Source organism: Acidovorax sp. 62, assembly GCF_002754495.1.
GTDB lineage: Bacteria > Pseudomonadota > Gammaproteobacteria > Burkholderiales > Burkholderiaceae_C > Acidovorax.
The window spans coordinates 4,723,331-4,954,016 of record NZ_PEFJ01000001.1; the positions used below are offsets into that span (position 1 = coordinate 4,723,331).

Annotated in this window: 190 protein-coding genes, 1 tRNA gene, 1 other RNA gene, 1 pseudogene and 1 riboswitch (1 of these 194 only partly in view); of the genes and pseudogenes, 126 read left to right on the forward strand and 67 right to left on the reverse strand. The window is 62.9% G+C overall.

From position 1 onward, the window contains the following. The first annotated feature begins 1 nt into the window (after window position 1). The 10 genes from CLU86_RS21250 (at window position 2) to CLU86_RS21295 (ending at window position 11,051) form a co-directional block, all read left to right on the forward strand. Window positions 2-1,798 carry an acyl-CoA dehydrogenase C-terminal domain-containing protein gene (locus CLU86_RS21250; RefSeq protein WP_099743015.1) on the forward strand — a complete coding sequence of 599 codons (1,797 nt, stop codon included), beginning with the start codon at window positions 2-4 and terminating at the stop codon, window positions 1,796-1,798. Between the two features lie 53 nt (window positions 1,799-1,851). Then, window positions 1,852-2,289, forward strand: coding sequence for a DUF2147 domain-containing protein (locus CLU86_RS21255; RefSeq protein ID WP_099743016.1), 438 nt, complete (start codon window positions 1,852-1,854; stop codon window positions 2,287-2,289). A 127-nt stretch (window positions 2,290-2,416) separates the two neighbouring features. After that, window positions 2,417-4,840 (forward strand): 3-hydroxyacyl-CoA dehydrogenase/enoyl-CoA hydratase family protein, encoded by a 2,424-nt coding sequence (locus tag CLU86_RS21260; protein ID WP_099743017.1) that lies wholly within the window; start codon window positions 2,417-2,419, stop codon window positions 4,838-4,840. A gap of 11 nt (window positions 4,841-4,851) precedes the next feature. Then, window positions 4,852-5,361 carry a DUF4442 domain-containing protein gene (locus tag CLU86_RS21265; RefSeq protein WP_099743751.1) on the forward strand — a complete coding sequence of 170 codons (510 nt, stop codon included), beginning with the start codon at window positions 4,852-4,854 and terminating at the stop codon, window positions 5,359-5,361. A gap of 12 nt (window positions 5,362-5,373) precedes the next feature. Continuing rightward, on the forward strand, window positions 5,374-6,573 hold the full coding sequence (locus tag CLU86_RS21270) for an acetyl-CoA C-acyltransferase (protein WP_099743018.1): 1,200 nt from the start codon (window positions 5,374-5,376) through the stop codon (window positions 6,571-6,573). A 309-nt stretch (window positions 6,574-6,882) separates the two neighbouring features. Further along, complete coding sequence (locus CLU86_RS21275; RefSeq protein ID WP_099743019.1) at window positions 6,883-7,773, forward strand: alpha/beta fold hydrolase; 891 nt, start codon at window positions 6,883-6,885, stop codon at window positions 7,771-7,773. Window positions 7,774-7,808: 35 nt separating this feature from the next. Next, on the forward strand, window positions 7,809-8,642 hold the full coding sequence (locus CLU86_RS21280) for an acyl-CoA thioesterase II (RefSeq protein ID WP_099743752.1): 834 nt from the start codon (window positions 7,809-7,811) through the stop codon (window positions 8,640-8,642). 89 nt (window positions 8,643-8,731) lie between these two features. Next, a complete protein-coding gene (locus CLU86_RS21285) occupies window positions 8,732-9,508 on the forward strand; it encodes an enoyl-CoA hydratase (RefSeq protein ID WP_099657850.1) in 777 nt (258 codons plus the stop codon). 323 nt (window positions 9,509-9,831) lie between these two features. Next, entirely contained in the window at window positions 9,832-10,326 is a 495-nt protein-coding gene (locus CLU86_RS21290) for a thioesterase family protein (RefSeq protein WP_369803859.1), read from the forward strand. A gap of 149 nt (window positions 10,327-10,475) precedes the next feature. Further along, entirely contained in the window at window positions 10,476-11,051 is a 576-nt protein-coding gene (locus tag CLU86_RS21295; RefSeq protein ID WP_099657851.1) for a polymer-forming cytoskeletal protein, read from the forward strand. Window positions 11,052-11,111: 60 nt separating this feature from the next. Here the strand turns inward: CLU86_RS21295 and CLU86_RS21300 are convergent, their stop codons facing one another. After that, on the reverse strand, window positions 11,112-11,540 hold the full coding sequence (locus CLU86_RS21300; RefSeq protein WP_099658997.1) for an acyl-CoA thioesterase: 429 nt from the start codon (window positions 11,538-11,540) through the stop codon (window positions 11,112-11,114). Between the two features lie 40 nt (window positions 11,541-11,580). On the opposite strand from CLU86_RS21300, the gene CLU86_RS21305 reads away from it, so the two are divergent. The 3 genes from CLU86_RS21305 (at window position 11,581) to CLU86_RS21315 (ending at window position 14,981) form a co-directional block, all read left to right on the forward strand. Then, the gene (locus CLU86_RS21305; RefSeq protein WP_099743020.1) at window positions 11,581-13,452 is read left to right on the forward strand and encodes an ABC transporter ATP-binding protein/permease; all 1,872 of its coding nucleotides are present in this window, start codon (window positions 11,581-11,583) and stop codon (window positions 13,450-13,452) included. Between the two features lie 151 nt (window positions 13,453-13,603). Next, entirely contained in the window at window positions 13,604-14,536 is a 933-nt protein-coding gene (locus CLU86_RS21310) for a 2-hydroxyacid dehydrogenase (protein ID WP_099743021.1), read from the forward strand. A 100-nt stretch (window positions 14,537-14,636) separates the two neighbouring features. Next, complete coding sequence (locus CLU86_RS21315) at window positions 14,637-14,981, forward strand: nucleotide pyrophosphohydrolase (protein WP_369803860.1); 345 nt, start codon at window positions 14,637-14,639, stop codon at window positions 14,979-14,981. A 270-nt stretch (window positions 14,982-15,251) separates the two neighbouring features. On the opposite strand, the gene dld is transcribed toward CLU86_RS21315, so the two are convergent. From dld to CLU86_RS21350, 7 genes are all read right to left on the reverse strand, one after another. After that, window positions 15,252-17,027, reverse strand: a complete 1,776-nt coding sequence (dld, locus tag CLU86_RS21320; protein WP_099743022.1) for a D-lactate dehydrogenase — start codon at window positions 17,025-17,027, stop codon at window positions 15,252-15,254. After that, a complete protein-coding gene (gene lldD, locus CLU86_RS21325; protein ID WP_099743023.1) occupies window positions 17,024-18,163 on the reverse strand; it encodes an FMN-dependent L-lactate dehydrogenase LldD in 1,140 nt (379 codons plus the stop codon). The genes dld and lldD overlap by 4 nt, the downstream gene beginning before the upstream one ends. Next, the gene (gene lldR / locus CLU86_RS21330) at window positions 18,160-18,945 is read right to left on the reverse strand and encodes a transcriptional regulator LldR (protein ID WP_099743024.1); all 786 of its coding nucleotides are present in this window, start codon (window positions 18,943-18,945) and stop codon (window positions 18,160-18,162) included. The genes lldD and lldR overlap by 4 nt, the downstream gene beginning before the upstream one ends. A 22-nt stretch (window positions 18,946-18,967) precedes the next feature. Further along, a complete protein-coding gene (lldP, locus tag CLU86_RS21335; RefSeq protein WP_099743025.1) occupies window positions 18,968-20,644 on the reverse strand; it encodes an L-lactate permease in 1,677 nt (558 codons plus the stop codon). Window positions 20,645-21,149: 505 nt separating this feature from the next. Beyond that, complete coding sequence (locus CLU86_RS21340; RefSeq protein ID WP_099743026.1) at window positions 21,150-22,184, reverse strand: DctP family TRAP transporter solute-binding subunit; 1,035 nt, start codon at window positions 22,182-22,184, stop codon at window positions 21,150-21,152. A gap of 73 nt (window positions 22,185-22,257) precedes the next feature. Further along, entirely contained in the window at window positions 22,258-23,556 is a 1,299-nt protein-coding gene (locus CLU86_RS21345) for a TRAP transporter large permease (RefSeq protein WP_099743027.1), read from the reverse strand. Further along, window positions 23,553-24,092 carry a TRAP transporter small permease gene (locus CLU86_RS21350; protein ID WP_099743028.1) on the reverse strand — a complete coding sequence of 180 codons (540 nt, stop codon included), beginning with the start codon at window positions 24,090-24,092 and terminating at the stop codon, window positions 23,553-23,555. The genes CLU86_RS21345 and CLU86_RS21350 overlap by 4 nt, the downstream gene beginning before the upstream one ends. A gap of 291 nt (window positions 24,093-24,383) precedes the next feature. Between CLU86_RS21350 and CLU86_RS21355 the strand changes: the two genes are divergently transcribed. The 7 genes from CLU86_RS21355 (at window position 24,384) to CLU86_RS21385 (ending at window position 30,852) form a co-directional block, all read left to right on the forward strand. Continuing rightward, complete coding sequence (locus CLU86_RS21355) at window positions 24,384-25,316, forward strand: LysR family transcriptional regulator (RefSeq protein WP_099743029.1); 933 nt, start codon at window positions 24,384-24,386, stop codon at window positions 25,314-25,316. 179 nt (window positions 25,317-25,495) lie between these two features. Next, complete coding sequence (locus CLU86_RS21360; RefSeq protein ID WP_099657863.1) at window positions 25,496-26,389, forward strand: amino acid ABC transporter substrate-binding protein; 894 nt, start codon at window positions 25,496-25,498, stop codon at window positions 26,387-26,389. A gap of 111 nt (window positions 26,390-26,500) precedes the next feature. Beyond that, on the forward strand, window positions 26,501-27,400 hold the full coding sequence (locus tag CLU86_RS21365) for an amino acid ABC transporter substrate-binding protein (RefSeq protein ID WP_099743030.1): 900 nt from the start codon (window positions 26,501-26,503) through the stop codon (window positions 27,398-27,400). Between the two features lie 109 nt (window positions 27,401-27,509). Further along, window positions 27,510-28,268, forward strand: a complete 759-nt coding sequence (locus CLU86_RS21370; RefSeq protein ID WP_099657865.1) for an amino acid ABC transporter permease — start codon at window positions 27,510-27,512, stop codon at window positions 28,266-28,268. Window position 28,269: 1 nt separating this feature from the next. Further along, window positions 28,270-28,935, forward strand: a complete 666-nt coding sequence (locus CLU86_RS21375; protein ID WP_099657866.1) for an amino acid ABC transporter permease — start codon at window positions 28,270-28,272, stop codon at window positions 28,933-28,935. Window positions 28,936-28,958: 23 nt separating this feature from the next. Further along, entirely contained in the window at window positions 28,959-29,696 is a 738-nt protein-coding gene (locus CLU86_RS21380; RefSeq protein ID WP_099657867.1) for an amino acid ABC transporter ATP-binding protein, read from the forward strand. 130 nt (window positions 29,697-29,826) lie between these two features. Beyond that, on the forward strand, window positions 29,827-30,852 hold the full coding sequence (locus CLU86_RS21385) for a hypothetical protein (RefSeq protein WP_143226762.1): 1,026 nt from the start codon (window positions 29,827-29,829) through the stop codon (window positions 30,850-30,852). A gap of 135 nt (window positions 30,853-30,987) precedes the next feature. On the opposite strand, the gene CLU86_RS21390 is transcribed toward CLU86_RS21385, so the two are convergent. Next, the gene (locus CLU86_RS21390; RefSeq protein WP_099743032.1) at window positions 30,988-31,908 is read right to left on the reverse strand and encodes a MurR/RpiR family transcriptional regulator; all 921 of its coding nucleotides are present in this window, start codon (window positions 31,906-31,908) and stop codon (window positions 30,988-30,990) included. 109 nt (window positions 31,909-32,017) lie between these two features. On the opposite strand from CLU86_RS21390, the gene CLU86_RS21395 reads away from it, so the two are divergent. The 8 genes from CLU86_RS21395 (at window position 32,018) to htpX (ending at window position 40,208) form a co-directional block, all read left to right on the forward strand. Continuing rightward, window positions 32,018-33,205 carry a M20 family metallopeptidase gene (locus CLU86_RS21395; RefSeq protein WP_099743033.1) on the forward strand — a complete coding sequence of 396 codons (1,188 nt, stop codon included), beginning with the start codon at window positions 32,018-32,020 and terminating at the stop codon, window positions 33,203-33,205. Window positions 33,206-33,262: 57 nt separating this feature from the next. Further along, on the forward strand, window positions 33,263-34,255 hold the full coding sequence (locus CLU86_RS21400) for a tripartite tricarboxylate transporter substrate binding protein (protein ID WP_099743034.1): 993 nt from the start codon (window positions 33,263-33,265) through the stop codon (window positions 34,253-34,255). 158 nt (window positions 34,256-34,413) lie between these two features. After that, a complete protein-coding gene (gene pyrC / locus CLU86_RS21405; RefSeq protein WP_099743035.1) occupies window positions 34,414-35,454 on the forward strand; it encodes a dihydroorotase in 1,041 nt (346 codons plus the stop codon). Next, complete coding sequence (locus tag CLU86_RS21410; RefSeq protein ID WP_233195158.1) at window positions 35,439-36,239, forward strand: DUF3025 domain-containing protein; 801 nt, start codon at window positions 35,439-35,441, stop codon at window positions 36,237-36,239. The genes pyrC and CLU86_RS21410 overlap by 16 nt, the downstream gene beginning before the upstream one ends. 69 nt (window positions 36,240-36,308) lie before the next feature. Then, window positions 36,309-37,286, forward strand: a complete 978-nt coding sequence (locus CLU86_RS21415) for an aliphatic sulfonate ABC transporter substrate-binding protein (RefSeq protein ID WP_099743756.1) — start codon at window positions 36,309-36,311, stop codon at window positions 37,284-37,286. Window positions 37,287-37,465: 179 nt separating this feature from the next. Further along, window positions 37,466-38,269 (forward strand): ABC transporter permease, encoded by an 804-nt coding sequence (locus CLU86_RS21420; RefSeq protein WP_099743757.1) that lies wholly within the window; start codon window positions 37,466-37,468, stop codon window positions 38,267-38,269. A 2-nt stretch (window positions 38,270-38,271) separates the two neighbouring features. Next, entirely contained in the window at window positions 38,272-39,039 is a 768-nt protein-coding gene (locus tag CLU86_RS21425) for an ABC transporter ATP-binding protein (RefSeq protein ID WP_099743036.1), read from the forward strand. 290 nt (window positions 39,040-39,329) lie between these two features. Further along, window positions 39,330-40,208, forward strand: a complete 879-nt coding sequence (gene htpX, locus CLU86_RS21430; RefSeq protein WP_099743037.1) for a protease HtpX — start codon at window positions 39,330-39,332, stop codon at window positions 40,206-40,208. A 160-nt stretch (window positions 40,209-40,368) separates the two neighbouring features. Here the strand turns inward: htpX and CLU86_RS21435 are convergent, their stop codons facing one another. The 3 genes from CLU86_RS21435 to CLU86_RS21445 form a co-directional block, all read right to left on the reverse strand. Beyond that, window positions 40,369-43,326 carry a DUF4132 domain-containing protein gene (locus tag CLU86_RS21435; RefSeq protein WP_099743038.1) on the reverse strand — a complete coding sequence of 986 codons (2,958 nt, stop codon included), beginning with the start codon at window positions 43,324-43,326 and terminating at the stop codon, window positions 40,369-40,371. A gap of 9 nt (window positions 43,327-43,335) precedes the next feature. Then, entirely contained in the window at window positions 43,336-43,791 is a 456-nt protein-coding gene (locus tag CLU86_RS21440) for a hypothetical protein (RefSeq protein WP_099743039.1), read from the reverse strand. A 177-nt stretch (window positions 43,792-43,968) separates the two neighbouring features. After that, complete coding sequence (locus CLU86_RS21445) at window positions 43,969-44,946, reverse strand: LysR family transcriptional regulator (RefSeq protein ID WP_099743040.1); 978 nt, start codon at window positions 44,944-44,946, stop codon at window positions 43,969-43,971. Window positions 44,947-45,127: 181 nt separating this feature from the next. Between CLU86_RS21445 and CLU86_RS21450 the strand changes: the two genes are divergently transcribed. The 10 genes from CLU86_RS21450 (at window position 45,128) to CLU86_RS21495 (ending at window position 58,305) form a co-directional block, all read left to right on the forward strand. Beyond that, the gene (locus CLU86_RS21450; RefSeq protein ID WP_099743041.1) at window positions 45,128-47,245 is read left to right on the forward strand and encodes a 3-hydroxyacyl-CoA dehydrogenase NAD-binding domain-containing protein; all 2,118 of its coding nucleotides are present in this window, start codon (window positions 45,128-45,130) and stop codon (window positions 47,243-47,245) included. Between the two features lie 202 nt (window positions 47,246-47,447). After that, entirely contained in the window at window positions 47,448-48,623 is a 1,176-nt protein-coding gene (locus CLU86_RS21455; protein ID WP_099743758.1) for an acetyl-CoA C-acyltransferase, read from the forward strand. A gap of 177 nt (window positions 48,624-48,800) precedes the next feature. Beyond that, window positions 48,801-49,997: an acyl-CoA dehydrogenase family protein gene (locus CLU86_RS21460; RefSeq protein WP_099743042.1), complete on the forward strand. Its 1,197-nt coding sequence runs from the start codon at window positions 48,801-48,803 to the stop codon at window positions 49,995-49,997. 10 nt (window positions 49,998-50,007) lie between these two features. Beyond that, window positions 50,008-51,144 carry an acyl-CoA dehydrogenase family protein gene (locus CLU86_RS21465; RefSeq protein ID WP_099743043.1) on the forward strand — a complete coding sequence of 379 codons (1,137 nt, stop codon included), beginning with the start codon at window positions 50,008-50,010 and terminating at the stop codon, window positions 51,142-51,144. 65 nt (window positions 51,145-51,209) lie between these two features. After that, window positions 51,210-52,445: a CaiB/BaiF CoA-transferase family protein gene (locus tag CLU86_RS21470; protein WP_099743044.1), complete on the forward strand. Its 1,236-nt coding sequence runs from the start codon at window positions 51,210-51,212 to the stop codon at window positions 52,443-52,445. A 97-nt stretch (window positions 52,446-52,542) separates the two neighbouring features. Continuing rightward, on the forward strand, window positions 52,543-53,292 hold the full coding sequence (locus CLU86_RS21475) for an electron transfer flavoprotein subunit beta/FixA family protein (RefSeq protein ID WP_099743045.1): 750 nt from the start codon (window positions 52,543-52,545) through the stop codon (window positions 53,290-53,292). Between the two features lie 152 nt (window positions 53,293-53,444). Next, entirely contained in the window at window positions 53,445-54,377 is a 933-nt protein-coding gene (locus CLU86_RS21480) for an electron transfer flavoprotein subunit alpha/FixB family protein (protein WP_099743046.1), read from the forward strand. Window positions 54,378-54,456: 79 nt separating this feature from the next. Continuing rightward, window positions 54,457-55,398: a tripartite tricarboxylate transporter substrate binding protein gene (locus CLU86_RS21485; RefSeq protein ID WP_233195339.1), complete on the forward strand. Its 942-nt coding sequence runs from the start codon at window positions 54,457-54,459 to the stop codon at window positions 55,396-55,398. Window positions 55,399-55,511: 113 nt separating this feature from the next. After that, window positions 55,512-56,501 (forward strand): tripartite tricarboxylate transporter substrate binding protein, encoded by a 990-nt coding sequence (locus CLU86_RS21490; RefSeq protein ID WP_099743048.1) that lies wholly within the window; start codon window positions 55,512-55,514, stop codon window positions 56,499-56,501. Between the two features lie 223 nt (window positions 56,502-56,724). Beyond that, window positions 56,725-58,305: a methyl-accepting chemotaxis protein gene (locus CLU86_RS21495; protein ID WP_099743049.1), complete on the forward strand. Its 1,581-nt coding sequence runs from the start codon at window positions 56,725-56,727 to the stop codon at window positions 58,303-58,305. A gap of 34 nt (window positions 58,306-58,339) precedes the next feature. On the opposite strand, the gene CLU86_RS21500 is transcribed toward CLU86_RS21495, so the two are convergent. From CLU86_RS21500 to CLU86_RS21535, 8 genes are all read right to left on the reverse strand, one after another. Next, a complete protein-coding gene (locus CLU86_RS21500; RefSeq protein WP_099743050.1) occupies window positions 58,340-60,058 on the reverse strand; it encodes an NAD(P)/FAD-dependent oxidoreductase in 1,719 nt (572 codons plus the stop codon). A gap of 211 nt (window positions 60,059-60,269) precedes the next feature. Further along, window positions 60,270-61,187, reverse strand: a complete 918-nt coding sequence (gene cysK, locus CLU86_RS21505; RefSeq protein WP_099743051.1) for a cysteine synthase A — start codon at window positions 61,185-61,187, stop codon at window positions 60,270-60,272. 113 nt (window positions 61,188-61,300) lie between these two features. Further along, window positions 61,301-62,374: an RNA 3'-terminal phosphate cyclase gene (gene rtcA, locus CLU86_RS21510; RefSeq protein WP_099743052.1), complete on the reverse strand. Its 1,074-nt coding sequence runs from the start codon at window positions 62,372-62,374 to the stop codon at window positions 61,301-61,303. Then, window positions 62,371-63,231 (reverse strand): nucleotidyltransferase domain-containing protein, encoded by an 861-nt coding sequence (locus CLU86_RS21515; RefSeq protein WP_099743053.1) that lies wholly within the window; start codon window positions 63,229-63,231, stop codon window positions 62,371-62,373. The genes rtcA and CLU86_RS21515 overlap by 4 nt, the downstream gene beginning before the upstream one ends. Window positions 63,232-63,416: 185 nt before the next feature. After that, on the reverse strand, window positions 63,417-64,634 hold the full coding sequence (locus CLU86_RS21520; RefSeq protein ID WP_199175161.1) for an RtcB family protein: 1,218 nt from the start codon (window positions 64,632-64,634) through the stop codon (window positions 63,417-63,419). A 31-nt stretch (window positions 64,635-64,665) separates the two neighbouring features. Next, on the reverse strand, window positions 64,666-65,166 hold the full coding sequence (locus tag CLU86_RS21525; RefSeq protein ID WP_099743055.1) for a hypothetical protein: 501 nt from the start codon (window positions 65,164-65,166) through the stop codon (window positions 64,666-64,668). A 46-nt stretch (window positions 65,167-65,212) separates the two neighbouring features. Beyond that, the gene (locus CLU86_RS21530; protein WP_099743056.1) at window positions 65,213-66,352 is read right to left on the reverse strand and encodes a slipin family protein; all 1,140 of its coding nucleotides are present in this window, start codon (window positions 66,350-66,352) and stop codon (window positions 65,213-65,215) included. A 304-nt stretch (window positions 66,353-66,656) separates the two neighbouring features. Then, a tRNA-OTHER gene (locus tag CLU86_RS21535) sits at window positions 66,657-66,720 on the reverse strand. 350 nt (window positions 66,721-67,070) lie between these two features. Here CLU86_RS21535 and rtcR point away from each other — a divergent pair. The 4 genes from rtcR (at window position 67,071) to rnpB (ending at window position 71,664) form a co-directional block, all read left to right on the forward strand. Then, window positions 67,071-68,699, forward strand: a complete 1,629-nt coding sequence (gene rtcR, locus CLU86_RS21540) for an RNA repair transcriptional activator RtcR (RefSeq protein WP_099743057.1) — start codon at window positions 67,071-67,073, stop codon at window positions 68,697-68,699. A 486-nt stretch (window positions 68,700-69,185) separates the two neighbouring features. Then, entirely contained in the window at window positions 69,186-70,145 is a 960-nt protein-coding gene (locus CLU86_RS21545) for an RNA ligase family protein (protein ID WP_099743058.1), read from the forward strand. Further along, window positions 70,133-71,314 carry an AAA family ATPase gene (locus CLU86_RS21550; protein ID WP_233195159.1) on the forward strand — a complete coding sequence of 394 codons (1,182 nt, stop codon included), beginning with the start codon at window positions 70,133-70,135 and terminating at the stop codon, window positions 71,312-71,314. The genes CLU86_RS21545 and CLU86_RS21550 overlap by 13 nt, the downstream gene beginning before the upstream one ends. Window positions 71,315-71,324: 10 nt before the next feature. Continuing rightward, window positions 71,325-71,664: RNase P RNA component class A (gene rnpB / locus CLU86_RS21555), an RNA gene on the forward strand. A gap of 494 nt (window positions 71,665-72,158) precedes the next feature. On the opposite strand, the gene CLU86_RS21560 is transcribed toward rnpB, so the two are convergent. The 5 genes from CLU86_RS21560 to CLU86_RS21580 all read right to left on the reverse strand — a co-directional run bounded on the left by CLU86_RS21560 (window position 72,159) and on the right by CLU86_RS21580 (window position 78,395). Further along, entirely contained in the window at window positions 72,159-72,824 is a 666-nt protein-coding gene (locus CLU86_RS21560) for a peptidoglycan recognition family protein (RefSeq protein ID WP_099743059.1), read from the reverse strand. A 331-nt stretch (window positions 72,825-73,155) separates the two neighbouring features. Next, the gene (locus CLU86_RS21565; protein ID WP_099743060.1) at window positions 73,156-74,406 is read right to left on the reverse strand and encodes a M48 family metallopeptidase; all 1,251 of its coding nucleotides are present in this window, start codon (window positions 74,404-74,406) and stop codon (window positions 73,156-73,158) included. Between the two features lies 1 nt (window position 74,407). Further along, a complete protein-coding gene (locus CLU86_RS21570; protein ID WP_099743061.1) occupies window positions 74,408-75,676 on the reverse strand; it encodes a YjgN family protein in 1,269 nt (422 codons plus the stop codon). Between the two features lie 193 nt (window positions 75,677-75,869). Further along, window positions 75,870-76,673, reverse strand: a complete 804-nt coding sequence (locus tag CLU86_RS21575; protein WP_099743062.1) for an rRNA pseudouridine synthase — start codon at window positions 76,671-76,673, stop codon at window positions 75,870-75,872. 42 nt (window positions 76,674-76,715) lie between these two features. After that, a complete protein-coding gene (locus CLU86_RS21580) occupies window positions 76,716-78,395 on the reverse strand; it encodes an MBL fold metallo-hydrolase (RefSeq protein WP_099743063.1) in 1,680 nt (559 codons plus the stop codon). A gap of 367 nt (window positions 78,396-78,762) precedes the next feature. Here CLU86_RS21580 and CLU86_RS21585 point away from each other — a divergent pair, with 367 nt between their 5' ends. The 12 genes from CLU86_RS21585 (at window position 78,763) to CLU86_RS21640 (ending at window position 90,977) form a co-directional block, all read left to right on the forward strand. Beyond that, window positions 78,763-79,086, forward strand: a complete 324-nt coding sequence (locus CLU86_RS21585; protein ID WP_369803861.1) for a pilus assembly protein — start codon at window positions 78,763-78,765, stop codon at window positions 79,084-79,086. 193 nt (window positions 79,087-79,279) lie between these two features. Then, a complete protein-coding gene (locus tag CLU86_RS21590; protein WP_099743064.1) occupies window positions 79,280-81,082 on the forward strand; it encodes a hypothetical protein in 1,803 nt (600 codons plus the stop codon). Between the two features lie 171 nt (window positions 81,083-81,253). Then, window positions 81,254-82,321, forward strand: a complete 1,068-nt coding sequence (locus tag CLU86_RS21595; protein ID WP_099743065.1) for a hypothetical protein — start codon at window positions 81,254-81,256, stop codon at window positions 82,319-82,321. 206 nt (window positions 82,322-82,527) lie between these two features. Continuing rightward, window positions 82,528-83,085 carry a hypothetical protein gene (locus tag CLU86_RS21600; protein ID WP_143226763.1) on the forward strand — a complete coding sequence of 186 codons (558 nt, stop codon included), beginning with the start codon at window positions 82,528-82,530 and terminating at the stop codon, window positions 83,083-83,085. Window positions 83,086-83,097: 12 nt separating this feature from the next. Continuing rightward, a complete protein-coding gene (locus tag CLU86_RS21605) occupies window positions 83,098-83,295 on the forward strand; it encodes a hypothetical protein (RefSeq protein ID WP_233195160.1) in 198 nt (65 codons plus the stop codon). Further along, a complete protein-coding gene (gene cpaB, locus CLU86_RS21610) occupies window positions 83,289-84,266 on the forward strand; it encodes a Flp pilus assembly protein CpaB (protein ID WP_099743068.1) in 978 nt (325 codons plus the stop codon). Before CLU86_RS21605 ends, cpaB begins: the two co-directional genes overlap by 7 nt. A 156-nt stretch (window positions 84,267-84,422) precedes the next feature. Next, window positions 84,423-86,006: a type II and III secretion system protein family protein gene (locus tag CLU86_RS21615; RefSeq protein ID WP_233195161.1), complete on the forward strand. Its 1,584-nt coding sequence runs from the start codon at window positions 84,423-84,425 to the stop codon at window positions 86,004-86,006. A 37-nt stretch (window positions 86,007-86,043) separates the two neighbouring features. Continuing rightward, entirely contained in the window at window positions 86,044-87,708 is a 1,665-nt protein-coding gene (locus CLU86_RS21620; RefSeq protein WP_099743069.1) for an ATPase, T2SS/T4P/T4SS family, read from the forward strand. Beyond that, on the forward strand, window positions 87,705-88,562 hold the full coding sequence (locus CLU86_RS21625; protein ID WP_099743070.1) for a type II secretion system F family protein: 858 nt from the start codon (window positions 87,705-87,707) through the stop codon (window positions 88,560-88,562). Before CLU86_RS21620 ends, CLU86_RS21625 begins: the two co-directional genes overlap by 4 nt. 3 nt (window positions 88,563-88,565) lie before the next feature. Beyond that, window positions 88,566-89,453, forward strand: a complete 888-nt coding sequence (locus tag CLU86_RS21630) for a type II secretion system F family protein (RefSeq protein ID WP_099743071.1) — start codon at window positions 88,566-88,568, stop codon at window positions 89,451-89,453. Then, a complete protein-coding gene (locus tag CLU86_RS21635) occupies window positions 89,450-89,773 on the forward strand; it encodes a DUF192 domain-containing protein (protein WP_099743072.1) in 324 nt (107 codons plus the stop codon). The genes CLU86_RS21630 and CLU86_RS21635 overlap by 4 nt, the downstream gene beginning before the upstream one ends. Beyond that, window positions 89,739-90,977 carry a TadE/TadG family type IV pilus assembly protein gene (locus tag CLU86_RS21640; RefSeq protein ID WP_233195162.1) on the forward strand — a complete coding sequence of 413 codons (1,239 nt, stop codon included), beginning with the start codon at window positions 89,739-89,741 and terminating at the stop codon, window positions 90,975-90,977. The genes CLU86_RS21635 and CLU86_RS21640 overlap by 35 nt, the downstream gene beginning before the upstream one ends. 620 nt (window positions 90,978-91,597) lie before the next feature. Here the strand turns inward: CLU86_RS21640 and CLU86_RS22740 are convergent. Together CLU86_RS22740 and CLU86_RS21650 are read right to left on the reverse strand one after the other, a co-directional pair. Next, complete coding sequence (locus CLU86_RS22740) at window positions 91,598-91,795, reverse strand: hypothetical protein (protein ID WP_143226764.1); 198 nt, start codon at window positions 91,793-91,795, stop codon at window positions 91,598-91,600. A gap of 126 nt (window positions 91,796-91,921) precedes the next feature. Further along, entirely contained in the window at window positions 91,922-92,638 is a 717-nt protein-coding gene (locus CLU86_RS21650; protein ID WP_099743075.1) for a glutathione S-transferase N-terminal domain-containing protein, read from the reverse strand. Between the two features lie 131 nt (window positions 92,639-92,769). On the opposite strand from CLU86_RS21650, the gene dapF reads away from it, so the two are divergent. The 4 genes from dapF (at window position 92,770) to lepB (ending at window position 96,401) form a co-directional block, all read left to right on the forward strand. Then, window positions 92,770-93,648, forward strand: coding sequence for a diaminopimelate epimerase (dapF, locus tag CLU86_RS21655; RefSeq protein WP_099743762.1), 879 nt, complete (start codon window positions 92,770-92,772; stop codon window positions 93,646-93,648). Then, entirely contained in the window at window positions 93,645-94,340 is a 696-nt protein-coding gene (locus tag CLU86_RS21660; protein ID WP_099657902.1) for a DUF484 family protein, read from the forward strand. Before dapF ends, CLU86_RS21660 begins: the two co-directional genes overlap by 4 nt. A 173-nt stretch (window positions 94,341-94,513) precedes the next feature. After that, a complete protein-coding gene (locus tag CLU86_RS21665; RefSeq protein ID WP_099743076.1) occupies window positions 94,514-95,488 on the forward strand; it encodes a tyrosine recombinase XerC in 975 nt (324 codons plus the stop codon). 244 nt (window positions 95,489-95,732) lie between these two features. Next, the gene (lepB, locus tag CLU86_RS21670; RefSeq protein ID WP_199175162.1) at window positions 95,733-96,401 is read left to right on the forward strand and encodes a signal peptidase I; all 669 of its coding nucleotides are present in this window, start codon (window positions 95,733-95,735) and stop codon (window positions 96,399-96,401) included. 18 nt (window positions 96,402-96,419) lie between these two features. Here lepB and CLU86_RS21675 read toward each other — a convergent pair whose 3' ends face one another. Beyond that, window positions 96,420-96,986, reverse strand: coding sequence for a DUF2799 domain-containing protein (locus CLU86_RS21675; RefSeq protein WP_158236363.1), 567 nt, complete (start codon window positions 96,984-96,986; stop codon window positions 96,420-96,422). Window positions 96,987-97,076: 90 nt separating this feature from the next. Further along, the gene (locus CLU86_RS21680; RefSeq protein WP_099743078.1) at window positions 97,077-97,598 is read right to left on the reverse strand and encodes a chemotaxis protein CheW; all 522 of its coding nucleotides are present in this window, start codon (window positions 97,596-97,598) and stop codon (window positions 97,077-97,079) included. Window positions 97,599-97,748: 150 nt separating this feature from the next. On the opposite strand from CLU86_RS21680, the gene CLU86_RS21685 reads away from it, so the two are divergent. The 21 genes from CLU86_RS21685 to ftsZ all read left to right on the forward strand — a co-directional run bounded on the left by CLU86_RS21685 (window position 97,749) and on the right by ftsZ (window position 123,636). Further along, window positions 97,749-98,984 carry a class I SAM-dependent rRNA methyltransferase gene (locus CLU86_RS21685; RefSeq protein ID WP_099743079.1) on the forward strand — a complete coding sequence of 412 codons (1,236 nt, stop codon included), beginning with the start codon at window positions 97,749-97,751 and terminating at the stop codon, window positions 98,982-98,984. A gap of 151 nt (window positions 98,985-99,135) precedes the next feature. Continuing rightward, window positions 99,136-100,218, forward strand: coding sequence for a GTP-binding protein (locus tag CLU86_RS21690; protein WP_099659003.1), 1,083 nt, complete (start codon window positions 99,136-99,138; stop codon window positions 100,216-100,218). 191 nt (window positions 100,219-100,409) lie between these two features. Continuing rightward, a complete protein-coding gene (gene dksA / locus CLU86_RS21695; protein WP_099743080.1) occupies window positions 100,410-101,186 on the forward strand; it encodes an RNA polymerase-binding protein DksA in 777 nt (258 codons plus the stop codon). 109 nt (window positions 101,187-101,295) lie between these two features. Beyond that, complete coding sequence (locus CLU86_RS21700; RefSeq protein WP_099743081.1) at window positions 101,296-103,053, forward strand: hypothetical protein; 1,758 nt, start codon at window positions 101,296-101,298, stop codon at window positions 103,051-103,053. Between the two features lie 48 nt (window positions 103,054-103,101). Then, entirely contained in the window at window positions 103,102-103,665 is a 564-nt protein-coding gene (gene hslV, locus CLU86_RS21705) for an ATP-dependent protease subunit HslV (RefSeq protein ID WP_099657909.1), read from the forward strand. A gap of 94 nt (window positions 103,666-103,759) precedes the next feature. Next, window positions 103,760-105,097 (forward strand): ATP-dependent protease ATPase subunit HslU, encoded by a 1,338-nt coding sequence (gene hslU, locus CLU86_RS21710; RefSeq protein ID WP_099743082.1) that lies wholly within the window; start codon window positions 103,760-103,762, stop codon window positions 105,095-105,097. 369 nt (window positions 105,098-105,466) lie between these two features. Next, window positions 105,467-105,895: a division/cell wall cluster transcriptional repressor MraZ gene (gene mraZ / locus CLU86_RS21715; protein WP_099657911.1), complete on the forward strand. Its 429-nt coding sequence runs from the start codon at window positions 105,467-105,469 to the stop codon at window positions 105,893-105,895. Further along, on the forward strand, window positions 105,870-106,826 hold the full coding sequence (rsmH, locus tag CLU86_RS21720; protein ID WP_099743083.1) for a 16S rRNA (cytosine(1402)-N(4))-methyltransferase RsmH: 957 nt from the start codon (window positions 105,870-105,872) through the stop codon (window positions 106,824-106,826). The genes mraZ and rsmH overlap by 26 nt, the downstream gene beginning before the upstream one ends. Before the next feature lie 85 nt (window positions 106,827-106,911). Beyond that, the gene (ftsL, locus tag CLU86_RS21725) at window positions 106,912-107,241 is read left to right on the forward strand and encodes a cell division protein FtsL (protein WP_099743084.1); all 330 of its coding nucleotides are present in this window, start codon (window positions 106,912-106,914) and stop codon (window positions 107,239-107,241) included. Further along, entirely contained in the window at window positions 107,238-108,983 is a 1,746-nt protein-coding gene (locus CLU86_RS21730; RefSeq protein ID WP_099657914.1) for a penicillin-binding protein 2, read from the forward strand. Before ftsL ends, CLU86_RS21730 begins: the two co-directional genes overlap by 4 nt. Further along, window positions 108,983-110,533: a UDP-N-acetylmuramoyl-L-alanyl-D-glutamate--2,6-diaminopimelate ligase gene (locus CLU86_RS21735; RefSeq protein WP_099743085.1), complete on the forward strand. Its 1,551-nt coding sequence runs from the start codon at window positions 108,983-108,985 to the stop codon at window positions 110,531-110,533. Before CLU86_RS21730 ends, CLU86_RS21735 begins: the two co-directional genes overlap by 1 nt. Then, entirely contained in the window at window positions 110,524-111,951 is a 1,428-nt protein-coding gene (gene murF, locus CLU86_RS21740) for a UDP-N-acetylmuramoyl-tripeptide--D-alanyl-D-alanine ligase (protein WP_099743086.1), read from the forward strand. Before CLU86_RS21735 ends, murF begins: the two co-directional genes overlap by 10 nt. A gap of 43 nt (window positions 111,952-111,994) precedes the next feature. Beyond that, on the forward strand, window positions 111,995-113,173 hold the full coding sequence (mraY, locus tag CLU86_RS21745; protein WP_099743087.1) for a phospho-N-acetylmuramoyl-pentapeptide-transferase: 1,179 nt from the start codon (window positions 111,995-111,997) through the stop codon (window positions 113,171-113,173). 608 nt (window positions 113,174-113,781) lie between these two features. Continuing rightward, complete coding sequence (murD, locus tag CLU86_RS21750; protein WP_233195344.1) at window positions 113,782-115,299, forward strand: UDP-N-acetylmuramoyl-L-alanine--D-glutamate ligase; 1,518 nt, start codon at window positions 113,782-113,784, stop codon at window positions 115,297-115,299. Next, window positions 115,299-116,585, forward strand: coding sequence for a putative lipid II flippase FtsW (gene ftsW / locus CLU86_RS21755; protein ID WP_099743088.1), 1,287 nt, complete (start codon window positions 115,299-115,301; stop codon window positions 116,583-116,585). The genes murD and ftsW overlap by 1 nt, the downstream gene beginning before the upstream one ends. A gap of 79 nt (window positions 116,586-116,664) precedes the next feature. Then, complete coding sequence (gene murG / locus CLU86_RS21760) at window positions 116,665-117,729, forward strand: undecaprenyldiphospho-muramoylpentapeptide beta-N-acetylglucosaminyltransferase (RefSeq protein WP_099743089.1); 1,065 nt, start codon at window positions 116,665-116,667, stop codon at window positions 117,727-117,729. Continuing rightward, window positions 117,726-119,159 (forward strand): UDP-N-acetylmuramate--L-alanine ligase, encoded by a 1,434-nt coding sequence (murC, locus tag CLU86_RS21765; RefSeq protein ID WP_099657920.1) that lies wholly within the window; start codon window positions 117,726-117,728, stop codon window positions 119,157-119,159. The genes murG and murC overlap by 4 nt, the downstream gene beginning before the upstream one ends. Beyond that, on the forward strand, window positions 119,156-120,160 hold the full coding sequence (locus tag CLU86_RS21770; RefSeq protein WP_099743090.1) for a D-alanine--D-alanine ligase: 1,005 nt from the start codon (window positions 119,156-119,158) through the stop codon (window positions 120,158-120,160). Before murC ends, CLU86_RS21770 begins: the two co-directional genes overlap by 4 nt. Beyond that, entirely contained in the window at window positions 120,157-120,954 is a 798-nt protein-coding gene (locus CLU86_RS21775; protein WP_099657922.1) for a cell division protein FtsQ/DivIB, read from the forward strand. Before CLU86_RS21770 ends, CLU86_RS21775 begins: the two co-directional genes overlap by 4 nt. Before the next feature lie 50 nt (window positions 120,955-121,004). Beyond that, window positions 121,005-122,234: a cell division protein FtsA gene (ftsA, locus tag CLU86_RS21780; protein ID WP_099657923.1), complete on the forward strand. Its 1,230-nt coding sequence runs from the start codon at window positions 121,005-121,007 to the stop codon at window positions 122,232-122,234. Window positions 122,235-122,391: 157 nt separating this feature from the next. Further along, window positions 122,392-123,636 carry a cell division protein FtsZ gene (gene ftsZ / locus CLU86_RS21785; RefSeq protein WP_099657924.1) on the forward strand — a complete coding sequence of 415 codons (1,245 nt, stop codon included), beginning with the start codon at window positions 122,392-122,394 and terminating at the stop codon, window positions 123,634-123,636. Window positions 123,637-123,919: 283 nt separating this feature from the next. On the opposite strand, the gene CLU86_RS21790 is transcribed toward ftsZ, so the two are convergent. Beyond that, window positions 123,920-125,692 (reverse strand): methyl-accepting chemotaxis protein, encoded by a 1,773-nt coding sequence (locus tag CLU86_RS21790; protein WP_099657925.1) that lies wholly within the window; start codon window positions 125,690-125,692, stop codon window positions 123,920-123,922. Between the two features lie 205 nt (window positions 125,693-125,897). On the opposite strand from CLU86_RS21790, the gene lpxC reads away from it, so the two are divergent. The 4 genes and pseudogenes from lpxC to CLU86_RS21810 all read left to right on the forward strand — a co-directional run bounded on the left by lpxC (window position 125,898) and on the right by CLU86_RS21810 (window position 131,366). Beyond that, entirely contained in the window at window positions 125,898-126,821 is a 924-nt protein-coding gene (gene lpxC / locus CLU86_RS21795) for a UDP-3-O-acyl-N-acetylglucosamine deacetylase (protein ID WP_099657926.1), read from the forward strand. A gap of 57 nt (window positions 126,822-126,878) precedes the next feature. Beyond that, a riboswitch (TPP riboswitch) is annotated at window positions 126,879-127,002 on the forward strand. A gap of 122 nt (window positions 127,003-127,124) precedes the next feature. Beyond that, window positions 127,125-129,029 (forward strand): phosphomethylpyrimidine synthase ThiC, encoded by a 1,905-nt coding sequence (gene thiC / locus CLU86_RS21800; RefSeq protein ID WP_369803864.1) that lies wholly within the window; start codon window positions 127,125-127,127, stop codon window positions 129,027-129,029. 204 nt (window positions 129,030-129,233) lie between these two features. After that, window positions 129,234-130,882 (forward strand): annotated as a pseudogene (locus tag CLU86_RS21805) (methyl-accepting chemotaxis protein). A 115-nt stretch (window positions 130,883-130,997) separates the two neighbouring features. Beyond that, a complete protein-coding gene (locus tag CLU86_RS21810) occupies window positions 130,998-131,366 on the forward strand; it encodes a DUF2845 domain-containing protein (protein WP_158236364.1) in 369 nt (122 codons plus the stop codon). 53 nt (window positions 131,367-131,419) lie between these two features. Here the strand turns inward: CLU86_RS21810 and CLU86_RS21815 are convergent, their stop codons facing one another. From CLU86_RS21815 to gspG, 10 genes are all read right to left on the reverse strand, one after another. Next, window positions 131,420-132,808: a GspE/PulE family protein gene (locus tag CLU86_RS21815; protein ID WP_099657929.1), complete on the reverse strand. Its 1,389-nt coding sequence runs from the start codon at window positions 132,806-132,808 to the stop codon at window positions 131,420-131,422. Between the two features lie 210 nt (window positions 132,809-133,018). Further along, window positions 133,019-135,625: a type II secretion system secretin GspD gene (gspD, locus tag CLU86_RS21820; RefSeq protein ID WP_158236365.1), complete on the reverse strand. Its 2,607-nt coding sequence runs from the start codon at window positions 135,623-135,625 to the stop codon at window positions 133,019-133,021. Window positions 135,626-135,629: 4 nt separating this feature from the next. After that, a complete protein-coding gene (gene gspN, locus CLU86_RS21825) occupies window positions 135,630-136,373 on the reverse strand; it encodes a type II secretion system protein N (protein WP_158235632.1) in 744 nt (247 codons plus the stop codon). Between the two features lie 152 nt (window positions 136,374-136,525). Then, a complete protein-coding gene (gene gspM, locus CLU86_RS21835) occupies window positions 136,526-137,065 on the reverse strand; it encodes a type II secretion system protein GspM (protein ID WP_099743092.1) in 540 nt (179 codons plus the stop codon). Beyond that, on the reverse strand, window positions 137,062-138,321 hold the full coding sequence (gene gspL, locus CLU86_RS21840) for a type II secretion system protein GspL (protein WP_099743093.1): 1,260 nt from the start codon (window positions 138,319-138,321) through the stop codon (window positions 137,062-137,064). The genes gspM and gspL overlap by 4 nt, the downstream gene beginning before the upstream one ends. A 62-nt stretch (window positions 138,322-138,383) precedes the next feature. Continuing rightward, complete coding sequence (gene gspK / locus CLU86_RS21845; protein WP_158236366.1) at window positions 138,384-139,397, reverse strand: type II secretion system minor pseudopilin GspK; 1,014 nt, start codon at window positions 139,395-139,397, stop codon at window positions 138,384-138,386. Continuing rightward, window positions 139,394-140,086 (reverse strand): type II secretion system protein J, encoded by a 693-nt coding sequence (locus tag CLU86_RS21850; protein WP_099743094.1) that lies wholly within the window; start codon window positions 140,084-140,086, stop codon window positions 139,394-139,396. Before CLU86_RS21850 ends, gspK begins: the two co-directional genes overlap by 4 nt. After that, window positions 140,087-140,488, reverse strand: a complete 402-nt coding sequence (gspI, locus tag CLU86_RS21855; RefSeq protein WP_099743095.1) for a type II secretion system minor pseudopilin GspI — start codon at window positions 140,486-140,488, stop codon at window positions 140,087-140,089. Then, entirely contained in the window at window positions 140,485-140,925 is a 441-nt protein-coding gene (locus CLU86_RS21860) for a prepilin-type N-terminal cleavage/methylation domain-containing protein (RefSeq protein WP_199175163.1), read from the reverse strand. Before CLU86_RS21860 ends, gspI begins: the two co-directional genes overlap by 4 nt. A gap of 98 nt (window positions 140,926-141,023) precedes the next feature. Continuing rightward, on the reverse strand, window positions 141,024-141,476 hold the full coding sequence (gspG, locus tag CLU86_RS21865; protein WP_304528981.1) for a type II secretion system major pseudopilin GspG: 453 nt from the start codon (window positions 141,474-141,476) through the stop codon (window positions 141,024-141,026). Between the two features lie 48 nt (window positions 141,477-141,524). Here gspG and CLU86_RS21870 point away from each other — a divergent pair, with 48 nt between their 5' ends. Continuing rightward, complete coding sequence (locus tag CLU86_RS21870) at window positions 141,525-141,974, forward strand: type II secretion system protein N (protein WP_099657935.1); 450 nt, start codon at window positions 141,525-141,527, stop codon at window positions 141,972-141,974. Between the two features lie 63 nt (window positions 141,975-142,037). Here the strand turns inward: CLU86_RS21870 and CLU86_RS21875 are convergent, their stop codons facing one another. The 3 genes from CLU86_RS21875 to ilvA all read right to left on the reverse strand — a co-directional run bounded on the left by CLU86_RS21875 (window position 142,038) and on the right by ilvA (window position 145,102). Next, on the reverse strand, window positions 142,038-142,658 hold the full coding sequence (locus tag CLU86_RS21875; RefSeq protein ID WP_099743098.1) for a histidine phosphatase family protein: 621 nt from the start codon (window positions 142,656-142,658) through the stop codon (window positions 142,038-142,040). Continuing rightward, the gene (gene cobS, locus CLU86_RS21880) at window positions 142,655-143,464 is read right to left on the reverse strand and encodes an adenosylcobinamide-GDP ribazoletransferase (RefSeq protein ID WP_099743099.1); all 810 of its coding nucleotides are present in this window, start codon (window positions 143,462-143,464) and stop codon (window positions 142,655-142,657) included. Before cobS ends, CLU86_RS21875 begins: the two co-directional genes overlap by 4 nt. A gap of 75 nt (window positions 143,465-143,539) precedes the next feature. After that, window positions 143,540-145,102 (reverse strand): threonine ammonia-lyase, biosynthetic, encoded by a 1,563-nt coding sequence (gene ilvA / locus CLU86_RS21885; protein WP_099657938.1) that lies wholly within the window; start codon window positions 145,100-145,102, stop codon window positions 143,540-143,542. A 377-nt stretch (window positions 145,103-145,479) separates the two neighbouring features. Between ilvA and CLU86_RS21890 the strand changes: the two genes are divergently transcribed. After that, entirely contained in the window at window positions 145,480-145,929 is a 450-nt protein-coding gene (locus CLU86_RS21890) for an OsmC family protein (protein ID WP_099657939.1), read from the forward strand. Between the two features lie 17 nt (window positions 145,930-145,946). Here the strand turns inward: CLU86_RS21890 and coq7 are convergent, their stop codons facing one another. Next, window positions 145,947-146,564 (reverse strand): 2-polyprenyl-3-methyl-6-methoxy-1,4-benzoquinone monooxygenase, encoded by a 618-nt coding sequence (coq7, locus tag CLU86_RS21895; RefSeq protein ID WP_099743768.1) that lies wholly within the window; start codon window positions 146,562-146,564, stop codon window positions 145,947-145,949. Window positions 146,565-146,867: 303 nt separating this feature from the next. On the opposite strand from coq7, the gene CLU86_RS21900 reads away from it, so the two are divergent. From CLU86_RS21900 to CLU86_RS21950, 10 genes are all read left to right on the forward strand, one after another. Then, window positions 146,868-147,908 carry a porin gene (locus tag CLU86_RS21900; RefSeq protein WP_099743100.1) on the forward strand — a complete coding sequence of 347 codons (1,041 nt, stop codon included), beginning with the start codon at window positions 146,868-146,870 and terminating at the stop codon, window positions 147,906-147,908. 328 nt (window positions 147,909-148,236) lie between these two features. Next, a complete protein-coding gene (locus CLU86_RS21905) occupies window positions 148,237-149,385 on the forward strand; it encodes a porin (protein WP_099743101.1) in 1,149 nt (382 codons plus the stop codon). A gap of 328 nt (window positions 149,386-149,713) precedes the next feature. Beyond that, window positions 149,714-151,288, forward strand: coding sequence for an ABC transporter substrate-binding protein (locus CLU86_RS21910; protein WP_099743102.1), 1,575 nt, complete (start codon window positions 149,714-149,716; stop codon window positions 151,286-151,288). Between the two features lie 260 nt (window positions 151,289-151,548). Beyond that, window positions 151,549-152,529: an ABC transporter permease gene (locus CLU86_RS21915; RefSeq protein WP_099743103.1), complete on the forward strand. Its 981-nt coding sequence runs from the start codon at window positions 151,549-151,551 to the stop codon at window positions 152,527-152,529. Window positions 152,530-152,724: 195 nt separating this feature from the next. Continuing rightward, entirely contained in the window at window positions 152,725-153,942 is a 1,218-nt protein-coding gene (locus CLU86_RS21920; protein ID WP_099743104.1) for a M20 aminoacylase family protein, read from the forward strand. 59 nt (window positions 153,943-154,001) lie between these two features. Beyond that, window positions 154,002-155,579 carry an ABC transporter substrate-binding protein gene (locus CLU86_RS21925; RefSeq protein ID WP_099743105.1) on the forward strand — a complete coding sequence of 526 codons (1,578 nt, stop codon included), beginning with the start codon at window positions 154,002-154,004 and terminating at the stop codon, window positions 155,577-155,579. Between the two features lie 131 nt (window positions 155,580-155,710). Beyond that, entirely contained in the window at window positions 155,711-156,622 is a 912-nt protein-coding gene (locus tag CLU86_RS21930) for an ABC transporter permease (RefSeq protein WP_099743106.1), read from the forward strand. Between the two features lie 21 nt (window positions 156,623-156,643). Next, window positions 156,644-157,624 carry an ABC transporter ATP-binding protein gene (locus tag CLU86_RS21935; RefSeq protein WP_099743107.1) on the forward strand — a complete coding sequence of 327 codons (981 nt, stop codon included), beginning with the start codon at window positions 156,644-156,646 and terminating at the stop codon, window positions 157,622-157,624. Then, entirely contained in the window at window positions 157,621-158,649 is a 1,029-nt protein-coding gene (locus CLU86_RS21940; protein ID WP_099743108.1) for an ABC transporter ATP-binding protein, read from the forward strand. The genes CLU86_RS21935 and CLU86_RS21940 overlap by 4 nt, the downstream gene beginning before the upstream one ends. Before the next feature lie 458 nt (window positions 158,650-159,107). Further along, entirely contained in the window at window positions 159,108-161,024 is a 1,917-nt protein-coding gene (locus CLU86_RS21950; RefSeq protein WP_099743109.1) for a bifunctional UDP-sugar hydrolase/5'-nucleotidase, read from the forward strand. Between the two features lie 90 nt (window positions 161,025-161,114). Here CLU86_RS21950 and CLU86_RS21955 read toward each other — a convergent pair whose 3' ends face one another. Further along, entirely contained in the window at window positions 161,115-161,549 is a 435-nt protein-coding gene (locus CLU86_RS21955) for a DoxX family protein (protein ID WP_099743110.1), read from the reverse strand. Between the two features lie 1,027 nt (window positions 161,550-162,576). Beyond that, window positions 162,577-163,254: a TetR/AcrR family transcriptional regulator gene (locus tag CLU86_RS21960; protein WP_099743111.1), complete on the reverse strand. Its 678-nt coding sequence runs from the start codon at window positions 163,252-163,254 to the stop codon at window positions 162,577-162,579. Window positions 163,255-163,364: 110 nt separating this feature from the next. On the opposite strand from CLU86_RS21960, the gene fabF reads away from it, so the two are divergent. Both fabF and CLU86_RS21970 read left to right on the forward strand, forming a co-directional pair. After that, window positions 163,365-164,651 (forward strand): beta-ketoacyl-ACP synthase II, encoded by a 1,287-nt coding sequence (fabF, locus tag CLU86_RS21965; RefSeq protein ID WP_099743112.1) that lies wholly within the window; start codon window positions 163,365-163,367, stop codon window positions 164,649-164,651. A gap of 427 nt (window positions 164,652-165,078) precedes the next feature. Continuing rightward, window positions 165,079-166,815 (forward strand): hypothetical protein, encoded by a 1,737-nt coding sequence (locus tag CLU86_RS21970; RefSeq protein ID WP_158236367.1) that lies wholly within the window; start codon window positions 165,079-165,081, stop codon window positions 166,813-166,815. A 57-nt stretch (window positions 166,816-166,872) separates the two neighbouring features. Here the strand turns inward: CLU86_RS21970 and CLU86_RS21975 are convergent, their stop codons facing one another. Beyond that, window positions 166,873-167,718: a MurR/RpiR family transcriptional regulator gene (locus CLU86_RS21975; RefSeq protein WP_099743114.1), complete on the reverse strand. Its 846-nt coding sequence runs from the start codon at window positions 167,716-167,718 to the stop codon at window positions 166,873-166,875. 170 nt (window positions 167,719-167,888) lie between these two features. Between CLU86_RS21975 and tal the strand changes: the two genes are divergently transcribed. Next, complete coding sequence (gene tal / locus CLU86_RS21980; RefSeq protein WP_099743115.1) at window positions 167,889-168,836, forward strand: transaldolase; 948 nt, start codon at window positions 167,889-167,891, stop codon at window positions 168,834-168,836. Between the two features lie 170 nt (window positions 168,837-169,006). Here tal and CLU86_RS21985 read toward each other — a convergent pair whose 3' ends face one another. The 4 genes from CLU86_RS21985 to CLU86_RS22000 are packed head-to-tail and all read right to left on the reverse strand — an operon-like array spanning window position 169,007 to window position 176,002. Next, the gene (locus tag CLU86_RS21985; protein WP_099743116.1) at window positions 169,007-170,305 is read right to left on the reverse strand and encodes an NAD(P)/FAD-dependent oxidoreductase; all 1,299 of its coding nucleotides are present in this window, start codon (window positions 170,303-170,305) and stop codon (window positions 169,007-169,009) included. Next, window positions 170,302-171,828 (reverse strand): TolC family protein, encoded by a 1,527-nt coding sequence (locus CLU86_RS21990; protein ID WP_099743117.1) that lies wholly within the window; start codon window positions 171,826-171,828, stop codon window positions 170,302-170,304. The genes CLU86_RS21985 and CLU86_RS21990 overlap by 4 nt, the downstream gene beginning before the upstream one ends. Before the next feature lie 11 nt (window positions 171,829-171,839). Beyond that, window positions 171,840-174,893: an efflux RND transporter permease subunit gene (locus CLU86_RS21995; RefSeq protein ID WP_099743118.1), complete on the reverse strand. Its 3,054-nt coding sequence runs from the start codon at window positions 174,891-174,893 to the stop codon at window positions 171,840-171,842. Then, window positions 174,890-176,002 carry an efflux RND transporter periplasmic adaptor subunit gene (locus CLU86_RS22000; protein ID WP_158236368.1) on the reverse strand — a complete coding sequence of 371 codons (1,113 nt, stop codon included), beginning with the start codon at window positions 176,000-176,002 and terminating at the stop codon, window positions 174,890-174,892. Before CLU86_RS22000 ends, CLU86_RS21995 begins: the two co-directional genes overlap by 4 nt. A 420-nt stretch (window positions 176,003-176,422) precedes the next feature. On the opposite strand from CLU86_RS22000, the gene CLU86_RS22005 reads away from it, so the two are divergent. Then, window positions 176,423-177,499: an AraC family transcriptional regulator gene (locus CLU86_RS22005; RefSeq protein ID WP_099743120.1), complete on the forward strand. Its 1,077-nt coding sequence runs from the start codon at window positions 176,423-176,425 to the stop codon at window positions 177,497-177,499. Between the two features lie 13 nt (window positions 177,500-177,512). Here the strand turns inward: CLU86_RS22005 and CLU86_RS22010 are convergent, their stop codons facing one another. Together CLU86_RS22010 and CLU86_RS22015 are read right to left on the reverse strand one after the other, a co-directional pair. After that, window positions 177,513-178,931 (reverse strand): sensor histidine kinase, encoded by a 1,419-nt coding sequence (locus CLU86_RS22010; protein WP_099743121.1) that lies wholly within the window; start codon window positions 178,929-178,931, stop codon window positions 177,513-177,515. Window positions 178,932-179,240: 309 nt separating this feature from the next. Then, window positions 179,241-179,957: a response regulator transcription factor gene (locus CLU86_RS22015; RefSeq protein ID WP_099743769.1), complete on the reverse strand. Its 717-nt coding sequence runs from the start codon at window positions 179,955-179,957 to the stop codon at window positions 179,241-179,243. Window positions 179,958-180,125: 168 nt separating this feature from the next. Between CLU86_RS22015 and CLU86_RS22020 the strand changes: the two genes are divergently transcribed. The 7 genes from CLU86_RS22020 (at window position 180,126) to CLU86_RS22050 (ending at window position 187,181) form a co-directional block, all read left to right on the forward strand. After that, the gene (locus CLU86_RS22020) at window positions 180,126-181,376 is read left to right on the forward strand and encodes an ABC transporter substrate-binding protein (RefSeq protein ID WP_099657956.1); all 1,251 of its coding nucleotides are present in this window, start codon (window positions 180,126-180,128) and stop codon (window positions 181,374-181,376) included. Between the two features lie 81 nt (window positions 181,377-181,457). Beyond that, window positions 181,458-182,576, forward strand: coding sequence for a carbohydrate porin (locus tag CLU86_RS22025; protein WP_099657957.1), 1,119 nt, complete (start codon window positions 181,458-181,460; stop codon window positions 182,574-182,576). 260 nt (window positions 182,577-182,836) lie between these two features. After that, window positions 182,837-183,715 (forward strand): carbohydrate ABC transporter permease, encoded by an 879-nt coding sequence (locus CLU86_RS22030; RefSeq protein WP_099657958.1) that lies wholly within the window; start codon window positions 182,837-182,839, stop codon window positions 183,713-183,715. Further along, the gene (locus tag CLU86_RS22035; RefSeq protein WP_099743122.1) at window positions 183,705-184,586 is read left to right on the forward strand and encodes a carbohydrate ABC transporter permease; all 882 of its coding nucleotides are present in this window, start codon (window positions 183,705-183,707) and stop codon (window positions 184,584-184,586) included. Before CLU86_RS22030 ends, CLU86_RS22035 begins: the two co-directional genes overlap by 11 nt. A 14-nt stretch (window positions 184,587-184,600) precedes the next feature. Continuing rightward, window positions 184,601-185,665 carry an ABC transporter ATP-binding protein gene (locus tag CLU86_RS22040; protein ID WP_099743123.1) on the forward strand — a complete coding sequence of 355 codons (1,065 nt, stop codon included), beginning with the start codon at window positions 184,601-184,603 and terminating at the stop codon, window positions 185,663-185,665. A gap of 125 nt (window positions 185,666-185,790) precedes the next feature. Further along, the gene (locus tag CLU86_RS22045; protein ID WP_099743124.1) at window positions 185,791-186,765 is read left to right on the forward strand and encodes a glucokinase; all 975 of its coding nucleotides are present in this window, start codon (window positions 185,791-185,793) and stop codon (window positions 186,763-186,765) included. A 5-nt stretch (window positions 186,766-186,770) separates the two neighbouring features. After that, window positions 186,771-187,181, forward strand: coding sequence for a VOC family protein (locus CLU86_RS22050; RefSeq protein WP_233195167.1), 411 nt, complete (start codon window positions 186,771-186,773; stop codon window positions 187,179-187,181). 48 nt (window positions 187,182-187,229) lie between these two features. On the opposite strand, the gene CLU86_RS22055 is transcribed toward CLU86_RS22050, so the two are convergent. Continuing rightward, window positions 187,230-187,679 carry a hypothetical protein gene (locus CLU86_RS22055; protein ID WP_143226766.1) on the reverse strand — a complete coding sequence of 150 codons (450 nt, stop codon included), beginning with the start codon at window positions 187,677-187,679 and terminating at the stop codon, window positions 187,230-187,232. Between the two features lie 59 nt (window positions 187,680-187,738). Next, window positions 187,739-189,193 (reverse strand): glucose-6-phosphate dehydrogenase, encoded by a 1,455-nt coding sequence (zwf, locus tag CLU86_RS22060; RefSeq protein ID WP_099743127.1) that lies wholly within the window; start codon window positions 189,191-189,193, stop codon window positions 187,739-187,741. Between the two features lie 182 nt (window positions 189,194-189,375). Between zwf and pgi the strand changes: the two genes are divergently transcribed. Then, on the forward strand, window positions 189,376-190,938 hold the full coding sequence (gene pgi / locus CLU86_RS22065) for a glucose-6-phosphate isomerase (RefSeq protein ID WP_099743770.1): 1,563 nt from the start codon (window positions 189,376-189,378) through the stop codon (window positions 190,936-190,938). Window positions 190,939-191,053: 115 nt separating this feature from the next. Further along, window positions 191,054-192,313 carry an AGE family epimerase/isomerase gene (locus CLU86_RS22070; protein ID WP_099743771.1) on the forward strand — a complete coding sequence of 420 codons (1,260 nt, stop codon included), beginning with the start codon at window positions 191,054-191,056 and terminating at the stop codon, window positions 192,311-192,313. A 28-nt stretch (window positions 192,314-192,341) separates the two neighbouring features. Here CLU86_RS22070 and CLU86_RS23195 read toward each other — a convergent pair whose 3' ends face one another. Further along, the gene (locus CLU86_RS23195) at window positions 192,342-192,767 is read right to left on the reverse strand and encodes a DUF6228 family protein (RefSeq protein WP_233195168.1); all 426 of its coding nucleotides are present in this window, start codon (window positions 192,765-192,767) and stop codon (window positions 192,342-192,344) included. A gap of 42 nt (window positions 192,768-192,809) precedes the next feature. Further along, window positions 192,810-193,739 (reverse strand): SMP-30/gluconolactonase/LRE family protein, encoded by a 930-nt coding sequence (locus tag CLU86_RS22075; RefSeq protein ID WP_099743128.1) that lies wholly within the window; start codon window positions 193,737-193,739, stop codon window positions 192,810-192,812. A 99-nt stretch (window positions 193,740-193,838) separates the two neighbouring features. Between CLU86_RS22075 and edd the strand changes: the two genes are divergently transcribed. Then, entirely contained in the window at window positions 193,839-195,608 is a 1,770-nt protein-coding gene (edd, locus tag CLU86_RS22080; RefSeq protein WP_099743129.1) for a phosphogluconate dehydratase, read from the forward strand. A gap of 118 nt (window positions 195,609-195,726) precedes the next feature. Then, on the forward strand, window positions 195,727-196,356 hold the full coding sequence (gene eda / locus CLU86_RS22085) for a bifunctional 4-hydroxy-2-oxoglutarate aldolase/2-dehydro-3-deoxy-phosphogluconate aldolase (RefSeq protein ID WP_099743130.1): 630 nt from the start codon (window positions 195,727-195,729) through the stop codon (window positions 196,354-196,356). A 55-nt stretch (window positions 196,357-196,411) separates the two neighbouring features. On the opposite strand, the gene CLU86_RS22090 is transcribed toward eda, so the two are convergent. The 5 genes from CLU86_RS22090 to CLU86_RS22110 are packed head-to-tail and all read right to left on the reverse strand — an operon-like array spanning window position 196,412 to window position 200,197. Further along, window positions 196,412-197,791, reverse strand: coding sequence for an ATP-binding protein (locus tag CLU86_RS22090; protein WP_099743131.1), 1,380 nt, complete (start codon window positions 197,789-197,791; stop codon window positions 196,412-196,414). Then, on the reverse strand, window positions 197,788-198,453 hold the full coding sequence (locus CLU86_RS22095) for a response regulator transcription factor (RefSeq protein ID WP_099743132.1): 666 nt from the start codon (window positions 198,451-198,453) through the stop codon (window positions 197,788-197,790). Before CLU86_RS22095 ends, CLU86_RS22090 begins: the two co-directional genes overlap by 4 nt. A 15-nt stretch (window positions 198,454-198,468) precedes the next feature. Further along, window positions 198,469-199,230 (reverse strand): cytochrome b/b6 domain-containing protein, encoded by a 762-nt coding sequence (locus tag CLU86_RS22100; RefSeq protein WP_099743772.1) that lies wholly within the window; start codon window positions 199,228-199,230, stop codon window positions 198,469-198,471. Between the two features lie 8 nt (window positions 199,231-199,238). Then, complete coding sequence (locus CLU86_RS22105) at window positions 199,239-199,751, reverse strand: diheme cytochrome c (protein WP_199175164.1); 513 nt, start codon at window positions 199,749-199,751, stop codon at window positions 199,239-199,241. Then, window positions 199,748-200,197 carry a DUF1924 domain-containing protein gene (locus CLU86_RS22110; protein ID WP_099743774.1) on the reverse strand — a complete coding sequence of 150 codons (450 nt, stop codon included), beginning with the start codon at window positions 200,195-200,197 and terminating at the stop codon, window positions 199,748-199,750. The genes CLU86_RS22105 and CLU86_RS22110 overlap by 4 nt, the downstream gene beginning before the upstream one ends. 240 nt (window positions 200,198-200,437) lie before the next feature. Between CLU86_RS22110 and CLU86_RS22115 the strand changes: the two genes are divergently transcribed. Beyond that, window positions 200,438-201,553: an ISAs1 family transposase gene (locus tag CLU86_RS22115; protein WP_099743133.1), complete on the forward strand. Its 1,116-nt coding sequence runs from the start codon at window positions 200,438-200,440 to the stop codon at window positions 201,551-201,553. Between the two features lie 133 nt (window positions 201,554-201,686). Here CLU86_RS22115 and CLU86_RS22120 read toward each other — a convergent pair whose 3' ends face one another. From CLU86_RS22120 to groES, 3 genes are all read right to left on the reverse strand, one after another. Next, window positions 201,687-202,049, reverse strand: coding sequence for a hypothetical protein (locus CLU86_RS22120; protein WP_099659017.1), 363 nt, complete (start codon window positions 202,047-202,049; stop codon window positions 201,687-201,689). 919 nt (window positions 202,050-202,968) lie between these two features. Next, complete coding sequence (gene groL / locus CLU86_RS22125) at window positions 202,969-204,621, reverse strand: chaperonin GroEL (RefSeq protein ID WP_099657970.1); 1,653 nt, start codon at window positions 204,619-204,621, stop codon at window positions 202,969-202,971. Window positions 204,622-204,717: 96 nt separating this feature from the next. Next, complete coding sequence (groES, locus tag CLU86_RS22130; protein ID WP_099657971.1) at window positions 204,718-205,008, reverse strand: co-chaperone GroES; 291 nt, start codon at window positions 205,006-205,008, stop codon at window positions 204,718-204,720. Window positions 205,009-205,349: 341 nt separating this feature from the next. Here groES and CLU86_RS22135 point away from each other — a divergent pair, with 341 nt between their 5' ends. From CLU86_RS22135 to CLU86_RS22200, 15 genes are all read left to right on the forward strand, one after another. Further along, window positions 205,350-205,727, forward strand: a complete 378-nt coding sequence (locus CLU86_RS22135; protein ID WP_099743134.1) for a DUF2304 domain-containing protein — start codon at window positions 205,350-205,352, stop codon at window positions 205,725-205,727. An 11-nt stretch (window positions 205,728-205,738) separates the two neighbouring features. After that, a complete protein-coding gene (locus CLU86_RS22140; RefSeq protein WP_099743775.1) occupies window positions 205,739-207,217 on the forward strand; it encodes a mannose-1-phosphate guanylyltransferase/mannose-6-phosphate isomerase in 1,479 nt (492 codons plus the stop codon). Window positions 207,218-207,236: 19 nt separating this feature from the next. Beyond that, on the forward strand, window positions 207,237-208,025 hold the full coding sequence (locus tag CLU86_RS22145; protein WP_199175165.1) for an ABC transporter permease: 789 nt from the start codon (window positions 207,237-207,239) through the stop codon (window positions 208,023-208,025). Beyond that, on the forward strand, window positions 208,025-209,329 hold the full coding sequence (locus CLU86_RS22150; RefSeq protein ID WP_099743136.1) for an ABC transporter ATP-binding protein: 1,305 nt from the start codon (window positions 208,025-208,027) through the stop codon (window positions 209,327-209,329). Before CLU86_RS22145 ends, CLU86_RS22150 begins: the two co-directional genes overlap by 1 nt. Beyond that, entirely contained in the window at window positions 209,326-211,449 is a 2,124-nt protein-coding gene (locus CLU86_RS22155; protein WP_099743137.1) for a methyltransferase domain-containing protein, read from the forward strand. The genes CLU86_RS22150 and CLU86_RS22155 overlap by 4 nt, the downstream gene beginning before the upstream one ends. Next, entirely contained in the window at window positions 211,449-215,264 is a 3,816-nt protein-coding gene (locus tag CLU86_RS22160) for a glycosyltransferase (RefSeq protein WP_099743138.1), read from the forward strand. The genes CLU86_RS22155 and CLU86_RS22160 overlap by 1 nt, the downstream gene beginning before the upstream one ends. 204 nt (window positions 215,265-215,468) lie before the next feature. Next, entirely contained in the window at window positions 215,469-216,911 is a 1,443-nt protein-coding gene (locus CLU86_RS22750; RefSeq protein ID WP_143226770.1) for a hypothetical protein, read from the forward strand. 631 nt (window positions 216,912-217,542) lie between these two features. Next, window positions 217,543-218,685, forward strand: a complete 1,143-nt coding sequence (locus CLU86_RS22165; protein ID WP_233195170.1) for a DegT/DnrJ/EryC1/StrS aminotransferase family protein — start codon at window positions 217,543-217,545, stop codon at window positions 218,683-218,685. After that, on the forward strand, window positions 218,682-219,614 hold the full coding sequence (locus CLU86_RS22170; protein WP_099743139.1) for a glycosyltransferase family 2 protein: 933 nt from the start codon (window positions 218,682-218,684) through the stop codon (window positions 219,612-219,614). Before CLU86_RS22165 ends, CLU86_RS22170 begins: the two co-directional genes overlap by 4 nt. Continuing rightward, on the forward strand, window positions 219,611-220,564 hold the full coding sequence (locus tag CLU86_RS22175) for a WxcM-like domain-containing protein (RefSeq protein WP_099743140.1): 954 nt from the start codon (window positions 219,611-219,613) through the stop codon (window positions 220,562-220,564). Before CLU86_RS22170 ends, CLU86_RS22175 begins: the two co-directional genes overlap by 4 nt. Then, window positions 220,555-220,968: a GtrA family protein gene (locus CLU86_RS22180; RefSeq protein WP_233195171.1), complete on the forward strand. Its 414-nt coding sequence runs from the start codon at window positions 220,555-220,557 to the stop codon at window positions 220,966-220,968. Before CLU86_RS22175 ends, CLU86_RS22180 begins: the two co-directional genes overlap by 10 nt. 19 nt (window positions 220,969-220,987) lie before the next feature. After that, entirely contained in the window at window positions 220,988-223,261 is a 2,274-nt protein-coding gene (locus CLU86_RS22185) for a sugar translocase (protein ID WP_199175166.1), read from the forward strand. Window positions 223,262-223,549: 288 nt separating this feature from the next. Next, complete coding sequence (gene gmd, locus CLU86_RS22190) at window positions 223,550-224,584, forward strand: GDP-mannose 4,6-dehydratase (protein ID WP_099743142.1); 1,035 nt, start codon at window positions 223,550-223,552, stop codon at window positions 224,582-224,584. Next, entirely contained in the window at window positions 224,581-225,471 is an 891-nt protein-coding gene (locus CLU86_RS22195) for a GDP-mannose 4,6-dehydratase (RefSeq protein WP_099743143.1), read from the forward strand. Before gmd ends, CLU86_RS22195 begins: the two co-directional genes overlap by 4 nt. Window positions 225,472-225,483: 12 nt before the next feature. After that, window positions 225,484-226,659, forward strand: a complete 1,176-nt coding sequence (locus tag CLU86_RS22200; protein ID WP_233195172.1) for a glycosyltransferase family 1 protein — start codon at window positions 225,484-225,486, stop codon at window positions 226,657-226,659. Between the two features lie 135 nt (window positions 226,660-226,794). Here CLU86_RS22200 and CLU86_RS22205 read toward each other — a convergent pair whose 3' ends face one another. Continuing rightward, on the reverse strand, window positions 226,795-228,660 hold the full coding sequence (locus CLU86_RS22205; protein WP_099743144.1) for a glycosyltransferase: 1,866 nt from the start codon (window positions 228,658-228,660) through the stop codon (window positions 226,795-226,797). Between the two features lie 20 nt (window positions 228,661-228,680). Further along, a protein-coding gene (locus tag CLU86_RS22210) for a tetratricopeptide repeat protein (RefSeq protein WP_099743145.1) crosses the window boundary here: on the reverse strand, window positions 228,681-230,686 show its 3' portion. It continues 4 nt past the right edge of the window; only the last 2,006 of its 2,010 coding nucleotides appear in the window; the start codon falls outside the window, past its right edge — the gene reads right to left on this strand; its stop codon occupies window positions 228,681-228,683.

Genomic DNA, 230,686 nt, shown 5'->3' on the forward strand with positions numbered 1-230,686 from the left:
GATGCCTACCTACACGCCGCCCCTGCGCGACATGCAATTCGTCATGCACGAAGTCTTCAAGGTCACCGACGAGTTCAAGGCCATGCCCCAGCATGCCGAGGTGGATGTGGACACGATCAACGCCGTCATCGAAGAGGCGGGCAAGTTCGCGTCGGAGGTGATCTTCCCGCTGAACATCAGCGGCGACACCGAAGGCTGTGTGCTCGACAAAGCCACGCACGAGGTCAAGACCCCCACCGGCTTCAAGGAGGCCTACGACAAGTACGTGGAAGGCGGCTGGGCGGCGCTGAGCTGCGACCCCGCCTACAGCGGCCAGGGCCTGCCCTTCGTGCTGAACCAGTGCTTGTACGAGATGATGAACTCGGCCAACCAGGCCTGGACCATGTACCCCGGCCTGAGCCATGGCGCGTATGAAGCCCTGCATGCGCACGGCACCGACGAGCAAAAAGCCCTGTACCTGCCCAAGCTCACCAGCGGCGAGTGGACCGGCACCATGTGCCTGACCGAACCCCATTGCGGCACCGACCTGGGCCTGCTGCGCACCAAGGCCGAACCCCAGGGCGACGGCACCTACAAGATCACCGGCAACAAGATTTTCATCAGCGCTGGCGAGCACGGTATGGCCGCCAACATCGTGCACCTGGTGCTGGCCCGCTTGCCCGATGCGCCCAAGGGCAGCAAAGGCATCAGCCTGTTCGTCGTGCCCAAGTTCAACGTCAAGGCCGACGGCAGTCTGGGTGACCGCAACCCCATCTACTGCACGGGCCTGGAGCACAAGATGGGCATCCACGGCAACGCCACGGCGCAGATCGCCATCGACGGCGCCATCGGCACCCTGGTGGGCCAGCCGCACAAGGGCCTGGCTGCGATGTTCGTGATGATGAACGCAGCCCGTCTGGGCGTGGGCAACCAGTCGCTGGGCCTGACCGAAGTGGCTTACCAAAACGCGCTGGCCTATGCCAAGGACCGCATCCAGATGCGCTCATTGAGCGGCACCAAGGCCAAGGACAAGGACGCCGACCCCATCATCGTGCACCCCGATGTGCGCAAGATGCTGCTCACCGCCAAGGCCTACGCCGAAGGCGCCCGCGCGCTGCAGATTTACTGCACGCTGCTGCTGGACAAGGTGCACAGCCACCCCGACGAGAAGGTGCGCGCCGAGTCTGAAGAACTCGTGGCCCTGCTCACGCCCATCGTCAAGGCCTTCATCACCGACAACGGGCACACCGCCACCAACGCCTGCATGCAGGTCTTCGGCGGTCATGGCTTCATCAAGGAATGGGGCATGGAGCAGTATGTGCGCGACAACCGCATCAACATGATCTACGAAGGCACGAACACCGTGCAGTCGCTGGACCTGTTGGGGCGCAAGATCCTGGGCAACAACGGCGCCACGCTCAAGAAGCTGGGCAAGCTGATTGGCAAGCTGGTGGAAGAAGAAGGCGTCAACGAGAAGATGGCCGAGTTCATCAACCCCGTGGCCTACCTGGGCGACCAGATGACCAAGTTCACCACCGAGATCGGCTTCAAGGGTTTGCAAAACCCTGACGAAGTGGGCGCCGCTGCGGTGGACTACCTGCGCGTGGCAGGCCACTTGGTGTTTGGCTACCTGTTTGCCCGCATGGCCCAGGTGGCCCTGCGCGAAATCGCTGCAGGCAACACCGACCCGTTCTATGGTGCCAAGCTGCAAACCGCCCGCTTCTACTTCGCCAAGCTGTTCCCTGAGACCGCGACGCTGATGCGCACGGCCCGTGCCGGCAGCAAGGTGCTGATGGACACGGACCTGGCCCTGGCCTGATTCGCAACTCGCCATGCACGGTGCATTTCAAGCTTTTTTGCCCTGGAGCGCTTATGTTTAAAGCGGTAGCAGCTATTGTTTTGGTAGCAATCGGTGCCCCGGCCTGGGCGCAGATGACCCCCGAGGGCCTGTGGCGCAACCTGGATGACAAGACGGGCGAGGCCAAGGCCGAAATCCGCATCCGCGACACGGGTGCGGGTGGGCTGCTGGGGGTGCTGGAAAAGCGCCTGTCCAAGGACGCCAAGCCGGACGACGTGTGCAAGGAATGCTCCGACGACCGCAAGGACAAACCCGTGCTGGGACTGGAAATCATCCGTGGCGCCAAGAAGGCCGAGGACAAAGACGTGTGGGAGGGCGGCAAGATTCTCGATCCCGAGAACGGCCGCAACTACACCCTGCGCCTCACCCCCATCGACGGCGGCAAGAAGCTGGAAGTGCGTGGCTCCATTGGCCCCTTTGGCCGCACGCAAACGTGGATCCGCCTGCAGTAAGCCACGCAGTCCACTGCGCCCGGCCACTGCGGCAGCGCACCCCTAACCGCCGCGCAACCCACCCCGGTTGCGCCTGCCATTCAACAGGTCTGCCCCCGGGCAGACCTTCTTCCCGGAGGAAGAACCCATGTCTCGATTCCAAGTGAAAAAAGTCGCCGTGCTCGGTGCAGGCGTGATGGGCGCGCAGATCGCCGCCCACCTCGTCAATGTGAAAGTGCCGGTGGTGCTGTTTGACCTGCCCGCCAAGGAAGGCCCCAAGAACGGCATCGTCACCAAGGCCATCGAAGGCCTGAAAAAGCTCAAGCCCGCCCCTCTGGGCGTGGCCGACGATGCAGCGCTGATCCAGCAAGCCAACTACGAAGAGCACATGCACCTGCTCAAGGAGTGCGACCTCATCATCGAGGCCATTGCCGAGCGCATGGACTGGAAGCTGGACCTGTACACGAAGATCGCGCCCCATGTGGCCAAGCACGCCATCGTGGCGTCCAACACCTCGGGCCTGTCGATCACCAAGCTCAGCGAAGCGCTGCCCGAGAGCATCAAGCCGCGTTTTTGCGGCATTCACTTCTTCAATCCCCCGCGCTACATGACGCTGGTGGAGCTGATCAACACCCCCACCACCGCCCCCGAGGTGCTCGACCAGCTCGAAGCCTTCGTCACCAGCGGCCTGGGCAAGGGCGTGGTGCGCGCGCACGACACGCCCAACTTCGTCGCCAACCGCGTGGGTATCGCAGGCATGCTGTCCACGATGAAGGAGGTCGAGAACTTTGGCCTGACCTTTGATGTGGTGGACGACCTCACGGGCAAGAAGCTGGGCCGTGCATCGAGCGGCACCTTCCGCACCGCCGACGTGGTGGGCCTGGACACCATGGCCCACGTCATCAAGACGCTGCAGGACAACCTCGACGAGAAGAGCGACCCGTTCTACGCCAGCTTCGAGACGCCCGCCGTGCTCAAGAAGCTGCTGGAGCTCGGCAACCTCGGCCAGAAGGCCAAGGCCGGCTTCTACAAGAAGGTCGGCCGTGATGTGCTGCGCTTTGACCTGGAGGCCGAAGAGTACGTGCCCGGCGGCCAGAAGGCCGACGAGGTGTATGGCCGCATGCTCAAGAAGCCTGCCGCACAGCGCCTGAAGCTGCTGCGCAACGCCGAAGGTGCGCAGGGCCAGTTCCTGTGGGCCATTTTGCGCAACAGCTTCCACTACGCTGCGGTGCACCTTTCAACCATAGCCGACAACGCCCGCGACGTGGACCAGGCCATGCGCTGGGGCTTCGGCATGAAGCAAGGCCCCTTTGAGCTGTGGCAAGAAGCAGGCTGGCTGGAAGTGGCACAGATGATCCAGGAGGACATCGACGCCGGCAAGGCATTGAGCCGCGCGCCGCTGCCCGAGTGGGTGTTCAAAGGCCCCGTGGCCGAAGCCGGTGGCGTGCACACCGCGCAAGGTTCGTGGAGTGCCTCTGCTCAGAAATTTGTAGCGCGCCGCGCTCTGCCCGTCTACGCAAAGCAGCATTTTCCTGAAAAGCTGCTGGGCGAATCGTTGCCCGACTACCAGACGGCTGGCAAGACGCTGCACGAGGACGACAGCATTCGCCTGTGGACGCTGGATGACAGCGAAGATCGCCCCTCCGGTAGTGGGATCGTGATTGCCAGCATCAAGACCAAGATGCACGCCATCAGCCCCGATGTGGCCGAAGGCCTGGCCCTGGCGGTGGACCTTGCCGAGAAAGACTACGCCGGTGTCGTGATCTGGTCGGGCGACGAGCCCTTCAGCGCGGGTGCCGACCTGCAGGCCATGCTGCCTGCCTTCATGGTGGCCGGCGTCAGCGCCATCGAGGGGGCCGAGCAAGAGCTGCAGAACACCATGCTGCGCATCCGCTACGCCAACGTGCCCGTGGTCTCGGCCGTGCGCGGCCTGGCGCTGGGCGGTGGGTGTGAGCTGGCCGTGCACTCGGCCCGCCGCGTGGTGCATATGGAAAGCTACATCGGCCTTGTCGAAGTGGGCGTGGGCCTGGTGCCCGGCGCCGGTGGCCTGACCTACATCGCCCGCCGTGCGGCCGAGAACGCCGCCACCTCCACAGGCAAGGACATCCTGCCCTTCCTGACCGAAGGCTTCACAGCCGCCGCCATGGCCAAGGTGGGCACCAGCGCGCTCGAATCGCGCAAGCTGGGCTACCTGCTGGAGTCCGACGTCATCGTGCCCCACAAGGACGAGCTGCTGTACGTGGCCATCAACGAAGCCAAGGCCATGGCCAACGGTGGCTGGCGTGCCCCGCACAAGCGCCTGTTCCCCGTGGCAGGCCGCAGCGGCATCGCCACCATCAAGGGCTCTCTGGTCAATATGAAAGACGGCGGCTTCATCAGCCAGCACGACTTCCACATCGCCAGCCTGATTGCCGAAGTGGTGTGCGGTGGCGACGTGGACGCTGGCACGCTGGTGAGCGAGGAGTACCTGATGACGCTGGAGCGCAAGGCGTTCTGTGCGCTCATCGAGCACCCCAAGACGCAGGAGCGCATCCTGGGCATGCTGTCGACCGGCAAGCCTGTGCGCAACTGATGACTGCTGCCATGACGGATCGCGCCCCCAACAAACTGCAGCGCTCGTTGATGCGCCTGGACGAGGCCCCCGCCTTCATGCGGGGCTTTGTGCAGAACATCATCTTGCGCCGTGCGGTGCCCTTCACCGGTACGGCCGGGGTCCGGTTTGTGTCGCTGACGCCCGAGCGGGTCGAAGTGCACCTGGCCAATGAACACCGCGTGCAGAACCACATTGGCGGCGTCCACGCCTCTGCCATGAACCTGTTGGCCGAAACGGCCACCGGCATGGTCGTGGGCATGAACGTGCGCGACGACTGCACCCCGCTGGCCAAAGAGCTGAGCATGGCGTTCAAGAAGCGCGCCACGGGCGGCCTCAAGGCCGTGGCCACGCTCACGCCAGAGCAGTGCGCGGCCATGCAGGCCAGCGACAAGGGCGAGGTTCAGGTCACCGTCACCGTGACCGACGAAGCCGGCGTGGAGCCGGTCGAATGTGTATTTACGTGGGCCTGGGTTCCAGCCAGCCGCCCCGCCAAGAATTGAAGGAGTTATCCCATGGCCAAACAAGTCCAGGAAGCCTACATCGTTGCCGCCACGCGCACGCCCATCGGGCGCTCGCACCGCGGGTTCTTTCGCAACATGCGCCCTGACGACCTGCTGGCGACCACGCTGAAGGCCGCGCTGGCCGCAGCGCCCGGGCTCGACCCCGCCGCCATCGAAGACATCATCTGCGGCTGCGCGATCCCCGAGGCGCAGCAGGGCCTGAACGTGGCGCGCATTGGCGCCGTGCTGGCGGGCCTGCCCACCAGCGTGGGCGGCATCACAGTCAACCGCTTTTGTGCATCGGGCCTGTCGGCCGTGCAGATGGCGGCCGACCGCATCCGTGTGGGCGAGGCCGAAGTGATGATCGCTGCCGGTGTGGAAAGCATGAGCATGGTGCCCATGATGGGCAACAGCCCCAGCCTGTCGCCAAGCATCTTTGAGCGTGACGGCGACGTGGGTATTGCCTACGGTATGGGCCTCACGGCCGAGAAGGTCGCCCAGCAGTGGAAGGTGGGCCGCGATGCACAGGATGCGTTTGCCCTGGCCTCGCACCAGAAGGCCCTGGCCGCTCAGCAAGCAGGCTACTTTGCCGACGAGATCACGCCCATCGAAGTGACCGACCGCACGGCCAACCTGGAAACGGGCGAAGCCATTGTCAAGACCCGCACCGTGAGCATGGACGAAGGCGCACGCCCCGACACCAGCCTGGAAGGTCTGGCCAAGCTCAAGACGGTGTTCGCGGCGCGCGGCAGCGTGACGGCGGGCAACAGCTCGCAGACCAGCGACGGTGCAGGCGCGCTGATCCTGGCCAGCGAGTCGGCCGTGAAGCGCTTTGGCCTCACGCCCCTGGCGCGTTTCGTGAGCTACGCCTCCAAAGGCGTGCCGCCGCACATCATGGGCATCGGCCCCATCGAGGCGATTCCGGCGGCACTGCGCTACGCGGGCCTGAACCAGCAAGACATCGACTGGTTTGAGCTGAACGAAGCGTTTGCGGCGCAGTCGCTGGCGGTGATGAATACGCTGGGCATGGACCCGAGCAAGGTCAACCCGATGGGGGGCGCGATAGCGCTGGGGCACCCGCTGGGGGCCACGGGGGCGATTCGCTCGGCCACGGTGGTGCATGCACTGCGGCGCAACAAGCTCAAGTACGGGATGGTCACCATGTGTGTAGGCATGGGACAAGGCGCCGCCGGCATCTTCGAAGCGGTTTGATGGTTGGCTGGCTACCGAGCGATCTGCGTCGTTGGGCGGTGCTCGGAATCCTCACGTACAGGAAGTACGTTCCGGTTCCTGCGCTCCGTCCGCCTAGCAGCTCATCCCGCTCGCTACGCCCTTGAGGGCGGAGTGGGAAGACCGGGGGCGAGTGATGAGTTCTTTCTCCGCCCGTTCGGGCTGAGCCTGTCGAAGCCTGGGCACTTTCCTGCGACCCAGGCTGGGCCTGCCAAAACCGGGTGACCCGCCAGGGGGCGCATCGTTTTCTTTTCAAACCGGCGCAGATCGGTGTGAACCAAGGAGGCCGACATGAACAAGCAAACCTTGCAGGTCCACGGCGGCGATGGCGCGGTAGCGCTGGCGCTGCGCGTTTACGAGCCCGAGGGCGTGGCGCGTGCCAGCGTGGTGATTGGCGGGGCCATGGGGGGGCGGCAGTCGTTTTATGAGGCCTTTGCGCTGTGGTTGGCGCAGCAGGGGTTTCGGGTCACCACGTTTGACTACCGGGGGCATGGCGATTCGCTGCAGGGTGCGATGCGCGATGTGAAGGCCGATTTGTTTGACTGGGCGCAGGACTACGAGGCGGTCATCACGGCGGCCAAGGCGGCGTTGCCAGCGCAGCCCTTGTACCTGCTGGGGCACAGCCTGGGCGCGCAGCTGCCCGGCCTGCTCACGCGGCCTGAGCAGGTCGATGGTCTGCTCAGCGTGGCGGCGGGCAGCGGTTACTGGCGCGACAACGCTCCCAAGCTCAAACGCATCGTTCCCTACTTCTGGTGGGTGCTGGTGCCGCTGGCCACGCGGCTGTGCGGGTACTTTCCGGGGCGTGCGCTCAAGAAGGTGGGCGACCTGCCTGCGGGCGTGATCTTGCAGTGGCGCCGCTGGTGCCTGCACCCGGCCTACAGCGTTGGCGCCGAAGGGCCTGCGGTGGCGCAAAGCTATGGCGCGGTGCGCTTTCCGGTGCTGGCGCTGTCGATGGCCGACGATGAGCTGATGACGCTGCGTGGCACGCACAACCTCGTCAACCTGTACACCCACACAGAGCGCCGCGTGGAGCGCATCACGCCTGCTGAACTGCAGGTGCGGCGCATTGGGCACTTCGGGTTCTTTCGCGACCAGTTTCGCCAAAGCCTGTGGCCGCGCGCGGCCGCCGCACTGGCGGGCCTGGGGGCAGCGCGCCCAAGCGTGCGCCAGTCGCCGGCATGACGCTTGCCCCCTTCAATCCACGGCACACTTACGGCATGACTTCCTCCTTGCATCCCTTGGACGAGGCGCTTGCGCTGACGTCTTCTTCGCCCGGTGCGTACACGGGCCAGACCCATCCCGGCTACTGGAACATGGTGGGGCCGTTTGGCGGCGTGACGGCGGCCACGCTGCTGCAGGCCGTCATGCAGCACCCCGACCGGCTGGGCGATCCGCTGTCGCTCACCGTCAACTACGCGGGGGCTTTGACGGCGGGACCGTTCACCGTGCAGGCCACGCCGGTGCGCACCAACCGCTCCACCCAGCACTGGACGCTGTCCATCCTTCAGGCCGATGTCGACGGTGCCCCGGTGGTGACCACGACCGCCACGGCCGTCACCGCCGTGCGCCGCGACACCTGGAGCGCGGGCGATGTGCCGATGCCCACGGTGCCTGCCCCGGCAGACTGCGCCATCAGGCCTTTGGAAGCAGGGGCCATGGCGTGGCTGTCACGCTACGAGATGCGCCCCATCTCGGGTGGGCTGCCTGCGCAGTGGAACGGCCAGTTGGGCGACCACAGCCTGTCGCAGCTGTGGATGCGTGACGCGCCCGCTCGGCCGCTGGACTTCTGCGCGCTGGCGGCGCTGGCCGATTTGTTCTTCCCCCGCGTGTGGCTGCGCCGGGCGCACCTGGTGCCTGCGGGCACGGTGTCGATCACGGTGTACTTCCATGCCAGCAGCGAGCAACTGGCGCAGACCGGCACGGGCTACCTGCTGGGCCAGGCCCGTGGGCAAGAGTTTCGCCACGGGTTTTTTGACCAGACCGTGCAGCTGTGGAACGAAGCCGGCACCATGCTGGCCACGAGCCACCAGATCGTTTACTACAAAGAGTAGGCGCGCCACACGGCGCTACCCAGCGCTACCCAGCGCCAACGCGGCCCAGTACGCGCCATCACTTCACCTCTTCATACCCCCTTACCACCATGACCGACACCACCAAAGACATCCTCGTGCACACCGAAGCGGGTGTGACCAGCATCACCTTCAACCGGGTGGACAAGAAGAACTCCATCACCACCACCATGTACGCGGCCATGGCCGACGCGCTGGCCGCGGCCGAGCAAGACGCGAGCGTGCGCGTGGTGGTGTTCCAGGGCGATGTGGCCATCTTCAGCGCAGGCAATGACATTGGCGATTTTCTGCAGCAGCCGCCCGCTACGCAGGACTCGCCCGTGTTCCGCTTCCTGCACCGCCTGGCAGCATTCCCCAAGCCCGTGATCGCCTCGGTGTGCGGCCCGGCCGTGGGCATTGGCACCACCATGCTGTTCCACTGCGACCTGGTCTATGCGGGCGACAACGCGGCGTTCTCCATGCCCTTCGTCAACTTGGGCCTGTGCCCCGAAGCGGCATCCAGCCTGCTCGTGCCGCAAATGCTGGGCTACCACCGCGCCGCAGAAGCCCTGCTGCTGGGCGAACCCTTTCTGGCCGAAGCCGCCCTGGAAGTAGGCTTGGTCAACCGCGTGGTGCCCCCCACCGAATGCAACGGCGTGGCCCAGGCCCAAGCCAAAAAGCTGGCGGCCAAGCCCTTGTCTTCGCTGATCGAAACCAAGCGCCTGATGAAGAAGCACCAGCTGCCCCAGATCGCCGCCGTGATGGCCGAAGAGGGTGCCAGCTTCGGCCGCATGCTGCGCGAGCCCGCCGCCCGCGAAGCGTTTGGCGCGTTTATGGAAAAGAGACACCCAGACTTCAGCAAAGTCTGAAGTCTGGAGCTGGCGCAGCCAGCGCGCACAGCGAAGCGGTGCGGCAGTGTTTCGCCAAAAGACATCCTGATTTCAGCAAGGTCTGACTTCCATGAATTTGGCGTGAGTCACTCGAGCCGTTCACGCTGAGCCTGTCGAAGCGCCGCGCAAGGCGCAGGCAGGCTTAGCCCGAACGGATGTGTGAAGTTCAAAGATACGTTCCCCGTAACGTCAAAGACGCTACGGGTGATTTTGATGAAATAGGCCACTAGCGCTTGATTGATAAGCGCTGGCAGCTATCAAAGTAATAGTGTTCTGGCGGATGGCCCGCCGCAGCTCCAAGGATGTCCATGTCCGCTCCGTCTGCCCCTTCCACTGCCATCGCGTTCGAGCCCGAGTTCCTCGCGGGGCTCACCGCCATCTTTGAAGAGAAGATCGTCTTCAACCAGCTGCTGGGGCTCAAGGTGGTCAGCATCGCCCCGCAGCGGGCGGTGGCGCGCATCGACATGCGGCCCGAGCTGGTGGGACACTATGCCTACAACCGCATCCACGGCGGCGTGATCAGTGCGGGGCTCGATGCGATGGGCGGGCTGGCGGTGATGGCCGCGATCGGTGCCAAGCACATGGACGAGCCGCCCGAGCAGCGCCTGCACCGCTTTGCCAAGCTGGGCACCATCGACCTGCGCATCGACTACCTGCGCCCCGGCATTGGCAGCCACTTTGAGCTGCGCGCCGAGGTGCTGCGCCTGGGCTCGCGCGTGGCCACCACGCGCATGGAGTTTTTGGGCCCCGATGGCCAGCTCATGTCGGCCGGGGCGGCGGCTTACATCGTTTCGTAAGTTGTGCTGCGGCCAGCGCGCAGGGCGTGTGCTGCTGCAAGCCTTGCAAGTGCATGCTACGGTCGAACCTTTTGGTTACCGTTCTTGCGTAACGATGGCATCTTTTGACAGCATGAAAACCTAGGATGCATCCTTTTCAAGGAGATCCGATGGCCGTGCAAAACCCCTTCTTTGGCAAGCGTGAACCCGATTCGTTCCAGCGCAATGCCGCCACCAACCCCTCCGTCAATGGCTTGAACAGCCTGAACTCAGGTGCCGCGTCATCGGTGGGTCCATCGGGTGGGGGCCTCACGGGCAACAAGCCCGTGGCGGCCTCGGGCAGCGACAGCTCGGGCAGCAAGCTCACCGTGGGCCCCAACATCAAGCTCAAAGGCGTGGAGATCACCGATTGCGACACGCTGGTGGTCGAAGGCACGGTGGAAGCCACGATGGACTCGCGCGTGATCCAGATCTCCGAGAACGGGGCCTTCAAGGGCTCGGCAGAAATTGACATTGCCGAGATCCATGGCGAATTCAATGGCACCCTCACCGTGCGCCAGAAGCTCGTCATCTACAGCACGGGCAAGGTGAACGGCAAGATCCGCTACGGCAAGCTGGTGGTGGAAGAGGGCGGGCAACTGGCCGGTGAAATCGAGGCCGGTTTCAACAGCGCCAGCGCGGCCACGCGCCCCGCCATTGCGGCGCCTGCGGTGGTGCGCGCAGAGCCTGCCATTCTGGCAGCCTGAGGGAATCGCTTGTTCTGACAGTCTGTGGGCGATCTCCCTTATGAGATCGTCCACGGGTTCTTAGCCTTGGGCAGGCGCCTGCGGCTTGGGCAGCGGCCGTGGGCGGCCGTTGGCATCGATCGCCACATAGGTCAGCGTGGCCTCGGTCACCTTCACATAGCGGCCCTGGTCTGAAAAGCGTTCGGCATACACCTCGACCTGCACGGTCACCGAGGTGTTGCCCACGCGGTTGATGTGCGAGAAGAACGACAGGATGTCGCCCACGCGCACCGGTTGCTTGAACACAAACTCATTGACGGCCACGGTGGCCATGCGGCCCTGCACGTAGCGCGCGGGCAGCACCGATCCGGCCAAGTCCACTTGCGCCATCACCCAGCCCCCAAAAATATCGCCATTGGCATTGCAGTCGCCCGGCATGGGGATGACTTTGAGCACCAGTTCGTGGTCGCAGGGCAATGCAGCGGGTGGTGGGCTGAAGGAAGCAGACATGGGCACAATCACTAGATAACAACAATCAGGATTGTCCCCCATGCGCCAACGCGGCGACTCCGCCCCCCCACATTCCCCTCCAAACCCCTCTGCGGCTGCAGCGGCTGCTCCGGCCACCGCACCGCACCAGCCCACAGACTGGGTCACCATCCGGCGCCTGCTGCCCTACCTGTGGCAGTACAAGTGGCGCGTGGTGGCCGCCATCGTGTTCATGGTGGGCGCCAAGCTGGCCAACGTCGGCGTGCCCGTGCTGCTCAAAACGCTGGTGGACGCCATGGACATCTCCGCCAGCAGCCCCACCGCGCTGCTGGTGGTGCCCGTGGGGCTGCTGCTGGCTTATGGGGCGCTGCGGCTGTCCACCTCGCTGTTCTCAGAGTTGCGCGAACTGGTGTTTGCCAAGGCCACACAGGGCGCCGCGCGGGCCATTGCGCTGCAGACCTTTGAGCACCTGCACCAGCTGAGCTTGCGCTTTCACCTGGAGCGGCAGACGGGCGGCATGACGCGCGACATCGAGCGCGGCGTGCGGGGCATCGAGTCGCTCATCTCCTACACCCTGTTCAACGTGGTGGCCACGCTGATCGAAGTGGCGCTGGTGCTCACGGTGCTGGCGCTCAAGTTCGACGTGTGGTTTGCCTGGATCACCATCACCGCGCTGGTGGTCTACATCGCCTTCACGGTGTGGGTGACGGAGTGGCGCACGCGCTTTCGCCGCGAAGCCAACGAGTTCGATTCGGCCGCACACACCAAGGCGGTGGATTCGCTGCTGAACTACGAGACCGTCAAGTACTTCAACAACGAGGCCTTTGAAGCCCGCCGCTACGACGAGAGCCTGGAGCGCCTGCGGCTGGCGCGGCTCAAGAGCCAGACCACGCTGTCCATGCTCAATGCGGGCCAGCAGTTCATCATTGCCATCGGGCTGGTGGCCATGCTGTGGCGCGCCACCCAGGGCGTGGTCGATGGGCGCATGACGCTGGGCGACTTGGTCATGGTCAACGCGTTCATGATCCAGCTCTACATCCCGCTCAACTTCCTGGGCGTGATCTACCGCGAGATCAAGCAGAGCCTCACGGATCTGGACAAGATGTTCGTGCTGATGGACAAGGAGCGTGAGGTGGCCGATGCGCCCGGTGCGCAGCCGCTGCAAGGGCTGGCACAGCCCACGGTGCGGTTTGAGGACGTGCACTTTGCCTACGACCCTGCACGGCCTATTTTGCAAGGCGTGAGCTTTGAGATCCCCGCAGGCAAAACGGTGGCGGTGGTCGGGCCCTCGGGCTCGGGCAAGTCCACGCTGGCGCGGCTGCTGTTTCGGTTCTACGACATCCAGCAAGGTCGCATCACCATCGCCGGGCAAGAGATTCGCAGCGTGACGCAGGCCAGCGTGCGCAAGGCGATTGGCATCGTGCCGCAGGACACGGTGCTCTTTAACGACACCGTGGCCTACAACATTGCCTACGGCCGCACGGGCGCCACGCAGCAAGAGGTGGAGGCCGCAGCCAGCGCGGCGCGCATCCACGGCTTCATCGCCAGCACGCCCAAGGGCTACGCAACACAAGTGGGCGAGCGGGGGCTCAAGCTCTCGGGTGGTGAAAAGCAGCGCGTGGCCATTGCCCGCACGCTGCTCAAGAATCCGCCCATCCTCATCTTTGATGAAGCCACCAGCGCGCTGGACTCGGCCAACGAGCGCGCCATCCAGGCCGAGCTGCAAAGCGCCGCGCAGAACAAGACCACGCTGCTCATTGCCCACCGCCTCTCCACCGTGGTGGACGCGCACGAGATTCTGGTCATGGATGCGGGCCGCATCATTGAGCGCGGCACCCATGCGCAACTGCTCGCCCTCAATGGCCGCTACGCCAGCATGTGGGCATTGCAGAAGGAAAGCCCCCCTGAGTTGCCTTCGGCACCTTCCCCCTGAGGGGGACGACGCCCTCGCTGCGGGGCGGCCCTTGCTCGGCGTCTCTCGCCTCGCGTGCGCCAGTTTCATGCGCTGTGCCCTGGAGAATAGGGCGCAAGCCCGTAACCTCATCCAGCCATCAGCGCTGGTTTTTGATGAATTGTTTGGATATATGAAGCCTGTCCTGCTTGCCCTCACTTTCCTGTCGGAAGAACACCGCGCCCAGATGGCCGAGGTGTTTGAAGTCCTCTACGCAGCCGATGCCGCATCGGCTGCGGCGGCCATTGCCGAGCATGGCCCCCGCGTGCGGGTGGCGCTCACCATCGGCGCCATCGGCTTGTCGCCCGCGCAGATCGATGCGCTCCCCGCCCTCACGCTGATTTGCGTGCTGGGCGCGGGCTACGAGAACGTGGCCGTAGACCATGCCAAGGCCCGTGGCATTGTGGTGGCCACGGGTGCGGGCACCAACGATGACTGCGTGGCCGACCACACCTGGGGCCTGCTGATTGCGGCGCAGCGCCGCATCCTGCCGCTGGACAAGGCCACGCGGGCCGGCGTGTGGCGCACGGCGCTGCCGCTACCGCCCAACGTGTCGCACAAGCGCCTGGGCATCATCGGTTTGGGCACCATCGGCAAGAAGATTGCGCAGCGCGCGCTGGGCTTTGAGATTGAGGTGGGTTACCACAACCGCAGCGCCCGCACCGATGTGCCTTACCGCTACTTTGCCGATGTGGCGGCGCTGGCCGAGTGGGCGGACTTTCTCGTCATCGCCACGCCCGGCGGCGCTGCTACTCGGCACCTGGTCAACGCCGCCGTGCTGAACGCCTTGGGCCCGCGCGGTGTGGTGGTCAACATCGCACGCGGCAGCGTGATCGACACCACCGCCTTGGCCGCTGCGCTGCGCGAGGGCCGCATTGCCGCAGCGGGCCTGGACGTGTACGAGAGCGAACCTGCGCCCCCGACCGAGTTGCTGGACCTGGACAACGTCGTGCTCACGCCCCATGTGGCGGGCTGGTCGCCCGAAGCGGTGCAGAACTCGGTGGACCGCTTCATGGAAAACGCCCGCCGCCACCTCGCAGGCGAAGCGCCTGTGACGCCGTTATGAGCATCAAAATGGCCGCTAGCGATTATGGAATAAGCGCTAAAAGCTATCAAATGTGTAGCAATTGCAGCAGGCGTGGCTTGGGCTGCGCCAGGGGCGTGGCATGACGCTGGACCTGGCCGACCTTCAGCAACGCCTGCGCGCTTTTGCCGCTGCCCGCCAATGGCAGCCGTACCACACGCCCAAGAACCTGGCCATGGCGCTGATGGTGGAGGCGGCCGAGCTGCAGGAGCTGTTCCAGTGGCTCACGCCCGAGGAATCGCAACAGCTCACCGCCGACCCGGCGCGCAAAGAGCGCGTGGGCGAGGAGATGGCCGATGTGCTGCTCTACCTGCTGCAGCTGGCCGACCACACGGGTGTGGACCTGCGTGAGGCTGTGGAGCGCAAGCTGGTGAAGAACGCGATCAAGCATCCGGTGCCGCCCGTTGGTGCGGCTTCAGTGGATTGACCCCGGAGGCCGCTCCTCCCATCCGTTCACGCTGAGCTTGTTGAAGTGCTGCACGCAGTGATGAATCTGGTGTGAATTCACTGATTCCCTCCACCCGTTCACGCTGAGCTTGTCGAAGCGCCGCGCAAGGCTTCGACAAGCTCAGCCCGAACGGTTTGTTCAAGTTCAAAGAAGGCCTGCTCCGTCGTGCCGTGGCTTCGACAAGCTCAGCCCGAACGGTTTGGGGTGGGACAGGACTGGACGATACGAGACGAGGGAAGCCGACCCGCGTCACGCGCCCTCTGAATACCCCTTGGGCCAGCCGCCGCTGGCATGGTTGCACTCCTGCCAGTCGCGCCCGCGCGGGGTGTGGCCGATGCCGGGGTTGAAGGTGTTGGTCGGGTCCAGCGACTGGTAGAAGCCCGCCAGCGCGGGCTTGGCCACGTAGAGGTGGCCCACGTTGTGCTCGGCGGGGTACTCGGCGCGGCGCTCGTCCAGCAGCTCCCACATGCGGTGTTCCATGGCCAGCGGGTCCACGCCCTTCTTCACGATGTAGTCCTGGTGGAACACATGGCAGAAGAAGTGGCCGTAGTACAGCTTGTGCACCACATCGCGCTCCACGTCCTGCGGCAGTTGCTCCACCCATTCGCGGTCGTTGCGGCGCAGGGCAATGTCCAGGGCCACGATGTCTTCGACTTCGCTGCGGTGCACCTCGCGGTAGCGGATGGCGGCGCCTGCAATCGCAAAGCGGTGCAAGAAGGCCTTGCGCCCTTCGTCGGCATCGCACTCAAACCAGCCGCCCGCAGTGTGCGCGGGCGCAAAGTGCTCGGCCAGGAAGGCGCGCGTGGCCTCCACCTGGTCGTTCGAGACGCGCACCAGCAGGTGGTGTTCGTACAGGTCACGCCATTGGCGCACGCGCCGGGGCAGGTGGCTGGGCAGCAGGCGGGTCACGGCCTGGATGGCGTGGTCCACAAAACCGCGCATCCCGAGGCGTTCAAAGAAACCGTCCCACTTGCTCTTGAGCGCAAAGGCTGCAGGCACCCGGGCCGTGCCAAAGCGGTCGATGAGCAGGAAGGTGTCCTTGCCGTACTTCTCGCCAATGTCGAACGCGGTGCGGTGGATGTATTCACCGGCAATGGGCGGGCGCGGCAGTGCGGTGAGCAGGTGGCGGCGCACGGCGGTGAGGTCTTCGGGCGCGTTGCTGCCGATGTAGAACACCGTGCTGGGCTCTTTGGGAAAGGTGTCGAGCCGCACGGCAAACAGACACACCTTGCCTGCGGAGCCCGAGGCCTCGAACAGGCGGGACGGGTCGGCATTGAAGCGGGCGGGGCTGTCGGCGTCCACGGCGCGCACGTCCTGCGCATAGCGGGCGTCCGATGCGGCGCGCTCAGGCGCGTGGCGCACGTCGGCTTCGGTGTAGCTGCCGCTTTGCAGGCGGGTCAGGATGTCTTCGGGCGTCTGGCCCAGCTCGATGCCCAGGTGGTTCACCAGCTCCAGCGTGCCGTCACCCTTCACGCGGGCGTACAGCGCCAGCTCGGTGTAGGCGGGGCCCCGGCGCACCAGCGCGCCGCCCGAGTTGTTGCAGATGCCGCCCAGCACCGAGGCGCCGATGCACGACGAGCCAATGACCGAGTGCGGTTCGCGGTTGAAGGGGATCAGCGTCTGCTCCAGCCGGTCGAGTGTGGCGCCGGGCAGGCACACCACCTGTTCACCACCGCGCACCACCTGCACACCGGTGATGCGCAGCGTGTTCATGAGGATGATCTCGCGGTCGTACTGGTTGCCGTCGGGGGTGGAGCCTCCGGTGAGCCCGGTGTTGGCCGCCTGCATGATGACGATGCGGTCCGCCGCTACGGCGGCCTGCAGCACCTTCCATTGCTCCAGCAGGGTGGCGGGCCGCACCACGGCCAACACCGGGCCTTCGCCCGTGCGGTGGCCTTTGCGAAAGCGGCGGGTGGCCTGGTCGTCGGTCAGGACGTGGGCGGCGCCCACGGCCTCACGCAGTTGGGCCAGCAGGGCCTCACGGGAAACGGGGGAGGCAGGAGAGATGGGGGCGGCGGCGTTCATGCTTCGCGCACCAGCAAGTCAGCGGAGATGTCGGCCACCTTGGCCACGCTGGTCAGCGTCATGGCCACGCGCATTTCTTTCTCCAGCAGCTCCAGCAGGTGCTTCACACCGGCCTCGCCGCCTGCGGCCAGCGCGTAGATGTAGGCGCGGCCAATCATGGCGCAGTCGGCGCCCAAGGCCAGTGCGCGCACCACGTCCAGCCCGTTGCGGATGCCCGAGTCGGCCAGGATCTTGATCTGGCCCTTCACCGCGTCGGCAATGGCGGGCAGCGCGCGGGCCGACGACAGCACGCCATCCAACTGGCGGCCGCCGTGGTTGGAGACGATGATGCCGTCCGCGCCAAAACGCACGGCGTCCTTGGCGTCTTCGGGGTCGAGGATGCCCTTGATGACCATCGGGCCCTTCCAGAAGGCGCGAATCCACTCCAGGTCTTTCCAGGAGATGGACGGGTCGAAGTTGGCGCTGAGGTAGCCCATGTAGTCCGCCAGGCCCGTGGGGCTGCCGCGGTAGGCGGAGATGTTGCCCAGGTCGTGCGGGCGGCCCAGCAGGCCCACGTCTACAGCCCAGTGGGGGTGCGTCATGGCCTGCCAGTAGCGGCGCAGCGGGGCGTTGGGGCCGCTCATGCCTGAATGCGCGTCGCGGTAGCGGGCGCCGGGCACGGGCATGTCCACCGTGAACACCAGCGTGGTGCAGCCTGCGGCCTGTGCGCGCTCCAGCGCGTTCTGCATAAAGCCCCGGTCTTTCAGCACATACAGCTGGAACCACATGGGGCGTTTGATTTTTGGCGCCACTTCCTCGATCGGGCAGACCGACACGCTGGACATGGTGAAAGGAATGCCATGCGCATCGGCTGCGCGGGCGGCCTGCACTTCGCCGCGGCGGCGGTACATGCCGGTCAGGCCTACGGGTGAGAGGGCCACGGGGATGCTGAGCTTTTCCCCAAACAACTCGGTGCTGGTGTCCAACTGGCTCATGTCCTTGAGCACGCGCTGGCGCAGTGCCACGGCGGCAAAGTCGTCCACATTGCGGCGCAGTGTCTGCTCGGCATACGAGCCACCGTCGATGTAGTGGAACAGGAAGGGCGGGAGAAACTTTTGCGCCACCGTGCGGTAGTCGGCGCTGGAGGAGATGATCATGGTGGTGGCTGTCTCAGGTCTTGGGGGGCTAGATCCAGGGGCAGGCGCATGGAACGTTCGCGCCGTGCGCGGTCTTCGTCCATGCGCTGGATGGTGGTGCGCACATGCTCCAGGTGCTCGCCGATGCATGCGCGCGCGCGCTGCGGGTCTCCGTCCAGAATGGCCTGCATCAGCGCCTGGTGCTGCGCCGTGAGCGCTTGCAGCGTGACGGGGGCACTCAGGCGGAACATGTCGTGGCGGTTGCGCTCCACGGTGGAGAGCACCACGGTGAACAGGCTGTGCATCACCTGCACGAGCACCAGGTTGTGCGAGGCTTCGGCAATGGCCAGGTGGAACTGCGCGTCGGCGCGCGCTGCCAGCTCGGCGTGGCCGCCTTGCTGGTGCTGCAGCATCACTTCAAAGCAGCGCTGGATGTGCGCCTTGTCCTGTGCGGTGGCGCGCTGCGCGGCCAGCCAGGCGGTGCTGGTCTCCAGCGCGTGGCGCGTTTCCAGCACGTCGTAGCGGTAGTGGGGGTCGGATTCGATCAGGCCCGCCAGCGGCACCATGGCTTCTTGCAGCCATTCGGCAGGTTTGTTGGTCTGCTGCACGTAGGTGCCGTCGCCACGCCGGGCCGAGAGCACGCCCTGGCTGGTGAGCTTCTGGATGGCTTCGCGCACCGAGGTGCGCGACACCCCCAGCACCTCGGCCAGTTGCCGTTCTGCGGGCAGCTTTTGTCCGGGCTGCAGTCCGCGTTCTTGCACCAGGGCAAGCAGTTTTTCGACAACGTGATCGGCTAGGCGCATGGGGGCTCTCAGATTCAGGGTTTCAATGACCCGGAATCATCCACGTAAACACATAGGCCTGCAGCGTGCAGATGATGCCGATGATGGCGGCGAACACCAGGCTGTGCTTGACGGTGAAGCGGAACAGGTCCGATTCCTTGCCCGCCAGGCCCACGGCCGCGCAGGCAATGGCAATGGACTGGGGCGAAATCATCTTGCCGGTGACGCCGCCGGTGGTGTTGGCCGCCACGGTGAGCACGGGTGACAGGCCCAGCTGGTTGGCCGTGGTGGCTTGCAGCGCACCAAACAAGGCGTTGGCCGAGGTGTCCGAGCCCGTGAGGAACACGCCAATCCAGCCCAGGAAGGGCGAGAAGAACGTGAACGCCTTGCCCGTGTGGGCCAGCGCCAGGGCCAGCGTGGCGGACAGGCCGGAGTAGTTGGCCACGAAGGCAAAGGCCAGCACCATGCCGATGGAGTAGATCGGGATGACCAGCTCGCGTACCGTTTCGCCCAGCGTGGCCACGGCCTTGGCGGGGGAGAAGCGGGCGAAGGCGATGGTCAGGATGGCCGCAATCAGGATGGCGGTGCCGGTGGCGGCCAGCCAGTTGAAGGTGTACACCGCGCCATACGGCGTGGCCTGTGCGACCACGGGCGGCATCTTGGCGACCAGCTTGTCCAGCATGGGCACGGGGATGTTGATGATGGTGGATGCCAGCGGGCCGCCTGCGGCGAACAGCGCCTTGAAGGGCTTGATGCTCCAGATCGTGACCATGCCGGTCAGGATGATGAAGGGCGACCAGGCCTTGATGATGGCGCCTGCGGTGAGGGGCGCAGTGCTCGCGGCCACTGGCTTGGCAGCGGACGTTGCCGTGCTGTCGCTGGTGTCAAAGCGGAAGATGCGCTTGGGCTGCCACACCTTGAGGAAGGCCGTGAGGGCAATTAGCGAGACGATGGCCGAGGTGATGTCGGGCAGCTCGGGGCCGATGTAGTTGGCGGTGAGGAACTGCACCACGGCGAACGAGCCGCCACCCACCAGCACGGCAGGCCAGGTCTCCTTCACGCCGCGCCAGCCGTCCATGATCGCCATGATCCAGAACAGCACCAGGATGGTCATGAAGGGCAACTGGCGCCCGGCCATCTGGCCGATGAGGAAGGGGTCGATGCCGGACACCTGACCCGCCACGATGACCGGAATGCCCATCGCGCCAAAGGCCACGGGGGCGGTGTTGGCGATCAGGCACAGGCCGGCGGCGTACAGCGGCTTGAAACCCAGGCCCACCAGCAGCGCAGCGGTGATGGCCACGGGGGCGCCAAAGCCGGCCGCACCTTCCAAAAATGCACCAAAGCAGAAACCCACCAGGATGAGCTGCAGGCGCTGGTCGTGGGTGACGGACAGGATGGAGCTGCGGATCACATCAAACTGTCCGGTCTTGACCGACAGCTTGTACAGAAACACGGCGGCCACAATGATCCAGGCGATGGGCCATAGGCCGTAGAAGAAGCCATACACGGCCGAGGCCAGCGCAGCGCTCACGGGCATCTTGTAGAACAGCAGTGCCACGCCCAGGGCCAGCAGCACCGTCACGGTGCCCGCCTGGTAGCCCTTGAGCCGCAGCTTGGTCAGGGCCAGAAAGAAAAAGACGATGGGGATGAGGGCTACGAGCGCGGAGAGCCAGATGTTCCCGGCCGGGTCATAGTTTTGTTGCCAGAGGGTTTGCATAACGGTAAGTGAGGCATTGAAACGCAGACAAAGGCCAGGGGCCCATGGCTTTCTTCACCGCAGTGGATGCGCCGCCTTGGGGGGCAGCGTTGTCTCCGGCCACTGGCCCCGCAGGCCGGGGGCCTGAGGGGTGGCTGGCATGAAGGCAGGCTGTGCGCTTGTCCCTCATTGGCAGACATTGAGTCAAATTGGTATGACCAAAAATAACCAATCCGTGCGAATTGGTCGTATTTTGGGCGGTGTGATGGGGTGGTATTTATAGGGTAAATACCGAGTTGTGGTCATTCGCCTGGATTTTGGTTTATTGGTCATACCAATATGATGTAACTAACCAGACCGCCTGAGTGTGGTTACGCGGTGTGGTTTTGGGCGGTTCCAGTGCGGGATGGGTGGGCCATCGGCAGGCACCGCCCGCTGTGCATGCTGGGCCGTTTTGGGCATAAAAAAAGCTTCTAGCGCTTGTTGATAAAGCGCTAGAAGCTATGGTTTTAGGAGCGTTTGGGGCTTACTTGCCTGCCGCAATCGCCTTTTCAGCGGCGGTCACCAGGTCGGCGCCGATCTGGCCTTTCCACTTGTCGTACACGGGGCGCGTGGCCTTCACAAAGGCGTCGCGCTCGGCAGCGGTCAGTTGGGTCACCGTCACGCCGTTGGCGGCGATTTCCTTGAGCAAGGGCTTGTCGGCCTCCACCATGCCTTTGCGGGCGATGGCGATTTCTTCCTTGCCAGCGTCGATGGCGGCCTGCTTGACGATTTCGCGGTCGGCGGGCGTCCAGCTGTTCCAGATGTCCTTGTTCACCACAAACACCAGCGGGTCGTTCACGTAGCCCCACATGGTGATGTGCTTTTGGGCCACGGTGTGCAGCTTGGCGGCCTGATAGACGGCAATCGGGTTCTCTTGCCCATCCACGGCGCCGCTGGCAAACGCGGGCTGCGCATCGGCCCAGCTCATTTGCGTGGGGTTGGCGCCCAGGGCAGTGAAGGTGTCGAGGAACAGAGGCGAGCCCACCACGCGGATCTTCAGGCCCTTGAGGTCGGCAGGGCTCTTGATGGCCAGCTTGGAGTTAGAGATTTCGCGGTAGCCGTTCTCGCCCCAGGCCAGGGGCATCACGCCTGCCTTGTCCAACGTGGCGAAGATCTGCTTGCCCACGTCGCCTCGCGTGACGGCATCAACGGCCTTGTAGTCGGGGAACAGGAAGGGCAGCGAGAACAGGTTGAGCGCCTTGACCTGCGGCGACCAGTTGATGGTGGAGCCCACGGCCATGTCGATCACGCCCTGGCGCAGCGCGCTGAACTCGCGGGTCTGGTCGCCCTGGATCAGCGAGACGCCGGGATAGAGCTTGATGTTGATGCGGCCCTGGGTGCGCTCACGGACCTTGTTGGCCCACAGCTCGCCGCCCTTGCCCCAGGGGAAGGCGGTGCCCAGCACCAGCGACATGCGGTACTCGCTCTTGTACGCGGTCTGTGCGATGGCAGCGGGGGCGGTGAAGGCCAGCGCGGCCGCAGCGGCCACGGCAGAGGTCAGGAAGGTACGCAGTTTCATAAAGTCTCCTTGCTATAAAAAACGTAGCTTTCTGCGCTTTATAGATAAGCGCTAGAAGGCATTTTTGTCACATTCAATAACCCATCTGGGCGGGCAGCCACAGGGCGAGTTGCGGGAAGGCGATCACCAGCACCATCACGAGGAACATGGCGAACAGCATCCAGCCCACCCAGCGCACGGTCGATTCCATGCGCACACCAGCAATGCGGCAAGACACCATCAGGTTCACGGCCAGCGGGGGGGTGAATTGGCCCAGGGCCACCTTCAGGGTCAGGATCACGCCGAACCAGACGGGGTCCCATTTGTAGTGCTGCATGATGGGCAAGAGCAGCGGTACGAAGATCAGGAAGATCGAGATACCGTCAAGGAACATGCCCACCGTGATCAGCAGCACGATGAGCAGCGCCAGCACGCCGTACTCGCCCAGGCCCGAGTTCACGATGGCGTTGGCCACCGGGTCAATCACGCCCAGTGTGGACAGCGAGTAGGCAAAGATGCCCGCGAGCGAGACCACGATGAGGATCACCGCCGACAGCTCGCCCGATTCACGCAGGATGGGGAACAGGTCGCGCACCTTGATCGTGCGGTGGATCACCATGCCCACGAACAGGCCGTAGAACACCGCCACCACGGCGGCCTCGGTGGGAGTGAACCAGCCCGCGCGCATGCCGCCCAAAATCAGCACCGGCGCGGCCAGGCCCCAGGTGGCCTCGCGCAGGCTCTTCCAGAACGGGGGGCGGGGCATGGTGGCTTCAAGCGCGCCCATCTTGTGCTTGCGCGCCATCCACACGGCGGGCACGATGAGCGCCACGCCCGCCAGGATGCCGGGGATCATGCCGGCCGCAAACAGCGCGGGCACCGAGGCGCCGGGCACCAGCACCGAGTAGATGATGAACGCGACCGAGGGCGGGATCAGGATGTCGGTGGCGGCGGCTGCCCCCACCACGCTGGCCGAGAACGAAGGCGGGTAGCCCGCGCGCGACATGGCTGCGATCATCACGCCCCCCACAGCGGCGGCGTTGGCCGGACCCGAGCCAGAGATGCCGCCCAGGAACATGGCCACGGCAATCGCCACCAGCGGCAGCATGCCAGGGCCGCGCCCGACGATGGCCACGGCAAAGTTGACGAGGCGCAGCGCCACGCCCGAGCGGTCGAAGATGGAGCCGACCAGCACGAACATCGGGATGGCCAGCAGCGGGTATTTGCCCAGCCCGGCGTAGAAGTTCTGCGGCACGGCCAAGAGGCCAAACCACTGGCTGTCGGCATTGGCCAGCGCGATGGCGGTAGCACCCGCCAGGCCCAGCGCGGCACCAATCGGCACGCCCACAAACATCAGGCCCAGGAAGGCCACAAACAGCAGCGTGGCGATCATGCTTGGGGCTCCCGCGGGTGGGCTTCAGCACCATCGGCGCTACTGCGGCTGCGGCGGATGAACAGGCCCACGGCGCGCGCCGTGATGAGCGCCGAGAACACGGGCAGCCAGACCGAATACCACCACTGCGGCACGCCGATGCCTGGTGAGGTTTCGCCAAAGCGGTAGTCGTCCCACACCACGCGCACGCTCAGCACCGCAATCACGCCAAACAGCAGGGCCACGGTGGCCGCGCCCAGCATCGACAGGCGTTTGCTGCGCAATGCGGAGCCGCCCTCGGCAAAGTATTCGATGCGGATGTGCTGGTCGCGCGCCACGGCGGCAGAGCCTGCGATGAGGGCCAGCGCGATCATCAGGAACACGGAGATTTCTTCGGTCCAGGCGAACGAGGAGTTGGTGAAGTAGCGCACCAGCACGTTGGCAAAGGTGATGAGCGCGAGGGCCGCCATGACGATGACGGTGAGCCAGTCTTCAAGGCGCAAAGAGCGGGGCTCGGCCTCTGGCTCAGACGGGCTGGGGGTGGGATTGGAGGACATGGGAAAGCTGGTGCGAAAAACGGTAAGACTTGCGCAAATCGGGTTGCCGCCGCCTTTGCCGTGAGGCGGGCTGCTTGCCTGAGCCCTGTTTTGCACAAGCCATGAACAGAAGGGGTCTGAAAAGTCGCTGCCCCGTGGATGTTGTGCAACCCGGAACAGGACGCGGGCGCGCGATGAAAGCCCCCGTTACATTATGCGACGCATCGATAAGCACCCATAGCATTCGGATGGGGTGTAAACCCTCACCCGCGCCGCACGCCACAGCGTGGGCAGGCGCGGATAATGCGGCCGATGGAAACCAAGTGGTTAGAAGATTTCGTCAGCCTCGCGGAAACGCGCAGCTTCAGCCGATCGGCCCAATTGCGGCATGTGACCCAGCCCGCCTTCTCGCGGCGCATCCAGGCCTTGGAAGCCTGGGCGGGCACCGATCTGGTGGACCGCAGCTCGTACCCCACGCGCCTCACGCCAGCGGGCAAGACGCTGTACGACCAAGCCCTGGAGATGCTGCAGGCCCTGCAAAACACCCGCGCCATGCTGCGCGCGCACACCAGTGCGGGCAAAGACATGATCGAGTTCGCGGTGCCGCACACGCTGGCGTTCACGTTCTTTCCGGCCTGGGTGTCGAGCCTGCATGACAAGTTCGGCCCCTTCAAAAGCCGCCTGATTGCGCTGAATGTGCACGACGCCGTGATGCGGCTGGTGGAAGGGGGTTGTGACCTGCTCATTGCTTACCACCACTCCTCGCAACCCTTTCAGCTGGATGCAGACCGCTACGAGATGGTGAGCCTGGGCCAGGAGGTGCTTTCGCCTTACAGCAAGCCCGATGCGGATGGCGAGCCGCTGTTCCGGCTGCCCGGCCGTGCGGGGCAACCGCTGCCTTACCTGGGCTATGCGCCAGGGGCTTACCTGGGGCGGGTGACGGAGCTGATCCTCAAAGAGTCCGCCACGCCCATCCACCTGGAGCGGGTGTACGAGACCGACATGGCCGAGGGCCTCAAGGCCATGGCGCTGGAGGGGCATGGCGTGGCCTTTCTTCCGCACAGCGCGGTCAAGAAAGAACTGCGTGCCAAGCGGCTGGTCGGCGCCGCCCCATCGGACACGGATGGGCTGCAAATGCTCATGGATGTGCGCGCTTATCGCGAGAAGCCCGCGGGCAAAGAGGCCCCCAAGGGCACTGCCCAGGCCCTGTGGGCCTACCTGCAAACGCAAGCCAACCCATGCTAAGGGTAAATACCGACATAAATATTTTGCATAGTTGGGCGCGCAAACGGCATTGGAATTTCACAGGGGCGACACGTAAAGTTCGCGCCGTGCGCTTCGGGGCTCCGCCATACGCCGCAGTGGCTGCGTGATGGCACGAAGATTGCAAACACCTGTTTTCAGTTTATTCACCGAGAGGCCGCATGAAACATCAGCATTGGGGGTTGGCATGGTGCCTTGCGGCCCTGTGTTGCACATCTGCCGCCTCGGCCGCCACCGTGCTGGAGCGGATCAGCGCGGGCGGCAAGCTGGTGATTGCCCACCGCGAGTCGGCCGTGCCGTTCTCGTATGTCGATGCCGCCTCGGGCAAGCCCATAGGCTATGCGATGGATTTGTGCCTGCGTCTGGCCGAGGTGGTGCGCAAGAAGGCGGGCGCCAAAAACATGGACGTAGAGTTCGTGATGGTGTCGCCCTCCAACCGCATGGAAATGATCGAGCAGGGCAAGGCCGACCTGGAGTGCGGCTCCACCACCAACAATGCCGAGCGGCGCCAGAAGGTGGCCTTCACGGTGCCGCATTTCATCACCGGTGCGCGCCTGTTGGTCAAGGCCGCCAGCCCCATCGACCGCCTGGAAGACTTGCAGGGCAAAACCCTGGCGTCCACCAAGGGCACTACGCCGCTCAAAGCCGTGGTGCAGGCCAACCGTGAGCGTCTGATGGGCATTCAGATCGTGGAAGCCCCTGACCATGCCCGGGGCGTGGAGATGGTGGAAAAGGGCGAGGCCGATGCCTTTTTGATGGACGATGTGCTGCTGTACGGCCTGGCGGCCTCGCGCCCCGACCCCAAGGCACTGAAGGTGGTGGGGCGGTTTGTGACCACCGAGCCGCTGGCCATCATGCTGCCCAAGAACGACCCGGACTTCAAAAAACTGGTGGACGATGAAATGCGCCGCCTAGTCACCAGCCGCGAGATTTATCCCATCTACGACAAGTGGTTTGCCCAACCCATTCCGCCCCACAACAAGCCGCTGAACATCCCGGTCAGCTACCTGTTGAGGGACTTTTGGAAGTACCCTACCGACCAGGTTCCGTTCTGAATAAGATCGCTGGTGGCGTAGTTTCATCTGGAAGCATTTGCTTGGCTTGCAAGACAGGCCGGGCAGCGCGCTCAACCCCTCCCTTTTCGATAACCCCCTAAGGAGATACTCATGAAAAAACATTTGCTGGCAATTGCCGTGACCGCTCTGGCCGCAGGCAGTGCGTTTGCCCAAGCCACCGACACCCTGGCCAAGATCAAGGCCTCCGGCAGCGTGACTCTGGGGGTGCGTGAGTCCTCTGGCCTGTCCTACACATTGGGCAATGGCAAGTACGTGGGCTTCCATACCGAAATGGGTGAAATCGTTCTGCACGATATCCAAAAGCAACTGGGTTTGGCCAAGCTGGACATCAAATACCAGCCCGTGACATCGCAAAACCGCGTGCCTTTGGTCACCAACGGTACGGTGGACCTGGAGTGCGGCTCCACCACCAACAACGCTACGCGCCAAAAGGATGTGGCGTTCGCTGTGACCACCTACGTGGAAGAAGTGCGCATGGTGGTGAAGGCTAACTCCAACATCACCTCCATCAAGGACCTGAACGGCAAGAGCGTGGCGACCACCACAGGCACCACTTCGGTGCAAACTCTGCGCAAGCATGAGCGCGCTGGCGGTATCGACTTCAAGGAAGTGTTCGGCAAGGACCACGCCGACAGCTTCCTGATGCTGGAAACCGGCCGTGCCGACGCCTTTGTGATGGACGGCTCCATCCTGGCTGCCAACATCTCCAAGTCCAAGAACCCTGCCGACTACAAGATCGTGGGCGAAGTGTTGAGCGTGGAACCCATCGCCTGCATGCTGCCCAAAGACGACGCTGGCTTCAAGAAGGCCGTGGACGACTCCATCAAGCGCCAGATCAAGGACGGTTCGCTGGCCAAGCTGTACGACAAGTGGTTCATGCAACCCGTGCCACCGACCAACACCAAGATTGGCCTGCCCATGTCTGAAGCCACCAAGGCTGCTTGGGCCAACCCCAACGACAAGCCTGCAGAAGACTACGCCAAGAAATAATTCTTGAACGACTGCCGCCCCTTCGAACAGCGGGTTTGAAGGGGCTTTTTTGTTGGGCCGGCACAAGGTTGTGCCCAATGCAATATCAAGACATTAAAGGGGTGATCCTATGAGTTGGGATTGGCAGGTGTTCTGCCAGGACACCATGGAGCGGGAGGTGGTGCAGGGCTGCTTTGGCAAAGGCGGCGACATCACGTACCTGGACTGGATGCTGTCAGCCTGGGGCTGGACGGTTTCTGTTTCGCTGCTCGCGTTGTTGCTGGCCTTGGTGATTGGCGCGGTGATTGGCACCTTGCGCACGTTGCCCAACAGTCCGATGGTGGTGCGCCTAGGCAATGCGTGGGTGGAGCTGTTTCGCAACATACCTTTGCTGGTGCAGATTTTCTTGTGGTACCACGTGCTGCCCACCCTGATTCCGGCCATGAAGAGTGTGCCGGGCTTTGTGCTGGTGGTGTTTGCGCTGGGCTTTTTCACTTCGGCCCGGATTGCCGAGCAAGTGCGCTCGGGCATTCAGACCTTGCCACGCGGCCAGCGTTATGCTGGTTTGGCTGTGGGTTTCACCACGTTCCAGACCTATCGCTATGTGCTGCTGCCCATGGCGTTTCGCATCATCATCCCGCCGCTGACCAGCGAGACGATGAACATCTTCAAGAACTCGTCGGTGGCGTTTGCCGTGTCGGTGGCCGAACTCACGATGTTCGCCATGCAGGCGCAGGAAGAGACCTCGCGCGGCATTGAGGTGTACCTCGGGGTGACGGGGCTTTACATCATCTCGGCCTTTGCCATCAACCGCATCATGGCGTTCATCGAAAAGCGTGTGCGAATTCCTGGCGTGGTGATTGCCGGTGCCTCGGGCGGAGGCCATTGATATGAATCTCGACTTTTCGTTTTACAACTGGGACCTGATCTCCAACTTCGTGCTCAAGGGGCTGTATTTCAGCCTGATGCTCACGGTGGTTGCCACGATTGGCGGCGTGGTGTTTGGCACGCTGCTGGCGCTCATGCGCCTGTCGGGCCGCAAGTGGCTGGATGTGCCGGCCACCATCTATGTCAACGGCATGCGCTCCATTCCGCTGGTGATGGTGATTCTGTGGTTCTTCCTGCTCATGCCCGCCATCATTGGCCGCCCCATCGGGGCGGAAGTGTCGGCGGTGGTGACGTTCATCGCTTTCGAGGCGGCGTACTTCAGTGAGATCATGCGCGCGGGCATCCAGTCCATTCCCCGTGGCCAGGTGTACGCAGGTCAGGCCCTGGGCATGACCTACGGCCAGAACATGAAGCTCGTGGTGCTGCCCCAGGCGTTTCGCAACATGCTGCCGGTGCTGCTCACGCAGACCATCATCTTGTTCCAGGATACGTCGCTGGTGTACGCCATCGGTGCGTATGACATGCTCAAGGGCTTTGAAGTCGCTGGCAAGAACTTTGGTCGCCCGATTGAGGCCTACCTGGCCGCAGCGGCGCTGTATTTTGTGATGTGCTATGCCTTGTCCTGGATGGTCAAGCGCTTGCACCAGAAGATCGCCATCATCCGGTGATCCGAGAGATTGAGGAATAAACAATGATCGAACTCAAGAACGTATCCAAGTGGTATGGGCCCGTGCAGGTGCTCAACGAGTGCTCGGCCACCATTCAAAAAGGCGAAGTGGTGGTGGTGTGCGGCCCTTCAGGCTCCGGCAAGTCCACGCTGATCAAGACCATCAATGCGCTGGAGCCCTTTCAAAAGGGTGAAATCTCGGTGGATGGTGTGAAGCTGCACGACCCCAGCACCAACTTGCCCAAGCTGCGCAGCCGCGTGGGCATGGTGTTCCAGCACTTCGAGCTGTTCCCTCACCTGTCGGTGACGGACAACCTGACGATCGCGCAGATCAAGGTGCTGGGCCGCAGCGCGGACGACGCCAAGAAGCGCGGCCTGAAGATGCTGGAGCGCGTGGGCCTGATCGCCCACAAGGACAAGTTCCCCGGCCAGCTCTCGGGTGGCCAGCAGCAGCGTGTGGCCATTGCCCGTGCGCTGAGCATGGACCCCATCGTGATGCTGTTCGACGAACCCACTTCGGCGCTTGACCCCGAAATGGTCGGCGAAGTGCTGGATGTGATGGTGGGCCTAGCCAACGAAGGCATGACCATGATGTGCGTGACCCACGAAATGGGCTTTGCCCGCAAGGTGAGCAACCGCGTGATCTTCATGGACGTGGGTGGCAAGATCCTGGAGGACTGCTCCAAGGACGACTTCTTCAACAACCCCGATGCACGCCAGCCGCGCACCAAGGATTTCCTCAACAAGATCCTGCAGCACTGAACTGTTCTCACGGTTTGCGAAAAAAGGCACCTTCGGGTGCCTTTTTGTTGGCCGTTGCGCTGGTGAACGTGCCGCGGTGGGGCGCTTTGTACCCTTTAATCGGACACCCTCCTTTCCACGCCAACCGCCCATGACTGCCATCCTCCGATTTCTGCTGCGCGCGAAGTGCCTGCCCCGCAACACCAGCTTGGCTCCAGCGGCAAGGCTTATGGGCGCTACCCTGCTGTGCTGCCTGCCTTTGCTGGCATCGGCCAATCCACAGTCTCCTCAGGCGCAGGCCTGTGCATTGCTCAAAGCCGTGGCCCAGACCGCGCAACTGGCGGGCGAGGGGCTTGCCACGGGGCGCTATGGTTGCCAGTCGCCGCACGAAACCGCCGATGGCTGGGTGTTTGCGCTGCAATACCTGGAGCCGTCGAAATCCTCGGGAGAACCCCGGCGGCTGGGGCATTTTCTGGTGGATTTGGACGCTGAGACCGTTACCCCTTGGGCCCCGCCATCGCGCACGCTGTCTTCTACAGAGGCACGCCCCAGCGGTGCTGCGGAGGGGGCCGTGTCTGTGCGGGCTTGCGGTGTGGCGTTTGATCTGCCTTCCCAGTACCGCATCACCCGGCCTGTCCGGTCTGTCTCGCGGCAAGGGGTGCGCATGTGTGCATTCGATGTGGTGCCCGCGCAGCCCACGCCCAAGCAGCTGGAGTGCAAGGATGAGGCGGAAGGTGGGAGCCCTCCCTACCCATTGTGTGACTGGGATATCAGTGCCGGCCTAGATTGGCCCACGGTGCAGGTGGCCCGCACGCGATTGGATGCAGACCACTTGCCCCTGGACCCCTTCAACTTTGAGCGGGGGGCTTGGCGCACGCCCAATGCCCATGCGCCAGCGCAGCCCTCCACCAAGGTGTCTTTCTTCGGTCGACAGGCCCGGTATGGCGAAGTGCTCATGCGCGCTTCATGGCGCCGCACCAAGGCCCAGCCTGCCGTGAGCATGCATGCCGGCACCAGCAGTGCGGATGCCTATCTGTTGCAGCTCACGCCACAACTGGCGGTGGTGCTGGTATCGCCCCCCTTGGACTCCGCTGCGCACAAGAGTGAGGGGGTAGGTGGGTGCCACACTTTTTGCCGTAGCCTGCGCGCAGCTGGTCGGCCCAGTGAAGAGCCCTGATGCAAAGTGCTGCCGACGCAGCGGGCGTTCATAAAGGGCGGTGCAGTGCAGTGGCTGCGCAGCCGCTCTTCAGAAGACAAAAGCGCTTTGGGGCGTGTTGCTTGCGCGGCGCTTCTTCTGCACCCGCTCGAGCGGCTAGCGCTTGCCCCGCCGTCCCGCAGGGGCGTGGCTGTCCACGATGAGCTGTGCCTCCATATCCTTCCAAAGGTCATCGCGGCGCTGGAGGGTTTCGGGCACCGCTGCATGCCGCAACTGGGCCACGGCCGACACCAGGGCGTTGCACAGGAAGAAGGCGGCGGTGTACGAGTCGAACGGTGAAGCATTGGACGTGCGCACCAGCACGCGTTGGTGGGCCAGGGCCGCCAAGGGCGCGGCACTGCTGTCGGTGATGCTGAAGACCTGCGCGCCAGCATCCCGAAACCGCTGCGCCACCTTCACCGGGCCACTGGCGTAGCGGCGGATGCTGAAGGCCAGCAGCACATCCTCGGGCTGCACCCACAGCAATTGATCGGTGGTGTCTATGGCCCCGGCGCCCAGCTCTTGCACGCCGGGGCGGCACATGTTCAGGTGCAGGGCCAGCCAGGCGGCCACGGGGGCGCTGTTGATCTGCGCCAGCACATACACCCGGCCGGTGCCCTCGGCCAGGCGGGTGGTGATGGCCTCAAAGGCCGCCATGTCCAGCCCGTCGCGGGTGGCGTTCAGGTTGTGCTGGTCGTGCAGCAGGGCGTCGTCCACGCACTGCTGCAGGCTGCGCTCGGTGCCGATGGTGACGGGCGCGCGCTGCCCCGCCGTCTGCAGCAGCGCCGTGACTTCGGCACGGGCCTCGCGCTGGGCTTCGGCATAGCTGGCGTAGCCCAGTTTGGCAAACAGCCGTACCACGGTCGAGGCACTGGTGCCGTGGCGCGTTGCCAGGGCGGTGGCCGATTCCAGCAGCGCATGGGGGTAGTCACGCTCCAGGCCTTCGGCCAAGGCGCGCTCGCTGCTGGTGAGTGTGGCGCTTTGGCGGGCCAGGCGTTCGGTCAGCAAGGCGATGGGCGTTTGCAATGTAGATTTCATTGAATGGTGTTAATGAAAAAAGTATTGCAAACACCGGCAGCGCATGCAACACTTATCTGCAGATTTTGACCCCGCTGACGGGGCGCTACCCCATCGACGCAAGGAAACCATGCAAGACACTGCCGCAGCCCTCTCCACCGCCCTGACCATTGAGCCCGCCGTGCGCACCCAGGTGCTGGACTGGCTGGCCAGCCAGCAGCAAGCCATGCAGGACCTGCTGCAAAAAGTGGTCAACATCGACAGCGGCAGCCGCGACGAAGCGGGCGTGACGGCCGTGGCCCATGCCCTGGCCGAACGTTTGCTGGCTGCGGGCGTGCCTGTGCAGTTCGAGCCCGTGCCTGGCTATGGCGTGTTGCTGCATGCGCAGGTCAACGCTGCAGGGGCCGGGGCACCCATCATCCTCATGGGGCACATGGACACGGTGTACCCCGCAGGCACGGTGGCCAAGCGCCCCTACCGCGAAGAAGCGGGCCGGGCCTACGGCCCCGGCGTGGCCGACATGAAGTCGGGCCTGGTGCTCAACGTGTTTGTGGCCGAGGCATTTGCGCGCTGCGGCGGCCTGCAGGCACCGCTGCACCTGTTCTTTTCGTGCGATGAAGAGATTGGCTCGCCCGCCACGCGCGACCTCATCACTGCCCGCGCGCGCGGGGCACGGGCGGTGCTCAATGCCGAGCCCGGCCGCGTCAGCGGTAACCTGGTCACCAGCCGCAAGGGCTCGATGGTGGTGGAGTTTGAGGTGCAAGGCGTGGCCGCCCACGCAGGCATCAACCACGCCGCAGGCGCCAGCGCCATCGACGCGCTGGCCCGCAAGACGCTGGCGCTGCACGCGCTGACCGACCCCGCCACCGGCATCACCGCCAACGTGGGCGTGGTGCAAGGCGGCATCGTGCCCAACATGGTGGCGCCCCACGCCAAGGCCGAGGTGGACCTGCGCTTTACCGCCGACACCGACCCCGATGCCTTGCTGGAGCGCGTGCGCGCCATCGTCGAAGAAGAATCCGTGCCCCGCACCCAGGGCCGCATCACCGTGGCCCGCCGCACCATGCCGATGAAGACCACGCCCGAGTACCTGCTGGCGCTGTACCAGCAGGGCGCACGGTCGCTGGGCTTTGAGGTGCAGGGCGAATTCACGGGCGGCGCGGCCGATAGCGGCCTCACCGCCTCGGTGGGCGTGCCCACGCTGTGCGCCACGGGCCCCGTGGGCGGCCACCCGCACACCGAGCGCGAATACTGCGAACTGACCACCTTTGTGCCACGCGCACAGGCCGTGGCGCTGGCCGTGCTGGGCCATCCTTGATCTGCCTTGCCTTGCCTTGCCTTGTTGAAACCTTCTCCTGATTTTTTGAGCTTACCGATGGCCATGAACACACCTTCCCGCCGCAGCCTTCTCTCCACTGGCCTGGGCCTTGCAGGCCTTGCCGCGCTGCCCGCCCTGGCACAAGACAAATTCCCTGCGCGCCCCATCACGCTGGTGGTACCGTTCCCGCCCGGCGGGTCGGTGGACATCATGGCGCGCCAGTATTCCGAGCCACTGTCGCGCGCTTTGGGCGTGCCCGTCATTGTCGAAAACCGCGCAGGGGCCGGTGGCTCGGTCGGTGCCTTGTATGTGGCGCGCGCCAAGCCCGATGGCTACACGCTCGTGGTCTCGTCCCAAAGCAGCCACCTGGCCAACCCGCTCACGCAGCCCAAGGTGGGCTACGACGCGGTCAAAGACTTCGAAAACATCGCCATCCTGGGCCGTCAGCCCAACGCCCTGGTGGTGCACAGCAGCTTGCCGTTCAAGACCTTCAAGGAATTCATCGACTACGCCAAGAAGAACCCCGGAAAGCTCAACTACGGCAGCGGCGGCGTGGGCAGCATGGGCCAGCTCAATGTGGAAATGCTCAAAGTCTCCACGGGCGTGTTCACCACGCACATCCCTTACCGGGGCGGCACACCGCTCATCACCGGCGTGCTGGCCAACGAGGTGCAGTTCATCCTCGACAACCTGGTCATCATGCTGCCCCACATCCAGGCAGGCAAAGTGCGCGCCCTGGCCGTGGCGGCCGACCAGCGCCTGCCCCAGCTGCCCGATGTGCCCACCCTGGCCGAAGTGGGCTACCCCGAGCTGAACCTCACCTCCTGGACCGGCCTGGCCGCCCCCGCCGGGACGCCCGAGGCCGTGGTGCAGACCCTGTACAAGGCCGTGCGCCAAGTGGCCACATCGCCCGCCATGATTGCCAACCTCAAGGACCGGGGCGTGATCCCGCCCGAAGAAATGGCCCCGGCCGCCTTTGAAAAGATGATGGCCGATCGCCTGGTGAAGTTTGGCGCCGTGGTCAAGCGCGCAGGCATCACGGCCGAGTGATCGAGGTTTGAAGTCATTTAGCGGCCTGGCGCTTGATGAATAAGCGCTGGCAGCTATTGATTTTGTAGCGATATGCAGGCTGCCGCCGGGCGCTGTGCCCCCGTGTCGGGCGTGCCTGGCGCCCGGTGCCGCGAGGGTTGGTGGGACAATATCGCCCCATGACTGCAGCACTCCAAACCCTCACCATCACCCGCCCCGACGACTGGCACCTGCATGTGCGCGACGGCGAGCCCCTGCACACCGTCGTGCCCCACACCGCCGCCCAGTTTGGCCGCGCGATCATCATGCCCAACCTGCGTCCACCGGTCACCACGGCCGAGCAGGCCCTGGCCTACAAACAGCGCATCCTGGCCGCCGTGCCCGCAGGCGTGAGCTTTGAGCCGCTGATGACGCTGTACCTCACCGACAACCTGCCGCCCGAAGAGATCGCCCGCGCTAATGCGGCTGGTGTGGTCGCCTGCAAGCTCTACCCCGCTGGCGCCACCACCAACAGCGACGCAGGCGTGACCGACCTGCGCAAGACCTACAAGACGCTCGAAGCCATGCAGAAGGCAGGCATGCTGCTGCTGGTGCACGGCGAAGTGACCAGCAGCGACATCGACCTGTTCGACCGCGAGGCCGTGTTCATCGAGCAGCAGCTCATCCCGCTGCGCCGTGACTTCCCGGAATTGAAGATCGTCTTCGAGCACATCACCACCAAGGACGCCGCCGACTACGTGATGCAGGTCGATGGCTTCACGGCCGCCACCATCACCGCGCACCACCTGCTGTACAACCGCAACGCCATCTTTGTGGGCGGCGTGCGTCCCCACTACTACTGCCTGCCCGTGCTCAAGCGCGAAACGCACCGCTTGGCCCTGGTGCAAGCCGCCACCAGCGGCAGCAGCAAGTTCTTTCTGGGCACCGACAGCGCCCCCCACCCCGCACACCTCAAAGAGCACGCCAGTGGTTGCGCAGGCTGCTACACGGCCCATGCGGCCATGGAGATGTATGCCGAGGCGTTCGACAACGCCGGTGCGCTGGACCAGCTCGAAGGCTTTGCCAGCTTCCACGGCCCCGACTTCTACAACCTGCCGCGCAACACCGGCACCATCACCCTGCGCCGCGAATCGTGGACGCCGCCCGAGAGCTTCGTCTTTGGCGAAGCCAACCTCAAGCCCCTGCGCGCCGGTGAAGCGTTGCCGTGGCGCCTGGTGTAGACCGTATTGACTGGGCGGCCCCCTGGCTGCAGCCCTGGCGCGCGGTGGGTGAGCCGCTGGCGGCGCGCATAGTGGCCGCCACGGCAGACATGGCTGCGGCGCCAGCCGATGAAGCAGAGCCGGGCCTGCCCGTGCATGCCGCCTTGTCTGCTGCATCGGGCGCCCCCCTGCGCTTTGTGCCCCAGTCAGATTTGCCCGAAGGCACCGCCTACGAGCAGCACATCTTTGACACCCGCTGCGTGCCCACGCGCGACAACCTGCACGACTTCTTCAACGGCCTGGTGTGGCTGCACTGGCCGCAGGCCAAGCGCCGCATGAACCAGCTGCAGGCCCAGGCCATTGCCGCCCAGGGCGTGGGCGCGGTGCGCGGGCCCTTGCGCGATGCGCTCACGGTGTTCGACGAAAACGGCGCCCTGCTGCAGGCGCCCGAACCCCTGTGGGCCGCACTGCATGCACGCGACTGGCAGCGCCTGTTTGTTGACCTGCGCCCGCTGTGGGGGCAAGCCCGCTTGCTGCTGCTGGGCCATGCGCTGATGGAAAAGCTGGTGACACCCAGAAAACCCATGGTGGCGCACGTCTACAAAGCGCCAATAGCTATTGAATCCATAGCAAATCTGGACGCCTGGCTGGCCCAGGCTCTGCAGCCCGAACCCTGGGCGACCAAGCCCTTTGCACCGCTGCCGGTGCTGGGCGTGCCCGGCTGGTGGCCGGCCAACCAAAGCGCATCGTTTTACGACGACGCTCAGGTGTTCAGGCCCGCGCCTTTTTTGCATAAGCAAAGCTGAAACCCTTCGTTGAAGGGGGCAGGGTGGCCATGCACCATGGCGGGCTCCATCACCTGCTTTCACATCGCCATGAAACGTCGTACCTTGCTGTCTGCGGGCGCTGCCGCCCTTGCTGTGCCCGCTTTGGGCCAAGCGGCCGAGCCGCTCAAGGAGTTGCGGCTGGACTATGCCTACTACTCGCCATCCAGCCTGGTGTTACGGCGCTTTGGCTGGTTGGAAGAGGATTTTCGCAAGGACGGCGTGAACATCAAATGGGTGTTCAGCGCAGGCAGCAACCGGGCGCTGGAACACCTCAATGCCAGCAGCATTGACATCGGATCGTCGGCCGGACTGGCGGCCTTGCTGTCCAGGGCCAATGGCAATCCCATCAAGGCGCCCTACATCTTCTCGAGGCCAGAATGGACGGCGCTCGTCGTCACGCGCGACAGCCCGATCCAGTCGATCAAAGACCTCAAGGGCAAAAAGGTGGCGGCCACCAAAGGCACTGATCCCTTCCTTTTCCTGCTGCGCGCACTGCCCACAGCGGGGCTCAAGCGCTCGGATGTGGAGATCGTGGCGCTGCAGCACGCCGATGGCCGCACGGCACTGGAGCAAGGCCGCGTGGACGCCTGGGCGGGTTTGGACCCGATCATGGCCGCCAGCGAACTGGACTCCGGCTCGCGCCTCATCTACCGCAACGTGGCCTTCAACACCTATGGCTTCTTGAATGTGCGCGAAGAGTTCCTGGCGCAGCAGCCCGCCGCCACGCGCCGCGTGATTGCGCAGTACGAGCGTGCCCGCCAATGGATACAGGCCAACACCACCGAGGCCGCCAAAATCCTTGCCGAAGAGGCCAAGGTCAGCCTGCAGGTCGCCCTGCTGCAGCTCAAGCTGCGCACCGATCTGAGCCACCCCCTGCCATCGCAAGAGCATGTGGCTGCGCTGCAAGCGGCTGCGCCCATCCTCCTGTCTGAAGGCCTGGTCAAACCCGGCACACCGCTGTCCAAGGTCGTGACCGACCTCGTGGACACCCGCTTTGCGCATTCTGTCGTTCGCCCTGCCGTCTGACCTTTGATATGGCCCTGCCCTGGGTGCTGCGCCTGGGGCTGTGGTCCTTCACTTGGATACCTGCCGTGGCCGCAAACCCCCAACCCATTGACGCATCCCTCCTTTCTGCCCCCTCGGCACATCGAGCCTGGGCGGCTTCGCCGCGCTGGGACGACGCCAGTGGCTTGCCTGTGTCGGCGATGGCGGGCCCAGCGCGTGCTGGCTTGGTGTCACGGTGGGCAAGCCTTTTGATGGGTTGGTGGCTGCCTTTGCTCACCTTGGTGGCGTGGGAGTCGGCGGTGCAGTGGGGCTGGGTGCGTGCCCATGTGCTGCCAGCCCCCAGCGAGGTGGCCCAGACCCTGTGGTCTTTTGGTGTGCAGGGTTTGGCCGCACACCTGCTGGCCAGCACTGGTCGCGTGCTGGCTGGCTATGCGGCCGGGGCTGCCTTGGGTGTGGGATTGGGGGCGCTGGTGGGCCTGTCGCGCCGCAGCCAAGCGGTGTTGGACCCCAGTTTCCAGGCGCTGCGCGCCATACCATCCCTGGCCTGGGTGCCCCTGTTGCTGCTGTGGCTGGGCATCGATGAGGCGCCCAAGATCGTGCTGATCGCCATCGGCGCCTTTTTTCCCGTGTACCTGGGGGTGGCCTCAGGCTTTCGCGATGTGGACCGCAAACTGGTCGAGGTGGCGCGCATGTACCGCCTGCCCCGTCTGGCCCTGGTGCAGCGGGTGTTGCTGCCTGCGGCCTTGCCCTCCGTGTTCACGGGCTTGCGCAACGGCCTGAGCTTGGCGTGGATGTTCATGGTGGCGGCCGAACTGATCGCGGCGACCAAAGGCCTGGGCTATTTGCTGACCGATGGGCGCGAAACCGGACGTGCCGACATTGTGCTGGCCGCGATCGTGCTGCTGGCGGTGCTGGGCAAAATCACCGACACGGCCATGCAGTGGCTGGAGCGGCGACTGCTGGCCTGGCGTGACACCTACGACAACACCGGGGGGCGGGGCTGAGCATGGTCCATCCCGCCTCTGAATTGGGTGCAGCAGCGGCCCCATTGCTCGATGTGACCGTGCACCGCAAAGCCTTTGACCAGCGGCCCGTGCTGCAGAACCTGCGACTGAGCTTGCGGCCGGGCGAGGTGGTGAGCCTGGTGGGCGCCAGCGGCTGCGGCAAGAGCACATTGCTGCGCATCATTGCGGGGCTGGACACTGATTACCAGGGCCAGGTGCTGCTGGCGGGCCAGGTGCAGACCGACATCACCCGCGATGTGGGTTTCATCTTTCAGGAGCCGCGCCTGTTCCCTTGGCTCACTGTGGCAGAGAACGTGGCCTTTGATCTGGGGCGGGGCGGTCGCCACCACCCCCAAGTGCCACTGCTGCTGGACGAAGTGGGCCTGGCTGGGCTGGGTGAGCGCTTGCCCAAACAACTTTCGGGCGGACAGGCGCAGCGCGTGGCCATTGCACGCGGCCTGTTCACCCGGCCGCGCCTGCTGTTGCTGGACGAGCCCTTTTCTGCCGTGGACGCCTTCACCCGCATCAAGCTGCAAGAGATGCTGGCGGGCCTGGCCCTTCGCCACGGTGTGGCCGTGCTGTTGGTCACCCACGACGTGGACGAAGCGCTGGTGCTGAGTGATCGCATCGTGGTGCTGGAGGCAGGCGGCGCCCAGCCTCCGCTTGAAATCGCCGTGCCCCTGCACCGGCCCCGGTTGCGCGAAGGCGCGGCGCTGGCGACGCTGCGAAGCCAGGTGCTCCAAGCGCTGCGCCACGCCCACGCTATTTGAGGCTCTGCTCCCCATCCTTGGGCGCTTGCACAAGCGCTTTCCCATCAAGGGGCCAGGAGCCTCTGTTCCTCGTTTGCGTGGCGGCCAACGCGTTCGCGCAGCGGTTCTGAAGGGGGTTAATTCCCGTTGCAGCCTGGGGATTCGTGCCGTTTTGGGGTTTCGCCCTAACATCGGGCCATTCAAACGGGCAGATGGGGCGTGCCGTGGGTTGCTGCCAGCGATGGTCTTGATTCACGGCAGTCATCCCCCACTTAAATGCCCTGTGTCCTTGTTTCACCCACGGAGAAGCCATGAAACGGATCTTGTTATTTGTATTGACCAACCTGGCCGTCGTGCTAGTGCTGGGCGTAGTGGCCAGCCTGCTGGGCGTGAACCGCTACCTCACCGCCAACGGCCTGAACTTGGGCGCCTTGCTGGGTTTCGCGCTCATCATGGGTTTTGGCGGCGCGATCATTTCGCTGCTCATCAGCAAGCCGGTGGCCAAGTGGTCGTCTGGCGTGCGTGTGATTGACGGCAGCGGCTCGGCCGACGAGCGCTGGATTGTCGAGACCGTGCGCAAGTTTGCCAACGAAGCCAAGATCGGCATGCCTGAAGTTGGTATTTTTGAAGGCGACCCCAATGCGTTTGCCACAGGCGCGTTCAAAAACTCGGCGCTGGTGGCCGTGTCCACCGGTCTGCTGCAAGGCATGACGCGCGAAGAAGTCGAGGCCGTGATTGGCCACGAAGTCGCCCACATCGCCAACGGCGACATGGTGACCATGACGCTGATTCAGGGCGTGATGAACACGTTCGTGGTGTTCCTGTCGCGCGTCATCGGCTACGCGGTGGACAGCTTCCTGCGCAAGAACGACGAGGAAAGCTCGGGCCCCGGCATCGGCTACTACGTGACCACCATCGTGCTCGACATCGTGCTGGGCTTTGTGGCCGCGATGATCGTGGCCTGGTTCAGCCGCCAGCGCGAGTTCCGTGCCGACGCAGGTGCTGCCCAGCTCATGGGTCGCCGCCAGCCCATGATCAACGCCCTGGCCCGCCTGGGTGGCATGCACCCCGGCGAGCTGCCAAAGAGCGTGGCCGCCATGGGCATTGCCGGTGGCATTGGCAAGCTGTTCAGCACCCATCCGCCGATCGAAGAGCGCATTGCTGCCCTGCAAAACGCGCAGCAGCAATAACTGCCCCAGGGTTGGGCAGGTTGGGGGGCTGCCTCCCACTGCAGTCCGTTCGTCCAAACAAAAACGCCACAGGGTTTGCGCCCTGTGGCGTTTTTTTGTGGGGCTCACGTCACCTGGGAATAAGTGTGCCAGCGGCCGCTGAAAGTGGCCGCGCTGACGTTCAGTCCTGGGCCTGAGCCTCGGCTTGCCGGCCCTCGATCTGCGCCAGGATGCTTGGGTCTTTGATTTTGTCGTCGGCGCTGAGCAGCAACAGCTTGGACAACACCTCGCTGGTACGCTGGTCGTCATCGACAAAGGGCAAGGCCACGGATTTCTGAGACGCCTTGTCGGCCGGCACGATGCACAGGTACCCGGCCGGTATGACGTGGATCACTGCCGTGCCCAGGTGCAGGCGGTAGCTCGCGCGCTTGCCTTGGACGATGGCGTGGTGCCCCTCCAGGCGAACGTTCTTCAAACCCAGGCTGGGGAGCAGGGCGCCGACCAGTGCCACCCGCGCTTGCTGCACCTCGGCAGAATGTTCATCGCTGTCGGCCGCGCCTGCGGTGATCACCAGGTCCAGGTCGCGCATGGCCTCGGAGAAACCGATGGCCGGGGCCTCTTCAAGGGGCACGCGGTTCCCTTGGCGGATGAGCCAGATCTCGCCCAGCACCGTGGCCTCTTCCTCGGTCAAAAAGTGGTGGACATCGGGCAGCGCGACTTCCACCGTCAGGTCGGGTGCCAGGCGCTTGTGGGCCGTGCAATCGCCTTCACTGCCATCGACCCGCCACCCCCGGGCCGACAGGATCGCGCCCAGCACCGAAGTCTTGACGCGGCGCCCCTCGAAGCGGCGTGACAGGTCGTGCGCTTCGCGCTCGGCGGGTGTGAGCACATAGCACTCACGAAACGCCTGCTTGAACGGTTGCACCTGGGCCGATTCCACGGTGTGCCGCTGGCACGCGATCAAGCGGCCTGACGCCAGCAACGAATGGACATGCGCGATGGTCAGGGGCTGCTCCACGGGTTGGGGCACATCTGCCAGGCGGCCCTCCGCGTCCAGCAGTCGCAGCTGGGTCAGGCTGTCGTCCAGCAGGCCCAGCTCACCGCCCGGTGTTTGCAGGTAAAGCGCGGTCAGCAAATGCCGAGCCATGGGCAGGTTGGCGAGTTCTTTCAGTTGCTCCGGTGCCAGCGCACGGCCACTGACCATGAGGTTTTCCAGGGCGGTGCGGTAGCGCTTGCTCTGGTCCTTGAGCAGGTCGAGCTGCGCCAGCAGCGGTGCCAGGCCGGGGTCTTTCTTCAGCGCAGGCGGCAGGCTTTTCAATGCCTTGCCAGCCTTCACAACCTTCAGCTGTGGCTGGAACCGTTCCAGGCTCAGCTCCACGGCGTACTCATCGTGCTGCCAGCTCCAGTCCTGTGCGGTGTATGCGCTGGCGTCGAGTGACCATTCCATCTCGGTCACGTCTCCAAACCCCGCGTTGTGCGCCAACTGCACCAGCGCGGCGGCGGCGGCATCGCGCACATTGGCCGTGCGCTCCGAGCCATACATCTTCGATGCCTGCTTGCCCGCGCCTTTGAAAAACTGAAAACGCTCGCGCAGGTCGGCATCATCCCGAATCGGCACCATGCCCCAGACGCGAATGTGCTCTTGGGAGAGCTTGCCCAGCATGCCCGCCAGCCTTTTGTCTTCCACGCCTTGCACCGCTTCGATACGGTGCATGGTGACTTTCAGGTGCTTGTACTTCTTGTGCCATGCCAGCAGCAGCTCGCCCGACTTGCCTGCGCGCTGCAGGTGTTCCTTCAACAACGCCACATCGAAATACGCGTTGGCGTTGGCCTGCTCGCACTCGCGCATGAAGCGGTACAGCGGCGCCGCGCTGCCCCAGCCCAGGGCCTCCAGCACTTCGTCGGCCTGTGCGCGGCAGTGGCGCAGCAACTGCAGCAACACCTCGGGGGTGAACTGGCGCAGCTCGGCCAACAGCTCGGCGGATTCGGCCGCAGTCAGGGGGCGCACATTGCAGACCAGTTTCAAGGCCCGGGCAGCGGGGCGATCCGCATAGTCTTGCACCAGCCCGAGGAGGGGTGGCGGCGACGGCATCTGCGCCAACAGGCGCGCGCCCGCTACGACGAAGCGGACTCCGCTCAGGCTGCGTTCGGTATGGTGGTCGTAGTCCACGCTCCAATGGTCTGCGAGCTGGCCCAGCGCGCTGATGGCTTCCTCCAGTGGCTTGGTGCAGTGGGCGTACACCCAGTCCAGCGCCTCGGGCTGGAAGCCTTTCAAGACGTCTTCATCCTGCCGCACGCAAGCGCCCACCACCTGCGCGCCGCGCGGCCACTCTGCATCGAACAGGCGCTGCACCCAGGCAGAGTCCAGCGGGCCGAAGCGCGCACGGGCCTGCGCCAGATCATCTGCATAGTCGGCCAGTCCGAAAAACGCAGAGGTGCGCATGCGGCTCTCGCACTTGCCGTCTTCCACCTGCGGTGGCGGTTGGAACTGCTCGTCCACCCAGGTGTCGCACGAGTGCGCCATCAAATCCAGCAACGCGTCCAGCTGGGTGCGCGAGGATGGCAATGCGCACAGCAGTCGGCCCAGCGTGCCAGGGGCGGGCTCCAGAAATGGATGGACGCTGCGGGTCAAGGCTTTGTTGAGATCCTCAAGCCGGTAGTCTCGGTACTGTGCTTCAATCTGCGCGTGAATCTGTTCGCGCGCGGCGTCCATCCAGCGCGGGGCGGTGCATTCGGTGGGGTCGGCAGGATGGCTCAACTGGTGGCGCAAGCGCTGCAAGGCCAGATGGGCGGTGTATTCGCGCCCCCACTTCGTGACGGCCTCCGTCAGCAGATCGCTCACATCGCGTGCGAAGCTCCACACGCTGTCTGCGCGCGCACGCATGTTGGGGATGCTTTCATGCAGCACCGGAAACATGAAAAAGTCCGCGAGGTGCTGTTCGGCCTCGTCGCCAAACGCCTTTTGAAGCGCTTCGCAAAACGGCGATTCCTCGCCTTCATTGCGAATGGCTCGCTCATCGTCATCCAGGCTCCGGCCTGCGTCCTTGGCCGCTTGCACATAGGCCAGCAACCAGGCTTCAAAACGCTGGACTCTGGCGTGCTGCGCGGCGCTCGCCGTCCACTGCTGCATCTCACTCATGGGTTCCTTTCATCCGCCAACCAGCGGGCGCAATCTCAAAAAAACGGCGTGCGAGCTGTCTGTCAGATCCAGCTGCGCATGCGACCGGTACAGCGTGCCATCGACCACCATCTGGAACTCACCCGCTTCGAACGCGACAAGGGCCCGATGGATCTCGGTCTGCTCGTGCACCGCCAGCTCCGGTTCGCTGGCAGGCTCTGGTGGCCTGGGCAAGGCCACGCGCCCCTGCGCCAAGCCTTCATCAATCAAGGCCTGTGTCAGCGTGGGTGTGGGGGGCGCAGCCTGTGCCGGTGCGGCCGCACTGGCGCGAGCAATGCGCTGCAAGGCCAGGTGGGACCGCACGCTCAGGGCAATCAGCTCACGGGTCGAGATCGACGGGCTGTCCATCTGAAACGCCACCTGGCCCTGGTGCAGGCCGGGGCTTTGGCGTTCCGCAATCTCGCAGTTCAACAACAAGTGGGGCATGGTGGTGGGGTGTGTCTGCAGATGCGCAGGTTGTGCCCGGATTCTAGAAGTGGGGAGCCGCGCAGGGCTGGACAACTTGTCAACCGTCGGGTGCGTCGGTGCGGGGGGGAGGGCAGGGGCACAAGGCTTGGTCGCCCCAAATCTGGATATGGCAGGGCTGCGTTGCTGCAGCGCCAGCTAAGCCCCACCTCCTGGCGCGGAGGGCTTTTTGGGAGTGGCTGTTTTTTCAACGGCCTCCTGCAGCGCGGGCGCATCCGCGCCGCTGGTTTCGGGTGGCCGGGTCTTGGCCAGGATGAAGTCGATGCAAGTGCGTACAGCCCGCGTCTGGTGGCGGTTTGGCAGGTACAGCAGGTACATCTGCGTGCCGAAGATGCTCAGCCGGTATTCGTCCAGTGTGGTGACAAGCTCGCCGCTGTCCAGCTTGTCCTGCACCACGTAGTCGGGCACCAGGCCCACGCCCAGCCCCGCCACGATGCCCTGGCGCAAGAATGGAAAGTGCTCTGAAATCATCGTGGGCTCCAGCAGCACCTCGTACCGCTCGGCGCCCTGGTAGGCGGCCAGGCGCAGGTGCCGCCCCGTCACGCCCGCGGTGATGACCGGGCTGTTGCGCAGCTCGTGCAGGGTGCGGGGCAGCCCGTGCTGCTGGGCGTATTCGCGTGATGCGCAGGCCAGGTAGCGCACATTGCCTAGGCTGCGGGCCACCATGGACAGCGGGGGCTCGGGCACCACGCGCACGGCAATGTCCACCTCGTCGCGCAGGATGTCGGCGCGGTTTTCAAACAGCACATCCAGCACGATGCCTGGGTACAGGCGCTTGAACTCGATCAGCCAGTCGCTCATCACGATCTGCCCGTAGCCGCTGGGCACGCTGATGCCCACCCGCCCCTGCAGGCCCCGGCCCAGCGAGGTCACCGCCTCGCGCGCTGCCAGGATTTCGTTGTGGATGGCGCGGCCATGCTGGTACAGCCGCATGCCGATCTCGGTGGGCTCCACCCGCCGGGTGGAGCGCTGCACCAGTTGCACCCCTACGTCTTTTTCGAGCTTGGTGAGGTGGTAGCTCACATTGGCACGTGTCATCTTGAGCTTGCGGGCCGCCTGGCTAAGGTTGCCGCTGTCAATGATTTCAACCAGCAGGTTCAGGGCTTGGGAGTCCATGGGGGCTTCAGCGGGGGTTAAAAGGGTTCGATTGGATAAATTTATTTGACAGTATGTCAATGAATGATGAGATTGTCATAAACCATTGTCGCCATAAGAATGAGGACAAGCCCATCGGGCTGGCTCGGCGCTAGATCGAGCCCAGCCTGTCTGGAACAAGAACAAGCAAGGAGACAAGTGCATGGCCCATGACGCCACAGCGTCCGTCGTTCAATGGCGGGTGCAGGACGAGGTGCAGATCGTCACCATCGACAACCCCCCGGTCAACGCACTGGGCGCAGCCGTTCGGCAAGGCTTGGTTGCGGCCATGGACCAAGCCGCGCAGCAGCCCGGCGTCAAGGCAGTGCTGCTGGTGGGTGCCGGCAAGGCCTTCATCGCGGGCGCTGACATCCGCGAATTTGGCAAGCCACCCGCCTCTCCCATCCTGCCCGAGGTGTGCCGTGCCATAGAAAACCTGAACAAGCCCGTGGTCGCCATGCTGCACGGTGCAGCCTTGGGCGGCGGGCTGGAGGTGGCGCTGTCGGCCCACTACCGCCTTGCATTGCCTTCCGCTACGCTGGGCCTGCCCGAGGTGAACCTGGGCCTGCTGCCCGGCTCGGGCGGCACCCAGCGCGCCCCGCGCCTGATGGGCGTGCAGGCTGCGACCACCCTCATGCTCAGTGGTCAACCCCTCAAGGCACAGGCCGCGCTGCAAGCCGGGCTGGTGGACAAGCTGGTGGAAGGCCCCGACCCGCAGGCCGCAGGCCTGGCCTATGTGCGCGAGCTGCTGGCTGCCAACGCCCCCGTGCGCCGCACGCGTGACCTGGCCATTGCCGAGCCGCAGGCTGCGCTGGACTGGCTGGAGGTGCAGAAGGCCGAGACCGCCCAAAAGTCGCGCGGCCTGTTCTCCCCCCTCAAGATCATCGAATGCGTGCAGGCCGCGCTGCAACTCCCGTTTGACGAAGGCATGGCCCGCGAACGTGCGCTGTTCATGGAATGCATCGACAGCCCGCAGCGCGCTGGGCTCATCCATGCCTTTTTTGCCGAGCGCGAAGTGGCCAAGGTGCCCGAGGCCCAGGCCGCACAGCCGCGCCCCGTGGCCAGCATTGCCGTCATCGGCGGCGGCACCATGGGCGCGGGCATTGCCGTGGCGGCGCTGGATGCGGGCCTGCCCGTGACCATGATCGAGCGCGATGCCGAGTCCATTGCCCGGGGCCGCGCCAATGTCGAAAAGGTCTACAACGGCCTGGTGGCCAAGGGCCGCATGACCGATGCCGCCCAGGCCGCCGTGATGGCGCGTTACACCGGTAGCATCAGCTATGCCGACATCGCCAATGTGGATCTGGTGATCGAGGCCGTGTTTGAAGACATCGAAGTCAAGAAGGCCGTGTTCCGCGAGCTGGACCGCGTGTGCAAGCCCGGCGCCGTGCTGGCCACCAACACGTCCTACCTCGACATCGACGCCATTGCCGCCGCCACCCGCCGCCCGCAGGACGTGATCGGCCTGCACTTCTTCAGCCCCGCCAACATCATGAAGCTGCTGGAAATCGTGGTGCCCGCCCAGGTGGCCCCCGACGTGGTGGCCACGGCGTTTGAGCTGGCCAAGAAGCTCAAAAAGGTGCCCGTGCGCGCCGGTGTGTGCGACGGCTTCATCGGCAACCGCATCCTGGCCGTGTACAAGCAGGCGGCCGACCACCTGCTCGAAGACGGTGCCAGCCCGTATGAGATCGACGCAGCCGTGCGCGGCTTTGGTTTTGCCATGGGTCCGTTCCAGGTCACGGACCTGGCCGGTGGCGACATTGGCTGGGCCACGCGCAAGCGCCGCGCTGCCACGCGCGACCCCAAGGCCCGGTACGTGGAGATTGCCGACCGCATCTGCGAGCGCGGCTGGTTCGGGCAAAAGACGGGGCGCGGTTTCTACCTCTACCCCGAAGGCGCCCGCGTGGGCCAGCCCGACCCCGAGGTGCTGGCCATTGTGGATGCCGAGCGCGCCAAGAAAGGCGTCACGCCCCGCAGCTTCAGCGCCGACGAGATCATGCGCCGCTACATGGCCGCCATGGTCAACGAAGGGGCGAATGTGGTGCACGAAGGCATTGCCCTGCGCCCGCTGGATGTGGATGTGACCTTTGTCGCGGGCTACGGATTTCCGCGCCACCGGGGCGGCCCCATGAAGTGGGCCGACATGACGGGCCTGCCCCAGCTGCTGGCCGACATCGAGGCCTTTGCCCAGGAAGACCCGCTGTTCTCGAAGCCCTCGCCCTTGCTGGTGCAACTGGTGCGGGAGGGGCGCAACTTTGACAGCCTGAACCAGTCCCCATGACCCCGCCCGTTCACGCTGAGCCTGTCGAAGCGCGGTACCAGGCTTCGACAGGCTCAGCCCGAACGGGTGGGGGCGTCAGTGGGGGCGCTGAACCGATTTTTTCCCGGTGTCGCTCCATCCCATAGGTACCATTTTTTTGAATCATTTTGGCCTCTAGCGCTTTATGAATAAGCGCAAGCAGCTATCAAATCAGGAGCAAATCATGCGCGAAGCCGTCATCGTTTCCACCGCCCGCACCCCATTGACCAAGTCGCACCGGGGCGAATTCAATGCCACACCCGGCCCGCAGCTGGCGGCCTTTTCCGTCAAGGCAGCGGTCGAGCGCTCGGGCATCGACCCCGAGCTGATCGAAGACCTGGTGATGGGCTGCGGCTACCCCGAGGGCATCACCGGCAAGAACATTGGCCGCCAGACGGCTCTGCGTGCGGGCCTGCCCCTTTCGGTGGCGGGCATGGTGGCCAGCCGGTTTTGCGCATCGGGTCTGCAGTCGGTGGCGATTGCGGCAGGCCGCATCGTGGCCGAAGGCGTGCCTGCCATGGTGGCGGGCGGGGTGGAGAGCATCTCGGCCATCCGCCCAGGCCTGCCGGGTGACGTGGACCCCTGGCTGCAAGAGCACAAGCCTGCGCTGTACATGGCCATGATCGACACGGCCGACATCGTGGCCCACCGCTACGGCATCAGCCGCGAAGACCAGGATGCGTTCTCGTTGCAAAGCCAGCAGCGCACCGCTGCTGCGCAGCAAGCGGGCGTGTTCGCCGACGAGATCGTGCCCTGCACCACGCGCATGATGGAAAAGAACAAGGAGACCGGCGAGGTTACCTACCGCGAAGTGACCGCCACGCACGACAACTGCAACCGCGCCAGCACCACGCTCGAAGGCCTGGCCAAGCTGGAGCCGGTGAAGGGCCCGGGCCAGTTCATCACGGCAGGCAATGCCTCGCAGCTGTCGGACGGATCGAGCGCCTGCGTGCTGATGGAAGCCAAGGAGGCCGAGCGCCGGGGCCTGCAGCCGCTGGGCGCCTTCCGTGGCTTTGCGGTGGCCGGTTGCGAGCCCGACGAAATGGGCATTGGCCCCGTGTTTGCCGTGCCCAAGCTGCTGGCGCGCCACGGCCTCACGGTGCAGGACATTGACCTGTGGGAGATGAACGAAGCCTTTGCCTCGCAGGCCCTGTACTGCCAGCGCCGCCTGGGCATTCCGTCCGAGCGGCTGAACGTGAACGGCGGGGCGATTGCCATTGGCCACCCCTTCGGCATGACCGGCGCACGCCTGGTGGGCCACCTGCTGCTCGAAGGCCGCCGCCGCAAGGCCAAGTACGGCGTGGTGACGATGTGCATCGCAGGCGGCATGGGGGCCGCAGGCCTCTTCGAAATTTATTGAAACACCCCCTGAGCGGCTGGCGCCGCTTCCCCCTCTCCTGCGGGAGGGGGACGACGCCCTCGCTGCGGGGCGGCGCGGCCAGCAAAGGCCCTGGCTTGCCGTCCCCCGCGTGGGGCGCGCCGGTGCGAAGGCCGTAGACAGGCGCATAGCGCCATGGATGACTGAGGAAAACCGTCAATGGACCTGAATTTCACCCCTGAAGAAGAAGCCTTCCGCGCCGAGGTGCAGGCTTTCTTGAAAGCCAAACTGCCCGAACGCATCGCCACCAAGGTCAAGGCCGGGCAGCGCCTGACCCGTGCCGACCAGGACGATTGGCACGCCATCCTGAACGAGCGCGGCTGGCTGGCCAACCACTGGCCCGAAGCCTATGGCGGCCCCGGCTGGGGCGCGGTGGCAAAGTTCATCTTTGACACCGAGTGCGCCTTGGCCGGTGGCCCGCGCATCGTGCCCTTTGGTGTGAGCATGCTGGGCCCGGTGCTCATCAAGTTTGGCAACGAAGCGCAAAAGACCTACTGGCTGCCGCGCATCCTGAGCGGGCAGGACTGGTGGTGCCAGGGCTACTCTGAACCCGGTGCGGGCTCGGACCTGGCCTCTGTGAAAACTACTGCGGTACGACAGGGTGACCACTACATCGTCAACGGCCAGAAAACCTGGACCACCCAGGGCCAGCACGCCAACATGATCTTCTGCCTGGTGCGCACCGACCGCGAAGCCAAGGCGCAGTCGGGCATCAGCTTCTTGCTGGTGGACATGCAATCGCCCGGCGTGGAGCTGCGCCCCATCCGCACGCTCGATGGGGACAAGGAAGTCAACGAAGTGTTCTTCACCGATTTGAAGGTGCCGGTAGAAAACCTGGTGGGCGAGGAGAACAAGGGCTGGACCTACGCCAAGTACCTGCTGACCTACGAGCGCACCGGCATCGCGGGTGTGGGCTTTTGCATTGCCGCACTGGCCAAGCTCCAGGTGATTGCCGCCAAGGTCATCAAAAACGGCAAGCCGCTGGACCAGGACCCGCTGTTTGCCGCCCGCATGGCCCAGGTCGAGATTGATCTGGAGAACATGAAGACCACCAACCTGCGCGTGATTGCCGCCGTGGCCGGTGGCGGTGTGCCGGGGGCCGAAAGCTCCATGCTCAAGATCCGCGGCACCGAGATCCGCCAGGAGATCCTGTCGCTCATCCGTCGCGCCGTTGGGCCTTACGCGCTGCCCTTCATCGAAGAAGCGCAGTACGAAGGCTATGCCGAAGAACCCGTGGGACCCAAGGAGGCAGCGACGGCAGCTGCGAATTACTTCAACTACCGCAAGCTGTCGATCTTTGGCGGCTCCAATGAAATTCAGAAGAACATCATCTCCAAGATGATTCTCGGCCTGTGAGGTTGCCGCGATGAACTTTGAACATACCGAAGACCGCCGCATGCTGGCGGACACCCTGAACCGCTTCGTGGCCGAGCAGTACGGGATTGAGACGCGCAACCATATTGCCTACGGCGACAACGGCATGGACGCGGAGCTGTGGGCCCGCTTTGCCGAGCTGGGCGCGATTGGCGCACTCTTCCCAGAAGCCGATGGCGGCTTCGGCGGCGCGGGCTTTGACGTGGCCGTGGTGTTTGAAGCCCTGAGCGGCGGTCTGGTGGTGGAGCCCTTTGTCGGCGCGCTGGTGGTGGGTCGGGCGCTGGGTCTGGCGGGCAGCGCAGCGCAAAAGGAACACATCGCCAGCCTCATCGACGGCAGCACTGTGGCTGCGCTGGCGCATGAAGAGCCCGGCGCACACTACGCACTCAATCGCGTCACTACCCGTGCCGTGCGCAATGGCGATGGCTGGCAACTCACCGGCCACAAGGCCGTGGTGCTGCATGGCGACCAGACGCAGCTGCTGCTGGTCAGTGCCCGCACCTCGGGCGCTGTGGATGATGAAGACGGCATCTCGCTGTTCCTGGTTCCCGCCGATGCCGCAGGCCTGAGCCGCCGTGGCATGGGCCGCATCGATGGTGGCCGTGTGGCCGAAGTCACCTTGCAGAACGTGCAGGTGGGCGCGGGCGCCTTGCTGGGCGCCGAAGGGCAGGGCTTTACCACGCTGGAGCATGCCGTGGGCTGGGGCATTCTGGCCGTGTGCGCCGAGGCGCTGGGCGCCATGGATGTGGCCAAAAAGCACACGCTGGAATACCTGCAAACGCGCAAGCAGTTTGGTGTGCCCATTGGCAGCTTCCAGGCCCTGCAGCACCGCATGGCCGACCTGCTTTTGGAAGTGGAGCAGGCGCGCTCTGCCGTCATCAACGCAGCGGCCGCGATGGACAGTACCGACCGCACCGAGCGCGAGCGTGCACTGTCCGCCGCCAAGGTCACCATGGGCCGCATTGGCGCGCTGGTGGCTGAGGAAAGCATCCAGCTGCACGGCGGCATTGGCATGACATGGGAGCTTCCCTTGTCGCACTACGCCAAGCGCCTCGTCATGGTGGATCACCAGTTTGGCGATGAAGATCACCACCTGGCACGCTTCATCGCGCTGGGGCGGCAGCGCTGAGCTGCGTGCCCCGATGCGCCTGAGCACCCGAAGTGCAGGCGCATCCATCCAAGGAGACAAAGACTGTGAACGAACAAGAAGTATCTGGCGACCTCGATCTCCCTCTGCAAGGGGTGCGCGTGCTCGACCTGTCGCGCGTGTTTGCCGGGCCGCTGTGCGCGCAGGTGCTGGCCGATTTTGGGGCCGAGGTCATCAAGGTCGAGCACCCGGGCCGGGGCGATGACACCCGCGACTGGGGCATGCGCATTGGCAAGACAGAGACCACCTACTACAACAGCATGAACCGCAACAAGCGGTCCATCACGCTCGACCTTCAAACCGCCGAAGGCCTGAAGATCGTTCACGATCTGCTGCCCCAGTTCGACGTGGTGGTTCACAACTTCAAGACCGGTGGCGCAGAGAAGCTGGGCCTGGGCTACGCGCAACTCAAGGCCATCAAGCCTGACCTGATCTACTGCGCCGTGGCGGGCTATGACAGCAGCGGCCCCGAGGCCAAGCGCCCGGGGTATGACCTGGTCATCCAGGGCGAAGCGGGGTTGATGGCCTTGAATGGAGAGGCCTCGCAGCCGCCGCTGAAGTTTGGCGTCGCAGTGGTGGACCTGATGACCGGCATGTACGCGGCGCAAGCGGTGCTGGCGGCGATGTTCCGGCGCGAGCGCACAGGCAAAGGGCGGCTCATTGAGATGGCGCTGTACGACTGCGGCATCATGGTCACCGGCTACTACGGCCTGGACGCCATGCTGCTGGGGCGCGACCCTGAGCGCTATGGCAATGCGCATCCCTCCATCGTGCCCTACGGCATGTACGACGCAGCCGATGGCCCGCTCATCATCGCGGTGGGCAACAACGGGCAGTTCGACAAGTTCTGCAGACAGGTGCTGCAGCGGCCCGACATCGTGGAAGACCCCCGCTTTGCCACCAACGTCAACCGTACCCAGCATCGCCTGGAGCTGGCACCGCTGCTCAAGAATTTGATTCGCACCCATCCCCGTGACCTGCTGATCGAGCGCATGCAGGCCGTGGGCATTCCGTGCGGCAAGGTGGCGGGCCTGCACGAGGCGCTGACCAGCGAGCGCACCCAGCGCTCTGGCTTGTTGCGCGACATGCCGCACCCCGTGGCAGGCACCACGGCAGTGTTTGCGCCGCCGTATCGCCTGGATGGGCTGCGCCTGCCTTTGCGCAACGCACCGCCCACGCTGGGTGAGGGCACGCGCGAAGTGCTGCAACGCCTTTTGTCCATGAGTGATGAGCAGCTTCAGCAATTGCAACAGCAGGGCGTGCTGACCTTGCCTTCTGCCTGACCCCTGTCGTTTGCCTCTGGTGGTTGCCGAGCCGCTCAGGTACTGATTTTCTGGCGTGTCATTCGCCTGTGTTTTTCTCTCAAGAAAGTGTGTGGTTATGAAAGTTCTGGTCCCTGTCAAGCGCGTGGTGGACTACAACGTGAAGGTCCGAGTGAAGTCGGACAACACGGGTGTGGACATCGCCAACGTGAAGATGAGCATGAACCCCTTTGACGAAATCGCCGTTGAAGAGGCCGTGCGCCTGAAAGAAAAAGGCCTGGTGACCGAAGTCATCGCAGTCTCCTGCGGCGTAGCCCAGTGCCAGGAAACCCTGCGCACGGCCATGGCGATTGGCGCTGACCGCGCCATCCTGGTCGAGACCGATGTCGAACTGCAACCCCTGGCCGTGGCCAAGCTGCTCAAGGCCCTGGTGGACAAAGAGCAACCTGCGCTCATCATCCTGGGCAAACAAGCCATCGACGACGACGCCAACCAGACCGGCCAGATGCTCGCAGCCCTGGCGGACCTGCCCCAGGCCACCAACGCCAGCAAGGTCGAATTGGCTGCCGACAAGGTTCACGTGACCCGCGAAATCGACGGCGGCCTGGAAACCCTGGCCCTGAGCTTGCCCGCCGTCATCACCACCGACCTGCGCCTGAACGAACCCCGCTACGTCACCTTGCCCAACATCATGAAGGCCAAGAAAAAGCAGCTGGACACCGTCAAGCCCGAAGACCTCGGCGTGGACGTGCCCCCCCGCCTGAAGACCCTCAAAGTCACAGAGCCCGCCAAGCGCGGCGCTGGCGTGAAGGTGGCCGACGTGGCCGCCCTGGTCGAGAAACTCAAGAACGAAGCGAAAGTCATTTGACCCCCCTGAGCCGCTTCGCGCCTTCCCCCCAGGGGGACGACACCCTCGGTGCGGGGCGGCCCTTCCTCGGTGTCCCGCGCACCCACCGCACTGCACCGGGCAGTCGCAGGCGATAGCGGCACCTTCCAAGATTCAAGAGAAAGACGACCGACATGACCTCTCTCGTTATTGCTGAACACGACAACGCCAGCATCAAAGGCGCCACCCTGAACACCGTCACGGCCGCTGTGGCCTGCGGTGGCGACGTGCACGTCCTCGTTGCCGGCCACAACGCCGGTGCAGCCGCCCAAGCAGCAGCCCAGATCGCTGGTGTGGGCAAGGTCATCCATGCTGATGCCGCAAGCCTGGCCCACGGCTTGGCAGAAAACGTGGCCGCGCAAGTCCTGGCCATTGCTGCCAACTACAGCCACATCCTGTTCCCCGCCACCGCAGGTGGCAAGAACGTGGCCCCCCGCGTTGCTGCCAAGCTCGACGTGGCTCAGATCAGCGACATCACCAAGGTGGTGAGCCAAGACACCTTCGAGCGCCCCATCTACGCAGGCAACGCCATTGCCACCGTGCAAAGCGCCGACAGCGTCAAGGTCATCACCGTGCGCACCACCGGCTTTGATGCCGCAGCTGCCACGGGTGGCGCAGCCGCTGTCGAAACCGCAGCAGCGACGGCCGATGCAGGCAAGAGCAGCTACGTGGGCAGCGAAATCGCCAAGAACGACCGCCCCGAACTCACCGCTGCCAAGATCATCGTCTCCGGTGGCCGTGCGCTGGGCAGCGCAGAAAAGTTCAACGAAGTCATCACCCCGCTGGCCGACAAGCTGGGCGCCGCCATCGGCGCCAGCCGCGCTGCGGTGGATGCGGGCTACGCCCCCAACGACCTGCAAGTGGGCCAGACCGGCAAGATCGTGGCGCCCCAGCTGTACATCGCGGCCGGCATCTCGGGTGCCATCCAGCACTTGGCGGGCATGAAGGATTCCAAGGTGATCGTGGCGATCAACAAGGACCCTGAGGCGCCGATCTTCAGCGTGGCCGACTATGGGCTGGAGGCTGATCTGTTCACGGCTGTGCCTGAATTGGTCAAGGCGCTCTGAGGCCAGTGGCTGTCATATCCATTCATAACTACAGGAGACAAACATGACCCACTTCTCAAGCCGCCGCAGCCTGCTATCGATGGGGCTGGCAATGCTGGCCGGTGCCTGCATGGGCAGTGCACAGGCGCAGGAGTTCCCCACCAAGCCCATCACCCTGATCGTGCCTTTCCCGGCAGGTGGCCCAACCGACCGCCACATGCGCACCCTGGCCGATCTGGCGGGCAAGCAGCTAGGGCAGTCCATCATCGTGGAGAACAAGCCGGGTGCTGGCGGCACCCTGGGCCCCGGTGTCATGGCCCGCACCGCCAAGCCCGATGGCTACACCATCACGCAATTCCCCATGTCCATGCTGCGCATGGCGCACATGCAAAAAACGGCCTGGAATCCGCTGACTGATTTCACCTACATCATCGGTCTGTCGGGCTACACCTTCGGCTTTACCGTGCGCTCGGATTCGCCCTACAAGACGTTCCACGAGTACATCGCCGCAGCGCGTAAGAGTCCCGGCAAGGTCGAATACGGTTCAACAGGCATTGGTTCGTCCCCCCATCTGCTGGTGGAAGAGCTGGCCATCAACGCCAAGGTCACGCTCAACCATGTGCCGTTCAAAGGCAATGCGGATTTGCAGCAAGCCCTGCTCGGCGGCCATGTGACGGCCTCCAGCGATGCCTCGGGCTGGGACACCTATGTGGAGGCAGGCCAGATGCGCTTGTTGCTGACCTTCGGCGAAAAGCGCTCTGCCCGCTGGCCTGACGTGCCCACGGCCAAGGAGCTGGGCTATGGGGTGGTATCCACTTCGCCCTACGGCCTGGTGGGTCCCAAGGGCATGGACCCTGCCATCACGGCCAAGCTGCACAACGCCTTCAAGAAGGCCATGGACGATCCTCGCCACGCAGAGGTGCTCAAGCAGCTCAATCAGGAGTCCTGGTACCGCTCGGGGGCGGACTATGCCCAGTGGGCCAAGGACACCTTTGCCAAGGACAAGGTGTTGATTGATCGCCTGGGCCTGGCAGCGCAGTGACATCGACTGTGACAGTGCGGATGCCCTGGCGTCGTTGAGCATGGCTCGGAGGCCCCTGGGCATTGGCAAAGGCTCGTAAACAGACTCTTCGCTCTTATCCCCAGGAGACTCCCATGCCATTGAATACCCGCCGTGCTTTCATCCGCCGCGGCACAGGCCTTGCCGCTGGTGCCGTGCTATCCCCTGCGTCCTGGGCGCAAAGTGCGTGGCCCAGCAAGCCCATCCGTATCGTCGTGCCCTACACGGCCGGTGGCTTTACCGACCAGATGGCGCGCCTGCTGCAGGTGGGTTTGCAGCAGCGTCTGGGGCAGCCTGTGGTGGTGGACAACAAGCCAGGGGCCAACAGCATCATCGGGGTGGACGCCGTGGCCAAGGCAGCCCCTGACGGGCATACCTTTGCGGTGGTCATTGCGGCCTACGCGGCCAACACCACGCTCTACCCCAAACTGCCCTACGACCCCCGCAAAGATCTGGTAGGGGTATCGCTCATGGGCGTATCGCCACTGGTGGCTGCGGTGGCCGCCAACGCGCCTTTCAAGACCACGGCGGAGCTGGTGGCCTACGCGCGGGCCAATCCGGGCAAGCTGAGCTTCGCCTCTTCGGGCAGTGGATCGGCCGCGCACCTGACGTCCGAGCTGATGCGACTGGTCACCAAGACCGATATGGTGCACGTGCCGTACAAAGGTGCTGCACCGGCACTGACCGATCTGCTGGGCGGGCAGATTCCCCTGTTTCTGGACCCTCCACCCAATCTGATCCAGCCGGCCAAGGCGGGCAGGATTCGCCTCATTGGCGTCGCCAGCGACAAACGTTTGCCTGCCTTGCCCGACGTCCCGACCTTTGCAGAGCAGGGCTATCCCGATCTGGTGGGCAGTACCTGGGCCGCCATGCTCGCGCCTGCCGGGGTGCCCCGTGAGATCGTGCAGCGCATGTCTGAAGAGGTCGCTCGCATCATTCGAAGCCCCGCCGTCACCCAGCGGCTGGAGACCGAGATGGGCACCTTTGCCGAGGGCTCCAGTCCGCAGGAATGCGATGCATTCATCCAGGCAGAAACTGCCAAATGGGCCCGGGTCATTCAGGCTGCCGGGGTCAAGCTCGACTGAGGTGACTCCTGGCTCGCAGGGTGGGCACTGTGAAAAGATCGTTAACCGGACCGAAGTCCGGGGTCGGTGGCTGTGGTGAGATTCTTACGCGGGCATGGGCGTGTGAAATCCCTCTTACAAATTGACAAACTGTGTCGATACACTGAGAGAGCATCGGCCTTGCGCCGGTGTGACTCCAGTTCGTTTCAGAGCGTTTTCCACCCCTTCGATTGAGGGACTTCTCATGTCCATTTCCCATCTGCGCGTTGCTGTTCGCCTGGCGCTGGCCTTCGGTATTGTTTGCCTGGTCACATCGTTGTCTGCGGCGGTAGGCATCTGGCGATTGTCTGGTTTGCAGCAAATTGCCGATGAGCTGGGCGGCCCCGCCTCAGAGCGCGCCGTGCTCGCGCGTGAGCTGCATTCCATTGTGGTGCTCAGCTCGGTGCGCGCCGAGACTCTGCTGGAGATCGACAACCCCGCCTACGCTGCCCGCATTGATGCCGACCGCAAGGCGACATCGGCCCGCTCGGCCGAAGTGCGCAAGCGCCTGGACGTGCTGGCCGACGATGCCAAATCGCAGGCGCTGTTCGATGCGATCGACAAGGCGGGCAACACCTTCCGTTCGGTGCGTGACGATCTGGTCAAGCGCCGCAAAGCGGGTGAGGCGCTGGCTGCCGATGCGGTGGGCAAGCAGCTGCGCCCTGCGGCGGATGCCTATGCCGATGCCGTCGACAAGCTCGCAGCGTTTCAACAGCAACTGGTGGCGGAGGACCGCGAAGCTGCGGCCCGCAGTGCCAGCCAGGGCATCTTTTTGCTGGCGGCTGGATCGGTGCTGGGGCTGGTGCTGAGTCTGGTGTGCGCCTGGGTGCTGTCGCGCTCCATCTTGCGCCCCCTGGCCCATGCGGCCGAGGTGACCGACCGCATTGCCGAGGGCGATCTGACTTCCGCTGTGCCAGCCTCTGCCCCGGGCAGCCGCGATGAGCTGCAGGCCTTGCTCTCGCGCTTGGGCGGCATGCAAACCCGGCTGGGCGAGCTGGTGGTGGGTATGCGGCAGGCCAGTACTTCCGTGGCAGGTGCCAGCAGCGAGATTGCGGCCGGCAACAGCGACTTGTCTGCCCGCACTGAGCAGACCGCCTCCAACCTGGAAGAAATTGCCGCCAGCATGGAAGAGCTGCTGGCCACCGTGCGCCACAGCGCCGATGCCGCCGCGCAGGCCAGCCAGCTGGCTGGTGGCGCCAGCGACGTGGCCCGGCGCGGGCGCGAGGCGGTGGACCGCGTGGTGGGCACGATGGATGGCATTTCCCAATCCTCGCGCCGCATTGCCGACATCACCAGCGTGATCGATGGCATCGCCTTCCAGACCAATATCCTGGCGCTGAACGCTGCGGTGGAAGCCGCCCGTGCAGGCGAGCAAGGCCGGGGCTTTGCTGTGGTGGCCAGCGAGGTCCGCAGCCTGGCACAGCGCTCGGCCACGGCCGCCAAAGAGATTGGGGGGCTGATCAGCGAGAGCGTGCGCCAGGTGGATGAAGGCACGCAGTTGGTGCACGCCGCAGGCGGCACCATGGGCGAGATCGTGAACTCGGTGCAGCAGGTCGCCACCATCATTGGCGAGATCAGCACCGCCACGCGCGAGCAGACCACGGGCCTGAGCCAGGTGGGCGAGGCCGTGTCGCAGCTCGATCAGATGACGCAGCAAAACGCTGCGCTGGTGGAAGAGTCCTCCGCTGCCGCGCACGGCCTGCGGGTGCAGGCCCAGCAACTGGCCGAGTTGGTCGAGGCCTTCCGCTTGCCCGCAGCGCAAGGCCAATACAAGGCGCTGCGCTGAGACGGTTGGGTCAGGGCACTGGGAGCGTGGGCGCTCAGCCCTGCACGCCAAGCAGGCTGCGCGCCACGGCCTCACCCACTTTGATGCCATCCACCCCGGCCGACAAAATGCCGCCCGCGTAGCTGGCGCCTTCGCCCGCCGGGTACAGGCCGGGCGTGTTCAGGCTTTGCAGGTTGTCGCCGCGCCCGATCTTCAGGGGCGACGACGTGCGCGTCTCCACCCCCGTCAGCACCGCATCGTGCATGTCAAAGCCCTTGATCTTGCGGCCGAACGCGGGCAGGGCCTCGCGCAGCGCCTCGATGGCGTAGCCGGGCAGGGCGGCGTGCAGGTCGCCCAGGGCCACGCCGGGCTTGTACGAGGGCTCCACATCGCCGAGTTGCTTGGACGGCGTGCCCCGTATGAAGTCACCCACCAGTTGCCCAGGCGCGCTGTAGTCGCTCCCGCCCAGCACAAAGGCGTTCGATTCGAGCTGCCGCTGCAGCACGCTGCCCGCCAGGGGGTGAAACTGCCCGGCAGGCAGTGCCTCCACGCCATAGGTTTGGCCCAGCTGGGCTTCAAATGCCGCGGGGTCGCTGGGGTAGTCGCTTGGATCAATGCCCACCACCATGCCCGCGTTGGCGTTGCGTTCGTTGCGCGAATACTGGCTCATGCCGTTGGTCACCACGCGGTTCGGTTCGCTGGTGGCGGCCACCACGGTGCCACCGGGGCACATGCAAAAGCTGTACACCGCGCGGCCGTTGGCAGCGTGGTGCACCAGCTTGTAGTCGGCCGCGCCCAGCAGCGGGTGGCCCGCGTGGCGGCCCCAGCGCGCGCGGTCGATCACGCCCTGCGGGTGCTCGATGCGAAAGCCGATGGAAAACGGCTTGGCCTCCATGGCCACGCCGCGCTGGTACAGCATGGCAAAGGTGTCGCGCGAGCTGTGGCCCAGCGCCATCACCACGTGGTCGGCCCGCAGCTCGGTGATCTCGCCCGTGGCCTGGTTCAGCACCTTGAGGCCGCGCAGGTGGCGGTGTTCTCCAGTGCCCTCCACGATCACGTCCGTCACGCGCTGCTCAAAGCGGATCTCGCCGCCCAGCGCAATGATCTGCTCGCGCAGGTTCTCCACCACCTTCACCAGCTTGAAGGTACCGATGTGCGGGTGGGCGACGTACAGGATTTCTTCGGGCGCACCGGCCTTGACGAACTCGTGCATCACCTTGCGGCCCAGGTGGCGCGGGTCCTTGATCTGGCTGTAGAGCTTGCCGTCGCTGAAGGTGCCTGCGCCGCCTTCACCAAACTGCACGTTGCTTTCGGCATGCAGCTCGCGCTTGCGCCACAGGCCCCAGGTGTCTTTGGTGCGCTCGCGCACGGTCTTGCCGCGCTCCAGCACGATGGGCTTGAAGCCCATTTGCGCCAGCACCAGCGCCGCAAAAATGCCGCAGGGCCCAAAGCCCACCACCACGGGGCGCAGGGGCAGGTCGGCAGGCGCCTGGCCCACGGGGTGCCAGGCCATGTCAGGCGTGGGCTGGATGTGCGGGTTGCCAGCAAACTGGGCCAGCAGCGCGGCTTCGTGCTCGGGTTGGGCCAGCGTCACGTCCACGATGTAGACCGCCAGCAGGTCGGCCTTGCGGGCGTCAAAGCTGCGCTTGAAGATGTGGATGTGGGCAATGTCGGCCGGTGCCAGGCCCAGCAGGGGCGGGACGGCGGCGCGCAGCGGCGCCTCGGGGGCTTCGGCCACGGTGAAGGGCAGCCGGATTTCGGAGAGTCGGATCATGGTCTTGCGGGCCCGTGTCGATCGGGCGGCTTGCAAAGTCGTGGGGCCGTGATTTTACCGGCGCGCACCGCGCGGAGCCCTGCCCATGAAAAAGGCCCGCCATGTGGCGGGCCCGGTGGCAGCGCAGTGGTTGTCTGTTGTGCTATCTATTTAATAGCTGCTTGCGCTTATTTATAAAGCGCTAGAGGCCAATTTTGCTTGTATCCCCGTCTCAGGCGGGCAAGAAGCCTTCGACCGACAGATAGCGCTCGCCCGTGTCGTAGTTGAAGCCCAGCACCTTGGCACCAGCAGGCAAATCGGGCAGTTTTTGGGCGATGGCCGCCAGGGTGGCGCCCGACGAAATGCCCACCAGCATGCCTTCTTCGCGCGCGCAGCGGCGGGCGTATTCGCGGGCCGGTTCGGCATCGACCTGGATCACGCCGTCGAGCAGGCTGGTGTCCAGGTTCTTGGGGATGAACCCCGCACCAATGCCCTGGATGGGGTGGGGCGCCGGTGCGCCGCCCGAGATGACGGGCGAGGCCGTGGGCTCGACCGCAAACACCTTGAGTTGTGGGAATTTGGCCTTGAGCACACGGGCCGTGCCCGAGAGGTGACCGCCCGTGCCCACGCCGGTGATGATGGCGTCCAGCCCATCGGGAAAGTCCGCCAGGATTTCCTGCGCCGTGGTGCGCACGTGGATGTCGATGTTGGCCGGGTTCTCAAACTGCTGTGGAATCCATGCGCCCGGCGTCTGCGCCTGCAGCTCTTGCGCGCGGGCAATCGCGCCCTTCATGCCCTTTTCACGCGGGGTCAGGTCAAACTGCGCGCCATAGGCCAGCATCAGGCGGCGGCGCTCAATGCTCATGCTGTCGGGCATCACCAAAATCAGGCGGTAGCCCTTCACGGCTGCCACCAGCGCCAGGCCAATGCCGGTGTTGCCACTGGTGGGCTCGATGATGGTGCCGCCGGGTTGCAGTGCGCCCGATTTTTCTGCGTCTTCCACCATGGCCAGCGCAATGCGGTCTTTGATGGAGCCGCCGGGGTTGCTGCGCTCGGACTTCACCCACACGTTGGCGCCCGGGCCAAACAGGCGGTTGATGCGCACGTGGGGCGTGTTGCCGATGGTTTGCAGAATGTTGTCAACTTTCATGGCGTCTCCTGTGAGGTGTCGGATTGGGTTGTAGGGATGTGACGCGCATTCTGAACCACTTGTTGTGCTGTCTGGGTGATATGGATATGCCGCGCTGCGGCATCGGCTGCGGATTACGCGGGTGCAATCTCGACATGCATGGCCCGCTCCACCGGCGTGATCTGCACCCGCACGGGCAGCCCCAGCGCAATGGTCTGCGCGTTGGTCTCTGTGTGCGGCGTGACCTTGGTGCAGGTGTAGCAGGCCGTCTGTCCGCTGCGCCACACCGCCAGGGCCAGCGGCAGCATCCACTGGTCGGCCAGGTGCGGGCCCAGGGCGCCCGCGCTGCGCTGGTAGGCGCGCACCTCGTCCACCAGCCGCTTGGCCACCTGCTCGGCCGACAGGCTGCGTTCACCCAGCTGGCAAAACACCTCGGTGATGTGGGCATGCTCCAGCGTGGCGATCAGTGCGTTGCCGGGCCCCTCGTTCTGCCGTGTGGGCGGCTGGCGCAGTTGGCCTGACTCCTGTGTCCAGCCCATGCGCTGGCCCAGGGTCTGCAGCTCGCGCACCGCCACCCCGCGCGAGATGCCGGGCGCCAGTGCCTCGCCCCAGGCGTTTTGCAGCGGGCCGCGTGTCAGCACGTCCACGGGCACCAGCGGCTGCTGGGTGGATGCCGTGGGCGTGATGCGCGCCACCAGCTCGCCACCGCCCGCAGGAAAGAAGCCACGGCGCTTGAGCTCCAGCTCCAGCCCCACGCCCAGGCGCCGCACCAGCGGCGCAAAGGCGCGCTCCAGAAAATCAAACGGCGGTGCCATCGGGTTGTGCGTGCCGCCCATCAGTTCGACCTGGCTGGGGGCATCGGCCAGCATCAGCGCGGGCAGCACCGTCTGCAGCACCAGCAGGCAACTGCCTGCGGTGGCAATCTGAAAACGGTAGTCACCCGCACGCACCACGCCGGGCGTGAACACCAGCGTTTGCGAGTTCAGCTCAGCACCCTCGGCCTGCCCGCCGCACACGGCCACCGCCGCTTGCACGCAGGCCAGGTGCTGGCGCATCAGCCCCGGCTTGGGCCGCCCGGCGCGGATGCGCGTGATGTGCAGCGGCCGGCCCGTGACCATGGAAAGGGCCAGGCCTGTGCGCAGGATTTGACCGCCGCCTTCGCCGGTGGAGCCGTCGAGGGTGAGGGGTGTCACAGCGAGTTCCGTCATGGCGATGCCTCCGCTTCAGCCGCCGTGCGGGTGCTGAACCGCAACACGGTGTCATGCAGCAGCGTATCCAGCGCGGCGTAGCCGGGCACGGGCAGTGGCTGCACCGGCTCTGCCGCATTGCGCGCCAGCTCGGCCTCGATGAACGCATGGATGCCGGGCCATCGCGGGCTGGTGGCAGCTTCGCCCGCGCGCATCTTCACCTCCAGCAGGGCGTTGATCTCATCGACCAGCGCCGCATCCTGCACGGGGTGCAGCGTGTGCTGGGCCAGTTCGGCAAAGCGCATGGGTGGCACGCCGGGCTGCGTGCGTATCCACCGCGCGGCCAGCAGGGGGCGCAACACGTACAGGTACTTCTTGTAGCGCACCTCGTCGGCCTGCAGGTGCTCTCGAAAGTTCTTCTTGGCCATGGATGCGTAGTGGTGCCAGCCCTTGGCGTTGGAGAACACTTGCGCCGCCAGCGCGCGGAACTGCGCCATGGTGTCGGCCTCTTCGCGGTAGACGATGGGTGAGCCCAGCCATTCGAGCAGCGTGGGGTTGGACTCGCGCAGCAGGCCCAGGGCCTTGCGCAGGTCCCAGCCGTTCACATCCAGGTCGCCGCTGATGGGCAGCTCGATCACGTCGCGGCCCGGGGCTACGGTCAGGTACCAGGGCAGGCGGTTCACGTAGATGAAGCGCACGTCGTAGTCGCTGTCGGGCGAGGCAAAGCCCCAGCCCCGGCTGCCGGATTCGCAGGCGAAGAGCACCGCCACGTCGTGCCGGGCTTCGATGTCGCGCAGGGCTTTCAGCACCTGCGTGCGCATGTGGGGCTCCACCGGGTGGGCGGAGCGCAGCATTTCTTTTTCTTCTGATGTATGCATAAAAAAGGGCTGTAGCGCTTTATTTATAAGCGCTAGCAGCTATCAAAAATGTAGTATTCGTCATGCCGGTTTGCAACTGGCGCGGCCCCAGCGAGAGACGCCAAGCAAGGGCCTAGGCTGGCCGCGCCGCTCCGCAGCGAGGGCGTCGTCCCCCTGGGGGGAAGCCGCGCAGCGGCACAGGGGGGCTACCCCTTCACACACACCACCTGCTTGAGCGTGTACACCACTTCCACCAGGTCTTCCTGTGCCGCCATCACCGCGTCAATGTTCTTGTACGCCATCGGGATTTCGTCGATCACATCCGCGTCTTTTCGGCATTCCACACCCTCGGTCGCCTTGATCTGGTCTTCCACGGTGAACAGCTTCTTGGCCTTGGTGCGGCTCATGGTGCGGCCTGCGCCGTGGCTACAGCTGTTGAAGCTCTCGGGGTTGCCTTTTCCGCGCACGATGAAGCTCTTGGCCCCCATGCTCCCCGGGATGATCCCCAGCTTGCCTTGCTCGGCACTCACCGCGCCCTTGCGGGTTACGAAAACGTCTTGCCCGAAGTGCGTTTCGCGCTGCACGTAGTTGTGGTGGCAGTTCACGGCTTCCACGTGCGTCTCGAAGGGCTTGGTGATGACCTTGCGCAGCGCGGCAATCACGCGGCCCATCATCACCTCGCGGTTGGCGGCGGCAAATTTCTGCGCCCACCCCACGGCCTTCACGTAGTCACCAAAGTACTGCGCGCCTTCCTCGAAGTACGCGAGGTCTTTATCGGGCAGGTTGCGCTGGTTCATCTCGGCATCCTTCTTGGCCAGCTCGATGAAGTGGGTGCCGATGGCGTTCCCCACCCCGCGCGAGCCCGAGTGCAGCATCACCCATACAGACTGGTGTTCGTCCAGGCAGATTTCGATGAAGTGGTTACCCGTTCCCAGCGTTCCCAGGTGCTTGTAGTTGTTGGTCTTCTCGATACGCGGGTGCGCCTCGCAGATTTCCTTGAACTCATCCACCAGCCCAGCCCAGGCGCGGTCGGTTTCGGAGGGCGGCGTATCCCAGCTTCCCTTATCGCGGCCAAAGCGCTTGGGCGTCATCCCCACCGGCACGGCGCGTTCGATGGCGGCGCGCACGCCGGACAGGTTGTCGGGCAGGTCGCTGGCGGTGAGCGTGGTCTTGCACGCCATCATTCCGCACCCCAGGTCCACCCCCACCGCAGCCGGGATGATTGCCTTGAGGGTGGGTACCACCGAGCCGATGGTGGCACCGATCCCCAGGTGCACGTCGGGCATCACCGCCACGTGCTTGAACACGATGGGCAGGCGCGCAATGTTGCGCAGCTGGTTCTTGGCTTCTTCCTCCACGGGCACGCCGTTGGTCCACATTTTTACGGGCACGCCGCCCGGGATTTCGAGTTGTTCGTAGTTCATGGCTTGTTCTTTTTTCATCTTCGTTTCACCGCTATTTTTCGGTGGATACATTGCATCGTTGGTGCAGCGCGATCGACAGGCTTTCGTAGTCCTGCTGTGGGAAGTCGTGCGCTATCCACATCTCACGATATTGCTTCGCTCCCACTTCAACGTCTATGCGCTGCAAGATTTCGTGAATATTGCGCACTAGCTCGTGGCGTTGGATTTCGCCGCGAGCGACCACCATGTGGTCGTCCATTGCCACCAAGCCCCAGCTGGCCCAATCGCTGTATTCGCGCAGCTCGTACTGCAGCACGTTCTTCGCTCCTGTGACTACCAGCATCACTTCACCCGGTTCGCACATGAAAACGGCCTTGGCCTTGGTGGCCCCGTTTTGTAGAGCCAGGCCCATGTGGGCCAAGTCGCCCAGTGAGTCGTGCAGAAAACTCACCGAAAAGTCCAGTGGCTGTGGCTGCGCGGATACGCGCAGATCTGCCCAGCCCGCCTCGTCCACTTGATAGGAGATAAGTGCTTGCGGTTGTTCTTCCATCATGTCGTTCTTTCGTTGTGCGCGCCTGGGCGGATTTCACCGCTCCCGTTCAGCGCATCTTTACCAATCCATTGAGCACCTGATCCAGGCCGCCAAACACCGAGATCTTGTCGATCCGCTCGGCCACGCGCTCCAGCGTCTCCAGCTCTTTCATGCGCAGGGCGATGGGGTTGTCCTCCATCACCTTGGCGGTGTTGAGCAGCGAGCGCGTGGCGGCGGTTTCTTCGCGGCGGCGGATCACGTTGGCCTCAGCCTGCTTTTGGGCTTGCACCACCTGGGTCAGGATGGTTTTCATCTCGCCCGGCAGCACGATGTCCTTCACACCCACGCTCTCCAGCTGCATGCCATAGGGCTGCAGCTTGGCGGCCATGTGCGCGGTCACCACTTCGTCGATCACCGTCTTGTTTTCCAGCAGCTCGTCGAGCGTGCGGGTGCCCACGGCGGCGCGCAGCGCAAATTGCAGTTCGCGGTACAGGTGGTCGGCAGGCTTTTGCAACTGGGAAAAGGCGCGCAGCACATCGGTGTAGCGGTAGGTGGCGCACAGGTTCAGGCGCAGGCCCACCTTGTCACGGGTCATGATGTCCTGGCCCGAGACCTCCACGGCTTGCAGGCGCAAATCCACCAGTTCCACCGCCACGGTGCGGCCGTACTTCCAGAAGGCGTAGGTGCCCGCCGTCAGCAGGCGCTCGACCTTGCCGTCCACCGTCAATAGTGCGCACTGGCTCTCGGGCACCTGCACCTGCAGCACACCGGCCAAGCCGGTCACGCTGCGCTGGCGCAGCTGGGTTTGCGTCAATCGCGCCACCAGTGCGGCGGGCAGTTCTGCGCCTGCTTGCAGGTCCACCACTTGCACGCTCACATCCACCAAACCTTTCCAATAAAGGCGGCGGGTGCCAGGCGGCAAGATCTCGACCAGCACGCCGTTTTCGCTGCGCAGGCCCACTTCGGTTTCCGACAGGCTCACCTGCACAAACTCGGCGGCCACTACGGCGGGTTCTTGCGCCATCAGGTAGTCGGCCAGGCCGTGGGTGAAGGCGGGTTGTTCGAGGGCGAAGGTCTCCACGCGCAACTGGTCCATGCCCGCAAACAGCCAGTGGGTGCCGCTGCGCAGCACGCGGTCAAAACTGCCGTTGCGCAGTAGCAGGGCGCGTTCGTTTTTCTTCACTGTGGCGCGTTGGATCTTCAGCATTTTTATTTCCTCTCTATCGTTCTTCGTTGTCGTCACTCGTCACATATCGGGTTGCCGTTACAGCAGCAGGGGGGCCCCAGGGGGCGCAGCCTGGGCCGTGCAGTGCGCCGTGGTTGCCAACCCAGCCCCAAGTGGGGAGGGCGGCAGCGCGGCTGGCTGCGGGCGCGGGCTGTGCCGGGTGCTGGCACAAACCGCCACCGGCTGACGGGGTGAAACCCTGGCGGTTGCGGCGCAACCTGGGGGCCTCTCCCCGCGTTCGGCGGGTGGTCTTTCGACCGGTACAAAGTTCCGGCCTTGCGGCCGGAGTAATGGGCAGGAGTCGAACCTGCTACAGACCTCTTGCGAGGTTGCTCTACCAATGAGCTACCAGTGGTGGCACGCCTGGAGTCGAACCAGACACGTCCTTTCGGAGTGGTCACCACGACCGTGTCGTTACCCAGCGTTTGCGATGTGCGGCATGCAGAACATCAATAGAACCCGAAGGCTCCGGATGCCCGGCACCGGCGGGGCGAACGTTAGTCCTAACCCCGGCCTGTCAGCGGTCACCGTTTGCGCTGGATGCTCTATCTATTGCCAGATGCATGCCAGGTGGCTGGTATAGGTGTAAAAACCTTTTAACCTATTGATTTGATTGAATAAAGTTTTTTCTCTGTTGGGGTCGCCCAAATGCCTTATGAATAATTACTAGAATGAAAGCTAGTTAATTAGATAAATAGATATGCGAAAAAACAAGGTGGTGATTGGCTTCTTGGGCACGCAACTCGATTCCGGCCGGGGCGCGGGGCGGTGGGAGAAGTGGCGCCCCACGGTGTCGTTGGTGCAGCACGAAGACGTGGTGATCGAGCGGCTGGAACTGCTCTACACCCCCGCGCACAAAGACCTGGCCCAGCTGGTGCAGTCCGACATGGCCATCGCATCGCCCGAGACCACGGTGAACCTCGTGCCCCTGCCGATGGCTGACCCGTGGGACTTTGGCGAGGTGTATGCCCAGCTGTTTGACTGGGTGCAGGCCTACCGCTTTGACACCGAACGCGAGGAGTACTGGACGCACATCACCACCGGCACCCACGTAGCGCAGATCTGCCTGTTTTTGCTGGTGGAGTCGCGCCGCATTCCGGGTGTGTTGGTGCAAACCTCACCGCCCAAGCGACAGCAGTCGGGCAACCCGGGCAGTTATGCGCTGATCGACCTCGACCTGTCGCGCTACGACGTGATCGCCCAGCGCTTTGGCGCAGAGCAGCGCGATGCGGTCGATTTCCTCAAGAGCGGCATTGCCACGCGCAACGCGCGCTTCAACGCACTGATCGACGAGGTGGAGCGCGTGGCGGTGCGCTCGCGTGCGCCCATCCTGTTCACCGGGCCCACGGGCGCGGGCAAGTCGCACCTGGCGCGGCGCATGTTTGAACTGAAGAAGGCGCGCCACCAGGTGCAGGGCGTATTTGTGGAAGTGAACTGCGCCACCCTGCGCGGAGATGGTGCCGCATCCACTTTGTTTGGCCACAAAAAGGGCGCCTTCACGGGGGCTGCGGCAGACCGGCCCGGCCTGCTGCGCGCGGCGCACGAGGGCGTACTGTTCTTGGACGAGATTGGCGAGCTGGGCCTGGACGAGCAGGCCATGCTGCTCAAGGCGGTGGAAGAAAAGCGCTTTTATCCCATGGGCAGTGACCGTGAGGTAGAAAGCGACTTTCAGCTGGTGGCAGGCACCAACCGCGACCTGCGCACCGAGGTGGCTGCAGGGCGCTTTCGCGAAGACCTGTTTGCGCGCATCAACCTCTGGAGCTATGTGCTGCCTGGCCTGGCGCAGCGGCCTGAGGACATAGAGCCCAACGTGGAGCACCTGCTGGTGCGTGCGGGCGAAGAGCTGGGCCGCAGCGTGCGCCTGTCGAACGAGGCCCGCACCGCCTACCTGCGCTACGCCCAATCGCCCGAGGCGCTGTGGACGGGCAATTTCCGCGACCTGTCCGCGAGTGTGACGCGCCTGGCGACCTTGGCCGACAGTGGCCGCATTGGCCTGCCCCTGGTGGAGGCCGAGATGGCCCGCCTGCGCTGGCTCTGGCAACCTGCCAGCGATGCGCACAACGGCATCGCGTCCGCCCCAGGTACTTTGGGCCGTGACGATCTGGCGGAGTTGCTGGGCAGGGATGCCGTGGAGTCCATGGACCTGTTCGACCAGCTTCAACTTGCCGCTGTGCTGCAGGTCTGCCGCCAGTCGCGCACCTTGTCGGATGCGGGGCGAATGCTGTTCCAGGCCTCGCGCGCGCAGCGAACGGTGGTCAACGATGCGGACCGGCTGCGCAAGTACCTTGCGCGGTTTGGGCTGGATTGGGAGCGGGCCGTACAGCGTTGAGTCGATGCGCGCGAGTGTTGCATTCCGCGCACAGCGCGGATTGACCTGCGTGTGGTGCAGCCGTTAGCATCGCGCCCCTTGCCAGAGTGACGATGTTCACTATGGCAAGCACTCCTCAAGACTTGCATATCGCGTCGAACCATGGCGCCAGGAGTTTCCATGCATACCTTCTTCATCGCTTGCTGAAGCCGCGCGCCGGCAACCTCTGACCTGCACCTCTGGGACGTACTCGCCGATGCCATGATCGGCGGGCATCGCTTTCAGCGCTGCAGCGGCATGTCGCCTGCCAGCCTCGCCCCGCGCCTCTTCGTGCGCGGTTGCTCTCGCCCAAGATCACGCGGTCGGGCTTCTTCGTTTTTCGCAACCTGTGGTGGTGCTTTGGGAGCACCGCTTCTGTCTCAGCGCGCGGCGTTTCGCCTTGCGCCTGAGTGCCCTCAAACCCGGGTTGCGTTCCGATCAGACCTGATTTGTAAGGAGGAGCGCGCCATGACGAATACGCTCTTGAATACCCCTGTGGCTGCGCAGCTTTCGCTGCCCATCCTGCGCTACCCGCGCACGCCGCACCTGGAGGGATCGCGCCACCAGGCTGGCGATGCACCCGGTGTGCAACCCCTCTCGCCGCTGGCTGGCCGCCACGCCGTTATCGAAGAAAAGATGGACGGTGCCAACTGTGCCATCTCTTTCACCGAAGGTGGTGAGCTGTGCCTGCAGTCCCGTGGCCATTACCTGCTGGGTGGGGCGCGGGAGCGCCAGTTTGCGGCCCTGCACCCGTGGGCCCGAGCGCACGAAGTCGCGCTGCTGGAGTGTTTGCACGACCGCTATGTGCTGTACGGCGAATGGATGTTTGCCAAGCACTCGATGTTCTACGACCAGCTTCCGCATTACCTGCTGGAGTTCGATGTGTGGGACCGTGCGCAGCAGTGCTTTCTGTCCACCCCGCGGCGACATGCTCTTCTGGCACGACTGCCGGTGGTTTCTGTACCTGTGCTGTATGAAGGCCCCATGCCCGAGCGGGCGGATTGGCTGTGGTCGCTGGTGGGGCCATCGCTCGCACGCACACCCGGCTGGAGTGAGGCCCTGGACGCCTGCATTGAACGCCTGGGCCTGCCGCACGCGCTGTGCCGCCAGCAGAGCGATCCCTCGCCGTTGGCCGAGGGGCTGTACATGAAGTTGGAGGACGGGCACAAAGTGCTGGCGCGTTTCAAACTGGTGCGCGCGGATTTTGTGCAGCACATCCTGGATTCGGGCTCGCATCACAGCGAGCGTCCTATCGTGCCCAACGGTTTGGCCTCGGGTGTGGATCTGTATGCCCCACAGATGAGTTGCCACTGGGCAGACCTGGGGGCGCAATGTTTATACGGCCTGGAGGCTTTGCAAGCCCACCATGCCAATGACGCGGCGCGTGTGCGCCGCGCACGGAAAGGAGGTGCCCTATGGCGCCGTTGATGATGCGCGTGGCGCCCTATGCGGTGCTGCGCAAGCTGCTGCCCCTGCCGGGGCAGGACCTGGACTGGGCACTGTGCTGTGAGGCCATCGAAGCCCTGCGCGTGCTCGACACCACACCGCAGGACCCGGTGCACCACGCCGAAGGCGATGTCGGCACCCACACCCGCTGGGTGATTGCGTGCCTGCGCGAAGATGCGACCTTCCAGCAGGCCTTGCTGGACCGGCAGTGGGTGATGTTCATGGCTGCGCTGCTGCACGACATTGCCAAGCCCGCCACCACGGTGGTGGACGAGGCGACGGGCCGCATCCGCCAGCCTGGGCATTCCCAGCGCGGCGCGGTGGACGCGCGGGTTCTGCTGTGGCTCAGTGGCTGCCCGTGGGAACTGCGCGAGGCCATCTGCCGCCTGATCGCAGTGCACCAGCAGCCGTTCTTCGTGTGGCACTCGCACCGGGGAACTCCGCCGGAATACGTGGTCCGCAAGCTGTCATGGGAGTTGCGCTGGTCCGAATTGCTGGCTGTGGCCCGTGCCGACATGCGGGGGCGCGTTTGCCAGGACCAGGCGAGCCATCTGGAAGATCTGCTTTTGCTGGAGGAACTGGTGCGAGAGGAGGGCGCGTGGGACCGCCCGCGCCACTTTGCGGACGTCCACACGGCGCTGCAGTACTTCCGTGGCACGCGCCTGTATCCAGACGAGCCGCTGCACCCGCAGCCGGGATCGCGCGTTACGGTGATGTGTGGCTTGCCCGCATCGGGCAAGAACCATTGGGTGGGAAAGCACCGGCCAGACCTTCCTGTAGTGTCGTTTGACGATGCCCGCGAGGCTCTGGGTTTGGCCCATGGCGACAACGAAGGCAAGGTGGCCCACCAAGTTTGGGACCAGGCGCGTGCCCTGCTGCGCGCCCAGGCCCCGTTCGTATGGAATGCCACCCATCTCTCGCACAGCATGCGCGACAAGACGCTGGACCTGTTGTATGCCTACCATGCGCAGGTGGACATCGTGCACTTGGAGCAGCCCTTGCCCGAACTGCTGCGCCGCAACCAGCGTCGCGACACCACGCTGACCAATGCGGCATTACTGCGAATGCTGCATCGCTGGGAGGCTCCTCTGCCGACCGAAGCACACCATGTTGTGTATGGGGACGGAGTGGCATTGCCAACTGGGGGATAATCCACGCCGTGAAGCGCGCCAGACCGCCGCTGGTGCAATCTGGGAAACCAGGCACTGGAGGAACGTCCGGACTGCACAGGACAGCGTAGCAGCTAACGGCTGCCCACCGTGAGGTGAGGATCAGAGCAACAGAGACGAGTCCCGGGGGAGTGCCGCAAGGTAGACCACTGGGGGTGAAACGGGCAATCTCTACGCGCAGCAATACCAAGTAGGCCAACGTTGATGTGGTTCCGCAGAGTTGGCGGGTAGGTAGCACCGAGCCGTGGTGGCGACACCCGGCCCAGATTAATGGCGGTCACACTGCGGGCAACCGTGGTGCACAGAATCCGGCTTATCGGCGCGCTTCACGCTTTATTGAAAAGGGCTGGTGCATACAGGTGCACCAGCCCTTTATCTTGGCTGTGTACTGGATCACTTCGCTGCTTACGCGTTGACTGCTGCCCGCAAATTGGTCGTGGGGAGGTGCTAAGGCAGGCAGCAGGCGGTGAGCGGGACATGCCTTACTGCTCGCGCGCGAAGTGACGGACTCGGCCATCTGCCCACGTGATGGTCCCTGTCCCCAACACGTCGAGCTGCCAGCGTAGCTGGCGTCTACCTCGGGCGTCTATCGCGAAGCCTTCCGCATAGCAACCGGCCCAGTCACGTTGCGCGAAACCTTCTTCAGGTACCCGCTGGGCTTCGTGCAAAAAATACGCTCTCAACTCGGCTTCGCTAAAGCGGGGCGCGTCACAGTGGTTGCGCGCGCTTTCTTTCACTGCAAAACTTTGTACCCAGTGTAGCTTTGGTGGTTGCGCCATTGCTGATGCACAGGCCGCACAAGACAAGAGGGCGACCAGTAGCGCCCTCATTGAAACACCAAACTCTTAGCCTCATCGGCCTGTTTGTAAGAGATATCGGAGTGACGGTAAACGTCCGTTTGTAAGTCCAGCTGGTAGTGATGGCTCAGTGCTTGAGTGAGCCATTGCAGTGATTCGGTTTGCTCCGCTGTGGGGCGTTCGAACAGCTTTGTTTTGGAGTCGAATTTTCCGACCACTTCAATGGCCACCGAGTCACCGTTGGTCGGATATCGATCGGGGTAGGCCTTGGCCTGCTCACGGTTGTTGAGCGTTTTGACTTTAGCGCCGTAACTCGCATGGGATTGCATGAGCGTATCGATCGCTGTCTGTTCTTCTTTGCCGCAGGTCTGGCTGTCATCGCATCGGGATCGAATTTTGCCGACGCTGTACACGCTTTGGTCTAGACGTGCAGTCTGGTAGATGGTGCCATCTTTCTCAATGTAAAAGTGCGCACCGATTCCATCGGCTTTGGCGTGGTTTAGGTTCATGGTGCTGCTGTCGGTTTGGTGCAGGACGATGGCATCGACCTTGGTCATCGCGCCGTGTTCCAGTGCCGCCACGCGTTTGTCCACCACGCGCGGATCGGCGATAAAGCCGTCTTTGATGATCAAACCTTCGCTTGCCGCGTTGCCCCCCGGCACTGTTCCCGAACTGGTAAGCGCATTCACGTTCATTGGTGATCCTCCTGAAGTTTATGGGGTCAAAAGTCAGGTGGCAGTGTGCCTATTGAGGGCGCGTGAGGCTATATGTGCGATTACTAGTGGGGCGTTTGTACTGCTGTTGACCGTGTTTTGTGGGGCCGCATTTCTCGCGCCATTGGGTACGCCGCTATTGCTTGGCCTGTTCATGTTCCTAAAGGAATGAGAGGTGAGCCGCGCAGGGAGGTGTTTGATGCTGGCTTACCGAGGCGCACCGGGTGCTGTACGGGGGTGGGCAGCAAAACCCCTACGAGACGGCGCTACAGCAGGCCGCAGGACGTGCGGCAGCCCATCTTTAAAGTCCGTGCTACCGCGGGCAATGCGGCGCGTGCCCTTGCTCCAGCTCGGTGGCGCGTTGCACGGTGTCGGGGTGGCTGCTCAGCAAAGACCACACCGGATGCGCTTGTGCCTTGGCTTGGACAGGGGCCTTGGGGGCCGGCTGTGGTGCACTGGCGGGCGCGCTACCCGCTTCGGCGGGTTGGGGCGCGGGGGATGGGTTCTGATTGGCCGATGCCGTGGTCTCGCCGGGCTTTCGCTTCTTGTCCTCGGCTTCGTCTTCACGTGCAATCGCCAGCAGCAGCTTGCCCATGGGGGCTGTGGGCAAGGCCGCGTGCCCCATCAGGGCGATGGCATAGCAGTCGGCCTCGCGCTCGTGGTTGCGGCTGTAGGCGCGGCCGGTCAGCACGGTGGCGCCGGTGGACACCACTGCAGACACGTCGCCCAGCGCCAGCCCCAGGCCCATGTTCAGAACGCCTTGCTCCACCACCATGCGCATGCCGTGGCGGTGCACCACGTGGCCGATTTCGTGGGCCAGCACGCCCACCAGCGCATCGTCGCTGATGCCTTTGTCGGCCGCCACTTTGACGATGTCGTCCGTCATCACCACCTTGCCGCCGGGCAGGGCAAAGGCGTTGGCTGGCATGCCCGAGCGGAACTCCAGCTTCAGTTGCGGCTGGTACCCGGGGTAGCGCCGCAACCCGGCTGGGGTTTGCTGTACCAGGGCGTCAAAGCGTGCCGTGAGCTGCGCCTGGCGCTCTGCAGGCAGTTTGCTGGGTTTGAGGTATCCGCTGTCCATGCGCTGCAGCACGTTGTCAGACAGGCGGGTTTCCCAGCCCAGCGGCACAAAGCGTGTCAGCTGCGTGGCCGCCCACGGGGTGCCATAGCGGTAAAACAGCCCCAGGCCGATGGCCGAGGCCGCCATCACCCCCAGCAGCAGGGGCCAGCGCGTTTGCATGCGCTGGGCCACGCCGGGGCGGGCGCCGGCGGCGGCCAGGGCCGCGTACCACTGGGTGACGGCGTCCACTTCCAGGCTGCCGCGCTCGCGCAGGTCCACCACCACGCGGGGCTGGGGGCGGCGCTCGCTCCAGGCTTCGGGCCAGTCGACCTGGTCGTGGGTGAACACCGCAGCGGGCGCCCCGGGCTCTGACAGCAGATGCAGCGCCAGCGAGGGGCCCTTGGTGCCGGGTTGCACCGCCACCGTGACGGGGCGGGGCTTGCTGCTCAGGCCGTCAAACCAGCGGCCCGCCAGCAGGGTGGGCGCACGCAGGGGTTTGTCCATGTCAGCCGATCAGGTCCAGCCCGGCGGCATCGGCCAGGGCATCGCCCAGCCCGCCTTCTTGCTGGCGCACCAGCGCGCCTGCCACTTGGTCGGCGCCGCCCTTGATGTGCAGCGTGACCGATTCCAGCTTCATGCGGTATTCGCTGACCCGTGCAAACGGGCGGTAAAAGCCCAGCGTCAGCAGTGTCAGCACCATGTTTTTGAGGCGCAGGCGCACAAAGCGGCCTGCGCGCAGGTTGCACTTGAAGCGGGCAATCTGGCTCACGCCGATGTTGTTCCACAGCAGCTGGAACATGCGGGCCTCGCGGTAGGCGCGGGCGGGGGCCGATGCAAGCAGCAGCAGAAAGAAGAATGCGATGACGCCCACGATGGCAATCAGGATGATCCACAAGATGTTGCCCTTGCTGCCCTGGCCCATCATCAGCATGGCGATGGAGCCGCCCATCAGCGCTGCCGTGACGGCCCAGACAAGCAATGCGCACAGAATGAACACCGCCACCGTGGCCAGCCACACCTTCACAAAATCCATGTACACCGGCTTCCAGCGGCCATGCTCGGCGCCCAGGCGGGCGCGCAGCACCAGCAGGCTTTTGTAGTTGTATTCCAGCCGGATGAAGCACAGGATGGACAGGATCAAGCCCAGCACCAGCAAGCCGCCCATGGCGGGCGTGAATTCCGGGCGAATCTTCGGGCCACCTTGGATGGCGGGCTCGTCCAGCATCTGGGCCAGCTCGGGCGACAGCATCTGCATGCCAAAGAACACGCCAAACCACACCAGTGCCAGGGCAAACACGGGCCAGCTGGCCAGGTACACCTCTTTCCAGCTGGCGGAAAACTGCAGCCGCAGGCCGCGCCAGCGCGTAGCGCCCAGGCGAAAGCGCATGGCACTGGCCCAGATGTAGGGGGCCAGCACTGCGCCGCCCAGCAACATCAACGCCACGGCCAGGTCCTGGCCTGTGTTGGCCGCCAGCTTGTAGGCGATGGACAAGAGCACCAGCAGCACAAAGCCCATGACCATCTTGCGCTGCTGCGCAGTGAATTCGAGCGGGCTGTTGGCCACCATGCTGTGGCCATAGAAATACATGGCGGTGCGGCGGCGTGCCCAGGGTGTGTAAAAGCCCAGCGTGACAATGCCCAGCAGCACGTTCACGATCCAGACGCGGAAGTACTCACCGCCGCTGCCCGTGAACTCCATCGGGTAGGCCTCAATGTTCTGAGACATAAAGACAGACGGCTGCTCTTGCGCAGCGTCTTTGGGGTTCTGGTTCATTCGCTCCCTCCTATGGTCGGCGCAGTTTAGCAGCGGCCGGGGGCAGGCGAATATTCAGAAAAAATGGCCTCTAGCGCGCATTCAATCAGCGCGAGAAGCTATGCATTTAATAGCGTTCGGACCTATTGATGGGGCGCCTGCGCGGGTTTCATGGGCGCGGTCTCGCCCCATCGCTGGCTGGCGCACGGTGCGTTTAGAACTTCTCCCACGGCTGCAGGTAGCGCCACTGGCCCTCGGGCACCTTGGCCAGTGGCACACGGCCAATGCGGATGCGCTTGAGGGCCACCACACGCAGCCCCACGGCCTCGCACATGGCCGGAATCTGCCCGGGGCGGATGCCCTTCAAGGCAAAGCGCAGCTTGGTTTCGTTTTGCCAGCTCACCTTGATGGGCGGCAGTGGGCGGCCATTGAACGACAGGCCATGGCACAGGCGCTGCAGGCCGTTGGCAGCGATCTCGCCCGCTACTTCGACGATGCATTCCTGCTCCAGCGATTCAATGTCCTCGGCCAGCTTGCGCGCGATGCGTTTGTCCTGCGTGTAGACCACCAGCCCGCTGGCTTCGGTGGGCAGGGGGGTAAAGCATTCGAGTTGCTTGAAGTGGCGCTGCAGCACGCGGATGCCGCTGGCGTCCTCGCTCAGGTGCGAGGCACTGCCCAGCAACGACATGGCCTGTGCGGCGCCCTGGCTGCGGCTGCTGTGCGCCGTGTGGCCGTGGGCAGCGCCGTCCTGGGCTGGCTGGCCCAGACCCGCTTCAAAGCCCGCAGGCTTGTGCAGCAGCAGCGTCACGGGGGTCAACTCCAGCAGGCTTGCGTCTGGGGCCACCACCACGGTCTGGTCGGGGCGCACGCGGGCGCCGGGGGCTTCTTCCACCTGGCCATCCACGCTCACAAAGCCGCCTTCGATGAATTGCTCGGCCGTGCTGCGCGAGCAGCTCAGTTGTTCGGCCACGCGTTTGGCCAGGCGGATGTGGGTGGGGTCGGGGTTGTGTGCGGTCATGAAAGCAAGGCTCGTTGTTCTTGTGAAGAGGGCAAAAGTCGATCAGTGGTTGCCCGGCGGCAGGGTGCGGATGCGCTCGACATGGGCGAGCAGCGAGCGCTGGGCCACGGGCCACATGCGCGGGGGCACGTCGCTGTAGGCATGGCGCACCCAGTCTTCGGGCGTGCCATCGGGCAGCGCCTGCATGGCGGCCAGCACCTTGGCTTCTCGGGCCAGGCGGTGGCCGCGCAGGTGGGCGATGGCACCCCGTGCATTGTCCAGCACATAGCCGTGGGCGGGCAGGATGAACTCAACGCCCCGCTCGGCGCACAGGGCATCGAGCCGGTCCAGGGACTCCAGGTAGTCGGCCATGTTGCCGTCGGGCGGGTCAATCACCGTGGTGCTGCCGTTGAGGATGTGGTCGCCGCTGAACAGCAGGCCGTCTTCCACCAGCAGCAGGCACACATGGTTGGCGGCATGGCCCGGGGTGTGCACCACTTGCAGGGTATGGGTGATTTGGCCTTCTAGCGCTTGTCCAGTAAGCGTGAGCAGCTCATTATTTTGTAGCGGCCTGTCGGGCGCGAACTGGCTGGCCACCCGTGCGGTGGGGGCCGATGGCAGGCCCAGGATGGGCGGCTTGCGGCGGCCTGCGCGCTCGCACAGGGCCTGCAGCGGGGCCGCGCCGGGCGAGTGGTCGGGGTGCGAATGGGTGCACACGATCATGCGGATATCGCCACTGGCTGCGCGCCAGAGTTTTTCCAGGTGCTCCGGGTCGGCCGGTCCGGGGTCGATGGCGATGAAGCCGGTGCCCGGCTCGCCCACCAGGTAGCTGTTGGTGCCGGGCCCGGTCATCACGCCCGAGTTGGGGGCGGTCAGGCGCTGCACGTTGTTGAGCAGCGGCACCGGGCGCTCGGTTTGCCAGTCCAGCGGGTGCACCACCTGGCCGTCGGGGCAGACCAGGGCGAGTTCGCCAAAGGGGGCATCGCCCTCCATGTAGCGCGCCTCTTTGCCAGCCAGCAAGCCCGCACGGGGGCAACTCGTCCACAGCGGTTGCTCGTGCACCAGCGCGGCCAGCACGGCGTGGGTATTGGCAAAGCGGGCCAGCCGTTGCAGTGTGCGGATGGTGGGGAAGATCATGAAGAACTGCCCCGCCTCGTGCCGTGCCAGCGCGTCGGCCGGGCGCACCCACACGGGCTCAAACTGCTCGGCCTCGTCGGCCACGGGCTCTTGCCCCTCGGGCATGCGGGCCACCAGGAAGGGCACGGCAAAGCGCTTGGGCAGGTCACGGTCGGCCGTCCAGTGGGCCAGCTGGAACACGCTGTCGGCCGCCAGCCGCAGGCCGCGCGCGGCGCACTGCGCGGCAAACGGGGCGTGGCGGTCCAGCGCGGCAATGTCTTGCGCATCGGCCATCTGGCCTTTGCGGGGGCCGTCGGCATGGCGGGCCAGCAATACGCCTAGCTCTTCAAAGCTCTCGCGGATGGCGGCGATGGCCTGGGTCAGGTGCTCGTCGCTTTGCGTGGGGCGGCGGTCGGCGGCGGTGTGCGATTGCGCGTCCAGCGGGTCGATGCCCCCGCCCGGAAACACATAGGCCCCGGGTGCAAAGCTGGCCTTGCTTGAGCGGCGGGTCATCAGGACTTCCAGGTCTCCGCCCGGCGAGGCATCGCGCAGCAGCAGCACGGTGGCGGCATGCAGGGGGCGCACGGGTTCGCGCGGGCTGTGTAGTTGCTGCGATAGACGGGACATAGCGAAATTATCGAGCGGCACTCGTAAAGATTGGGCCCGGATTGTTCCTGTTTGTTGCAAATTTTTCGATTGAAAAGTGGTTGAGGTGCAACGCCATGGGGAGGTTTATCGCAGTGGCTTTGGTTTTTTGAAGAGGTTATTTTTGAATTTGATTGAGATGATGGATTTGTATGGTTATTGGGATGATTTTGTTTGTTTTTGCTTAGTGGTTAATTATTAAAATTTGATGAAACTTGTAGCTGGTAATAAATTTGCTCACCAGTTTTGATGCCGATATGATTCGCCAGCATCGGGTTTTCCTGGGGGGCGGCTTGTCGATCGTGGTGTTGATGGGCGCTTTTTAAATTTATCCATTCAAGGGTTTGTCATGAAAATTCTCTTTTTTGTTGAGATGAAAAATAAATTCAATAGTTCAGCCATTGGCAAAGATTTCAAATCCCGTGGTCAAGGGATGACGGAATACATCATCATTCTTGGCCTGATTGCGATTGCTGCCATCGCCGCATTCAGCTTCTTCGGTCAAACGGTGCGTGGTCAGGTCGCTGGTATGGCGAATGAAGTCGGTGGCGAAGATGGCTCCAAGGGTATTGATATTGCAAAGCAAGCCGCAGACAAGGCGCTTACGAATGCACAAAAGAATATGAATATGAAGACCTACACCGAAGGTGGTAACAAGGGTGCTGGTAACTAAATAAAAATGCCCAAACTCTCTTGGTGGAGGGGTTGGGCAAAAAAGAAGGTAACCAATTAAAAAACTGGAGGAGGATGTGCGCGGCTATCGCTATCAGGGTGGGCAGGTCATTGTTTATCTGTTGGCGATTATTCCTGCTGTGTGTTTGGGAATATTTATTGTTTTCAATACAGCGGTCACTGCGCGCGAGAAGATGAAGCTGCAGAACAGTGCAGACGCGATCAGCTACAGCGCCTCCACGGTTTTTGCCCGACAGCTCAACTTTTTGGCGTACACCAATCGGGCGATGGCTGCCAATGAAGGCGGCGTTGCGTTGATGGCCAGTCTGCAGACCTCGGTGGGTATGGTGGTCTCCACTGCGGCCAACATCCAGGTGGCGGGGATGCAGATTGAGGCGCAAAAGGGCATTTGGAACCTTGCGCAAGCTGCCGCTGCGGCGGCGCGGCTGGATTTTGTCACCGCCGTGATGCGACTGGAGAAGTACGCGGAAAACGTTGTTGCGGCCGCCAAGTACGCCAAACGGGCCGACAACATTGCTGAGGTGATCAGCCCATCTGCGAAGCCGTTTCAGTTAATGGCCGATGCGTTGCGCGTTTTGAATCAAGCGATTTCGTTGGCGCAGGCGGCCACGACAGGTGCCAGCATTCCTGAGGCGGTGGTCATCGCCAAGGATGTGCTCAATGAAAACGACCCCAATGCCTATCTGCCCACGGCGGCCAATGCACCACTGATCGCCACTTCGTCCCTGGAGGTGCTGGATTTCATTCGCTTGTACAAAACCACAGACGACAGAGACAACGGCGAAGAAGATTTTTCTGACGCCATGCGTTTTGCGCACGCTGCGCAAACGACGCGGGATGACTTCACGAAAGAGCGCCGGATTTTGCCACTGCTTTTCTCCGACGGCATTGGCAAGTTGCAATCCGATGGCGCATCGTTCGATGCGGGCGACAGCCCGGTCGCTGCTGCACTGCAGGCGCTGATTCAGGGGGCCGTGAGCTGGAAGGGCGGCACTGAATTGGTAGCGACGCGGGGCAGCACGTTGCTGCAAGAGCGAGGGCGCATTCGCTGGCAGTCGGCCGACGCCTTGATGGTGGCGGGCACGGGGCCATTGCTGGGAGAGCGGGTGATCGGTGACTTCGGCATGGGGGCCGCTGCAGCAACGAGCGGTCGATGGTATGACGACAGCGGCTGGTCGGGTAAGCGCCTTGCGCTTCGCTCCTACGACGAGAGCTTCAAACCCACCAACGTGGATCCCACGTACCAAAACGACGAAAAGCGGGACTACGGAAAACTCACCAAAGATGGGCTGTGGAGCAGCGCCATTTATGGAGCGGGCCGAGACGATGACGGCGACATCCTGGCAACACCCATCATCGTGGGCCAGTACGGCGCGGCCTACAAATACAAGCCCCGCACCGAAATTGGCTTGGTGACCAACAATTTTTCGATGCCCCGTTACTGGGACGTGCGCCAGGTTCGTTCGTTCAAGGCCAAAGACCAGGACAAATGGTGGAGCGACCTGGCCATGACCAGTGTGAACCCTCGCAAGTGGGGCAGCCTGACGGACAACGGCCCCACCATTTCTGTAGTGGTTGGCAAAAAGGGCAGCGACATTGGCACCGCTGAGCAGTCGCGCCATGGCTGGGCTGGGCGTGAAAACAGCGTGGGGTTAAAAGACAAATTGTTTGGTGGCGACATCAGCGTCCTTTCGTCTGCCCAGCTGTATTTCAAGCGTCCGCAAGACCGCTGGCAGCGCCGCGATCTCACCAAGGACGACTACAAGGTGGTGACGATTGCTGGCAAGTCCATCCAGATAGGTTTTACGGGGGGCTATGTGGAGCACAAAAGCCTGTTCTCTCCGTACTGGCAGGTGCACAACGTAGAGCCTTCTATTTGGGCGCGTGGAGTGGCGGTTGCTGGGGTGGCTTTGAGTGGGTCTGAGGGCGTCTTCAGTGGCTCATCAGAAGCCGACAACAGCGACGCGAACCGTTGAAAAGCCTTGAAAGAAGTCGCTGTGTCTGCCCTTGCCTTTAAACCTCGCCTGCCGGTTGGTGTGAGTGCGCTGCGTCGCCATGGCGGCGCATCTGCCTGCCGGTGGGGTGGCGCACTTTGGCGCAGCCCTGTCGGGTCGTTTGCAACCATTCACCCCGTTTGAGATCTGGACATGAAACGCACTGGTGTCGGAAACATCCGGGGTGGCTGGCGGAGCGCGCATGAGGGTAGCGCGCTCACCGAGGTGATTCTCATCAGCAGTTTTGCCGCACTGCTGTTGGCCGCAATCCCATTGATTGCTGGCTATGGTTCCGCCCGCATGGAGGTGACCGCCGCTGCCAAGCTCAATGCCTGGCAGCGTTCGGTGTGGTTTCCTGATGCCACCGAGACCGAGGCGATGTCTGCGGACCAATACAAAGGTGCCAGTGGCTCCATTCGCAAGTCGGATGCAGAACTTGTGAATGATTCACGCCGACATGTCTTTCGGGACACGAAGATGGATGCCGATGAGTCGGTGCATGGTGAACAGGTGGCTGAGTTCACTGCCGGGCAGGTGCAGATGCCCAAGTACAACGAGTCTCTGACGGTGCGCACCACCGCAGCCAGTTTGCCTTCGGTCGCGGCATTCATGGACGGTGTTTTCTCTGAAATCGGTAAGGTTCAAAACCTTGCCAAAGGGGAGTCGATTGCGAAGTTTCGCTTCGTCACCCAAGGCTATTTCCGCACCGACGTCGAATTGGTGCGCGGTGCGGGCTCGGTGGCAGAGCGGTTTCCCACAGAGTTTGGTCTGAAGACCTCGGCGTTGCATCGCAATGATGTTCCGTTGCCGTTGCGCCTGGAGATCAAAGACCACGTCACCATGCTCAGCGAACCTTGGAGCGCTGGGGGCACGAACCGGGAAGAATCCAAAATCCAGGGCTTGGTACCTACCAAGCTGCTCGATCGGCCCGAGTACCAAGATTTCAGGGCGCCACTGCACCAGCTGAGCTACACGCTCAAAACCATTTGGCCTACGTTTGACCACAAGAGCCTCACGTTTGGTCTGCAGCCCGGTGATGCGCAAGAAAAATCTGCGCCATTGGACCGGTATGAGTGGCAGCAAAAAATCCCTGCCGACAGTGCTTACAACGAAAACCCGGCTGAACACGATTGCGGCCCGCTGGAAAAACCAGGCAGCAAGGACTGCTTTCGTTACTACCGCTCGTTCCCCCCGCCTCCTGTGGTGAACACCCTGCCATGAGGATGCGTTTGCATGCAGGGCTGGGGCCCTGTGTTCGTGTTCGGCCGCCGTTGCGGCATGCCGCGGCCATGTTGCTGGTGTGGCTTGCGTGTTGGGCTGGGCCAGCGCTGGCCCAGGCATGGCCTGCCATCCACTGGCCTGCTGTGTTGGTGCCCGACAAAAAGGTGTCTGCGTATTGGGTTGCAGAGCGCCTGGTGCAAAACGGTGTGCCCATGCAGATCAAGGGGATTGATCTCTCTGGGAGCACAGAGCGAGAGGTGACGTTTTACCGGGACTGGCTCCAAACCAAGCGGGATTTTGTCGAGACGCGTTTGAATGGAAATCTCGTCATGGCGGCCCGCGATGGCGACTTTCGCATCGTGGCGGAATTCAAACCGTCCAAAGAGGCTGGCAAGACCCAGGTTCGATTCACCACCGCCTGGGTATACGGAAAGGTTCCAGACATTGTGGGTCCGCAGTTGGCGCAGGACTTGGCGTTGACGATGCCACTGGGCACCGATCAACTCTCGGACACGTTCTCTTTTGATGCCGACCTGGTCAATCGAACCACGGTGTACGGCAACAGCCTCAGCGTTGAGGCCAATGAGCTGTACATCCGCGAGCAGGCGCTGTTGCGCGGCTGGACTGTGGTCGGGCGCAGCACCCTCAAAGGTGGGCTGCGGATTCAGACCGTTTTGAGGCGCAACAAGCAAGAAGCCATTGTCGCCACCACCCGCAATGGCCAGTTTTGCTCCATTGTGATCAGCAACACCCTGCAGCCGTAACGGATGTCACGAATGCGCGCTAAAACCCACAAAGCGGCCATCCGCATGGCCGGGCAGGTGATGACGGAATACGTCATCGTTGCCGGCATTCTGGCCATTGCTCTTTTCGTCAAGGTTCCTTGGGCGGACAAGTCCGTTTTTTACATGTTGATCGAAGGCTTCAGAAAAGCCTGGGTCTCTTATTCCTACACGATTTCTCTGCCATGGTGACCTCCAATTCAACCAACAACAGCCGATTCGCCAAACTCGCGATAGGATCGCGCCGCGCTGCGCCCTTGATTGCCGCGCTGGTGCTCGGCGCCATCGCCGCAGTGCTGGGCTGGTACTACCTCAAGACCTCTGAGCACGAGATTCAGCAAAACCTTGCTTCTGAAGTGGAGCGACAGCGCTCGGATGTCGTCGTGCCGGTGCAAGACTTGCGCCCAGGCACCGTGCTGACCCCTGACTTGATTGCGCAGCGTAGGGTGCCCACGGCCTACTTGCATTCCGACTCCATCCAGCCAGGCGCGATCGAGGCCTACATTGGCCGGCAGCTCACCGTCGGGGTTGCGGCCGGTAAGCCTTTGTTGGCCGGATTTTTCTCGACGCCGCAAAAGCTGTTTTCCGAAGAGCTGGAGCGTGGTGTGCGCGCCGTCACGATTCCTGTAGACGAGGTCAGCTCCATATCGGGGATGTTGCGGGCCGGGGACTACATCGATTTTCTGTTTATCGGTGACAACGCGTCAGAGCGACAGACGGGTGATTCGGTGGTAGTGCCGTTACTGCAGGATGTGGTCGTTCGTGCAACCGGGCAGATCACGTCCGAGCAATTTGCCGAGCTGAGAAAAAGACCAGATGGGGCTCCGAATGGGGACCCATACCGTCAGCGCACCTACACCACCGTGACGGTGGCGCTGCCACCCATTGATGCGCAGCGTCTCATTTTGGCCCAAAAGATGGGAAAGATCGTTGCTGCCCTGAGAAATGCAGAAGACAGGCAGCACATCGCAACAGGCACGGATGGGCGTGACTTGACGAACTACATCGAGAGTTTTCGAAAGCGACTGATTGAGCCGCCTGCAAAGCAATCTACCGACGTGATTGAGTACATCGTTGGAGGCAGTGGCTCCAGGAGCAGGCCTCAAGAGCCGCTGGCTGCCTTGCTTGCGCCACCCACGGCAGATCGCTCCGCCTTGCGTTGAACGGATTGGATCGTGTCCGCCATCGCCTTACTTTGCCCTGCTTTGCCACGTTGTTTCTCGCTCCCAGATATGAAATTCTCCATCCTTTCCCCCATGCCCCGGCCTTGTTTCGCGTTGCTGTGCATGGCGCTTTTTGGGCCCGTCGCCGCGCACGCCTTGACGCTTTCCGGATCGCTTGACACGGCTGCGCCAGCGCAAGCCGCAAAAAGCCCCGACGCCGTGCGTGCCGCTGCCATGGGGGAGCTGATTCGGGCGGCCCAGGGCCTGCAGGCCACCTCGGAGCCCAAGTCTCCATCGGCGCCGAATGCCCCGGCATCTGCTCAGTCGCCGGGGTTTCGCTCGGTGCCGGTGCTTGCCACGGCGCAGTCTGGTGATGCAGCGGTGGCGGCCAATGGCGCAGCTCCGCTGCGGCGGCAGCCCACGGTGCTCAATGCGCTGCCTAGCTCCCTATCGCTCTATGTGGGGCAGATGAGCTTGATTGAGATTGGAGACGTCGCTCGGGTGGCTGTGGGCAATGGCAAGGTGATGGAGGCGCGGGTTGTTGATGGGAAAAACATGCTGCTGACGGCACTGGATGGCGGTGAAAGCACCATCCATGTCTGGAACAAACGGGGGCAAGTCAAAAGTGTGAAGGTGCGCGTGAATGTGATGGACCTTGACCGCATTCACGAGGAAATATCCAGCCTGACGGCAGGCATCGCAGGGGTCAGCTTGTTCCGGGTGGGCGAGAAAATCATTTTGGACGGGGCCAATCTGGACCCGGCCGCCGTGTCCCGACTGCGCGACATTGCCGCCCTGTATGGGCCTGCCGTTGTGTCGTTCGCCACATCCGAACGCTTGCGTGTCGACCGCATGGTCGAGGTGCAAGTGCGCATTGTGGAGTTCACCAAGTCGGCACTGGATGATTTGGGAATGAAATGGAGTACCTCTGCAGATGGGTTCAATTTCGGGCTGTTTTCTGACATCGCATCGAACAGCAACTTTCGTGTGCTGCCTGACGGATCGCCCTACCTCAACACCGACAACAACTATGGCTCTGGCGCCCTGTTGGGGCAGACGCGGCGCAGCCCGCAGTACTACTTTGGCTTGAGCACAGCACTGCATTCGACCATCAACTTGCAGGTTCAACGTGGCAATGCTTACCTGCTCGCGTCCCCAACACTCACCACGCGCAGCGGGGGGGATGCCAAGTTCTTGTCCGGTGGTGAGATACCGCTGCCCGCCATGAGTGCACTGGGCACGGGCTCTGTGAGCTACAAGCCCTATGGGCTGCGGCTGGATATCAAGCCCGTAGCGGACGGGGTGGGAACCATTTCAGGCTCGTTGCTGGCAGAAGTCAGCAGCATCGACCAGTCTGTTTCGGTGCAAGGGATTCCGGGTTTGCAAACCCGACGCACCGAAACCGAGTTCAACGTGAATGATGGCGACACCATCGTGATCTCTGGCCTGCTTAGTCGCTCGTCGACACGGGGCTCAGACGGCTTGCCGGGTCTTCGCAATCTGCCTGTTTTGGGCTGGGCGTTCAAGAATGCCAACGACAGCGACAAGCTGCTTGAAACCGTGGTGTTCTTGACGCCCAGGGTCGTCAATCCAAAAGACTCAGTTTCCCGCATTGAGCGAGTCAACAAGTTGGAGAAAAACATATCTCAGGGCTTTGGTGACCTGACGGAAGACCTGTCGGATACGCCGCCCAAGAAATTGCCCACACCGGTGAACCTCGACGCCCTGGACCCGAGGTAATCCGAGAGCCCGTGGCAAAGCGCACCTTGAGCTATTTATGCACAAACTTCTTCTGAACTCACCCCGCCAAGCCATCCAGGAGCTGCCGCTGAATGTGGACACCTTCACCATTGGCAAGGCCCCTGACCGTGATCTGATCTTGTCGGGGTGGAACGTGGCCCGTGACCATGCGGTCGTGATTCAGCACGACGGCATGGTCTTTGTCGAAGACCGTGGCAGCCTGTTTGGAACATGGGTCAACAATGAACGCGTGACGCGCTACGGGCCCTGCCGAGGCGGTGAGGAATTGGTCGTCGGGGGGCATTCGCTCATCGTTTCGCTGGACGAGTCGTTGCTTGAGGCGCCCGCCGAGGTCGGTGTGGCCCATTCGGGCCCGTCGCACCCATCGGCATCCGCAGCGCCCAGCACTAGCCAGCGCACCGAAGACCCATTGCTGCATTGGCGGCGGGCTTTGCATCGCGTGCTGCTGGAGCAGCTGGAGGTGCGGCGCATTGACACCATCAAGATGAAAGACGACGAGCTGCGCTCTAACGTGCGCGCGTTGATTGCCGAAATCATCCGTGACTCCGCAGAGTTGCCAGAAACCATCGACAAGGCTGAGTTGAGCCAGCAACTGCTGGATGAGGCCATCGGGCTGGGGCCTATCGAAGTGCTGCTCAAGGACGAATCCATCACCGAAGTGATGGTCAACCGTTTTGATGAGATTTGGATTGAGCGCCGTGGGCGCCTGGAGCGCACCGATGTGTCCTTCACCAGCGACTTGGCCGTCAATGGCGCGATAGAGCGCATCGTGACGCCATTGGGGCGCCGTATCGACGAAAGCTCGCCCATGGTGGATGCGCGTCTCAAGGATGGCTCGCGCGTGAACGCCATCATCGCCCCTCTCGCAATTCGGGGGCCGAGCATCACCATCCGGAAGTTCCCCAAAAACCGCATGGGCGCCGAAGGCATGGTGCAGTACAAGTCCATATCCCAAGCGATGGTGGAGTTTCTTCAGCTGGCCGTCGGCAACAAGCTCAACATTGTGGTCTCAGGGGGAACCGGTACGGGCAAGACGACGCTTTTGAACCTGATGTCGAACTTCATTCCCAACAATGAACGGATCGTGACGGTGGAGGATGCTGCGGAGCTTTCATTGAATCAGCCCAATTTGGTGTCTCTGGAGGCGCGTCCCCCCAACATTGAAGGCAAGGGCGCTGTCACGATCCGGGATTTGGTGAAAAACTCGCTGCGCATGCGGCCCGACCGGATTGTGGTGGGCGAGTGCCGAAGTGGCGAAGCATTGGACATGCTGCAGGCCATGAACACAGGGCACGATGGATCGCTCACCACCCTTCACGCCAACACACCCCGCGACGCGGCTGCGCGGATGGAGGTGCTGGTCACCATGGCCGGCATGAACATCCCGGTGACCGCCATTCGGGAGCAGATCGCCTCAGCGATTCATTTGATCGTTCAGCTCACGCGCTTTCCATGTGGCAGTCGCAAGGTCACCCAAATCACCGAGGTGCTGAGGTGTACCGATGGCGTCATTCAGATGCAGGACATTTACGTTTTCAAGAAGTCTGGGCTGGATGCAGAGTTCAGAACGCAGGGCACCTTTGAGGCCACGGGTGTGATTCCTGATTTTGTGTCCCGACTGGTCGAGCATGGTGTGCCAGTGAACATGCAAGAGCTGTTTTTCAACACGACGACATCATGAAGTCATGGCAGCTTGTCGGCTTTTTGCTGGCCTCGGTGGGTTTTGTATTGGTGGTCTCTTGGCTGTTGTTCAGTCGATTTGAGGCACTAAAAAATCGGCTGTCTCACTATCTACAGCATCGCGCTTTGTCCACACTGGACATCTCCAGCTTTCATGCGCAAAAGGCTTTGTCGCTTGCGACGGGGCATGTGGTTGCGGTCGTGTTGATGGGGCTTTTGGCCTACTTGCTCACGCGCAATCTTTTTTGGGCTGTGGCGACTTGCTGCTTTGCCTACTTCATGCCGTCGAAGTGGTATGCGTTGCAGCGCAAAAAGCGGCGTAAGCGCATCGAGGCGGAGTTACCTGATGCGTTGCTCTTTATTGCCAGCGCGTTGCGTGCGGGCAGTGCGCTGTCGGTGGCTTTGCAGATTTTGGTGCGCGATCAAAAGGGGCCGCTGGGTGAGGAGTTTTCGGTGGTGCTCAAAGAGCAGCGCCTGGGGCTTTCGTTTGACGATGCCATCCAAAACATGTCGCAGCGCATCCAGATTCCGGATTTCGTGTTGGTGGTGGTGGCCCTGCGGGTGGCCAAGGAGGTCGGGGGCAATCTGTCGGAGCCGCTGCAGCAGCTGGCAGAAACACTCAGAAAAAAGGCGATTCTGGAGGGGCGTATTTCTGCTTTGACGGCCCAGGGGCGTATTCAAGGCATTGTGATGACGATGTTTCCCGTGGTGCTCATGGCGATTTTGTATTTCATGCAGCCCACCATGAACCTGCTGTTCGTCACGCCCATTGGCTGGGCCGTTCTCAGCGTGATGATTGTCATGCTGACGCTGGGTTACTTTTCCATTCAAAAAATTGTCGCGATCGACATCTGAGCCATGCAAAGCGCCATCTTGGTCTCTGTGACCTTTGTTTGCGGTGTGATGGCCGCAATACTGCTGCTGTATAGCATTGCGATTGTGCGCAAGGCTCGCCCTTCCAATCGCGAGCACATGGACCCATTGCCTTGGGGAATTGCTCTGGTGTGGGGTGCCGTGAATGTGCTCCAGTCCCATGTGTCCGAGATCGCGCCGACTTCCATGCTGCTGCGCTGGAAGCGCAGGCTGCAATTGGCGGGTTTGGAGTACATCCTGCGGCCCGAGGAATTCATCGCCGTTCGCGCGATTTCCATGGCAATTGCCGGAATCTTGGCAGGTCTGGTCGCGTGGTTTCTAAAGCTCGATGGCGTGTGGACTCGCACATTGGTACTGGGCGCCCTGGCCTTGGGATGGGTTTATCCGGCCATCTGGGTGGGCGACAGGAAAAAGCGCCGTGACAAGGAGATTTTGCGTACGCTGCCGGGCTACCTGGACCTTATCACGCTGTGTTGCCAGGCGGGTTTGGGGTTGTCGGCAGCCATCTCCCAGGCTGTGCAAAAAGGCCCCCGGGGAGCGCTACACGAAGAGTTTGAGCGATTGCTGCGGGAGATGCGCACGGGCATGAGCCGTATCGATGCGCTGAACGCGATGGCAGAGCGCATGGACAACAAGCACATTCGAGGCCTGGTGTCGAACCTGACGCAGGCGGAATCATTGGGGGCCAGCATTGCCGATACCTTGGCCGCGATTGCTGACCAGCGCCGCACGGAGCGCTTTCAGCATGCCGAGAAGCTGGCCATGGAGGCTCCAGTCAAGATGCTGGGGCCGCTGGTGATCTTCATTTTTCCAGTGACGTTTTTGGTGATTTTTTTCCCCTTGGCGGTGCAAATGTTCTCGACTTTGAAATGAGCGCCGTGATCTCCCGTGAATTGAAGGTGCGCGTCGCGCGGCGTTTTCACGAGCGCGCTTTGGGCCTGATCGTTGAGCCGCAGCCCATTTCAGGGCAGGGGTTGTTGTTTGAGCGTTGTGCTGGCGTGCACACCTTCTTTATGCGTTATCCCATCGACGTTGTGTTTCTCGACCGAGACTCTCGTGTGCTCAAGGTTGCCCACCACGTCAAACCCTGGCGCTTGGTGTGGTGCCGCGGGGCCCACCAGGTGCTGGAGTTGCGCCAGGGAGACGCATCCCTTTGGGGTGTCCGAGAACAACAGCCACTCAGGTGGAGCTGACAGGATGAGCACAATGAAACGTATTGGATCGAGGGGGCGACTGCGGTGCAAGCAGAGCCGTGGTGTGCGCGGTGTCTCCATGACAGAGACCTTGATCGCTTTGCCGGTGGTTTTGGTGTTGTCGCTGTCAGTGATTCAGTTTGCCCTCATTTACCGCGCAAGCCTGACGGTGCAGTACGCTGCCCATGAGGCGGCGCGGGGCGGTTCTTTGAACAATGCATTGCCTGTCCCTTATGAGCTGCGCATTCCCAGCAGCAGAAAAGGCATGTTGCCCGATGCGGTTCTGGGGAATGTCAAATCCGCGCTCACCAAGGGCAGTGTGTGGCAGGGACTGGTGCGCGGCATGATGCCGTTGTACGTCAAGGATGCCAGCGTGGGGGGGGTGTTCAAGGGCTGGGCTGACACGCACGTGGACCTGCTCAAGGCGGGTTGTGTGGAGTATCTCAACCCGACACAGAACACATTTCTGGATTGGGCCATGGTCGAGAACTATGGGGAGCATCGCGGCATCGTTCGCATACCCAATGACACCCTGCGCTACCGCAAACCATTGCCGTACGAGCGGGACGCCAAGACCAGCGCGGTCGATACCGCAGCAGGCAATTTGAACGACCCAGGTAACCCTCGGCTGCGCGGCGCTGCCTCCAACAAGACGCTGGGCGAGAGCAACATCCTGCACCTGCGCGTGCACTACGGCTACAAGCTGAATGTTCCGATCGCCGGGCCCATCATCATCAAGGCGATGCAGGGCTACGCTTACGTGTCGCATAGCTTCCAGTCGGTCATGACCACGAGCGGGGGCGTGAAGCCGGACGGTGCATCTACGCGCTCGGCGATCGACGAGCATTTTTTGTCGCAGGGGCGCTTTCCGCTGACCAAGGAAGGGGTCGCTGGCATGCAGTCCAGTCTGTACTGGCATCCGTTCTATGCGTTTGGACCCCAAAGGGATGCCAGTGACATCAACGCTAGTTTCAACTGGAGCGTGGCGGGCTCCGGGAGTGGCTTGGAGCAGTACGCCACGATCGTGCCTGACTTGGTGGGCATCATTCGGGGGGGGGCGCAGTGGGTCACGGCGCAGGCAGGCAATGCCGCGTTGGGCGGCTTGAAGGATGCTGTGGGCTTGCGCAATGCGTTTTGTCCCGCTATCTGGAGCGATCCGCAAGGTGTCGAGAATGTGCCCAACCCATTCAGCGCGGCCAACTAAGGTGGGGCGGCGCATTGCTGCGGCCTCAGCGCTTTGGCGTGGAGTGTGGGGGCTGGCATTGGGCGGTTACGCCGCACTGGCTGCGGGGCAGACCGTTTGCGTGCACCAAGGGGTGGAGTATTTGCTCGGCGGGGCTACGCAAACCGGGCGATCTTGTGCCGCGGCACCGGCTGTCCAGGGCGGTTCAAAGGAGGGGCGCCTTGGCCCAGCGCCTGTGGCCATGGGTTCGTCCGCAACAGACGAGAGGCGGCTTATCTTGGAGCGTGAGCTAGAGAAAACGCAAGCGGACTTGGCGTCTGTGACGGGCAGTGACCAAGTGCCCAGCCCGCCGCAAGCGGCGCAGCGGCGAACAAGGTTGATGGCGGATGTGGCCGCATTGAAGGCCGAACTGGCCCGTTTGCGTTGAGCGGCTGAGCACGTTCTGCGACCAGACATCCCCCGACTGTGCAGCGCCAGTGCGGATGGGCGTTCGATCCATCGGTATCGTCTGGGCTCGTCCCTTTCTTTATCAGGCCCACAGCTGCTGTGTTGATACCTTGCGCTGCGTTTGGACACACTGAACGCCGCACCGGGTCTGAACTGCTAAAGCGTTGGCCCAAGCCTGGCGGGGCGCTGAGCCATCAACGCAGCGAGCGCAATTGCTGCAGGCGCTGCAGCACGGCGTCGATCACCGTGTTGGCGCCTTCCAGGTCGCAGCTCCACAGCATTTCCAGCAGCTCAATCAACGCAATCGCGTTGTTTTCCACCAAGGCCGCCTGGGCTGCGGCCTGGAGGTTGCGTGCCTCCAGATCATTCAAAACTTCGACCGTTAAACCCATGGGGCACTCCCTTTGTTATGTGGGTTTGATGGTAGGCGCTGGTATTGATGCTGGTCACGGCGCGGGCATGATCGAGATCAAAGGCGCGCCAGAAACTGCGGCCCTTGGGCGGTTGCAGACAGGTGCTCAGCCCCGGGGCGGAACGTTCAGCCCCTTGACCACCGCTGGACGCGCGACGAAGGCGGCCAGCACGCGCTGTACTTCGGGGAAGGCGTCAAACCCCACCAGCTCGCCCGCTTCGTAAAAGCCCACCAGGTTGCGCACCCAGGGCCATATCGCGATGTCGGCGATGGTGTAGGTGTCGCCCATGATCCATTGGCGAGCGGCCATGCGCTGGTTGAGCACGCCCAGCAAACGCTTTGATTCGTGCACGTAGCGGTCGCGTGGGCGCTTGTCTTCGTAGTCCTTGCCCGCAAACTTGTGGAAGAACCCGAGCTGCCCAAACATGGGGCCCACGCCGCCCATCTGGAACATGACCCACTGCAGGGTTTCGTAGCGCCCGGCGGCGTCGGCGGGCAGCAGCTGGCCCGTCTTTTCGGCCAGGTACACAAGGATGGCGCCGGACTCGAACAGCGCCAGGGGCTGGCCGCCGGGGCCGTTCGGGTCGAGGATGGCGGGGATCTTGTTGTTCGGGTTCAGCGACAGGAACTCGGGCGACATCTGGTCATTGGTCTCGAAGCTCACCAGGTGCGCTTCGTACGGCAGGCCCAGCTCTTCCAGGGCGATGGACACCTTCACGCCGTTGGGCGTGGGCAGCGAGTACAACTGCAGGCGGTCAGGGTGCTGGGCGGGCCACTTGCGGGTGATGGGGAAGTGGGAGAGGGCGCTGGCGTGGTCGGGCATGGTACTCCTTGGGGGGGTGAACGGTTGAAACACCCACCAGCCTAAACCGCCGTACACATCGTTGCGCCATCAGGGTTTTGTGACCTTGATGGCCTGCTGCAGTGCTGGCGGGCAGCGACGATAATCCGCAGATGCAGATTCGCTTTACCAAAATGCAGGGCGCTGGCAACGACTTTGTCGTGCTGGACGAAACCCAGGGCCGACTGGGGCTCACGGCCACGCAATACCGCTACCTGGCCGACCGCCACTTTGGCGTGGGGGCCGATCAAATCCTCACCGTGCGGCCCTCGCCCGCAGAGGGCATCGACTTTGAATACGTGATCCACAACGCCGACGGCGGCGAGGTGGAGCAGTGCGGCAATGGCTCGCGCTGCTTTGCCCGCTATGTGCGCGACAAGGGCCTGACGGACAAGGACACCATCCGCGTGCAAACGCTCAGCGGCGTCATCGCCCCCCGCCTCACGCCCGATGGCCGCGTCACCGTGGACATGGGCCGCCCGGTGCTGGAGCCCGCCCGCGTGCCCTTTGACACCGCTGGCCTGCAGCCGGTGGCGCAAGGTTCAGGGCAAAAATGGCCTCTAGCGCTTGATGTACCAGCGCAACCAGCTACTGTTTTGGTAGCGGTTGTGTCCATGGGCAATCCGCATGCGGTGCAGCTGGTCGATGATGTGGACACCGCCCCCGTGGCCATCTGGGGCCCGCTGGTCGAGCGGCATGTGCGCTTTCCGCAGCGCGTGAACGCGGGCTTTTTGCAGGTGGTGAGCCGCACCCATGTGCGCCTGCGCGTGTTTGAGCGTGGCACGGGCGAGACGCTGGCCTGCGGCACCGGCGCCTGCGCGGCCGTGGCCGCGGGCATTCGCCTGGGGCTGCTCGACAACGAAGTGCATGTGGACATGCGCGGCGGCCGCCTCACCATCGCCTGGAGCGGCCAGGAGACGGACACCCTTTACATGACGGGCCCGGCCACCACCGTGTTCGAAGGCCAGATCGACATTCCTGACACCCTATGAGCAGCACCCACATCCCCCCGATCACCGAAGAAGACATCGCCAACTTTCTGACCAACACGCCTGGCTTCTTTGAACGCCATGCCGAAGTGTTGGCCAGCGTTCAGATCACCAGCCCCCACGGCCAGCGCGCCGTGAGCCTGCAAGAGCGCCAGGCCGAGATGCTGCGCGAAAAGATCAAGGGGCTGGAGCACCGCATCATGGACATGGTGCGCAACAGCAACGACAACACCGCCATTGCCACCAAGGTGCACCAGTGGACCAGCGCCCTGCTGCGCGTGAAAGACCCGTTTGACCTGCCCGAGGCAGTGGTCAGCGGCATCCGCACCCTGTTCGATGTGCCCCAGGCCACGGTGCGTGTCTGGACGGTGGCAGGCCCGTACATCGACGCCGACTTCACCCAAGGCGCCAGCGAGGACGCACGGGCGTTTGCCTCGTCGCTGACTATGCCGTTTTGTGGCCCCAACCTGGGCTTTGAGCCTGCGGGCTGGCTGGCGCAGGACGCGGGCGGTGAGCCCGCTCAGTCCCTGGCCTTGCTGCCGCTGCGCGAAGGCGCCATCGACAGCGCCACCCCCGCGTTTGGCCTGCTGGTGCTGGGATCGCAAGACCCGCAGCGCTTTGATGCCACCATGGGCACGGAATTCCTCTCGCGCATTGCGGAGCTGGCCAGCGCGGCGCTGGTGCGGTTGAAGTGAAGCCCCCCCTGAGCCGCTTCGCGTCTTCCCCCCCCGAGGGGGGGACGCCACCCCTGGACCGGCAAAGCCGGCTCCACGGTGGCACTGGCCTGTGGCCGCGCCGGTTGCGTACGCTGTGCCCCAGTGGGGGCTCGGACACGCCGGGGTCTGCGCGCAGGTTCTGCTAGAGCCTCATGTCCGACGCCGTGGTCGCATCACTCCCCACCGATCCCCAGGTTCTGCGCTACCTGGAGCATGTGCGGGTAGAGAAACGGCTGGCGGCGCGCACGCTCACGCTGTACACACTGGACCTGGAAAAGCTCGCGCAGTTTGCCGCAGGGGTGAAGACGCCGTTGCTGCAGCTGACCAGTGCGCACATCCGCCGGTTTGTGGCGCATATGCACAGCGGTGGGCGCAGCGGGCGGGGCATTGCGCTCATTCTCTCGGGCTGGCGTGGGTTTTACACCTGGGCGGGGCGCCAGGGGCTGGTGGCGCACAACCCCGTGCAGGACGTGCGCGCACCCAAAGCCCCCAAGCCTTTGCCCAAGGCCTTGGGTGTGGACGATGCGGTGCGCCTGGCCGATTACGAAAACACCGGGGCCGACCCGTGGCTGGAAGCGCGCGATGCCGCCATGGTTGAGCTGCTGTACGGCTGTGGCCTGCGCGTGGGCGAGCTGGTGGGGTTGGACGCCGTGGCCAGCCCGCAAGCCCAGCGCGAAGGCCGTGGCTGGGTCGATTTGCAGGCGGGTGAAGCCCATGTGTTTGGCAAAGGCAGCAAGCGCCGCAGCGTGCCTGTAGGCCGGGCTGCGGTGCAGGCCTTGCAGGCTTGGCTGGCCTTGCGGGCGCAGCCGTTTGGGGCCTCCTCAGCCCGGCTCGATGGGGCCTTGTTCGTGGGCCAGCGCGGCAAGCGTCTCACAGCCCAATCCGTGTGGCTGCGGCTGCGCCAGCGCAGCCAGCTGGCGGGGCTCACCACCCCGGTGCACCCGCACATGCTGCGCCACTCGTTTGCCAGCCATGTGCTGCAGTCCAGCAGCGACTTGCGGGCGGTTCAGGAGCTGCTGGGGCACGCCAACATCACCACCACGCAGGTGTACACGCGGCTGGATTTTCAGCACCTGGCCAAGGTGTATGACGCGGCCCATCCCAGGGCCAAAAAGAAATCCCCCTGAGCGGCTGCGCCGCTTCCCCCAAGGGGGACGCACCCGGTGGCCTGGCGGAGCCAGTTCCACGAGTGCGCTGGCGTGACCGCGCGCGCTGCTGATGGCATGCCCACATGGTCGGCTTGTCGTGCCTAGGCGGCCGCGCGGCGGCGTGTTGTGTGTTGTTTCCAGGTGGTTCGCCATGGGAACCAAGAGGCAAGCCAATGCATCCGAGCAGAGGGGCGCTCGCTGTGGGGGCCGTGGAGCTGTTGACATGCTGCGGAACTGGATCAAGTCAAACCGTGGGTTCCTCGTGCTGTTGTTGTGCTTTGGCATCTTTCGCACAGCAGTGGCCGACTGGAACCCTATCCCCTCAGGCTCCATGCGGCCGACGTTGTTGGAGGGCGATGTGGTGTTCGTGAATCGGCTGGCGTATGACGTCAAGCTGCCGCTGACGGACGTGGTGCTGCTGCCGCTGGGTGAGCCGCAGCGTGGCGATGTGGTGACCTTTACGTCGCCGCAAGACGGCACGCGCCTCATCAAGCGCATTGCCGCTGTGCCGGGCGACCGCGTGGAGATGCGCAACGAGGTGCTTTACATCAACGGCCAGGCCGCCCAATACGACGCACCCGAGGTGGTGCAAGAGGCCGTGGGTGTGGGCGCTATGGTGCAGGCCACGCGCTGGACGGAGCGCTTGGGCGGGCACGAGCGGCGCGTGCAGTGGTTGCATGGCGTGCCTGCACGCAGCACGTTTGACGCCATTGAGGTGCCTGCAGGCCAATACCTCATGCTGGGCGATAACCGAGACGACAGCGTGGATTCACGCTACATCGGCCTGGTCCCGCGCCACCTGCTGATTGGGCAGGCACGCCGCGTGCTGGTGTCGGCAGACATCCTGGGGCATTGGGCGCCCCGGCTGCAGCGCATTGGCCTGCCGTTGTAGCGCACTGCGCGGCTGTGCTCAGCGCGGTGCCATGCGTTCCTGGTCGGCCAGCAGGCGGCGCAGGCGCGATTGTTCAAAGTCCAGGTAGCGCAGGCGGTCACGGGTCTCGCCGCGCTGTTTGTCGCTCAGGTTTTTGTCCTGCAAACGCTTTTCCAGCCGCCGAATCTCGCTGTCGTTGCTGTTGAGTGATTGCTGGGTGCGGTGCACCTGCAGCCCCGAGCCCAAAGCCATGGCAAAGGCCCCTTCGCTCGGGCGCCCACGGCAGGCGTCTTGTTTGCTGGTGTTGCCTTGGGTGCCCTCACGCCAGCCACTGTAAGGCGTGCAAAAGCGCGGAATCCCCGCTTCCCAGCCCGTCCTGTAGCGCTCGGCATCGGGGCGCACGCCCACTTCGGCGCAGTCCTTGGCGTAGTCGGCCAGCTGGCTGCGCGGGGGCTCGCCGTGGCTGCCGTCCTCCAGCCCCACCTGGTACCAGTCGGCCACTTTGCATTGCTCGGGGGTCATGCTGGTGCAGCCCGCCAGCAGCAGGGCTGTGGCTGCCGCAGCAGGCCACAGGAAAGGGGTCAATGGGCGCAATGGGGATTTCATGCGCGGCATCCTAGCCAGGGTTTGACGCCTGCGCCAGCAATGTTTGCGCGGCATGCGCGCGGGCCTGCCGCTGCAGGCGGGGCGGTCAATTCAGTGGGTGGCCACCGCTGCTTCGCCCAGCACGGTGTCTGCCAGAAATTTCTCGATGTCCAGCAAGATGAGCATGCGGTCGTCCACCGACCCAATGGCCAGCAGGTGTTCTGGGTCGAAGTTCGAGTCGAGTGCGGGCACGGGGCGCAGTTGCGAGGGCTCCAGCGTCAGCACGTCCGAGACGCCGTCCACCACCACGCCGATCACGCGCTGGCCGATGTTCAGCACGATCACCACGGTGAGGTGGTTGTATTGCACTTCGCTCACGCCCAGCTTGATGCGCAGGTCGATGATGGGAACGATCACGCCGCGCAGGTTCACCACGCCCTTGAGGTGCTCGGGCGCATTGGCAATGGTGGTGGGCTTTTCGTACGAGCGGATTTCCTGCACCCGCAGGATGTCCACGCCGTATTCCTCGTTGGCAATCTTGAAAGCTAGGAATTCCCGAATCTGGGTCAGCGCCCCGGTGCCACTGGAGGACGCTGAGAAGGAGGAGGGCGTGGCGGTTGCGGCGTTGATCATCGGATGCTCCGGCTTAAATGATAAAAATGTGAATCAAATTTTATCAATGAGATGGCGGTGTGTCAATTTTGGCAATTTTATTTCAGTGCGATGCCATTCGCTTGAGGGGCGGGCGCTGTGTGCAGGGATGGCTGCCTGCACAATCCAGGGATGAAAACGATCCGACTCAAGCAAGGCAAGGAGCGCTCGCTGCAGCGCCGCCACCCGTGGATATTTGACTCTGCCATCGCCAAAGGCGGTGGCGACAGTGGCGAGACGGTGCGCGTGGAGTCGCACGAGGGGCAATTTTTGGGCTGGGCGGCGTTCAGCCCCAACTCGCGCATCCGGGCGCGGGTGTGGAGCTTTGACGAGACGCAGCGCATTGATGCTTCTTTTTTCATAGCTGCTTGCGCTCGTTCTATCCGCGCTAGAGCACGATTTGATGTGAAAAGCGATGGCGTGCGGCTGGTGCACGGTGAGTCCGACGGGCTGCCAGGCCTGATCGTGGACCGCTACGGCGACACGCTGGTGGCCCAGTTCACCAGTGCGGGCACCGAGCGCTGGAAGGCGGTGCTGGCCGATGCCTTGTTGCAGGCCACGGGGCTGAGCAAGCTCTATGAAAGGTCAGACGCCAACGTGCGCCAACTGGAAGGGCTGGAGCCTGCCACGGGCTGGCTGCGGGGTGGGCCTGCGGCTGGGCAGCCCGAGCCGCCGCTGGAGCTGACCATCCACGAGCACGACTGGCGCCTGACGTTGAACATTGCCGAGGGCCACAAAACTGGCTTTTACCTGGACCAGCGCGACAGCCGCAAGCGCTTTGCCGACTGTGTGCAGCGCTTGAACCTGCGCAAGGTGCTGAACTGCTTTTGCTACACCGGCGGCTTCAGCGTGGCCGCACTGGCGGGCATGCGGGCAGCCGAGCAGGCGGGCGGGCAGGGCGGTGGCGAGGTGACTTCCATCGATTCATCCGGCCCCGCGCTGGAGCGGGCCCGCGCCCATGTCCTGCTCAATGGCTTTGACGTGGCGCAGGCCCGGTTCATGGATGCCGATGTGAATGCATCGCTGCGCCAGTTTTTGAAAGACGGTGTGCGCTTTGACGCCATCGTGCTGGACCCGCCCAAGTTTGCGCCCACTGCGGCGCATGCTGAGCGTGCGGCGCGGGCCTACAAAGACATCAACCGCCTGGCGCTGCAATTGTTGGAGCCGGGCGGTGTGCTGTTCACTTTCTCCTGCTCGGGCGGTATCAGTGCCGATCTGTTCCACAAGATCGTGGCCTCCGCCGGGGCTGATGCAGGGGTGGATGGCTACATCACCGAACGCCTGGGGGGCGCACCTGACCACCCGATGACATTGGAGTTTCCTGAAGGGGAATACCTCAAGGGCCTGGTGGTGATGCGCAAGGGCTGAGGCTGCGCACTCCCAGCGCATTTTTTCGCGCCGGGGGGGCTTGACACGATCGATACACTGGAAAAACCCGGTTTCAACCCGATCTGCGGGCTCGGTTGCCCAACGGGCGGGGGCTTTCGCTCCCGCCCTATTTCATTTGAAAGAGATTCCCATGGCACTCATTCCAGTCACCATCCTCACGGGCTTTTTGGGCTCGGGTAAAACCACCTTGCTCAAGCGTGTCTTGAGCGAGGCCCATGGCCAGAAGATCGCAGTGATCGAAAACGAGTTTGGCGAAGAAAACATCGACAACGACATCCTGGTGACGGACTCGAAAGAGCAGATCGTGCAGATGAGCAACGGCTGCATCTGCTGCACCATCCGCGAAGACCTGCGCGAAACCCTGCAACTGCTGGCCGCCAAGAAGCGCAAGGGCCTGCTGGACTTTGAGCGCATCGTGATCGAGACCACCGGCCTGGCCGACCCTGGCCCCGTGGCGCAAACGTTCTTTATGGACGAAGAGATTGCCGAGACCTACCTGATCGACTCCATCATCACCCTGGTGGATGCCAAGCACGCGGCTCAGCAGCTCAACGACCGCCAGGAGGCACGCCGCCAGGTGGGCTTTGCCGACCAGATTTTCCTGTCCAAGACCGACCTGGTGAGCGCCCAGGACGTGGACGCGCTGACGCATCGCCTCAAGCACATGAACCCGCGTGCGCCCATCAAGGCGGTGCATTTTGGCGAGGTGCCGATCAAGGAGGTGCTGGACCTGCGGGGCTTCAACCTCAACGCCAAGCTGGACATCGACCCTGACTTTCTCAAAGAAGAGGACGACCACAGCCACGGCGACCATGACCATGCGCATGAGGGGCATGAGCACCACGACCATGCTCCCGGCGAGGCGTGCAACCACCCCTCGCACCAGCACGGCCATGGCCACCACCATCACCACGATGACGACGTCAAGAGCTTTGTCTACCGCTCCGATCGCCCGTTTGACCCCGCCAAGCTCGAAGACTTCCTGGGTGCCATCGTCAACATTTATGGCCCGCGCATGCTGCGCTACAAAGGGGTCTTGAATATGAAGGGCACTGAGCGTAAGGTGATCTTCCAGGGTGTGCACCAGCTTATGGGCAGCGACCTGGGGCCACAGTGGGCCGAGGGCGAAGCCCGGTTGAGCAAGATGGTGTTCATCGGCATCGATCTGCCGCAGGACATCTTCCGCCAGGGGCTGGACCAGAGCTTGGTGTGAGCCGGGCTTGAGCCTGTGGCGAGCGCCTTTTCCCCTGGGGGAAAGACCTCGGTGTGTTGTATCTGCAACGTTTTCGTTTGCAGCGGCGCAGGTCGATACAATCGCGCCCCGGTAAAACCCCGGAAGGCTTGCCATCCGTCCCAGGCTGCACTTGCAGCCGGGGCCTGCCCGTATTGCGAGGAGACCAGGAAGTGAAAGCCGAAACCAGCAAACCCAAGGCGGCAACCAAAGCGTCTGCACCCGCGGCCAAGGCCGCTGCTGCCCCGGCACCAGCCAAGGCCATCAAGGCTGCTGCTTCCTCCAAGGTCGCAGCAGCCACTCCCGTGGCGCCTGCGGCGGTGCCCGCGTCGGCAGACCCGCAGGTGCCTCTGCGCACCACCCGGCCTTCTTCGCGTTTGGCCCAATTGACCGTACCATCCATGGCCCAAGCAGTGGCATCGACCGCTGCCAAAGCCAGTTACCAACACACCATGCCCACGACCGCGCCAGTGCACCCCACCTTCACCGCTGCAAAAAAAGACCCCAAGCTTGCCAACAACTGGAAAGCCAAGACGGCCCAAGAGCTGACAGATGCTGAAGTGCTGGCCATGCCTGACAGCGAATACATGAACGACAAGCAGATGGCGTTTTTCCGCCTGAAGCTGGTGCAGCTCAAGCAAGACATCCATAACAGCGCCGGTGAAACCACCGAGCACCTGCGTGAAGACACCGTGGTGGTGCCTGACCCCGCCGACCGCGCCACCATCGAAGAAGAACACGCGCTGGAGCTGCGCACCCGTGACCGCGAACGCAAGCTGCTCAAGAAGATTGAGCAGTCCATCGCCCGCATCGACGCTGGCGACTACGGCTACTGCGACGAAACGGGTGAGCCCATTGGTGTGGGCCGCTTGATCGCCCGCCCCACGGCCACGCTGTCGCTGGAAGCCCAGCAGCGCCGTGAACTCAAGCAGAAGATGTTTGGGGACTGAGCTTGCGTGAAAACCCCCGCCATGCCCGCTTGGACACGCGGGGTTCATTCACACCCTCCAACTCAGGCGTTATGCTGAACGCCTTCAGGACAACCGCAGCCAAATCACCATGAGCAAGGAAGAAACCCCACCAGCCGGCGGACTGTTGTCCAAGATGGTGCGGTTTGTGCGCAACCCCACCGTCCAGTGGACGGAGCTGGACTCTCTGCAGGATGACCGTGAGAGCCAGTACAGCAAGCAGATGCTCAAGGAAATGATTGAGCGCAAGCGGCGCAACGACTTTGTGCGCCGCCGCGAATTCGATCAGCTGCGCAAGTTGCGCCAGCGCGAGGTGCTGCAAGGCCATCGCACCGAAGACCCCACCAACCGCCCCTCGTTCTTCCAGAGCAGCATGGCATCGCCCGATGAGCGTGCCGTCACGCTCAAGAAGATCGATGAGATCGAGGCGCAAATGTCTCAGCAGTGGTGGAAGAGCAAACAATCTACGGACGGCGGCGCTACGGTTCCAGGGGCTTTGGCGACTGAGCCAGCCCCCGCACAGGGCGCCGACACAGAAGCGGCCGACGCCCGCGCCTTCGCCCCCACTGCTCCGGTGAGCCTGGCAGCGCCGCTGGCGCAGCCCAGCCCCAGCCCGGTGGCGCCGCTGTTTGCGGACGACAGCATGGCGATGGGCAAATTCGGCGGCACCGATGCCAAGTTACAAGCGGCCCCTGTGGCGGCTGAGCCTTCTTTCAGCCCCACGGTGCCCGGCGTGATCCCGCAGACCGTTGCCGCACTGGAGAAATTCGTGCACGAACCCGACCTTGAAGAAGCGGCCATCCGCTACGCCAATGGCGATAACGAAGGGGCAGAGTCCGGCTTGCTGGAGGTTCTGCAACAACATCGCAATGACAACCCAGACCAGCAACTGGATCTGTGGATGACCCTGTTTGACCTGTACCGGGCAACGGGGCAGCACGACCGGTTTGAAAACCTGGCCATTGATTTTGCAGCGCAGTACAGCCGCTCTGCGCCGCTGTGGTTCTCGCTGCCTGAGCAGTTGGGCATGACGGCTGCGGCCCCTGCGCTGCAGGCCGATGCGCCGGGCCGGCGTGACTTCAGCTGGAACGCGCCGCAGCGCCTGGCCGTGTCTTCTGTGGCTGCGTTGCAGGCTTCGGTTGAGCGCTCGGCCTCGCCGTGGACGCTGTCTTGGTCGCGCATTTCGGGGGTGGACGATGCGGCGGTGCCGTTGCTGGCCGATTTGTTCACCCGCTGGGCTGACAAACAAGGGCAGTTCGTGTTCTCGGGTGTGGACAAGTTCAACACCCTCATGGAAATCATGACCCAATCGGGCGATCGTGCGTCGGGGCCAGAGTGGTGGCGCCTGCGCATGTCGGCCTTGCGGCTCATGGGCCGTCCCGATGAGTTCGAACTGGTGGCCTTGGACTACTGCGTGACCTATGAAGTGTCACCCCCGTCCTGGGTGTTTCCCAAGTGCGGCTACTCAGACGACGACACCCATACCTCCTCTGAGCCCTCACCCGCGAACGAGCGGGACATGCTCGCCTCAGATTTTGGCGACCTGTCGATACCGGCGCCTTTGGAGACAGGGCCGGTGGCCACGCTCAGCGGCATCATCGATGGCGACGCTACGCCGCTGCTGGAGCCCTTGCAGGCCATGCTGCGCCCCGGGGTGCCATTGCCCATTGCCTGCGACAAGCTCATGCGCATCGACTTTGCGGCGGCGGGCTCGGTGCTCAACTGGGCGGCCGACCAGCAAGCCAAGGGCTATGTGGTGCATTTCCAGAACCTGCACCGGCTCATCGCCGTGTTTTTCAACGTGATCGGTATCAACGAACACGCCTGGGTCATCCCGCGCAAGAACTGAGCTTGGGGGCCGCTTGCAATTGCAGCGGCAGGCCCCACGTTCGGGGCTATGACGTCATCCAGCGAATCCCCCGTGTTCCACGGGACCACCATCATCAGTGTCCGCAGGCAAACCCCAGCGGGCGTACAGGTTGCCATCGGCGGCGATGGCCAAGTGACCTTGGGCAACATCGTGGTCAAGGGCACGGCGCGCAAGGTGCGCAAGCTCTACCATGGCAAAGTGCTGGCGGGCTTTGCGGGCGCCACGGCCGATGCCTTCACGCTGTTTGAGCGTTTTGAAGCCAAGCTGGAAAAGCACCAGGGCCATCTGACCCGTGCGGCCATTGAGCTGACCAAAGACTGGCGCACCGACCGCGTGTTGCGCCGCCTTGAAGCCATGCTGGCCGTGGCCGATGCCAGCGCGTCGCTCATCATCACTGGCAACGGCGACGTGCTGGAGCCTGAGCAGGGCATCGTGGCGATCGGGTCGGGCGGTGCCTACGCGCACTCGGCGGCCAAGGCGTTGCTGGTCAACACCGATCTGTCCGCGCAGGAGATCGTGAAGAAGTCGCTCGAAATTGCGGGCGAACTCTGCATCTACACCAACATGAACCACACCATCGAGACGCTCTGAGCGGCGACTGCGTAGGCTTACTATTGTTTTGATAGCTACTAGCGCTTTATTGGTAGGCGCTAGAGCTATTTTTGATTGAATTCAGGCTGACACCATGTCTTCCATGACCCCCCAGGAAATCGTCTCCGAGCTGGACAACCACATCGTGGGCCAGGCCAACGCCAAACGTGCCGTGGCCATTGCGCTGCGCAACCGCTGGCGCCGCCAGCAGGTCGAAGGCAGCCTGCGCCACGAGATCACGCCCAAGAACATCCTCATGATCGGCCCCACTGGCGTGGGCAAGACCGAGATTGCGCGCCGCCTTGCAAGACTGGCCGATGCGCCCTTCATCAAGGTCGAGGCTACCAAGTTCACCGAGGTGGGCTATGTGGGTAAAGACGTGGACGCCATCATCCGCGACCTGGCCGAAATGGCCGTGAAGCAAACCCGCGAAGCCGAGACCCACAAAGTGCGCACGCGCGCGCAAGATGCGGCCGAGGAGCGCATTCTGGACGTGCTGATCCCGCCCGCCCGGGGCGCTGCGCCAGGCGCCGTGGGGGCTGAGCCTGCTACCGATAGCACCGCCCGCCAGGTCTTCCGCAAAAAGCTGCGGGAAGGGCAGCTTGATGACAAAGAGATCGAGATCGACGTGGCCGAAAGTCGCCCCCAGCTCGAAATCATGGGCCCGCAGGGCATGGAGGAAATGACCGACCAGCTGCGCGGCATGTTCAGCCAACTGGGGCAAGACCGCCGCCGTACCCGCAAGCTCAAGATCGCCGAGGCGCTCAAGCTCATCACCGAAGAAGAAGCGGGCAAGCTGGTCAACGAAGAAGAAATCAAGGTCCGCGCCATTGCCAATGCCGAACAAAACGGCATCGTATTCATCGATGAGATCGACAAGGTGGCCACGCGGCAGGAAACCAGCGGCTCCGACGTGTCACGCCAGGGTGTGCAGCGTGATTTGCTGCCCCTGGTGGAGGGCACAACGGTATCGACCAAGTACGGGATGGTGAAGACAGACCACATCCTGTTCATCGCCTCGGGGGCATTTCACCTCTCCAAGCCCAGTGACCTGATCCCTGAGCTGCAAGGGCGCTTCCCCATTCGGGTGGAGCTGGAGTCCCTGTCGGTCAAGGACTTTGAGGCCATCCTCACGCAAACGCATGCGTCTTTGGTCAAGCAATACCAGGCGCTGCTGGCCACCGAAGGCGTGGCGTTGGAGTTCACCCCCGAGGGCATCACCCGCCTGGCACACATCGCATTCGAGGTGAACGAGCGCACCGAAAACATCGGCGCGCGCCGCCTGTCTACGGTGATGGAGCGCCTGCTCGATGACGTGAGCTTTGACGCCGCCCGTTTGTCGGGCCAAACAGTGCAGATTGATGCGGCCTACGTGGACGCGCGGCTGCAGTCGCTCAGCCAGGACGAAGACCTGTCGCGCTACATCCTGTAGCCCGGCCCGACCTCTGCAGCCAGCATTGCCCCGCTCAGCCCCGCTGGCGGGGCATTTTCTTGGGGCTTGCTTGATGCACATACCCTATTTCTCGGGACAACATAGTTAACAAGTCTTATCGGCGCCTTGGCGCTTCAGGTATCACTTGCATAGCCTGTTCTAAGTGCTTATTTTTCAACAGATTTTGCCATTCTGATACCTTTGGATTCGCTGCTAAGTCATTGATTTCATTGCAAAACTTTGTAGCGTCCCTATTGCTTGGTGTGCTTTTCCTGCTACAGTGGAAAAAAGTGCAAATAAGTGGTGAAAAGTGCCATTCGGCCCACAGTCCAGGGCGTCTGGTGATCCATCAAGCTGGGAAATCCATCCGTGTTCCAAGGTGCCTCATCGCTCAGTCTCGACGCGAAGGGTCGGCTTTCCGTGCCGACCCGGCATCGTGACGTCTTGGCGGCGACGGCATCGGGCCAGCTCACCATCACCAAGCACCCCCATGGGTGCCTGATGGTCTTCCCCCGCCCCGAGTGGGAGAAGTTTCGCGAGCGCATTGCCCAGTTGCCCATGTCCGCCCAGTGGTGGAAGCGGATTTTTCTGGGCAACGCCATGGACGTGGAGATGGATGGCACCGGCCGCGTGCTGGTGTCGCCCGAGCTGCGCTCTGCAGCGGGGCTCTCCAAAGAGGCCGTGCTGCTGGGCATGGGCAACCACTTTGAGCTGTGGGACAAGGCAACTTACGACGAGCAAGAGGCGCAAGCCATGCAAGGTGAGATGCCCGATGCCTTCAAGGATTTTTCTTTCTGAGGCCGCGGTGACAACAACTTTTCAACACACCACGGTTTTGCTGAACGAGGCAGTGGATGCACTGCTCGGCAACGCCGGCCCAGAGCCTTCGGGCACCTGGGTGGATGCGACCTTCGGACGCGGGGGGCATTCGCGGCTGATTCTGCAGAGGCTGGGACCCCAGGGGCATCTTGTCGCTTTCGACAAGGACCCCGAAGCCATCCAAGAGGCAGCGCGCATCACCGATGCGCGTTTTTCCATTCGGCACGAGGGTTTCCGCCACCTGGCCGATCTGCCTGCGGGCAGCGCCTCGGGGCTGCTGATGGACATTGGGGTGAGTTCACCCCAGATCGACAGCCCCTCTCGGGGCTTTAGTTTCCGTTTCGATGGCCCGCTGGACATGCGCATGGACACCACGCGCGGCGAAAGCGTGGCCGAGTGGCTGGCCACGGCCGAAGTTGGGCAGATTGCGGAGGTGATACGTGAATACGGTGAAGAACGGTTTGCTGGCCCCATTGCAAAGGCGATTGTTGCTCGGCGCGAGGAACGGGGCCCCCTTGCCACCACCTCCGAGCTTGCCGATCTCGTGGCTGGCGCGGTCAAGACCCGCGAGGCGGGCCAGAACCCTGCAACGCGCACATTTCAGGCTCTACGGATTTTCATCAACGCTGAGCTTGAAGAGCTGCAACAGGCCCTAGAAGCCAGCCTGTCGGTGCTGCGCCCCGGCGGGCGGCTGGTGGTCATCAGTTTTCACTCGCTCGAAGACCGCATCGTCAAGCAGTTCATCGCCAAGCACTCCAAAGAGGTGTTTGACCGCCGCGCGCCTTTTGCCGTGCCGCAGGCCATGAAGCTGCAGGCCCTGGACCGCATCAAGCCCAGCGAGCAAGAGGTGGCCGCCAACCCCCGTTCCCGCAGCGCCATCATGCGCGTCGCGCAAAGGACGGACGCATGACATTGCTTTGCACGCTGCTAAGCCCCGCAGGCCCTTCGCTGGTCTGGGGTGAGGGCGCGTGCGTGCACCCTGTGCGGGGGGCTGCATGGCCCGCTTGAACCTCATGCTGCTGCTGGCCGTGCTGGTGAGTGCGATGTACCTGGTGCACACGCAGTACCAGTCGCGCCGTCTGTTCACCGAGCTGGACCGTGCCGTGGCCGAGGCCCGTCGCCTGGACACCGAGCACCAGCGCCTGCAGGTGGAAAAGCGCGCCCAGGCCACCCCGCTGCGGGTGGAAAAGCTCGCCCGGGCCCAGTTAAACATGCGCACAGCCACCCCGGCCATCACCCAGTACGTGAGTGACCCTGCCGGTGCTGCTGAGGCCACCACCCCCAACCGCCAGGCTGGCCAAGCTGGCGCGGAGAGTGCACGATGAGCCGCAGCGTGCTGTACACCTCCAGCCCCTTGCTGGCCAGCAAGACGCCTGTATGGCGCAGCAAATTCATCGTGGCCATGATCGGCCTGGGCTTTGTGGGGCTGGGTGCCCGCGCCGCCTATGTGCAGGTGTTTGGCAATGACTTTTTTCAGCGCCAGGGCGAGGTGCGGTTTGCGCGCACGCTGGAGCTGCCCGCCAACCGCGGCAAGATCCTGGACCGCAACGGCTTGATCCTGGCTTCCAGCGTGCCAGCGGCCAGCATTTGGGCCATTCCGGAAGACGTGGAGCATGACAAGCCTGAAGTGAAAGCCAAGCTCAAGCAGCTGGCCAAGCTGATGGACATGCCGCTGGCTGACCTGCAGGCCAAGCTGGCCGATGAGGACAAGACCTTCGTCTGGATCAAGCGCCAGCTCGACTGGGATGTGGGCCAGCAGATTGCCGCGCTCGACATCAAGGGCATCTACCAGCGCAAGGAATACAAGCGCCAGTACCCCGAAGGGGAGGCCGCAGCCCACATCGTTGGCTTTACCAACGTGGAAGACAAGGGGCAAGAGGGCATGGAACTGGCCTTCAACAGCCAGCTGTCTGGCAAGCCCGGCTCGCGCCGCGTGATCAAGGACCGCCTGGGCCGCGTGGTCGAGGGTGTGGGCGAGACCATTCCGCCGGTGGACGGCAAGGATATGCAGCTGTCCATCGACAGCAAGGTGCAGTTCTTCGCCTACCAAAAGCTGCGCGACCAGGTGGCCCTGCACAAGGCCAAGGCGGGCAGCGTGGTGGTGATGGACGCCCACACGGGCGAGTTGCTGGCCCTGGCCAACTACCCCAGCTACGTGCCCGACAAGCGCCAGAACCTGACCGGCGAGCAGCTGCGCAACCGCGCACTCACCGACGTGTTCGAGCCCGGCTCGACCATGAAGCCCTTCACGATCGGTCTGGCGCTGGAGTCTGGCCGTGTCAAACCTGAGACGCCCGTCGACACCAACCCGGGGCGCATCACCATCACGGGCTCCACCATTTCCGACACGCACAACTACGGCCTGCTGACGGTGGAAGGCGTGATCCAGAAATCGAGCAACGTGGGCACCACCAAGATCGCCATGCAGATGCCTGCCAAAGAGATGTGGGAAACCTTCTCTGCCGCAGGCTTTGGGCAAAAGCCGCAAATCGGCTTTCCCGGCGCGATCAGCGGGCGCCTGCGCCCCTACAAGACCTGGCGCCCGGTGGAGCAGGCCACCATGTCCTACGGCTACGGGCTGTCGGCCAGCCTGTTCCAGATGGCGCGCTCGTACACCGTGTTCGCCAACGGCGGCCGTGTGATTCCGGCCACCTTGTTCAAGACGGACGAGCCCGCTGTGGGCGTGCCGGTGTTTTCTGAACGCACCGCAGACCAAGTGCGCAAGATGCTGCAAATGGCCGCAGGGCCCGGCGGCACGGGGCAGAAGGCCCAGACCGTGGGCTACTCGGTGGGTGGCAAATCGGGCACGGCCCGCAAGCAAGTGGGCAAGAGCTACGCTGCGGGCAAATACCGCGCTTGGTTCACCGGCATGGCGCCTATCGACAAGCCCCGCATCATCGTGGCCGTGATGCTGGACGAACCCAGCGCGGGCCAGGTGTATGGCGGCCTGGTGGCCGCCCCTGTGTTCAGCGAAGTAGTGCAGCAAACCCTGCGCATGATGGGCGTGCCCCCGGACATGGCCGTCAAGCCGCAAATCGTGGCCAACCCCGTGGAGGAGTCGCTGTGATGGCCCCGGTGCAGGTTTTGAACCAACCGGCCGATGCCGTGGCTTGGCTGCGCGCGCGCGTCACCGGCACGCTGCAAACCGACAGCCGCAGCGTGGCCCCAGGCGACGGCTTCATTGCCTGGCCCGGCGCCGCCACCGATGGCCGTGCCCATGTGGCAGATGCGCTGGCGCGCGGCGCCACCGCCTGCCTGGTGGAGGCCGAGGGCGTGCAGAACTTTGCGTTTGCCGCAGGTGCCCCGCTGGTGGCGTTGAACGGGCTCAAGGCAGCAACAGGCGAGATCGCTTCCCAGTGGTTCCATAACCCATCGCAAGCCCTGGACGTGCTGGCGGTGACGGGCACCAACGGCAAGACCAGCACTGCCTGGTGGTTGGCCGAAGCGCTGAATTTGCTATCAAAAAATGAGCTGCCTGCGCTCTCTGGGTGCGCCGTAGTGGGTACTTTGGGTGTGGGTGTGCCACCTGCGCTGCAGTCCACGGGCATGACCACGCCTGACCCGGTGCGCTTGCACCGCGCCTTCCGCCAGTTTGCCGACCAGGGCCTGGGGGCGTGTGCTATCGAGGCGTCGTCCATCGGCCTGGCCGAGCACCGCTTGGCGGGCACGCAGATCCGCGTGGGCGTGTTCACCAACTTCACGCAAGACCACCTTGACTACCACGGCAGCATGGCCGACTACTGGCTGGCCAAGCGCGCGCTGTTTGCGTGGCCCGGCCTGCGCACGGCGGTGATCAACATCGACGACCCTGCGGGCGCCGCCCTGCGTGCCGAGCTGGCGCAGCGCAGCGATGGCGTCGAGGGTGGCGTGGCCGATGGCGCCGCGTTGGATTTGTGGACGGTGTCGGCCAATGGCGCCGCGCGCATTGCCGCCCGCAACATTGCAGCGGCCGAAGTCGGCTTGCAGTGGCTGGTGGTGGAGGGGGCTGAGCAGCACCTGCTGCCATCCCGCGTGGTGGGGCATTACAACGTGCTCAACCTGCTGGGCGTGGTGGCCGCCCTGCGCAGCCTGGGTGTGCCGCTGCAGCAGGCCGTGCATGCATGCTCGCAACTGCAGCCCGTGCCCGGCCGCATGGAGCAGCTGGCGTTGCCCGCGCAGCCCCTGGTGGCCGTGGACTATGCCCACACACCCGACGCCTTGGAAAAAGCCTTGCAGGCCCTGCGCCCCCTGGCGCAGCAGCGCGGCGGGCAGCTGTGGTGCGTGTTTGGCTGCGGCGGCGACCGTGACGCCACCAAGCGCCCTCTGATGGGAGCCGTGGCGCAGCAACAGGCCGACTGGGTGGTGGCCACCAGCGACAACCCCCGCAGCGAAGACCCCGCCCACATCCTGCACCAAATCTTGCAGGGCACCATCGCCGGTGACACCGTGCGTGTGGAGCCCGACCGCGCTGCCGCCATTGCCCTGGCGCTGGCCGAGGCCGACCCTGCCGACGTGGTGCTGATTGCGGGCAAGGGGCACGAGGATTACCAAGAGGTGGCAGGCGTGCGCCGCCCGTTTTCAGACATGGCCCAGGCGCGCGCAGCGCTGCAAGAGCGTGGAGGCAGCACATGGGCATGATGACCCTGCAACAAGCGCTGGGCCTGGTGCGTCAGCGCATTCCGACGGCCCAATTGGTGGGCGATGGCGCCACCCCCGTGGCCCGTGTGCACACCGACACCCGAACCCTGCAGCCCGGCGACCTGTTTGTGGCCCTCAAGGGCGAGCGTTTTGACGCCCATGCTTTCTTGCCTCAGGCACAGGCCAGCGGCGCTGCGGCAGCCCTGGCGCAGAGCGGCCTGGCGGCTGCGGGCCTGCCCGGCCTGGAAGTGCCTGACAGCCTGGCTGCGCTGGGCGCTCTGGCAGCGGGCTGGCGCGCCCAGTTTGAGCTGCCGTTGATTGGTGTGACCGGCAGTAACGGCAAGACCACCGTCACGCAGATGATTGCTTCCATCCTGCGGGCCTGGAAGGGTGAAGCGGCCTTTGCCACGCAGGGCAACTTCAACAACGACATCGGTGTACCGCTGATGCTGCTGCGCCTCACGGCTGCACACGAGGCTGCCGTGATCGAGCTGGGCATGAACCACCCTGGCGAAATCGCCACGCTGGCTGCCATGGCCCAGCCCACGGTGGCTCTGGTCAACAACGCCCAGCGCGAGCACCTGGAATTCATGCACACCGTGCAGGCCGTTGCCGAGGAAAACGGCTCGGTCATCAGCGCTCTGCCGCCCCACGGCGTGGCCGTGTTTCCTGCCGCTGACACCTACACGCCGCTGTGGCAGGGGTTGGCACAGGACCGCCGCTGCGTCACCTTTGGCGCGGGCGGTGATGTGGACTGCCCTGCAGCCCAGTGGCAGCAGGGCGGCTGGACGGTGGCGCTCAGCACCCCCGCAGGTTCTGCCCAGTGCCGCCTGCACATTGCCGGTCGCCACAACGTGACCAATGCCCTGGCCGCGACCGCCTGTGCGTTGGCTGCGGGTGTGCCGTTGCAGGCCGTGGTGCAAGGGCTGGAAGCTTTCGTGCCCGTCAAGGGCCGTTCGCGGGCCTTCGCCATCACGCTGGCGGGCCGGGACATCACGGTGGTGGACGACAGCTACAACGCCAACCCTGATTCCATGCGCGCCGCCATCGATGTGCTGGCCGACTTGCCTGCGCCCCGGTTGCTGGTGATGGGCGACATGGGCGAGGTGGGCAACCAGGGCCCGGCCTTCCACGAGGAAGCGGGTGAGCACGCGCGCCGTGCAGGCATTGACCACATTTACACGCTGGGGGCCTTGTCGGCCCACGCTGCGGCCGCTTGCGGCCCTGCGGCCCGGCATTTTGACAACATGGCATCGCTGCTGGCAGCGGTGCACGGCGTGCTGCCCCAGGTGGGCAGCGTGCTGGTAAAGGGATCTCGGTTCATGAAGATGGAGCAGGTGGTGGAGGCTTTGGCCGCCGCCGCGCAAACACAACCCCACAAGCCCGCGCAAGCCGCCCCTGCAGGAGGTGCGCAGTGAACCCGCTGGCCATGAACCTGTCTGCCGCTCTGGGAGGTGTCGCATGCTTCTGATGCTGTCGCAATGGCTGCAAGGCCTGTCGCCCGAGTTCGGCTTTTTCCGTGTCTTCCAGTACCTTACCTTCCGTGCGGTGATGGCGGCCATGACGGCTTTGTTGATCGGGTTGTTGGCGGGGCCCAAGGTGATCCGTGTGCTCACGGCCCTCAAGATCGGCCAGCCCATCCGGGGCTATGGCATGCAGTCGCACTTGTCCAAAAGCGGCACGCCCACCATGGGCGGGGTGCTGATTCTGCTGTCGATCGCCATTTCCACTTTGTTGTGGTTTGACCTGTCCAACCGCTTCGTGTGGATCGTGCTCATCGTGACCTTGGGCTTTGGTGCCATTGGCTGGGCCGATGACTGGCGCAAGGTGGTCAACAAAGACCCCGAAGGCATGCGTTCGCGCGAGAAGTATTTCTGGCAATCGGTCATCGGGCTGGTGGCGGCGCTGTACCTGGCGTTCAGCATCTCGGAAAGCTCCAACATCAAGGTGCTGGAGCTGTTCATGAACTGGGTGCAGTCGGGCTTCTCGCTGGATTTGCCGCCCAAGGCCGGTCTGCAACTGCCGTTCTTCAAAGAGGTGAGCTACCCGCTGGGCGTGCTCGGCTTTGTCATCCTCACCTACCTCGTCATCGTGGGCTCCAGCAACGCCGTCAACCTGACAGATGGGCTCGATGGCCTAGCCATCATGCCCGTGGTGATGGTGGGCTCGGCCCTGGGCGTGTTCACCTATGTGACGGGCAGCTCGGTGTACTCCAAGTACCTGTTCTTTCCGCACATTCCCGGTTCGGGCGAGTTGATGATTTTCTGCGCCGCCATGGCCGGTGCTGGCCTGGCCTTTCTGTGGTTTAACGCGCACCCCGCCCAGGTGTTCATGGGCGATGTGGGCGCGCTGGCCTTGGGCGGTGCGCTGGGCACCATCGCCGTCATCGTGCGCCAGGAGATCGTGCTGGCCATCATGGGCGGCATCTTTGTGGTCGAGGCCCTGTCGGTGATGCTGCAGGTGGCCTGGTTCAAGTACACCAAAAAGCGCTACGGCGAAGGCCGTCGCCTGCTCAAGATGGCACCGCTGCACCACCACTTTGAAAAGAGCGGCTGGAAGGAAACGCAGGTGGTCATCCGCTTCTGGATCGTCACCATGCTGCTGTGCCTGATCGGCCTGTCCACGCTGAAACTGCGATGAACCCGCACGACGAAACCCCTCTGCCCCACGGCGCTGACGCGCCGGGCTTTGACGCGTCGGGCGCTGTTGTGCCCGGTGCCGCAGAGTCTGCAGGCTTGGCGGTCGAACATTTGCCGCCCATGGTGTCAGCGCAGGACGATGCCCAGGCTGCGGCACCGCAGGAAGGGCTGGCCCCCCTGCCCGAGCAGGCCGGGGTGGAGTTTGCACAGGTGATGGAACAGGCCGACACCGTAGAGTCTGCCGAAGATGTGACCGCCAGCGGCGTGGACGATGCCCAGACGGCAGACCTGCAGAGCGTGGACGATGCGGCCTTTGAGGGTGTTGCCGAAGGTGCACCCGAAGACGCCGCAGCCGAAGACGTTGCCGAGCCCGCACTGCTGCTCGAAGGAGCTGCACCGGCAGAGCCAGCCAGCCCTGCCGTGCTCGACAACTACGTGGCGCCGGCCATCTCGGCGGCCAAGGCGGCTGCTGATTTTGTGGCCCAGATCTTTGCCGAAGTGCGCGCCAGTGACGAGCCCGAGGCCGCCCCCCTGCCCATCGCAGAGGTGGCGCCCGTGGCCGATGCCTCCGATGCTGCGCAGGAGCCCCAAGGCCGTCCGGGTGAAGGCATGGCGCCATTGCAGGACAAGAACGTGCTGGTGCTGGGGCTGGGAGCCTCTGGCCTGGCCATGGCACGCTGGTGCGTGCGTTGCGGCGCCCAGGTCACAGTGGCCGACACGCGCGAGGCGCCGCCCCAGCTGGCGCAGCTGCAGCAAGAGCTGCCCGGCGTGCGCTTTGTGGCTGGTGCGTTCGATGCCTCGCTGGTCGACGGCCAGGGCCTGCACGCGGTGTACCGCTCGCCGGGTCTGAGCCCCGCCACCTTTGCGTCCGTGTTCCAGGCCGCCAAGGCCATTGGCCTGGTCACAGGCAGTGAGCTGTCTTTGTACGCTGCTGCGCTGGCTTACCTGCGCAGCCAGCATGCCTACGCACCGTGCGTGTTGGCCATCACCGGCACCAACGGCAAGACCACGGTGACGTCGCTCACCGGGCAACTGGTGGAGCGGGCGGGCAAGACCGTGGCTGTGGCGGGCAACATCGGCCCCACGCTGCTGGACACGCTGGCCGGGCACATCGATGCGGGCACCCTGCCCGAGGTGTGGGTGTTGGAGCTGTCCAGCTTCCAGCTCGACGATGTGGCCGGGTTCGAGCCCACGGCCGCTACGGTGCTGAACATCACCCAAGACCACCTGGACTGGCACGGCGACATCCACGCCTACGCCGCGGCAAAGGCACGCATTTTTGGACAAACCGGCCTGATGGTGCTCAACCGCGAAGACGCCGAGGTGATGCAGATGCTGCCGCCGCCCGTGCGTGTCAAGCTGCAAAAGCCGCAGCAGCGCGAGCACCTCACCTTCGGTGCCGACATGCCTCGCCGTCCCGGCGATTTCGGCATTGAAATTGTCAGCGGCATGCCCTGGCTGGTGCGCGCCCTGGAGGCCGATGAAACCCGCAAACGCAGTCGCAGCGAAGCCGAGGAAGAGCTGCACATCCAGCGCCTGATGCCTGCCGATGCCCTGCGCATTCGCGGCCGCCACAACGCCACCAACGCGCTGGCCGCTCTGGCACTGGCGTCTGCGGCGGGTTGCTCCCTGGCGCCCATGCTCTATGGCCTGCGCGAGTACCGGGGCGAACCCCATCGCGTCGAACCCGTGGCGTTGGTCAATGGTGTGGAGTATTTCGACGACAGCAAGGGCACGAATGTGGGCGCCACGGTGGCTGCGTTGACTGGCCTGGGCGCGGACCGCCGCATCGTGCTCATCCTCGGTGGGGTGGGCAAGGGGCAGGACTTTTCTCCGCTGACCACCCCCGTGGCCCGGTATGCACGCGCCGTGGTGCTGATCGGGCGCGATGCGCCGCTGATTCGCGCAGCGCTGGCCGATGCCGGTGTGGCACTGATCGACGCGGCAGACCTGCCGCAGGCGGTGGACGCGGCCACGCAGCGTGCCCATGCGGGCGATGCGGTGCTGATGTCGCCAGCGTGCGCCAGCTTTGACATGTTCAAAGACTACGAACACCGTGCCCATGTGTTCTGCGACGCCGTGCGCGCCCTGGCACAGGACGCCGGGCAATCTGTGGAGGGCGTGTGATGTCCGCAGCAGGCAGCACCCCAGAGCGCAGCGCAGGCTGGTTGCTGCGCATGAAGGGCTGGTTTGGCAGCCTGTCTGACAAGGCGGCAGACGTGTTGCCCGTGCGCGTGGGCGGCACCGAGTACCGCCAGTCCACCACCACCCCGGCCAGCGTGCTGGGCTTTGACCAAGCCTTGTGCGGCGTGGTGGTGGCGTTGCTGGCCTGGGGGCTGGTGATGGTGTATTCGGCATCTATCGCGTTGCCCGACAACCCGCGCTTTGCCAACTACGCGCCCACCCACTTTCTCACCCGGCACATGATGTACCTGGTGTTTGGCTTTGTGGCGGCGCTGCTGGCCTTCCAGGTGCCCATGAAGCTGTGGGAGCGTGTGGCGCCCTGGTTGTTTGTGGGCTCGCTTTTGTTGTTGATTGCGGTGCTCATCCCCGGGGTGGGCAAGGTCGTCAACGGGGCGCGCCGCTGGCTGTCCATTGGCCCCATTGGCTTTCAACCGTCCGAGGTTGCGAAGCTTGCCGTGCTGATCTATGCCGCCGACTACATGGTGCGCAAGATGGAAGTCAAAGAGCGCTTCTTCCGCGCCGTGCTGCCCATGGGCGCCGCCGTGGCCATCGTGGGGGTGCTGCTGCTGGCCGAGCCGGACATGGGCGCCTTCATGGTGGTGGCCGTGATCGCCATGGGCATTTTGTTCTTGGGCGGCGTCAACGCGCGCATGTTCTTCCTGATTGCGGGCGTGCTGGTGGGGGCCTTCGCTTTGATGATCGCCAGCTCGCCCTGGCGCCGCGAGCGCGTGTTTGCCTACCTGGACCCGTTCAGCGAGCAGCATGCGCTGGGCAAGGGCTACCAGTTGTCGCACTCGCTGATCGCCATTGGGCGTGGCGAGATTTTTGGCGTGGGGCTGGGGGGCAGCGTGGAGAAGCTGCACTGGCTGCCCGAGGCGCACACCGACTTTTTGCTGGCTGTGATTGGCGAGGAGTTCGGCCTCTTGGGCGTGGTCACGCTCATCATCCTGTTCCTGTGGATGACGCGCCGCATCATGCACATCGGCCGCCAGGCCATCGCGCTGGACCGCGTCTTCTCGGGCCTGGTGGCCCAGGGCGTGGCCATCTGGATCGGTTTTCAGGCCTTCATCAACATGGGCGTGAACCTGGGCGCCTTGCCCACCAAGGGGCTCACGCTGCCGCTGATGAGCTTTGGCGGCTCGGCCATCTTGCTCAACCTGGTGGCGTTGGCGATCGTGCTGCGGGTGGACTATGAAAACAAGCACCTCATGCGCGGAGGCCGCGTATGAGGTGCTTGTTTCACCACAATAAGCACAGCATTGCGCTAGCAATGCCAAGCGCGCAGCGCTGGATGAGGGGAGGCCGCGTATGACGCAAAAAACCGCGCTCATCATGGCGGGCGGCACCGGCGGCCATATCTTCCCTGGCTTGGCGGTGGCCGAAGAGCTGCGCGCACGCGGCTGGCGGGTGCACTGGCTGGGCGCACCGGGCAGCATGGAGTCGCGCATCGTGCCGCAGCACGGGTTTGCGCTGGAGTTGATCGATTTCTCTGGGGTGCGGGGCAAGGGGCTGGTCACGCTGGCTTTGCTGCCACTGCGCCTGCTGCGGGCCTTCTGGCAAGCGCTGCAAGTGGTGCGCCGCGTGAAGCCCGATGTGGTGGTGGGCCTGGGCGGCTACATCACCTTCCCCGGCGGGATGATGGGCGCGCTGTGTGGCAAGCCGCTGGTGCTGCACGAGCAGAACTCGGTGGCAGGCATGGCCAACAAGATGCTGGCAGGCGTGGCCGACCGGGTGTTCACCGCGTTCCCCAATGTCTTCAAAAAGGCCCAGTGGGTGGGCAACCCGCTGCGGGCGGCTTTCACCCGCCAGGCAGCGCCGGCTGAGCGTTTTGCGGGCCGCACCGGCCCGCTGCGCCTGCTGGTGGTGGGCGGTAGCCTGGGCGCGCGGGCGCTCAACGAGATCGTGCCCCAGGCCCTGGCGTTGATTCCCTCAGAGCAGCGCCCCGTGGTCACCCACCAAAGCGGCGCCACGCAGATCGACGCCTTGCGCGCCAACTACGAGGCCGCAGGCGTGCAGGCCGAATGCACGCCCTTTATCGATGACACGGCCAGTGCGTTTGCCAACGCCGACATCATCGTTTGCCGCGCCGGTGCCAGCACCGTGACCGAGATCGCTGCCGTGGGTGCAGCGGCCATCTTTGTGCCATTCCCTTCTGCGGTGGACGACCACCAGACCACCAACGCCCAGTTTCTGGTGAGCGCTGGGGCTGGCTGGCTGGTGCCACAAGGCGATTTGACCCCCGAGGGTTTGGCCAAAATGCTATTAAATTCAGAGCGCCTAGCGCTTGTAGAGATTGCCGAGAAGGCCAAAAACATGCAAAAAATCAATGCCACCCGTGAAGTGGTGGCCGCGTGCGAGGAGTTGGCCGCATGAAACACGCCATCCGTCACATCCACTTTGTAGGCCTGGGCGGCGCCGGCATGAGCGGCATCGCCGAGGTGTTGTTCAACCTGGGCTACCGCATCTCCGGCTCCGACCTGGCCGACAGTGCCACGTTGCGCCGCTTGCAGGGCCTGGGTATCCAGACCTGCCTGGGCCACGCTGCTGCGCACATCGAGGGCGCAGATGCGGTAGTCACCTCCACCGCCGTCACGGCCGACAACCCCGAAGTGCTGGCCGCCCGCGAGAAAAAAATCCCCGTGGTGCCCCGTGCCTTGATGCTGGCCGAGCTGATGCGCCTGAAGCAGGGCATTGCGATTGCTGGCACCCACGGCAAGACCACCACCACCAGCCTCGTGACCAGCGTGCTGGCCGAGGCGGGCCTGGATCCCACCTTCGTCATTGGCGGCAAGCTCAACAGTGCGGGCGCCAATGCCAAGCTGGGCAGCGGCGACTACATCGTGGTCGAGGCCGATGAGTCCGATGCATCGTTCTTGAACCTGCTGCCCGTGATGGCCGTGGTGACCAATATCGACGCCGACCACATGGAGACCTACGGCCACGACTTTGGCCGGCTCAAGGGAGCGTTTGTCGACTTTTTGCACCGCATGCCGTTCTATGGCACCGCCGTGCTGTGCGTGGACAGTCCGGCCGTGCGTGACATCCTGCAAAGCGTGACCTGCCCGATCACCAGCTACGGCTTCTCGGAAGACGCCCAGGTGCGCGCCGTCAACGTGCGGGCCGAGGCCGGGCAAATGCACTTCACGGTGCAGCGGCGCAATGGCGTCACGCTGCCCGATCTGGACATCGTGCTCAACCTGGCGGGCGAGCACAACGTGCTCAATGCGCTTTCTGCCATCGCCATTGCGGTGGAACTGAACATCCCCGACGAAGCCGTGCAGCGCGCGCTGGCGGGCTTCAAGGGCGTGGGGCGGCGCTTTCAAAGCTACGGCAACCTGCCCGCCAAAGACGGCGGCCAGTTCACCGTCATCGACGACTACGGCCACCATCCGGTGGAGATGGCCGCCACGCTGGCTGCCGCGCGTGGTGCCTTCCCGGGGCGGCGCTTGGTGCTGGCCTTCCAGCCGCACCGCTACAGCCGCACCCGCGATTGCTTCGAGGATTTTGTGAAGGTCATCGGCAGCGCCGACTCCGTGCTGCTGACCGAGGTGTATGCCGCCGGTGAGGCGCCGGTGGTGGCTGCGGACGGCCGCTCGCTGGCCCGCGCGCTGCGCGTGGCAGGCCGGGTGGAGCCCATTTTTGTGGACAACGTGGCAGATCTGCCACAGGCCATTGCCGACAACGCACGTGCTGGCGATGTAGTCATGTGCATGGGCGCTGGTTCCATAGGGTCTGTGCCCGGAAAGGTGGTCGATTTGCTACAAAATAGTGAGCTAGCACCGCTTGCAGGGAAAGCGCAATGACGCAGTTGAATACCAATGTTGATGTGAAGGCCCTGGGCAAGGTGGCCGTGTTGATGGGCGGCTCCTCGGCAGAGCGCGAGGTCTCGCTCATGTCGGGCACCGGCGTGCTGCAGGCCCTGCGCTCGCGCGGGGTGGATGCCCACGCGTTCGACCCCTCGGAAACCGACCTGAGTGAACTCAAGCGCGGCGGCTATGCCCGTTGCTTCATCGCGCTGCATGGCCGCCATGGCGAAGATGGCACGGTGCAGGGCGCGCTCGAATTGCTGGGCATTCCGTACACCGGGCCGGGGGTCATGGCGTCCGCCATCGCGATGGACAAGGTCATGACCAAGCGGGTGTGGACTGCCGAAGGCTTGCCCACACCCCGCTATGTGTGTCTGGCCCCTGACCGTCAGCAGCGCGAAGTGGTGCGCACCGTGCCCGATGAGTTGGGCCTGCCGCTGATCGTGAAGCCACCGCGCGAAGGCTCGTCCATCGGCGTGACCAAGGTGCGTGGGTATTCCGAGATGCAGGATGCCGTGACCCTGTCTGCCCGCTACGACCCCGACGTGCTGTGCGAGGAATTCATTGAAGGCGAGGAAGTGACCTGCCCCGTGCTGGGTCAGGGTGCTGCGGCCCAGGCGTTGCCGGTCATTCGCATCATGGCCCCCGAGGGGGCTTACGACTACCAGAACAAATACTTCACCGACGATGTGAAGTACCAGTGCCCGAGTGGATTGCCTGAGGCCGAAGAGCGTGAAATCCAGCGCATCGTGCTGGAGGCTTTCCGCACGCTGGGCTGCCGTGGCTGGGGCCGCGCCGATCTGATGATCCGCGCCAGCGATCGCAAGCCCTTCTTGCTGGAGATGAACACCTCGCCAGGCATGACGGGCCATTCGCTGGTGCCCATGTCTGCACGCGCATCGGGTATCAGTTACGAAGACCTGTGCCTGCGCATCTTGGCCATGGCCACCCTGGACACGCCCGCTGCTGCCCCGACACAAGGAGCCGCCCAGCCATGAACCCCTCCATGCCAGCCCCGCTGGACGTCAAGCTCATGAACATGACCGCCTCGGTCCTGTTTGTGGGCTGCGCCCTGCTCGTGCTGGCCGCAGGGGCCTGGTGGGTGATGCGTTACCCCGGCTTTGCGATTGCGCGCATCGTGGTGCACGGTGATCTGTCGCACAACAACGCCGTGACCTTGCGGGCCAATGTGGGGCCGCAACTGGTGGGCAATTTCTTTACCGTGGACTTGCGCGCAGCGCGCCAGGCGTTTGAGGAAGTGCCCTGGGTGCGCAAGGCGTCGGTGCGCCGTGAATACCCCGGCTTGCTGCATGTGGAGCTGGAAGAGCACGACGCCGTGGCGTACTGGGGCCCCGAGACGGGCTCGGGCCTGGTGAACAAGCAGGGCGAAGTGTTTGAGGCGAACGTGGGCGATGTGGAGCAGGAAGACCTGCCGCGTCTGCAGGGGCCTGAGGGCAGCTCGCAAGAGGTGTTGGCCATGTACGGCGCCGTAGCCCCCGTGTTCAAGACCCTGGGGCTGGAGCTGGAAGAGCTGGAATTGAACGGGCGCGGCGGCTGGCGCGCCAAGCTGGCAAATAACGCCGTGGTGCAGCTTGGGGGCGGCAGTGAGCAGGAGCTGCAGCAGCGCACGCGCCGCTTTGCCCGCACGCTGGCACAGGTGGCGGCGCAGTACCAGCGGCGCGTGGAGTCGCTGGAGTCAGCCGACCTGCGCCACGCGGGCGGCTATGCGTTGAAGCTGCGGGGGGTGACCACCACGGCGGGAGCCGAGGGCGCACCGGCGGTGCGCCGGTGACCGCGTGGGGTATGCGCAGCACATAAGAACCATGAAGGGCAGAAACTGATATGGCAAGAGAATACAAAGATGTGGTGGTGGGCCTCGACATTGGCACAGCCAAGGTCATGGCCGTGGTCGCCGAAGTTCTGCCCAACGGAGAGCTCAAGTTGGCCGGCCTGGGTGTGGCGCCCAGCAATGGCCTCAAGCGCGGCGTGGTGGTCAACATCGACGCCACGGTGCAAAGCATCCAGCAGGCGCTGAAAGAGGCCGAGCTGATGGCCGACTGCAAGATCCAGCGCGTGTACACCGGCATCACCGGCAGCCACATTCGCGGCCTCAATTCGAGCGGCATGGTGGCGGTCAAGGACAAGGAAGTCACCTCGGCCGATGTGGCGCGCGTGGTCGAGACGGCCAAGGCCATCAACATCAGCAGCGACCAGCGCCTGCTGCTGGTGGAGCCGCAAGAGTTTGTGATCGACGGGCAGGATGTGAAAGAGCCCATCGGCATGAGCGGCATCCGCCTGGAAGCCAAGATCCACATCGTGACCGGCGCGCAGAGCGCGGCCGAGAACATCATCAAGTGCGTGCGCCGCTGCGGCCTGGAGGTGGAGCAGCTCATGCTGAACCCGCTGGCCAGCAGCCAGGCCGTGCTGACCGATGACGAGCGCGAGCTGGGCGTGGTGGTGGTGGACATTGGCGCGGGCACGACCGACGTGGCCATCTTCACCGGCGGCGCCATTCGCCACACGGCCGTGATTCCGATTGCGGGCGACCTCATCACCAGCGACATCGCCATGGCGCTGCGCACGCCCACCAAGGACGCTGAAGACATCAAGGTCGAAAGCGGCTACGCCAAGCAACTGTTGGCCGACCCCGAGGCCCAGGTGGAAGTGCCGGGCCTGGGTGACCGCAGCCCGCGCATGCTCAGCAAGCAGGCGCTGGCGGGCGTGATCGAGCCGCGGGTGGAAGAGATCTTTTCGCTGGTGCAGCAAGTGGTGCGCGAGTCGGGCTACGAAGAAGTACTTTCTTCGGGCATTGTTCTCACCGGCGGCAGTTCTGTGATGCCCGGCATGATCGAGCTGGGCGAAGATATCTTCCTCAAGCCCGTGCGCCGTGGCGTGCCCAAGTATTCGAGTGCGCTGGCCGACATGGTGGCCCAGCCCCGTGCCGCCACCGTGATGGGCTTGCTGGAAGAGGCCCGACTGGCCCGGCTGCGCGGCTTCAAGGTGGCGCAAAAGAGCGGTTCTGTGAAGACCGCTTTTGGCCGCTTCAAGGACTTCATTGTGGGGAACTTCTGATGATGCACCACCCCACCTGCCAAGCCCGGGAAAGCCCCCACCTGCGCGATCGCGAGCGATGGCGAAGCACCGGACCGCCGCGCTTGCACGACGACCTTGACCCCACCGTATTCATCCATTGGCAAACCAATACCCGTAAAGAAACAGGAGCTCCCAGATGACCATCGAAATGATCGAAGCCGAAGAATTCAACCAGGGCACCCAGATCAAGGTGATCGGCGTGGGTGGTGGCGGCAGCAATGCCGTTGAGCACATGATTGCCCGTAGCGTGCAGGGCGTGGAGTTTGTTTGCGCCAACACCGATGCGCAGGCACTGACGCGCAGCTCGGCCCACCGCGTGATTCAGCTCGGTGGCAGCGGCCTGGGTGCAGGCAGCAAGCCCGACAAGGGCCGTGATGCCGCTGAAGCCGCAGTGGAAGACATCCGCTCGGCCATCGACGGCGCGCACATGCTCTTCATCACCGCAGGCATGGGTGGCGGCACGGGCACGGGCGCTGCGCCTGTGATTGCCCGTGTGGCCAAGGAAATGGGCATCCTGACTGTGGGCGTGGTGACCAAGCCTTTCGACTGGGAAGGTGGCCGTCGCATGCAAAACGCCGACAACGGCCTGGCCGAGCTGGAAGCCAACGTCGACTCGTTGATCGTGGTGCTCAACGAAAAGCTGCTGGAAGTGCTGGGCGATGACATCACCCAGGACGAGGCCTTTGCCCACGCCAACGACGTGCTCAAGAACGCCGTGGGCGGTATCGCTGAAATCATCAACGAATACGGTCATGTGAACGTCGACTTTGAAGACGTGCGCACCGTGATGGGTGAGCCCGGCAAGGCCATGATGGGCACGGCCACGGCCAGCGGCCCGGACCGCGCACGCATCGCTGCAGAACAAGCAGTGGCCTGCCCACTGCTCGAAGGCATCGACCTGTCGGGCGCCAAGGGCGTGCTGGTGCTGGTCACGGCCGCCAAGGGCAGCCTCAAGCTGTCCGAGTCGCGCCTGGCGATGAGCACCATCAACGCCTACGCTTCGCCCGACGCGCATGTCATCTACGGCGCCGCCTACGACGACAGCCTGGGCGATGAGATCCGCGTCACGGTGGTGGCCACGGGTCTGTCGCGCCCCAACGCACGCCGCCAGCCCATCTCGGTGGTGCAAGGTGGCCTGCGCACGGGCACCGACAACATCGCCTACCAAATGCCGGTGGCCGGTGTGGCCGGTGGCATGGGCAGCGCCGTGGGCCTGGCGGGTGGCCATGCCGGTGGCTCGCAAGCCGACTACGGCAGCATGTCGGTGCCCAGCGTGTGGCGCACCAACCGCACGCAAGCCGCAGCCCGCGTGGATGCGTTGTCGTCTGGTGGCATGGACGACCTGGAAATCCCAGCCTTCCTGCGCAAGCAGGCTGACTGATGGGTAGCCCGAGCGCGCGGTGACGCACGCTCGGGCTCTTCGGTGAGATGTAAGTGCTATGAAAATATGAGCTGCTAGCGCTTGTTTTTAAAGGACTTTCAAGGTGTTTGTATTGAAACCTACCATTGAATAGGCGCTGGAAGCTATTAAAAACATAGCACCCCAAGGGCTTAAGGCCCGCAACAAAAAAGCCCCGTTCGCAAGACCGGGGCTTTTTTGTTGGGGCCTGGGCATCCGCCGCTGGAAGCAGCGGGGGCCCAGGTTGAACAAAGCGCTTGGCGCGTCAGAAGCTCTCCCAATCGCCCGAGTCGCCTGCGGGCGGCTTGAGGCTGGACTTGGCGGGCAGGGCGGCTGCGGGCTTGGGGGCCGGTGCCCGTGGGCTGGCGGCAGGGGCTTTGGCCTTGGGCAAGGCCGTAGCGGGGCGTGGTGTCGGACGTGGTGCTGGGGCTCTGGCCGGTGCAGGTACGGGTGCGTGCGGCGTGCTGGCCGTGCTGCCGTTCACGCGGAAGAGGGCCACCACCTCGGTCAGCTTCACAGCCTGTTCGCGCAGGCTGTCGGCGGCGGCAGACGATTCCTCCACCAGGGCTGAGTTTTGCTGCGTCATCTGGTCGAGCTGGTTCACGGCCGTGTTCACCTGTTCAATGCCCTGGCTTTGCTCCGAGGTGGCCGCGCGGATCTCGCCAATGATGTCGGTCACGCGCTGCACGCTGGCCACAATTTCGGTCATGGTCGCCCCGGCGTTGCCCACCAGACTGGTGCCCGATTCGACCTTCTCAACCGACGCGCTGATCAGCGACTTGATCTCTTTGGCGGCCTCGGCGCTGCGCTGGGCCAGGCTGCGCACCTCGCCCGCCACCACGGCAAAGCCCCGGCCTTGCTCACCGGCGCGGGCGGCTTCTACGGCCGCGTTCAGCGCCAGGATGTTGGTCTGGAAGGCAATGCCGTCGATCACGCCAATGATGTCGGCAATCTTGCTGCTGCTGGCATTGATGTCTTGCATGGTGGCCACGACCTGCGCCACCACCTGACCGCCCCGCGCAGCCACTTCGGCGGCCGATGTGGCCATCTGGTTGGCGGTCTGGGCCGAGTCCGAGGTCTGCTTCACGGTGCTGGTCAGCTCTTCCATGCTGCTGGCCGTGGTCTGCAGGTTGCTGGCGGTGTCTTCGGTGCGCCGGGCCAGGTCGTTGTTGCCTTGGGCGATTTCGGTGGATGCCGTCGCGATGCTGTCGGTGGCCGAGCGCACCTCGGTCACCAGGCGGCGCAGCGCATTCACCATATGTGCCAGTTCGTCGAGGATGGAGCCTGGATGGGCTCTGGGGATTTCAGTGTCCAGGTTGCCTTGCGCCACTTGCGACATGATGCCGATGGCCTCGCTGGGCTCACCCCCAATTTGCCGCAGCACGGAGCGCGCCACCGTGAAGCCCACACCGCCCACCAGGGCCATCACCAGCAGCACGACGGCCAGTTCAGACAGCAGCGTTTTGCGCACCTGCTGGTCGATGTCGTCGGTGTACAGGCCCGAGCCCACCATCCAGTTCCAGCCATCAACCCGAATCACATACTGCAGCTTGGGCACCAGCACTTGCTGGCCGGGCCGCGCAAACATGGTCGGCACAAACACCCTGCCGTCCTTGCTGGCACGCAGGGCGTCCGAGATGGTCTTGAGGATGTCGGTGCCCGCACCGTCCTTGACCTTGCCCGCCATGTCCTGGCCTTCCCACTCGGGCTTGATCGGGTGCATCACGCCTTTGGAGTCGAGCGACCAGATGTAGAAGTATTCGGTCTTCCCTTCGGGGCCGCCGTAGCGGGACACCCGCAAGGCCTCTTTGGCGGCTTTTTGGGCTTCTTCCTGGCCCATGGCGCCGCTGGCAGCCTTGGCCTGGTAGGCGGCCACGATGCTGTGCGCTGACTGCACGGCCGTGGCCAATTGTTCGCGCCGCGATTCGATGATCAGCGAGCGCTCTTGCAGCAGCGCTGTGACGGCCATGAACAACAACGCTGCCAACGCCGTGCCCAGCATCAGCAGCACCTTCATTTTGAATCCAAGCTTGTTCATCGTGTGTCTCCAGTTTTCTCTCAAACTCTAGCAATGCCAGGACTCGCGCAGTGAGTGTGTGCACGCCTATCTGCGCCTGCCTTGACTTGCAACAACAAGTAACCTCATGGATTGTGGGGCTGGCATGGGGCACCCTTTGTCAGGGAAAACGAGTCTGCGTGGGCGCATGCCAGCATGTTGCGGAGCGCGCAACTAAAATGTGCGGATGCTCCAGCAACGCACCCTCAAGACCTTGACCCGCGCCGTTGGCGTGGGATTGCACAGTGGCCAGCGCGTGGAGTTGACCTTGCGCCCGGCGCAGCCCGACACGGGCATCGTCTTTCGTCGCGTGGACCTGCCCCAGCCGGTGGACATTCCCATCCATGCGGAGTCGGTGACCGACACGCGCCTGGCCTCCACCATCTCTGCCGGTGGTGCCAAGGTGCACACCGTGGAGCACCTGATGTCGGCCTGTGCGGGCCTGGGCATCGACAACCTGTATGTGGACATCACGGCCGAAGAGGTGCCGATCTTGGACGGATCTTCCGCCTCGTTCGTGTTCTTGCTGCAAAGCGCGGGGGTGGAGCTGCAGCGTGCGCCCAAGCGCTTCATCCGCGTGAACCGCCCGATCGAAGTGCGCGAAGGCACCGGCCCCAGCGCCAAGTGGGCGAAGCTCACGCCCTACCATGGCTACAAGCTGAGCTTTGAAATTGACTTTGACCACCCTGCGGTGGACTCCACCGGCCAGCGCGTGGAGTTTGACCTGGGGCAAGGCAACTACAGCCGCGACATCGCCCGCGCACGCACCTTCGGCTTCACCCGCGATGTGGAGATGATGCGATCCAACGGCCTGGCGCTGGGCGGTGGTCTGGACAACGCCATCGTCATGGATGACTACAAGGTGCTCAACAGCGACGGCCTGCGCTATGACGACGAGTTCGTGAAGCACAAGATCCTGGACGCCATGGGCGACCTGTACCTGATTGGCAAGCCCTTGCTGGCCGCCTACAGCGCCTTCCGCTCAGGCCACGCCATGAACAACCAGTTGCTGCGTGAGCTGCTGGCCCAGCGCGATGCCTGGGATGTGGTCACTTTTGACGACGAACGCGCAGCCCCAGCCGGCTTCGCTCAGCCTGCACGGGCTTGGTGAGCCTGCGCTGCGCAATCTCGGCTGGGCGCCTTCCTTTTGCCTCTGTGGCCTATACTCGCGCCTGCTCCGGGGTGTGCTGATGCGCTGAGATGCGAGAGGCCTGAAGAAATTCAGGCCAGCTTGCGAACCCGACGAACTTGATCCGGTTCATACCGGCGGAAGAAGAGCCGACCTCCTTGTCCCCGTGCCCGCACTCCCTGTGGGCACGCCTTGCCTCAGGGGCTGCCATGCGCAGTCACCCGAGGGGTGCACAGGTCCATTCCGGAGCAGACCCCACCGCCCCGGAACCAGGAGACCTGCCCCATGAACGCCCCCGACCCTCTCGCCAAGCTGGCCACCCCCGAGAAGTTTGCCGAGCTGCTCGCCCGCACCCGCGAACCCTTTCCCGCATCGCGCAAAGCCTATATCCCCGGCCACCTGCACACCGACCTGCGCGTGCCTGTGCGCGACATTGCGCTGACCAATGGCGAGCAGGTCAGCGTGTACGACACCTCTGGCCCCTACACCGACCCGACCGCCGTGATCGACGTGCGCCAGGGCCTGGCCAGCGTGCGTGGCGGCTGGATCTCCGGCCGTGGCGATGTGGAGCACTACGAAGGCCGCGCGCCCGTGGCGCTGGACGACGGCCAAAAGAGCGAAGACGCGACCCGCCTGGCCCAACTGCGCGCCGAGGCCGCCGCGCTGCAGCGCAAGCCGCTGCGTGCCAAGGCCGGGGCCAACGTCACGCAGATGCACTACGCACGCAAAGGCATCATCACCCCCGAGATGGAATACGTGGCCATCCGCGAAAACGGCAAGCGCGAGTGGATGGAGCAGTACATGGCCGACGCAGGCCGTGAGCAGCGCCTGATGGGCAACCCCCTGGGCGCGAGCATCCCGCGCATCATCACGCCCGAGTTTGTGCGCGACGAAGTGGCCCGGGGCCGCGCCATCATCCCCGCCAACATCAACCACCCCGAGGTGGAACCGATGGCGATTGGCCGCAACTTCCTGGTCAAGATCAACGCCAACATCGGCAACTCGGCTGTCACCTCCAGCATCGAAGAAGAAGTGGAAAAGCTGGTGTGGGCCATCCGCTGGGGCGCCGACAACGTGATGGATCTCTCGACCGGCAAGAACATCCACACCACGCGCGACTGGATCGTGCGCAACAGCCCCGTGCCCATCGGCACCGTGCCGATCTACCAGGCGCTCGAAAAAGTGGGCGGCGTGGCCGAGGACCTGACCTGGGAGATCTTCCGCGACACGCTGATCGAGCAGGCCGAGCAGGGCGTGGACTACTTCACCATCCACGCCGGTGTGCGCCTGGCCTACATCCACCTCACGGCCAATCGCCGCACGGGCATCGTCTCGCGCGGGGGCTCCATCATGGCCAAGTGGTGCATGGCGCACCACCGCGAAAGCTTTTTGTACGAGCACTTCGAGGACATCTGCGACATCATGAAGGCGTACGACGTGTCGTTCAGCCTCGGCGATGGCCTGCGCCCCGGCTGCGCATCGGATGCGAATGACGAAGCGCAATTTGCCGAGCTGCACACGCTGGGCGAGCTGACGCAGGTGGCCTGGAAGCACGACGTGCAGACCATGATCGAAGGCCCCGGCCATGTGCCCATGCACATGATCCAGGCCAACATGACCGAGCAGCTCAAGACCTGCCACGAGGCGCCGTTCTACACGCTGGGCCCGCTGACCATCGACATCGCCCCCGGCTACGACCACATCGCCTCGGCCATCGGCGCCGCCATGATCGGCTGGATGGGCACGGCCATGCTGTGCTACGTGACGCCCAAGGAGCATCTGGGCCTGCCCGACCGCGACGACGTGAAGCAAGGGATCATTGCGTACAAGATCGCCGCCCATGCGGCCGATGTGGCCAAGGGCCATCCGGGCGCTCGCTCGCGCGACGATGCGCTGAGCCAGGCGCGTTTCGACTTCCGCTGGCAAGACCAGTTCAACCTGGGCCTGGACCCCGAAACGGCCAAGGAATACCACGACGAAACCCTGCCCAAGGACTCGGCCAAGGTGGCGCATTTCTGCTCGATGTGCGGCCCCAAGTTCTGCTCCATGAAGATCACGCAGGAGGTGCGCGACTTTGCCGCGCAAAAGGGCGTGGACGAGCAAAACGCGCTGGCCCAGGGCATGCAGGTGAAGGCGGTGGAGTTCCAGCGCAATGGCGGGCAGTTGTACGTGCCATTGAAGGCTGAATAAGCCGCCCTAATGGCCCCTGCGTTTCCCTGTTCATGGCGGGGAACCGGGTGCATACCCTGTAAAGGGGCAGGTGTGTGGGCGCATACAGTCGCGCCCAGTATTTGCCTGCCCCAGAGTGGGTGTCTTCTTTGGTGCACATCACAGCGCAATGGCATCAAAGTTGCTATTCTTTGGGTAGGTTGTTAAAAAATGTAAGGAAGCGCCGTGAACGCCCTGAATCGACTGTCTATTCGCACCCGTCTGTACTTTGGCACGGTGTTTTCCTTGGTCTTGCTGGTGGTGATCGGGGCCATGGGGTACATGGCGCTGGAGCGCACGCGCACAACGCTGGAGGTGCTGTTCACCCAGCGGGTGCAGACCCTGACCGACATGAGCGAGCTGCGCACCACGCTGGGGGATTTGCGGCGTGCGGAGAAGGACATCATCATCAACTTCAACAACACGATTGAGGTGTCCACCCAGCGCGACCTGTGGAAGAAGTCACTGCAGTCGCTCAACAAGGGGCTGAGCGATGTGCGCAAGGTGCAGACCTCCGATGCCAACTTTGCGGCGTCCATCGACAAGGCTTTGACAGAGGTCAAGGAATACGAAACCGGCATTTCCCCCGTGTTCGAGCAGATTGAGCGGGCGCAGATTGACGGTGCGGTGGGCGGCGCCTACGCCGACAAGTACAAAAAGCACATGGAGGCCAGCGACAAGCTGTTGTTGGACTTGGCCATGGATGCGCGCAAGCAGATGGACGAGGCCCGCCAAGGCGTGGACTCTCTGACCTCCACCATGTCGGGCCTGATTGGTGGGGCCTTGCTGCTGGCCCTGGCGGTGTTGATTCCGCTCACGTTCTTCAGTGTTCGCTCCATTACGCAGTCCATCTCGCAGGCCAGCGAGTTGGCCGAGCGCATTGCGGGGGGCGATTTGTCGCGGGATGTGCAAGTCACTTCCACCGACGAAGTGGGGCAACTGGTGGGCGCGATGGCGCGCATGCAGGATGCGTTGCGTGGCCTGGTGCACCAGGTGCAAGAGGCCGCGGGCAATATCTCGACCGCCAGCTCTGAAATCGCCACGGGCAACCATGACCTGAGCCACCGCACGGAACAGACGGCGGCCAATCTGGAAGAAGCGGCTTCCTCGATGGAACTGCTCACCGGCACCATCCAGCAAAGTGCCCAGTCCTCGCGCCAGGCCAGTGACTTTGCGGCTTCGGCGGCCGAGGTCGCCGCTCGGGGGGCTCTGTGGTGTCGCAAGTGGTGACCACCATGGACCAGATCACCACCAGTTCGCGCAAGATCGCCGATATCACCGGCGTGATCGACTCCATTGCCTTCCAGACCAACATCCTGGCGCTGAATGCTGCGGTGGAAGCCGCCCGCGCAGGCGAGCAGGGTCGGGGCTTTGCGGTGGTGGCCAGCGAGGTGCGCAGCCTGGCTCAACGCAGCGCCGAGGCCGCTAAGGAGATCAAGGGCCTGATCGGCTCGTCGGTGGAGCGGGTCGAAGACGGTTCGCGCCTGGTGACCCAGGCCGGGCAGACCATGACCGAGATCGTGGGCAGCGTGCACCGCGTGTCCAGCATCATTGGAGAGATCACGGCATCGTCTTCCGAGCAGAGCGACAACGTGGCCCAGATCAGCCAGTCGGTGAGCCAACTCGACAACATGACCCAGCAGAATGCGGCGCTGGTCGAGGAGTCCACGGCCGCGTCCGAATCGTTGCGCGAACAGGCTGTGCAACTGACCCGGGCCGTGGCCCAGTTCAAATTGCCCGCAGGGGGCATGCGATCGGCCTCCGTTGCCGGGGCTGCGATGGGCTATGGGGGCAACGCCCTGCCTGGGCATTCGGTGGTGCCCCAGTTGGCTTGACCGACTGGTGCGGGGGCGGATCAGCGCCGGGCCTTGGTTACGGTTTGCCCGTTGGCTGGTTGACGGTGACCATCCCCATTGGGCCAAAATGGTGCATAGACGATACCTTTGCCCCATGAAACACTTTGCACCCCGCCGGAGAGTCTGGGCCCGCTGGGCCCTGTGGATCGGCTTGGCTGGTGGCATGCCGTGGGCTGCGCAGGCCGAGTCCTTGCAATGCCAGTCGGGCAGCGTGGGGGTGGGCGACACCATGGCCACCGTGGCCCTGCGGTGTGGCCAGCCCACTGCCACGGGGGCCTATTGCGCACCCGTAGAAATCCAATGGATAGACCGCCCGCACAACGCACCCTACGGCCGTTGGTTGGCCCCCTGCCAGCCCGTGGATGAGTGGATTTACGACCGGGGTGTGGGCTACCTGCCGGCCAGGCTGCAGTTTCGCGGGGGGCGGCTGTGGTCGCTGGTGTACGGGCAGTCAGTGCCTTAACAAGGCGCTGAGGGCTGTAGCCAGCCTCTCAATGTCGGGTGAGTGGTGCCGGCTCAGTCGCGCGTCACCCGCAGCACTTCTTCGCGGCTGGTCACTCCTGCCGCAATCAGTCGCTCGCCGTCTTCACGCATCAGCGTCATGCCTGCAGCCAGGGCGGCCGTGCGGATCTCGGCTTCTGAGGCCTGGGCGTGGATTTGTGCGCGGATGGCGTCGTCCGTCACCAGCAGCTCGAACACCCCGGTGCGCCCGGCATAGCCCGTGTGCCCGCAGGCCTCACAACCCTTGCCATGGCAGGTTCCGCAGTATTTGCGCACCAGCCGCTGGGCCAGCACGCCCAGCAGCGAGGAAGACAGCAGGAAGGGCTCCACCCCCATGTCGATCAACCGTGTCACGGCGCTGGCCGCATCGTTGGTGTGCAGCGTGGCCAGCACCAAGTGGCCAGTCAGCGAGGCCTGGATGGCGATCTGTGCGGTTTCGAAGTCGCGGATTTCACCGATCATGATGATGTCCGGGTCCTGGCGCAGGATGGCGCGCAGGGCCTTGGCAAACGTCAGGTCGATCTTGCTGTTCACCTGCGTCTGGCCCACGCCGGGCAACTCGTACTCAATCGGGTCTTCCACCGTCATGATGTTGTTGCGCGTGGCGTCCAGGCGGCCCAGGCCCGCGTACAGCGTGGTGGTTTTGCCCGAGCCCGTGGGCCCGGTCACCAGGATGATGCCGTGCGGCTGGCTGATCAGCCCCTCAAAGCGGCGCAGAGTCTCGCCCTGCATGCCCACGGCTTCCAGGCTGATTTTGTTCTCGCTCTTGTCCAGCAGGCGCAGCACGGCGCGCTCGCCATGGGCGCTGGGCAGGGTGGACACGCGCACGTCAATGGCGCGGGTGCCCAGGCGCAGGCTGATGCGCCCGTCCTGCGGCAGGCGCTTTTCCGAGATGTCCAGGTCGGCCATGATCTTCAGGCGCGAGATCAGTGCGGCGTGCAGCGCGCGGTTGGGCTGCACCACCTCGCGCAGCGTGCCGTCCACCCGAAAGCGCACGCTGGAGTGGCGCTCGTACGGCTCGATGTGGATGTCACTGGCCCCGTCGCGTGCGGCCTGCGTGAGCAGGGCGTTGAGCATGCGGATGATGGGGGCGTCGTCTGCGGTTTCCAGCAAGTCTTCCACGGCGGGAAGCTCTTGCATCATGCGCGAGAGGTCGGCATCGGATTCGACCTCGCTCACCACCGTGGCCGCGCTGGATTCGCCTTGGGCATAGGCCGCGCTGATGCGCTGGGCCAGGCTGGGCGCATCCAGCGACAGCAGGTGCCGCACCTTGTGCTTGCGCAGCACTTCGGACAGCGCCGTGACGTCGGGCGCAGGGCCGTGCCACAGCACGAGCTGCTGGCCATCGTCCTCGAGCAGCAGCTGCGATGAGCGGGCAAAGGCGTAGGGCAGGGGGTGGCGCATGGCGGTTCGGTGGGTAACGGGGCTTGGGGGCTTAGGGGGCTGAGGGTGGCCACGGGGGGGAGAAGGCCAGGGGCTGCTCAGAAATTCAGGCGCAGTGCATGCGGTGTGTGCAGGCAAAGATGCTGCCTGCCAAACACCGACCCCGCCGTGGCGCTTGCGCAGCCGGGCGGGGCCCTCTTGCGTCCAGGGCGCAGCACGCTAGCGCACCGCTCACTGCCGAATCACGTCGGCTTCGAGTGCCAGGGCACGCACCGACACAGCCGCCTTGTCTGCCGCCTGCTGCGTGTTGAACGGGCCCACCTGCACGCGGGTGCGGTTGCCCCGGTTGGTGTTCACGGTCTGCACATTCATCGGCAGTGCCGCTTTGCGCAGCTTGTTCATCGCGTCGGTGGCGGTTTTGTCATTGGCAAAAATGCCCACGTTCACAAAATACGTGGGCGGCAGTGCTGGGTCGGTGTGGGCCGCGGCCTCGGTGGCTGACGGCATGGGTGCTGCTGACACAGGGGCTACAGCGGGTGCGGGCGTGACCATGGGCGGCATCACCTGCTGTGGCATCAGCGGTGCGGGCACCTCCACGGGGGCTGCGGGGGCGGGCGCTGGGGCCTCGGCGCGGGGGCGGGGCTCCAGTGGCGGCAGGATGGGCGCGCCAGACACGGAGCGCATCACCGGGTTGGAGGCGGGCTGCACCACTTGCTGCAGCGCGCGGATTGACTCGTACCGGTCGGCCATGAGGGCGTCGCTGGTGACGGTGTCGCGCACCACGACGGGGCGCAGGAACACCATCAGGTTGGTCTTCTTGCGCGAGCGGTTTTCGCTGCGAAACAGGGCGCCCACCACGGGGATGTCGCCCATCACTGGCACCTTGTCTTCGGCTTGCGAGTAGCTGTCTTCCAGCAGGCCGCCAATCACGATGATGTTGCCGTCGTCCACCACCACGTTCGACTCGATGGAGCGCTTGCTGGTGGTGGGCCCGTTGGTGTCCTTGAGCGTGGAGGCGTCGATCTTCGAGACCTCCTGGTAAATCGCCATCTTCACCGTGCCGTTTTCGCTGATCTGCGGGCGCACGCGCAGCATCAGGCCCACGTCCTTGCGCTCTACCGTGTTGAACGGGTTCACGGTGCTGCTACCGGTGGTGTTGGCATAAGAGCCCGTCACAAACGGCACGTTGTTGCCGATGACGATCTTGGCTTCTTCGTTGTCCAGCGTCATCAGGTTGGGCGTGGACAGCACGTTGGCGTCGCCGCTGTTTTGCAGGAAGTTGGCCAACGCGCCCAGGTAGTACTGGCCGTTGATGCGCGGTGCCAGTGCCATGTTCAAGCCGCCACCCAGTGAGCCGACGGCGGTGGCAATGCTGGACGTGGAGCCCGTGGCCAGCGCCGCTGTGGCGCTCAGAATGTTGGTGCCTGCCGTGCCGGAGTTGGTGCCGATCACCCCCACGGTGCCACTGCCGCTGCTGCCCACGGTGCCCTGCCACTGGATGCCGAACTGTGCGAGCTTGCTGGCAGAGACTTCCACGATCAGGCTTTCGACCAGCACCTGCGCGCGGCGGCCGTCGAGCTTGTCGATCACGGCGCGCAGCTGGCGGTACTGGGGTTCGGGGGCGCTGATGATGAGCGAGTTGGTGGTCGGGTCGGCCTGGATTTGTCCGCCGGTCGAAGGTTGGTTGCTGGTGGCGCCACCGCTGCTGCCGCCTGTGCTGGCCCCCAGGCCACTGCTGGAGCCCAGGCCGCCGCCATTGCTGCTGCTCGTGCTGTTGCCCAGCGACGATGCGCTGGTGCTGCCCGTGCTGGTGCTGCTGGCAGACACGCCGCCGCCACTGGAGCTGCCATTGCCATTGGCGCTGGCCATGGCTGCACGCAGGGTGGTGGCCAGCTTGGTGGCGTCGGCGTTCTTCAGGTACACCACGTGGATGTTGCCGGTGGACGCCGCGCTGCCGGGCACCGGCGGTTGGTCCAGCTTTTCGACCAGCATGCGCACCAGCGCCACGCGTGCCGGGTTGGCGGCACGCAGAATCAGCGAATTGCTGCGGGGCTCGGCCAGCAGCGTGGTCTTGAAGGAGTTGTCGGACTGGCCCTGCGCTGCACCGGCGGCCGCGCCGCTGCTGCTGCCGTCGATCAGCCGCGACACCAGGGGAGCCATGTCGGCCGCCACCGCGTTGCGCAGCGGGATCACCTCCACATCGGTGGCGTTGGAGACGTCCATGGCCGCGATGATGCGGGCCAGGCGCTGCAGGTTGTCGGCGTAGTCGGTGATCACCAGCGAGTTGTTGCCGGGGTTCACGTTGATGGTGTTGTTGGGGCTGATCAGCGGACGCAGCACCGGCACCAGGTTGGCCGCGTTCTCAAAGTTGAGCTTGAAGATCTGCGTGACGATCTGCCCGCCGCTGGGGCCGCTGGAGCTGCCGCCTTGCGACACACTCACGCCACCGCTTTGCAGCTTGGCATCGGCCTCGGGCACCACCTTGTACAGGCCCGCAGACTCCACCACCGTAAAGCCCTGCAGGCGCAGTGCGGCCAGAAACTGCTGGAACGCGGCGGCCGGGGGCACGGCCCGCTCGGTGATCAGGGTGAGCTGTCCCTTCACGCGGGGGTCCACCACCACGTTGCGACCGGTGATGGTGGCCATGGTGCGGGCCACGGCTTCGATCTCGGCGTTGGCAAAGTTGAGGGTGACCGGCTCGCCCGAGCGCACGCTGCTGGTGCCCGTGCCCACCGCAGTTTGCGCATTAATTTGGCCGCTAAGGCACGCCAAGAAAGCGCTGAAAGCTATGCTATTCATAGCAAAACGCAGGCGTGGCGAAAGAATGGAAGTCGTCATAGGGTCAACCCACGGTAATGAGGGAGCGTGCGCCGCTGCGCCGCCCGATGATATTCAGAAGATTGGCCAGTGCCGCTTCGCGGTCCGGGGCCGCTGTGGCTTCGCCGGTAAAGCGCAGGCGTTGTCCCACCCACTGGCCACTGCCGCTGAGCTGCAGGTGCCCTTGCAGGGTGCTGAGGGTGAGGGTGGGCACTTCGCCCCCCGCCAGGTTCAACCGGTAGCTGCCCATGGGGCGCAGGGTGGACAGGCGCGAGGACATGGACATGGCATCAAGTTGCGCCGTGCCTGCCAGCACCATGCGCCCGGCAGACCACACCGCCTCCAGCCCCCGGGTCTGCAACATCAATTGCCCTTGCGGCTGCAGCGTGTTCCACGGCGTGCCCAGGCCGGCCAGCACGGCGGCGGGCCATTGGCTGCTGTTGTCTTGCAGCGCCAGGCGCACGCGCCCCAGCTGCAGCTGGATGCTGGCCTGAATGGGTTGCTGGGTGCAGCAACTGGCATGCACCTGCAGTCGCAGCCCGCTCCAGGAGGGGCGCAGCTGCCACTCCAGCCGGCCGGGCAGGGCGGCACGGTCTTGGCTGGCGCCGCCACCGGTCAACACCAGCTGGGCAGAGCCTGTCCACACGGTGCCACGCGCCTGCGTCAATTGCACCTGGCCTCCGGTGGCGGCGCTCAGCCGCTGGGTCAGCCACTGTGCGGGGGCAAAGACCACGATGGCGGGCAGCAGCCCCGCCAGGGCTCCGGCAATGGCCCAGCCCCAAGGGGCGCGGGGCGGCTTGGAGGCGCTGCGCGAACGTGAGCGGCCCTTGCTGCTGGAGTGGCCTGCGCTGTTGGAGCGACTGGTGCTGGATCGGGGGCGGGTAGACACGGTGTGGGGTGCGGTGCGGGGCACAGTCTGTGTCAACGGGCGGGCAGGGCCAGCACCACGGTGCCATCCCAGCGGGGCACCGGCGCGGCACCGGTGTTACCCAGTGTGGCCGGACCGGCATTGGCTGGGGTGGCTGCGGTGCTGCGGGTCAGGCGCGATTCGACCGGCACGGCGCGCGCATTGGTGCGGGCCAGGGCCAGCCACTGGGCCACGGCATCGGCCGGTGCGCCTTTGAGGGTGACGGTGACGCGGTCGCCCAGCACGTTCATCTGGGCGGCAGTGCCCAGGCGCTGGGTGAGTGCTGCGCGCAGCGCACCCACGGCGTCGGTGGGCGAGGTCTGGGGCTGGGCTTGCAGTTGCTGGGCTTCGGCCTGCAGGCGCTGCATGTGCTGCAGTTGCAAGTCCAGCTTGCCATGCAGCTCGGGCGCCTGGTGCAAGGTGCCTAGGGCCGGGGCCAGGGCCACCCACCACAACAGGGCGAGCAGCACCACGCCAGCGGCCGCCAGCACCAGGCTTTGTTCGCGCGGGGCCAGGGCCTTCCAGCGCGCTTGCAGGGCGGCGGCGCGGCTCATGGCGTCCCCTCGGCACGCACCAGCAAGGTGCCATCTTCGGTGCGCGCGCTGTAGCCAGCGGCCTGCAATCGGGTGTTGAACACAGATTCCTCGTCGGGGGCCAGGGTGACGCCGCGCAGGCGCAGCTCGCCGGGGGCAAATTCAAGGGCGGTGGGCACGCGGTCGTCCGGCAGGCTGGCGCCCACGGCCGCCATCAGGGGTTCCAGGTCACGCGGCGATACGCTGCCTGCCTTTTGGCGCAGCAGGCCCAGTTCGCGCTCCATCTGCACGGGCGCATCCACCACCACTTTGACCTGGGGGAAGGTGGTGGTCAGCGCGTTGCGCACGGCCACCTGCTTGGCGGCCAGTGCCTGCTTTTCTTGCCAGGCCCACAGGTTCAAGCCCACCAGATGCACGCCCACCAGCAAGGCTGCAGCCCAGCGTGCGGCGCGCCACTGGGGGGCATACAGCAGCGCGCTGGCGGCCGTGCCTGCCTTGCGCATGGCGCGGATGCGGCTGGTGCTGGCCAGTTCAAATTGGGCCAGGTCCCAGTCGCCCCGGGCGGCATCCAGCGCGCGCTGGGTAGCGGTGTGCAGTGTGACCTGGCGGCCCAGGGTGCGCTCGGCCACCTCGGCCACGGCCGGGTCGGCGCGCACCACGGGGGCGGGGGCGTCGTCGTCGGTGGTGGATGTGAGCCCTGCCAGTGCCAGCACGGCGGCCGACAGGGGCAGCATGGTCACGCTCTGGTCGGGGCCCTGGCCGCACAGGATCATCTGCGGCTCGCTGGGGCTGCCCAGGGCGCAGATTTCGGTGGTGCCGCTGGCCGTGGGGCCGGGGGCAAACTCGGGCACCACGCGCGATACAGCACGGCCTGCGGCTTCCAGCGCCTGCAGGTTGTCGCGCAGCCAGCTGCGGTCGCACACCGCAACCCACACGGGGCTGCCAGCCTCGGCGCCGGGCTGCAGCGCAAAGTGCAGTTGGGCGGGGTCGTCCAGCAGGCGGTCTTCCAGCAGGCCTTCCAGAATGGAGCGCAGGCGCGGCGTCTGGTGGTTGGGCCCCAGCGGAATGCCGGGGGGCAGTTGCACCCGCTGCCATGACAGAGCCGAGATCGGCACCATGGCCACCACTTCGCCGCCGGGGCGTGAGGGCTCGGGCAGCAAGGCAGCAGCCGCACGCGCATGGTCGGTGGCGGTGTGGCCGTCCGACGTCAGCGTGTAGCTGTATTTGGTGGCGATGCCCGGTGGCGTCAGGGGCAGGGTAAGGATCAGGGAGCTCATGGGCAAGTATTGCAGGCCATTTTAGGGGGCTGACATGTCGGTTGGGGGCATGTTCTGCCCTGTCAGCGGGGTGCCTGTGCGGCTGCAGTGGCGGGGTCGCGGTCAAAAACGCCGCGCTCGCGCCAGAGGGTCACGACGCTGTTGGTGCTGTCTTTGCGCACCAGAGAGCGCTCGTCCACAACGGATTCGCCCAGCCGCAGGCGCCCACGCACTTCAAAGAAGCGCGAGGCGACCGTGATCAGATCGGTGTCTGGCACAGTGTTTGTTCCAAGCAACGTTATGGCATCGTTGAGCACCTTGAAGTGGCGCGATTCGCGGCTGGCGATCAGCTTTTGGGCGCTGGCCAAGTCGATCCCATCGATAGCAGCCCACAGCACGTCCAACTGAGCGGTGTTCAGGTTCACCGGGGTGCGCACGGGCAAGATGGTGACATGCGGGCTCAGGATGGCGATGGTGCTGGCGGGGACGCCCAGCCAGCCCAGTTGCGACACGGTCTGGGGCATGAGGGGCGCGTTGGCGTCGTCGGTGCCTGCAGCCGACTGGGCTTTGCGCAAAGCCTCCACCAGGGATGTGAGCTGCTGCTGCGGCAGGCCCAGCCGCTCAAACAAGCGGGTGAATTGCTTCAGCCCCCCCGCTTGCACCTGCCCGGCATCGACCAGGCTGGTGAGGTTCAAGCGGCTTTGCATGTCGATGATCTGGCCCGACAGGAAGGCCTCGGTAGTGTCTGTTGTGGCATCGTCCACCTGCGAGACGTTGCGCTCGGCCGCCAAGAAAGTGGACAACCGCGCTTCTTGCAGCGGGATAGCCCAAGGTTCTGCCAAGTGGTCGGCGCCGCCAGCGCGGCCGTCTTCTCGCAGGATCAGGCGCGACCAGTCCAGTGCGCCCACCAAGATCCACGCGGCTTGTACCCGGCCGCGCTCGGCGGTTTCCACCTCCACCGCACGCCACTGCTGCCACATCGCGGCAGCGGCCAGGGTGGCCACCAGCGTCACGGTGAGCATGGCTGCCAACAGGGCGGCCCCGGTTTGACGCGGGGCGCTCAGTGGCTGGGGCTTGGCGGGCGGGTGCAGCGTCATGTGCGGCTGCCTCCCAGTGCGGGATTGATCCAGTCGCGCACCAGCAGGCCGCTGAGCGCACCGCCAGGGCTGAGGGTGATTTGCAGGCGTATGCCCTCAGGCAGAGTGCTGCTGCCGTCGGTGCCGGGCACTGTGCCCACGCTGGACAACGCGTTGGACCAGGCACCGCCCCGGTAATAGAACAATTGCCAGCCGTCGATGGGGATGAGCGCGACCTCGCTGCGGCGCTCTGCATCGCCCGGGGTGCGGGCCCATTGTGCGGCCCGTGCCCAGGCCTCTTGCCATTGGGTGCGGGTGCGCACGGTGGGGGACTGCCAGCGCAGCCACTGCGCCCCGGCATTGGTCTCACGGCGCGTCCAAGCCACCACCACGGGGCCTTCGTCGGGCACGGCGGTGCTGCGGCGCGTCAGGCGCAGCACTTGGCCGTCCCAGTCCAGTGGCGTGGTGTGGGCCAGCGGGGACACCAGTGCGTCCAGGTCGGCGCCCCATTGGGCCAGAGAGGCTTGCAGCACCAGCATGTCGTCGGCGCGCTGGCGTGTGGCTTCTTGCGTGCGCACCATGCCGTCGATGCCGCGCCAGCTCAAGATGGCGATGAGCGCCATCACGGTGATGGCGACCAGCAGTTCGATGAGTGTGAAGCCGCGCAGGGCTGGCTTTGCCACGCCGCTCGGTTGGGTCAACGGGCGCATTCAGTTCCTCCCGATGATGGTGGAGATGCGCAGGATGGACATGTCTGCGTCAAACACCTGCGCATCCATGCGCCGGAACTGGGGGTTGGGCGTGGGCCGCACGATCACGTTCACCGTGAACTGCCGACCCGCTTGCTCGCAGGGCTCGGTGCTGTCGCCCACGCTGGGCATCTGGCGCGACAGGCGGGCTTTGATGAGTTCGTTTTCGGCGCACAACTGGGCCAGCACGATGTCGGACTGGCGCTGGGCATTGCGGGTGAGCGTGCTGGCGGCCTGCGTGCCTGCCAGCAGTGCAATAGCCACAATGGCCAGGGCGACCAGCACTTCCACCAGGGTGAAGCCACGGGTGAGGTGATGGGCCGGGCGACACGCTGGGCGAGTGGCTGTGCGCTGCGGTGTCATGGCAGGGACTCCACCGTGAAGGGGCGCAGCCCGTCGGTGACCACGCGCAGGGCGCGGTCGGGGTAGTTCTGGTGGGTGATGACCACTTGCTGTGGGCCGATGAGGGGCTCCGGCCCCAGCAGCAACACGGCGGTGCCGCGCACGGTGACGCCTGGGTCCAGCCATTGGCTGGGCAGGGCGCTGGCGGGCAGGCCCTCAAACTTAAAGCCTTGCTCCGTCGCTCGCCAGCGCACGGGGGCCCCGGTGGAGCGCGACTGTGCCCGGCCTGATTCCAGCAGCGCGGCCAGCCGCGCGGCCTCGCGCTCCAGCACGGTCTGGCCGTTGTCGCGGATGGCCATGGACACCCCGGCCGTGGCCAGCGCCATGATGCTGATGACGACCAGTAGCTCCAGCAGCGTGAAGCCGCGCGCCCTGTGCGTGCGGCGCAGAGCGGTCAAAGCATGAAAAGGTTTCAGCACAGCCGCATCAGGTGGCGGCGGCCACGGGCGTCCATTGCAGGCATGAGAGAGTCGGTTTCACTCGGGCTCGGTTGGCTTTATTGCCAGCTGCCAATGTCCGCATCCTTGCCTTCGCCGCCCGACTGCCCGTCTGCGCCGAACGACATCACGTCGATCTCACCCTTGATGCCGGGGCTCAGGTACTGGTAGGGGCGGCCCCAGGGGTCATTGGGCAGCTTGTCCAGGTAGGGCTTCCAGTTGTTGGGGATGGGGCCGGAGGTCGGCTTGGCAATCAGGGCCTGCAGGCCTTGCTCGGCCGAGGGGTAGCGCTGGTTGTCCAGGCGGTACATCTTGAGCTGCTGCACGATGTTGGCGATGTCGGTCTTGGCGGCCGTCACGCGGGCGTCGTCGGCACGTTCGAGCACGTTGGGCACGATCAGCGCGGCCAGCACGCCAATGATGACCATCACCACCATCAATTCAATGAGGGTGAAGCCCCGGGCCAGACTTTGGCGGGCGGAGCGCACGAAGGAAGAGGGAGATGTGTTCACTGCAGGCGTTCTCGGGTGATCTCGGATCGCGTGAATCATAATCTGCGCATGGTGACAAACACACACTCTCAATGGGGCATGCGATTGGGGACTCTGGTCTTGTGGGCTGCGGCGGGCGCCAGCGTGGTCTATTGGGGTCTGCGCTTGTCCTCCCGGCCTTCGGGTGTGGCCGTGCCGGTCGCGGCAGCGGCCCCTGCCGCGCCTGATGCGGGCGCGCTGGCGCGCTTGCTGGGCGCATCGCCCGCCACTGCGGTGGTCAAGGCCCCGGTGGCCGCGCCCTCAAGCCGGTTTGCGCTGCAGGGCGTGCTGTCGGGCCGCACCAGCGGCGGCGGTGCGGCACTGATCGCCATGGACGGCAAGCCCGCGCGGCCCTACCGCATTGGGGCGCAGGTGGATGCCGGGCTGGTGCTGCAGTCGCTGGGCCCGCGCCAGGCGGCGCTGGGGGCCACGGTGGATGGACCCACCACGGTGCGCCTGGAGATGCCGCCCAAGGGCTGATCTTTTTGGGGGCCCTGCGCGACCGGTTTCAGTGTTGCGGAAAGACCGCTGCAGTTACGGCTGTTACACCTGCTGCGCCTGTTGCAGCGCAGCCAGCACACCGTGCGGGGCCATCGCATAGGTTTGCCATTCTCCAAACCCGGGTGCGTGCAGCGGCCATTGCTCTGCCGTGACTTGCAACGCCGCAGCCAGGCTGCCTTGCCTGACCAGCCAATCCACACACCGGGCGACCCCGGCATGCGTGATCCAGACCACATGGGTGCCGCGCTGCAGGTGTTGTTGCGCCTCGCCCAAGGCCGCGCTTACCCGGGTCAGCATGCTGGCCAGGTCTTCGCCTTGGCCGGGGCGGTAGCGGGTGAAATCCTGCGTCCAGGCATCCAGCTCATGGCGGGCGATGTCGGCCCACAGGCGGCCTTCCCACTGGCCGAAGTCCATTTCGCGCAGGCGCCCATCTGCATTGCTACTTAAATTGGCCTGTAGGGCGCACAGAGAAAGCGCTAGATGCTCACATCTTTGTAGCGGAGAGTGGCATAAGAGCAGGGGATTTGGCAGCGAGCTTGCCAGCCGCTGTGCGGCCATCTGGGTGGCTTCAGGGTCGGCGGGCACGTCCAGCAGGCCGTAGCAGGTGCCGGGCGCGATGCAAGGCGCAGCGTGCCGCACTACCCACAGGGTCGCAGGGCTCACCGTGCGGCGCCCAGGGCCAGCGCAGCGCCCAGGTAAAAGCCGATTTCGCCCACTTGCTGGGTGGCGCCCAGGCAGTCGCCGGTAAAGCCCTGCAGGCGCCGGGCAAACCAGCGCCCCATCCAGGCTGCTGCCGCCATGCTGAGAGCGATGGATGCTATTAAAAATATAGCTTCTTGCGCTTGATAGACCAGCGCTAGCGGCACAAAACACCACAAGGCGGCGGCTGCCAGCGCGCGGCGCGAGATCTGGTCGGCCAGTGGCTTGCTTTTGGAGCGGGCTGTGTCGCCCACATGCGGCAGCCAGCGCACGATGAACAGCGGCCACAGGCGCGAGAGCACATGCCCCCCCGCCAGCGCGGCCAGCACGGCCCCCAGGCTGTGTGCACCCAGCAGCGCCAGCAGGCTCACCTTGGCCAGCAGGGCCAGCACCAGCGCCATGGCCCCAAAGGCGCCGACGCGCGAGTCTTTCATGATGTCCAGCGCGCGCTCTCGGTCGTAGCTGCCACCCAGGCCGTCGGCCACGTCGGCCAGGCCGTCTTCATGGAAGCCGCCGGTCATTACCACCGTGGCCACAGTGCTGAGCACGGCGGCCACCAGCGGGGCCATGGGCTGTGCGCCCAGCCCCCAGTGCAGCAGCGCCACCACGGCGCACGACAAGCCCGCCGCCAGCCAGCCAATGCCCGGAAAGTGCGCCGCACTGGCGCGCAGCATGGCCGGGCTGTACCCCACCCAGTCGGCCAGCCGCCCCGTGACGGGAATGCGGGTGAAGAACTGCACGGCCAGCAGGTAGTGGCGCAGGGCTTGCATGGCAGTGTGTGTCAGTTTTACTATTGATTTAATAGCTGCCAGCGCTTTGTTAATGGGCGCTAGCGGCTATTTTGATCAAGATGCGGAGCGCAGAAACAGCCGGTACGCCGGGTTGTTCGTCTCGTCCACATACGGGTAGCCCAGGGTGGCCAGGAAGGCATCGAATGTGGCGGTGTCTTCGGCAGGCACCTGCATGCCCACCAGGATGCGGCCATAGTCGGCGCCCTGGTTGCGGTAGTGAAAGAGGCTGATGTTCCAGGTCGGCTGCATCAGGCTCAGGAACTTGAGCAGTGCGCCGGGCCGCTCGGGGAAGACAAAGCGCAGCAGCCGCTCGTCTTGTGCCAGGGCCGAGTGGCCGCCCACCAGGTGGCGCAAATGCTCCTTGGCCAGTTCGTCGTGGGTCAGGTCCAGCGCCTCAAAGCCTTGCTGGTTGAAGTGCTGCGCAATCGTGGCCGACTCACCTTTGCCGCGCGTGGTCAGGCCCACAAACACATGGGCGCGGGCGGCATCGCTGATGCGGTAGTTGAACTCTGTGACGTTGCGCGGTCCGCCTGGCAGGGCGCCCACGGCTTCGCAAAAACGACGGAAGCTGCCGCGCTCTTCAGGGATGGTGATGGCGAACAGGGCTTCGCGCTCTTCGCCCACCTCGGCACGCTCGGCCACAAAGCGCAGGCGGTCGAAGTTCATGTTGGCGCCGCACAAAATGGCGGCGTAGGTCTCGCCCTCGGTGTGGTGCGTGTCCACATACTGCTTGATGGCGGCCACGGCCAGTGCCCCAGCGGGCTCCACAATGCTGCGCGTGTCTACAAACACATCCTTGATGGCGGCGCACACGGCGTCGGTGTCTACGGTGATGAATTCGTCCACCAGCCCGGCCGCGACGCGGAAGGTCTCCTCGCCCACCAGCTTGACGGCGGTGCCGTCCGAGAACAGGCCCACATCGGCCAGGGTCACGCGCTCGTGCGCCTTGACGGATTGGATCATCGCGTCCGAGTCATTCATCTGCACGCCGATGATCTTGACCTCAGGCCGCACGGCCTTGATGTAGTTGGCCACGCCGCTGACCAGTCCACCGCCGCCAATCGCCACGAACACCGCATTGAGCTGGTTGCTGCCCAGGCTTTGCAGTTGCCGCAGGATCTCCATCGCAATCGTCCCTTGCCCGGCAATCACATCGGGGTCGTCGAACGGATGCACAAAAGTCAGGCCCTGCTCTTTCTCGAGCTTCAGAGAGTGGCCATAGGCGTCGGAGTAGCTGTCGCCAAACAGCACGACTTCGCCGCCGAGTGTCTTGACGGCGTCCACCTTGAGCTGCGGTGTGGTGGTGGGCATGACGACGACGGCCCGCACGCCCAGGCGCTTGGCGCTCATGGCCACGCCCTGGGCGTGGTTGCCAGCCGATGCGCAGATCACGCCGCGTTCCAGCTGTGCGGGCGTCAGGTGCGCCATCTTGTTGTAGGCGCCGCGCAGCTTGAAGCTGAAGACGGGTTGCTGGTCCTCGCGCTTGAGCAACACCCGGTTTTTCAGGCGGTGGCTCAGGTTCTTGGCGGGCTCCAGGGGGGACTCCACGGCCACGTCATAGACGCGGGCGGTGAGGATCTTTTTCAGGTAATCGGCGGGGGTGAGTGGCTGTGTCATGGGGCGATTGGGTCACCCGCACTGCGGGGCAGGCAGGGGCACACATCATAGTGGTGCAGGCAGCCGGGGGCTGAACCTTGTTGGGGCACGGCGCGGCAGGGGCGCCATTTGGGCAAAAAAAAGCCCCAGGCCGTGAGGCTTGGGGCTGAATCCATCCTTTGAGGAGATGGAGGAGACAATCGGTGCGTGGCACATCAGTGTTTGTACTGGTTGCCATTGGCCATTTTTGTTCAAAGTGACCGCGCTTGGTTGGATTCTAGCCGGATGCTTGTTGCGATGCAGCAAAATTCACAGCGAATTTTCAGGCGCACGCCGAATTCGTGCGAAAAAAACCACGCATTGGACGGGTTCTAATGCGCACCAAAGGAGAGAAATCTATGGAATGCACCGTCAGTTGGACAGGGGCCTCGGGCACGCGCTCAGGCATGGGGTTTGTTGCAGAAACCGGCAGCGGCCATGTTTTGACCATGGATGGCGCCCCGGATGCCGCCAATCCCGCCAATGGCGGCCAGAACCTGGCCCCGCGGCCCATGGAGACCGTGTTGGCTGGGACCGGAGGCTGCACCGCCTATGACGTGGTGCTGATCCTCAAGCGCGGCCGCCACGATGTTCGCGGCTGCAGCGTCAAACTTACCTCCGAGCGCGCAGAGGTGGATCCCAAGGTCTTCACCAAAATCCACATGCAGTTCACGGTGACCGGGCGGGGCATTCCCGCCGTGGCCGTGGAGCGCGCCATTGCCATGAGCCACGATAAATACTGCTCGGCCAGCATCATGCTGGGCAAGACGGCCGAAATCACGACCGGCTTTGATATCGTGGAAGCCTGATTGGTCTGGGCGCAGGCTTAAATGCGGTGCGCGGTGGTCGTCATCACCTTGGCGGCCACTTTCATCATGCCTTTGGCAATAGGGGGGAGGGGGAATGCGCCCCGTAAGCGGGCCTGCTCTGCATGGCGTTCCTCGTCGTCCTTCATGCGGGCCACGACAGCCCGTGATGCCAGATCGGCCACTGGCAGGCGCGAAAGATGGCTTTGCAGGTGGGTTGCCACCTGGTTTTCGGTCTCGACCACAAAACCCAGGCTGACCCTGTCGCTCACCTTGGCGGCCACCCAGCCCAGGGCGAAAGCGCCCGTGAACCACAGGGGGTTGAGCAAGCTGGGGCGATCGCCGAGCGCTTGCAGTCGTTGGTGTGTCCAGGCAAGGTGGTCGGTTTCTTCTCTGGCGGCTTCCAGTAGGTGCGTGCGCAGTGCTTCGTCTTTGGTGGCCAAGGCTTGTGCGCTGTACAGCGCCTGGGCGCATACTTCTCCGACGTGGTTGACCCGCATCAATGCGCCGGCAAGCTTCTTTTCTTCGGCATTCAGGTCTGCTTCTTGCATGTGCGCTGCAGGGGTTGATTCACTGGCACGCGGCTGGGCAAACAGCGTTCGCAGCGCGTTGTCGAGACTGGAAAGTAGGCGGTCCATGGGCAGAATGTGTTTTGACTTGGAAATTTCAATCAGATACAAATAAATCGCTTGCAATAACGCTCGTTGCAAGGGAGAAGTTTGTTAACTTTTTGCTTCAAGGGTTGTTGCACCACTGCAACGATTTTCCGCGTTCCGGGCAATTGTGGGTGAATTCCTTTGCGAAACCGGGCGCGCTCTGGTGCAATAGGTGCAACTTCCCCACCAGGAGGTTGGCCCGGGGAACCGGCGGGACTATGCTGGTGCTAGGCACCCAAGACCCCTCGTACCGGCGCCCTATGTTTAACCTTGGAGTAACTCGCAATGAAAAAATCCCTGATTGCCCTGGCTGTGCTGGCTGCTTCCGGCGCTGCAATGGCTCAGTCTTCCGTGACCCTGTTCGGTATCGTTGACGCTGGCGTTGGCCGCGTTTCCTCCGGTGGCACTTCCGTGACCGGCGTGACCAACAGCGGTTTGGCTTCCAGCCGTCTGGGCTTCCGCGGTGAAGAAGACCTGGGTGGCGGTCTGAAGGCTGGTTTCTGGCTGGAAGGTGCTGTTGCTAACGACACCGGCGCTGGCAACGGTGGCGGCGCAGCAGGTCCTGGTTTTGAATTCAAGCGTCGCTCGACTCTGAGCCTGGCTGGCGGCTTTGGTGAAGTCCGTCTGGGTCGCGAACTGACCGTTGGCTATGTCAACTCCACCGCAGCTGACGTGTTCGGCGATAACGGCGTTGGCGCTTCGATCGGTAAGAACCACTTCGCTGGCGTGATCGAAACCCGTAAGGGCAACGGCATCAGCTACATTCTGCCTTCCAACCTGGGCGGCATCTACGGTCAAGTGCAGTACGTGTTTGGCGAATCCCTGTCGAACGCTGCTTACGACAAGGCTGGTGACTACCTCGGCGCCCGTATCGGCTACCGTAACGGTCCTCTGGACACAGCCATTGCTTTCGCCAAGGGCCGCGGTGCTTCCGCAGCTGCTGACGCTGACCAGTTCAACATTTTCGCCAGCTATGACCTGGGTGTTGTGAAGCCATTCATCGGCTTCAACCAAGAAAAGAACAAGGCTGCTGTTGAAGTCAAGTACCAAAGCTACCTGCTGGGTCTGACTGCTCCCGTGGGCCCAGGCACTATCCGTGTTTCGTACAACGATGTGGACCTGAAGAACAGCTCCAACGACGCACAGAAGTTCGCCATTGGTTACGTGTATGACCTGTCCAAGCGTACAGCTCTGTACGGTACTCTGGCTCACGTGAAGAACAAGGGCGCAGCTAGCTTCGGTGCTACTCCTGGCGGCCTGTCCTTCACTCAAGTCGCTGGCAAGAACGCCAACGGTTACGAGTTCGGCATTCGTCACTCCTTCTAATGGCACGCGGGCGTGAGCCCGCTGACATTGAGATGAGTAAAAGCCCTCCCGCGAAAGCGAGAGGGCTTTTTTCATGTTTGTGTCGATTGGGTTGGTGGCGGCAGTTTCTCTGTTTCTTCGCTTGTGGGGTTGTATTGTGGTGATTTCGCTTATGCCTGGAGGCGCTGACTGAGTGCGGTGGGTGTGCGAGATGGCTCTTTTTTGAAAATAGAACGACCGTTCTATTAGGGAAAGCCTGTGTGTGGAACATGCAACAAAAAGTTCCACGCGGGAGTGCACTTACTAAACTGGCTGGGTACCACATCAACCACAGAAAGAGATGGGATCCATGAAAAAAGTAGACGCCAAGAGACTGTTCGCCTTGGGAGCCGTTGCTCTCGTTTCCGGTTCTGCCTTTGCCCAAGCTGCGGCTGGTGCTGGCACCAGTTCCGTGCAGCTTTACGGGATTGTGGATGTGGCTTACCGTCACACGAACAACGAAGGCCCCGCCACCAATGTGGGTCAGTCGCTGAATCAACTTGTTGGTGGTGGCATGTCGCAAAGCCGTTGGGGTATCAACGTCTCGGAAGATCTGGGTGGCGGCACCAAAGCACTCGTCAACATGGAGAACCGTTTTGGTGCTGACACAGGATCACCAAACTCCGGTGCCACGGGTCCTTACTTCCAGCAATCATGGGTCGGTCTGCAAGGCGGTTACGGCCGTGTAACGTTGGGTCGTCAGTACAACGTGCTGTTTGATCTGGTCACTAGCACCTACGCTTCGTACCCCTATTCGCCTTACATGGATGTCTACAAGCCAGAAATTGGCTTCTCGCTGGGGGCGCGCGCTGACAACATGGTCAAGTACATGGCTGAGATTGGCCCTGTGCGTGGTGCCTTGCAGTACTCTTTCGACGAAAAGAGCCCTACCGGTGGTAAGACCGTGGGGGGCTACCTGCGCTATGCCACAGGCGGTCTGGCTGCTGGTCTGGGCTACGAGAGCTACAAGTTCGCCTCTGGCAAAGAAGTTGAAGCCTGGACTCTGGGCGGCTCTTACCGCACTGGCGACTGGTACTTCAACGCTGGCTATGGTGAGAACAAGGTTGATCCGCTGACCAGCGCGACCGACCTCGCTGTGCTGGGTGCCATGTGGCAGGGCACCATCAATGGCGGCTTTGGTGGCTCTGCCTTCCTGCAGGCCAACAAGCGCACGATTTATAAGCTTGGTGTGGGCTACCAGCTGACCCCACAAATCAACCTGGGTGCCCATTACTTCCATGCCAAGCAATCTGGCACGGTGGCTACTGCGGATGCTACGGCCAACTTCTTCACCATGGCTCTGGACTACGCGTTCTCCAAGCGCACCGATGCCTACGTTGAAGTCGACAACACGCGCCTTAAGGGCAATGTGTCACTGAGCAGCAGCGCTGCAGGTGTGGGTGTGAATGGTGCTAAGAGCCGCACAGGTTTCACAGTAGGGCTGCGCCACCGTTTCTGATGACGACGATGGTTGGTACCTGACTGCTGTTTGAGAGGAGGCAGGTACTGACGCGATAGCCGAGACCAGTCCGCGTGGTGGGGTTTGCGGACTGGGTTGTCGGTTGAAAACACTGGGTGATTTTGTGGGTTGCTCCGGAAGAGTGATTTGCAAAGTGCCCAGTGTCTTTTTTTGGGGGCGATTTATGCAATTTGGCACCAATTTTGCGTAGATGCCCGTGTGTCCGAATAGGTCAATAAATGGCATCGAGGCATGCGGGAATTCAGGGATACCCCATTGGATTTACCTTATCTTTACTGCATAGTAAAAATTTTAAAGAGAATGTTCCATGAAGCTTAAGCACGTTCTTTTGTCCGCCGCCGTGGCGCTGTCTTTTGTGCCAGCAGTACAGGCCAAGCCTTTCAAGTGGACGAGCCAGGGTGAAATTTCCACGTGGGATATCCACTCGCAAAACAATGCGCTGCAAAGCGGCTTACACGCCAATGTGTATGAAAGCCTGGTGTACTACAACAGCCGTACTTTCCAGGTCGAGCCTGTGCTCGCAACCGCGTGGCGCGAGGTCAGCCCCACGCAAATGCGCTTTACCCTGCGCGAGGGCGTCAAGTTCCATGACGGCTCGGTCATGACGGCGGATGACGTGGTGTATTCCCTCAACCGCGCCATGGCCAAGACCTCCAACTTCACTCCATTCACCCAGGGTATCTCCAAAGTGGTGAAGGTGGATGCCAAGAACATCGACATCCTGCTGACGTCACCCAACCCCGTGCTGCTGCGCCAGTTGACCGAGTTGCGCGTCATGAGCAAGGCCTGGGCAGAAAAGAACAAGTCGGTGGAGCCTAAGGACATCAAGGGCACCGAAGAAACATACGCCCACCGCAATGCGATGGGCACGGGCCCCTACACCCTGGAGTCCTGGCAGCCCGATGTGAAGATGGTCTTCAAGCGCAACCCCAACTGGTGGGGCAAGATGGAAGGCAACGCCACCGAGATCGTCTACACCCCGATCAAGTCTGCTGCCACGCGCATCGCTGCGCTGTTGTCCGGTGAAGTGGACTTCGTGATTGATCCAACGCCTCAAGATTTGGCCCGCCTGCGTGCCAACCCCGACCTCAAGGTGGTCGACGGTCTTGAGAACCGCACCATTTTCCTGGGCATGGACCAGTACCGCGATGAACTGCCGGGCTCCAACATCAAGGGCAAGAACCCCTTGAAGGACATGCGTGTGCGCAAGGCCCTGTACCAGGCCATTGATGCAGACACGATCTCGCGCAGCATCATGCGGGGCCTGGGCAAACCCACGGGCACGTTGGTGGCCCCGCAGGTGGCGGGCTGGACGGAAGCCGTGGGCAAGCGCATGCCTTACAGCGTGGACGCCGCCAAGAAACTGCTGGCTGAAGCGGGCTACCCCGATGGTTTCGAGGTGGACTTCGCCTGCCCCAACAACCGCTACATCAACGACGAGGCCATTTGCCAAGCCGTGACAGCCATGTGGTCGCGCGTGGGGGTCAAGGCCAAGCTGCGCACGCTGCCCCTGGTCAACTACTTCCCGATGATCCAGCGCAATGAAGCCAGCATCTACATGCTGGGCTGGGGCGTTCCCACCTTCGACGCGCTGTACAGCCTGCAATCGCTGGTGCGCACCGTGGGCGCGGGCGGCGACGGCAACTACAACGTGGGCCGCTACAGCAACCAGCGCATGGACTACCTGGTAGACCGCATCAAGGTGGAAACCGACGCCCCCGTGCGCGCCCGCATGCTGACGGAAGCACTTCAGTTGTCCAACGACACCGTGTCGCACATCCCGTTGCATGACCAAGTGATTCCTTGGGCGATGAAGAAGAATGTGGAAATGGTGCACCGCGCGGACAACCGTGTGGACATGCGCATGGTCAAGGTGAACTGATGCGGCGAGTGCTCGCAGACTGACAGTGTGTATGCGAAAACCGAGGGCCACGGCCCTCGGTTTTCTTGCTAAGGTGCCATGGGGTGCCGCAGAGTCTGCGGCCATAGGGATTTAGCGGTGGCGCGGCATTGTCCGCGCGACAATGCCGCCAAGCGGGTGCGCTTGATCCCAGGCGGTTCGCTGCACTGGGTGGTACCAATCAGTGTCTTCGTTGCCAAAAGCAGCGCTGGCACGCTTTCGAAAACAAACTCGACTCTCCGATGCTTGCTTTTATTTTGCGCCGCCTGATTCAGGCAGTGATTGTGATGGTCACGGTGGCTTTCATCGCTTTCATGCTGTTCCAGTATGTGGGCGACCCTGTGGTGTTCTTGTTGGGGCAAGATGCCACCCCCGAGCAAATTCGTGAGCTGCGCGCTGCGTTGGGGCTGGACCAGCCCTTTATCGTGCAGTTCTGGCACTTTTTGGTGAATGCCGCCCAGGGCGAGTTTGGCCTGAGCCTGCGCCAGGGCGCCAAGGTGTCGCGCCTGATTGCCGAGCGCTTCCCTGCCACCCTGGAGCTGGCGCTGGTGGCGGCCTTCCTGGCTTTGCTGGTGGGCGTGCCCATGGGGGTGTATGCCGCCCTCAAGCGGGGAAGCTTTAGCAGCCAGTTGTTCATGACGCTCTCACTGTTGGGCGTGTCGCTGCCCACCTTCCTGATCGGTATCCTGCTGATCCTGGTGTTCTCGGTCACGCTGGGCTGGTTCCCCAGCTTTGGGCGTGGTGAAGTGGTGCAGATGGGCTGGTGGAGTACCGGGCTGCTCAAGACCAAGGGCTGGCACCACATCACGCTGCCAGCCATCACGCTGGCGATCTTCCAGCTCACGTTGATCATGCGCTTGGTGCGCGCCGAGATGCTGGAGGTGCTGCGCACCGACTACATCAAGTTTGCGCGCGCGCGCGGCCTGTCCAACCGGGCCATCCACTTTGGCCATGCCCTCAAGAACACGCTGGTGCCGGTGCTCACCATCACCGGTTTGCAGCTGGGCGGCTTGATCGCGTTCGCCATCATCACCGAGACCGTGTTCCAGTGGCCTGGCATGGGCCTGCTGTTCATCCAGGCCGTGACGTTTGCCGACATCCCTGTGATGGCGGCGTACCTGTGCCTGATCGCGCTGATCTTTGTGGTCATCAACTTGGTGGTGGACCTGCTGTACTTCGTGGTCGATCCACGCCTTCGCGTGGGCAAGGCCGGGGGGCACTAGAGATGAAGCACCCCCTGAGTCGCTTCGCGCCTTCCCCCTCTCTCGCATTGCATTGCAATGCGGGATGGGAACGCACCCAGCGCACGCAAGCAACTCGCAGCCTTTGCGGCTTGGCGGCCCTTGCGCGGGGGCACTGGCCTGGGCTGTTCCAGCTTCAAGCATTGCGGGTTGCGTGCAGCTCTCTGGACTACTGAGATGCAATCGCTTCGATACAAGGCCGGAGGCCGGGCGTTTTCGCACATCGCCCAGTTTCACCCCGAGTTGACGGCCCTGCGGCGCGATCTGCATGCGCACCCAGAGCTGGGCTTTGAAGAGGTCTATACCGGCAAGCGTGTGGTCGAAGCCCTCAAGGTGTGCGGTGTGGACGAGATCCATGAAGGCATTGGCCGCACCGGCATCGTGGCCGTGGTGCGTGGGCGCAGCGTGGCCAGTGGCGCCATGGTGGGCCTGCGGGCCGACATGGATGCGCTGCCCCTGGCCGAGCACAACGACTTTGCCTGGAAATCGTGCAAGCCTGGGCTGATGCACGGCTGCGGGCACGATGGGCACACCGCCATGCTGGTGGGCGCCGCCCGCTACCTGGCTGCCACGCGAGAGTTTGACGGCACAGCTGTATTGGTCTTTCAGCCCGGTGAAGAAGGCTTTGCGGGTGCTCGCGTGATGATGGAGGACGGGTTGTTTGACCGCTTCCCCGTGCAGTCCATCTACGCCATGCACAACTGGCCCGCCATGAAGCCGGGCACCGTGGGCATCAACCCCGGCCCGATGATGGCTGCTGCCGACCGCATCACCATCGAGATCACGGGCCGTGGCGGCCATGGGGCACACGCCTACCAAACCGTGGATGTGATGCTGGTGGCCGCCCACATCATCACAGCGGCGCAAAGCATCGTCTCGCGCAACGTGCGCCCGCTGGAAAGCGCCGTGGTCAGCCTGTGCGCCATCAAGGCGGGCGAGTTGGGGGCCTTCAGCGTGCTGCCGGGCTCTGCCACGCTGGTGGGCACTGTGCGCACCTTCAACCCCGTGGTGCAAGAGCAGGTCGAAAAGCGCCTGCAGGAGCTGTGCGGCGCCATTGCCCTGGGCTTTGGTGCCACCGCCACCGTCCACTACGAGCGCATTTACCCCGCCACCATCAACACCGAGAGCGAAGCCGTTTTTGCGGGCGACGTGGCCGAATCGTTGGTGGGTGCCGACCATGTGGTGCGCGACCTGGAGCCCAGCATGGGCGCTGAAGACTTCTCCTTCATGCTGCAGACCAAGCCCGGCGCTTACCTGCGCATTGGCCAGGGCACGGGCTCCAGTGGCAGCGCGCTGCACAACAGCCGCTACGACTTCAACGACGACATTTTGCCGCTGGGCTCTGCGCTGCATGCCAGCCTGATTGAGCAGGCCATGCCCTTGCCCACCCCCTGACGCCGGCTGGGCACAGACCACCGGCTTCCGCCATTCCCCCACCCTCCCAGGAGAACCGCATGAGCATCCAACGGAAAATCACCGCGACAGCATTGTTTGTCGCCTTGTCTGCTGCAGGCCTTGTGGCCAGTGCGCAGACCGTGCGCATTGCCAACCAGGGGGACTCCCTGTCGATGGACCCCCACTCGCTCAACGAAACCCTGCAATTGAGCGTGACGGGCAACGTGTACGAACCCCTGGTGGGCCGCAACAAAGACCTGAGCCTGGCCCCCGCATTGGCCACCAGTTGGAAGCAGACCGCCCCCACCGTGTGGCGGTTTGAACTGCGCAAGGGCGTGCAGTTTCACGACGGCAGCCCCTTCACGGCCGACGACGTGTTGTTCAGCCTGGCCCGCACCCAGGTCGAAGGCTCTGACATGAAGAGCTACACCAACGACTTCAAGGAAGTGCGCAAGATCGACAGCCACACGGTCGAGATCGAGACCAAGACGCCGTTCCCCATCCTGCCCGACGTGCTCTCGCTCGTGTACATCATGAGCAAGAAATGGTGCGAGACCAACCAGGCCACCGTGCCCGTGGACCGCCGCAAGGGCATTGAAAACGCAGCCTCCTTCCGCGCCAACGGCACTGGCCCCTTCCGCGTGCGCGAGCGCCAGCCCAACGTGCGCACCGTGTTCACGCGCAATGGCTCCTACTGGGGCAAGATCGAAGGCAACGTGACCGAGGTGGTGTTCACCCCCATCGGCAACGATGCCACCCGCGTGGCCGCCTTGCTCTCGGGCGAAGTGGACGTGATGGAGCCCGTGCCAGTGCAGGACATCGACCGCGTCAACAGCAGCGCCAACACCCGCGCCATCACAGGCCCAGAGCTGCGCACCATCTTCCTGGGCATGGACCAAAAGCGCGACGAGCTGCTGTACTCCAACGTCAAGGGCAAGAACCCCTTCAAGGACAAGCGCGTGCGCCAGGCCTTCTACCAGGCCATCGACATCGAGGGCATCAAGAAGACCGTGATGCGCGGTGCGTCCAACCCCTCGGCGCAGATGATCGGGCCCGGTGTCAACGGCTTTCAGCCTGACATGAAGCGCCTGCCTTACGACGTCGAAGCCGCCAAGAAGCTCATGGCCGAGGCTGGCTACCCCAACGGTTTTGAGGTGGGCATGAACTGCCCCAACGACCGCTATGTGAACGATGGTCGCATCTGCCAGACCGTGGCCGCCAACCTCTCTCGCATCAACGTCAAGGTCAACCTGCAGGCCGAAACCAAGGGCACGTATTTCCCCAAGGTGCTGCGCCGCGACACCAGCTTCTACATGCTGGGCTGGACCCCCGCCACCTACGACGCGCACAACGCCCTGAACGCCATCATGGCCTGTGTGGACGACAAGGGCGCTGGACAGTTCAACCTGGGCGCCTACTGCAACCCCGCGGTGGACGAGCTGACCAAGAAAGTCCAGGCCGAGACCGACAAGACCAAGCGCAACGCCTACATCAAGGAAGCGTTTGATCTGCACGCCGCCGACATCGGCCACATTCCGCTGCACCAGCAGGCCCTGGCCTGGGGCGTGAGCAAGAAGGTCAAGATCGTGCAGTTGGCTGACAACTTCATGCACTTCAAGTGGATCAGCATCCCTTGATGGTTTCGCGTTTTCTTTGAGGTCTCTTTTGCTGGCTTGCGCTCAGTGGCGCTGGACTTAGCTTGTTTTACTGACCGCCATGCACCCAGGCCACAAGCCCGGTGCGTGTGCGGATGTCTCTGGTTTCTACGATGAAAAAAACACTTGCCCGCTGGCTCGACAGCGACGTTGGCTACAGCTTCCGCACATCGCCCATGGCGATGGTGGCCGCCTTCATTGCCCTGGTGTGCGTGGTCTGCTCCGTCTTTGCGGGCTGGGTGGCGCCGCACAACCCGTTTGACCTGGCCACGCTGGAGCTGGGCGATGCCCGCCTGCCTCCGGCCTGGAGCGAACACGGCACCACCAAGTACCTGCTGGGCACCGATGACCAGGGCCGTGACATCCTCTCTGCGTTGATCTACGGCGCCCGCATCTCGCTGGTGGTGGGCCTGGCCTCGGTGCTGCTGTCGGTGGTGGTGGGCGTGGCTTTGGGCCTGCTGGCGGGCTTTCGGGGCGGCTGGATCGATGCTGTGCTCATGCGCCTGTGCGATGTGATGCTGTCCTTCCCCGCCATCCTGGTGGCCTTGCTGATTGCCGGTGTGGGCCGGGCGCTGTTCCCCAATGCGCACGAGTCCTTGGCCTTTGGTGTGCTGATCTTGTCCATCTCGCTCACCGGCTGGGTGCAATACGCGCGCACCGTGCGTGGCTCCACGCTGGTCGAGCGCAACAAGGAATACGTGCAGGCCGCCCGCGTCACCGGCGTGTCTTCGCTGCGTATCATGCGCAAGCACGTGCTGCCCAACGTGCTGGGCCCGGTCATGGTGCTGGCCACCATTCAGGTCGCCACAGCCATCATCACCGAGGCCACGCTGTCCTTTCTGGGCGTGGGCGCTCCACCCACATCGCCTTCGCTGGGCACGCTCATCCGCATTGGCAACGACTACCTGTTCTCTGGCGAGTGGTGGATCACTGTGTTCCCCGGTGCCATGCTGGTGCTGATTGCTCTTTCCGTGAATTTGTTGGGCGATTGGTTGCGTGACGCCTTGAACCCCCGCCTGCGTTGAACAAGAAGAAGTGACCACCCCATGAGTCTCCTAGAAGTCAAAAACCTCGTTGTCGAATTCCCGAGCCGTCGCGGCACCCTGCGCGCTCTGGACGACATTTCCTTCTCCATCGCACCCGGCGAGATCCTGGGCGTGGTGGGTGAATCGGGCGCGGGCAAGTCGCTCACCGGTGCGGCCATCATCGGCCTGCTCGAGCCTCCAGGCCGCGTGGCCTCGGGCCAGATCCTGCTGGAAGGCCAGCGCATCGACAACCTCAGCAACGATGAAATGCGCCACATCCGTGGCCGGCGCATCGGCGCGATTTTTCAAGACCCGCTCACCTCGCTGAACCCGCTTTACACCGTGGGCCGCCAGTTGACGGAAACCATCCTGGCCCACCTGCCGGTCAACGCCGCCGAGGCCCGCCAGCGCGCCATCCAGTTGCTCAAGGACACCGGCATCCCGGCGGCCGAAGAGCGCATTGACCACTACCCGCACCAGTTCTCGGGCGGCATGCGCCAGCGCGTGGTGATTGCCCTGGCCCTGGCGGCCGAGCCCAAGCTCATCGTCGCCGACGAGCCCACCACGGCGCTGGATGTGTCCATCCAGGCGCAGATCATCACGCTGCTGAAAAACATCTGCAAATCGCGTGGCGCGGCCGTCATGCTCATCACGCACGACATGGGCGTGATCGCCGAGACCTGCGACCGCGTGGCCGTGCTGTACGCCGGGCGCGTGGCCGAGATTGGCCCGGTGCATGACGTGATCAACAAGCCATCGCACCCCTACACCAGCGGCCTCATGGCCTCCATCCCCGATATGGAGCAAGACCGCGAGCGCCTGAACCAGATCGACGGTGCCATGCCGCGCCTGAACGCCATTCCCAAGGGCTGCGCCTACAACCCGCGCTGCCCCCAAACCTTTGACCGCTGCATGACCGAACGCCCCGACCTGATGAGTGCCGGAAACACCCGCGCTGCCTGCTGGCTGCACGCTGCTGACAACACCAAGGTGGCCGCATGAGCAGCGCCGTGAACCCCACGCCCCACGCCAGTCAAAAGCCCCTGGTGCAGGCGCACGACCTGGCCAAGACCTTCGACGTCTCCGCGCCCTGGCTCAACCGCGTGCTGGAGGGCAAGCCCCGCACGCTGCTGCACGCCGTGGATGGCGTGAGCTTCGAGATCGAAAAGGGCAAGACGCTGGCCCTGGTGGGCGAATCCGGCTGCGGCAAGAGCACCGTGGCCCGCCTGCTGGTGGGCCTGTACGACCCCACGCGCGGCGGCCTCACGTTTGACGGGCAAGACGCCCATGCCGCCTTCAAGGGCAGCGATGCCAAGGCCATGCGCCGCCGCATCCAGATGATTTTTCAAGACCCCTACGCCAGCCTGAACCCCCGCTGGCTGGTGGAGGACATCATTGGCGAGCCGCTGAAGGAGCACGGCCTCATCACCGACAAAGCCGAGCTCAAGCAGCGCGTGGGCGAGCTGCTGCAGTCGGTGGGCCTGTCGCCGCTGGACATGGTCAAGTACCCGCACCAGTTCTCGGGCGGGCAGCGCCAGCGCATCTCCATCGCGCGTGCCCTGGCCACCGAGCCTGAGTTTTTGGTGTGCGACGAGCCCACCAGCGCGCTGGATGTGTCGGTGCAGGCTCAGGTGCTCAACATCATGAAGGACCTGCAGCGCCAGCGGCAACTCACGTACCTGTTCATCAGCCACAACCTGGCCGTGGTACGCCATGTGAGCGATCAGGTCGGCGTGATGTACCTGGGCCGCCTGGTGGAGCTGGCCGACAAGCACACGCTGTTCGATACGCCCCGCCACCCCTACACGCGCATGCTGCTCGATGCCATCCCCAAGATGCACGACACCGGCAAGGCCCGCACCCCCGTGCAGGGCGAGGTGCCCAACCCCTTGAATCCGCCCCCCGGCTGCGCCTTCAACCCCCGCTGCCCGCATGTCAACGACCGCTGCCGCAGCGAGCGGCCCCAGCTGCTGAGCATTGGCAGCATCCGCATTGCGTGCCATGCGGTGGAAGAGGGTCGCATTTGAAGTGGTTGCTATCAAATGCGTAGCTGCTAGCGCTTATTTATAAAGCGCTAGAGGCCAATTTTGTTCAAAACAGGCTCCCTCGGGAGCCTGTTGGCTTTAGAACCTGTTCAAAGCCTTTTTGGAGTTGCACAAGTGTCTTGCCGGGATGGGCTGCTAGGCGCAGCGCGCGGCCAATAGCTCGTGCTATTGGCAAGCGATGCAACAACGCAGACCGCCCGGCAAGGCACTTGCCCGAAGGGTTGGAGTGAAATCGGGTGATTGAATGCCCCGGCTGCTTGCATGGGCACGAGCCCATGCGGCGCATCCGAAGCATCCACTCATCCCGATTGCTCTCCAATGCAATCTCCAAAAAGACTTTGAACAGGTTCTTAGGCCCGCACCGGCCCGGGGTTTCATCGCCCTGTCATGCACACCTCCCACCATCGCCGTTTTGTTGAACCGATACAGAGGGATTTGCGATGACAACGATGTGGGCAAAGCAGTGGAGCGCAGGACGTGGGTTGCGCATGGGCGCGCTGGCACTGGCCGTGGCCGGGGCCTTGGTGGCGTGCGGTGGCTCGGGCAGTGACGATGCGGGCCAGCCGCTGGAGCTGACCATCCTGCATATCAACGACCACCACTCCACGCTGGAGAGCAAGTCCAAAACCCTCAAGCTCTCGGCCGGTGGCGCCAGCGCGGTGGACGTGGCGGTGGACGCTGCGGGCTTTCCCCGCGTCACGGCCGCCATCGGCGAACTGGCGGAGCAGAGCACCAACGTGCTCAAGCTGCACGCGGGCGACGCGCTGACGGGCACGCTGTACTTCAACCGCGCAGGCAGCAACGGTGAGGCCGATGCCGCGCTGATGAACACCGTGTGCTTTGACGCCTTCACGCTGGGCAACCACGAGTTTGACAAGGGCGACAGCGGCCTCAAGGGCTTTATCGACCTGCTGCGCAAAGGCACTTGCAAGACGCCCGTGCTCAGCGCCAATGTGCAGTTCGGTGCCAACTCGGCCCTCAACGCCAGCCGCGCGCCGGGCTACGTCAGCCCCTCCACCGTGGTCGAGCGCGGCGGGCAAAAGATCGGCATCGTGGGCCTGACCATTGCGCAAAAGACCAAGGCCTCGTCCAGCCCCGATGCGGACACCACCTTTGAAGACGAAACCACCGCCGCCCAGCGCGAGATCGACCGCCTGCGCAACCAGGGTATCAACAAGATCATCGTGATGAGCCACGTGGGCTACGAGTACGACCTGCAGATTGCCCCCAAGCTCAGCGGCGTGGACGTGGTGGTGGGCGCGGATTCGCACACCCTGCTCGGCCCCGCAGGCCTGACGACCACGGGCGTGGGCACGCCCGGCGGCGCCTACCCCACCCAGCTGACCGACAAAGACGGCAAGCCCGTGTGCGTGGTGCAGGCGTGGGAATACGCCCAGGTGGTGGGCGAGCTGAAGGTGAGCTTTGATGCGCAGGGCAACGTCAGCCAGTGCAAGGGCACGCCGCATGTGCTGATTGGCGACAACTTCACCATCGGCGGCAAGGCCGCGACCGACGCGGAGAAAACCGCCCTCAAGGCCAGCGCGGCTGCCACCGGCTTCCTGCGCATCACCCAGCCATCTGCCAGTGCTGCCGCCGTGCTGCAGCCGTTCAAAGACAAGGTCGCCGTGTTCAACCAAACCCAGGCCGCCGTGGTGCCGCAAGAGCTGTGCTCGCGCCGCGTGCCGGGCGGGGTGGGCTCGGTGGACTACAGCCGCTCCAGCGCCGCCTGCACGGCCGAAGGCAGCGTGAGCCTGCGCGGTGGCGACATCCAGCAACTGGTGGCCCAGGCCTACCTGGAGGTGGCCAACACCCAGTACGGCGGGGCCGACATCAGCCTGCAAAGCGGCGGCGGTGTGCGCATCCCGCTGCAAGGCACGGTGACTGCAGCGCAGATCATCCAGGTGCTGCCGTTTGGCAACATGCTGTTCCGCCTGGATGTGACGGGGCAAGAAGTGAAGGGCATGCTCGAAGATGGCCTGGAAGCCACCTTTGGCACCGGCGGCTCCACCGGCCCGTATCCGTACACCGGCGGCCTGCGCTTTGACGTGAACGCCAAGGCCACCAAGGGCGCGCGTGCCAGCAACATCGAAGTGCGCAACCCCACCACCGGCGTGTGGGCGGCGATCGACCTGGCCAAGACCTACAAGCTGTTTGTGCTGAGCTTCAACGCCACCGGCGGCGACGGCTACAAGACCCTGGCCACCGTGCCCGCCGCGCGCCGCCTGGACATTGGCGTGCTCGATGCCGATGTGTTCTTCAGCTACATCGACAAGCAGGCCAAGGATGCCGCCACCGGCCTGCCCACCCTCAAGCGCCTGCCCGTGGAGCTGTACAGCACCAAGAGCTTTGCCAATTGAGTGGGTTGGCGTTGGGTTTGGGTTTTGAAGTGAAATGGCCTGCTAGCGCTTATTAAATAAGCGCTAGCAGCTATTAAAAACGTAGCGTATTCAGTTCACGCGGCTGGGCTGCATCACGCTGTAGCGGCCAGCGCCGAGTAGGGCCACGGCCAGTGCGCCGAACAGGTACAGGCCCTGCAGCTCCAGCGCCCAGCCGCCTTGTTTGGTGATGACGAACAGGTCGCCCATGTGCACCAGGCCCAGGGCCACCAGCATGTTGGCCACCACAATGGCCGCCCCGGCGCGGGCACCCACGCCCAGCAGCATCATCAGGGGCGCGACCACTTCACCGATGTACACGCCATAGGCCAGGAACCCTGGCAGGCCCGCTTTGTCGAGCATGCCGCCGATGAAGCCCACGCCGTGCGTGATTTTGAAGATGCCGTGCAGCAGCACGAGCAGGCCGATGGCGACACGCAGCACGAGCTTGCCGACGTCGTCGGTGTTCGGGGTGGCGGGTGGCATGGCGATGTGTTGGGTGTTCATGGTGCGTCCCTTGCGCTGAATGTGTTGGAAGACTTGTAGTTTCGCTGGATGTGGTCTTGGGGGGGTGTGCGTTTGCGCACAGGTTTTGGAAGGTGAGGGGCGGGGCTTTGATGGAAATGTTGGCTGGTGCCCGCTGGATAAGCGTTGGCAGCTATGGAATTTGTAGTGATTTTCTGGGGGCCTTCCATCCGTTCGGGCTGGGCTTGTCGAAGCCTTGGCTTGATCGCTGATTTGGTGGCATGCCTGTGATGAGGGCGGGAGCCGGGGAGTGCGCCCGGCGGCGCAGTAACTTTCTTTCGCGTCGCCGAAAGAAAGTCACCAAAGAAAGGGCGACCCCAAGTCCGCGACCCCTGCGCTTTGCTACGGGGCAAACCTGCGTCGGGGCGGTTGCGGGGTGCGCCGTGGAACTCGCTTTGCGCTGCGCGCGCCGCTCGAACAACCACGGCGAGTCAGTTCACGAAGCACGCGCGCTCCGACGCGCGTGCCACCCCGCAACCGCCCCGCCGCAGGCGCAGCCACAGGGGGTGGACAGCCGAACAGCCACACGGGTCGTCGCTGCGCTCGACCTCGTCAGTGTTGCGCCCAGCGCGAGGCGCTTGAGCCCGCGAAGTGGGGCCGAGCGCAGCAATGGCCCGAATGGATGTTGGCTGTTCTGCATCCATCCCCTCTGTATGCGCCGAGGAGCGCAGCGGCCAGCGGATCAGGGCTCGCGACTGTTTGAGCGCAGCGAGTTTGAGCGAGACCCCGCTGGACGCGAGCACCGCAGGTTGCCCCAGTGCGCAGCGCTGGGGACGCAGACAGTGGGGTCGCCTTCTTTTGCCTTCTTTTCTTGGCGACGCAAGAAAAGAAGGTGCCCCGCCGGGGGCACATCCCGGCACCCGCCTTCAGCACAGGCATGCCGTCCGATCAGCGCGCAAGCCCAGGCTTCGACGGGCTCAGCCCGAACGGGCGGAAACGATCAATGCAATCACTATCAATTCAATAGCTGCCAGCGCTTTCTAAATAAGGGTCTTCGACCTAAAAGGCATTACTTCCCTTTGGCTTTGCTTCGGGCGCTGCCGTGGGTAACCACACCACTGCGGCTTTTTCGGGTTTTGGGTGCGGGGGCTTCGGTGGGCGGAGTCAGGTGCTCGCGCAGGGTGGCCAGGATGTTGTCGGAAAGCGCGGGGTTGGCGGCCACGGTGGCGCGGGCCAGTACCAGGCCGCCGACCATGGTGGCCAGCATGTGCATCGCCTGGGTGCGGCTTTCGGGGCTCGGGTTGCCTTGTTCCAGACCTTCCACCAGCCGGGCAAAGCGTTCGATGTTGCGCTCGATGCCTTGGGTAAGCACCTCTGACAGCCCACCGCCAGCGCGCGCGGCGTCCACCGCCAGGGCGGCCACGGCGCAGCCTTCGCCGGGGTGGTCGCGGTGTTGGGGTGACAGATAGTTGTTCACCTTGGCGGCCAGCCCGGTGGGCGCTGGATCGCCGGGGTCACACATTCCGTCCAGTGACGCGATGGACCATTCCAGCGCGCGCGCGCAGGCCTCTCGCACCAGGGCGTCCTTGTTCTCAAAGTGGCGGTACAGGCCGCCGTGGGTCAGCCCGGCATCGCGGGTGATGTCGGCCACCCCAACGCCCGTCAAGCCACGCTCGCGGTACAGCCGGGCTGCGGCGTCCAGGATGCCTTGGCGGTTTTCTGCAGACTGCGATTTCGTGACTTTCATGGAATCTTCTTTTGATGATGGGTTTGCGCAAAAGACGCTGATCCACTTATGATGACGGACGCAATCATAAAAGCATGGCTTCGTGCTGTGTTGAAAACCAAGGACTGGCAATGGCGAATGTGGATGGCAAAGTGCAACGCGTGGTGATCACCGGAATGGGGTTGGTATCGCCGCTTGGCTGTGGCGTGGAATTGGCCTGGCGGCGCCTGCTGCAGGGCGTATCGGGCCTGCGCCGCTTGCCGGAGGCGGTGGTGGACGGCATGGCCGCCAAAGTGGCGGGCACCGTGCCCACGCTGGCCGAGGACCCCGAGGGCGGGTGGGACCCGGACACCGCAGCCACCCCCAAGGACCAGCGCAAGATGGACCGCTTCATTCCCTTTGCCCTGGGTGCTGCGCAGCAGGCCTTGGCCCAGGCGGGCTGGGCACCTGCGGATGCGCGGTCGCAGGCGCGCACCGCCACCGTGATTGCCTCGGGCATCGGCGGCTTTGGCGCCATTGCCGAGGCCGTGCGCACCACCGATACCCGTGGGCCGCAACGCCTGTCGCCGTTCACCGTGCCGTCGTTTTTGGTCAACCTGGCGGCAGGCCATGTGTCCATCCGCCACAGCCTCAAGGGTCCGATGGGCGCGCCGGTGACGGCTTGCGCCGCCAGCGTGCAGGCCATTGGCGATGCGGCGCGGATGATCCGTTGCGGCGAGGCCGATGTGGCCGTGTGCGGCGGCACCGAGGCCGCCATCGACCGTGTGAGCCTGGGCGGCTTTGCCGCAGCCAAGGCCTTGTCCACGGGCTTTGCAGACCACCCCGAGCAGGCCTCGCGCCCCTTTGATGCCGCGCGCGATGGCTTTGTGATGGGGGAGGGCGCCGGCATGCTGGTGCTCGAATCGCTGGAGCATGCCCTGGCACGCGGTGCCACGCCCCTGGCGGAGGTGGTGGGCTATGGCACCTCCGCCGATGCGTACCACATCACCTCCGGCCCGGAAGATGGCGACGGCGCCCGCCGCAGCATGGAAGTTGCCCTGGCCCAGGCGGGCCTGGAGGCCAGCGAAGTGCAGCATTTGAACGCGCACGCCACCTCCACCTACGTGGGCGACCGGGGCGAGCTGGCCGCCATTCGGCGCGTGTTTGGCACGGGCAAGTCGGTGGCCATCGCCTCCACCAAATCGGCCACCGGGCACTTGCTGGGCGCTGCAGGCGCTGTGGCCGCCATCTTCACCACCCTGGCCCTGCGCGACCAGGTGGTGCCGGGCACGCTGAACCTGCAGCAACCCGACGACCTGGCCGAGGGGCTGGACATGGTGGCCCTGAACCCCCGAAAAATGGCGCTGCAGCACGCCATGCTCAATGGCTTTGGGTTTGGCGGGGTGAATGCGACGCTGGTGCTCAAGCGTTGGGCCTGAGGCGGCTTAGGGCAACGCTGAACAAGTCCCTCGCGCGCTGCGCATCTCTCCCTGAGGCGGTCTGCGGCGTTGCAAATCCTCGCAATAGCTGTAGCTATTGCTGTGGTTTGCGCCTTGCTGCCCATCCCCAGGCAGAGCGCGCCGCATCGCGGGGACTTGTTCAGCGTCGCCTTAGGTTGGGTGGCCCCACCGCACAGGTGGGGCGCGCTTTTCTGCGGCGGGCCGTGCCATGCCTTGCAGGCATTTGGGCGAGTTAAAGATGTGTTGACGGTTGCCCGTATCTGCGGGCTGCGCGCTTGCGCATTGAAGGTTTTGCAAAGCCCGCAGCTGTTTGTATGATGCGCCGCCGTCCGCGATGCGTGCGTCGGGGCGGACCTTGGAGTCAGGTGCTTTTTGGGCACCGGCTCAATCTTCCTTTTGCCCCTCCATGCCTCTTTCCATGTTTGCTGCAGCCGCTGCTTTGAGTCGCCCGTTTCGTTCTGTCTGGGTGTTGTTTCTGGTGTTGTGTTTGGGGTTGGGGGCGGCGCATGCACAAACGGTGATGGAGTTGCGCACGCTGATCGACAGCGACAACAACCCGACCACGGGCTGCACGGTGACGACCGCCGCAGGGGTGTTCACGGGGGCCGACATGGCATCGGTGACGCGAGTGGACCTGAGTGCCACCGACCCCGTGGGGGACGTATCGCGCGAAATCTGCCAGGGGGGCGTGCTGGTTGCGGACGCCAGCTTTGTTCCTGCATCACCGCTGCGGTGGTCGTTGGGTGTGGCCGCCGCAGGGGCGCAAGTGGATGTGGTTGAAAGCTACGCCCAGTTGCTGGCGCCAGCGTCGTCACTGCGCATGGGCTTTGCGGCCAGCACCAACGACGGCAGCATGGCGCCAACCGCCTTGCTGTCGGCCAGTGGGGGTGGCACGGGCGGTGTGCTGTTGCTGGCCGCACCAGGGGCCGTGGCCGTGCCTGCGCTGGGGCTTGGTGGGGTGGTGGCTCTGGCGGCTTTGCTGGGCTGGGCTACGCAACGCTCGGCGCGGCTGCGGCGGTGGACAGCGTCTGGGGCCGTGTTGTGCCTGCTGCTCGTGGTGGGGGTGGCATGGTCTGCCATCGTGCGGGACGGCGCCCCGGCCGACTGGGGCAGCACGCCTGCGGTGGCCAGCAGTGCAGCGTCCGGGCCATTGCAGTTTTCAGCGGTGTACGTGCAACTGGATGGTATGACGCTGCACCTGCGCTATGACGTGGACCTGGGCATCCGTGATGGCGTGACGCAAGACGATGGGCCTTTCAATGCGACCGTGGGGACTCCCCTTTCGATAGCCGCCCCCGGGCTGCTGGCCAACGACAGTCTGGGTAGCCCCGCCATGCAGGTGCGGGAGATTCGCGTGGCGGGCTCCACGACCACGGTGGCTGTAGGCGGGTCGGTGCCTTTGGCGGGGACGTCGCTGACCGTGCAGTCCGACGGCAGCTTCGCTTTGGGCGCGCCCACAACACCCGGAAACTTTCAGTGGGAATACCGCGCAAGCAATCGCTACAAGCCGGGCAGCTGGAGCATTGCAAGGCTTGCTGTGGCACCGTTGGTCTCTGCGGCTTGCGGCAATGGCATCGTGGAGGCTGGCGAAGCCTGTGACGACGGGAATACCGTCACGGAAACCACGTGCCCTGGCGGCGCGACGAACTGCACCGTCTGCAGCGCTACCTGCACGCTGGTGCCCATTGGCCCGGTGGTCACGCCGGCAGTGTGCGGCAACGGCATTGTGGAGAGTGGTGAAGCCTGCGACGACGGCAATACCGTTACTGAAACCAGTTGCTCTGGTGGCGCCACCTCGTGCAATGTGTGCAGCGCCTCCTGCACTTGGGTGCCCATCACCCCGGTGGTCGTGCCTGCAGTGTGCGGCAACGGCATTGTGGAGAGTGGCGAAGCCTGCGATGACGGCAACACATTCACCGAAACCAGTTGCCCCGGCGGCGCCACCTCCTGCAATGTGTGCAGCTCGTCCTGCACTTGGGTGCCTATCACCCCGGTGGTCGTGCCTGCCATGTGCGGCAACGGCATTGTGGAAGCCGGCGAGGTTTGCGACGATGGCAACAACGCCAACGAGACCAGCTGCCCTGGCGGTGCTGCGCATTGCAGCATGTGCAACTCCACATGCTCCGCCACCATCACCTTCTGATCGGGCGGAGTTGGCCGCGCCACCGATGCCTGGGCTGTGTGTGCCAGGGCCGCCGGGTCAAGCGTAGCGCTTGGTGCGCAGGTTCTCTTTCATCTGCTGCAAGATGGGCTGCAGCGACCCGCCGATGCGCAGCGCCACGCAGGTGGCCAGCACGTCGATGATGAGCAGGTGCATCAGGCGCGACACCATGGGGCTGTAGCGGTCATAGCCCTCGGGGTGGTCGGCCGCCAGATGGATGTGGCAGGTGCTGGCCAGCGGTGAGCCGCTGGCGGTGATGGCTATGGTGGTGGCGCCGTTCTTGCGCGCGATGTCGGCGGCGTCCATCAGGTCGCGGGTGCGGCCTGAGTTAGAGATGATCACGGCGCAGTCGCCCGGCCCCAGCAGCGTGGCGCTCATCACCTGCATGTGGCCGTCGCTGGTGGCAATGGATGTGACGCCCAGGCGAAAGAACTTGTGCTGCGCGTCTTGCGCCACGATGCCCGAGTTGCCCACGCCGTAGAACTCGATGCGCTTGCCCTTCTTCCAGGTGTTGGAGATGGCCTCGGCGGCGCGCTCCAGCGCCACGGTGCTGGCGGCGTTGCGGTATTGCAAGAAGGCCGCCACGGCGTTGTCCACCACTTTGACCAGCACGTCGCCCGTCTTGTCATCCACGTCCACACTGCGGTGGATGAAGGGCACGCCCTCGCTCACGCTGCCTGCCAGCTTGAGCTTGAAGTCGGCCAGGCCGTCGTAGCCCATGCTGCGGCAAAAGCGCACCACGGTGGGCTTGCTCACATGGGCGCGTTCGGCCAGCTCGCGCACGGGCAGGCGGGCAAAGGCACGGGGGTCGGTCAGCACCAGCTTGGCCACCCGCTGCTCGGCAGGGGCCAGGGAACTCAGGGATGCGGTGATGCGTTCGAGCATGTCAGTTCCACAGAAAAACGAAAACGAGGTAACCGCAATGTAACTCGGTTTCATCATTGAGGCCATCGCAGGAACAAGCCGTCTACACTTGCGGGCTGCGGTGGCCGCGCTTGCCTTCAATCGGGGGGCGTGGCCTGCTTGTCCACTGTTCTCCCCCTGAGACTTACGCCATGAATCAGCTCGACGCCCTCAAACAGTTCACTACCGTGGTTGCCGATACCGGCGACTTCAAGCAGCTGGCGCAGTTTCGCCCGCAAGACGCCACGACCAACCCCTCGCTGATCCTCAAAGCGGTGCAAAAGCCCGAGTACGCACCGCTGCTGCAAGACACCGTAGCGAAGTTCAAGGGCCGCGCGATGGATGAAATCATTGACCGCCTGCTGGTGCGCTTTGGCTGCGAAATCCTGGCCACCGTGCCCGGCCGTGTGTCGACCGAAGTGGATGCGCGCCTGAGCTTTGACACCAGCGCCACGGTCACCCGTGCCGAGCGCATCATCGAGCTGTACCAGGCAGAAGGCATCCACATCGACCGCGTGCTCATCAAGATCGCAGCGACCTGGGAAGGCATTCAGGCCGCCGAGCAACTGGAGCGCAAGGGCATCCACACCAACCTCACGCTGCTGTTCTCTTTTGCCCAGGCCGTGGCCTGCGGCCAGGCCAAGGTGCAACTGATCTCGCCCTTTGTGGGCCGCATTTACGACTGGTACAAAAAGCAAGCGGGCGCCAGCTGGGACGAAGCGGCGCGCGCCGGTGCCAACGACCCCGGCGTGCAGTCGGTCACGCAGATCTACAACCACTACAAGCGCTTTGGCATTGCCACCGAGGTGATGGGTGCGAGCTTTCGCAACGTGGGCCAGATCACTGCGCTGGCAGGCTGCGATCTGCTGACCATTGCGCCCGAACTGCTGGCCCAGCTGGCCGCGAGCGAAGCCCCGCTGCAGCGCGCCCTGAACGCCGACCAAGCCCGGGCGATGGACCTGCCTGCGGTGAACTACGACGAAGCCGGTTTCCGCTACGCGCTGAACGAAGACGCCATGGCCACCGAGAAGCTGGCCGAGGGCATTCGCGCATTTGCGGTGGATGCGGTCAAGCTGGAAAAGCTCATCCTCGCGCTGTGATGGCGACCGCCCCTGCCGCCTGCGCGGTGGCAGGGCGTGCAGGGGTGGCTGAGTATGTTTTATGCCCCTAGCGCAATCAATATAAGCGCTGACAGCTATTAAATAAATAGCGTGTTCGGCATCGCGCGGGGCCTGCGGGCTCCATCGGCTGGGCCCAGCGGACTCTCCCTTTAGCTCAACCGAATGCCTGGATGGGTCCAGCTGTTGAGCCCTTCTGTGGCCCACAGCAGGCTGGTCTTGCCCAGGCCATGCAGTGCACGCTGGTAATTGCGGTACACCAGTTCGTGCCCCAGGCGTGCCACATGGCCGCCCAGAAACTGCCCCGCAAACGGGCTGGCCTTGCCCACAGAACCATAGGCGCCGTAGCGGCCCAGCGACACCAGGCTGCCCAGATCGCGGTAGCGAAAGGCGGGAATGGCCCGGCCCTGTAGCCAGCCGGGCAGGTGCTTGGCCAGGTGCGTAGCCTGCTGCACGGCCACCTGCGCGCTGGCGGGCAGCGGGCGGCTCTGGTCGGGCAACGTCAGCGTGCTGCAGTCACCCAGCGCAAAAACGTGGTCGTCGTCTGTGCTTTGCAAGGCTGCATTCACCACGACTTGGTGGCAGGCATTGGTCGGCAACCCGTCCAGGCGAGAGAGCACCTCAGGCGCCTTGATGCCCGCCGCCCATACCAGCATGTCGGCACTGTGCAGGCGTGTCTGCGCTGTGCTCAGGCCATCCGCATGGGCGGCGAGCACCCGCGTGCCGGTGCGTATCTGAAATCCCAGACGGTCCAGCACACGGTGGCTCGATTCTGAAACGCGCTCGGGAAATGCCGCCAGAATGCGCGGCGCGCTTTCGTACAGTGTCAGCTGCAGGCGTTCGCGCAGCGAGGGGTCGCCAAAGTGCGCGGCCAACTCCAGCAGGTGGCTCAGCTCGGCGGCCAGCTCCACGCCCGTGGCCCCGGCACCCACAATGCCAATGGAGACGGATTCGTCCTGCAAAGCGCCTCGAAACAGTTGCCAGCGCAAGCGCTCATTGAACGATTCGGCCTGGGCAGGGCTGTCAATGAAGTGGCAATGCGTTTGCACGCCAGGCACGCCAAAGTCATTGGCGCCGCTGCCCAGGGCCAGCACCAGCACGTCATAGGGCAGGCTGCGGGGCCCGACCAGCGCGCTGGCGGCATCGGGCAGTGCGGCCAGATGCACCTGGCGGGTTTCGCGGTCAATGCCGCACAACTCTCCCGGTTCGTACCCAAAGCCATGGGTGCGCGCTTGTGCCAGCAGGCTGACCTTGTGCTGATGCACATCGCGGGTGCCGGCGGCAATGGTGTGGAGCATGGGCTTCCACAGGTGGGTCAGGCTGCGGTCTACCAGCGTGATGCGGGCGTTCCCTGCGCGACCCAGCTCCTGCCCCAGCCGGGTCGCCAGGAGCAGCCCGGCCGTACCACCGCCCACGATGACGATGCGGGGGCTGTGCGTGCGCGTGCTCATGGGGCGGCCCTTGCCATGGGGGCGGCTGGCTCACCGGCGGCATTCTGTGCGTCAGGTTGCCAGGCGGCCAGTGCCAGCTGCACCTGGGCATAGGCCTGCAGTGCATCGGCTTGCTGTGCGATGGCGCTGCGACGGGCCTGCAGCCACTGCGCCTGCTGTTGCAGGGCTTCGGTCGGTGGCTCCAGCCCGGCGTGGGCGCGGCTTTGGGCGTATTGCGCGGCGCTTGCCGCAGCAGCCTCGGCCTGCTGGGCCTGTTGCCAAGCGCTGTGCGCGGCACCCCAGTTACGCAATGCCGATTCGCTGTCGGCCAGTGCTTGCAGCACGGTGTGCTCGAACTGGTGCCAGGCGACCTCGTCACCGGCTTTGGCGGCTGCGGCGCGGGCGCGGATGCGCCCGGCGTCCAGCCAATCCCATTGCAGTGCAGGGCCTGCGGCATAGCGCACCGCGCTGGACTTTCCCAGGGCGCCAAAGGGCGCGTTCAGTCCGGCGGTGAGGTTCAGGCTCAGGCGGGGCAGGTGGGCGCGGTCGGCCAGCACCGTCTCGCCCAGGGCCGCGCGCAGTTGGGCGTCGGCGCGGGCCACATCGGGTCTGCGTGCCAGCAGGTCGCTGGGTTGCACGATGCCCGTCGCTGCTGGAACGGCAGGCAGGGCTGGCCCGGTTGCTGTGGTGTCTGGTGCCAGTAAGGCCTCCCATGCGGCATCTTGCACGCTGCCCTGCGTGGTGGGCGCGCGGCCCACCAGCACAGCCAAAGCGGCGCGGGTGCCGTGCAGGGCTGCTTGCGTCTGCGCCAGGGCCGCCTGCGATTGCGCCCACTGCCCTTGCGCTGCCCAGGTCTCGCGGGCATCGGCCAGGCCAGCACGTTCGCGCGCTTGCACCACGGTGTACCGTTGCCGCAGCGTGTCGCGCTCTTCCTGCCAGCGGGCCAGGTCGTGCTGGTACAGGCGCAGCAGCACGTAGTGGCGCACCACCTCGGCCTGCAGCAGGGCCTCGGCGCTGTGGGCGGTGGCCGCTGCGGCGTCTGCCTGCCGCTGGGCTACCGCGCTGGCCGTGCCCACGCGGCCAAACAGATCAATCTCCCACGACACCATCTGCGCAATGGTGGCGAGGCGCTGCGATGGGGGGCGGTCCAGGCCCTGGCGGTAGGGGTCCACCTCGGCCAGCGAGGGGCGCTGGGCCTGGGCCTGGGCGCTGAGGCTGCCTTGGGGTAGCGCATCGCGCTCTGCCAGGCCTGCCAGGGCGCGGGCTTGGCGCACCGCCGCCACGGCGGCCAGCCGGTCTTGGTTGTGCTGCATGGCGGTGCTCACCAGGGTGTTCAGCCGCTCATCTTGCAGCGCGTGCCACCAGTGTCGGCTGGGGGTGCCAGTGCTCAGGCCCAGTTCGGCGGCTGCGGGCAGGGTGCTGCCGTGCCTTTGGCTGGCGGGTGCAATGGCGCTGGTCGGCGCTACGCTGGCGCAGCCCGTCAGGGTGGCCGCCAGCAGCGCGATCAGGGCGGCGTGTCGCATGGGTTGGAGGATGGATGGCATAGGGTTCTCCTTCAGGCTTGGGGCGGAGCCACGCGGTAGGCTGCGGCGTACAGGGCGGGTATCAGCCCCAGGGTGATCAGCGTGCCCAGCGCCAGGCCGCCCATCATCACAACGGCCAGGCTGGTCCACACTGCGCCGCCAAACAGCCACAGCGGCACCAGGCCCAAGATGCAAACCATCTTGGTCATGACGATGGGGCGCAGGCGCTTGGCGGCGGCGTCTTCGATGGCTTCGGCTGCAGGCATGCCACTGCGGCGGGCTTCTTCAATGGCGTCCAGCAGCAGCACCGCGTTGTTGACGATGATCCCGGCCAGGGCCAGCAAGCCCAGCATGCCCACAAAGGTCAGTGTGGTGCCGCTTGCGGTGAGTGCCAGCGCAGCGCCAATCGACACGAACGGAATGCTGGCCAGCACGATGAGGCTTTTGCGCACGCTTTCGAACTGCCACACGAACAGCAGGAACATGGCCACCACGCACACGGGCAGCAGCTGTGCGATGGCGCCGTTGGCGCTGGCGCTTTCCTCGATCTCGCCGCCCAGTTCCACACGGACCGTGCCTTGCGCCTGCAGCGACTGCAGGGTGGCTTGCACGCTGTCAGCCACGCCTTGTGCCGTGTACTGCAGGTGCTTGGCCGTCACGGTAATGGCGCGCTCTTGGTTGTAGCGCTGGATGACCGAGGGCTGGGGCGACAGCTGCACGGTAGCCACCTGCCCCAGCGGCACGCTGCCGCTGCCATTGGCCTTTTGGATGGGCAGTGCGGGCAGCTGCTCAATGCGGGTGCGCAGCGTGGCATCGCCTCGCAGCACCACGGGCAGCACGGTGTCGCCTTCGCGGAACTGGGAGATGGCGACGCCCGTGAGCAGCTGCTCCAGGCTGCGGGCAATGTCGCTGCTGCTCACGCCTGCGGCGTGGGCCTTGACCTGGTCCACGTGCACGTCCAGCTGCTGGATCAGGCGTTCGGCGTCGTTGTGCACTTCGCCCATGCCCGGAACGGCACGCAGTGCGGCTTCCAGTGCCTCTGCAGCCTGGTAGCGGCTGGTGGCATCGCTGGCGGTGATGCGAAAGACGGCGGTACCCGCATCGGATGATCCCATCGAGAAACGCTTGGGCTCAAAGCGGACGTCGGGGAAGCGCTGGCCCAGACCGGTGCGCAGTCGGTCCATGGCTGCGGCGTGGGTGGCGCCTGGGGCCAGCGTGAGCACTGCGTAAGCGCGATGAGCGGCGGGCGTAGGCGGGTTCAGTGCCAAGATGAAGCGTGGGCCGCCATCGCCCATGTACACAGCAGCGCTGGCCAGCTCTGGAAAGGCCTCTTTGTCCGCCAGTGCGCGACTGATGGCGCTGGTGGTGTCCAGTGTCTGGCGGGTGCTGGCGTCGGGCGACAGCTCGATCGCCATTTGCAACTGGCGGCGTTCGGACGCCGGCATCAGCTCGGACGGCACATGGGCGAACAGCCAGCCCGCTCCGACCAGCAAGGCCACCATGGTTCCGACGTACAGTGCCTTGTGGGCCAGCACCCAACGCACCTTGCCTCGGTACCAGGTAGTCAGCGACTCCACCGCGCGGGCCGTGCGGCTGAGTTCAGCGTGGTGGTGCGCAAAGCGCTGGCACAGCAGGGGTGTGACGGTGACGGCCAGCACCAGCGACAGCAGCAGCGCAATCGCCATCACGATGCCCATGCTGCGCAGGTATTCACCTGTTTCTGTGCGCGACAGCACCAGCGGCATGAAAGTCAGGATGATCGCCAGCGAAGACACCAGCAGGGGCACCAGCATGGTTCGGCCGGCTTCTGCGGCGGCTTGTTCGCGCGACTCACCCAGCGCCAGTCGCCGCTCCATGTCTTCGGCCACCACGATGGCGTTGTCCACAAACAGGCCCAGCGCGATGATGATGGCGCCTACCGAGATGATGTGCAGGTCAATGCCCAGCAGCTTCATGATGGCCATGGTGCCCAGCACGGTGGTGGGCACGATGGCGCCCACGATGAGGCCTGTGCGCACGCCCAGGAACAGCACCACCACGCCCATCACGATGAGGGTGGTTTCTAGAAACACCTGGCCCACCTGCTTGAGCTGCTTGGTCACGATCTGGGCCTGGTCGGTGATGGGAACCAGAGCCATGCCAGCTGGCAAGCGCGCCTGCAGTTGCTCGACCTGCGTGCGCAGGCGTTGCGCGAAGCTCACCACGTTCAGGCCGGGGTCCATGGACACGGCGATCACAGCAGCTGGCGTGCCGTCCACAAAGGCACCAGTCAGCGGCGGGTCTTGCGGGGTGCGTTCGATGCGGGCGATCTGCCCGAGCAACACGGTTCCGCCGCCTGGCAGGGCGATGGGCGTAGTGCCCAGCTGCGCGGGGGTTTCCGCATCCCCACTCACGTTCAGCGCGATCTCGGCGCCGCCGATGTCCACAAAGCCAGCGGCTGCAATCACATTGCGTGCCGCGACGGCGCGCTCCACCGCATTGGGGCTCAGGCCCTTGGCGACGAGGGCCGGAATATCGAGAACGATCTGGACCTGCTCATCGCGCACCCCGTGCAGAGACACGCGCTCCACGCCAGGCACCTTGAGCAGGTCGTCGCGCATCTTGCGGGCGTAGGTACGCAGCTCACCGGCTTGGTAGTCGGGGCCTGTCAGGCCCAGGGTGAGTACCGCCACGCGGCCAAACTCATCGTCCACCAGCGGGCCCAGTGTGCCTGCGGGCAGTTGGGGTTGCAGTTGGTTCATGCGCGTGCGCAGGCGCTGCCATATATCGGGCAGTCGCTCGGGGGGGACAGCCGCATCCAGCTCCACATAGGTGAAAGCGAAACCCGGACGCACGGTGGTCTTGACGCGCTTGACCTCTGGCAAACCAAGGACCGCCTCTTCCGTGGGACGGGCAACCAACTGCTCTACGCGGTCTACGCTGGCGCCGGGCACCATGCTGAGCACCGTGGCGGTGCGGATAGTGACCGGAGGCTCTTCGGTGGAGGGGAAGTCCAACGCCAGCCACAAACCTACCAGCACCAGTGCCAGCATGGTCAACAACGTGAAGCGGGGGCGCGCGAGCGCGCGTGCAGAAAGGCCGCTCATGGCTGTCCCCCAGGATAGGCCACTGGCTGGATCGTCGCCCCAGGGGTGATGCTGGAGGCGCCTGCAATCACCACCTGGTCACCCCGCACCAGGCCACGGGTGATGTGAATCCAGTCGCCCTGGGGGGCGCCGATCTGCACCTCTACTTTTTCAGTGGTCTTGCCGTCGGGCCGCAACCGCAGCACGTGGCCTTGGTTCGCCTGCGCACCGGGAACCACGGCGCGCAAAGGCACCTGCAGTTCTGTCGTGCGCAGTCCGTGGGTGCCAGGCATGCGCTCGATGGAGACCGTCCAGGTGGACCCCACGGGAGCGCTGGACGGCACGGCCAGCGTGGCCCGCACCAATCCCCCGGTTTCCTGTCGGCTGCCAACGCGCAGTACGCGGCTGGACGTAGTCTGGGGGCTCGCGCCGTCCTTGTGCAGGGTGATTGCTTGGCCAGGCTGCAAGGGCAGCGAAGCGGGCACAGAAACCATCAGCTCCCGGCCTGCACCGTCCACCGTCAACACTGGCGCGCCCGGGCCTGCTGTTTGGCCGGGCTCAATAAGGCGTGTGCCGATCACGCCGTCCATGGGGGCACGCAGTTCGGCCTGCTCCAGGGACCACTGTGCGGTGGCTTGCTGGGCTTGTGCGGAACGCAGGGAGGCTTCGGTCGTGCTCAGCTCGGCTTGCGCAGTGCTCCACTCGCCAGCGCCGATGGCGCCTGCCTGTTGGGCCTGCCGGATGCGCTCGATGCGCTGGCGAACTTCCGTGGCCTGCGCCTGGGCGCGGGCCACATCGCCCTGTGCGGCTGTCATTTGGGCTTGTAGCGGCTGGGTGTCCAGGCGCGCCAGCAGTTGCCCACGCTTGACGGCATCTCCGGGTTCCACCAGCACGCTTAGGACGCGGCCATTCACGGCGAAGGCCAGTTCGGCGCGCTGCGCAGCACGCACTTCGCCTACAAAAGCCATGGCAGGCGTTGCACCCTCGCGCACAGGGGCGATTAGTGCGGGGCGGACCACTTCGGCCACGACGGGGGCGGGGGGCTGGGTGCAGCCGACGAGTGCGGCGGAGGCGGCAAGCGCAAGCCATAGGGCCTGCCTGGGAGCGGAAGGGGGGGCGAGGGAGAACACGGTGTACCTCATGAAAGCCTTTGGTGGGATTCAGGCAGCTACTGCGGGTGCAGTGGCTGAAAGACGATGGAGGCAATGTAGGTTCGCCCCCCGCAGACCACGGAGGCAGGCCAGGACAAGATTGGGACAAATTCGGTCAAAAATGCCGGGTGTCAGGACATGGCCAGGTTTAGGGCAGCGCGTTGCCTTTTGCTGCGGCACATGCTTGGGAGTGCGAGACTATTTGGGTCAGTTGAGGGGCTGAATCGGCCAGTCTTGAGGGCGGATGTTTGGTGCTGGATACCTTGCATTTTACTTTTTCCCAATGAAATCAATTGGTTGGGTGTCTTTGGTGTCGTGGGGAATGGGTTCGAGTGAGGTGACTGTGGGGACCTTTCAGGTCATGATTGGCATGTCCCTCTCTCTACCCAGCTGCGCACCATGTCACCGACCTCTTCCATCCCCGTACCACCGATTTCTTTGGTCGATGCACATGCGGTGGCCGATATCGTTCCCTACATGGCCCGATCTCTGCTCGGTCTGATGGAGGACCGTGGGCTGTCGCTAGAGCGGCTTTGTCGGGGGCTGGGCTTCACGCACACAGACCTGCTTGACCGCCACCTGCTGCTGTCGCACCAGCAGGTGCGCAGCCTTGTTTTGCGAGCGCAGTTGCTGACGCGTGACCCTGCGCTGGGTATTGCCAGTGGCGCACGGCAAACCCCCGTGTCGTGGGGGCTGATGGGGCTGGCCATGCTGACCTGCGAAACCTTTGGTGAGGCCATCGAATATGGCCTGAGCCAGCAGGGCGCTGGAGGTGCCATGTTGCACAACGCCTTCGAAGTGCGTGGCCGTGAAGCCCATCTGGAGGTGTTGCCACGTTTATTCGATCTGGAGATCGAGGGCTTTTTGGTCGAGGAGAACTTCGCCAGCGCCGTGGCGATTGGCCGCTGTCTGGTGGGCAGCGAGTTTGCGCCGCTGCGCGTGGATCTCGCCTTCGCCCGGCCTGCTTATGAGGAGATGTATCGGCGCTATTTTCGCTGTCCGATCCGTTTTGACGCGGGGGTCAATCGGTTGACGATCGACTCCCACTGGCTGGGCGCGCGTTTGCCGGGCTATGACCGCATCACTTGCGGGCTGGTTCGCGCCCAGCTCAACACCCTGCTGCAAAAGCCGGTAGGCCGCCACGACTTGGTTGAGTCACTGGCCAACAGGTTGCGCTTGGGGGTGGACGAGCGTGCACGCCAGACCGATCTGGCGCAGATGGTCAATGTCAGCGAGCGGACGTTGCGGCGGCGCTTGGATTCACAGTCCGTTAGCTACCGCGCGCTGCGCGACGAGACGCGTTTTGAGCGTGCACGGGACCTGCTGGTCCATACGACCTTGACCATGGCCCAGGTGGCGGACGCTGTGGGCTATTCAGATGCACGCGCATTTCGGCGTGCATTCAAGCGATGGTCTGGGCAGCTGCCTGCACAGTACCGCGCTGCTTCGCACGCGGCGCAGCCCACAGGCTTGTAGCGCCAAAGTTCATCTACGGTCTTTGGGCGGGTGGCAGGCTCTCTGCCAGCGGCAGTAGCATCCCCACGCGCAGCCCGCGCTCACGTGCGGTTTCTGCCAGGGTTTCGCCGCCGTGCCGTAACGCAATTTCTTCCACGATGGACAAGCCCAGGCCGCAGCCCCCAGGCTTGTCTGAGCCGCGCCAGAAGCGGGCGAACAGGTCGCCCATGTGCGCCTCGGGAACACCCGGCCCATCGTCCTCCACCACCAGCGCGGCCATGCCCGGCGCGGTGATGTACACCCGCACCGTGACGGTGGCGCCGCGCCCGGCGTAGTGCAGGGCGTTGTCGATCAGGTTGTTCAGCGCTTCGCGCAGCAGCAAGGGGTGGCCCTGCACGCTCAGGTGCTCCTCGCCTTCGTAGCCCAGGTCAATGCCCGCCGCCAGGGCCTTGGCGGTCCAGTCGCGGGCCACTTCGCAGGCCAGTTGGGGCAGGTTCAGGGGCTCCATGGCCACGCTGCTTTCAGAGCGGGCCAGCTGCAGCAGCTGGTGTACCAGGTGGGCGCTGCGCTCCGCCGCCGACAGCACCTTCTGCAGGCGCTCGCGCACTTCGCTCTCGTGGCTTTCATGCAGGGCCAGCTCGGTCTGGCCGATGAGGCCTGCGAGCGGCGTGCGCAGCTGGTGCGCGGCATCGTTCAAAAAACGCTTTTCCTTTTGCTGGCCGCGCGCCACGGCTTCGAGCAGGCCGTTGATGGTGCTGGCCAGCGAATAGACCTCTTGCGGGGCCGATGTCAGCTCGATCGGCGGCAAGGGATTAGCCGGGTTGTGGTTGCGCTTGCCCGCGCGTTTGATCTGCGCCTCCAGCCGCTTGAGGGGCTGCAGCCCGCGCAGCACCCCGGCATACACCAGCGCGCTCAGCACCAGGCCCATCATGCCCATGGGCAGCAGCAATTGCTCCAGCAGCTCTTGCGCGATGCGCTCGCGCACCGTCAGGCTCTGCGCCACCTGCACGCGCAGGCTTTGGCGCGTGGGGCCTGTGCCGTAGTTCACGTCCAGCAGGGCTACGCGCACCGGGCGATCGTCCACCCGGGCGTGGTAGAGAAACGGCTCGTCCACCACCACGTTCACCGGCGGTGGCGGAGGCAGCTGCGCGTTGCCCAGCAAAAACCGCCCGGGCGGGGACGACACCATGTAGGTGATGCGGTCGGCCGGGTCTTGCTCCAGGATGTCCTGCGCTGCCTTCGGAAAATCCACCAGCAGCCCATCTCCAATGGGTTTGATCTGCCGCGCCAGGGCACGCACCGACTGCGTCAGCGTCTGGTCAATGCCCTTCTCGCCGTTCTGCAGCGCAATCCGCCACGCCAAAAAACCGCCCGACAACCACAGCACCAACTGCGGCAGCAGCAGCCACAGCAGCAGCTTGCGTTGAAGCGAAACACCGGGGACTTGGCGCATGAATTACCAATACAAGTTTGTCTGATGGAAGACTTGCCGCAGATGGAGCATTCGCCCTGCGCGTGTCGCAGGGCTGTTTGCAAAAACGCGCCCCGGCTTCGACAGGCTCAGCCCGAACGGGTGGGGGCAATCTGGGGGATGCAGCCAGTCAAGTGAGTTTGCGGTGCAGCCTGTGAAACTGGCGCGGCTCCTGTGGGGGATGCCGAGCACGGGCCGCCCCGCAGCGAGGGCATCGTCCCCCTGCCCGCGTCGCTAAGCGACGCGAGAGCGGGGGGAAGGCGCGCAGCGCCTCAGGGGGGCCACTCAGCTTCACGGCTTGTTCAGCATGTACCCCAACCCCCGAATGTTGCGGATGTTGAGGCTGGATGGGTCGAGCTTTTTGCGCAGGCGGTGCACGTACACCTCCAGCGCGTTGGAGTTGAGCGGGGCGGCGGTTTGCCCCGGCTCGGGCGGGCTGGCGCGCCACACGGCGAGCACGTCTTCGCGGGTCACCACTTCGCCGCAGCGGTGCACCAGCAGCTCCAGCAGCTCCCATTCGCGCTGGGTCAGCTCCAGCGCCACGCCGTCGAGTGCGGCCATGCGGCTGTTGTGGTCCAGGTGCAGGCTGCCAATGGTGGTGCTGGGGCCGCCCTGGGCGTTGCTCGCCTGGGTGAAGGCGGGCTGGCGCGCGCGGCGCAGCATGGCCTGCAGGCGGGCCTGCAGCTCCTGCATGTTGAAGGGCTTGGTGAGGTAGTCGTCGGCCCCGGCGTTCAGGCCGCGCACGCGGTCGTCCACCCCGTCGCGGGCGGTGAGGATGAGCACGGGCAGCCCCTCGATGTGGGTGCGTGCCCAGGTGAGCAAGTCCAGCCCGTCGGCGTCGGGCAGGCCCAGGTCCAGGATGATTCCATCCACCGCCTGCTCCTGCAAAAACGCTGTGCCTTGCGCCACACTGGTCGCGGTACAGACGCTGTAATTAAGTTGCTTGAGTTGTCCGCTCAACGCGTCCAGCAGCAGGGCGTCGTCTTCGACGATCAGTATCGTGGCCATGGGTTTGAGCATAGCAAAGCCCTCGCGAGTGCCCGTGTGTCAGCTGTGTGTCACACCTCAGGGAAAGCCCTGAGAATTTCTTTAATTATTGTAATTAAAGTACGAACTGCGCTGAACGCACCAGCCCGGTCGATCAGCCCAGATGCAAACAACGAGGAGACAAGGGTTATGTGGAAGTTGACAAAAGTCGCCGCAGTCGCGGTCACCCTGGCTGCAGCCGTGGCTGCCCATGCGGGAGAGGTGGAGGTGTTGCATTACTGGACTTCGGGCGGCGAAGCCAAGTCGGCGGCCGAGCTCAAGAAGATCATGCAGGCCAAGGGCCACACATGGCGTGACTTTGCCGTGGCCGGCGGCGGCGGCGACAGCGCCATGACGGTGCTCAAGAGCCGTGTCATCTCTGGCAACCCTCCCTCTGCGGCGCAGACCAAGGGCCCCGCCATTCAGGAGTGGGCCTCTGAAGGCGTGCTGGCCAACATGGACTCGCTGGCCAAGGCCGAGAAGTGGGATGACCTGCTGCCCAAGGTCGTCGCCGACATCATGAAGTACAAGGGCGCCTATGTGGCGGCCCCGGTCAACGTGCACCGCGTCAACTGGATGTGGGGCAGCTCCGAAGCCCTGAAAAAGGCCGGTGTGGCCGCCATGCCCAAGACCTGGGACGAGTTCTTTGCTGCGGCAGACAAGCTCAAGGCCGCTGGCCTGATCCCTGTGGCACACGGCGGCCAGAACTGGCAAGACTTCACCACATTTGAATCCGTGGTGCTGGGTGTGGGTGGCGCCAAGTTCTACCAGGACGCGCTGATCAAGCTCGACGACAAGGCCCTCAACAGCGACACCATGAAGAAGTCGCTGGAGACCTTCCGCCGCATCAAGAGCTACACCGACCCTGCTGCCCCAGGCCGCGACTGGAACCTGGCCACGGCCATGCTCATCCAGGGCAAGGCGGGCTTTCAGCTGATGGGCGACTGGGCCAAGGGTGAGTTCCTGGCCGCCAACAAGCAGCCGGGCAAGGACTTCATGTGCGCTGCAGCCCCTGGCTCGGCCAATGCCTACACCTTCAATGTGGACTCGTTCATCCTGTTCAAGCTCAAGGACGCCGCCGCGCAAAAGGCGCAGAGCGATCTGGCCAGCTCCATCATGAGCCCAGAGTTCCAGGAAGTGTTCAACCTGAACAAGGGCTCCATCCCGGTGCGTGCAGGCCAGAAGATGGACAAGTTTGACGACTGCGCCAAGGCCTCGGCCAAGGACTTCACCGACACCGCCAAGTCCGGTGGTCTCGTCCCCAGCGTAGCCCACGGCATGGCCATCGCGCCCGCCACCGAAGGCGCCATCAAGGACGCTGTCAGCCAGTTCTGGAACGACGACAAGATCAGCGTCGCCGATGCCATGAAGAAGATCGCGACCGCCGCGAAAAACAAGTAAACAGGAGAACCCCAAATGAAGACAAGAAACCGCCTCACGGCGGTGGCTTTGGCCGCCGCATGCGCGAATGGTGCCTTTGCTATGGACGTAGCAGGCTTTGAGTTCACCGGTTATTCACGGGGTGGCCCCGTGTTCAACCACACCGATGGTGTCAAGGGCAACCTGGCGCTCGGTGGTGAGCTGCAAAAGTACCGTCTGGGTAACGAGGGAGACAACGGTATTGAAATCGACCTGATCAAGCGGTTCGAGGCTGCAGGCATCAAGTGGAAGGTCCACTACATGCCCGTCAAGTGGGGCAGCGGCGATGTCGGTACCGACCAGGCCTATGTGGAAATGAGCGGCTTCGACTTTGCGCCAGAGGCCAAGTTCTGGGCCGGTCAGCGCCGCCTGCGGATCCAGGACGTCCACATCGTGGACAACTTCCTGATGAACTACGGCGACAACCAGGGCGCTGGCGTGACCGACATTTCGCTGGGCGGCGCCAAGCTGGGCCTGGGCGTTTTCACCGGTGACAAGTTTGACAACAACCTGCCCACCGGCGTGAAGGCCCGCCGCCTGAACGCTGACATCTCCGAAATCAACACCAACCCTGGCGGTCAACTGCGGGTGTTGCTGACTTCGGTGAGCGGCACGGGCCAGGTCAACGGCGGTTCGGGCTCCGGTATTTCGGTGTCGCACAACCAGAAGGACTTCCTGGCGAAGGGCATGAGCAACGCCCTGTTCCTGCAAGCCTCGCGTGGCCATGCCCGCATCGATGGCGAGTTTGAATCGATCGACGGCAAATCGGCTGGCAAGCGCGTGACCCGCATCGCCGACTCCATTGGCTGGCAGTTTGGCCGCTTTGGGGGCCAGGCACTGATTGGCTACCAGACCAACAAGGCCGACATCACCGGCGTGGAGACCAAGGACTTCTCCTTGGGTGGCCGTGGTTCGTACGCGTTCACCAAGAACTTCAAGGGCTTGGCTGAGCTGTCCACCACCACACGCAAGGGCACAGGCCCTGACCAGCGCCTGAGCAAGGTCACGCTGGCCGGTGCCCTGGCACTGAATGAAGACTTCTGGTCGCGCCCTGAGCTGCGCCTGTACGTAACCAAGGCCAATTGGAACCAAGCTGCTGCGGTGGCAAACGCCTCGACGTTTGGTGCCGGTGGCAAGACTTCGCGCACTCTGGTGGGGGTGCAGTACGAGGTCTGGTGGTAAGAGAGAGAGTGAGAGCGAGTTAGTCTGAGGTAAACACTTTGTTCATTGGGGGGTGCTCTGTGCGCACCCCCCTTTTTTATGCGGAGCAAAGAGCCTCGTGTGGGGTGAATGGATCGGGTCTTTGGCCTGATCGCGTTGGACGTTGGTGTGTGCAACAGAGACATGGCTCTCGCAAAACAGAGCTCAAGCAAGCCGTTCGCTGCAAGGTGGGGCTGATGTGGCATCCCGATTTGCGTAAGTCTTTAGAGATTCGGTAGGCAATGAAGAATTCCTTTGAAACCTGGCTACCCAAGCTGGTGGTAGCGCCAGCCTTTGTGCTGGGATTCGCGTTTATTTACGGGCTCATGGTGTGGAACGGGGTGCTTAGCTTCTCGGCCTCGCGCATGCTGCCCAATTACGAATGGGTGGGCCTGGCGCAGTACGACAAGCTGTGGGCCATGGACCGTTGGTGGGTCGCGCTCAAGAACCTGGGCATTTTTGGCGTGGGCTATGTGGGGGGCTCGCTGCTCATTGGCGTGCTGCTGGCCGTGCTGCTCGATCAGAAGATCCGCGCCGAAGGCGCACTGCGCACCATCTACCTGTACCCCATGGCCCTGTCGTTTGTGGTGACGGGCACGGCCTGGAAGTGGCTGCTCAACCCCGGCATGGGCTTGGAAAAGCTGATGCGTGACTGGGGCTTCACGAACTTTGAATTTGGCTGGCTGGTCGATACCGACATGGCCATCTACTGCGTGGTCATCGCTGGCATCTGGCAAAGCGCCGGGTTTGCCATGGCGCTGTTCCTGGCCGGGCTGCGCGGCATTGACGACAGCATCATCAAGGCCGCGCAGGTCGATGGCGCCTCGCTGCCGCGCATTTATTGGCGCATCGTGCTGCCCGCGCTCAGGCCCGTGTTTTTCTCCACGCTCATGGTGCTGTCGCACCTGGCGATCAAGAGCTTTGACCTGGTGATGGCGCTGACGGCGGGCGGCCCTGGCTTTGCCACTGATGTGCCTGCCACCTTCATGTACACCATGTCGTTCTCGCGCGGGCAAATTGGCCTGGGCGCGGCCAGCGCCACCATGATGCTGGCCACCGTCGCGGCCTTGGTCATTCCTTACCTGTACAGCGAACTGCGGAGCAAACCCCATGACCGCTAATCCCTCGGTGCCTTCATCTGTTTTTCCGTCCGTGGGGCGCATGCTGGTCTATGGCGTCTTGGCCGTGGCGGTCGCGTTCTTTTTGTTGCCGATGTACGCCATGCTGGTCACATCGTTCAAAGACGCGGAAGAGATTCGATCGACCTCGCTGCTGGCCTTGCCCGGTGGCTTTAACTGGTCCGCATGGTTCACCGCCTGGTCCAGTGCCTGTACGGGGGTGGACTGCAATGGCCTGCGGCCGTTCTTCTGGAACTCGGTGTCCATGGCCGTGCCAGCCGTGATGATCTCCACCGTGTGGGGCGCGCTCAATGGCTATGTGCTGAGCCTGTGGAAGTTTCGCGGCAGCGACACGCTGTTTGGCCTGCTGCTGTTTGGCGTGTTCATGCCCTTCCAGGTGGTGCTGTTGCCCATGAGCCAGGTGCTGGGCTGGCTGGGGCTGTCCAGCTCCATCACCGGGCTGGTGCTGGTGCACTGCCTGGCGGGCCTAGCGGGCACCACGCTGTTCTTTCGCAACTACTACGCGGCCATCCCCAAAGAACTGGTGAACGCGGCGCGCATGGATGGGGCCAGCTTCTTCCAGATCTTCTGGCGCATCGTGCTGCCGCTGTCCACGCCCATCGTCATGGTCACGCTGATCTGGCAGTTCACCAACATCTGGAACGACTTCCTGTTCGGCGTGGTGTTTTCGGGCACCGACTCCAAGCCCATCACGGTGGGCCTGAACAACCTGGCCAACACCAGCAGCAGTGTGAAGGCCTACAACGTGGACATGGCCGCCGCCATCATCGCGGGCCTGCCCACGATGGTGATCTATGTGCTGGCCGGTAAGTTTTTTGTGCGCGGCCTGACGGCTGGCGCCGTCAAAGGTTAAGAGAGTAAGAAATCATGGCGTCATCCCTCGACATTGCAGGCATCAACAAGCGCTTTGGCAAAGGCGACAAAAGCGTGGAGGTGCTGCGCAAGGTGGACATTCACGTCGCGCCCGGCGAGTTCCTCATCCTGGTCGGCCCCTCGGGCTGCGGCAAGTCCACGCTGCTCAACATCATTGCGGGGCTCGATGAGCCCACCGAGGGCGAGATTCGCATCGGTGGCAAGAACGTGGTGGGCATGCCCCCGCGCGACCGCGACATCGCCATGGTGTTCCAGAGCTATGCGCTGTACCCCACGCTGAGCGTGGCCGACAACATCGGCTTTGCGCTGGAGATGCGCAAGATGCCCAAGGCCGAGCGCCAAAAGCGCATCGACGAAGTCGCGGCCATGCTGCAGATCAGCCACTTGCTGGACCGCAGGCCCAGCCAGCTCTCGGGCGGCCAGCGCCAGCGCGTGGCCATGGGGCGCGCGCTGGCGCGCCAGCCGCAGCTGTTCCTGTTCGACGAGCCGCTGTCCAACCTCGACGCCAAGCTGCGTGTGGAGATGCGCGCCGAAATCAAGCGCCTGCACCAGGCCAGCGGTATCACCAGCGTGTACGTGACACACGACCAGGTTGAGGCCATGACCCTGGGCTCGCGCATCGCGGTGATGAAGGGCGGCGTGGTGCAGCAACTGGGCACGCCCGACGAAATCTACAACCGCCCGGCCAACACCTACGTGGCCACCTTCATCGGCTCGCCCACCATGAACCTGCTGCGCGGTGCGACCACGGGCGGGCAGTTTGGCATCCAGGGTGCGGCATTGAACCTGGCGCCGCCAGCATCGAGCGCCAACGAAGTGCTGCTGGGCGTGCGCCCTGAGCACCTGGTGATGCAAGACAGCGCCCCCTGGCGTGGCAAGGTCAGCGTGGTCGAGCCCACAGGCCCCGACACCTACGTGATGGTGGACACCGCCGCAGGCAGCGTCACGCTGCGCACCGACGCCCAAACCCGTGTGCAGCCCGGTGACGCCGTGGGCCTGGCGGTAGAGCCCGCCAACGCCCACTGGTTTGACGCCAGCAGCGAAAATCGCCTGGCGTGACAGCCAGGGCCTGCCCGCAGGCATGCCCTTTGTCGTGGCAATCGTGGCATTCAATTGCTATGAAAATAATAGCTGCTAGCGATTATTGATAAAGCGCTAGAGGCCGTTTTTAATTAAAGTACCGCATGACTCCCCTGCGCCTGCTGGCCGACATCGGCGGCACCAACATCCGCCTGGCCTGGCAAGACCAGCCCGATGGCCCGCTGCACGACACCCGCGTGCTGCCCTGCGCCCAGTTCCCCACGGTGGACGCAGCCATCGCGGCCTATTTGGCCGAGGTGAACATCGCCACGCCACGTGAGGCCGCCTTTGGCATTGCCAACCCGGTCACGGGCGACGAGGTGCGCATGACCAACCACAGCTGGTGCTTCTCGCAAAGCGCGCTGAAAGCGTCGCTGGGCCTGCAGCGCCTGGTGGTCATCAACGACTTCACCGCGCTGGCACTGGCCCTGCCCACGCTGGCCCCCGCGCAACTGCGCCAGGTGGGCGGCGGTGCGGCCGTGGCGGGCAGCGCCATTGCGCTGGTGGGCCCGGGCACGGGGCTCGGGGTCTCGGGCCTGGTGTTCCCGCCGGGGGCCAGTCATGGCGTGCCGCTGTCGGGCGAGGGTGGGCATGTCACGCTGGCCGCGCAAACGCAGCGCGAGTTCGATGTGTTGGCCATCCTGCAAGAGCGCTACGGTCATGTGTCTGCCGAGCGCGCCGTGTGTGGCGCCGGGCTGGTAGACCTGTACCACGCCCTGCGCAGGCTGGCGCAGCGCGGCGGCAAAGAGATCAGCTCGGCCGCCCAGGTGACCGATCTGGCTCTGCAATCCAACGACGCCCTGGCGTTGGAGGCGCTGGACTTGTTCTGCGGCTTTCTGGGCAGCGTGGCGGGCAACCTGGCCCTCACGCTGGGGGCGCGGGGCGGCGTGTACCTGGGTGGCGGCATGGTGCCGCGCCTGGGCACATGGTTCGACCAGTCCTCCTTCCGCGCGCGGTTCGAGTCCAAGGGGCGCTTTCAGTCGTACCTGGCCGGCATTCCGTGCTGGATCATCGACCCCACGGCCACTCCCGCATTGCACGGCGCCGCGCGCGCCCTGGACATCGCGGGCTCTGAGTGAACGCCGTGGCGGGTTCATTGCCCCGCCCGTTGCAGATCGCGGGCATTCACCACGTAGCGATCATTGCGTCGGACTACGCCCGCTCCAAACACTTCTACACGCAGGTGCTGGGCCTGCCTGTGGTGCTCGAAACCTACCGTGCCGAGCGCCAGTCGCACAAGCTCGATTTGCAGCTGCCCGACGGCACGCAGCTGGAGCTTTTCTCCTTCCCCGCCCCGCCGCCGCGCCCCTCCTACCCCGAGGCCTGCGGCCTGCGCCACCTGGCCTTGCGCGTGGCCGACATGCAGGCCAGTGTGGCGCTGCTGGCCCAACACGGGGTGGTGGTAGAGCCCGTGCGGGTAGACCCGTTCACTGGCGCGCTGTTCACGTTTTTGGCAGACCCGGATGGGTTGCCGATTGAGCTGGTCGAGGGATAAAAGTAGACCGTTGTAACCGGCTAACCTTGCCCTCACAGGCCACAACGCCTATTTTGTTTCTCTCATCGCGGCCTTGGCTTCGACCGACGCCAACTGCTGGCTTTCAGAGAGGTGAAACGACACCGAGTAACCTCGTGCTGAGGTGCGTTTGAATTGAAGCCAGTAGTCGCATCGATAGAGGCGGGCATTGACCTCTTCACAGGTGGACTCCATGAATCTGCTGGTTTCCTTGATTTCTTGCAGGCTGGATCCAACAGGAATCTGCCGCAGGAAGCCAGAGACAACCTTCTCAGTGTCCACCTTGTCGAGATCTACAGATGTGGGAAAGGGAGACGGCTGTTCGGTTTCAAGCGACAGGAACCCCACAAAACCCCAGTCTGTCGGGATACATCCGCATGCAGACTTCCACCCTTCAGGGCCCGACGGCCCGAAGAAAGCGATCGCTCCGACGACTGGAATGCCCAAAAGGAAGGATAAAAGTTTGCGCTTTGCGAGCATGTCGTGATTTTGTGTGATCGGGGGATCAGTCGGCACCTTTTAGCGCTACCACCTGTCGATCACATCTCCTCGCTCCAGCAATTGCCATCGCGCGCAATCATGGCGCTGGCGGCGCGGGGGCCCCAACTGCCTGCGGCGTAGGGGCGGGGGCCTGCGGGGTCGTTCTTCCAGTACTGCAAGATGGGCTCCACCCAGCGCCAGGCTTCTTCCTGCTCGTCGCTGCGCACAAACAGGTTCAGGCGCCCGGCGATCACGTCCAGCAGCAGGCGCTCGTAGGCGCCCACGCGCTCTGCGCCAAAGCGCTGGTCAAAGTCCAGGTTCAGGTGTACTTGCGACAGGGCGGGCTCGGTCTGGTGTTGGGCCGCGCCTTGGGCCATCAGGTGCAGCTCCAGACCGTCCTTGGGTTGCAGATTGATCACCAGCCGGTTGGCCGCGCCCACGGGCGTTTTGAAGATGGGGTGCGGCACCGGGCGGAAGTTGATGACGATGTGCGCGTCGCGCCCCGCCAGCCGCTTGCCGGTGCGGATGTAGAACGGCACACCGGCCCAGCGCCAGTTCAGGATTTCGGTGCGCAGCGCCACAAAGGTTTCGGTGTTGCTGCTGGCGGGCACGCCTTTTTCTTGCGCGTAGCCCGGCACGCTCTGGCCCTGGTGCATGCCTGCGGCGTATTGCCCACGGATCACATGCTGCCCAATGGTCTCCAGCGTCCAGGGCTTGAGGGCTTGCAGCACCTTGAGCTTTTCGTCACGGATGGCTGTCGCGCCCGAGTTGATGGGCGGCTCCATGCCAATGGCGCACAGCAGTTGCAGTGCGTGGTTTTGCACCATGTCGCGCAGCGCGCCGGTCTGGTCGTAAAACGCCCCGCGCGATTCCACGCCCAGTTCTTCGGCAATGGTGATCTGGATGTTGGCAATCGTCTCGCGCCGCCACAGGGGCTCGAACAGCGCGTTGCCAAAGCGCAGTGCAAACAGGTTCTGCACCGAGGGCTTGCCCAGGTAGTGGTCGATGCGAAAGACCTGTTCTTCTTTCAGCACGCGGCGCAGCGTGTCGTTGATGGCTTGGTTGGAGGCCAGGTCGTGGCCCAGAGGCTTTTCCAGCACCACGCGGGTGGTAGGGCCGTTCAGGCCTACGGCGGCGATTTGCTCGCACACGTTGGTGAACAGGCTGGGGGCGGTGGCCACATACATCACTACGGATTCCGCACCGCGCGCCTTCAGCACCTCGGCCAGGCGCTCGTAGTCCTGGGTTATGGACAGGTCCATGCGCAGGTAATGCAACAGCGCGGCAAAGCGGGCAAACTCGTCCGGTGTGGGGCGCTTGGCCAGTTCCACCGCGTCAAAGCGCGACTGGATCAGGCTGCGGTATTGTTCGTCGCTCAGATCGTCTCGCGCCACGGCAATAATGCGCCCGCCCTCGGGCAGCGTGCCATGCCGAAATGCCTGAAACAATGCGGGCATGAGCTTGCGCCAGGCGAGGTCGCCAGTGCCGCCAAACAGGACGAGGTCAAAACTCATGGTGTCTCCGTGATGGGTGGATCGTTTTGTTGCTCGGAATTGTAATCACGTTACATCGTTTTGCACCCTCTATCTCTGGATTGCAGTCTTTTGTAACCAGAAAGAATCTCGAAAATCAGCGCTTTTTTGTGTAATCAAGTTACTATCGCGGCGCTTTTCAATCTTCAGCCGACATGACGTTCATGCCCACCCGTTGCGATCAGACTGCACCTTGGCCCCTGCTGGAGGCCCACTTCACCGCCCAGGGCCGTGCCCTGGACATGCGCCAGGCCTTTGCGGCCGATGCAGGCCGCTTTGCCCACTTCAGCCAGTCTGCGCCGCATGTGTTTGCCGATCTGTCCAAAAACCTGTGGGACCAGGGCACCGAGGCGCTGTTGCTGGATTTGGCCCGCGCCACGGGGCTGGAAGCCCACCGCGACGCCATGTTTGCAGGCCAGCCCATCAACACCACCGAACACCGCGCCGTGCTGCACACGCTGCTGCGCCGCCCAGCGGGAGTGGTGGTGCCCGGTGATGTGCCAGAAACCCCCGAGCGCCTGGCAGATGTGCACCGCACGCTGGACGCCATGCTTGCGTTTGCCGAGCAGGTGCGCAGTGATGCATCGATCACCGACGTGGTGAACATCGGCATCGGCGGATCGGACCTGGGCCCGCACATGGCGGTGCGTGCGTTGGACGAATTCCGCGCGCCCGGCAAGCGCTTTCACTTTGTATCGAACGTGGACGGGCACGAGCTGCACCACGTGCTCAAGGGCCTGCGGCCTGAGAGCACGCTGTTTCTGGTGGCTTCCAAAACCTTCACCACGGCCGAGACCATGATGAATGCGCACTCGGCGTTGGCGTGGTTTGCCGCCCAGGGCGGGCGCGATGTGGCGCGGCATTTTGTGGCGCTGTCGACCAACCTGGAAGCCACCCGCGCGCTGGGCATCACCACCACCTTTGGTTTTTGGGACTGGGTGGGCGGCCGCTACTCGCTATGGTCGGCCATTGGCTTGCCGCTGGCCATTGCGGTGGGCGCACAAGGCTTTCGCGATTTCCTGGCGGGCGGGCATGCCATGGACGAGCACTTTCGTACCGCACCGCTGGCGCGCAACCTGCCGGTGCGCTTGGGGCTGCTGGACGTTTGGTACCGCAACTTCCACGGCTTTACCAGCCGCTGCGTGGCGCCGTACCACGCGTCCATGGGGCGGTATGCGGCCTACCTGCAGCAGTTGGAGATGGAGAGCAACGGCAAGCGCGTGGCGCAAGATGGCAGCACACTGGCTTGCGCGACATCGCCCGCGATCTGGGGCGAGCCCGGCACCAACGGCCAGCATGCGTTCTTCCAGATGTTGCACCAGGGCACCGATGTGCTGCCCCTGGAAATCGTGGCCGTGCGCAAAGCCTCGCACCCGTTGCCCGGCCACCAGAAAAAGGTGCTGGCCAATGCCCTGGCCCAAACGCAGGCGCTGATGGTGGGCAAGGCCAGCGACGATGGCCAGCGCCACTTTCCGGGCAACCGGCCTAGCACGCTGATGCTGCTCGAATCGCTCAACCCCGCCTCGTTGGGCGCGCTGATCGCTTTGCAAGAGCACCGCGTGTTTGTGAGCGGTAGCCTGTGGGGCATCAACAGCTTTGACCAGTGGGGCGTAGAGCTGGGCAAGGTGCTGGCCAAAGACCTGGAGACGCGCCTGGACAGCGGCGATGCGACGGGGCTCGACAGCTCCACCGCTGGCTGGCTGGGCCTGCTGCGCAGCAGCGACTGAGCCAGGCGCAGCCAGCATGACAACGACGGGGCAGCGCAGGCGGTAGACCCCGCGCCCCACCGCCAGAGCCCGCCGGGCTTCTGGCCGACGGCAGATGAAGCAGGAGACACACACCATGGCCATGCCACCCCAGCTGGACTTCCGGTCCAGTGCATTTCTGAGCGCCCACCTTCGCGACACCATGGCGTTCTACAACCCCGTGGCCACCGACCCCACGGGTGGCCAGTTTCATTTCTTCCTGGACGACGGCACGGTCTACAACACCCGCACCCGCCACCTCGTCAGCGCCACCCGCTTTGTGGTCACACACGCCATGCTCTACCGCACCACGGGCGAGGCGCGCTACCAGGCGGGCATGCGGCATGCACTGCAGTTTCTGCGCAGTGCGTTTCTCGACCCCGTTGATCGTGCGATGGGCGGCTACGCCTGGCTGATCGATTGGCAGGGCGGCCGCGCCACCGTGCAAGACGCCACGCGCCACTGCTACGGCATGGCCTTTGTGATGCTGGCCTACGCCCGCGCCTTTGAGGCCGGAGTGCCCGAAGCCCGCGAATGGCTCGCCCAGGCCTTTGACACTGCCGAACAACATTTCTGGCAACCCGCCGCAGGCCTGTATGCCGACGAGGCCAGCCCCGATTGGCAACTGACCAGCTACCGGGGCCAGAACGCCAACATGCACGCCTGCGAGGCCATGATCTCCGCTTTCCGCGCCACGGGCGAGCGCCGCTACATCGAGCGTGCCGAGCAGCTCGCACAAGGCATCTGCCAGCGGCAGGCCGCGTTGTCCACCGCCGCACACGCCCCCGCTGCCGAGGGCTGGGTGTGGGAGCACTACCACGCCGACTGGTCTGTGGACTGGGACTACAACCGCCACGACCGCAGCAACATCTTCCGCCCCTGGGGCTACCAGATCGGCCACCAGACCGAATGGGCCAAGCTGCTGCTGCAGCTCGACGCCCTGCTACCCGCCGACTGGCACCTGCCCTGTGCACAGCGCCTGTTCGGTGCCGCCGTAGAACGCGGCTGGGATGCCGAACACGGCGGCCTGTACTACGGCATGGCGCCCGACGGCAGCATCTGCGACGACGGCAAATACCACTGGGTGCAGGCCGAAAGCCTGGCCGCCGCTGCGGTGCTGGCCGTTCGTACGGGCGATGATCGGTATTGGCAGTGGTACGACCGCATCTGGGCCTACTGCTGGGAGCATTTTGTGGACCACGAGCACGGCGCGTGGTTTCGCATCCTGCACCGCGACAACCGCAACACCACCCGCGAGAAGAGCAATGCGGGGAAGGTGGACTATCACAACATGGGGGCGTGTTATGACGTGTTGAAGGCGCTTGAGGACTTCCCTGTTAGCTGCTCGATCTGCTGAGTGGGCGAAGAGGTTCCCCAGTAGCTATTTAGATCGATGGCTTGTTCCATGCGTCCGACACCACAATGGCGAGTCGTTCAAGGCTTCCTGCTTCAAGCTCCAACGCCCCCGAGACTTGCCACTCAAATCCCGTATACGGCTGTGAAAGTGTGAATTTCATAGTTATGTGTCCCGTGCCGTCTGATGTCGCTGTGAGCGTAACTTCTCCTTCCAACGTACCCCAAGATTTTTCGCCTTGCCAGCCGCGCCAGTTAGCGGCCAGGTCACGGAAAAAATCGCCGAGATTTTGGGTCATGTAGGTTGACGCACTGACCTCTGCAAACCAGTGGCCCAACGTTGCCGTAGCGACAAACGTTTCTGTGTCTGGTCCTCCATACTCAGGGCGGAACCCGGAGAGTGTCAGGGACGCACCATCATGCACTGAGTGGATCGTGATTTTTCGTGGTGTATCCATTTGATCTTTGTTCCATTGACTAGGTTGGTATTTCGCGTCCGGTCATTTCCTAAAAAAGTTCGTAGGTAGTCCCGCCACCTCCATCCGAAAGCTGAACAGCGACCCTGCCGGAACCTCTGCCTCCTGCTCCTCTATTGGCCTCCCCGCCCGCGCCGACGTAATGAACAACGTCCGCAAATCCTCCCCCCCAAAACACACCATGGTCGGGCACTGCACTGGCACTGCAATGCGCTGCAGCACCTCACCGACAGGCGATAACTGCAACACACAAGCGCCTTCGTACATCGCCACCCAGTAGTTGCCTTCCACATCCACCGCCGCGCCATCGGGCCTGCCGCCGTAAGGCTGGCCTTCCACCTTGCGGTCGAACTGCACCCAGGGGTGGCGGTGGGTGATTGCGCCCGTGGCCACGTCAAAGTCAAACTGGTCAATCCGGTGCTCTGGCGTGTTGGACCAGTACATCGTGCGGTTGTCGGGGCTGAAGGCCAGGCCATTGGCCGTGAAGTTGTCGCCCGCCATGTGGCGCACGCTGTAGCCCGTGGTGCTGCTGGCATCGGCTTGCAGGCACCACAGCGCGGCATGGGGTGCCGTGCGGGGCGTGATGACCGAGCCCGCCCAGAACCGGCCTGCTGTGTCGCAGCGGCCGTCGTTCAGGCGCAGCACAGCGGTGTCGTGCTGCTCGGGCGGCAGCAGGGCCAGGCAGGTGAGGGCGGTGGGATCTGCGCTGTCCTTCGCGGTATCCAGAAGATAGAAACCGTTTCGTAACCCGATTACCAATCGCCCATCCGCCGCTGGCGCGCAGCAGCCGGGCTCGCTGGGCAAACCCCATTGCCGGTGTTGGCCGGTGCGGGGGCTCCACGCATGGACTGCAAAGCCCTGGATGTCGCACCAGTAGAGCTGCTGTTCCTCAGGGTGCCAGAAGGGGGACTCGCCCAGTTCGGACGGCGGCAGGGGCAGGGTTTGCAGGGACATGGGTTGAAGCGGGGTTGTTATCGAGTTACATTCTAGGGCCTCAGATACTGAGTCCCGGCACCCTGCACGGGGCCGAGCCACCCACCGATGGAGACTTCCATGCACCCAGTTGTAGCGCGCGTGACCGAGCGCATTGTCCAGCGCAGCGCAGACACCCGCAGCGCCTACCTCGCAGGCGTTGACGCCATGATCGCCCGCAAGCCCGCGCAAGACCGCATGGGCTGCGCCAACCTGGCCCATGCCTACGCGGCGCTGCCGGGCTCGGACAAGTTCAAGGTCACCGTCGAGAAGGCCCCCAACATCGGTGTTGTGACGGCCTACAACGACATGCTCTCGGCCCATCAGCCGTACCAGAGTTACCCTGCCGTTTTGCGCGACGAGGCTGCCCAGCATGGCGCCACGGTGCAAGTGGCCGGTGGCGTGCCCGCCATGTGCGACGGCGTCACGCAGGGCACGCCCGGCATGGAGCTGTCGCTGTTCTCCCGCGATGCCATTGCCATGGCCACTGCGGTAGCGCTGTCCCACGATGTGTTCGATGGCGCGCTGCTGCTGGGCGTGTGCGACAAGATCGTGCCCGGATTGCTCATCGGCGCACTGCACTACGGCCACCTGCCCTGCGTGTTTGTGCCTGCAGGCCCCATGGGCACAGGTCTGTCGAACAAGGACAAATCCAAGGTTCGCGAGCAGTACGCGCAAGGCCTGGTGGGGCGTGACGAACTGCTCAAGGCCGAGTCCGCCGCGTACCACAGCCCTGGCACCTGCACGTTTTACGGCACGGCCAACAGCAACCAGATGCTGCTCGAAGCCATGGGCTTGCATGTGCCCGGCGCGGCGTTTGAAGCGCCCGGCACCGAGGCGCGCGAGGCATTCACCCGCCAGGCGGTGCGCACCGTGCTCGACATTGGCAAGCGCGGCAACCGCTTCACGCCCATCGGCAAGCTGGTGGACGAGCGCTGCATCGTCAACGCCATGGTGGCCTTGTTGGCCACGGGTGGCTCTACCAACCACCTGATCCATTGGGTGGCGATTGCGCGCAGTGCGGGCATCCTGATCGACTGGACGGACTTTGACGAACTCTCGTCCGCCGTGCCGCTGCTGGCCCGTGTGTACCCCAACGGCGATGCCGATGTGAACCAGTTCCAGGCGGCAGGCGGCCCGGCGTGGATCCTGCGCGAGCTGCTGGCGGGCGGCTACATGCACGCCTACGTGATGAGTGTGAACGCCGGTGGGATTGCCGCAGGCGGGCAGGGAGCACCAGCGGTGTCGGGCGACGAAACCGTGTTGCGCCCCGCGGCCAAGCCGTTCTCTGCAACTGGCGGCCTGCGTCTGCTGCAAGGCCGCCTGGGTCGCGCGGTGATCAAGGTGTCGGCCGTGCCGGAAGACCGCCACATCATCGAAGCGCCTGCGCGTGTGTTCGATTCGCAAGAGGCCTTGCTGGCCGCCTTCAGCGCGGGCGAGGTGCAGCAGGACATGGTGGCGGTGGTGCGCTTTCAGGGCCCGCAGGCCAATGGCATGCCAGAGCTGCACAAGCTCACGCCCCCGCTGGCCGTGCTGCAAAACCAGGGCTTCAAGGTGGCGCTGGTGACCGATGGCCGCATGAGCGGCGCATCGGGCAAGGTGCCTGCCGCCATCCACGTCACGCCCGAGGCGCTGGCCGGTGGCCCGCTGGCGAAGGTGCGCGATGGCGACATCGTGCGGGTCGATGCGGTGGCGGGTACTCTCGATGTGCTGGTCGATGACGCCACCTGGACGGAACGCACCCCCGCGCCCTACAACGCCCCGTCGCAAACCGGCTTTGGCCGCGAACTCTTCACCAACTTTCGCCGCCATGCTGGCGGCGCCGAACAAGGAGCCTGCACATGGCTGTAGCAGGACGCACCCGGTGGCCTGGCGAAGCCAGTTCCACGGGTGCACTGGCATCGCGTCACGCCAGTTTTGTAGGCCGCTTGCGGCATCCGACACCGAAAACACCAAGGAGCACAAACTCATGAACCCTCTTGAAATCGCCAGCCATGGCCCCGTCATTCCGGTCATCGTGATCGACCGCGTGGAAGACGCACTGCCCCTGGCCGAGGCCCTGCTGGCTGGTGGCGTGAAGGTGCTGGAGGTGACGCTGCGCACCGCTGCCGCGCTGCCTGCCATTGAAGCCATCGCCCGCCAGTTGCCCGAAGCCGTGGTGGGCGTAGGCACGGTGCTCAATGCCGACGACGCCCGCCGCGCTAGCGAGGCGGGTGCGCGTTTTGCGGTGAGCCCTGGCTACACGTCTGAAGTGGGCAGTGCCTGCAAGGGCCTGAACCTGCCGCTGCTGCCCGGCGTGGCCACGTCGAGCGAGATCATGGCGGCGCTGGCCGATGGGTTCTCGTTCCTCAAGCTCTTCCCGGCCGAGGCGGTGGGCGGCATCCCGCTGCTCAAGTCCTGGGCCAGCCCGTTTGGCCAAGTCAGCTTCTGCCCCACGGGCGGCATCAGCCAGGCCACGGCGCCCAACTACCTGGCGCTGCCCAATGTGCGTTGTGTTGGGGGCTCGTGGTTGACGCCCTCCGACGCCGTGCGCGCGGGCGACTGGGCTCGCATCACCCAGCTGGCGCGGGATACCCACGCGCTGCGCTCGGGCCACTGACCTGTGGTTCAGCCAACGCCTTGGCATCGCGATTGCCACGGCGTTGGCGTATCGCCTACCACCCGACCTCCACGCGCAGGCCGCCCAGCGTGGGGCTGGTGCCGGTGTTCACGCTCAGGTGGTGCAGGCGCGCAATGCGCTGCACGATGGACCATCCCAGGCCACTGCCGCTTTGGCCCGTGCCCAGCACGCGGAAGAACCTTTCGCCCAGGCGTGCCTGTTCTTGCGGCGTCAGCCCAGGGCCGCTGTCTTCCACCACCAAGCACCCATGCCCACCCCCATTGCCCGGTGCGGTGATGTGCAGGTGCACCTCGGCTCCTGACGGGCTGTAGCGCAAGGCGTTGTCCAGCAGGTTGCGCAGCAGCACGCGCGCCAGCGCCTCGGGCAGTGGGACAGGCAATCCGGGCGCCAGGGGCTCGTGCAGCACGATGCGTTGCTGTCGGCGGTTGGCGGTGGTTTGCAGATCGGCGGCCACCTGGCGTGCTGCATCGGCCAGTGGGGTGCTGTGGCCGGTGTCTCCATCGCCGCTGCTGGTCGAGGTGGATTCGGCATCCAGCCGGGCCAATTGCAGCAGTTGTTCCACCAGCCGGGTGGCGCGGTCGCAGCCTTGCACGGTGGCTTCCAGGGCCTGCGTGCGCTCTTGGGCGTCGGTGGCACCCTGGGCCACTTGCGCCTGCATGCGAATCCCGGCAATGGGCGTGCGCAGTTCGTGGGCGGCATCGGCGGTGAATTGCTGCTCGGTGGCCAGCAGCCGGGCCGTGCGTTCAAACAGATCGTTCAGTGCCGTCACCAGCGGCAGCACCTCGGGCGGCACGCCTTGTGTGGGCAGCGGCGCCAGCGATTGCGGGCGCCGCGCCGCCACGGCCTGCCCCAGGCGCCCCAGAGGCCGCACCGATCCACGCACCACCCACCAGATGCCCAGGGCCAGCAAGGGCAGGGCCCAGGCCAGGGGCTTGAGGATGCTGGTCAGGCTGGCCAGCACGATCTCGTCGCGCACCGATTGCCTCTCGCCCACCAGGATGCGCACATCGCGCTCGCGCCCCGGGGTGACGAATACGCGCCAGGCTTTGCCTTCGACCTCGCTGTCGGCAAAGCCGCGCTTGCGCCGCTGGGCTAGTGGTTGCTGCGGCGCGCTGGCGGAGCGGGCCAGCAACTGGTCCTCGTGCCACAGCTGGAACACCACATGCGGCTGGTGGCGGTCCAGGTCGGGGGCCTCGTTCAGTTGTTTTTCATCGAGCTCGTCCAGCGGCTGCAGGCGCAGCAGGGCGGCGGTTTGCGCCAGGTGGGCGTCGAGCAGCTCGTTTACTTCGTGGCGGGTTTCGCGCCACGCCAGGGCAGCCGCCAGGCTCCATACCACCAGCACCAAGGCCAGCACGGTCGTCAGCAAGCGCGTTTGCAGCGAGCGCGGGGCCCGGGGCTGGGTGGCGTGGTTCACACGGGCTCTCGCTGGATGCAGTAGCCCACGCCGCGCACGGTCTCGATCAGCGCAGCACCCAGCTTGCGCCGCAGGTGGTAGATGTGCACTTCCACCGCATTGCTGTTGATCTCGCTGCCCCATTGGTACAGGCGCTGCTCCAGTTGGTCGCGGCTGAGCACGCGGCCCGCGTTCAGCAGCAGCGCGTGCAGCAGGTCGTACTCGCGGCCCGACAGTTCCACGGGCTGCCCGTGGGCCAGCACCCGGTGGGCGGCGGGGTCTAGCACCACATGGCCTGCTGTCAGGCAGGCATCGGTTTGGCCATGGGCGCGCCGCACCAGGGCGCGCAGGCGTGCGGCCAGCTCGTGCAGGTCAATAGGTTTAATGAGGTAGTCGTCGGCCCCGGCATCCAGCCCGGCAATGCGGGCGGGCACGGCATCGCGCGCGGTGAGCACCAGCACAGGGGTGGCGTTGCGGCGCGCGCGCACCTGGCGCAGCACCTCCATGCCGTCTTGCCGGGGCAGGCCCAGGTCCAGCACGGCGGCTTGGTAGGCACCAGTGGCCAGCTCGCGCTCGGCCGCTACGCCGTCGCGCACCCAGTCCACCTGAAACCCGTGCTGCGCCAGGCCCGCGCGGATGCCCGAGCCCAGCAGTTCATCGTCTTCCGCCAGCAGGATGCGCATGGGGCGTTCTTTCCTTCAGTCGTCGTGCTTTTGGCTGTGCCTGATGTCGTATCTACTGGGCGCATTTTCGCTCTGATGTGCGGGGGGCGCTGCATTCCATTGCCATGCCCAAAATGCCAGCACGCAGGCCAATACCAGTGCCGCCAGCGCGGCATAGTTGCGAGGGGCCAGATCAGGCCCTGGGCCCGGCACACGGCCTGTCAGCATGGGCAGGGCCTGGTTTTTGCGGCGCAACACGCTCAGCAAGGCCAGCAGGCTGATGTGGGCCAGCACCACGCACAGCAAGGTGTTGCCGAAGAACTCGTGCACATCTTCCAGCCATTCGCCACCCCAGTCGTCCCACACCGCGTAGCCGCTGAGGGTGAGCGGCACCACCAGCGCCAGGATGAGCGCAATGGCCAGCGCCATCAGCAGGTTTTGGCCAGTCCGCCAGGTGGCGTGCAGGGCCGCTGGCGAGCGCACGGCGGCCAAGGTCTTGCCCCAGGCGGGCAGCCCCTGCAGCTTGCGCCACAGCACAGACAAGCGCACCGGGCGCGGCCCGAACACGCCCCACAGCAGGCGCGCCACCACCAAGCCTGCCAGGGTGTAGCCCAGGGTGACGTGCACCAGCCGCCAGCGCTCGCCGTCGGCCGTGAGGTAGGCCCCGGTGAAGCACAGGGCCATCAGCCAGTGCAGCATGCGCGTGGTGGCATCGACCACCCGGCGCGTGGGGGTGGTGGTGCGTGTGTTTGGCGACGCGGAGGGGCTCGAAGCAGGAGGTGCGGTGCGAGAGGTCATGGCAAGGCTCACTGGGGGATGCGAACACGGTCGTCGTCAAAGTCGCCTTGGTCGGCGCGGGTGTGGCAGGCCATGCAGTTGGCGCGGCTGCCCACGGCGGCGCGCTGCCAGGTGGCGGGCGCCACGGTGCGGTGCTTGCGTTCGAACCAGGCGGATTGGGTGATGCGGTCTTGTGGGGGCTCCTCACGCACGCGCTTGTAGGTGCCTGCATGGGCTTCCAGCCACACGCCGATCTGGCGCACCAGAGCGGGGTCAAGCGATGCATCGGTGCCGTAGTGCTGCGGCAGCCCTTTCATCATGCGGGCCCAAGAGGCGGCAGGCAGCATGCCCGGTGGGTAGGCCATGTGGCAGGCGGCGCACTCTTGCTGGTAGGCCGGCAGCATGGCCGTGGCGGGCATCTCGCGGCGGTCGGCCCAGGCGGCGGGAAGGGCGCATGCCAGGGCCAGCAGCGCGGCCCGTTGGCACACACGGCGCACCCAGGCGGACGGCGTTCTTTGGGATGGGTGAAGGTGCTGGATCATGGTTTGCTCTGGACGGGGCGGGTGGGAGTGCGCGCGTCCAGCTGCAGCAGCCAGGCCAGCAGGTCGGCCTTTTCGGTGGCGGTGCATTCGCGGCTGAGCACGTCGTTGCAATTGCGCTTGAACCATTTGTCCACCTTGGCGGTGTTGGTGAAGCGCTCGGGGTTGAACGCGGGGGCCAGTGGTGCAATGGCCTTGCCCGTGCTGGCGTGGCGCGCAGGCGCCGTGGGCGGGTTGCCGTGGCACGACGCGCAAGACCATTCGCCGCCCTGGCGGTTGACGAACAGCAGCCGCCCGCGCTCGGCATTCACCGGCTGGCCAGAGGCATCGCTCCACCGCTGCATTTGCAACGCCGCCGTGGTGTCGCCCGCATGGGCTGGCGCCAGCACCAAGGCCAGCGCCAGCCAAGCTGCTGACCGAAAAGCATGGGGTGTAAGTGGGGTGTTCATGCCCACGATGGTGCTCACCGGGCATGAAGGATGGCTTAACGAGGGCGGTGCTTGCCACTGCTGCCTTCGGTGCTGTGGGTCTAGGGTATTTAATGAAAATGCCCGCTAGCGCTTTCAGAATAAGCGCTAGATGCTATAGAAATAATAGTAAATGGTGCGTATTCCCAGGGCAATCGCATCTAAATAGATGCAGCTATTTGCGGCGAAACTGCAGCGTGTGATCACTCAACCAACGCTCCCGTGACCCTGCTGCAGCACCTGCAAGTCATCCCCGACCCGCGCCTAGAGCGCACGCGTCGCCATGAACTCCAATCCATCCTGGCCATAGCGCTGTGCGCAACCATCGCAGGCGCAGACAACTGGGTGGAAGTAGCCGAGTTCGGCGAGTTGCTCCACGACTGGTTCATTCGTTTCGTTCCGCTGCCCTCAGGCATTGCCTCGCACGACACCTTCGCGCGAGTGTTTCGCCTGCTTGACGCCAAGCAACTGGAGCTGGCCTGCCAACAGTGGCTGGCCCAAGTGGCGGGCCGGGTATACGGCACAGTGGCGATTGACGGTAAAAGCGTGCGCGGCAGCAGCAAAGGGGACGCTCGCAGGCCACTGCACATGGTCAGCGCCTGGGCTGCAGACATGGGATTGCTACTGGGCCAGTGCAAGGTTGACGGCAAGAGCAACGAGATCACCGCCATCCCCGAGTTGCTCAGGCTGCTGCACCTCAAAGGCTGCATCGTCACCATCGATGCCATCGGCTGCCAAAAGAGCATCGCCCAGCAGCTTCACGAGCATGGTGCGGCTTATGTTCTGTCCCTCAAAGGCAACCAGCGGCACATGCACGCAGTGGTTCAAAAGCACTTTGAAGTGCAGGCGAGCCAAGAGCCGCCCGATGAGAACACCTACACCGAGCGCTCAAGCGGCCATGGGCGCCAGGAGCTGCGCAGCTACCGGCTCAGCCCCGTGCCCGAGGCATTGCAGCGAGCGGCAGTGCACTGGCCGGGGCTGGCCAGCGTGGTGCAAGTCACGCGCCAGCGCCAACAAACGGGAGGCGAGGCTAGCGAAGAAGTCAGCTACTACCTGAGCAGCTTGCCAGTGCACACGCCTGCACGGGTGCTGGCGCACAGTATCCGTTCGCACTGGGCGGTGGAGAACCAGTTGCACTGGAGTCTGGATGTGGCGATGCGCGAGGATGCGGCGCAGTCCTATAAAGACCAGGGACCGCACAACCAGACGCTGCTGCGGCGCATGGCGCTGCAGTTGCTCAAGAGTGACACGTCGGTGAAGGTGGGTGTGCAGGCAAAGCGCAAGCGCGCTGGCTGGGATGTGGGCTATCTGGCACATGTCCTGGGCATCAGGGTTTAGATGCGATTGCCCTGTGCGTATTCCCAGTCAGCCATAGACCCGTGTGCGGGACGCGGGGGGCTTCAGAAACGCAAAAGCCCGCAGGCCTTGCGGGCTGCGGGCGTGGGACCGTGCCGATAGGGGCAGTGGGGCTCTAGACCCTGAGCGATCGCTCGATGTCTGTGAGCTTGTAGCGCGCCAGGGCGAGGTTGCCCTTGGCCTTGTCCAGGACCAGGTACAGGAACAGCCCCTCGCTGTTCGGGATCAGGCGGATCAAGTGGTACTGGTCGCCCAGGGTGATGAGGATGTCTTCAATGCCACGGCGCAGCCCCAGCATCTCCATGGTCTTGAGCTTGGCCTTGACCACTTCGGTGTTGCCTGCTGCGGCCAGATCCAGGTTCATGCCACTGCCTGCCTGGGCCAGGCACATGCCGCTGCGGTAGTCCACCACGGCGGCGGCCAAGGCGCCGTCAATGGTCATGGTGGTGTCCATGCACTGCTTCAGGTTGGAACTCATATCGTTGGTTTGTGAAAGGTTGTGGGCGTGTTGAAGGGCCAGTTCGTCCATGACACTGAGCTTGCCCAGTTGCTCCATCAAGATGAACCACAAAGTTTGAGGGCTGCTGTCGGGCAGCTGGTACGCCTGGAGGTTTGCCAGGTGCTGTGCCGGTGCAGACCGAAGGACAGACTCCTCCATGAGCGCGTTGGGCATCAAGAATGCCCAGACAGCGGGCGGACGAAACGCTGCCAGCCATTCCAGGGTGGTGCGCAGCAGATTCACCGAGCCTGGGCCGATCAGCAAGGTGACCGCTGCGCTGGCCGGGGAGGGCAAGCTCAGTTCTTTGGCGCTGGCGGGGCGAAGCCAGTCAATTCTTGGGGCTACGGTGGCGTCTGCCAGGGGAATTTGCAGCCAGGGGCCTGGCCCCGAAACATTGGCCACACCCAGTTGCGCCAGCGAATACAGACCCAGGCGCGCGGTGAGGTCAAGGACAGTGACGGTAGGGGATGTGAAGGCCATGGCGTGAGGAAGAATGCGATGCCAAGGCGGTGTGCTGCACGAGTGATCGCCTGGAATACCACCGGCAGTGGCCGAGTGAGGGCGAGTGTATCCAGGCGTTGCAAAATCATTTTTCCAAGAAAAATGACGGGCCAACCCATGCGGGTTGCCAATTGTGGATAAGCGTTAACTGCCGATATCGCTTAGGCGCGATGGTGCGTGCGATGGGTCGGTGTGGTCGGGGCTTGCTCGCGCACCACAAGCCTTTCATACCGCTATGGGGCATTGATCCACCACATCCCTTTGAACGCCATCAGCCGTGCGCTCCAAGGATCGACGCAAGGCATACCAGGAGGCGGCGCTGCACCATGAAAAAAGCCCGCAGGCCAGAAGGCCTGCGGGCTTTGTGTAGGGCTCTGGGGTCAGAGCGCCTGGGCCATTACATGCCCATGCCGCCCATACCACCCATGCCGCCCATGTCAGGCATGCCGCCGCCAGCACCGGCTTCTTCCTTCGGAGCCTCTGCCACCATGGCTTCGGTCGTCAGCAGCAGCGATGCCACGGAGGCCGCGTTTTGCAGGGCCGTGCGGGTGACCTTTGTGGGGTCCAGAATGCCCAGCTCGAGCATGTCGCCGTACGTGTCGTTGGAGGCGTTGAAGCCGTAGTTGCCCTTGCCGGCCAACACAGCGTTCACCACCACCGAGGCTTCGCCACCAGCGTTGTTCACGATTTCGCGCAGGGGGGCTTCGATGGCCTTGAGCACCAGCTTGATACCGGCTTCTTGGTCGGCGTTGTCGCCCTTGACCGAGTCACCCACAGCTTGCTTGGCACGCAGCAGAGCCACGCCGCCGCCAGCCACAACGCCTTCTTCCACAGCTGCACGGGTAGCGTGCAGTGCGTCTTCCACGCGGGCCTTCTTTTCCTTCATTTCGACTTCGGTGGCAGCGCCAACCTTGATCACGGCCACACCGCCAGCCAGCTTGGCCACGCGCTCTTGCAGCTTTTCGCGGTCGTAGTCGGAAGTGGCTTCTTCGATCTGCACGCGCACTTGCTTGACGCGGGCTTCGATGTCAGCGGCAGCGCCAGCACCGTCGATGATGATGGTGTTTTCCTTGCCCACTTCGATGCGCTTGGCTTGGCCCAGGTCGGCCAGGGTGACCTTTTCCAGGGTCAGGCCCACTTCTTCAGCGATGACCTTGCCGCCCGTCAGGATGGCGATGTCTTCCAGCATGGCCTTGCGGCGGTCGCCGAAGCCAGGAGCCTTCACAGCCACAACCTTCAGGATGCCGCGGATCGTGTTGACCACCAGCGTAGCCAGGGCTTCGCCGTCGACTTCTTCGGCAATGATCAGCAGAGGACGGCCAGCCTTGGCAACTTGCTCCAGCGTAGGCAGCAGGTCGCGGATGTTGCTGATCTTCTTGTCGAACAGCAGCACGAAGGGGTTGTCCAGAATGGCGGATTGCTTTTCTGGGTTGTTGATGAAGTAGGGCGACAGGTAGCCGCGGTCAAACTGCATGCCTTCCACGACGTCCAGTTCGCTTTCCAGCGACTTGCCGTCTTCCACGGTGATCACGCCTTCCTTGCCAACCTTGTCCATGGCGTCAGCGATCAGCTTGCCGATGGTTTCGTCGGAGTTGGCGGAGATCGAACCCACTTGGGCGATTTCCTTGGAAGTGGTAGTGGGCTTGGAAGCCTTCTTCAGCTCGATCACCAGGGCTGCAACAGCCTTGTCGATACCGCGCTTCAGGTCCATTGGGTTGATGCCAGCGGCCACGTACTTGAAGCCTTCGCGAACGATGGCTTGTGCCAGCACGGTGGCGGTGGTGGTGCCGTCACCAGCGTTGTCCGAAGTCTTGGAGGCCACTTCCTTCACGAGCTGGGCGCCCATGTTCTGCAGCTTGTCCTTGAGTTCGATTTCCTTTGCCACGGACACACCGTCCTTGGTCACGGTAGGGGCGCCGAACGAGCGCTCCAGCACCACATTGCGGCCCTTGGGGCCCAGGGTCACCTTGACCGCGTTGGCCAGGATGTTCACGCCTTCAACCATGCGAGCGCGGGCTTCGCCGCCGAAAACTACGTCTTTTGCTGCCATTTGGAGCTCCTAAATTGGGTTCAAACTGGCTGCCAGCGCTTGTCTGGAAAGCGCGGGCAGCTATGAAAAAATGAGTAAATCAGCAGGGAGAGAGAATTACTTCTCGACCACTGCGAACAAATCGTCTTCTTTCATGACCAGCAGCTCGTTGCCATCGACCTTGACGGTCTGGCCCGAGTACTTGCCGAACAGAACGCGGTCGCCGACCTTCACGTTCAGGGCGATCACGTCACCCTTGTCGTTCTTCTTGCCAGGGCCCACGGCCAGCACTTCACCTTGGTCAGGCTTTTCTGCAGCGTTGTCAGGGATCACGATGCCGGAAGCGGTCGTTGTTTCGCTTTCGATGCGCTTGACAATCACGCGGTCGTGCAGAGGGCGAAGGTTCATTGGATCTCTCCTGTGATGAAAGTTACGTGGCGCGCCAGAGGCCATCCCCAGCGCTTTGCAATTAATGGCACGGCATTGTTAGCACTCTGCCTGTGTGAGTGCTAATGATAGGGGCATTTGATGGCATTTCAAGGGCTGAGCCTCTGGCGTACCTCACAACTTTTACCTGGGGCCAACTCGGGACGCTTTACCCGCTATATACAATCTGACAACACACTGAACGCTGTGGAGAGGGGGAGTCAGCCCATCTTCGACTTTCCCAGGCGTTTCCTACTCTGCGCCTCTTGCCCTGTAAACACTCTTGCGATGCAGAGTGGGGCGCTCACTCTCATCAAAACCGAATGGCGTCCTTGCAACTGACCACCACGCTAATGGGCATTGGCCTTGCGGCGCTGATCCTTCATCTCATTCGCAGAGACCATCTCTATGTGATGCATGGTCTTTTCTGGGTGCTGGTGGCGGGAGCCGCTGCATTGTTGGGTGCATGGCCAGGGCTGATTGACAAGCTGGCGGCATTGCTTGGGATCAGCTATCCACCCGCGTTGCTGCTCTTGCTCGCATGTATGGTGCTTTTGGTGAAATCACTGCACTCCGACATGGTGAATACGCGCATAGAGCGCGATGTGCGTCGGCTCAACCAGCGCTTGGCGTTGCTTCAGGCAGACCTTGATGCTCAGCGACAAGCTAACGCACCAGCGTTGGAATCTTCATCGGATTGATTTTTTTCGAAATGACCTCTCACCACCTCCTTCCAGTCATCCTGTGCGGCGGCTCGGGCACGCGCCTGTGGCCACTTTCGCGGGAGACCTATCCCAAACAGTTTTTGGCACTCAGCGGTAACGGTGTCTCCATGCTGCAAGACACGGCATTGCGGCTCAATGGATTGAGTTCTGCCATCACCAAGGCTGCGCCCTTGGTGGTTTGCAACGCGGAACACCGCTTTCTGGCCGCGCAGCAACTGCACGATGCTGGCCTCCAAGGTGCACAACTTGTCCTGGAGCCAGTGGGCCGAAATACGGCGCCTGCGCTGACCCTGGCTGCGCTGGCAGCCCAGCCGCGAGCCATCATGCTGGCGATGCCCGCTGACCACGTCATGACTCAGCCTGAGAAGCTGCATCGGGCTGTGGAGGCCGCCTGGCCCTTGGCGCAAGAGGGTGCCATGGTCACATTCGGTATCGTGGCTAACCGTCCAGAAACCGGTTATGGCTACATTCAAAAAGCCCAGCCAATACAGGATGTGGATGCCTTCGGCATCCAAAGTTTTGAGGAAAAGCCCAGCCAAGAACTGGCGCAGGCCTATGTGGACAGCGGCAACTATTTGTGGAACAGCGGCCTTTTCATGGTGAGGGCGGATCAATGGATCAAAGCCATGGAGGCGCTGCAGCCCACCATGCTGCAAGCCTGCCGGAATGCCATGTCGCAAAGCAGTCGTGACATGGATTTCATCCGCCCCCATGCTGATATCTTTGCCGCCTGTCCGGCCGACTCCATCGACTACGCTGTGATGGAACATCTGCCTGGTAACGATATCTTGGGTATTCCTGCACGCGTAGTGCCTTTGGATGCTGGCTGGTCGGATCTGGGGGCTTGGGATGCTCTGTGGGACGTACTTCCCCACGATGCCAACGGTAACGCACATACCGGCCATACTCTGGCCATCGACACAAGCGACAGCCTGTTGTTTTCAGAAAGCCGCCTAGTTGCGGCCGTAGGTGTGGACCACATTGTTGTGGTCGAAACCCCAGACGCAGTTTTGGTGGCTGACAAGCGTCGCACTCAAGATGTCAAGAAAATCGTAGCTGAGCTTAAAGCCCAGAAGCGTAGCTTAGCGTCGTCGCACCGCAAAGTGCACCGGCCTTGGGGTTGGTACGACAGCATTGACAGTGGCGAGCGCTTTCAAGTTAAGCGCATTGTGGTCAACCCTGGTGCCAGCCTTAGCCTGCAAATGCACCACCATCGCGCGGAGCACTGGATCGTGGTGAAAGGAACTGCAGAGGTCACCAACGGGGATAAAGTGCTCTTGCTTGGGGAAAACGAATCGACTTTCATTCCTTTGGGGCATGTGCATCGTTTGACCAATCCAGGCAGGGTGCCCCTTGAGATCATTGAAGTGCAGTCAGGCAGCTACTTGGGCGAAGATGACATCGTACGCTTCGAAGACACTTATGGCCGAGTAGCTCCGGCTGTGCAGACCAGCCGCGCGGCTTGATCAAATGCCCGGCTTACCTATGCTCAAGGCCCTGTGGGCCTATCGCAGCTTTGTCTGGAGTAGCGTACTGCGCGAATTTCAGGGTAAATACCGTGAATCGCTGCTGGGCGCATTCTGGTCCTTGGCCAACCCCCTTGCCATGATCGTTATCTACACTGTGGTTTTTGGTCAGCTTATGCGACCCCAGCTTGCAGGGCATGAGCAAACGCCGTTTGCCTTCAGTATCTACCTGTGCGCCGGCGTCATCACTTGGGGCTTGTTTGCCGAAATGCTCGGGCGCCTGAATGGCGTGTTTTTGGAACACGGCAACCTGATCAAAAAATCCAATTTTCCGCGCATCTGCCTGCCGGCCATTGTGGCGGCGTCGGCGTTGGTCAACTTTGCCATTGTGTTTGGCCTGTACCTGATCTTCTTGGCGTTTATTGACCACTGGCCGGGCTGGCTACTGCTGGCCGCAGTGCCGCTACTGGTGCTGCAAGTGCTGTTCACCTTGGGTCTGGGTATTTTTTTGGGCACGCTAAACGTGTTTTTTAGGGACGTGGGTCAACTCACGGGCGTTGTGATGCAGTTCTGGTTCTGGCTCACGCCGATCGTTTATGTGTTTGACTCGATGCCAGCCGCCGCGCGCAACGTATTGCAATACAACCCCTTGCAACCTTTGATGGTGGCTTACCAGGGTATTTTTTTGGACCAGCGCCTGCCTGACGTTGCTAGCCTAGCCCCGTTGGTCGCACTCACGGTTTTTTTCTTGATTTTGGGCGCGCGCTTCTTTCTGTCGCGCGTGGGCGAACTGGTGGATGAACTCTGATGGGCAAGCTTGTTGTTTCGAACGTCAGTAAGGCCTACAAGCGCTACCCCGGCAAATGGGCGCGTGTGCGTGAGTGGTTGACTGGCAAGCCCTGTCACGACAAAACCTGGGTGCTGCGCGACATCAACATCACCATCAACCCTGGTGAAGCCGTCGGCATTGTCGGCGTCAATGGCGCGGGCAAAAGTACTCTGCTCAAAATCATTACCGGTACCACGCAGCCCACCTGCGGCAGTGTGCAGATCGAGGGGCGTGTGGCTGCATTATTAGAGTTAGGCATGGGTTTTCATCCCGACTTCACCGGGCGGCAAAATGTCTTTATGGCTGGGCAGCTCCTAGGACTGCAAGGGGATGAAATTGCTGCCTGCATGCCCGCCATTGAGGCGTTTGCCGAAATCGGCGATTACATTGACCGCCCGGTTCGCATGTACTCCAGCGGTATGCAAATGCGCTTGGCCTTCAGTGTGGCCACCGCCGTGCGCCCTGCCGTACTGATCGTGGATGAAGCGCTGTCGGTGGGTGATGCCTACTTTCAGGCCAAGTGTTATCAGCGAATTGCCCAGTTCAAAGAACAAGGCACCACTCTACTTCTTGTGTCGCACAGTCCGGGAGATGTTGTCAAACACTGTGAGCGCGCCATCATGCTCAAAAAAGGCTGCGTTGAGGAGGATGGCTTATCCCGTGTTGTTACCAACAAGTACATGGATGAACTCTTCGGCAAGCGTAAAACAGAGAGCGTTGCGCTGATTGAAACCGAAATGTCCGCCGAAAATGCGCTTTTAATAGGGGTAAGTGACGATTTTCATACTCACCCGGGCTACCATCGCGAAGAACACCGCTGGGGCCACGGCGGCGCAGTCATTATTGATTACCTCTTTGTTGCTGATGGACAGCGGTACCCTTCACGCATCGAGAGTAATGCTGTAACAGATTTTTATTTCAAGGTTCGTTTTGACGTAGATTTTGATAATGTCGTTCCAGGTTTTTTAATCAAGACATTAGAAGGAATTTTTCTTTACGGCACCAATTCTTTTATTTCTACTCAGGGGCGTGAAAACATCTCTGCAAGTGCTGGTGATGTAAAGGTGTTTAAGTTCTCACTGCCATTAACCCTTAATGAAGGACACTATCTGGTGTCTTTTGGCGTTTCCTCCGGCAATCCATTGCAGGAACTAATTCCTCTGGACCGCCGCTATGACTCGGTGCTGATACACGTAGGTCGCGCACTACAGTTTTGGGGAATCGTGGATATGCAAGCATCGTTTCATGCTCTCAATGCCCAAACTGAGAGCGTCGCACCATGATTGAAAAACTTGTATCCGATCTGCCAGAAATTTATCAGCCCATTTATGGTTACCCCGAGCTGTCTGGCCAAGTATCACGCCCTTGTTTTGATCGACTTGAAGAAATCGCACGTATACATGACTCATTGCAACGCCAGCTTGGCAGGCCCCTAAATGTGCTTGACCTTGGCTGTGCCCAAGGCTACTTCAGCCTTAGCCTCGCCGAGCGCGGGGCGAAAGTCCACGGTGTGGACTACCTCGATAAAAACGTTGCAGTGTGCAGTGCGCTTGCGCTAGCCAACCCGCACTTGAACGCCAGTTTTGAGACTGGGAGAGTGGAAGATGCCGTTGAGCGCCTTGAATCGGGTTGCTACGACCTTGTTTTGGGGCTGAGTGTCTTCCATCACATCGTTCATGAAAAAGGTGCTGGCGCGGTTAAGGCATTGCTCGAACGCGTTGCCAATACCAGCGGCGCACTGATTGTCGAAATGGCTTTGCGCGAGGAGCCTTTGTATTGGGCTCCCTCTCAGCCCGAAGACCCGCGCACCTTGCTTGACACCATTGCATTCGTGTATGAGATCGCCCGCCATGCAACTCATCTTGCTTCGATTCCACGGCCTCTATTCGTTGCAAGTAATCGGTATTGGATTTTGGCGGGGCGGGCCGAATTATTTAAAAATTGGTCTGCCGATCCGCATGTGTTCGCACATAACACCCATCAAGGTAGCCGTCGTTATTTCTTTAGTGATGACTGTATTTTAAAAACTTACCGTTTCGATCATCCGAGGGGTAAGCACAATAAATCTGAATTTAAGAGGGAGGTGCAGTTTATGGAAAATCCCCCAGGGGATTTTCCATCTGCTGCCCTGGTTTCATTTGGGGAAACAGATGCGTCTGCTTGGTTGGCAGCACAACGCATTCCCGGCCGGTTGCTTCTTGATTTGCTGCAATGCGGTATTACTATTAATCATCGCGCCGTGCTGCTTGCTGTACTTAGGCAACTGGCTGTGCTCGAAAAATTTGGGCTCTACCACGACGACGTACGCACATGGAATGTGCTGGTTGCGGACGATGGTGCTACCTATGTGATTGATTACGGTTCGATCTCAGATCGGGCACAGGATTGTGTGTGGCCCGGAAACCCCTTTTTATCGTTTTTCATTTTTGTGCGAGAAGTAACCACTGGCGCTGTAGACGACCCAGATCCTTTGCGCACTATTTCCATCAGCCCCTATGGGTTGCCTCAGCCCTATCGCACTTGGGCTTCTGTATTATGGCAAAGACCATTGGCTGAATGGTCTTTTGGGCTTATGCACCAGACCTTGCTGGACTTGGATGTATGTGAGACAGACAAGCCTTTGCAGCAGCCTATAGAAGCCTGGATGAAGGCAACTGAGGAGGCGATTCAGGTGCAAAAGCTCTCTATTCGCCATATTCAGCATCAAGTCAATTCGGATGGGCGTCAGCGTCACCAGATGATGAAGCCTGTCAACGATATTCCTTCGCGGGAGCTTGGCCTGTTCGGAGACTCCTTAAAGCAGTTGGGGGATGTTGTACAGGCGCAAGCCTCGCTTGCGGAAAAATTGGAGAGGCAACTGGCTGTGGTGCAAGAGCGCGCCGACGAAGCCAGCGCATTGGTGCATGGACAGCAAAAGCGTATTGATAAGTTGATCGAGGACTCACTCTGTTGGAGGCAACAAGCTAGTGCGCTGGAGACCGAACGCAATGCCCTGCGGCAGAGCGCATCTTGGCGTATCACCGCCCCTCTCCGGCTTGCATCTGGCTTGGTGCTTCGTCCGCTTCACGCTCTGCGAAGTTGCGTCAATGTGATCATTCACCACGCCATCGTTGTGTTTGAGCGTCCGCTCATGCGCCTTATGACTGCTGTGCTGCGCAGACCACGGCTCAGTCACAGTATCAACCAATGGCTTTTACGCTACCCGGCCCTGTACCAGCAACTGCTCGGGGTAGCCCGCCGTGGAGGCGTTACGACAGCCGCGTCAACAAACATATCGCACCCGAGAACACCACACACGCCACAGGTACTGGTGTCACCCGAGTTGGCAAGCCTCCCGCCTCGCGCTCGTCAGATTTACGCAGATCTCCAGACAGCCATCAAAAACAATACGGGGACAAATTGATGCGGATTGTCATCGATATGCAGGGCGCGCAAACCGAAAGCCGCTTTCGTGGTATTGGGCGCTACGCCCTTGCATTTGCCCAGGCGGTCGTCCGTAACCGCGGGAAGCATGAAGTGCTGCTTGTCCTCAATGGGCTATTCGCGAGCACCATTGTGCCCATTCGTGCCGCATTTGAAGGTCTGCTCCCCCAAGAAAGTATCCGCGTCTGGCTTGCCCCTGGTCCGGTTAAGGAAGAGGAGCCTAACAATCGTAGCCGTCGCGAAGTGGCAGAGTTGGTTCGCGAGGCCTTTATTGCCAGCTTGCGGCCGGACGTCATCCACATCACCAGTCTGTTTGAGGGCTTTGAGGATGACGCTGTGTCCAGCATCGGGCGATTTGAGCGCCAAGCGCTGGTCAGCGTGAGCCTATATGATCTGATTCCACTTCTGAATTCGGATCAATATCTGAAGTCTAACTTACAGTATGCGGATTATTACGGGCGTAAAATTCAATGGCTTATGCATGCTGGGGTATTACTTGCTATATCAGCATATACCCGTCAAGAAGGGTTGGATTGCTTAAATTTCGAAGCTTCTCGTATTGTTGATGTTTCTACAGCAATTGGTTCAGAATTTCGACCTGCCGTAGTAAGCGAGGAGCATGTCCTCGCTCTATATCGCAAAATTGGGATCACGCGCCCCTTTGTTCTCTATACCGGCGGCGCGGACGAGCGAAAAAACCTGCCTCGTTTGATTGAAGCTTGGTCTGCCCTTCCGACCGCGCTGCGCACAACTCACCAACTTTTATTCGCTGGCAAAATGCCCGCTGGCAATATCGCAGAACTTCACCGTATTGCCCGAGCTCACGGTTTACAGCCAGATGAGTTGCAATTCAGTGGTTACGTCAGCGATGAAGAGTTGGTGCAGCTTTACAACCTTTGCAAGCTTTACGTGTTTCCATCGTGGCACGAAGGCTTCGGCCTGCCCGCGCTGGAAGCCATGGCCAGTGGAGCACCAGTGATAGGCGCAAACACCACCAGCCTGCCTGAAGTGATTGGGCTGGAGGACGCGCTATTTGACCCTCTGAATGTCATCGCAATTCGAGACAAAATTGGTCAAGCGCTCACTGATTTGGAGTTTATTGCCAAGTTGCGTGCCCACGGACTGGCACAATGCAAGCGCTTCTCTTGGGATAAAACCGCATTGCGGGCAATAGCCACTTGGGAAGGGCTGTCGCAAAAGCAGCCTGAGCCTTTGCCAGCCATCTGCGATGCCCCTAACCGAAAGCCAAGATTGGCTTTTGTTTCTCCTCTGCCGCCCGAGCGTACAGGTATCGCAGACTACAGCGCAGAACTGCTGCCTGCGCTGGCAGAACACTACGATATTGAGCTGGTTGTTGCGCAGGACAGCGTAAAAATTGACTTTACCAAGTTGGGTGGGCAGGTGCGCGATGCCGCTTGGCTTCGTGCTAATGCTCAGTCGATGGAGCGCGTCATATACCAAATCGGTAATTCCCCGTATCACAGCCAAATGCTTGCTTTGTTGGAGGAAATTCCGGGCACAGTGGTTCTGCACGATTTTTTCTTGAGTGGACTGGTCGCATGGCAGGAGCGACATGGCGAGATGGCTGGCAGATGGACGAATGTTCTGTATGCATCGCATGGTTATGGTGCCGTTTTGGAGCGCCATTTGGATGCCGAATCGGCGCAGCGTAAATACCCGGTCAATTGGCCTGTGTTGCAACATGCTTTGGGCGTCATTGTTCATTCCGATTTCTCGCGTGAGTTGGCGAAAGCTTGGTACGGAGACTTTGATTCAACTGAATGGGAAGTCATACCGCTTGTTCGCACGCCTCCTCAGCGCATCGACAGGCAGTTTGCTCGTAAAAAACTGGGGATCGGCGAGGGTGATTTCGTCGTATGCAGTTTCGGATTTTTGGATAGCACCAAGTTGAATCATCGCCTGCTTGAGTCTTGGTTGGCTAGTGCATTGGCAGATGACAAGCGCTGTCGGCTGATTTTTGTTGGTGAGAACAACGGTGGTGATTACGGTGTCAACCTGCTTAATATTTTGCAAAAATGCGGTGTCGGAGATCGAATTACCATTACTGGTTTCGCAACACCAGAAATATTTCAGCAGTATTTAATTTCCTCTGATTTAGCTGTGCAGTTGCGCACGCATTCCAGGGGAGAGACTTCGGCTGCAGTATTGGACTGCATGAACCATGCTCTGCCGGTGATTGTTAATGCCCATGGTTCCATGGCAGAGCTCGATTCGGAGGCAGTCTGGGTATTGCCGGACGAGTTCTCCGATGCTTCGCTTGTCGACGCAATGGAGCAACTGTGGCGTAGTCCTGAGCAACGGCGAACACGGGGTGCTAGGGCACAAACGATCATTCACACCCGCCATACGCCGCAGGCGTGCGCCAAGCGTTATGCTGACGCAATAGAACGTTTCCATCGGCGCACCGCAACGCATACTTCGGCATTGATCAATGCGATAGCGGCGCATACGGCGGGCGTACCTGACAAGGCAGCGCTCTTGCGCTTATCAACTGCGATTGCGACCAGCCTGCCCGAACAACGACCAGCTAGAAGGCTATTTCTGGACGTAACCGCTACTTGCGGTAATGACCTTAAGACGGGAATAGAGCGGGTTGCCAGGGCCATCGTGGTTGCAATGTTGCAATCTCCACCAGTCGGATATCGGATTGAACCGGTGTATCTCACCAATGCTGGAGGTTCGTGGCACCATCGTTGTGCCAGAAGTTACACCTTCGGGTTATTGGGTTGCCCGCAAACCACATTAACAGATGATCCCATCGATCCACAGGTCGGTGACGTCATGCTTGGTTTGGATATATCTGGCAGCATGTTAATCGAAGCGGAGCGTGCGGGCTTATTTGAAAGTTATCGCGCTTTAGGGGTGAGCGTACATTGGGTAGTATACGATTTGCTGCCTATTCGTATGCCTCAGGTTTTTCCGCCAGGGGCAGACGAAAGCCATACAAGGTGGCTGCAATCCGTTTCAAGCTTTGACGGGGCCATCTGCATTTCAAAAGCCGTTGCAGACGAGTTTTCTGCTTGGCAGTCAGAGACAGGCGCTATTAGTGAAAATCGCCGTCATTACAACACAAATTGGTGGCATCTCGGAGCAGATATTGGCAAATCGGCGCCCAGTGAAGGCATGCCGGAAAATGCAGCTAAGGTATTTGAGCAACTGAGCTTGCGGCCCAGCTTCTTGATGGTTGGAACTATCGAGCCACGCAAAGGCTATTTACAAACTATCGAAGCGTTCACCGCACTTTGGGCTCAAGGGCTAGATGTTAATTTGGTCATTATCGGTAAAGAGGGCTGGAAGGGCATACCTGACGCTATGCGCCGCGACATCCCAAAAACTGTCGAAAGATTGGGTGCTCACCCTGAATTGAATAGTCGCCTTTTCTGGCTCGAAGGCATCAGCGACGAATACCTCGAAAAGATTTACGCCGTCAGCACTTGCCTGATCGCCGCCAGTTATGGTGAAGGCTTCGGCCTGCCGCTCATCGAAGCGGCGCAGCACAAGCTACCCATCATCGCGCGCGACATATCGGTGTTCCGCGAAGTGGCTGGCGAGCACGCCTACTACTTCAACGCCTCGCAACCCGATGAATTGGTCCAAGCCCTGTGCGATTGGCTGGCCTTGTACCGAACAGATAAACATCCTCGCTCGGATGCTATGCCGTGGCTTACTTGGCAACAGAGTGCTACTCAACTGGTGCAAACAACACTGCTTCAATCTACGGATGCGGCAAGCTATTGCCATGTATCGCATCCAGAAAGAGCTTGCACTGACTGATGAAAGCCATTTCGCTATAGAAAAAACTACCAGCGCTTTTCTTGTATAGCTATCAGTTTTATTTTGAATTTAAATAATCCTTGAAAAGTGCTAGAAGATGTTGATTTTATGGAAATGCGAGCGATGTAATTTTCGAAGATGTTTGATAAAGTATTTTGCGTTTTCTAATACTTTCTTTTAAAAATAAAATTATTTGAGTTGATCATGATAAATAGAATAAAAGCACCTCAAATATTTTTCATTGCCTTGATTTTTTACTTTGGTATTTATTCGTTAACCGGATTTATTCCTATTGCTGGCGGAGCGGGATTTGATGGATCTGTATATCTCGATTACATAATCAAGCTTGCATCAGGGTTGGGTATTGAGAAAGATCCTTATCGGCTTATGCGTATATCGGGATTTTTGCCGTCTGTTCTGGCTGCTCGCGCGGGGCTTGATTCGAGTGGAATTATTGTTTTTCAGGCAATATTTAATGCGGTATCCCTGTCTTTTGCCGCATCTTTATTCTTCAAAACTATTGAATCACTGATAAATAAAAACTCAAAGCTAATAGCGGCTATTGCAACAGGAATATTGTTTTTTAGTTGGCCATTTCTTGTTATGCCAATTTATTATCCAATTCTGAGCGATCATGTGGCATTGTTATTTGCCGTTGTGTCGCTGTATGCGTGGTCAAAATCTTATAAGAAGACGTTGCTATTGCTAATACCATTGTCGGTGTGGATCATGCCTGGATTGTTTGTTGTTCCTCTCATGTTGGCTGCGCTCCCGATCTATGGAACCGAAGGAGTTTTGAAAAAGATATCGCCCAATAACCGATGGGTAGGGGTATTTTTTGTGGGATTGTTGCTCATTGTTGCTTGGATTTTTTTAAAGATAAATAATTTATCTGATGCAGAAATTCTCATGCATCCACCGGGAGAAAAAATAGGAATGTCCGATTTAAGGAGTTGGTCATTATTATTCATTTTGATTGGTTTGTTTTTCGTTGCGTTTATTTGGGCGTGGATTTCTGGTTCTGGCCTGCTTCGGCATATTTTTTCAAAGAAAGATTTTTTTCTTGCAATGGTATTTTTGATTGTTGGGGCTCTATCAGTGCATTTTTTCATTGACTGGAGCTCTGGCAATAAGGGGCCGCCTCTTCTTTATTTTATGTTTTTGCAGGCAATGGCTGCGCCACTGAAGCCGATGGTTTCTCATTTTTTACACTTCGGCCCAATAATCATTGTTGCTGTAATGTCTTGTTTCTGCGCACGATCTTTTTTAATAACCGATAGTAGCCTTCCTTTATTCGTTGCCTTTTCAGCATATATCCCAATACTGATCTTGGGTTCAGAAAGTCGTCAGTGGATGCCAGTCTTTCCACTTGCCGTTGCATTTGTTGCAATGAATGAGTTTCGACTGAAAAATTTGTCGCTTATTTTGTTATTTTCGGTGGCATTGTGTCTTCCTGTTTTTATTTTGCGTGAAGAAGTGATGTTTTCTGTGGGTAATCGTTTGGATTACATGAGCCAGGGCTGGCAATTATATTTTGGTCGACAGGGTCCGTGGATTTCTCATCGTAGCTATTTGATTGGTTTGATTTTGATGCTTAGCTTCTTGTGGGCATATGTTTATATTTCAAGGCGAGATTGTATAGATTGATATTTAATGAGGATTATTGATCTATCTCCTGAGTCGCAATTTCTATGAGCAAAGCTCAACTTGCAACCAACTGCATGACTGATAGCAACGGCTTGTATTGGGGCTTGAGTAAAAATTCGTGCGATTTTTTGCTGACTACCCGGAAAATGCGCACTGTATCAATCTGACCAGCGAGCCGTGACTTACGCAGCAAAAGAATTCGGTGCAAACACTGCTTCAACTCAAGGCTGCTGCAAGCCGCGGACACGTCTCAACACTGAATGATTTTTCTAATGATTCAACCTGTTCTGCTCCCAAAAAGAGCTTCTAGCGCTTTGTTCGCGTAATTTTCAGTACTAACTCATTCAGAAAATATTGTGGTTTAAGCACTAGTTGCTATTATTTTAAAATTCACTTTTGAGTTTTTTGTGCGAGATAATTGTCTATTTGGTTTGTTTAACTTTATCAAATTGTTTTTTAATGTGATTTCAAATTGCCAGATCGGGCGCTTCTGTTTTTTGTGGTTGACATATTCTGTTTATTTGATTCGCAACTAACTTTATGTAAAGAATTTGCTGGGCGCTGCAGTTTTGGTGAATTTGTCGTCTGTTTTATGCTCCTGTTTGTTTTTTAGCCTTATTGAAAATCCCTTGTGAAGTCGGGAAATTTTTTTAAAAAACACATCGCAAAGAAGATATTTATGCAAATCAATGATTTATCCGCCCGTATCAGGGCTTACGAGAACCCAATCAAGCTTGCAACCAACCGCGTGATAGATAGCGGCTGGCTGGTGTTAGGGCCTGAAGTAAAAAAATTCGAGCAGTTGTTTGCCAACTACCTGGGCAGTGCGCACTGCATCAGCCTGGCCAACGGCACGGAGGCCATCGAATTGGCACTCAGGGCTTTCGGCGTCGAGCAAGGCGATAGCGTGGCTACGGTGGCCAACGCCGGCATGTACACCACGACGGCCATGCTGGCCATTGGCGCGCAGCCGTTCTTTCTCGATGTGGACTTGACCACGCGCAATGCCACCCTGTCCGAGGTGGAGCGCGCGCTGGCTGCGGGGGTCAAGGCGGTGGTGGTCACCCACCTGTATGGATTGGCTGCCCCGGAGATTGGGCAGATTGCCCAGCGTTGCGCCCAGCAGGGCGTGCCTTTGCTAGAGGATTGCGCGCAGGCGCACGGCGCCAGCGTTGATGGACGGCGCGTTGGCACGTTTGGCGATGCTGCTAGTTTCAGTTTTTATCCGACCAAGAACCTTGGCGCCCTGGGCGACGGCGGCGCTGTGGTCACTGCCAATGGCGCCATTGCTGAGAAAGTGGCGCGTTTGCGTCAATACGGTTGGACGACGAAATACCGGGTCGAGCTTAGCGGTGCCCGTAACAGCCGCCTTGATGAAATGCAGGCGGCGATTCTGGCGGTGTTTCTGCCGGATCTCGATGCTGCGAACGCCCGCAGGCGTGATATTGCTGCGCAGTATTCCACCCACATCGACCACCCGGATGTCTTGCTCCCCGCGCCAGCTGGGCCAGAGTATGTGGCGCATTTGTATGTAGTGCGAAGCGCTTGGCGCGATGCTTTGCGTGCGCACCTGCGCGGGATGGATATTGCCGCTGAAGTTCACTACCCGATTCCGGACTACCGTCAGCCCGTATTTGGTAGTCGCTTTGGCTCGTTCAGCCTAGAAAATACCGAACGCCTGAGCGAAGAAATCCTGACCTTGCCTTGCTATCCGGAGATGACTGAAGCACAGGTCCGGCAAGTCGTGGCCGCTGTCAATGCGTGGCGAGCATGAAATTCTCGGTCGTCATTCCTGTTTACAAAAACGAAGCTTCCATTCAGCGCCTCCTGGAGGCGTTGTCGAGCATGAACCGTCAGCTTGATGGTGAGATGGAGGCCGTGTTCGTCGTGGACGGTAGTCCAGATCAGTCGTTTGCGTTGTTGCGCGCTGCGTTAGACCAATTGGAATTTTCGGCGCAATTGTTGGCGCATTCGCGAAATTTCGGTTCTTTTCCGGCGATTCGAACTGGGTTAGAGGCCGCACGCGGCGATTGTTTCGGGGTAATGGCGGCCGATTTGCAGGAGCCTCCCGAATTGCTGATTGCCTTTTTCAAGGCGCTCTCGTTGGATGAATGCGACGTGGCCATTGGCACGCGAACGGGGCGCAACGATCCCTTTGCTTCGCGGCTTGCGTCAGGGCTTTTCTGGGGGCTTTATCGCCGGCTGGTGGTGAATGACATGCCCGAAGGTGGCGTCGATGTCTTTGGGTGCAACCGGATTTTTCGCGATCAGTTGCTCAAGCTGGAAGAGTCCCGCTCTTCGCTGATTGCGCTGATTTTTTGGCTGGGGTTTCGCCGCAAGCTGGTCAGCTACGAACGGATTGAGCGGAAAGAAGGTAAGTCGAGCTGGACTTTTAGCAAAAAAGTTGACTACATGATGGACAGTATATTTGCGTTCACCGACTATCCGATCCGTTTACTAATCCGGATCGGGGTGGTGGGATGCATGTTGTCCGCGGCGTTGGGAATGCTGGTTCTTGCCACGCACCTATTGGGGCGCATTCCAGTACCGGGCTACGCTGCCACCATGGTCGTCGTGCTCTTCTTTGGGATGCTCAATTTGCTGGGCCTGGGGCTGGTTGGGACTTACGCTTGGCGGGGGTATGAGAATAGCAAGCGGCGGCCACTCGCTGTAACGTCTATAACGGTTAGGAACCAAAAATGAATAATAACGTGATGATCCATCATTCTGCGGATGTCAAATCAACGCAGATAGGAGACGGAACAAAAATTTGGCAATGTGTCGCTGTTTTGCCCGGTGCCAAGATTGGTGTTGATGTAAATATATGTGCGCATTGCCTTATTGAAGACGATGTCGTTATTGGGGACCGTGTAACTGTAAAATCCGGTGTTTATTTGTGGAACGGAACTCGAATCGAAGATGATGTTTTTATCGGCCCAAACGTGACATTCACGAACGACAAATTTCCTCGCTCCAAAGTTTATCCAGACACATTTCTTTCCACAAAAATAGAAAAAGGAGCCTCGGTTGGAGGAGGTGCGGTTCTTCTGCCTGGAATAACCATTGGTCAAGGGGCAATGGTGGGTGCTGGTGCCGTAGTTACGAAGTCTGTTCCTCCTTATGCAATCGTTACAGGTTCTCCAGCCAGGATTACTGGGTATGTAAAAGCAGAAATTTCGAGTGACAAAAAAGGCAGTCATTTTAAAAAACCTGACGACTCGAAAGAGAAAATTATAAAAGTTGGTGTTGGCAATGTAACGTTGCACCAGCTTAAATTGGTTCGGGACATGCGAGGCGACTTGTCGGTTGGCGAATTCCCCCACGACATTCCTTTTGAGCCGAAGCGCTATTTTCTTGTGTTCAATGTGCCAAGTGAAAAAACGCGCGGGGAACATGCTCACCATCAATGCCACCAGTTCCTGATTTGCGTCAAAGGAAGCTGTGCGGTGGTAGTGGATGACGGCAAATCTCGTTGCGAGGTTTTGCTGGAATCGCCGGATATGGGCATTCATTTGCCACCCCTGACATGGGGTATTCAGTACAAATACTCCAGTGACGCGGTTCTTCTTGTTTTTACTTCGGATTATTATGATACCAAAGATTACATTCGTAATTATTCCGAGTTTGTCGATGCCGCTGCGAAGTGTTCATAAAAGTGGGTAAAACGACTGTCGGCCCACGAGCGCAGCGCTGGCTGCGCTTTATTATTGGTGGCGGAATCAACACCGGATTTACTTATCTGGTATATGTCGGTATTAATGCAATTCTCCCCTACCACGCTGCATATCTGATTGCATACGCGGTGGGGGTTGTTTTTTCTTATTGGTTCAATGCGAGAGTGGTTTTTCGTGTGCCACTGTCTTGGAAGGGTCTTGCAGCATACCCGGTAGTCTATGTTATTCAATATTTGGTCTCGGCTCTGTGCCTTGGCGGGCTGGTGGAATTTTTTCAGATCAGCGAATTGATTGCACCTTTGGTCGTGGCAGTGGCGATGATCCCTTTAACATATTTGATGAGCAAGTTGGTACTCGGCGGAAAAAAGCCAAGCCAGGCTTGATAAAAGAGAAAGATGCCTCATGAGCATTAGTAAAATTGAAAATAATAATCCTGCTTGCTCATTTGTGAAAATATTCAAGTTGGAATGGCACTGGTGGTGCATTGGGGCAGTGTTTTCTTTTGTCTTGGCCAGCGTACTCATGACAGGTTGGCCATCTGGTATTTTTCCTGATCTGACATACCCCTATATCTATCAAGGTGATGGTCTGAGCCATTCTTGGCTGACATTGCGTGCAATGGAAGGATGGATTTTTGATAATCCCCGCAGTGGTTATCCATTTGGATCCAGTTTTCTTGACTATCCAGGATCGGATTCTGGAAATTTATTGCTTCTGAAAATTATTGGCAATGTTGTCGGTAATTATTATGGCGCTCTTAATTTGTTTTTTCTATTAAGTTTTTCTGCAATTTTTATTGCATCATATTTCAGCTTTCGTGCATTCCAGTTAAATAAATCTTTTGCCTTTGTAGCCTCTTTGTTGTTTGCTTTTTTGCCGTTTCACTTTCAGAGGCTTGGTCATTTGTTTTACTTGTGGTACTTTGTAGTGCCAATTGTTTTTTTTCTTTGTCTTTCATTTTATGAGTCAGAGGGAAAGTTTTTTTCGCTAAAAAATATTATTTTTTTATTTTTTTCATCCATTGCTCTTGCGTCTTTTGGTGTTTATTATGCGCTTTTTGGGGTAATCGCTTTCTCTGTTTGTGTGTTTGCGATGTTTTGCAGGAGTGGCGGCATTAAATATGCCGAGGCCCCAGTCTTTGTTATTTTTTTTGTGATTTTTGGGGTTTTGTTAAATATTGCTCCAAATATATTCAATAAACATTTAAATGGCGAGAATCCAGAGGTTGCAGTGCGGTCTGCATCTGAGGCGGAGATTTACGGATTTAAGCTGATGCAGCTAATATTGCCAAGGGCCGGGCACCGAGAGCCTCACCTGGCTTCTTTGACGCAACGCTATAACGAAGCAACTCCGTTAGTTAATGAAAATGTCACCTCTTCGCTAGGCGTCGTTGGCGCTGCTGGGTTGGCAGTTTTGTTGATTGTTTTGATTTCCGCTCTTTCCGGAAGAAAAACAGATGCTAGGCTTTCACTGTTGGTGATGCTAATATTTGTTTTTTTTCTCTTTGGAATAATTGGTGGACTGGGTTCTTTGTTTTCGTCTGTCATTTCTTCGTCTATTCGAGGTTGGAACAGAATTAGCATCTTCATTGCTTTTGGAGCGATAGCAGCATTTTTCATTTTGTTGCAAATTTTTGTGGAAAGATACTTTTCCCCAGAAAGATCAAGGATGGCTTTTTTTGTATTCGCATTGATTTTTTGCGGAGTTGGGCTGTATGACCAAACGACATCCGCATGTTTAGCCTGCAATGAGCAAACAAAGGCAGCCTTCGAGAGTGATCGAAATTTCGTAGCTGAAATAGAAAAAAATATATCAAGCGGTGCTGCTATTTATCAGCTGCCTTATATGCCTTTTCCGGAAGTTGCACCACTTCATCGCTTGCATACCTATGATCTGGCAGTCGGTTTCCTGCATTCCAAGGAATTGCGTTGGAGTTATGCCGGTATGAAGGGGCGGGAAGGCGATCTCTTTTACCGCGCGCTCGCTCAAGAGTCGGTGGAGAAACAACTTGAAGTCATCAGTCGCATGGGATTTTCTGGAATTTATATCGATCGGCGTGGATTTGAAGACAATGCAGATTCTCTTATTATCCGTCTCACTGCGTTGTTAGGGGCTGAGCCGCTGCTGAAGCGCGTAGATGGTCAGGTAGTGTTTTTCCGCCTTCCCTCTGCCTTAAATGCTGATCTGTCTGGCCTGAGTGGTCGCGAAATCATGAAGAGATCCGGATATGTCGTTGATAAATTAGGTGCGCGTTATTCAGCTCATTTTTCCGATGGCATTGATTTCACGCGCCGCAATTGGCCAGAATTTGTTCGCGACGTCGCAGGTGTTTCGGTCCCGGAGCCTTGGGGGCGATGGTCGGATGCAAATCTTGCTCCGGGCGTCCGGTTCGATTTTTTCTCGCCCCTTCCCGAACGATTTACACTGGTTTTATCTGCCCGGCCGTTTAGTCGCAATGGTGAGCAAAAGGTTGTTGTCAAGGTCGGCGATCAAAACCACCATCTCGTAATAAAGCAGGGTGATTCTGACGTCCGGCTGCCGATAGTTTTACAATCTGAGGGCGTCGATTCAATCGAATTTATTCCACAAAATCCCATTTCTCCCAAAGAGGCAGGTGTGAATGGCGATTTGCGAATGCTTGGTATCGGGTTTACGCGTTTGCGATTTGAGGAATAATTGAATATTTCGGGGATCACTGGGAGCGATTTTTATCAGCTCAAATTTCATATTGGCTGGTCGTATAAAATGAATGCAAAAATATTACGAAGCGCTGCCATGAAACACAAATGCATCGTCACGGCGAGATACGGATACACCTAGTGCAACGCTGAGAGGCTTGTCAGCCCTGTGGCAAGGACAGATTTTGGCCAGCCCTTGTGGTTTTGTTGCATGGCAGCGGTTTCTGGTGGGTAAGTCAACACATGTGGCAATGTGGTAGTTATATTTAATAGTGAGAGATTTTTTGTGAAAAAAGCAATTATCACGGGAATTACTGGCCAAGACGGCGCATATTTGGCGCAACTTTTGCTCGAAAAAGATTATGTGGTGTACGGCACATTCCGCCGTACCAGCTCTGTAAATTTTTGGCGCATGGAGGAGTTGGGGTTTCAAAACCACCCCAATCTCCATTTGGTTGAATATGATTTGACCGACTTGGGCTCTAGCATTGCGCTGGTGCAAAAGGTGCAGCCCGACGAAATTTACAACCTGGCCGCACAAAGTTTTGTGGGTGTGAGTTTTGATCAGCCCAGCACCACGGCACAGATTACCGGTATTGGCGCACTGCACCTGCTTGAAGCCATTCGCCTGGTCAACCCCAAAATCCGCTTCTACCAGGCCAGCACGTCGGAGATGTTTGGCAAAGTGCAGGCTATACCGCAGATGGAAGACACGCCGTTTTACCCGCGCAGTCCCTATGGCGTGGCCAAGCTGTATGCGCACTGGATGACGGTGAATTACCGCGAGAGCTACGATATTTTTGGGAGCAGTGGTATTTTGTTCAACCATGAGAGCCCGCTGCGTGGCCGCGAATTTGTCACCCGCAAAATCACCGACAGCGTTGCCAAAATCAAGCTGGGAAAGCTTGATGCGATGGAGCTGGGCAACCTCGATGCCAAGCGCGACTGGGGCTTTGCCAAAGAATATGTAGAAGGCATGTGGCGCATGCTGCAGGCCGACGAGCCCGACACCTTTGTGCTGGCTACCAATCGCACCGAAACCGTGCGCGACTTTGTGCGAATGGCCTTCAAGGGCGCTGGCATTGCGGTGGACTTCCATGGCACAGCAGAGCAAGAAACAGCCGTAGACACCGCCACCGGCAAGACGGTGATGCGCATCAATCCCAAGTTTTACCGTCCGGCCGAGGTGGAGCTGCTGATTGGCAACCCGGCCAAAGCCGAGGCCAAGCTGGGCTGGGCTCCCGCCACCACACTTGAGCAGCTTTGCCAGATGATGGTGCAGGCAGATTTGCGCCGCAACGAGAACGGGGCATCGTTTTGAACATTCTGCTGACCGGCGCCAATGGCTTTACCGGGCTGCGTTTTGCTGCGCTGGCGCGGCAGGCCGGCCACGAGGTCACTGCGCTGCAGGTCGACCTAACGGAGCCCCTAGCGGTAACAAACGCGGTGGCCTCCGCGGTGGCGGCGCTGCCCCAGGCGCAGCCTTGGGCGGTGGTGCATTTGGCCGCGCTCAGTTTTGTGGGCCATGCGGACGAGCTGGCGTTTTATGGCGTTAACGTGCTGGGCACGCTGAACTTGTTGGCAGCGCTGGCGGGGCAGGCTGAACGCCCATCGTGTGTGCTGGTGGCCAGTAGCGCTAATGTGTATGGCAACTGCCCGCAATCGCCGATTGCTGAATCCCAGACGCCGGCGCCAGTCAACCATTACGCGGCCAGCAAAGTGGCGATGGAGCATTTGGCCCGCGCTTACGCCGACCGATTGCCGCTGGTGTTGACCCGGCCTTTCAACTACACCGGGCCTGGCCAGGCGCCGCAGTTTTTGATTCCCAAGCTGGTAGAGCACTTTGCGCGCCGTGCCCCGGTGGTTGAGCTGGGCAACCTGCACGTGGAGCGGGAGTACAACGATGTCGATTTTGTCTGCCGCTCGTACCTGCACTTGCTGGCCCATGGCGAGCCGCTGGGGCTGTACAACATTTGCACTGGCATCACTTATACGCTGGATGATTTGATTGCGCGGCTGCGCCGCTTGGCGGGGCACGCCATTGAGGTGTGCGTTAACCCGGCTTTTGTGCGCCCCAATGAGATCCAGCGCCTCTGCGGCGACCCGGCCCGCCTGCAGGCCGTGTGGCGTACAGCGGGCGATGAGTGGCCCACACAGACATCGCTGGATGCCACGCTGGCACGCATGCTGGCTGCCGCAGCGGCCTGAGGGGTAAAGAGCATGGGCTTGCGGCTGATTCTGGCGACCGATGCCATTTTCCCACCGCTGACCGGCATTGGTCGCTATGCCTATGAGCTGGCTACCCGGTTGCCGCTGCGTGATGACGTCGAAGAGCTGCGCTATTTAGGCATGTGGGCCTGGGGGCGTGTGCCTAGCAGTTTGGGTGTGAGCCGGGCTCCTGTGGCTGGGGCCATTCCTGTGTCTCCGGCATGGTTGGTGCCTGTGCGTCGCTATATGGCGACCAAGCATTTGGCCGTGGAAGTTTATGACCGGGTGTCCGAGGTGTTGCGCAGCTGGCTATTGCGCCAGGGACAGGGGGCGGTGTACCACTCACCCAACTATTTTCTTCCCGCCTATGACGGGCCCTTGGTTGCAACGGTTCACGATTTGTCAATAGATCGTTTTCCAGAAACGCATCCGGCTGCAAGCAGGCGTTATTTTGAGCTTGCATTCAAGCGCTCACTTTGCCGGGCAGACGCTCTGATTACCGACTCAGAAACTGTGCGTCAGGAGCTGATTTCCGACTACGCAGTGGCGCCGGAGCGCGTGACAGCCATTCACTTGGGTGTGGACGCATCCTTTCGGCCGCGCCCCGATGCTGAATTGACGCCGGTACTGGCACGGCATGGTTTGGTGAAGGGGCAATATGTGCTTAGTGTAGGAACGCTGGAGCCTCGGAAGCGGCTGGACCAGCTCATCACAGCCTACGCAGGCTTACCTACATCGCTGAGAACGCATTTCCCGTTGGTTTTAACTGGCGCCAGCGGTTGGCTTAACGAGCGTGTGCGGCCGCTGATAGAGCGCGGCCAAGCTGAAGGCTGGTTAAGGTATCTGGGGTTTGTACCTCAGGCAGATTTGCCTGCCGTCTACGCCGGTGCCCACGCGTTTGCCATGATTTCGATTTATGAAGGTTTTGGTCTTCCGTTGCTGGAGGCTATGGCGTCGGGCGTGCCAGTGTTAACGTCTGATCGCTCGTGCATGCCTGAAGTGACTGCTGGTGCAGCGTTGTTGGTTAGTCCCGACGATGTGGATGCCATCCGGGGGCAGCTCGTGCGTTTGATAGAAGACACTCCATGGCGGGCTGATGCAACGGAATACGGTTTGGCACGTGCGAGGGGGCTTACCTGGGAGCGTTGCCTTGAGCAGACTACCAATGTGTATAGATCCATTGCCTGAGTGAGGTGTCGCCTTCAATCGGCTTTGTTGCACAAACTAGCCCTCATCGTACTGTCTGGTTCGGCGCATGAGTGCTCATCTCGGCCGCTCTCATCAGGCTTGAATTCGCGCCGTCTGAAGAGGTCTGTTTGCAACCTATCCGGTTTTTGCGGTATCTCTATTCCGGGGTTCCGGTCGCACATGCGCAATACTGAGGAGTGTTGATACAACCATGTACCGCGCGGCGTTGGCCCACGACCGGAAAATTTTGGACCGGTCGATTCTGGATGTGTGCATTGCGAGCGGCACTTCAGCAATTCGCCTGCCTTCGCGCCTCATCAGCAGCAGAGTTCCGATGTCTTGGTAGTCCAGCAGCGTGGCCTCGGCAGATGCAGCCACTTGCATGGCTGCGCGGTTATACAGCCGAAATCCCGAAACAAAGTCACGCAATCCCAAGCCTGTCAGCCACCGAAACCACTGCCAGGCTGCACGGCGCGGCAGGCTGTTGCTGCTTGCGAAATAGGCTACTGCCATGTCAGCTTGATTGCCCGCAGCAAGTAGCGCCGGTAGTTCTTCTACTTCATAGCGGCCCTCTGCGTCGATGGTGATGGCGCAAGAGTAGCCTTGCACAAGCGCATGACGGATGCCGGTCTGCAAGCTGCCCCAGGTCGTCATTTTTAGAAGAGGACGCAGCACTCGTGCCCCGTGCTGCTCAGCCAAGTGGCAGGTTGCGTCAGTGCTGCGGTTATCAACCACAAGCACTGGAGCGTTGACCAAGGCGCGCACGCGTTGCAGCAGGTGGCCAATGTCGTTGGCATTGTTATGGGTGGCAATCACCACCATCAAGCCGCGTGTGGCGGGCGCTGTACTTCTGCCCGGTGCCATGCTTCTGTAATGGCGGGCAGTGGCGCGCTCGCAAGGGCCAATCCCAAAGTGCTCTTGCAGTGCCTTGTTGCCTGCTTTGCCCAAACGTTGACGCAAGCCGGGATCATGTTGCAGGCGGGCTATGGTGCTGCGCCAGGCTTCCACATCTTCAAAAGGAACATGCAGCCCGCAATGGGCGTGCGAAACAACCCATGGCATTCCGGAGCCTGGCAAATCCGTCACGAGACAGGGGCGTGAGTGCTGCATGGCCTCCAGCAGCACTACTCCAAACGCCTCCGTGCGCTCGCGCGATGCCAGGCAAAAAAGGTCGCACTGCGCCAACAGAGCATGCTTTTGGGCATCATCCACAGCACCTAAGAGTCGAGTGGCGGGCGCAGTACCAGCAGGGGTTGTGCTGCGCACCAGCTCTTCAAGAGAGTCGTGAAGCTCGCCACTTCCGACAATCAGCAGTTCCACGCCGGGCAGTGTGGAGACCGCTTTAATCAGGATTTCAAAGCCCTTGTAGTAGGTGAGCCGGCCGATCGATAGGAGTTTGAATTGGGTCTCTGCCCGCCAAAGTGATGTTGCTTGTGCTCTGGCCTCCGCTCCAGGAGAGCTGTCTTGCAGATTGATACCCAGCGGCACCACGTCACATTTATCGAGCCAAGGTCGCAATGCTGCGCTGGCCTGCAAGTAGGGCGGTGATGTTGCGAAGATCTGTTGTGCACGTTCCAGAAGAGCTTGCTCAAAAGGCCGATACAGCATGTAGGCCAAAGCCACAGACCACTTGATATTCGACACCACCACGTCCGAATGCCAGTGCACCACCCAAGGCACTTTGCGTGCGCTAGGGAGCGTTAATGCCCAGAGCGCCGAGTTGTTGGGCATGTGCAAGTGCAGCACATCCGGCTTGAAGCGGTCGATGGCTTGCCCGAGCGCGCGCCGAAAGCCAACGGCCATGGGCGCGTACACCAAATTGAACTGCACTGGAACTCTGTGCACCCAAGGGGGGTCATCGGGCAAAGGGGTGCCATGCACCATGGCCTGGGCGTCGATGCCTTGGCGTCGCTGCTCTTGAATCAGGTCTGCCAAAAAGACTTCCATCCCGCCCATGTATGGTGGAAAGAACTTGCCGACATGGAGGATTCGCAACGTCATGGGCGAGCTGCTTGTTTGCGTCAGGGCTTGGACTTGTTGGATGGTTTGGTGGATGCGGCCAACTGCTCGCGCACTTGCCGATACTGCGCATTGCGTGGCTCCAGCTTGATCGCCTCATCGATATCTTTCAGGCCATCATTCAGTTTGCCCGCACGGTACAACGCAACGCCTCTTCCGTAGTAAGCAGGGGCACTGGGTGCAGAGGCGATTAAGTCGTCAAACAGTGGCACTGCTTTTTGCGTGTCGCCCTTGCCAACCATTGCCATGCCCATACCCAGCAAGAGCCGGGGATGTTTGGGGCTCATTTGCAGCAGGGTTTCAAAGTCGCTGATGGCTGCGTCATATTGCTGGGCGGCAATGCCTGCATCAGCATGCCGTTGCAGCAGCAATACTTGCATTTTCTTATCGGTGTTGTTTCCTTGGGGCGCGTCTTTCAGGGCTGTGCCAAAGCTCTCGAACGCCAATGGGAATTGGCCCAGAGCGAAGGCTGACTCGCCCCGGTGGTAGTGCAGCAATTGCCCGCTGAAGCCCTTGGCCTGCGCAGCGGAAAACGCCTGTAGCGCTTCTGCATGCTTCTTTTGCTGTTGCAGCGCGACCCCAATATTGAAGCGAGCATTCCCGCCCAAGTCCCCCAGAGCATCGGCCGTCAGAAAGGCACGTTCCGCCAATGCGAGGGATCCTTTTTCAAGGTGATAGGCCCCCAGGTTCAAGAATGGGCGGCTGCGTCCAACGGCATTGGCCGGAGCTTTGGTGTCGATCTTCTCGGCTGCGTCAGCCCAGGCAGTGCCCTCGTCCCTGAGGGAGAGGTTGCGCTCCAATGCCAATCCGCCAAAGATCAATGCAATCAAGACACCCACGGCGTAAATCGTCTTGGGCTTAAAGCCGGTCAGCACAATGGCAACAAGGCCGGGGACGGCCACAGCCCACAAGTAACTGCGGTACAGCACAAACGGGTCTTGCACCCAGACCGTGGCAAATTCGGTTGCAAACCAAAGCAGCGGGAACAGCAGGATCAGACCGGCCAAACCCAGCGCATCTTTGCGGCGTACCACCATCCAAATCGCTATCCCAAGCAAGCAGACGTAGCCCAAAGCACCAGCCAAATGCCCCCACGAAGCAAACCCCAGCGGAAACGCCGGACGCAGATCGACTGACATCCACTGCACGTTGGGGACAAACCACAGCAGGCCATATGCAAAAAACAGCGCCGCTTCGTTCAACAGACTCAAGGGGTAAATCTGGGCTGTGATCCCGGGGCGCATGGTCTCCAGCTGCTGCACCAATGCTGCAGAGCGTGGGTCAAACACCTTGCCCAGCACTGCCCCATAAATGCCAAAAAACGCAGCGGCAGCGAGTGCCAACACCAGCAACGCGCCGCCGGCGACAACACCAATAGCTTTCCAGCCGGGGCGGCGGATGTATATGTACAGCGGCACGGCCATGGCGGCTGTCATGACGGCATACTCTTTTGACAGCACGGCCAGCACATAGCTACCCAAAGCCCCTGCGTACCAGCCAGCGCGCCCCGTTTGCAGGCCGCGAACGAAGAGCCAGCAGGCCAACACAGCAAACAATGTCGCCATCACGATGGAGCGCTGAACCAGGTACCCCACCGCGTAGACGGCGACCGGGTTCAGTGCGAACAGTGCGACTCCCACCTGCAATGCGGCGGTGCGGGATGCCTCAAAGTGCGTTTGATCCTCAAACTCTTGGGGAAATTTGGCTTGGGTCAACAGCGCTTTCAGTAGCGCATAAATGCAAGCGACCGTGCCCAGGTGCAACGCGATATTCAGAAACCGCTGTTTCCACCACCCTTCGCCGAACAAACTTTGCAGCCAAACGAAGCTTCCATAAGACAGCATCCGCTGTTTGAATTGGAGCAGGTTGCCGTATTCGCCAAAGATGGTGCCATCGCTCAATCGCAGGTCATCAAACAGCAAATCATTGCGAATGCCAGGCAGATAAATGCCCAGCACTGCCAAAACAAGGGCAAGGGCAAATAGGTAGGTTGCTTTGCGCGATGTAG

What these genes read in the sequence shown, in the direction of transcription:
- CLU86_RS21250 (WP_099743015.1), top strand. Translation starts at nt 2, where the DNA reads ATGCCTACCTACACGCCGCCCCTGCGCGACATGCAATTCGTCATGCAC.
- CLU86_RS21255 (WP_099743016.1), top strand. Translation starts at nt 1,852, where the DNA reads ATGTTTAAAGCGGTAGCAGCTATTGTTTTGGTAGCAATCGGTGCCCCG.
- CLU86_RS21260 (WP_099743017.1), top strand. Translation starts at nt 2,417, where the DNA reads ATGTCTCGATTCCAAGTGAAAAAAGTCGCCGTGCTCGGTGCAGGCGTG.
- CLU86_RS21265 (WP_099743751.1), top strand. Translation starts at nt 4,852, where the DNA reads ATGACGGATCGCGCCCCCAACAAACTGCAGCGCTCGTTGATGCGCCTG.
- CLU86_RS21270 (WP_099743018.1), top strand. Translation starts at nt 5,374, where the DNA reads ATGGCCAAACAAGTCCAGGAAGCCTACATCGTTGCCGCCACGCGCACG.
- CLU86_RS21275 (WP_099743019.1), top strand. Translation starts at nt 6,883, where the DNA reads ATGAACAAGCAAACCTTGCAGGTCCACGGCGGCGATGGCGCGGTAGCG.
- CLU86_RS21280 (WP_099743752.1), top strand. Translation starts at nt 7,809, where the DNA reads ATGACTTCCTCCTTGCATCCCTTGGACGAGGCGCTTGCGCTGACGTCT.
- CLU86_RS21285 (WP_099657850.1), top strand. Translation starts at nt 8,732, where the DNA reads ATGACCGACACCACCAAAGACATCCTCGTGCACACCGAAGCGGGTGTG.
- CLU86_RS21290 (WP_369803859.1), top strand. Translation starts at nt 9,832, where the DNA reads ATGTCCATGTCCGCTCCGTCTGCCCCTTCCACTGCCATCGCGTTCGAG.
- CLU86_RS21295 (WP_099657851.1), top strand. Translation starts at nt 10,476, where the DNA reads ATGGCCGTGCAAAACCCCTTCTTTGGCAAGCGTGAACCCGATTCGTTC.
- CLU86_RS21300 (WP_099658997.1), bottom strand. Translation starts at nt 11,540, where the DNA reads ATGTCTGCTTCCTTCAGCCCACCACCCGCTGCATTGCCCTGCGACCAC.
- CLU86_RS21305 (WP_099743020.1), top strand. Translation starts at nt 11,581, where the DNA reads ATGCGCCAACGCGGCGACTCCGCCCCCCCACATTCCCCTCCAAACCCC.
- CLU86_RS21310 (WP_099743021.1), top strand. Translation starts at nt 13,604, where the DNA reads ATGAAGCCTGTCCTGCTTGCCCTCACTTTCCTGTCGGAAGAACACCGC.
- CLU86_RS21315 (WP_369803860.1), top strand. Translation starts at nt 14,637, where the DNA reads ATGACGCTGGACCTGGCCGACCTTCAGCAACGCCTGCGCGCTTTTGCC.
- dld (WP_099743022.1), bottom strand. Translation starts at nt 17,027, where the DNA reads ATGAACGCCGCCGCCCCCATCTCTCCTGCCTCCCCCGTTTCCCGTGAG.
- lldD (WP_099743023.1), bottom strand. Translation starts at nt 18,163, where the DNA reads ATGATCATCTCCTCCAGCGCCGACTACCGCACGGTGGCGCAAAAGTTT.
- lldR (WP_099743024.1), bottom strand. Translation starts at nt 18,945, where the DNA reads ATGCGCCTAGCCGATCACGTTGTCGAAAAACTGCTTGCCCTGGTGCAA.
- lldP (WP_099743025.1), bottom strand. Translation starts at nt 20,644, where the DNA reads ATGCAAACCCTCTGGCAACAAAACTATGACCCGGCCGGGAACATCTGG.
- CLU86_RS21340 (WP_099743026.1), bottom strand. Translation starts at nt 22,184, where the DNA reads ATGAAACTGCGTACCTTCCTGACCTCTGCCGTGGCCGCTGCGGCCGCG.
- CLU86_RS21345 (WP_099743027.1), bottom strand. Translation starts at nt 23,556, where the DNA reads ATGATCGCCACGCTGCTGTTTGTGGCCTTCCTGGGCCTGATGTTTGTG.
- CLU86_RS21350 (WP_099743028.1), bottom strand. Translation starts at nt 24,092, where the DNA reads ATGTCCTCCAATCCCACCCCCAGCCCGTCTGAGCCAGAGGCCGAGCCC.
- CLU86_RS21355 (WP_099743029.1), top strand. Translation starts at nt 24,384, where the DNA reads ATGGAAACCAAGTGGTTAGAAGATTTCGTCAGCCTCGCGGAAACGCGC.
- CLU86_RS21360 (WP_099657863.1), top strand. Translation starts at nt 25,496, where the DNA reads ATGAAACATCAGCATTGGGGGTTGGCATGGTGCCTTGCGGCCCTGTGT.
- CLU86_RS21365 (WP_099743030.1), top strand. Translation starts at nt 26,501, where the DNA reads ATGAAAAAACATTTGCTGGCAATTGCCGTGACCGCTCTGGCCGCAGGC.
- CLU86_RS21370 (WP_099657865.1), top strand. Translation starts at nt 27,510, where the DNA reads ATGAGTTGGGATTGGCAGGTGTTCTGCCAGGACACCATGGAGCGGGAG.
- CLU86_RS21375 (WP_099657866.1), top strand. Translation starts at nt 28,270, where the DNA reads ATGAATCTCGACTTTTCGTTTTACAACTGGGACCTGATCTCCAACTTC.
- CLU86_RS21380 (WP_099657867.1), top strand. Translation starts at nt 28,959, where the DNA reads ATGATCGAACTCAAGAACGTATCCAAGTGGTATGGGCCCGTGCAGGTG.
- CLU86_RS21385 (WP_143226762.1), top strand. Translation starts at nt 29,827, where the DNA reads ATGACTGCCATCCTCCGATTTCTGCTGCGCGCGAAGTGCCTGCCCCGC.
- CLU86_RS21390 (WP_099743032.1), bottom strand. Translation starts at nt 31,908, where the DNA reads ATGAAATCTACATTGCAAACGCCCATCGCCTTGCTGACCGAACGCCTG.
- CLU86_RS21395 (WP_099743033.1), top strand. Translation starts at nt 32,018, where the DNA reads ATGCAAGACACTGCCGCAGCCCTCTCCACCGCCCTGACCATTGAGCCC.
- CLU86_RS21400 (WP_099743034.1), top strand. Translation starts at nt 33,263, where the DNA reads ATGGCCATGAACACACCTTCCCGCCGCAGCCTTCTCTCCACTGGCCTG.
- pyrC (WP_099743035.1), top strand. Translation starts at nt 34,414, where the DNA reads ATGACTGCAGCACTCCAAACCCTCACCATCACCCGCCCCGACGACTGG.
- CLU86_RS21415 (WP_099743756.1), top strand. Translation starts at nt 36,309, where the DNA reads ATGAAACGTCGTACCTTGCTGTCTGCGGGCGCTGCCGCCCTTGCTGTG.
- CLU86_RS21420 (WP_099743757.1), top strand. Translation starts at nt 37,466, where the DNA reads ATGGCGGGCCCAGCGCGTGCTGGCTTGGTGTCACGGTGGGCAAGCCTT.
- CLU86_RS21425 (WP_099743036.1), top strand. Translation starts at nt 38,272, where the DNA reads ATGGTCCATCCCGCCTCTGAATTGGGTGCAGCAGCGGCCCCATTGCTC.
- htpX (WP_099743037.1), top strand. Translation starts at nt 39,330, where the DNA reads ATGAAACGGATCTTGTTATTTGTATTGACCAACCTGGCCGTCGTGCTA.
- CLU86_RS21435 (WP_099743038.1), bottom strand. Translation starts at nt 43,326, where the DNA reads ATGAGTGAGATGCAGCAGTGGACGGCGAGCGCCGCGCAGCACGCCAGA.
- CLU86_RS21440 (WP_099743039.1), bottom strand. Translation starts at nt 43,791, where the DNA reads ATGCCCCACTTGTTGTTGAACTGCGAGATTGCGGAACGCCAAAGCCCC.
- CLU86_RS21445 (WP_099743040.1), bottom strand. Translation starts at nt 44,946, where the DNA reads ATGGACTCCCAAGCCCTGAACCTGCTGGTTGAAATCATTGACAGCGGC.
- CLU86_RS21450 (WP_099743041.1), top strand. Translation starts at nt 45,128, where the DNA reads ATGGCCCATGACGCCACAGCGTCCGTCGTTCAATGGCGGGTGCAGGAC.
- CLU86_RS21455 (WP_099743758.1), top strand. Translation starts at nt 47,448, where the DNA reads ATGCGCGAAGCCGTCATCGTTTCCACCGCCCGCACCCCATTGACCAAG.
- CLU86_RS21460 (WP_099743042.1), top strand. Translation starts at nt 48,801, where the DNA reads ATGGACCTGAATTTCACCCCTGAAGAAGAAGCCTTCCGCGCCGAGGTG.
- CLU86_RS21465 (WP_099743043.1), top strand. Translation starts at nt 50,008, where the DNA reads ATGAACTTTGAACATACCGAAGACCGCCGCATGCTGGCGGACACCCTG.
- CLU86_RS21475 (WP_099743045.1), top strand. Translation starts at nt 52,543, where the DNA reads ATGAAAGTTCTGGTCCCTGTCAAGCGCGTGGTGGACTACAACGTGAAG.
- CLU86_RS21480 (WP_099743046.1), top strand. Translation starts at nt 53,445, where the DNA reads ATGACCTCTCTCGTTATTGCTGAACACGACAACGCCAGCATCAAAGGC.
- CLU86_RS21485 (WP_233195339.1), top strand. Translation starts at nt 54,457, where the DNA reads ATGGGGCTGGCAATGCTGGCCGGTGCCTGCATGGGCAGTGCACAGGCG.
- CLU86_RS21490 (WP_099743048.1), top strand. Translation starts at nt 55,512, where the DNA reads ATGCCATTGAATACCCGCCGTGCTTTCATCCGCCGCGGCACAGGCCTT.
- CLU86_RS21495 (WP_099743049.1), top strand. Translation starts at nt 56,725, where the DNA reads ATGTCCATTTCCCATCTGCGCGTTGCTGTTCGCCTGGCGCTGGCCTTC.
- CLU86_RS21500 (WP_099743050.1), bottom strand. Translation starts at nt 60,058, where the DNA reads ATGATCCGACTCTCCGAAATCCGGCTGCCCTTCACCGTGGCCGAAGCC.
- cysK (WP_099743051.1), bottom strand. Translation starts at nt 61,187, where the DNA reads ATGAAAGTTGACAACATTCTGCAAACCATCGGCAACACGCCCCACGTG.
- rtcA (WP_099743052.1), bottom strand. Translation starts at nt 62,374, where the DNA reads ATGACGGAACTCGCTGTGACACCCCTCACCCTCGACGGCTCCACCGGC.
- CLU86_RS21515 (WP_099743053.1), bottom strand. Translation starts at nt 63,231, where the DNA reads ATGCATACATCAGAAGAAAAAGAAATGCTGCGCTCCGCCCACCCGGTG.
- CLU86_RS21520 (WP_199175161.1), bottom strand. Translation starts at nt 64,634, where the DNA reads ATGAACTACGAACAACTCGAAATCCCGGGCGGCGTGCCCGTAAAAATG.
- CLU86_RS21525 (WP_099743055.1), bottom strand. Translation starts at nt 65,166, where the DNA reads ATGATGGAAGAACAACCGCAAGCACTTATCTCCTATCAAGTGGACGAG.
- CLU86_RS21530 (WP_099743056.1), bottom strand. Translation starts at nt 66,352, where the DNA reads ATGCTGAAGATCCAACGCGCCACAGTGAAGAAAAACGAACGCGCCCTG.
- rtcR (WP_099743057.1), top strand. Translation starts at nt 67,071, where the DNA reads ATGCGAAAAAACAAGGTGGTGATTGGCTTCTTGGGCACGCAACTCGAT.
- CLU86_RS21545 (WP_099743058.1), top strand. Translation starts at nt 69,186, where the DNA reads ATGACGAATACGCTCTTGAATACCCCTGTGGCTGCGCAGCTTTCGCTG.
- CLU86_RS21550 (WP_233195159.1), top strand. Translation starts at nt 70,133, where the DNA reads ATGGCGCCGTTGATGATGCGCGTGGCGCCCTATGCGGTGCTGCGCAAG.
- CLU86_RS21560 (WP_099743059.1), bottom strand. Translation starts at nt 72,824, where the DNA reads ATGAACGTGAATGCGCTTACCAGTTCGGGAACAGTGCCGGGGGGCAAC.
- CLU86_RS21565 (WP_099743060.1), bottom strand. Translation starts at nt 74,406, where the DNA reads ATGGACAAACCCCTGCGTGCGCCCACCCTGCTGGCGGGCCGCTGGTTT.
- CLU86_RS21570 (WP_099743061.1), bottom strand. Translation starts at nt 75,676, where the DNA reads ATGAACCAGAACCCCAAAGACGCTGCGCAAGAGCAGCCGTCTGTCTTT.
- CLU86_RS21575 (WP_099743062.1), bottom strand. Translation starts at nt 76,673, where the DNA reads ATGACCGCACACAACCCCGACCCCACCCACATCCGCCTGGCCAAACGC.
- CLU86_RS21580 (WP_099743063.1), bottom strand. Translation starts at nt 78,395, where the DNA reads ATGTCCCGTCTATCGCAGCAACTACACAGCCCGCGCGAACCCGTGCGC.
- CLU86_RS21585 (WP_369803861.1), top strand. Translation starts at nt 78,763, where the DNA reads ATGAAAATTCTCTTTTTTGTTGAGATGAAAAATAAATTCAATAGTTCA.
- CLU86_RS21590 (WP_099743064.1), top strand. Translation starts at nt 79,280, where the DNA reads ATGAAGCTGCAGAACAGTGCAGACGCGATCAGCTACAGCGCCTCCACG.
- CLU86_RS21595 (WP_099743065.1), top strand. Translation starts at nt 81,254, where the DNA reads ATGAAACGCACTGGTGTCGGAAACATCCGGGGTGGCTGGCGGAGCGCG.
- CLU86_RS21605 (WP_233195160.1), top strand. Translation starts at nt 83,098, where the DNA reads ATGCGCGCTAAAACCCACAAAGCGGCCATCCGCATGGCCGGGCAGGTG.
- cpaB (WP_099743068.1), top strand. Translation starts at nt 83,289, where the DNA reads ATGGTGACCTCCAATTCAACCAACAACAGCCGATTCGCCAAACTCGCG.
- CLU86_RS21620 (WP_099743069.1), top strand. Translation starts at nt 86,044, where the DNA reads ATGCACAAACTTCTTCTGAACTCACCCCGCCAAGCCATCCAGGAGCTG.
- CLU86_RS21625 (WP_099743070.1), top strand. Translation starts at nt 87,705, where the DNA reads ATGAAGTCATGGCAGCTTGTCGGCTTTTTGCTGGCCTCGGTGGGTTTT.
- CLU86_RS21630 (WP_099743071.1), top strand. Translation starts at nt 88,566, where the DNA reads ATGCAAAGCGCCATCTTGGTCTCTGTGACCTTTGTTTGCGGTGTGATG.
- CLU86_RS21635 (WP_099743072.1), top strand. Translation starts at nt 89,450, where the DNA reads ATGAGCGCCGTGATCTCCCGTGAATTGAAGGTGCGCGTCGCGCGGCGT.
- CLU86_RS22740 (WP_143226764.1), bottom strand. Translation starts at nt 91,795, where the DNA reads ATGGGTTTAACGGTCGAAGTTTTGAATGATCTGGAGGCACGCAACCTC.
- CLU86_RS21650 (WP_099743075.1), bottom strand. Translation starts at nt 92,638, where the DNA reads ATGCCCGACCACGCCAGCGCCCTCTCCCACTTCCCCATCACCCGCAAG.
- dapF (WP_099743762.1), top strand. Translation starts at nt 92,770, where the DNA reads ATGCAGATTCGCTTTACCAAAATGCAGGGCGCTGGCAACGACTTTGTC.
- CLU86_RS21660 (WP_099657902.1), top strand. Translation starts at nt 93,645, where the DNA reads ATGAGCAGCACCCACATCCCCCCGATCACCGAAGAAGACATCGCCAAC.
- CLU86_RS21665 (WP_099743076.1), top strand. Translation starts at nt 94,514, where the DNA reads ATGTCCGACGCCGTGGTCGCATCACTCCCCACCGATCCCCAGGTTCTG.
- lepB (WP_199175162.1), top strand. Translation starts at nt 95,733, where the DNA reads ATGCTGCGGAACTGGATCAAGTCAAACCGTGGGTTCCTCGTGCTGTTG.
- CLU86_RS21675 (WP_158236363.1), bottom strand. Translation starts at nt 96,986, where the DNA reads ATGAAATCCCCATTGCGCCCATTGACCCCTTTCCTGTGGCCTGCTGCG.
- CLU86_RS21680 (WP_099743078.1), bottom strand. Translation starts at nt 97,598, where the DNA reads ATGATCAACGCCGCAACCGCCACGCCCTCCTCCTTCTCAGCGTCCTCC.
- CLU86_RS21685 (WP_099743079.1), top strand. Translation starts at nt 97,749, where the DNA reads ATGAAAACGATCCGACTCAAGCAAGGCAAGGAGCGCTCGCTGCAGCGC.
- CLU86_RS21690 (WP_099659003.1), top strand. Translation starts at nt 99,136, where the DNA reads ATGGCACTCATTCCAGTCACCATCCTCACGGGCTTTTTGGGCTCGGGT.
- CLU86_RS21700 (WP_099743081.1), top strand. Translation starts at nt 101,296, where the DNA reads ATGAGCAAGGAAGAAACCCCACCAGCCGGCGGACTGTTGTCCAAGATG.
- hslV (WP_099657909.1), top strand. Translation starts at nt 103,102, where the DNA reads ATGACGTCATCCAGCGAATCCCCCGTGTTCCACGGGACCACCATCATC.
- hslU (WP_099743082.1), top strand. Translation starts at nt 103,760, where the DNA reads ATGTCTTCCATGACCCCCCAGGAAATCGTCTCCGAGCTGGACAACCAC.
- rsmH (WP_099743083.1), top strand. Translation starts at nt 105,870, where the DNA reads ATGCCTTCAAGGATTTTTCTTTCTGAGGCCGCGGTGACAACAACTTTT.
- ftsL (WP_099743084.1), top strand. Translation starts at nt 106,912, where the DNA reads ATGGCCCGCTTGAACCTCATGCTGCTGCTGGCCGTGCTGGTGAGTGCG.
- CLU86_RS21730 (WP_099657914.1), top strand. Translation starts at nt 107,238, where the DNA reads ATGAGCCGCAGCGTGCTGTACACCTCCAGCCCCTTGCTGGCCAGCAAG.
- CLU86_RS21735 (WP_099743085.1), top strand. Translation starts at nt 108,983, where the DNA reads ATGGCCCCGGTGCAGGTTTTGAACCAACCGGCCGATGCCGTGGCTTGG.
- murF (WP_099743086.1), top strand. Translation starts at nt 110,524, where the DNA reads ATGGGCATGATGACCCTGCAACAAGCGCTGGGCCTGGTGCGTCAGCGC.
- mraY (WP_099743087.1), top strand. Translation starts at nt 111,995, where the DNA reads ATGCTTCTGATGCTGTCGCAATGGCTGCAAGGCCTGTCGCCCGAGTTC.
- murD (WP_233195344.1), top strand. Translation starts at nt 113,782, where the DNA reads ATGGCGCCATTGCAGGACAAGAACGTGCTGGTGCTGGGGCTGGGAGCC.
- ftsW (WP_099743088.1), top strand. Translation starts at nt 115,299, where the DNA reads ATGTCCGCAGCAGGCAGCACCCCAGAGCGCAGCGCAGGCTGGTTGCTG.
- murG (WP_099743089.1), top strand. Translation starts at nt 116,665, where the DNA reads ATGACGCAAAAAACCGCGCTCATCATGGCGGGCGGCACCGGCGGCCAT.
- murC (WP_099657920.1), top strand. Translation starts at nt 117,726, where the DNA reads ATGAAACACGCCATCCGTCACATCCACTTTGTAGGCCTGGGCGGCGCC.
- CLU86_RS21770 (WP_099743090.1), top strand. Translation starts at nt 119,156, where the DNA reads ATGACGCAGTTGAATACCAATGTTGATGTGAAGGCCCTGGGCAAGGTG.
- CLU86_RS21775 (WP_099657922.1), top strand. Translation starts at nt 120,157, where the DNA reads ATGAACCCCTCCATGCCAGCCCCGCTGGACGTCAAGCTCATGAACATG.
- ftsA (WP_099657923.1), top strand. Translation starts at nt 121,005, where the DNA reads ATGGCAAGAGAATACAAAGATGTGGTGGTGGGCCTCGACATTGGCACA.
- ftsZ (WP_099657924.1), top strand. Translation starts at nt 122,392, where the DNA reads ATGACCATCGAAATGATCGAAGCCGAAGAATTCAACCAGGGCACCCAG.
- CLU86_RS21790 (WP_099657925.1), bottom strand. Translation starts at nt 125,692, where the DNA reads ATGAACAAGCTTGGATTCAAAATGAAGGTGCTGCTGATGCTGGGCACG.
- lpxC (WP_099657926.1), top strand. Translation starts at nt 125,898, where the DNA reads ATGCTCCAGCAACGCACCCTCAAGACCTTGACCCGCGCCGTTGGCGTG.
- thiC (WP_369803864.1), top strand. Translation starts at nt 127,125, where the DNA reads ATGAACGCCCCCGACCCTCTCGCCAAGCTGGCCACCCCCGAGAAGTTT.
- CLU86_RS21810 (WP_158236364.1), top strand. Translation starts at nt 130,998, where the DNA reads ATGAAACACTTTGCACCCCGCCGGAGAGTCTGGGCCCGCTGGGCCCTG.
- CLU86_RS21815 (WP_099657929.1), bottom strand. Translation starts at nt 132,808, where the DNA reads ATGCGCCACCCCCTGCCCTACGCCTTTGCCCGCTCATCGCAGCTGCTG.
- gspD (WP_158236365.1), bottom strand. Translation starts at nt 135,625, where the DNA reads ATGACGACTTCCATTCTTTCGCCACGCCTGCGTTTTGCTATGAATAGC.
- gspM (WP_099743092.1), bottom strand. Translation starts at nt 137,065, where the DNA reads ATGAGCCGCGCCGCCGCCCTGCAAGCGCGCTGGAAGGCCCTGGCCCCG.
- gspL (WP_099743093.1), bottom strand. Translation starts at nt 138,321, where the DNA reads ATGAGCTCCCTGATCCTTACCCTGCCCCTGACGCCACCGGGCATCGCC.
- gspK (WP_158236366.1), bottom strand. Translation starts at nt 139,397, where the DNA reads ATGACGCTGCACCCGCCCGCCAAGCCCCAGCCACTGAGCGCCCCGCGT.
- CLU86_RS21850 (WP_099743094.1), bottom strand. Translation starts at nt 140,086, where the DNA reads ATGCGCCCGTTGACCCAACCGAGCGGCGTGGCAAAGCCAGCCCTGCGC.
- gspI (WP_099743095.1), bottom strand. Translation starts at nt 140,488, where the DNA reads ATGACACCGCAGCGCACAGCCACTCGCCCAGCGTGTCGCCCGGCCCAT.
- CLU86_RS21870 (WP_099657935.1), top strand. Translation starts at nt 141,525, where the DNA reads ATGGTGACAAACACACACTCTCAATGGGGCATGCGATTGGGGACTCTG.
- cobS (WP_099743099.1), bottom strand. Translation starts at nt 143,464, where the DNA reads ATGCAAGCCCTGCGCCACTACCTGCTGGCCGTGCAGTTCTTCACCCGC.
- ilvA (WP_099657938.1), bottom strand. Translation starts at nt 145,102, where the DNA reads ATGACACAGCCACTCACCCCCGCCGATTACCTGAAAAAGATCCTCACC.
- CLU86_RS21890 (WP_099657939.1), top strand. Translation starts at nt 145,480, where the DNA reads ATGGAATGCACCGTCAGTTGGACAGGGGCCTCGGGCACGCGCTCAGGC.
- coq7 (WP_099743768.1), bottom strand. Translation starts at nt 146,564, where the DNA reads ATGGACCGCCTACTTTCCAGTCTCGACAACGCGCTGCGAACGCTGTTT.
- CLU86_RS21900 (WP_099743100.1), top strand. Translation starts at nt 146,868, where the DNA reads ATGAAAAAATCCCTGATTGCCCTGGCTGTGCTGGCTGCTTCCGGCGCT.
- CLU86_RS21905 (WP_099743101.1), top strand. Translation starts at nt 148,237, where the DNA reads ATGAAAAAAGTAGACGCCAAGAGACTGTTCGCCTTGGGAGCCGTTGCT.
- CLU86_RS21910 (WP_099743102.1), top strand. Translation starts at nt 149,714, where the DNA reads ATGAAGCTTAAGCACGTTCTTTTGTCCGCCGCCGTGGCGCTGTCTTTT.
- CLU86_RS21915 (WP_099743103.1), top strand. Translation starts at nt 151,549, where the DNA reads ATGCTTGCTTTTATTTTGCGCCGCCTGATTCAGGCAGTGATTGTGATG.
- CLU86_RS21920 (WP_099743104.1), top strand. Translation starts at nt 152,725, where the DNA reads ATGCAATCGCTTCGATACAAGGCCGGAGGCCGGGCGTTTTCGCACATC.
- CLU86_RS21925 (WP_099743105.1), top strand. Translation starts at nt 154,002, where the DNA reads ATGAGCATCCAACGGAAAATCACCGCGACAGCATTGTTTGTCGCCTTG.
- CLU86_RS21930 (WP_099743106.1), top strand. Translation starts at nt 155,711, where the DNA reads ATGAAAAAAACACTTGCCCGCTGGCTCGACAGCGACGTTGGCTACAGC.
- CLU86_RS21935 (WP_099743107.1), top strand. Translation starts at nt 156,644, where the DNA reads ATGAGTCTCCTAGAAGTCAAAAACCTCGTTGTCGAATTCCCGAGCCGT.
- CLU86_RS21940 (WP_099743108.1), top strand. Translation starts at nt 157,621, where the DNA reads ATGAGCAGCGCCGTGAACCCCACGCCCCACGCCAGTCAAAAGCCCCTG.
- CLU86_RS21950 (WP_099743109.1), top strand. Translation starts at nt 159,108, where the DNA reads ATGACAACGATGTGGGCAAAGCAGTGGAGCGCAGGACGTGGGTTGCGC.
- CLU86_RS21955 (WP_099743110.1), bottom strand. Translation starts at nt 161,549, where the DNA reads ATGAACACCCAACACATCGCCATGCCACCCGCCACCCCGAACACCGAC.
- CLU86_RS21960 (WP_099743111.1), bottom strand. Translation starts at nt 163,254, where the DNA reads ATGAAAGTCACGAAATCGCAGTCTGCAGAAAACCGCCAAGGCATCCTG.
- fabF (WP_099743112.1), top strand. Translation starts at nt 163,365, where the DNA reads ATGGCGAATGTGGATGGCAAAGTGCAACGCGTGGTGATCACCGGAATG.
- CLU86_RS21970 (WP_158236367.1), top strand. Translation starts at nt 165,079, where the DNA reads ATGCCTCTTTCCATGTTTGCTGCAGCCGCTGCTTTGAGTCGCCCGTTT.
- CLU86_RS21975 (WP_099743114.1), bottom strand. Translation starts at nt 167,718, where the DNA reads ATGCTCGAACGCATCACCGCATCCCTGAGTTCCCTGGCCCCTGCCGAG.
- tal (WP_099743115.1), top strand. Translation starts at nt 167,889, where the DNA reads ATGAATCAGCTCGACGCCCTCAAACAGTTCACTACCGTGGTTGCCGAT.
- CLU86_RS21985 (WP_099743116.1), bottom strand. Translation starts at nt 170,305, where the DNA reads ATGAGCACGCGCACGCACAGCCCCCGCATCGTCATCGTGGGCGGTGGT.
- CLU86_RS21990 (WP_099743117.1), bottom strand. Translation starts at nt 171,828, where the DNA reads ATGCCATCCATCCTCCAACCCATGCGACACGCCGCCCTGATCGCGCTG.
- CLU86_RS21995 (WP_099743118.1), bottom strand. Translation starts at nt 174,893, where the DNA reads ATGAGCGGCCTTTCTGCACGCGCGCTCGCGCGCCCCCGCTTCACGTTG.
- CLU86_RS22005 (WP_099743120.1), top strand. Translation starts at nt 176,423, where the DNA reads ATGTCACCGACCTCTTCCATCCCCGTACCACCGATTTCTTTGGTCGAT.
- CLU86_RS22010 (WP_099743121.1), bottom strand. Translation starts at nt 178,931, where the DNA reads ATGCGCCAAGTCCCCGGTGTTTCGCTTCAACGCAAGCTGCTGCTGTGG.
- CLU86_RS22015 (WP_099743769.1), bottom strand. Translation starts at nt 179,957, where the DNA reads ATGGCCACGATACTGATCGTCGAAGACGACGCCCTGCTGCTGGACGCG.
- CLU86_RS22020 (WP_099657956.1), top strand. Translation starts at nt 180,126, where the DNA reads ATGTGGAAGTTGACAAAAGTCGCCGCAGTCGCGGTCACCCTGGCTGCA.
- CLU86_RS22025 (WP_099657957.1), top strand. Translation starts at nt 181,458, where the DNA reads ATGGACGTAGCAGGCTTTGAGTTCACCGGTTATTCACGGGGTGGCCCC.
- CLU86_RS22030 (WP_099657958.1), top strand. Translation starts at nt 182,837, where the DNA reads ATGAAGAATTCCTTTGAAACCTGGCTACCCAAGCTGGTGGTAGCGCCA.
- CLU86_RS22035 (WP_099743122.1), top strand. Translation starts at nt 183,705, where the DNA reads ATGACCGCTAATCCCTCGGTGCCTTCATCTGTTTTTCCGTCCGTGGGG.
- CLU86_RS22040 (WP_099743123.1), top strand. Translation starts at nt 184,601, where the DNA reads ATGGCGTCATCCCTCGACATTGCAGGCATCAACAAGCGCTTTGGCAAA.
- CLU86_RS22045 (WP_099743124.1), top strand. Translation starts at nt 185,791, where the DNA reads ATGACTCCCCTGCGCCTGCTGGCCGACATCGGCGGCACCAACATCCGC.
- CLU86_RS22055 (WP_143226766.1), bottom strand. Translation starts at nt 187,679, where the DNA reads ATGCTCGCAAAGCGCAAACTTTTATCCTTCCTTTTGGGCATTCCAGTC.
- zwf (WP_099743127.1), bottom strand. Translation starts at nt 189,193, where the DNA reads ATGAGTTTTGACCTCGTCCTGTTTGGCGGCACTGGCGACCTCGCCTGG.
- pgi (WP_099743770.1), top strand. Translation starts at nt 189,376, where the DNA reads ATGCCCACCCGTTGCGATCAGACTGCACCTTGGCCCCTGCTGGAGGCC.
- CLU86_RS22070 (WP_099743771.1), top strand. Translation starts at nt 191,054, where the DNA reads ATGGCCATGCCACCCCAGCTGGACTTCCGGTCCAGTGCATTTCTGAGC.
- CLU86_RS23195 (WP_233195168.1), bottom strand. Translation starts at nt 192,767, where the DNA reads ATGGATACACCACGAAAAATCACGATCCACTCAGTGCATGATGGTGCG.
- CLU86_RS22075 (WP_099743128.1), bottom strand. Translation starts at nt 193,739, where the DNA reads ATGTCCCTGCAAACCCTGCCCCTGCCGCCGTCCGAACTGGGCGAGTCC.
- edd (WP_099743129.1), top strand. Translation starts at nt 193,839, where the DNA reads ATGCACCCAGTTGTAGCGCGCGTGACCGAGCGCATTGTCCAGCGCAGC.
- eda (WP_099743130.1), top strand. Translation starts at nt 195,727, where the DNA reads ATGAACCCTCTTGAAATCGCCAGCCATGGCCCCGTCATTCCGGTCATC.
- CLU86_RS22095 (WP_099743132.1), bottom strand. Translation starts at nt 198,453, where the DNA reads ATGCGCATCCTGCTGGCGGAAGACGATGAACTGCTGGGCTCGGGCATC.
- CLU86_RS22100 (WP_099743772.1), bottom strand. Translation starts at nt 199,230, where the DNA reads ATGACCTCTCGCACCGCACCTCCTGCTTCGAGCCCCTCCGCGTCGCCA.
- CLU86_RS22105 (WP_199175164.1), bottom strand. Translation starts at nt 199,751, where the DNA reads ATGATCCAGCACCTTCACCCATCCCAAAGAACGCCGTCCGCCTGGGTG.
- CLU86_RS22110 (WP_099743774.1), bottom strand. Translation starts at nt 200,197, where the DNA reads ATGAACACCCCACTTACACCCCATGCTTTTCGGTCAGCAGCTTGGCTG.
- CLU86_RS22120 (WP_099659017.1), bottom strand. Translation starts at nt 202,049, where the DNA reads ATGAGTTCCAACCTGAAGCAGTGCATGGACACCACCATGACCATTGAC.
- groL (WP_099657970.1), bottom strand. Translation starts at nt 204,621, where the DNA reads ATGGCAGCAAAAGACGTAGTTTTCGGCGGCGAAGCCCGCGCTCGCATG.
- groES (WP_099657971.1), bottom strand. Translation starts at nt 205,008, where the DNA reads ATGAACCTTCGCCCTCTGCACGACCGCGTGATTGTCAAGCGCATCGAA.
- CLU86_RS22135 (WP_099743134.1), top strand. Translation starts at nt 205,350, where the DNA reads ATGGCGTCCTTGCAACTGACCACCACGCTAATGGGCATTGGCCTTGCG.
- CLU86_RS22140 (WP_099743775.1), top strand. Translation starts at nt 205,739, where the DNA reads ATGACCTCTCACCACCTCCTTCCAGTCATCCTGTGCGGCGGCTCGGGC.
- CLU86_RS22145 (WP_199175165.1), top strand. Translation starts at nt 207,237, where the DNA reads ATGCTCAAGGCCCTGTGGGCCTATCGCAGCTTTGTCTGGAGTAGCGTA.
- CLU86_RS22150 (WP_099743136.1), top strand. Translation starts at nt 208,025, where the DNA reads ATGGGCAAGCTTGTTGTTTCGAACGTCAGTAAGGCCTACAAGCGCTAC.
- CLU86_RS22155 (WP_099743137.1), top strand. Translation starts at nt 209,326, where the DNA reads ATGATTGAAAAACTTGTATCCGATCTGCCAGAAATTTATCAGCCCATT.
- CLU86_RS22160 (WP_099743138.1), top strand. Translation starts at nt 211,449, where the DNA reads ATGCGGATTGTCATCGATATGCAGGGCGCGCAAACCGAAAGCCGCTTT.
- CLU86_RS22750 (WP_143226770.1), top strand. Translation starts at nt 215,469, where the DNA reads ATGATAAATAGAATAAAAGCACCTCAAATATTTTTCATTGCCTTGATT.
- CLU86_RS22170 (WP_099743139.1), top strand. Translation starts at nt 218,682, where the DNA reads ATGAAATTCTCGGTCGTCATTCCTGTTTACAAAAACGAAGCTTCCATT.
- CLU86_RS22175 (WP_099743140.1), top strand. Translation starts at nt 219,611, where the DNA reads ATGAATAATAACGTGATGATCCATCATTCTGCGGATGTCAAATCAACG.
- CLU86_RS22185 (WP_199175166.1), top strand. Translation starts at nt 220,988, where the DNA reads ATGAGCATTAGTAAAATTGAAAATAATAATCCTGCTTGCTCATTTGTG.
- CLU86_RS22200 (WP_233195172.1), top strand. Translation starts at nt 225,484, where the DNA reads ATGGGCTTGCGGCTGATTCTGGCGACCGATGCCATTTTCCCACCGCTG.
- CLU86_RS22205 (WP_099743144.1), bottom strand. Translation starts at nt 228,660, where the DNA reads ATGACGTTGCGAATCCTCCATGTCGGCAAGTTCTTTCCACCATACATG.